The organism is Dyella silvae (genome assembly GCF_026421305.1).
GTDB lineage: Bacteria > Pseudomonadota > Gammaproteobacteria > Xanthomonadales > Rhodanobacteraceae > Dyella > Dyella silvae.
On sequence record NZ_JAPJBQ010000001.1, the window covers coordinates 227,832 to 455,766 of the forward strand.

A 227,935-nucleotide genomic window follows, 5' to 3' on the forward strand; every position below is an offset into this window, starting at 1 on the left:
CGACTCGCACAGGTCGTTGATCAGGTGCATGAACAGGTACAGCACGCCGATCAGGAATGCTGCGCTCAACATCTGTCGCGCAAAGAAGAAACCGAGTGCGATGTAGCCGGTGACAACAGCGAGCAGCGTGGTGACACAACCCACAAAAGCGCCCGCGATGATCAGCCCCACCCACGCTGGCCGCGCCTGAGGTTTCCCGCCACTGGTAATCAGCGCGCGGCGAGCACGGCCCATGCGAATCAGAGCCGCTACGGTCAGGCCGCCGATCAGCGTTGCGCTGAACGCGTTGGCCGTCATCGTGGTGGCAAGGCTTGCGCCGATGTCGCTCGTTATCCGTTCGAACAGGGCGAGCACAAACGTGCTGTAAGCGAACAAAGCCGGGAACGGTGCCAGGCGCCTGGCGAGATCATCCGAAATCGGCGGGAGGCGCCACGAGGGGCGCTTTGCGCTGAGCAGTGCGCGTCCAAGGCCGGCGAGGGTGGCCATGAAGAACATGACGCCGACGAACGGGCGCACCAGATCATCCAGATCCTGGTCATACACGCCGTTCCAGTTGAACGCGCGATAGACCAGCCAGGCGGCTATGCCGTAAGTGAGCGTGGTGCCCAGCGTAATCAGCGCGGCCATAGCGCTGCGGCGAAGATGGCCAGAAGGCAGATATTTGCTGGCCATATCCAGCATCTGGTGTTCGAGCAGCCGGCGCCCGACGGCGAGCAACGCTACGGCGGCAAGCAGGCACAAGATGAGAGGAACGCGGCCGGGTGGTTGCCATGCCTTCTCTACAGCAGCCCCGAACGTTTTGCCGAGCGTAGCGAAGCCTGCACTGTCATCCGGCATGGCCTGCGAGAGGCGCTGCCAGAACGCGATGCTCAATGGTGTCTCGGTCCGTTGCAGGATCTGGGCCTGGAACAGTTCACGGCGCAGCGAGGCAATCTGCGTGATCAACTGCTGGCTTTCCAGACTCAGCGACTTGGACTGGGTCACTTGCCCGGCGAGATCGGTCTTGTCCTTGGTGAGTTGCTTGCGCTGGCTGGCGACTTCCGGCGCTTCCGGTGGCGCGCCTTTTTCCGGCGCGGTCCCGAGTACGTCGAGCTTCGCCTGCAGGGCATCAACCTGTGGCGTCAGGCTGGCCGTGAGCTGATCGGCCCGTTGCTGCACCGTTTGTGCTTTCGTGCGCGCGTCCGTCAGCAGGCTATCGGTGAGCTTGGTCTTGTCGGTAATGGCCTGCTTGATCTGATCGAGCTGGGCGCTTAGCTGATCGGGGCTTGCAATCGTCGTTTGCGGAATCTGTGCCGGAGCCTGGGGGCTCTGGGCGCTTTGCGCGAGCACAGGAGTGGTGCCGGAAACGGCGAGAAAAAGGGTCAGCAGCAGGCGGGGAAGGATACGCATGGCGGCATGATCCCGGTCAGGCGCTGAACTGGTCAATGAATAAATGCCTTGACGATTTATTCAGATCGCTGCCTTCACGCTGTCGCGATGAATCAGGGACAGGCGCATTACACCGCTCCGCCATGGGATGGCGACGTGGCCGGGGCACGGGCTCTTCAGACGACATTGGCTGCCGAGGTGCGGTTGGTGGACGATCATCCGCCGTTGCGGCGGGTCGCCGGCGTCGATGTAGGTTTTGAAGAGGGAGGCGCGGTCACTCGTGCCGCTGCCGTGCTGCTTGACGCGCAGACGCTGACGCCGCTGGCGGAAGTGGTCGCGCGTTTGCCTACGCGGATGCCTTATATCCCCGGGCTACTTTCATTTCGCGAGTTGCCGGCGGTACTGCAGGCGCTGGAGCAACTGCCGGAAGCGCCAGATCTGGTATTCGTCGACGGTCACGGTATAGCGCACCCGCGCGGGTTGGGCATTGCCGCGCATCTGGGCGTGGTGACCGGGCTGCCTGCCATCGGCGTCGCCAAATCGATACTCGTGGGCACGCATGACGAACTCGGCATGCAGCGTGGCGACCGCGTGCCGTTGCACCACAAAGACAAGATGATTGGCTGGGTTTTGCGCAGCAAGGACAAGATCCGGCCCTTGATCGTGTCGCCGGGTCACCGCATCAGCATGGCGGCCGCGCCGGAACTGGTGCTGGCGTACTGCACGCGCTATCGCCTGCCGGAACCGACGCGATTGGCAGATCGGCTGGCGTCGCGCAGGGATCGCACGCGGAAGGACAACCCTTAGAAACCTGTTCAAAACTTCCGTGCGGCCGCATATCGCTCGCACCGTCATCCCCGCGAATCACGCCGGCAGCGGGTGAATGGCTGCCGGCATGGCGAGTGACTTCTCAGGCGCCCTTGCTGCCCTTGGCAATCTCATCCGCAGCCTTCTGGATGATGTCGCGGATGCGCTTCACCTCGGCGGCATTCCATGGGCCGCCATGCATGAACAGTGCGCGCTTGAGGTTATGCATCGCTTCGCGCAATGCCATCGGGGCGGCAGCGCGCGCATACATCTTCGCGGTGTGCTCCATGCGCGACATCACCGTGTCGACAGCGTCCTGATTTTCCGCGAGAAACGCTTTGCCTTCGCCAGTGATGGTGTACAGCTTCTTGCCGTCACCGGATTCCACGCTTGCATGGCCCAGTTCCTCGAGCAGGGTGAGCGTGGGGTACACCGCGCCGGGGCTGGGTGCGTAGGCGCCACCGAACATTTCCTCGATGGTGCGGATCAGCTCGTAGCCATGGCGCGGTTGCTCGGCGATGAGCGCGAGCAGAATCAGTTTCAGGTCACCCGGCCCGAACATGCGGCCACTGCGGAAACGCCCGCCCATGCCGCCCCAGCCGCCCTGGCCTTCGTCGTCGCCGAAACCGCGGCCAAAGCCGCGCCCCCGACCGATGCCCATGGCCTCGCGGATCCAGGCTTCACGGCCTTCCTGATAGAGATGGTACGGCGTTGAATCAAAGCAATGATGGAATCGCATGACACACTCCGATATATCGTAAGTAACAGTCTTAAGATATATCGTAGAATTTGCGGGATGCAAGTGCCCCGGGGCGTCGGGTCGTTCTCTTCTGTGGGAGCGCCAGAAGCCAGTGCGACTTGAAACTCTCCCTCCGTGCCTTCACCCAACAGTTGCCACGCGCCCGTTTCCCCCAAGGACGATCCCCATGCTGTTCCGTTGGTTCGAGTCGCTGATCGACGCCTTCAAGGAGCCCGTCGACGGCATGCCGCCACAGTCGGTGTGGCGCTTCTATGTGTTCTATCTGCGCCAGGTGTGGCCGGTGTTCGCCGCCGCATTGGTGGTCGGCTTTGGCGTGGCCATTGTCGAGGTGTCGCTGTTCGGCTTCATCGGCAGCATCGTGGACATGACCAAGGGTGCGCCTGCCGCCGACTTCTTCCGGCAGCATGGGCGTGAGCTGCTGTGGATGGGGTTCGTGGCGCTGATCGCGCGTCCGGTGCTGATCGGCCTGCACGACTTGCTGGTGAACCAGGCCATCGTACCCAACCTCACTAACCGCATCCGCTGGCAGAATCATCGGTATGTGATACGGCAGAGTCTGGGCTTCTTCCAGAACGATTACGCCGGCCGCATCGCCAACCGCATCATGCAGACGTCCGGTGCGTTGCGCGAATCGGCGGTGCAAATCGTCGACGCCATCTGGTACGTGGCGATCTACACCGGTAGCGCCATCGTGATGTTTGCCAAGGCGGACTACTGGCTGGCCGCGCCGCTGGTGGTGTGGCTGGTGGCCTATGTGGCCACGTTGCGGTATTTCGTGCCACGCACCAAGGAGCGTTCGTGGCGGCAGTCGGAAGCGCGCTCACGGCTGATGGGCCGTATCGTGGATGGCTACAGCAACATCCTCACGCTGAAACTGTTCGCCCACACGCAGCGTGAAGAAGCCTATGTGGCCGACGCCATGGGCGAACAGATCAAGCGCATGCGTGCCATGACGCGTCTGACCACCGCCATGGATGCCACCATCACCACGCTCAATGGCTTCCTGATCGTGGGCACCTCGGCGCTGGCGGTGTGGTTGTGGAGTCAGGGCAAAGTGACGGTGGGCGCCATCGCGCTGAGCACCGGCCTGGTGATCCGCATCAACAACATGTCCGGCTGGATCATGTGGGTGATCAACGGCATCTTTGAGAATGTCGGCACCGTGCAGGACGGCATCGAGACGATTTCCAAGCCGCGCACCGTGCAGGACCACGAGGGTGCCTTGCCGCTGGAAGTGACCGAAGGCGGCGTGCGTTTCGACGACATCCATTTCCACTACGGCAAAAAGGGCGGCGTGATCTCCGGCCTCAAGCTCGCCGTACGTGGCGGCGAGAAAATCGGCGTGGTGGGCCCATCGGGCGCGGGCAAGTCGACGCTGGTGAACGTGCTGCTGCGGCTGTACGACCTGGAGGGTGGGCACATCCTTATCGACGGGCAGGATATTGCCAACGTGACTCAGGAGAGCCTGCGCGCGCAGATCGGTGTGGTCACGCAGGACACCTCGCTGCTGCACCGCTCGATCCGCGACAACTTGTTGTATGGCCGCCCGGATGCGACCGAAGCGCAGGTGATCGACGCGGTGCGCAAAGCGCGCGCCGAGGAGTTCATTCCGCAACTGGTCGATGGCGAGGGTCGCGTCGGTTATGACGCGCATGTGGGCGAGCGTGGCGTGAAACTCAGCGGTGGCCAGCGCCAGCGTATTGCCATCGCGCGCGTGCTGCTGAAAGACGCGCCCATTCTCATCCTCGACGAAGCTACCTCGGCGTTGGACTCGGAAGCAGAAGCCGCCATTCAGGACAGCCTGGAACTGCTGATGCGCGGCAAGACCGTGATCGCCATCGCCCATCGACTCTCCACCATTGCGCGGATGGATCGCCTGGTGGTGATGGACAAGGGCCATATCGTCGAAAGCGGCACACATGCCGAGCTGATTGCGCAGGGTGGCTTGTACGCACGGCTGTGGCGGCGCCAGACCGGTGGGTTCGTGGCAGCGGAAGACCCGGCGGAGGACAACGTGGTGGCCTGAGCCGTGGAGTGCCAAGGCAGCGCGCGCGACGCGAAGCACATCTGCTGTCGCACCGGGCATGCGCCTCCGGCGCTCCTACAACGGTTTGAGCTTTCCTTGCCTCGTGCTTCACGGGGTTCGCGGCAGCATCACGCCTCCTTCCGTTACCGGAGCAGCGTGATGCCGACAGCAAAAGCCCTGGCACGTGCGCGAAAGGACATGCGTGAAGGCAAGTCGGCCAGTACGCAGGCCGGCGAATTCGTGCGCGAGGAAATCGATCGCATGGGCGAGGGCGGGCATCACGCGCACTCGATCAAACAGGCGATTGCCATCGGTCTGGCCGAGGCACGCGAGGCGGGCATCGACGTGCCGGCCCAAAAGAGTGCAACGTCCAAGAAGACGGCAGGTGCCAGCACTGCCAGCCGAGCCGCGGGCGCCAAGCGGGCTGCGCGTCAACGCGCGATGAGATCGCGCGAGCGTTGAGCTCAGCAGTCGTCAGAATCTCTACGCGACTTCGTCATCGCCTCATCGTCATCCCAGCGAGGCGCTTTTCAACAGCCGAAGGCTGGTCAAGCTGGGATCCAGCGACTTTCGACTTCACCTAGCGCTTAAAGGCACTGGATCCCAGCTTTCGCTGGGATGACGGTGAGGTATGGGTGACGGTGCGGCACGAATCCCGATGTGGTGCGGAAGCGAAGACTTCGAGCAGCCTCTCGGATATCACGACATGCGAACGTCCGAAGGCGACGTTACAGCCGCTCTTCCGGCAATGCCTGCACGAGCTCCGGCGCAGGCCATATCGCCAGCCAGACACCACGGAACGGTTGCGTATAGACCGCATGCGCGTGGTCCGCTTCGCTCAATCGCTTCGGGTAAACGATGATCAGGCCATTGGGGTGGTCTTCCGCCCACTGTTTGAGCGCCTCGGTGCCGTGCAGTTGCTCGACGGGGCGTTGCAGGCGTCCGAGAAAGGTGTACTGGCCATCGTTGGATTCGAGATTGGCCACTGGCTGTCCGCGCGCTTCTGCCTTGGCCAGCAGCGACGCCACTGGAGTGAAGTCGTAGGCCGGCCACAACGACATGGTGAAGAGGCCATTGGCGGCGACGGTAGCGATCAGGCCGACCAACGCCACGCGGTAGAGCTCGCCCTTGCGTATCACCACCAGGCTCAACGCCAGCAGCAGGAATAGCGTGCCAAACGGCACGCTGACCATGGCCAGTGAGGCGAACTGCGGGTCGACCAGCTTGCCGTGCGTCACCTGATGTTCCAGCACGATCAGCGCCACGCCCAGAACGCCCATCGCCAGCGCCATGGGCCACGGCGAAAGCCAGCGGCGGCCATTGGGCTGTCGCTCATGCATACGCCAGAGCGCTACTGCCATCACCATGGCAAAGCCTGTGTATTCCGGCAGCAGGTAATAAGGCTGCTTGCCGCTCACCAGCGAGAAGCCCAGCAACACGGGCCCCAGCCATGCGAACAGAAAGCGCATGCCGGGCTCGAATGGCCGGCGCAAACTGCCCACGGCCACCCATACGCGTGGCCACAGCGAGAACGGCAGCACCAGCACGGGAATCGCCGGGATGTACCACCAGAAGGGTTCGGCATGCGCGAAGGCGTCGACGACGCGCCCCGCCGTCTGATGCACCAGCAACTTGTGCCGGTACGCCTCGCCGCCCGCCCACGCAGCGAGCAGCGCCCACGCCAGCAACACCGCGCAGCCAACCAGCACTGCAAGCACGCCGCGCCCGTACCAGCGCCGGCGTTCGCGCTTTGCCCAGTCGTTCCACAGCGGACCCAGCAGCCACGGGAACGCGACGTGCAGCAGCATCACCGGTCCCTTGGTCAGCAGACCAAGGCTGACGGCGAGTGCGAACAAAGCGAAGCGTGGTGCCTCGCGTTTCGGCGTGGGCACCAGGCAGAGCAGGGCGGCCAGCACGCATACGGCCAGCAGCACTTCGTACATCACCTGCAGACCGAAAAAGAATCCGTAGGTAAACGCCATCAGGATCCATGGCGTGAGGTGGCCGATGACCGGTTTGTCAGGAAACAACCGCTTCGCCAGCTGCGCAGCCAGCACCAGTTCGGTCGCACCAAGCATCACTTCCAGCAGGCGCGGCCACACATCGCCGACACCGCCCACGGCCCATCCCAGATGAATCAGCCACAGCAGCAGGGGCGGCTTGTCGCTATAGGGCAGACCGTTGAGGTATGGCACCAGAAAGCTGTGCCGCGTCCACATTTCCCAAGCCACGGACAGCGTGCGCGTGGAAAACATCGGCATGGGGCCATGCTGAAAAATGGCGACCAGCGCGGCGGTGATCCACAACAGCAGCCATGACCATCGTGCGCCCCACGAGAGCCACGGGTGCAACGTGGAACGAGTGGGCTGGCCGGTCGTATCGAAAAGGATCACGTGGTGGACTCAAAACAAAAAGTAGTAAAAGCGGCGATGCGGGGGTAGCACCCGCACCGGCAAATCAACGGCGGATATCGATGCCGCCCCAGTCCTCAACCCCGCCGGTCGGCACATGGCCGTCGCGGCAGGCAGGCGCCACGGCATCGAACCGGTACAGCCGCCAGTCGCGGCCGCTGGTGACACCCATGTCCTTGGTGGCGGCAGGATCGATACACGGTGGCGTCACATCGGCGAGCACCAGCACCCAGCGCTGCTCAGGGGCTTCTTTCTGCCAGAGGATCGCGTCGCTCAGCTGGGTGTGCCACGGCGTGACAAAACCGAAGTCGGTGAGCTTGCGCGTGAACACCGGCGGAAGTTCTTCCTTCCACGCCACCAGGGCCAGTTCGGCTTGGGGGCCGATGGTCTGCTCCACGCGTGCGGCCAGCGCCGCCGGCGAACTCGCGCGTGCCAGCATCGGCGCAATGCCGAGTCCCCATATCAGCCACACGCCGGCAAGACCGGCGAGCATCGCCAACCCAGCGCGACGCAAACGAAACACCAGTGCAGCGCACAGCAGCCACGCACCCATGGCGATAAACATGCTCCACAGCCACGCGGCCTGGTCACCCAGCTGGCGTGCCGCAACGAAACGCTCGGCAGCTGGCGGGTGGGCGATCCACGCGGCAGCACCCGCGCCCAGCGTGGCGACACCGAGCACCAGCAAAAAGCCGATGGCCGTCCACTGCGCCCAACGCCGCTGCATGATGTTTTCAAGGAACGGCGCTGCGCTCAGCGCCAGCAGCGGCAACGCCGGCATGATGTACACGTCACGCTTGGCGCGGGTCAGGCTGAAAAACACGATCAGCATCACCACCCACGCCAACGGCAGCAGCAGGCGTGCATCGCGCGAGCGCAGCCGCTCCCACCATGCGGGCAGCAGGCCTGGCACGGCGAGCGTAAGCGGCAGCCACGACGTGAAGATCACTTCGAGGTAGAACCACGGCGGCTGAATGCTGTTCCACGGATGGACGTAGCGATTCACCGTCTGGTTGAAAAAGATGTCATGCACATACGCGCGCGCAGTCTGGCTGTCGTGCGTATGCACGTAGAGCAACAGTGGCACCAGCCACAGCGCGATGGCGGCGGCGAAGGCGGCGATACCGCCCAGCCAGTGCAGCGGACGGAATGCTATGGGCGACAAACCATGCCACGCCTGATGGCGTGCCACCAGCCACGGCACCAGCATGAGAAATGCCAAAACGCCCACGCCTTTGGTGATCACACCCAGTCCCGCTGCGAAACAGCCGAACCAGAACGCTCGCCAATCCGGCCCCAACAGGAAGTGGCGCAACAGGCCCACGTTCGCTGCGGTGAGAAAGAACGTCACCGTGGGGTCGATCTGCCCGCGCTTGGCCTGAAACACAAACTGGATGGTGCACAGCAGGGCGCCTCCCGCCCACAGACCCACGCGATGCCCCCACAGGCGCCGCGCAAGGTCGTAGATCAGCCACAGCGTGCCGATGGAAGCGAGCAGCGACGGCAGCAGGAAGGCGACCCACCAATGGCCGGTAACCACATAGGACAAGGCCTGCAGCGCCATGAAGGTGGGCGGCTTGTCTGAGTACCAGTCGGTGCCGCGATGCGGAATCAGCCAGTTGCCCGACTCCACCATCTGGCGAGCCACCAGCGCGAAGCGTGGCTCGTCCGACGGGGTGGGGCCGCGCATGCCGATACCGGCCGCGAGCACCAGCAAGGCGCCCAGCATCAGCCACCAGCGCTGCAGGCGCTCCCGTGGCGACAGCGGTGCTGTGGCGGCGGGTCCACCCGCGCCGCCGCGGGCATCGTCAGGGCGATAAGCATCCATCCCGCTGACATCGGCGTGGTTCGACGCGATGTCGCGCGGCTTCCTGCGGTGTTCACTCATTACATCCGAACCTGCTGCTCAAGCGTAGGAGGATTTTGCCAGGGCACGCCTGCGGGTGCCTTATGCTCGAGCAGCTGCGCATAGTTGGCGACGATACGGCTGGCCACCTCCTGCGCGGTCAGTCCCTTGGTCACCAACGCACAACTGCCCATGCCATAGGGCTCATACACCGTGGCGTCTGTCACGGAGAACATGCCGACGGTGGGCACTTTGGAAGCCACCGCGAGATGCATGACGCCGCAATCGGCCGTAATCATCAGGTCCATGCCCGCCATGACCGCGCCCATCCGGCGGATATCCGTCGAATAATAGCCTGGCCACTCGGCGCCAAACATGGAGTGCCCATGCATCGGGACCACTTCGATGAGACGGGCCTGGGGGCACTGCGCCCGGAACGTGTCGAGAAATTCGCGCCACCATTCCGAGGGATAGCGCTTGGCGCGCGTGGCGTTGCCAAAGATGCCCACCACCAGCGGCATCGATGTTTCCGTTGGCACGTCCAGCAGTTCGTGGATGACCTGACGCCCCTGCGCGAGCTCCACATCGGTCAGCCGGATATCCAGCATAGGGTACTGCTGATCGTCGACGTGTTCCGGCGACGGCACCCAGCGCACCAGATTCACTGGCCGATGAGCCATATGACGCAGCGCTGCGTCTTCTGGTACAGCATGGGTCAAGCCTGAGCCGGCCCACTTGTCGTCGAAGCCGAGCTTATAGGTGCCGTTGAGCGCACGCGTCAGCGCGCGGCTGAAACCCGAGCCGATGCACGGATCCACAATAAGGTCATAGCGCGTCTTGCGCACTTTGCTCAGCAGGCGCAGAAACGACCACGGATGCTTGAAGCCACGCTTGGGCAGGCAATAGATGTTCTTCACGCTGAAGAAGGTGGAGAACACTTCTTTGCCGATATCGCCCTCGGCGATGATGTCGATCTCCGCGCCCTTATATAGGCGCTCCAGCTCCGTGATAAGCGGCGTAATCAAAAGCATGTTGCCCAGCCGATGATTTGGCCGGCAAACGAGGATGCGAAAAATTCCCTTTCGCGGAAGCGGCTCCTGCCTGGAATGCGCAATAGATGGGTTCAAGCGACACCGGTGGTAAGTGTGGGTTGGAAAAGGTCGATGGGTAATGCCACGGTGTGGGGGGCAGGGCCGTGCGGAGCGCACGTGGGGATAGGGTGGTTTGTCCGCGTCATCGCAGTCGCCTCGTCAAGACCGCGAGCGGCACATCGACGTTCGCGGCGAAACGTCGAACGGGCGCGGCGGCCGCGCGTTGACGCGGGCAGACAACTATTCTGGGAGAGGGCCGGGGCCCGGTCGTGATGGGTCGCTCGTATCGGCGGTGGGACGTAAGCGAACACGCCACCGTCGCCGGGCTGCCGAGGGCAGATTGTGTCGAGCGAGGAAGCCATCGGTGCGCCGTAAGAGCGGGAACCGGGCTAAGGTACGGCAAATTCGTGGGGTTGATCCAAGTCCTTGATTTATATTTGTTGTCAGCGGTTTGGTCGTGGTGCTTTTGCTGCGGGGTGCCGCGATTTCTTGCGGCGTTGTGATGCTGCGCTGATCTATGGGGCGCGATGCGTTTTGGGCTCCTGGACGTCTGGTTGGTGATCTCCCCCGCCAGAGCAGCGCAGTTGTTGTGAAGCACGCTAGGCCGTGCCTACAGCAATTCCCGCGAGCGCCTACGCCTCAACACAGGTCACCGTAGTTCTACGGTTGTGGTGGTGCTGCCTATCATCGACATTTCCCAAGCGCATGGTGATTGCAATCGCTCGATCGCATCGAGCCGGCAATCACATCGACTCGCACGAAACACCTGTTCCGCTGGCCGCTCACGAATTCATGCGCATGGCAGCCCTGGCGGGCACCGGTGAAGCCAACCATCTCAGGAGTGAGAGCATGAGCCAGCTGACCGCCAAGATTAAGCATGAATTTCTGGAGTTGTTGCCGCCGACGATCTTTTTCTTTGTGGCCTTGCATATCGTGGCTATCGTTCGCGCGCTGATGACGAAAGGCACGGGAATTGCGCTGCCTACGACGGCCGCTGTCACCATTGCCGCGCTTATCCTTGGCAAGTCGGTGCTGTTGGCCAACATGCTGCCATTCATCAACCGGTTTCCCGAAAAACCGCTGATATGGAACGCGGCGTGGAAAACGGTGATCTACACCATCGTGGCAACCATCATTCATTTCCTTGAAAAGCTCTACGACTTCTGGAAGGAAACGCACGACATCGGTGCGGCCTATCGCGAGTTGCTCGCCAACATCAATTGGGCACACTTTGTGGCCATCCAGATCCTGCTGTTGGTGCTGATCGGCAACTACTGTGTTTTCGAAGAGTTCGCGCGTGCCGTCGGTCGCGACAAGATCAGGCGCATGTTTTTCGGCCCCTTGCCCGCGCATATGCCGCAGCCTGCTACTGAGTAAAGCGATCCTTGGCACGCGGCACCAGGTTGCGTGCATGATCTTATTGCCGATCAAGACGCGTCTCACCGGCGCTGCCGCATGGAAGTGCCGCGCGTCCTGGCCTGTTCTTCTGGCTAGCTGAGAGCTGTCGCGTTCTTCGCGTTTTGACACATGTGAAGAGCGCCACATGCAACGGTGAAGCAGGGCGCGTTGTGCAAAAGCTTGCGACGCTGCTGCTCAATCATCGCGATGAACTGTGATGTAACGCACAACACTCATGTGCGCGAGCTCTCAATGTCTTGGCCTTCCAGGATTCTGACGATGAGTTGCAGGCAACCCTTGCGTCGCGCTCGTTCTCCAGAGGTCACGAGCTCTTCACGCCAGTGGATGTTTGACTAGAAGCTTGGGCATACGGGGCGCGCCTGCCGAGGCGTGCCAGGGACCAGGTCACAACAGTGACCCAGACGCATGCAAGGGGGCACAACCGGATGGATCAGGCAGTACGGAGCAGGGATGCTGTGGAAGCGAAGCGTCATCGCTCACCCCGGTCTTTGTGCAGCGCTTTCGATGCCTCTCCACGACATCGGCCATGTGTGCGCTTCGCGAATGCTTCGCGGGCCCGTACGGCAACAGAAAGCCGTCCCATTCTGCTCCCCATGTTTTCGCGCCGTCGTGAGATGAGCGCCAGCTCCACGTGAGCATCCCACCATCACAGACTTCATCGCAGCAGCGCTCACTGCGATAAAGGCACGTGCGATTTTCATGAGCGCTTAGTCCAAACCACCATCTAAGGAGTGCAACATATGCAAACCGATAACATCGTGGAAGGTTGGCTGAACGGTTCTGACAGCGTCAACGGCTACGCCAATCCGGCGGGCCCGCTCTACACCGAAGGTCATGCAGTGACGATCGCTGCTATTACCAATACCGATATCGCCCTGGTATCGCACTGCAGTTCCTGTACGGCCTCCCGGCCGGGTCTCTGCTGCTGATAGCAGGCCTTCATAGCAGCCGTGGCTTTGGCCACGGCTGTTTTTATCGCGCCTTGCGCACAAGTCTTTCCCTTGCTTGACAGGTGTTGACCATGGGTGACGTGCCTTCGATTGAAACGTTTGCTGTCATCATCGACTTCCTGACGGCTGATATCAGGCGGTCGGTGGTCAACAGGCTCTTGTCCGTTCCTGATCTGAGCGCCGATGAAGCGGCCGTTCTCGCCAGGGAAGCCGACAGGGCATTGCGCGACAGTGGCGAGCGAAAGCTCAATCGCGTACTTCTGCTCGAGCTGCATGCAGCCAAGCTCTCCGGGCAACTCACTGCACCGGATGAGAGCGGAAAGTTCGCTCAGTTTCTGGATCTCGCAACACGCGAGGACTTCAAGGCGGCGCTAAGGCGGCGCTACCCGGTGCTCCAGGATCGCCTGAACGCGACACTCGGACAACAGGGCGCCGCCATCGTCGACCTGGCCGAGCGCATCGCATCCGATCGCCATCAGCTTTCCAGCTTGCTGGGTGCGCCAGCCGGCGTGCTTCGTGCCGTCAGGCTTGGCGAAGGCGATGTGCACGATGGCGGCCATACCGTGGCGCAGATTGAGTTCAGCGGCGGCACGGTCATGTACAAGCCGCGCTCTCTGCGAATTGACGCAGCGCTCGCCGGTTTTCTGGACGATCTTTTTCAGGGGCAAGAGAACCACATCAAGGTTCCCGAGGTGCTTGATCGAGGCCCGTACGGCTGGACCGCATTTGCGGAACACCGGTACTGCACCAGCCAGAATGAACTGGCGACCTTTTATCGCAACATCGGCCATTGGCTCGCCGTCATGCGGCTCCTGGGTGGCACTGATATCCATCATGAAAACCTGATCGCGTCCGGTCCGGTGCCTTATGTGGTGGACGTGGAAAGTCTTTTCGTGCCCGATCCGTTGCTAGCGCCTTCTGACCTCGGGCAAGCCGTGGATCTCGCCGAGGCAATGATTCGCTCGTCAGTGCTCCGCACGGGCCTGGTGCCGTTCCGCGCACCGGTGCTCGGGCTCGATGGCGTGGATATTTCTGGCATCGGCGCGTTGCCGGGGCAGCAACCTAAGATTCGCGTTCCTGAAATCGTTCAGCACGGCACCACCGATGCCCATGTTGGGCTGGTGAGCGTGGATCTGGACATGGCGAAGAATCACCCCTGCGCCAATCCGGATATCTCCCACTTCTGGGCCGACATCGTTGCGGGATTCAAAGAGCTCACCGGCCGATTCATGGCACTTCACGACGAAGGGGCTCTTGCGTCAAAACTCACCGTGTTTCGTGGTTGCCGTATCCGGCACATTCAACGGCCGACGCAAGTCTACGTTGAGGTCATGCGCATGCTATGGCACCCCGCGTCATTGCATGACGAACCCGCCGCTATCGAGCGAGCGCGCGATCTCCTGACGCAGCAAGCGGCCGCCGGCAAAATCGCATCGTCCGAGCGGGCGGTGATCGATGACGAAATCGATGACATGCGTTACGGCGATGTCCCGGTATTTGCCAACGAGCTTGACCAGAACCAGCTCGATGAGGTCTTCAACGGTTGGCAGGCGATGCGCGTCGACCTTGAAGAGCTGACCATACGTGGCGCGCTCGTCACGCTGCATCTCAACGCACGACTGAACGACGACAAGCGCGCCCCCTACGACCTCAAGGCCAGGCATCCCAGTGCAAGCAACCTCGATCGCCGCCGCCGCTCCATGGCGGCGCTCACGCTGAAAGAGTTGCTTGAGCTTTCCGTGCGGGGAAGCGATGGAACGATGACCTGGATAAGCCCCGTTCTCGGGCGTAGCGGATGGGCGATGCGCAGCCTTCAGTCCGACCTTTACGTTGGTTTATGTGGTGTTGCCATTGCATTGGCAGGTTATCTCGCGGAGATGCGGCAGGGCAGGGCCGACGAAGTCGAAGGCGTAGAGCAGGCCCTGGATGGCGTGCTCCAGGTGCTGCGCAACACCGAACGGGTACGTGAAGCCGAGGCGGTAGGCGCGTTCATCGGTCTGGGCTCGCAGATCATTGCCTGGCTCACGCTGCACGGCATGCAGCCTCAATCGGACTTTCTCGCCATGGCGAGAAAGCAGGGCGAATCCCTGGAACAATGGGATTTCGAGAACGAGCGTGTATTCGACATCCTGGAAGGTGTGTCTGGCGCCATCGTGCCGTTGCTCCAGCTTGCAGAGGCGACGGGCGAATCACGCTGGCTCGATCTGGCGGCCAAAGCGGGCCGGCGGCTGGAACAGGCGGCGATCATCGACTGGCGCGGCGCGCGATGGCCTGCCTCGATTTTCGATGAGCCCATCGGCGGATTTGCTCATGGCGCCACTGGCACTGGCTGGGCGCTGACCCGTCTTGGATTGAGCGAGGCGGGCAGTGAAGACGATCGCAAGCGATGGCTTGCGCTGGGTGATCGCGCATTCGATTTCGAAGAATCGCTTTACGACGCCAGTGCCGGCAACTGGATCGATGTGCGCAAGCCGGAGAGCAAGGACTTCCCCAATACCTGGTGTCACGGCAGCGTCGGCATCGGTCTGGCGGCGTGCGATCTCTATGCGCGAACAGGTGACGCGCGACACCTGAGCACGTTGCGCCGTGCCGTGCTGGCAGCACGTAGTGGCGGCTGGGGATACAGTCACACGTTGTGCCATGGCGACCTCAGCATGTGGGAGCTGATGATGCGTGCCAGCAAACTGGTGCCGGATCTCGTGCCGCCTGAAGCGATGCCGGGAGCCGCGGTGATCCTGTCCAGCATCGAAGAGCATGGCATTGTCGGTGGCCTCGCGCGCGATGCCTTCTCGCCGGGCCTGATGAGCGGCATCTCCGGATCGATCCACCAGCTCATTCGCATGCATCCGGAGTGTGCTATCCCGTCGCCCTTGCTGATGGAGTGCCGCACAGGCGAGTACGTCAGAAGCCAATCCTTTGAACAAGAACTCCTGACGGCTTAGTCAAAGGCAAAGGGAGTGGGCGGCCGATGATCCTGAAGCGCTTTCTACGTCGATTCTACCGGCCGCTCGCTGGCGCAGCGCTGCTGTCGTGTGCCAGCGCGGCATCCACGGTTGCGCTGCTCTCGCATATCAATCGACTTGCATCCGAGGGGATCCATGGCCAGGCGATGCGCCCGCTTTTGACGGGCGTCCTGTGGCTGGTGGCCTTGTTTGCGACCAATGCCTTATCGCAGGTGCTGCTCGCCCGGCTGGGCGGCAACCTGGTGGCGCAGCTTCGCATGGAGTTATCGAAGCGCTTTATTGAGCTTGAGTACGAGAAACTGGCGGACCAGAAGCATTCCGTATTCGGTTCGCTCATCGAGGACGTTGCAAACATAGCGCCCATGGCGCTGGTGGCCCCTCTGCTGGCGTACAACCTGCTGCTTGCTTCGTTGTATGCGGGTTACCTCGCCACCGTGTCGCTGGCGCTACTGGGCATTCTCGCCATCTTCCTGTGTGCCACGTTGGCCGCGTCGTTACGGCTTGAACGCGTCCTGCGGGAGAAGCTCGACGAACTTCGTCAGGCTAACGAGAAGGTGTTCGAGTACTTCCGCTTTATCAGCGATGGCAAGAAGGAGATGACGCTGAATGCACAGCGCGCCGTGCATTTCACCCAGGAGCTGATGAATCCCGCCATTCTTCGCGCGCGAGGCATCATGGTGCGGGCCTACGCCGGTCTTGGTCTTAACGAGGCCTGGTCGATGGCCGTTATGTACGGCGCGATCTTTCTTATCGTCTACCTGGGGTACGCCTTTTTGGCGTTGACGCAGGACACGATCATCCACTTCGTGATTGGTGCGGTGTTTCTCAGCGGCCCGGTGAACTTTATTGTGAGCGCGGGCAGGCAGGTTGCCGTAGGGGCTGCCAGCTTGCGTCACCTCGAGCGCGTGGGCATGAATCTGGGCGTCGAGCTCAACGAAGATCAGCAGCGCCAGACCGAACGGCATTCGTTCGGCAGGTGGAGCCAGATAAGAATGGAGGGGGTTTGCTACAGCTATCCGGGCAACGCCACTTCGAAACCCATCGTCGGCCCGATCGATCTCACGGTTTCCCGTGGCGAGATGCTGTTCATTGTCGGTGGAAACGGTAGCGGTAAGTCGACGTTGTTGCTTCTGTTGAGCTCGCTGATAGCGCCAGACAAAGGGCGCATCTACATCGATGACTTGCCGGTCGATGCGGACATCCGTTCGTACCGCGAACGGTTCACCGGGGTGTTTGGCGACTTCTTTCTATTCCCTCATGTCCTCGGCGCCACGGGAAGTCCGCTTTCGGATGAGCGCATCGAACACCTGCTTGATGTGCTTGACCTTGGCACGCAGGTGCAAACGGCGAAAGGTGAGCTATCCCGCCTGACCTTGTCCACGGGGCAGAGGAAGCGGCTCGCCTTGCTCCAGTGTTATGCGGAGGATCGGGATATCTTCTTTTTCGATGAGTGGGCCGCGGATCAGGATATTCATTTCCGGGACTACTTCTATTGCACGCTCTTGCCGGCGCTGAAAGCCAACGGCAAAACCATCATCGCGATCAGCCATGATGACCGTTACTTCGCTATGGCCGATCGCGTGATTGCGCTCGACTCCGGATCCATCGTTTCAGACACGCGGCCAGGGACGCAGTCTCAATCGCGCAAAAGCGAAGCCGTTTAGCCGGGTTGTCATCCGGCGAAAACCAGGCGCGAGTGTCATCGCAGTCAGGTGATGTCCATCGATTGCAAGCCGCTGACGACGGCATCGATATCGTCCCGCGTCGTGCCGCGCCCAAGGCTGAAGCGAATGGCGCCCATGCCAACGCGTTCGCTCACACCCATGGCCGCCAGCACCGGCGATAACTCGACGGAGCCCGCATGACAGGCGGAGCCGGTAGAGGCAGCGACACCTTCGAGCCTCGCAAGTATGTCGGCGCCAATCTGGCCAACGAATCCAACGTTGAGTGTATTGGGTAGCCGCTGCGTGGCGTGACCGTTGAGCACCACCCGGTCGCCAAACTGACTTTGCAGCGACTGCCAGAAATGATCGCGCAGCGTGCGAATAGTTGCGACCTGGCCGACGTCCTGCGCCAATGCGCATGCCTCGCCCAGCGCTACGGTGAGCAGCGCGCTTTCAGTGCCAGCGCGTAGTCCGTGTTCATGTCCGGCGCCGTGGATCAGTGGCTCCAGCGTCGTGCCGCGACGGACATACAGCGCCCCAACGCCCTTGGGCGCATACAGTTTGTGCCCCGCCACGCTGAGCAGGTCGACGCCGAGTTTCTCGACGTGTGTCGCCACTTTGCCCACGGACTGTGCGGCATCGGTGTGAAAGCGGATGCCGCGCTCACGCGCGACGGCGGCAATAGCCTCAATGGGCTGAAGCGTGCCGGTCTCATTGTTCGCGTGCATGATGCTGATGAGCACCGTGCGCGGCGTGATGGCCCGACGCACCGCTTCGGGATCGACCTGTCCCGACGAATCCACAGGCAGATAGGTGACTGAAGCCCCGAGGCGTTCCAGGAACGCGAGAGGCTTCAGCACGGAAGGGTGCTCCGTTACCTGCGTAATGATGTGATCGCCTTTATCCCGCAACGCGAAGAAACTGCCCTTGAGGGCCAGGTTGTTCGCTTCGCTGCCGCCGCTGGTAAAGACCACTTCGTCCGGCTGAGCGCCGAGCAGCGAGGCGACCTGTTGGCGTGCACGGTCCAACGCCGCCTTCGCTGGACGGCTGGCCCAATGCCCACTCGACGGATTGCCGAACGCGTCAGGCAGATAAGGCCGCATCGCAGCTTGCACCGCAGGATCGATCGGCGTGCTGGCGTTGTAGTCCAGATAGACGTGCTTCATCTCAGAACCCCAGCTCTTTGTACCTATGCTTGATCAAACCCCGTGATGCGAGAGCGCGAACTCAGGCCGATACGGAGCGGTGGCTTCTCTTGGCGACAGCAACGATAACGTCGAAAAGGAAGGTAAGACCACCCATAGCGTCGATCGCATAAGCAAATGGATAGCGGCGAGCTTCGAGGTTGCTGTCGAGGTCGGGTAAGGTCGCCGATGCTCGATGTCGCTAACGAAGCCGGCCTTGTGGTTAGCGTGCTTTGCCGCCCGCTCGCCATCTCCCTCCACGCATAACTGAAAGTCTCCCGGCAAATCAGCGCCAGCGAGAACCACGGTGCGTAAGCGCTAAATCATCGAAAGCCTGTTTGGCGCAGATTCCTGCGTTCTTAGCCCGAGCATTCAACGCTTGCGGATCACCGCGTCGATTATTGACCTGGGGAAACGATGAAATCGCGAAGAGGCAGGTAATGGCCGGAGCGCCGCGGGACTAGCATGCCAGCCGTCTCTCGAAAGGAATTCGGCATGCGCCGCACGGCCATTCTGAGCATCGTGTTGACGCTGATCACATGAAGATCGATAGGGGCAATCCTCTTCGCACTGTGCAAGATCGTATGAAGTTGCGCTGTGGCGTGCGAGCCCTGTTTTGAAGGCACTTGACGCAATCATGGGATATGTCAATTTGGTGACGGTTGCGTAAACGCGATCTGATCGTTCACAGGAAGTGGAGCCATATGGATATGGGGCACGATGGAAGGCCGTCTTTAAAAGTTCAGCAAGCGCAGGCCATCGCCGTGCAGGCCCTGGGCTTGGCTGCAAGAGGATTTTTAGCTGAAGCGGAAAGCGAATTGCGGCGGGCGCTTGTCATGCTTCCCGGCGACCCTGCCATCAGCTTCAATCTCGCGCGCGTGTTGATGACCAGTCACCGCCCGGGTGAAGCGCTTCATCTGGTGAATCAAACACTCGCTGGCGAAGCGAATCGGTCAGCCAATCTTCTACTTCTTCGCGCGCAAATCCTGTTGGCCATGGCGCGGCATGCAGAAGCGATCATCGCGTTTAAAGAAGCCATAGAAGCCGACCCACATAACGGCCTCGCAGAACTGGGTCTCGCCACCGCCTTGGGAGAGTCCAGACAGCCGCTCGCAACCGCGGAAGCCGCACAGCGCGCCATTCACAAAGGTGCGGATCGGCCAAGCGCGCGATACATTCTCGGGCGCTCTCTCAACGAGTGCGGTCGATTCCAGGAAGCCGAATCGGAGCTTCGTCGTGCGGTGCAATTGAACCCAGACCATGAGCCGTCGCAGGTCATGCTCGCCGAACTGATCTGGATGCAAACCAGTGATGTGACATTGGCAACTCACGAGCTTGACCGCAGCCTGCAAAGACAGCCACACGCCACCGGCCTTCGCGTTACGAAAGCGAAACTTCTCGAGAGCGCTGGCCACACGGCAGCTGCTGTGGCTGAACTGGAAGCAGGGCTGGAACGCGATCCCAACAACCTGCAGTTGCGATTGGCAGCAGCTCAGGCGCTGGTCGCGGAGCAGCCTCTTCGCGCGCTCTTTCATGCCGAATGCGCTTTTCGTCTTGCACCAAGAGATCTGGCCGTCGTGGCTATCTACGGAGACACCCTTTTTGCCGCCGGGCGTGTCGCCGATGCCGAAAAGGTCGCAATGCACGGCCTGCAGATTCATCCGAACAACAACCATTCCATCGCCCTCCTGGGGAACGTATGGCGATGGAAAGGGGATTCGCGTTATCAGGAGTTGTTCGACTACAACGCCTTAGTAAGGGCTTCGCCGCTGGAAACGCCCGCCGGGTGGTCGACGCTTGCCGCTTACCTCGCGGATCTCGCTCGGAGCCTTCATGAGCTTCATCAGCTCAATGCGCATCCCGTGAATCAGACGCTACGCCGGGGTTCTCAGATTGGCATCGAATTAGAAGCGTTGAAGGATTCCGCGCTTCATGCATTCCCTCAAGCCATCGATGGGCTTATTCGTAAATACATGGCTGCCATTGGGCATGGCATGGATGTATTCCGTCGCCGTAACACGATGCGCTACAAGCTCAATGGCATGTGGACCGTTCGATTGCGGCCTCAAGGTCATCACGTCAACCATTTTCATGGCCAGGGATGGTTGTCTTCCGTTTGCTACATCGAACTGCCGGAGACGTTGGGCAAGCAAGGCGGTGAGGGGTGGCTGAAATTAGGTGAACCCTTGCTTGGGCCCTCCGATCGCAAACTCGACCCGGAATTTTTTCTTAAACCCGAGCCGGGACTTCTGGCGCTGTTTCCTTCCTGGATGTGGCACGGCACCGTTCCATTCTCTGGTAGCGAGAAGGATCGGCGCCTGACCATTGCGTTTGACGTCGTTCCTGCCTGATCGATCGGCTCAAACACGGCGTAAAGGAACGGTGCCGGAAAATGCGCACCATACGATTCAAATCGGCCTGGCGCTCGAAGGTCGTTTTCATATCCAGACTGGGGCGCGGTCAGCGTCGAGAGCGACGGCTGATGCGGTGGTGACCCCGGGCGTCGAGCTCATACGTCGTGAATGGGCGCCTGTCCAACGACGAAGATAATCATGACCATTGCGCACTCTGCCGGGCCAAGTTCTCGGATCTTGGTCGTCCCGGTAAGCTAAACATCGGGTTCTGTACGTTGGATGGCCGGCACTGGGTCTGCTAACAGTGCGTGGACGATTTCAAGGCTCGCTTGCAGTGATTATTGATCGACGACCCGAATATGCGGACTCCTTATACTGTCCGCTTCCGACCCGAAGCAGACCTTAAATGGAACCGTGTAGAGGGACAATCTTGGCAGAGTTCGTGAAAGTCAAAGTCGAATGGTCGGGAGAGAAGTTGGCGAGACTGCCAACTTTGGGAACCTACTCAACGGTCGCTCGATTTGCAGATGACCACGATTGGCCTAACGGCGATACGTGGAGCATCGTTCTGCTTCTACCTTCGGTGGACAAAATGCGAGGCGGACCTTTTGAGGCGGAAGCACGGTTTCTGGCCCCCGACGCCCCAATAGGCCGCCTAAGCCATGGGTCCGTATTCGAGCTGTTTGAAGGCCGGGTCAGGACGGCTACTGTACTGGTTTTATGACTGCTTCCGACCCGGAGCGGACGTTGCGGCTTTGGTGGATTTGTCCAAAGTAAGGGCATGGGGGAAACATGATCGGCGCCACATCGCTATGAATACTTGTCCGCACTGTGGGGCTCGCGCGAGCGCGATTCGCCTACTCTCAGCTACGAGGAGGTGGCCTTACCGGTGCAGTGGCTGCGGAAAGCAGTCGCGCTTGCTTGCGGAACAAAACACACTTGCCGTGTTGGTCGTTGTCGCTGGCGTGATTGTATGTGCCTCAGTCATTTACCCAACCTGGGGTTTTGCAGTTGCGCTCGCTGCTTTCTTGGCTGTGTACGCTGTCCTCGGCATCGTTATGTTGTTTTATATGCGTCTCGAAAAGTTGCCGCTGACGTAGCCGGCGAAAGAGCGTAGATATCGTTCGCGGCGCAAAATTGAAACGTCCGCTTCCGACCCATAGCGGACGCTTTCAGTGGGTTGGCCGCTAAGGCACTATTGGAGTCAGGGGCTAGTTGGGGATGGGTATGGAGAAGCTATTCAAGGCTGTCGCCTTTGGGGCATGCGCGTTTGGCTTGATGGCTGTGTTTGTGCTTCTCGTAGTTTTCATCAAGTGCATGGTTCTGAGCGTCCCATTCCTACTCTCAATTGCGCTCCCTCCAGCCTTGCGTAGTAGCGCTTCCTTCGGTGTTGTCGTCACCGCTTTCATATTTATCGCCCTTCGGTCGAAGGAGCGGGAGAGGCTCTGAAGGCCAGAGGCAACATTGCGGGAATGTCCGCTTCCGACTCAAAGCGAACCCGATATGGGCTTCAATAGAATTCAGAATTTGGGGAAGGGAATGGAAAACACGTCAGGGGGTGGTTCTCGAGCGATCGTGCCGCCGGAAGTTGATCGCTGGAACTGGGGCGCCTTTCTACTCACTTGGATTTGGGGGATAGGGAATAGCACGTTCATTGCGTTCCTCATGTTCGTCCCGTTCGTCAACCTCGTGATGTGGTTCGTGCTCGGGGCCAAGGGAAGTGCATGGGCCTGGCAAAACAGGCGCTGGAACAGCATCGAGGACTTCCGGCGAACACAGCGCAAGTGGGCCCTATGGGGTGGCATTACCCCCGTGCTCTTTGTTCTGATCTTCGGCGGCATCTTTTGGACCGTCGCGACGACCATGAAGAATTCCGGTGCCTACCAACTCGCCGTCAGCGAGTTGAGATTGAGCCGGGAGGTAACGGAGGTCCTCGGTTCACCGATCACGACAGGTATTCCGATGGGAAGCATTCAAATGTCCGGGCCCAATGGGAAGGCGAGCCTTGCCTTTTCTGCAGAGGGCCCAAAAGGCAAGGGCAAGATCTACGTCGAAGGTGTGGAAGCGATGGGGCAGTGGCGACTGGAGCAGGCTGTTTTCGAAGATGCGACCACAAAACGTCGAATTGATCTTCGGAAGTAACGCGAGCGGATACGAAGAGCTCGTCGATCTTGAAGTCGGAGTGTCCGCTTTCGACCGAAGCGGACATCGCAAGTTGGAAAGGGAGAGATGTGCACGGAACCAAGAAAAGGGGCTCAGAGCGCTTTTCTGCTTCCTTTTCTGGGCGACCTAACGCGAAGAAGCACTTGGCTCGTTTATCGCGAATTCGCGCCCGCGCCGTTCCCGCTCCAGATCGCACTGCACTTGCAGCAGCATCCAGTAGAGCGCGCTGGTGTTGAGCACCACGGCGAGGCGGATGGCGTAGTTGGCGCGCATGGGTACCTCGCCCATGATGAGTCGCCGCAGGCTGGTCACGGTAATCCCCGTGCGGCGGGCGAGGGCGGAGAGGGTCATGGCGCGGGGTATCAGGTAGTCGTTCTTCAGCACCTCGCCGGGGGTGCGCAGGCGCTGTGAAGGGTCCACCCGCAGATGCGGGTCGAGGCGAATCAGGTTCATCGGATTTTCCGGTCAGGCACGGCAAGGCGACGCATCAGGGATGACATCGATGCGTGTCGGGGAATGTCCTGCGACGCTGTGCGTGATCGCCCAGGTGTGGCGCATCGAAGGGTATCGATGCGCCACGGGGAACGATCACAGGACGGGGCTAAGCGTTCACTCTCAACGCCTCACCGGACCCATCCACCAGACGTTCAAGGCACTGGATCGCGGTGGCCACTGCAATGGCCACGGAGGCCGAAAGCGGCCATTCCAACGACTTGTGGGGAAACCCTTGGGTGCGGGCGTGCAGGCACTGCTCGTGATCGATGCGCAGACGCGTCAGAGCATAGGCAGCCAGGGCGAGGTCTTCGCGGGTGAACACGGGCGGGGAGGGGTGTGCCGACGCCGACCCCTTGAGGGTGTCGGGTGGAGGAGTGTGGGTGCTGCCGGTGGGAACGGGCAGGCGTGCGCGTGCCGTATGATCGTGGGTAGCCAAGATCAACTCCTAAGGTTGGCTTTGGTCAGCGGGTCGTGAGTGTTGACGCACTCGCGGCCCGCGCTTCATGACATCACTGCCATGGTCACTCGCGGCAACCGGTGAACAGACACCGCGAGCGACCCCTCGAGAGTACTCAGGGCTGCCATGGGCCGCTGTAGGGGTTTACCGCTACGCGCTACCCCTGTGTCGGCCGGCATGCCGACTGAATGGCCTGACGGCCGAACTTGGCACACGGTTACGACCTGGGACCAAAAAGGGACGGCGGCAGTTACATCAGCTAACTACTTCCATCCCCTTTTATTGCCGCCTAGGTCCGCTTCCGACCCGTAGCGGACCATTTTTGTTGTCGCTGTCGTAACTCCACTTGTGTGCGCACGCCCGCTTGGTAGTCATTCACTCTCGATCTCCGCGGAGGATCGATCGAAGAAACCATTTCAGATCGCGACTTTTTCCCATCAAGACGAGTTCCCTTGGGGTCATGTTTCCGAGTTCGGCAATAGCTGTGCTGTTCCACCAATCAGTCAAAAGCGAAGCGTCGGGCTCCACACATCGAGCCAAGCTGATGATGGATGGATGTTGTGGCGCCTTTGAATGGCAGTTGATGGTCGTGAGCATGGACTTCTCTCCGAAGAGATTGATTAGGTGCCGCCATGGCCAAGGGGTCTACAGCCCACGACCAGAGTAGTGGGAGGGCTGTGCCGCTCCCCTATCGCGACGTCTTGGGGACGAACCATGAGATCTCGCTCTTGCCCACGGCGCCGCTCAACCGAAGGTGAAGGCGTATGCCTGCACGCCAGCGTCGAGGAAGGTGATTTCGAAGGTGTGTTCGCCGCTGCCGTTGGCCTGCCGCACGAGTTGGTAGAGGCGTTGAACGGTGACGGTGCCATTGCCATCGGCATCGATATCCATGCCATGGTCGGGGCCAGGCACCTTTCCATCGATCAGCACGCGAAAGCGCACGGGCTTGCCGTCGGGGCCGGGACCCAGCACGAGGTGCAGGTCGCGGCCATGGAAACGATAGGCGATGCGCCCGCCAGCATCATCGAGCCGCGCGTTTTCTTCGCCGACTGTCCAGTGCCCGTCGAGCGCCCACTGGTTGGCTGTCAGTGTCTGAGGTGCGCGGTAGGTCGAGCTGTTGTCATGCGTCATCTGACCGCCGGCAAAGCTTTCGGCCCGTGCATAGCCCACATAGGTTTCTGGTGAGAGTTTGTCGTCATGTTCGCCGGCGGCGGCTTCTGCGCCCTTCGCATTGGGCTGTACGTAGCCAGCTGGCAGGTTCTTTTGGCCAGCCTCGGTCAGCAGTTGGCGAATCACATCTTCACTCTCGGCGTAGGCGCCCTCGCCGAAATGGTGGTGGCGAATTCGACCCTTGGCGTCGACGAAGTAATGCGCCGGCCAGTATTCGTTGCCGAAGCTCTTCCAGATGACGTAGTTGTTGTCGAGCGCGACCGGGTAGTCCACACCGAGGTCCTTCACGGCATGGGTAACGTTGTGCGGATCCTTCTCGAAGGCGAACTCGGGCGCATGCACGCCGATGACTACAAGTCCGTGATCCTTGTACTTGTCGGCCCAGCCACGCACGTAAGGAAGTGTGCGAATGCAGTTGATGCAGGAGTAGGTCCAGAAGTCGATCAGCACCACCTTGCCGCGCAGCGACTGCGCTGTGAGCGGAGGACTGTTGAGCCATTGGGTAGCGCCGTCGAGCGGAGGCAACTCGCCTTCTATCGACAACGGCTCACCGACCTTGGCGACGGGTTGCGCGGGAGATGCCGGGCGTGCCACTTCGATCAGCCTCTGCTCGATGCCGCCGGTGCTAGCGAGAGAGACGCGGGTGAGCAACCCCGTGTCCAAGCCCAGCGCAATGGCGGCGACGCCGGCCAACACCAGGGCGCCGAGGGCGCGACGCACCCACTCGCCCGCACCGAGCGAACGCTTCATGAGGGCGAACACCTTGCCACCAATGGCAAGTGCCAGCGCAAGCGAGGTCGCGGCGCCGCCCGCATAGGTGAGCAGCAATACCGTCGTCTGGACGCTGGCTCCGTTGAGAGCCGCTCCCGTAAGCAGCAATCCCAGGATGGGGCCTGCGCATGGCGCCCACAGCAGCCCCGTTGCGACACCCAGGCCTGCGGCCGAAAGCACCGAATCATCATGGCTGTCGCTTTGCTGAGTCAGCTTGTTGCCTAGCGCTACGAACGGGCGGCTGATCCATTCGGCGACGCGCTCGGAGAGCAAGGTAAGGCCGAGCACGGCAAGCACAGCAAGGGCAAGCAGGCGGCCATATTGGTTGGCGCGGATGGCCCAACCGCCCCCCACGGCGGCAAGCGTGGCGACTACCGCAAAAGTGAGGGCCATGCCAACGAGCATGGGCAGTCCATTGCGTGCGAACGGGCGGTCCGCTCGCGCGAAGACGAAGGGCAGCACCGGCAGGATGCACGGACTAAGGATCGTCAGCACGCCGCCGAAGTAAGCAAGGATCAGTAGTAGAAGCATACGGGTGACATCCGTGGTGGATTGAGGGGGAGCACGACCTGGGAGTGAGGTGATGCCCCTGTGCGTGCGAGGTCGCAGGTATGGCGAAAAGTGCGCGCGGGTTTGCGTGCCAACGTCTGTGCTTCAGTCGCGCCGAACGCACATGCTTGGCTGGTCGGTAGACGGAACGACGCGTCCACTCGTCGACAAATCAGATGTCAGCCAAACTGGTCAAAATGCGGCTGTGGCGATGTGACAGTCACAGCGCGCGCCTGCAATGAGGGCATGTCGCTTTGCGGTGATGCAATTCATCAGCACAAAGGAGACATGTCCCTCATCGAGGTAGCACTTGTCAGTCCGTCTGCTTAGCTGCGCTCTCGATCACCCGTGCCACAGCAGCTGGCTGTGCGACGAAGGAAGCGTGGCTTGCGGCAAGCTCGGTGACCTTGGCGCCCGAGCGCTGATACATCCATCGCTGCAACTGCGGGCTCACCACGTGATCCAGGGTCGTGAGAATGGCGTAGCTGGGCTTGTTGTGCCACGCCGCTGCCGTGACTGGTGCGCCCAATGCCTTTTGTGCGAGCTGCTGTTGGGAGTCCGCCAGGAACTGCGCGTCCGAAGGCGAGAGATCCGCGGCGTAGGTTTCGCGGAATTTGGCCGCCGGAAGATAGAAATATTTGTCCGGCGTTGCGCGCATGGCGTCGTTGGGCGCGGCGAACTTTGACAGCAGTTGACCGCTGGCTTCGCCGACTTCGGGTTGCAGTGCGGACACATAGACGAGTGCGCTGACCTTCGGATCGGCACCAGCCTCCGTGATCACCGAGCCACCGTAGCTGTGACCGACGAGCACGACAGGGCCGCTCTGCTGATCCAGCACGCGCTTGGTGGCGTCGACGTCGTCCGCCAATCCTGTCAGCGGCTCCTGCACGATGGTCACGTGGAAACCATCCTTGGTCAGGATGTCATGGACGGCTCGCCAGCCGGATCCATCCACCAACGCGCCATGGACAATGACAATATCTTTCGCAGCCGGCTTCGGCTGGGCGTGAGCCATCGTGCCGCCCAGGGCAAGCAGCAAGGCAACGGCAATCTTCTTTCGTAGCGTGAGCATTTCAACCTCCAGAGGAATGTGAATCAGCCCGGCGTTCTTCTCGTGTGAGTTGCCATCGGGCAAAAAGTGAGTAGTGACGGTCGTCGACCGGTATTGAAGAGAGCGCCTCAGACATCACGCCGATTTGGCCGTAGCGAATGGATCGCTTTGGCCGCATGCTTCCCACAGGGTCTTTTCAACCCGATGCCCTTTACGTCGTGATGCCGATGCATTCCGACCACATGTCGGCATACGCGCGCCGCAGGTTGCACTCGCGCGCCGATGTACTGAGGCGCAAAGACATCAAGGCAGCTTGTTCTTCATCGCCAGTACGTCGATCGGCTCCACCGAGGGCGGGGTGGCCAGCAGCTCGCTGGCTTGCGCCATCAGGGCCTTGGCCATGTCGCCTTTCAGGTGCGCCTGACGGCCTTCTTCATTTGCAAAGGCGTCGAAGACGCCGAACGTCGTGGGCGAGAGCTTCAGGGCGAACCAGATCGGCGTGGCCGCCTCGCGATTGGTTAATTCCAGGCCGGCGGCAAGAAAGTCCGCTACCGCCTGTTCCTTACCCGGCTTGGCTTCGAGCCGGACAAACAATGCACATTTCATGGTCTTCGTTCTCCAGGATGGGTTTGGTTGGCTGCGCAGTGGGGAGAACTTTACAAATCAGTCGTTTGCGCAAATACTGGCGCGATTGACATCTTTGGTATTGATTGAGCCATGCGAATTGCCATACTTGCCCTGGAAGGCATGTTCGACACCGGCCTCACGACCGTGCTCGACGCGCTGGCGACGGCCAATACGCTTGCGCAATGGACGGGGGTGTCCACGCCGGGTTTTGACGTGACCCTGGTGGGAGTTCGACCGCAGGTGCATACCGCGCTCGGGCTGCAAGTGCCCGTACGCGAAATCGCCGACATGCCCGTGCCCGATTGGGTGATCGTGCCGGCACTGGCCGACATCGTGGTCGAGCGACTCCTGCCCACGCTTGGGCGCGACGATGTCGTCGATGCCATCGGCGTGCTTCGTCGATGGCACGACGCCGGTGCCCGCCTGGCGGCAGCCTGTACCGGCACCTTTGTGCTCGCCGAAAGCGGCTTGCTGGCCGGATGTGAAGCCACCACCACGTGGTGGCTCTCGCCGGTGTTTCGGCAGCGCTACCCGGAGGTGTGTCTCGATGTGCATCGCCTCGTCGTTCCAAGCGGCACCATGGTGACGGCCGGTGCGGCACTCAGCCATCTCGACCTTGCGCTGTGGCTGATCCGCAACAACAGCCCTGAACTGGCGGCGCTCGTTGCCAAATACCTTGTATGGGACTCGCGGCTATCTCAGTCGGGCTATGTGATCTCCGATCACCTCGCTCATTCCGATCCGCTGGTCGAGCGTTTCGATCGCTGGGTGCGCGAACGCCTGGATTCGACGCTGACGCTCGATGCCATCGCCGAAGCGCTCGGTACCAGCAAGCGCACGCTGTCGCGGCGCCTCGATAGCGTATTGGGCAAGACGCCAGTCGAATACATCCAGGATTTACGAATCGAACGGGCCGTCCAATTACTGAAGACCAGCAAATTCAGTGTCGACCAGATCGCCGAACAGGTCGGCTATGCCGATGGCGTGACACTACGTACGTTGCTGCGCAGGCGGCTCGGAAAGGGCATACGCGAGTTGCGCCCGCGCGAGTAAACACGCGGTGCCAAACAAAGAACGACATGGACGTCCGCTTTCGACCCAACGCGGGCAGGATAGGTGGCAGCCATCAGTCGCCTTCTGGGGAAAGGAATGCGGGCCGAAATTATCGAGATCTATTCAGATCAGTCGAATGCAGGGGTGCTACGCCAACCTACTCATCCGGTAAGCGACCAGGACGTTCATACACCTACACCCCCTCTACTTTCCGAAATAGCGAGTGGAGCAAGGATTCGCCGTTGACGATGAATGCGCCGCCGAGCACCAGAATCGCGCCCACGGCGAAGCTCATGTCGACAGGCTCGTTGAGGAACACATGCCCAAACGCGACGCCGAAGAGCGGCGTGAGAAACGAGAGCACCCCAAGTCGAGCAGCGAGGTAGCGGCGGAGCAGGATGAACCATGTGAGGTAGCTTGCGAATGACACGATGATTGCCTGGAAACCGAGGCTCATCCACACGGGAGTCGTCCAGGTCACGCTTGCCTGTCCGTTGGCAAGCGCCACGGCGAGCAAGACGACAAATGCCGCCGCCAACTGATAGAAAAGCGTCTGCGCGGCGGGTGCCTGGCTCAGGGTGGAAGTGCGGACGACCACGGTGGTGAATCCCCACGCCGCCCCGCCGCAGATGCCCATGAGGTCTCCCAGCAGCGAACTGTCCGCATTGGGTGAGTTGGATGTGCCTCCATGCAGCAGGAAGGTCGCGGTGATGCCCGCGAATGCGATCACAATGCCACACCATTGGAGGGGCGATAGCCGTTCCCCGGGTGCAAACGCATGCAAGCCCAGCGCCGCGAAGAGGGGCGCCGTGTAGAGAAACACTGCCATATGAGCAGCCGTCGTTCGAGTCAGGCCTTCGGCAACGAAGAGGAACTCGGCAGCGAACAGGGCACCTGCCACCAAACCGGCGACACTCGAGCCTCGGAGCCAGCGAGCCGAGCCAAACAGTCGGTCGGCAGCCAACACCAATACGGCGGCGATGCCGGAACGAACGGCGATCTGCATGACGGGGGCCACGTCTGCAGCAATCGCTTTGATGGCAACCTGTTGGAACCCCCAGACCGCGCACAAGACGGTCATGATCAGAACCGCATTTGTATCTAGGGGGCGTCGCAAGGGAATGGTCTCATTCTTGGGGGCGGCGATTTTAGACTAGGCGCAGCGGCGCTAAATAGCTTGAAGACGCCAGCCGGTCGCGCCATTTCGCCAACGTGCAAAACCCTATCCCATGGAAGCAAGCATCTCCATCTTCCGCCCTTCATCAAGGCGCTTCCTGATGCTTGTTGTTATGACGATTCATGACAAGTCGTTGCCTGATCAAAGATTGCGCAAGCCCCTGACGAACTGACGGAGATCTTCGGCATATTCAATAGGCGCTTCCCAACCAGGGAAGTGACCGCCAAACTTCTGATGAGAATATTGCTGAACATTGTAGAAGCGCTCTGCCCATGACTTGGGCGCTGTCACCAAGTCCTTGGGCCACATGCAGATGGCGGTAGGCACGCTGACATGATCACCCGCCTGAAGTTTGGGGCGAAAGTGACGACTGTCGTAGTAATAACGCATGGACGATCCGATCGTTCCCGTCGCCCAGTAGATCATCAGGTTATCGATAAGCATGTCGAGCGGGAATGTTTGCAGCAGATCGTGGCCGTGGTCGCTCCAGAAGTAGTACTTCTCAACAATCCAACTGGCGAGGCCTGTGGGAGAATCGGCGAGCGCAAAGGCCAGCGTCTGTGGCCTCGTGGTTTGAAGATGTTCGTAAGCGCCTTCTTCTGCCTCCCAGCGGGAAACACTAGCCTGATAGGCCTTCTCGCCATCGGAAAGCGGCGCTGACGCCACCGTCAGCGGCGGATCAACCACTGCCGAAATGTGTATGCCCATCACGCTGTCCGGATGCTTCAATGCCAATCGCGTTGCGACGCCAGCACCAATGTCGGTCCCCGAGGCGACATATCGCGTGTAGCCGAGATGTTCAGTCATTAAGGCATGAAACAGATCTTCGGCATTCACTTGGTAAGGGCGCGTGGGTCGATCTGAATAACCAAACCCTGGAAGCGCCGGGATCACCAGATCGAAGGCGTCGTCTTCTGTGCCGCCAAAGGCCCTGGGATTCGCAAGCATCGGCGCGAGTTTTCCATACTCGACGAAGCTGGATGGCCATCCGTTCATCAAAAGTAGCGGTTTGGAATTGGCCCCTCGTCCCTTCAGATGGATATAGCTGATGCCGAAGCCTCCGATGTTCGCCCGGAATAGAGGCAGAGCGTTCAGCCGTTTTTCGGCCGCATCGAAGTCGTAAGCCCCATACCAATAACGCACGAGGTCCTTCAGGAACGAACCGTTCATGCCATAAAGCCAGTCTGTCGTAACCGCGTCGCTCCAGCGCGTCTGTGCAAGTCGCTGCCGAAGGTCCTTTCTCAAGTCGTTATGAAATCGGATGGTGAAGGCTTGATCGGTCATGGTGTCGCTGATTCGCTTGGACGCAGGTTGGTTGAGCGCTAGCCAACTTCTCGCCGGCGCAGCCATGGCCGAGATGGATGCGGTGGCTGCCATGGCCATTGCGCCACCGGCTTGTCGGAGAAACTGGCGTCGTAACATATGCGACTCCTGGAAGAAGATTGTATTGAGCTAGTGACCAAGCATCTGCAAGTGTTTCGTCTCGGTGCTTTCGTCAGCGGGAAACATGCACTCGATACGAAGTTCCTGTGCACTGATCGTCTGGGGAGTGCCGACAGTTGTAACCAAGGAAAAGTAGTTCAAAACTACCCCTTCTCTCACAAAGCTAAGCGGTATGACAGGGGTGGTAGGCGTATAGGACTCTGAGGCGCATGTCTTCTCGTCGTCGCCAACATCTGAGTAGGCTTTGAGTGACTGCAGCAATTCCTCCGTCTTCTCGTCAATGATGCTTCCCACCGCTTCGTGATGGACGCGTCGAATGAGACTACGTGACGTACGCTCCCAATCGCTCACAAACGGCCTCATTCCCTTTGGATCAAAGATGAGATGAAGCATGTTGCGAGGGCCGTCACGCTTCGATGTGTCGAAAAAGCAGTTGAAAAAGCGGGGTGCGTACTCATTGGTCATCAGGACATTCCAATACCTGTCCATGACGATGGCCGGAAATGGATCGTGGTGTCGGAGCATTCGTTCTATCGCATTTCGCAAGCCTTGCATCTCCAGAGCTTCGAGCGGGCTTTCGGTATAAATCGGAGCGAATCCGGCAGCCTGGAGTAGGGCATTTCGCTCGCGTAACGGGACTTCAAGCGCGAGGGCAATGTCGATCAGCACCTCTCGACTAGGATTGCTTCGGCCACTTTCGATAAAGCTGATGTGGCGCTGCGATATGCCCGTATCGAGTGATAGGTCGAATTGACTCTTGCCACGCTGCGCTCGCCAGTAGCGCATCAAAGGACCTAGAGCGTTTGTGGTGCCGGCATCATGAGTATGTTTATGCGACGTATTCATTGCGCTATCCACCTATGAGGCACAGTACTCACTGGTACTTTTGTTTGCGGCGATACCACGAGGCATCGATGCGATGACATTCAATGCATCGATGCCCGCTGCAGCGCCTACGGTCAGAGGATTAGTATGCCGTCCAGGCGTGCGTCTGGAATGCCTTCTCCACAGGCGGCTGGGTCACGCTTCCGGTGTAATTGGTGATGGTCGACGCGGCGACTATGGCAATCACTTCGAGAAGATGATCGGTTCCGAAGCCCGCCCGCAAAAACTTTTGCTTATCACGTTCATTGAGACGGCCCCTCTTTTCGATCAGAGTCTTTGCCAACCGGGAAAGCGCGGCAAGCTTGGCGTCCTTGGGCATATCGCCATCACGAATCGCCTCTACGTCGGTAGCGTCGAGACCATTCTCGAGTGCGAGCGCGGTATGGAAAGCTACCGCCCACGTAGATGCATTGGTGACGGCGTTGGTGAGCAGAACCGCCTGAACCTGCGGTTCGGAGAAGCTGCCTCCATGCACATTGCCAAACAGCCCAACAAGGCTCTTGATCAATACAGAGGACGTCGACATGGCGCCGGCGATGTTAGGAATGAATCCAAAAGCGCCTTGCAGGGACTCCAAGGCCGGCTTGGAAGCTTCTGGGGCTGAATGAAGGCTATGAACGGGGAAGTTCGACATGGCTATATCTCCCAAATGAAATCCAGAAAATCGATGTGCATTTCTCGGCGGAAGGTGCGTCCGAGTGGATGTAAATTTGAGCCGTCGAAGGAATCCCTTCAATTACTTCTGAGGTAATTAGCGGGACTGCGCTGGAGGTGCACCTCGATACCATAGGCAACCAATGCACGCAAAGGCGTTGGCCTGGTTACAGGGCCCCATGAAATGTCAGTTGGGGTTGTGGCCGGCAGGGCCAGTGCGCGCTCGCTATCCGAAGCAATGAGGTGGACTTCACTAGCCACAGTGGTTCAACTGGTTGAGCTAGGTGGGGAACGAGACAACTCCGAGCGCGATCGCAGCGACAAAGACACCAAGCGGAACAAGGTGTGTGAATTCGCGGTGGCGTAGAAGGGTCAGAATGGCAGCCGCAACAATTACCACCCCAAGCGTCACGCCAACCACGCGACTGACAGAGATCGCAATCAGAACGGCGCTCATCATCTCTAGTCAGCCGGTAACGCGGGTGAGCATAGGGAACCTGAGGCAGGTACCAGCACCGCTATGCAGCCCGGATGCTGGTACCCATGGGTGATGCCGCGAGTCATTCCAGGGTGACTACTTCGATCGGATGAACACGAGTTCCTGACGCTCGGGAGGGCCTTCCAGCAAGCCATTGCTCAGAGCTGCTCCAAGCTTTTTTATGTGCGCGCTCTCACTGTGTTCTTTGCTTGCCTCCCCATTCTTGTAGCGCTCGACGATTACGTATGCTTGGGGGTCGTTCGAAAGATGAAGTAGATCGCAGTAGATATTTCCCGATTCCTTCGCGCGAACTTCGGTCATCATCTCGCCGATCGCTTTCTCAAAATCGGCGTTCTTACCAGGCTTGACCTTGAACTTGATGACATACGCTGTCGCAGCAAGTCCGCTCAAGGTGTCGGATGTGGACGTGCTTGGCGACTGTCCATAGGCGTTGATCGTCAGCGCCAGACCCAGCAAGAGCCCCGAGACACCTGTCCATATGGCCCGTGCCCTCTTTGTTTTATCGGATGTTGTCATGGTCATATTCCTCAATGCAGTCAGTGGCGATGATTGGCATCAGGCCGGAGAGAGGCCCTCAGCATGAGCCGCGCCAATAATCTTCAGATCACATCAGCGATCTGCCGTGGTTACGGTGCGGCGTGACAAACTGCTTCGAGGTTGTTGCCGTCTGGATCTATCACGAACGCTGCGTAGTAGTTCGGGTGATAGTCCTTTCTCAGGCCTGGCTCGCCGTTATTGATCGCCCCGGCGCCGAGAGCGGCAATGTAAAAGGCGTCGACTGCGGAATGGTCTGCCCCGGTGAGGGCGATATGGATACCCGACGGCTTAGTCTCTGATGCATGGATCCATAGTGCGGGTGAGCCATCATTGCGGCCAAATCCTGCGCCTCCTTCCCATGCGAAGCGCTTTACGTAGCCAAGGGGCGCCAACGTCGTCTCATAAAAGTGCACAACTGCATCGAATTGATTGGTGCGAAGTCCGATATGGTCGAGCATGGTGTACTCCTCATTGTTTGTTGAGAGGAACCCAGAGAGCTTGTTTCGGAGTGGGCCGGAGGTTGGGGTGTGTGCTTCGAACGCAGGTATCGCTCGAAGGTATTCGGGAGGCTTGATGCGGGAGCTCGACGTGATCCGCTCTCAAAGTGAGAGCTCTGCGAGCGCGATCACGACGACAAAGGCACTGGCTGGAAAAAGGTGCTTGAATTCGCGGTGTTTCAGCACCGTCAAAACCGCAGCGGCAATGATGCTTGCCCCAAGCGCCAAGCCAACGACGCGACTGATGGGAATCGCAATCAGCACGGCGCTCATGATTTCCAGTCCGCCGGTGAAGCGGCCCCACCAGTTCGGGTAACCCCACCGCGCGAAATCGCTTCGCGTCGTCGGCGTGCCGATCGCATTCACCAAGCCCGCGCCAAAGAAGCCGGCGGCGAGGAGCCAGATTGAGAGTGCATGGATCATCTCAATGAACTCCCATCACCAGGGCCGTACCCGTCAGCACCATCACCAAGGCGGTGACGCCGTGCATGCCGAACGCCTTTCCGGCGGAGCCCTTCGCGGCAAGGACAAGCAGCATGTCGCCGACAGGAATGGCGGCTTCCGCGATCAGGATGATGCCGGCCGCACGAGGGGTGTCGCAGGCAAGCAAGGCCAGCACGGTCAACCCCGCAGCGATGTCGCGGACGCCTTTGAGACGAAGCCACCACGGCGTATTGGCGCCGCTTTCTGGAAGGGGCAGACCGAAACTCCGCGTCGCAGCCGTGGGGGTCAAAATGTATTGGGTGCCAATCGCGATGATCCCGAGAGCCAGGAGCAGCGCGAGTCCAATCGCTAGAAAGTTCATCGACGAGTCCTATGGGTGGTTTGTAGCGGAAGAATATATACTAGCAGTGCTAGAATATCAAGCTGCAATATCATGCGGCGACAGACCGGCCATCGTGGCCTGGGAGAACAGACGTTGAGCATCGCCGAGCGCAAAGGCAGGCACCGGGCGGAACGCGAGTCGCGCATCGTTGCCGCGGCACGCGTGATCGCCGAGCGCGAAGGATGGAACGCCGTAACCATTCGCCGCCTGGCCGAAGAAATCGAATACAGCCAGCCCGTCCTCTACTCACATTTTGAGAACAGGGATGCGATCGTGGCGGCGGTCGCCGTTGAGGGTTTCCAGGAACTCGGCGTAGCGCTTCGGGATGCGGAGCGTCAAGCGACAGGTCCGCAAAACGCCCTGGAACGTGCGACTGCGGCTTATCTCAGTTTCGCGCTACGTCAGCCCGCACTCTACGAAGCGATGTTTGTACTCCCGACGAATCTGCGTTTCGCTGAAGCCGAAACCAGGCCAGAACTGCGCGCTGCATTCGAGGCGCTTGCGACTGTCGTAACGCCGTTCTGCGCCAATACAGACGTCGCGACCGAAACGTTTTGGGCAACGCTCCATGGGCTTGTCGAACTCGAACGCTCAGGCCGAATCAGGCCAAGCGCACACGATGAACGTATCTCGTTTGTTATTCGCGCAGTCATTGCGTCGCAGAACAGCTCGCGAGATTCCGGCTGACGAATCGCCACCAGCGGCTTGCGTGGCTGGGTTCAAGCGAAAACCAGCCCCCGAAATATTCGGGCTGCCCAGTGCCATCGTTAAGGGCCAGTGCCAAGGTAATGGGCTTCAGTGCCAAGGTTAAGGACGCTCGACAACAGTTGGGCACGGAAGAAATGACTTGACTCTAGACCTAGATCAAAGGTCTAGACTTGTCCTATGAACACGCCCCATACCCCCATGACCATCGGTGCCGTCGCCAAGCGCGCCGGCGTGGCAATCGACACCATTCGTTATTACGAGCGTGAAGGGCTGCTGCCTGAGCCGCTGCGGCGCGCGTCGGGCTATCGCAGCTACGACGAGGGCGCAGTGCGGCAGTTGCGCTTTATTCGTCGCGCCAAGGATCTCGGCTTTACGCTGGAAGAGATCCGCGACTTGCTGGCGCTGTCCGCGGATCGCCATCGCGGCGTCAAGGCGGTGAAGCAGCGCGCGCAGGACCGGTTGGCGGCGATCAACGAGCGCATTGCCGAACTTACCCGCGTGCGGGATGGACTGGAGCAACTGATCGACGCCTGCCCGGGGCATGGTGAGCCCGACGAGTGCCCGATTCTTCGCGCGTTGGCCGACCAGGAGGGCGAGGCATGAGCATGGAGAAGCACGCGTGCTGCAGCGGCAAGGAAGCGCAGCCCGAATCCGCCGCCAAGGCATGTTGTGGCGGCAGCACATCCGATGCCGTTGCAGCGCATGCCCATCATCAAGGTGAGCATCACCACGCTGGCGGGGAAGGGCAGCCTGAGTCCGCTACCAAGTCATGCTGTGGTGGTCATGCACCGGCGGCCGCTACCGCACATGCCCATCATCATGGCGAGCATCACCATGCGGGGCATGACCACGCTGGTCATCATCACAGCCACGGCGCATCGGCTATCAAAGATCCCGTGTGCGGTATGTGCGTTGATCCAGCGACAGCCGCTCATCAGGCGGATTACGAAGGTCAGACGTACTACTTCTGTGCCTCGCGCTGTAAAGAGAAATTCCTCGCCGACCCGAAACGCTATCTGCAAGCGGATGCGCCGCCGGCACCCGTGGTGGCGGGTGCCATCTACACCTGTCCCATGCATCCGGAAGTGCAGCAGGTCGGCCCGGGCCATTGCCCCAAATGCGGCATGGCGCTGGAGCCGATGATGCCGTCCCTCGATGAGGATGACGGCCACGAACTGCGCGCCATGTCGCGACGCTTCTGGTCGCTGGCGGCACTGACGTTGCCGGTGTTCCTGCTGGCGATGGGGCCTCACTTGTTTGGCTGGCAGCTCCCCATGTCGTGGGGCAGCGTGGCGTCGTGGATAGAGGCGTTGCTTGCGACGGTGGTCGTGTTGTGGGGCGGCGCGCCGTTCTTCGCGCGTGGCTGGCAGTCGCTCAAGCCGTGGTCGCCGAACATGTACACGTTGATTGCCTTGGGCACTGGCGTGGCGTGGGCCTATAGCGCGGTCGCATTCCTTGCTCCTTCACTGTTCCCGGAAGGCTTCCGCGATATGCATGGCCGCGTCGGCGTGTACTTCGAATCGGCGGCGGTGATCGTCACCCTGGTTACGCTTGGCGATTTTCTTGAACTGCGTGCGCGCCGCCGCACCGGCGCCGCGCTGAAGGGCTTGCTTGGTCTGGCGCCGAAGACGGCGCGGCGAGTCGATGCGGATGGCATCGAACACGATGTGCCGCTGGATGCCGTGCATGCGGGAGACACACTGCGTGTGCGTCCCGGCGAGAAGGTGCCGGTGGATGGCGTTGTGCTCGAAGGCGACAGTCACGTGGACGAGTCCATGCTCACCGGCGAGCCGTTGCCCGTGAGCAAAACCAAGGATGAGCGCGTGACCGGCGGTACCGTCAATCAGGATGGCGCACTGCTGATGCGTGCGGAGAAAGTGGGTGCGGAAACCATGCTGTCGCAAATCGTGACGCTGGTGGCGCAGGCACAGCGCAGCAAGGCACCGTTGCAGCGTGTGGCCGATCGGGTAGCGGCGTGGTTCGTGCCTGTCGTGGTGGCCGTGGCGGTGTTGGCGTTTGGACTGTGGACGTGGTTGGGGCCGGATCCCAGGCTGGCTTATGCGTTGATCGCCGCCGTATCGGTGCTGATCATTGCGTGCCCGTGTGCGCTTGGTCTGGCCACGCCGATTTCCATCATGGTCGCCAGTGGCCGCGCTGCGCAGCATGGCGTGCTGTTTCGCGATGCGGCTGCCATCGAGGCGCTGCGCAGTATCGATACGCTGGTGCTGGACAAGACCGGCACGCTCACCGAGGGCAAGCCGGCCTTGAAGGACGTGGTCAGTCTCGGCGCGTTGCCGTTCGATCAGTTGCTCGGTATGGCGGCGGCGTTGGAAAAGCCCAGCGAGCATCCTCTGGGCCGCGCCATCGTGCAGGGCGCGGAGGCGCGAGGTATTCGCGTGCCGGCGGTGGAGGATTTCCGCAGCATCACGGGCGCTGGTGTGGAAGGCTCGGTGCTTGGCCACGCGGTGGCGCTGGGCAATCCGCGCATGCTGGCCAATAGTGGCATTGCGCTTGCGGAGAACGTGCAGCTTCGTGCCGATGCACTGCGCGCCGAAGGCGCAACGGTGATGTATCTCGCGGTGGACGGTGTGCTGGCCGGGTTGATCGCCGTGGCCGACCGCATCAAGGCGAGTACGCCGCAGGCCATTCGCGATCTGCATGCGGCGGGCCTGCGCATTGTCATGCTGACCGGCGACAACGTCACCACGGCCAAGGCGGTGGCGGATGCGTTGAGCATCGATGAGATGCATGCCGACGTTTCGCCAGCAGAAAAGGCGGCGGTGATTCAGTCGCTGCGTTCGGCAGGCCACCGTGTGGCCATGGCGGGCGATGGCATCAACGATGCGCCGGCGCTTGTGGTGGCCGACGTCGGTATTGCCATGGGTACGGGTACCGATATCGCGATGGAGAGCGCGCAGGTGACGCTGGTGAAGGGCGAGCTCACCGCCATCGTGCGGGCGCGTGCGCTGTCACAGGCGACCGTGCGCAACATTCGGCAGAACCTGTTCTTTGCGTTCGTCTATAACGCCGTCGGTGTGCCATTGGCGGCGGGGATGCTGTATCCGGTGCTCGGCGTCATGCTGTCGCCCATGGTCGCGGCGCTGGCGATGAGCCTTTCTTCGGTATCGGTGGTCGGCAACGCGCTGCGTCTGCGCCGCACGCCCTTGTGATGGTTGTCATAAGCGATGGCTGACGTGCCGCCCTGCCTGCCGACGTGGGCAGGGCGGATCATTTCTCCCGCACCAATAAGGTGCGGGAGGGGATCACATGAACATCATCAATGACACGCGCAGCACGCTGGAAAAGCACATGCCGCTGCTGTTGGGCCTGCTGGTGGCGCTACTCGCCGGGCGGGCGCTGAAGAAAATGTTCTGGACGGGTCTTGGCATGTATTGGGCGCTCAGAGCCACCGGCATTCACTGGTTCAGCTGATCATGGGTGAGCGGCCTTGGCATGGGCGTCAAGCCAGGGCTGCAGCGACACCTGCCAGATGTTGTATTTGCCGTCGTCCCAATCGGCACGTGTTGAACCGGATGGAGCGTCGGTAAGCCGGTCGCTGGCGAAATACAGCGTGCGATGGTCGGGGCTGAGGCGAGCCTCAGCGTCGGAGCCGGCACTGTTCACCACGTTGCCGAGATGGATCGGCGTGCCCCATTGCCCGCCGTCACGAAACGCGATGAACAGATCGATCTGACGTGCGGGCACGCGACCCGAGCCGAACACCACGAAGGATTCATCGGGAGCGACCGCAGGGTCTACATCGGTAACGGTGCCGTCGCTGAACGGCAACGGCTGCGGTTCCTGATACGTGCCGTTGACGTAGGCCGAACGAAAAAGCCTGAAATGCTTCAGGTCGTCGCCGGGATGCATGAAGTAAAGCGTGCCATCCGCGGTAACGCTGGGTGCGAAGGTGGAATCACTGCGATTGAGTATGTCCGGCAGCCGCACCGGCGCAGCCCAGCCGTTGCCTTCTCGCCGCACCATCCAGAGGTTGCCGCCGCCTTCGGGAAAGCTGCGCCCCATGAAGAAGCCGTCCAGCGGCTTGCCGCCCGGTGTTTTCGGGCGGTTGGAAATAAACACCAGGAAGCGCCCGTCAGGCGACATGCTCGCCTCCATGTCGCTCCATTGGCCGGAGAACGGGGCGGTGACCGGCGGTGACCAATGCCCGTTATCGAGATGGCTCACGAGGATGGTCGAGTGCTTGCCATCGGCGCTGCGCGAGAAAAGCACCGTGCGTCCATCCGGTGTGAAGGCCGGTGCACTGTCGTGCTGGGGGCCAGAAATCACGCCTGGCGCAAAGACCGTGGGAGCGGCCTCGGCGGCGTCAAGGCGGGTAGTGGCCAAAGCGAGAATGCAGATGCATGCGTGACGAATCATGAGGCTGGCTCTCTTCCTGAAGGGCTCAACATGTCGTGAGTAGCCACGGCGTTGGCGGGCAGAAGGCGGCAGTGCGTGGCGTTCACCGCGGCGGCCCGGGCGACTATGGCAGGCGCGGCGCGGCCGGACGAGGGACATTCGTCACCCCAAGGCTTGGTTCAGCGTAACGGGGCAGGGGTCCATGCTTTAAGCTGTGCGCCCGACTTTGCGCAGGAAGCCATGATGTCCCCCAGCCGTGCACTGATCGAGCGCTACTACGAGGCTTTCAACCGTGGCGACTGGGAGGCCATGCTTGGCTGCCTTACCGACGACGTGGCCCACGACATCAATCAGGGTCATCGTGAATCCGGTCGTGACACCTTCCGGCGCTTTCTGGATCGCATGAACCGCTGCTACCGCGAGCAACTGCGCGACGTGGTGCTGATGATCAGCGATGACGGCACCCGTGCCGCTGCCGAGTACGTGGTGCATGGCGAATATCTGGCCGACGACGAAGGGCTGCCACCCGCGCGTGGCCAGCGTTACGTGCTGCCGGGCGGTGCGTTCTTCGATATCCGCGATGGCCGCATTGCCCGCGTCAGCAATTATTACAACCTGCAGGACTGGATCGCGCAGGTGACGGAGCGCTAAGTCATGAGCGTGCGCATCATCACCAGCATCGGCAACACCGTGCGCCCGCATCTGGAAGCGCTGGCGACGCTGCGCATGCGGGTATTCCGCGACTATCCCTATCTGTATGGCGGGGATATGGCATACGAGCATAAATATCTCGACGCTTATGCGCGTTCCAAACGCAGCGTGTTCGTACAGGCGTGGGATGACGATGAGCTGGTGGGCTGTTCGACCGGCATGCCGCTGGCCGATGAGATACCTGCTATCCAACAGCCGTTTGTCGAGCGCGGCATGCTGCTGAGCGACGTGTTCTATTTCGGCGAATCCGTGCTGTTGCCGGCGTACCGGGGGCAGGGCATCGGCCATCGGTTCTTTGATCTGCGCGAAGCGCACGCCCGCGAGCTGCGGGGGTACCACTGGACCGCCTTTTGCGCGGTGGAGCGCGCGCCCAACGATCCGCGCCGCCCGCAGGACTATCGGCCCAACGATGCGTTTTGGCAGAAGCGCGGCTATCAGCGGCAGGAGAACATGTTCTGCACGCTGGACTGGACCGAGCTCGATGCCTTGGCGCCCACCGACCACCGCCTGCGTTTCTGGCTGCGTCCCATCGACGCCTGACTACAGCGAAAGTATTTCCGCATGACTCGTACTCTCGACGAATGGTTGTCCTATCAGGAACGCGTGAACGTGCGCAGCATCGAGCTGGGGCTCGATCGCGTGCGTGCCGTGTGGCAACGCATGGGAGCGCCCGCGCCTGCGCGGCGCGTGATCACGGTGGGCGGCACCAATGGCAAAGGCTCCACGGTGGCGATGCTGGAAGCCATGCTAACGGCGGCCGGCCAGCGCGCGGGCTGTTATACGTCACCGCATCTGTTGCGCTACAACGAGCGCATTCGCGTGGACGGCGCCGACGCAACGGATGAGGCGCTGATCGCCAGCTTCGAGCGCATCGAGGCGGCGCGCGACGAGATCCCGTTGACCTATTTCGAGTTCGGCACCCTGGCGGCGCTCGATCTGTTTGCGCGCGCCGGTCTTGATGTGGCGGTGCTCGAGGTCGGCCTGGGTGGCCGGCTGGACGCGGTCAACATCATCGACGCCGATGTCGCGGTGGTAACCACTGTCGATCTCGATCACATGGACTGGCTCGGCCCTGATCGCGACACCATTGGCGCGGAGAAAGCAGGCATTGCGCGCAAGGGACGCCCGGTCATGGTCGGCGAGTCTGATCCACCGGCAGGGTTGCTTGATGCCTTGCACCGCGCCGGCGCGGTTGTGGAGCGGGCCAGCGTGGACTTCATGGTGGACCGTCTGCCCGCGGGCGGCTGGCAGTGGCGTCATCGCGACGGCACGGCGCTGACCTTGCCCGACCCGGTACTCGCTGCGCCGGTGCAATACGCCAACGCGGCTGCCGCCATCGCGGCCTTGCATGCGTTACAGCTGACGGACAACACGCTGGCAAACAGCGACCTCGCCCATGCAGCCTCCACCGGTTTGCGTGGCGCGCATGTAGCGGCGCGGCTGCAGTCGCTAGGCGGCGACCCCGCGCTGGTGGTGGATGTGGGCCATAACCCTCAGGCTGCACGGGCCTTGGCCGAATGGCTCGATGCGAACCCGGGTGGCCGCGTCCATGCCGTGTATGGCGCGCTTGCCGACAAGGATGTGGCCGGCGTGATCCGTGCGCTGGGTGCGCGCATCGACCATTGGCATCTGGCGGGGCTGGAACAGGACACGCCACGCGGCCTGCCAGCCGCTGTGCTGGCGGAACAGCTGATGCTGGCGTTACCGGATGCGCGTTACGACACACACTCGAACGTGGCGGAGGCGCTGGCGGCCGCGCGTGCCGCCACGCAATCGGGCGAACGCGTGCTTGCTTTCGGCTCGTTTTTTGTCGCGGCGGCGGTGCTTGCTGAATCGGGTGGCCCGAAGACGGCCTGAGCGGCGACCGGGACAGGTATAATCGCGCCCGTCCTCGCACCCCCTGCCGTTTGGAGCCCGACTTGAAAACACGTCTGCTGGGAGCTGCCGTACTCATCGCGCTGGCTGTGCTGTTTGTGCCGATGTTTTTCTCCAGCAACCCTCCGGCTACGGGTGGCGACGAATCGGTAAGCCTGGCCATTCCGCCAGCACCCGATCGCGATCTGCAGACCAAGACGATGAGCCTCACGCCGGGTGCGGCGCCGGCCTCTACCGTAGCGCCGGCATCCAAGCCGGCTGTGTCTGTGCCGACCCCGGCTGCCAATGCGACGCCGGTGGGTTCGCCGGATCAGCTGGCCACGGTGAATATCGGCTCCAACCGCCCGCGCGATGTGGAGACGGACCCCCAGGCCGGTCAGAAGCCCGAGCCGACCACGGTCACCAAGCCGGGCTCCAGTGCGGCACAACCGATGATTCCGGCCCAGACCAAGGGCGCTGCCGCAGCAGCGACCGCCGCGGCCAAGCAGGCGGCGAGCAGCCCAGCTATCCCGGCGCCGTCGCAGTCCACGGCGCCGCCCGCGACGGCGGCTCATGGCCAGTACTCCATCAATCTCAGCGCTTATGCGTCGACCGCCAGTGCGCAGAGCCTGATCCAGCGTGTGCGCGCCCTGGGCTATCCGGCATCGGGCCGCTCCATCAGCCAGGCGGGCAAGCAGCTGACCATGGTCACGGCGGGCCCGTTCGAGTCGCGTGCCGCCGCCGAGGCAGCGCGCCTGAAGATCACCCAGACCATTCCGGGGGCTCCGGCCCGCCTGGAAGGCAGCGCCACCACGCCGGCACAGGATGACGCGCCGGCTGCCACCACCGCCGCTGCAGCTCCGGCCCGTACCGGTGGCTGGGCCGTGCAGGTGGCCGCCATGGGCACCCAGGCTGACGCCAATGTGCTGCGCGACAAGCTGCGCGCCAACGGTTTCGACGGCTATGTGGATACGGTAAATGCCAACGGCAAGCAGCTATGGCGCGTGCGCGCGGGCCCGCAGACGCAGCGCGCCGATGCCGTGCGCATTCGCGACCAGATCAAAACCAAGCTTGGTGTGGACGGCAACGTCGTCACCGCCCCGTGAGCGTCTATCTGAACCAGACACGGTGAGGTGACCCGGTGAATTGGGCCGATTACATCATTGTTGCCATATTGGGCGTTTCGGTCTTGATCGGACTGTGGCGCGGCCTCATTTCAGAGGTGCTGGCGCTGGCGGTATGGGCGGCGGCGTTCTGGGTAGCCTGGACGTTTGGTCCGAGCGTGGCAGGGTACTTTGAGCACAGCATCCAGCTGCCTTCGGCGCGGATTCTGGTGGGATACGGCATCTGTTTTCTTGCCGTGTTGATTGCAGGAGCGCTGCTGCGGTTTTTGGTCAGCAAGCTGGTGGAGGGTACCGGGTTGTCCGGCACCGACCGTCTGCTCGGCATGGTGTTCGGTTTTGCGCGCGGCGTGCTGCTGGTGACGCTTGCGGTGTTCTTGCTCGGGTTTACCGCGTTCATACGCGACCCGTGGTGGCACGAATCGGTGTTATTGCCGCAGTTCAAGGGAATGGCTGCGTGGCTGGGCGAGCGAGTGCCGGACAGTGTCCGCCACTACCTCAATCCCCCAGCGGTACTTGACCATTTGCCCGCCTTGCCGGCGGGTATCCCGGGCGCTTTACCAGCGACCGGTCACCAAAACCATCCCGCTGCCGCAACCACGGCCGCTTCGGCAACCAGCTACTAATTACAGGCTTTCAACCATGTGCGGAATCATCGGCATCGTCGGCACCAGTGAGGTCGCCGCGTCCCTCTATGACGGTCTGACCGTCTTGCAGCATCGCGGCCAGGACGCTGCCGGTATCGCCACTGTGGACGGCGCGCGCCTTCGCCTGCACAAAGGCAACGGACTGGTGCGCGACGTGTTCAACCAGACCGCGATGAGCGGGCTGCACGGGCGCATCGGCATTGGCCACTGCCGCTATCCCACGGCCGGTTCTGACGGCTCGTCCGAAGCGCAGCCGTTCTACGTGAACTCGCCTTATGGCATCGCCTTTGCTCACAACGGCAATCTGGTGAACACCGAGACGCTGCGCCGCGAGATGTTCGAAGACGACCGTCGCCACATCAACACCGATTCGGATTCCGAGGTGCTGCTGAACGTGCTGGCGCACGAGCTGCAGATCCAGGACCGCATGGCGCTGACGCCGGACCATATCTTCAAGGCCGTGGCTGGCGTGCATCAGCGTGCGCGCGGTGGCTACGCCTGCATCGCGTTGGTGTTGGGTTACGGCCTGCTGGCTTTCCGCGATCCCAACGGTATCCGTCCGCTGGTGCTCGGTGAGCGTGTGACGCCGGAAGGCCGCGAATACGCCGTCGCCTCCGAGTCGGTGGCGCTCGACATCCTTGGTTTCAAGCGCCTGCGTGACGTGGAGCCGGGCGAGGCTGTCTTCATCACCAACGATGGCCAGCTGTACGCGCGCCACTGTGCAGAAAGCGCGGTGCACGCGCCGTGCATCTTCGAATACGTGTACCTCGCACGTCCGGACTCGATGATCGAGAACGTGTCGGTGTACAAGGCCCGCCTGCGCATGGGCCAGAAGCTGGCGGAGAAGATCCTGCGCGAGCGTCCGGACCACGGTATCGAAGCGGTGATTCCCATTCCCGACACAGCGCGTACCGCAGCGTCCGCGCTGGCGGAAGCGCTGGGCGTGCCGTTCCGCGAAGGCTTCGTCAAGAACCGCTACATCGGCCGCACCTTCATCATGCCGGGGCAGGGCGAGCGCGTGAAATCCGTGCGCCGCAAGCTCAACCCGGTGGAGCTGGAATTCCGTAAGAAGAACGTGCTGCTGGTGGATGACTCCATCGTGCGTGGCACCACTTCGCGTCAGATTATCCAGATGGCGCGCGACGCCGGCGCCAGGAACGTGTTTTTCGCCTCTGCCGCACCGCCGGTGCGCTACCCGAACGTGTACGGCATCGACATGCCTGCCGCTTCCGAGCTGGTGGCTGCCGGCCACTCCGAGAAGGAAGTCGAGCAGATACTCGGCGCTGACTGGCTGATCTACCAGGATCTGCCGGATCTGGTGTGGGCGGTGCAGGACGGCAACGAATCGCTCAAGCAATTTGACACCTCGTGCTTCTCCGGCGAATACGTCACCGGCCTGGATCAGCAGTACCTGCAGCAGATTGAAATGCTGCGCTCCGACGACGCCAAGGCGGCTCGCCGCAGCGCGTAAGGGTTTCGTATCTGTGGGAGCGCACCCTGTGCGCTCCCACAGATAGTCCTTCTTGCGATCATTGCTCATGACCGCCGACCTCCACGCCGCCGCCAAGCGCTGCCTCGACGCCACTGACCCGGCTGAAAAGCTGCGCCTTACTCACGCAACGTGGGAGGCGTTCCTGACGGGTGAATTGGCCCCCGATGACGCATCGCAGGTGCCGGAGCCCATTCGTTCTCCCGGTCGTCCCGAAAAACCGCAGCTGGTGCCGCAGCGCCAGGTGCCGCACCGCGGCCTGGGCACGCCAGAAGGGCGCGCCGCACTCGTGCACGCCGTAGCTCATATCGAATTCAACGCGATCAACCTCGCGTGGGATGCGGTGTACCGCTTTCGCGGCAAGCCGCTCGATTACTACCGGGACTGGGCCAGCTGCGCGAACGATGAAGCGCGTCACTTCGCCATGCTGTCCGAGCGCCTCGCCGAACTTGGCCACGCCTACGGCGATTTCGACGCACACAACGGTCTGTGGGAAATGGCCGAGAAAACCGCGCATCACGACACCGCACGCATGGCACTGGTGCCGCGTGTGCTCGAAGCGCGCGGGCTTGATGTCACGCCCGGCATGATCGAGCGACTGTTGAGCGTGGGCGATACGCGCACGGTCGCGATCCTCGAAGTGATCCTGCGCGAGGAAGTGGCACACGTGGCGGCGGGTACGCGCTGGTTCCGCCATTGCTGCGAGCGTGATGGCATCGATCCGCGCGAAACCTTCCTTGATCTGCTGCGCGACTATATGGGGCGAAATCTGCGTGGGCCGTTCAATCGTCCTGCGCGGCTGGCCGCCGGTTTTGATGACGAAGAGCTCGATCAGCTGACCGCGCTGGCGCTGGAAGTCTGAGTCTCCGTCAGCGGTTTCCTCCACCTCTCCCATTTCGTCATTCCAGCCTCCGAGGGGGCAGATCTGGTGTCTTTGCTTCTGCAGAGGGCGAGGCCGCTGGATCTCAGCCGTCACTGGGATGACCTGAGGCGATAGAGGGCATTTTTTCAGGCGTCATTTCTCCCGCTGTCTCCGGCACTTGACTGTCGATTAACCAAGTGGTTAAGTGACGGTATGTCCACCGTCCCCGACACCCTCTCGATCACCTTCGCTGCACTGGCTGACCCCACGCGCCGCGCCATCCTTGAGCGCCTCGCCGAAGGGGAGGCCACCGTCAGCGAGTTGGCCAACCCGTTCAGCATTTCGGCACCCGCCATCTCACGGCATCTACGCGTTCTGGCCGAAGCTGGACTGATCGAGCGCGAAATCGATGCGCGCTGGCGCATCTGCCACCTGCGCGCGGACGCCTTGAGAGGCGCGCACGGCTGGCTCGAAACCTATCGTCGCCATTGGGAAGACAACCTCGATCGCCTGGTTGAATTCGTCGAACGTACGCACGCTGGCGACACCGATCACATCAAGCGCACCGCCGGTGCGCGGAGGAAAAAGCCATGACAGCAGTTGCGGAACGAACTCAGGCGGAAGCGGCCAGCTTCGAGCTTGAAATGACGCGTTTCATCCGGGCACCGCGTGAGAAGGTGTTCGATGCCTTCGTCCGTCAGGACGCGCTTGCCGCGTGGCATTGCCCACGAGGCATGCATGTCACCGATGCCAGTGCCGATGCCCGCATCGGTGGACGCTACCGCATCGCCATGGCGGCGCGCGATGGCTCCAGCTTTGCCGCAGGCGGTGAATACCAGGTGCTCGATCGCGCGGATTTCCTGGCTTACACCTGGTCGTGGGAGCAAGGCCCCATGACCGGCCGCGTCACCCTGATCGAAGTCACGCTGACGGCCAAAGATGGCGGCACTGCATTGCATATGCGGCATACCGGTTTCCCGGATGCGATGTTCCGCGATGGACACATGGCCGGTTGGCACTCTGTGTTCAACAACCTGGTCGACTACCTCGATCCCGAAGGCAGTGCCGCGACCGTCACCGTCATCGGCGACCCGCGCAGCACTTATTGCCGTACGGTGCGTATGGCGCTGGCGGAGAAGGGCGTGGCCTACACGCTGCAACCTGCCGCCCCCAGTTCGCCTGAAGTGACGGAGATCAACCCCTTCTCACGTATTCCGGTGTTTCGCGATGGCGTCATCGAGTTCTATGAAACCCGCGCCATCCTCGGCTACATCGATGAGGCTTTCGACGGTCCAAGTCTGCTGCCCACGGGCGGGCTGACATCGCGTGCGCGCAATGAGCAATGGATCAGCGTGATCAACTGTTACTTCTATGACGCGGTGGTGCGCCGCTACGTGGTGCAATACCTGTTCCCCAAGGGCGCCAACGGTGAACCGGATCGCGCGGTCATTGATGCGGCGCTGCCCGAGATTGATCGCCAGCTCGCCGTGTTCGAAAAAGCCTATGGCGGACAGGACTATCTCGCGGGCTCTGCGGCTTCCATGTGCGACTACTTGCTGGCACCCATCCTCTGCTATCTGGAGCGCTATCCGGAGGGTGCTGCCCTGATGGGCAAGTATCCGAATATCCGCCGTGGCCAGGCACTGATGCGCGCGCGCGAAAGCTACATCGCCACCGAAGCCATTTTCACTGCGGCATAGCCAGTCTCCCGCCGATTCGCGGCATCGGTGCCGCGGATCGGCGCCCATCGTTCGTGTACTCGAAGCGAAGAGGCAAACCTATGAAAACAGAAGCCGGAAAACTCGTATGGGTCGAGCACGCCAGTGCCGACCCTGTGAAAGCACGTGCGTTCTATGAAGGCTTGTTCGGTTGGAATGACTCGCCCATGGATGTGGCAGGCAGCACCTATCACGTCATCATGAATGCCGGCGAAGGTATTGGCGGTTTTCGATCTGCACAGGAAGGTGAGCCCACCAACTGGGGCATCTACCTGAGCGTCGCAGACGTCGATGCGAGCCACAAGAAAGCCACCGGGGCAGGTGCCAAAACCTGCATGCCGCCCACCGACTTTCCGCCGGTGGGGCGCGGCGCCACCATGATCGATCCGGTCGGTGCCATGTTTTCCATCTGGCGTAGCACCATCGACGACAAGCCCGATGCCGATGTGCCGCCCGGACATTGGTGCTGGCACGAACTGCATGCCAGCGACGCCGAAAAGGCGCTGTCCTTCTATGAAGGGTTGTTCGGCCTGAAGCACGATGCCATGCCTTCACCTGGTGGCACTTACTACGTGCTCAAACAGGGCGAGAGCGAGCGGCGTGGCGGTCTTATGAAGTCGCACGATGGCGGGCCCTCGTCCATGTGGCTGCCTTACGTCTATGTCACCGACGTGGACGCGACCACGGCCAAAGCCAGGAAGCTGGGCGCTGAAGTGTGCGTGCAACCAACCGATATTCCCAATATCGGCCGCTTCGCTGTGCTGAGCGACCCGCAGGGCGCGTCGTTCGCGGTGTTTCTCCCGCTGCGCCAGTGACGCAAGCGGCCGTGGAGCCAATAAAAAAGCCGGCACTAGGCCGGCTTTTTTATTGAATTTTGGTCGGGGTGACATGATTCGAACATGCGACTTCTACGTCCCGAACGTAGCGCTCTACCAGGCTGAGCTACACCCCGTGGGAGCCGCGTATCTTAATGACACCTCGAGGGCTTGGCAACAGTTTGTGAAGAAATTTCTTCCCGGCCGTTCGCAAGGGTGTCGCAGCACCTCCTGAGGAGGGGCTGGGGACGGCCTTCTGCTAACCTATGCGGCTCTGTCGAACAGGTCGCCAACGACCCGTTCGGCCGACCTTTTCATATCGCTTAGCAGAGGATTTCATGGCGCTTACCCCGGCCCGCACCATGCCCGGCGTGCTCGAGCTGCTGCCGCTCGATCAGATTGCGTTCCAGCGCATGCTCGACGTGATCCGTCGCAACTATGAGCGCTTTGGCTTCCTGCCGGTGGAAACGCCGGTGATCGAATTTTCCGACGTGCTGCTGACCAAGACCGGCGGTGAGACCGAGCGTCAGGTCTATTTCGTGCAGTCGACAGGTTCGCTGGAGCAGGGTGAGAAACCGGATCTGGCGCTGCGCTTTGATCTCACCGTGCCGCTGGCCCGTTATGTGGCCGAGCACGAGCATGACCTGTCGTTCCCGTTCCGCCGCTACCAGATGCAGCGCGTGTACCGCGGCGAGCGTGCTCAGCGCGGCCGGTTCCGTGAGTTCTACCAGTGCGACATCGATGTGATCGGTAAGGACAGCCTGTCGGTGCGTTATGACGCCGAACTGCCCGCCGTCATCTATAGCGTGTTCCGAGAGCTCAACATCGGCGCGTTCACCATCCAGATCAACAACCGCAAGCTGATCCGCGGCTTCTACGAAAGCCTGGGCATTCTCGACGGCGAGATGCAGACGCTGGTGTTGCGCGAGGTGGACAAGCTCGACAAGCGCGGCGCCGACTACCTGCGCGAAACGCTGACCGGTCCGCAGTTCGGACTGAGTGCCGAGACGGCGCAGAAGATCCTCGACTTCTCGCAGGGGCGTTCGACCTCGCTGCAGGATGCGTTCGACAAGCTCGATGCGCTGGGTTCGGGCGGCGAGGCACTGGAGCAGGGCCGTGCTGAGCTGAAGGAAGTGCTGGGCATGATCCGCGACTTCGGCGTGCCCGAATCGCATTACATGCTGAACTTCTCGATCGCGCGCGGCCTGGATTACTACACGGGCACCGTGTACGAAACCACGCTCAACGATTACCCGCAGATCGGCTCGATCTGCTCGGGTGGCCGCTACGAAAATCTCGCCGGTCAGTACACCAAGTCCAGGCTGCCCGGTGTCGGCATCTCCATCGGCCTGACGCGGCTTTACTGGCAGTTGCGCGACGCGGGCCTGATCGCCACCGGCGAGAGCACCGTTGATGTGCTGGTGACGCAGATGGACGAAGCCCAACTGCCCGCATATCTGGCCTTGGCCAGTGAGCTGCGTGGCGCCGGTATCGCCACCGAGGTGGTGCTGGAAGGCGGCAAGCTCGGCAAGCAGTTCAAGTACGCCAACCGCGCGGGCATTCGCTTTGTGATCGTGCTCGGCGAGGATGAGATCGCCAAGGGCGTGGTGACGGTGAAGGATCTTCGCCGCGAAGATCAGTTCGAGGTGTCCCGCGCCGAACTGATCAAGACACTGCGTGTCGAACTGGCACAGGCCGAAATCAGCCGCTAAGCACGTACGCGTGCACCGTTGCCGTGCCTTGAAGGCGCGGCAACGGCGACCTACTCACCTATTGAAAGCCCGTCCGGGCTCGGAGCAAGCATGACGGCAAAGACGATACTCCTGGACGGCAATAGCCTGACCCGCGATCAGCTGGTGGCCGTGTCGCGCCAGGGTTTGCGCGTGGAACTGGACGAGACGCAGCTCAAGCGTGTGCAGCGGGCTGCCGATTTCCTCGCCGATAAGGTGAGCTGCGGCGAGCCGACCTATGGCGTGACCACGGGTTTCGGAAGCAACGCGGACAAGCTGCTTGGCGCTCACCGTCTGCGCGACGAGCTGCCGGGCGGCAACCCGGACAAGCCGGAAGGCACGCTGCTGGAAGAATTGCAGCACAACCTCATCACCACGCATGCCGTGTGCGTGGGCAAGCCGTTTGCGCCGGAAGTCGTGCGCGCCATGCTGGTGATTCGCATCAACACGTTGATGCGCGGCCACTCGGGCATTCGCGTGGAAACGTTGAAGGCGCTCACCGCCATGCTCAACGCCGGCGTCGTGCCGGTGGTGCCGGAGAAGGGTTCGGTAGGCGCCAGTGGCGACCTTGCGCCGCTGTCGCATCTGGCCATCGTGTTGCTGGGCGGTGGTGAGGCGTTCTATCAAGGCGAGCGCATGAGCGGTGCCGATGCGCTCAAGCGCGCGGGCCTCAGCCCGATCCGGTTGTCCTTCAAGGAGGGCCTGGCGCTCAATAACGGCACGGCGCAGATGCTGGCGACCGCGACGCTCGCGCTGGATGAGCTGGAGCATTTGCTGGATCTTGCCGACCTGGCGGCCGCCATGACACTCGATGCCTTTGCCGGCCGCAGCGGCGCACTGCGCCCCGAGGTTCATGCATTGCGTCCGCATCCGGGACAGGTGGAAACCGCGGCCCATGTGCGCGAGCTGCTGGAAGGCAGCACGCTGGTCGACATTCCGTATCACCTCGTGCCGCGCTTCCGGCAGTGGAGTGCGGAGGCATGGGCCGATCCGGCCGATCAGGCGCTCACGTTCGATATCGGCTGGGACTGGGTGCCCGCCAACCAGCGTCATGGCCGCGAGGCTTTCTATTCGCGCTTCCTGCCGTTCAAGGGCGGCAAAAAGCATCAGCCGCAGGATGCCTATTGCCTGCGTTGCATGCCGCAGGTGCATGGCGCAGTGCGCGACGCCTGGGCGCAGGCCTGCCGTGTCATCGACATCGAATTGAATTCGGTGACCGACAATCCGCTGATCTTCCCGGATGCAGAGGACGCGCAGTTCATCGAGGAGCAGGTGATCTCCGCGGGCCACTTCCATGGCATGCCGCTGGCGCTGGCCATGAGCTACGTGAAGGCGGCCATTCCCGTGTTGGCCTCGATCTCCGAGCGTCGTCTCAACAAGCTCGTGGACCCGGCCACCAACGATGGCCTGCCGGCGTTCCTCACCGGCAATGAAGATGGCACGGACTCAGGCTTCATGATCGTGCAGTACACCGCGGCGGCGCTGGTCAACGACCTGGCCACGCGTGCGCACCCTGCCAGCGTGTATTCGGTGCCGACCAGTGCCAATGCCGAAGACCATGTCTCGATGGGTGCCAACGAGGCCCGTCACGTGCTGGAGATGATGGAAGACCTCGGTCACGTGGTGGCGATGGAGCTCTACACGGCGGCGCAGGCACTGGATTTCCGCCAGGCCATGCTCAATGCGGCCTGCCGCCTCGCTGCACGCGGTCATTGGCAGGCGCTGGCCGGCAAGGTATCCAACGCGCCGCGCGAAGATCATCCGCATTACGCGCAGTTTGTGACTGAGGTACAGCAGTTGACGGCTGCGCTGGCTAACGTCGGCGATTTCCATGCCGGTGCCGCTGTGCGAAAGGCGCACGATGCCGTGCGCAAGCAGATTGGCTTCATGTCGCGTGACCGCGCGATGGATGGCGATGTGCGAGCCATCTGTGAGCTGGTGCGGCAGCGGGTGTTTGCTCAGTAAGCCGGCAAACAAAAAGGGCGCTTCGGCGCCCTTTTTTATGGCTTGAGGCGGGATGGGTCGCGCACTTGTGCACGACTCAAGCTTGCGATGCGCCAGCCCGGCGCAATTGCCTTGCCGCCCAACCCAGCCACAGCAGGATCAGCACAATAAGCACCTTTTGCATAAGGCCGGATGGCAACCCTTTCCACAGGGCCAGCAGCCACATCTGAGCGAAAGCCGCCCACGCGAGCACCACGCCCCAATATCCCATGTAACGCATGCGCGGATCGCGCACCCATCGCGACGACAGCAGCACCATACCCATCACCAGGCACAGGAAAGTGGTTTGCGCCGCTTGGCCATGAATCAGTTGCGCGAGATTCTCCTGTGGCGTCTGTTGATAGAGCACCGTTGCTGCGACGATCGGCAATGTGACGGCGGCGATGAGAAACAGCACGCTGGCCAATCGGCTGCGAAGATCTTCGCGCGTTACCCGGTAACTGACCCACGCCAGGCAGGCGAGCCCCGTGGCCATGAAGTAGTAAGCGAAGCGAAGCCACGCGCCGCCGGGCCCTCTGAGATAGGCGCTCAATGGCATCACGAACGGGTCGAGATCGGCTCGCGTCGATTGCAGGATGCCTGCCGTCAGCGCGAACACCACGACCGTCAGGTTTATCCATGAGGCCGATAGCGAGAGCCAGGCATTCCGTGGCGAAGCGAGCATTCCGTGCTCCTTATTCGGTGGCGGGCGAGGGCGTGTGGAGACGATCCCGCAAAGGAATTTCCGGCAGCAGCAGGATCACCAGCAGGGCAAGTGCCACCACGCAGGTTCCAGCCGTGAAGGTTGATGCGATGGCGTGCCGGTAGAGCGCGACGGTAGCAGCCTGAACATGGTGCGTGAGCGCGCTGTCCGCCCCGCCGCCTTCCGGGAACATCGTCATGTGCGGCAGCGCACCGCCGTTCTGGCGACGCAATTGCCAGGCCAGCACGGCGCCCGAGCCGGCAACGCCTATCAGCCCTCCCAGCGAGCGGAAAAAGGTCAGCGTGGCGGTACCGACACCCCGATGCACCGGGGCGAGCGCGTTCTGTACGGCAATGGTCATGTTCGGCATCACCAGACCAAGGCCAAGACCCAGCGAAAGGATAGCCGGCTCGATCGTGCCGAGGCCTTGCGAGGTGGCGGCGCACCAGGTGAGTACAGCGAAGGCGATGGTGGCCAGGGTGAGTCCCGAGACCTGTGCGGGTTTGTAGCGTCCGGCTCGCAACAGCACGCGGCCGTTGAACAGTGACGACAGCGCCATGCCGGCCATCAATGGCCCGATGAGCAGACCGGAACGGGCAGGGCTCGCACCCATCACCAACTGAAAGAACAGCGGGAAAAACAGCGTTGCGCCGAGCAAGCCCATAAAGGTCAGTGCCATCACGATGCTGGCGACGACGAACAAGCGGTTGTGGAACAGGCCAAGCGGTAACACCGGTTCCGGTTCGTGCTTCACGTGCCGCACAAACAACACGCCGGTAACGATGGCGCAGGCGGCCAGGCTGGCGATGGGGAGGGATGCCCACGGCCATTCGCTACCGCCCAGCGTAAGCACCAGCAACAGCGAGACCGTGGCGGCAGTCATCAATACAGACCCCAGGTAATCGATGCGGCGCGCGTGCAGCGGGGCGTACTGGCGCAGCGTTCTGTTGATCATCACCAGCGCCACGGCGCCCACGGGGAGGTTGACGTAGAAGATCCAGTGCCACGACAGCACGTCGGTGATGATGCCGCCGAGCAACGGCCCCAATACGCTGCAGATGGCGAAGATGGCAGCAATGACGCCCTGGCGTTTGCCGCGTTCCCTGGGTGGCACCATGTCGCCGATGATGATCTGCGCGAGTGGCAACAGGCCGCCGGCGCCTATGCCTTGAATGGCGCGAAACACGATCAGCTGAGGCAGGTTGCGCGATGCACCGCTCAGTACCGACCCCAGCAGAAACGTCAGGATGGCGATGGTCACCATGGGCTTGCGCCCGTACTGATCGCTCAGCTTGCCGTACAGCGGCATGGTGGCCGTTGATGCAAGTATGTATGCCGTGACCACCCAGGAGAGGTGGCTGATGCCGCCGAGGTCGCTCACGATGCGGGGCAAGGCCGTGGCGACAATGCTCTGGTCGATGGCGCCCAACGCCAGCACGATGACCAGACCGTAGAAAACCCGACGGACTTCTTGCGCCGTCGGAGCGTGGGTGTGATCGGCGGTGGTCGATGGAGTGTTGGAAAGGCTCATGCGTCCAGTTCGTTCAATGCGGGAATGGCGGAGCGGATCGCATCGAGCGATTCGGGAGAGAGTCGTGCCAGCGCCTGAGCGAGGCGATCGGTGCGTTGCTTGCGTTTGGCGTGGATGAGCGCGCGCCCGCTCGTAGTGATCGCCAGCCCCACGCGGCGCCCATCGCCTGAGGCGGCATCCATGCGCTTCACCCAGCCGGCGGTCACCATGCTTTTGATGTGGCCGCTCATGGTTGGGCTACGCAGCTTTTCCAGTTGCGCCAATTCACCGACGCCGATGCCGGGGTGTTCGTCGATAACGACCAGCAGCTGGCTATGGAGCGGGGAAATGGTTTCGCTGCCCGTGTCGCTGCGAAGTTGCCGGTAAAGGCGCCGCAGGGCCGGGCGCAGTTGCTCAGCCAATGCGAGGGCGTCGTTCGGGGTCGTTGAGCTGATCGTCATGGTCCGCTCGCTGGGTAAATAGGTAGGCTACCTATCTAATTTAGCGAATCGGCGCAGGCGCGACCAGTGCCTCGTCAGAGGCCGTGCCAGTGGAGCAGGGGGTCTCGCTGCAGGTCGTCGAGGTTGCCGGAAAGCATGGTTGCAGCGGCATCCAGCAGCTGGTGATCCACGGTGTGGAATCGGTACGACCTGGCCGTTCTCCCAATCTCATCAAGTAGCAGGCTGAGGCCCAGCATATAGGTGCTGCAAAGCGTGTCGTCGCAACGCTGAGCCGCCCGGTGCGTGGCGGATGCCAGGGCAATGGCTGCAACGGAGACCTTGTGGGGTTTCGGGCCGATTTTTCCTTCGAACAGATCGGGCTTCCTCGCCCAGACGTTGGTGACCAATTGGTCTGCCAGCGTCCCCGGCGCGCCGTCCAGAAAGCCTTGCTCGACCAGCTGGCTGAGCAATCGGGTGACCGTCATGGTCGCCTGCAACTGGCCCGCGCGACCCCAAGGTACTTCGAAAGGACTCATTGGCAGCATCTCCATGTCCGGGATCTTGCGGCAACGACCGGCGGATACTCGCAAGAAGTTGCAGAGCTTGCGATACGCCAAAGGTTGGGTGCCGGTCGCGCTAGTGCGGAAGGCTTAACCCGCGCCGGAGGTGGCGTCCCAACCGGCTTGCTGCGCTGCGGAACGTCGCGTATGATGCGCTCCATCGTATTAATGCATTAGTACATTATGAAGCGTCGATCGCTCGATCCCGAGACCCCTGCGGAGTCCGCCGAACTCAGTCTTTGCGAGGCTTTGCTGTCGCTGAAGAATGCCGAGGAGATGTCGGCCTTCCTGCACGACCTGTGCACGCCCGCCGAGCTGGAAGTGCTGGTGGATCGCTGGCGCGTGGTGCCGTACCTGCTGGACGGCGTGTCCTACCGCGAAATCCATGAGCGAACCGCGGTAAGCATCACGACCATCGGCCGCGTTGCGCGTTTTCTCAACCAGGGCAGCGGTGGCTATCTCGCCGCTTCCGCCCGTGCCGCCCGCCGCCGTGCGGCCAGCAAGAAGGTAAAAGCATGAAGCCGCGCGACCGACTGCGAATCGCGATGCAGAAGTCCGGCCGGCTCACCGAGCCGGCACTCGAGCTGCTCAACCGTTGTGGCCTTACCTTCCGTCAGAGCCGTGACAAGCTGTTCTGCTTTGGTGAAGGCGAGCCCGTCGACCTCCTGCTCGTGCGCGATGACGATATTCCGGGGCTGATCTCGCAAGGCGTATGCGACCTGGGCATCGTGGGGCGCAACGTGCTCAGCGAGTTCCAGCAGACCGACGGCCGTGAAGGGCCCGAACTGGCCGAATGGCGGCCGCTGGGGTTCGGACGCTGCCGTCTTTCCATCGCTGTACCGCAGGAGATGGATTACCGCGAACCCGAGCAGCTGCACGGTCAGCGCATCGCCACGTCCTATCCCGGTTTGCTGGGTGCGTGGTTGCGCGAGCGGGGCGTGGAAGCGGGCGTGGTCACGTTGGCCGGTTCGGTAGAGATTGCTCCCAAGCTGGGTACGGCCGATGCCATCTGCGATCTGGTGCAGAGCGGCGGCACGCTGGTGGCCAATCAGCTGCGCGAGGTGGAAGTGCTGCTGGAGAGCGAGGCGGTACTCGCTGGTCCGCAGACGCTGCCGACCGACGAGCGTGGCGACATGATCGATCTGCTGCTGAAACGACTGGACGGTGTTATCCAGGTGCGCGAATCGCGCCTGCTGCTGTTGCAAGCGCCACGTCACGCGCTGGATGCCGTCATCCGCCTGTTGCCGGGCGGTCCGCAGCCAACCTTGCTGCCGGTAGCCGGACAGCCCGACCAGCTCATGCTGCAGGCGCTGTGCGCTGGCGAAGTGAGCTGGCGCCAGCTGGAAGAGATCAAGAAAGCCGGTGCACGCGAGATGTTCGTGTTGCCGGTAGAAAAGATGCTTGCGTAACGCAGGCGAATAAAGGGTAGCGTGGCATGAACCGCCTAGACTGGAATGCATTGGATAGCGCCGAGCAGGGCGCTGCGCTTGCGCGGCCGGCGCAGTCGCGTGCTGACAACCTGCGCAATGGCGCAGAGCAAATTATTGCTCGCGTGCGGGCCGATGGTGATACGGCATTACGCGAACTGAGCGCACGTTTCGATCGCTGTGTGCTGGACGCCATTGAAGTCACCGAGCAGGAATTCCACGGTGCGGAAGCGCGTCTGTCGCCGGCGCTGAAAGCTGCGATCGAGGAGGCCGCCTCCCGCATCGATGCGTTTCATCGCGCGGCGGCACCGAAGCCGGTGGCGCTCGAAACGGCGCCAGGGGTGGTCGTGGAGCGCGTGCTGCGTCCGATCCGCCGCGTCGGCCTGTATGTGCCGGCGGGTAGTGCGCCGTTGCCTTCCACGGCATTGATGCTTGGCGTGCCTGCACGCATCGCAGGCTGCGCGGAAGTGGTGCTGTGCTCGCCAGCGCGTGCCGATGGCCGTTGTGATGACGCGGTGCTTTACGCGGCACGCATCACCGGCGTGCATCGCGTATTCAAGCTGGGTGGTGCGCAGGCAATTGCAGCCATGGCATACGGTACGGAATCGGTACCCAAGTGCGACAAGCTGTTCGGGCCGGGCAATGCCTGGGTGACCGAGGCCAAGCTGCAGGTGTCCGGCGATCCGGAGGGTGCAGCCATCGACATGCCCGCGGGCCCATCCGAAGTGCTGGTTATCGCCGATGGCGAGGCCAATCCTGTGTTCGTGGCGGCGGATCTGCTCTCGCAGGCGGAGCATGGTCCTGACTCGCAGGTGATCCTGCTCAGCCCATCTGCGGCATTGCTCGATGCGGTCGAGGCCGAGGTGGAGCGCCAGTGCGCCGCCTTGCCGCGCGCGGAGATTGCGGAGATGGCGCTGTCGCAAAGCCGCCTTATTGCCGTGTCGTCGCTGGCGCAGGCGATCGAGGTAAGCAACGTCTACGCACCCGAGCACCTGATCCTTCAGGTGGCACAACCGCGTGACCTGCTACCCGGCATTGAAAGTGCGGGCTCCGTGTTTCTCGGCGCGTGGACGCCTGAATCGGTCGGCGACTATTGCAGCGGCAGCAACCACGTGTTGCCCACCTATGGCTATGCACGCAGCTACAGCGGCGTCTCGGTGGCCAGTTTCCAGAAGCAAATCACGGTGCAGGAACTGTCGCCCGAAGGATTGCGCGCCATTGGTCCGTGCACCGCGACGCTGGCAGCGGCCGAGCAGCTGGAAGCCCATCGCCGTGCGGTCACCTTGCGTCTGGCTGCGTTGGAGACGGCAGCATGAGCGTGCTCGATCTGGCTCGTCCCGAGATTCGCGCCATGCAGCCGTATTCCTCCGCGCGTATGGAGGCGAGCGGCGGCAAAGTCATGCTCAACGCCAACGAATCGGCGTGGGCGCCGCCGGGCGATCATGGATTGGGCTGCAACCGCTACCCCGATCCGCAGCCGCGTGAGCTGACCGATGCCCTGGCGTCACTTTATGGCGTCAGGCCCGAGCAGGTGCTCGTGGGCCGAGGTAGCGATGAGGCTATCGATCTGCTGGTGCGGGCGTTTTGCCGTGCCGGTGAAGATGCCATCGCCATCCAGCCACCTACCTTTGGCATGTACGCGGTCTGTGCCCGTGTACAGAACGCGGGCATCGTGGAAGTGCCCTTGGCTGCGGACTTCTCGCTCGACGCGGTGGCCTTGCTGGCGGCCGTGACGCCGGCGGTGAAACTGGTGTTCGTGTGCACGCCCAACAACCCGACCGGTCAGCTGGTGTCGCCGGAAACGATCGAGCGTCTGGCCATCGCGCTAAAAGGACGCGCTTTGCTGGTGGTCGACGAGGCCTATATCGAGTTTGCCGACGCGGTGAGCGTGGCGAGCTTGATCAACCGCTATGACAACCTTGCGGTACTACGTACCTTGTCGAAAGCCTGGGCCCTGGCGGGTGCGCGTATCGGCACTTTGCTTGCGAACGAAGAAGTCATCACCTTGCTACGCCGTGTCATGGCGCCTTATCCGTTGCCGCGCCCTTGCATTGCGCTGGCGCTGGAAGCGTTGTCCAGCACGGGGCAGGCCGAAGTGCGCGTACATCTGGCCACGGTGCGTGAGCAGCGCGAACGCATGGCCTCAGCGCTGGCCGTGCTGCCGGGCGTGCGCGAGGTATTGCCCTCGCAGGCGAATTTCCTGGCGGTACGCTTCGATGATGCCGGCGCGGTTTACCAGCGCCTGCTCGAGGCCGGCATTGTGGTGCGCGATGTACGTCGTTATCCCGGCCTTGGCGACGCGTTGCGCATCACCATCGGCAATGTGGAAGAAAACGACCGCGTGCTGACCGTATTGAAGCGTCCGGCCCAGGATGGCCGGCATGTTGCCGATGGACTGGCCTCAGGTGAACGTGCATGAGCCGCAAGATCCTTTTCATCGACCGTGACGGCTGCCTGATCGAGGAGCCGGAAGACCTCCAGATCGACAGCTACGAAAAATTCGCCCTGTTGCCTGGGGTGATTGCCGCGCTTCAGCGATTCGTCGCCGCGGGTTATGAGCTGGTGATGGTCACCAATCAGGATGGCCTTGGTACAGCGAGTTTCCCCATAGAGGATTTCACCGGTCCGCACGAGCTGCTGATGCGCATCCTGTCATCGCAAGGGATTCGCGTGCGTGAAGTGCTGATCGACCGCAGTTTTCTGCACGAACGAAAAGACACGCGCAAACCGGGCGTTGGCATGCTGCGCCACTATCTGGCCGATGACGGCTGGAGCCGCGCCGCCTCCGCCATGATTGGCGACCGCGACACCGACCTTCAGTTTGCCGCGAACATGGGCGTGCGCGGTCTTCGCGTAGGCCCGCAAGGGGTGAGCTGGGACGAGATTGCGCACCAGTTGCTGGACGCGCCCCGCGTGGCGACGATCGAACGCAACACCCGCGAGACACAGATCACCGTCAGCGTGAACCTCGACAAGGCGGCTGAGCCGCAGATCCACACCGGTCTGGGCTTCTTCGATCACATGCTCGAGCAAATAGGCAAGCATGGCGGTTTTGCGCTGGCGCTACGTTGCGACGGCGATACGCACATCGATGAGCACCACACCATCGAAGACTGCGCGTTGGCACTGGGGCAGGCGTTGCGTCAGGCGTTGGGCGACAAGCGTGGTATCGCGCGTTATGGCTTCACGCTACCAATGGACGAGTCGCAGGCAAGCGCAGCGCTGGACCTGTCCGGCCGCCCGTTTTTCGTGTTCGAGGGACAGTTCCCCCGCGAGCGCGTCGGCGATGTGCCGACCGAACTGGTGCCGCACTTTTTCCGCTCGCTGTGCGAAACGCTGGGTGCAAACCTGCATCTGCGCGTGCAGGGTGACAACGCGCATCACATGGTCGAAGCCTGCTTTAAAGTGGTGGCACGCACGTTGCGCCAGGCGATCCGGCGCGAAGGCAGCGAGCTGCCAAGCACCAAGGGAGCGCTGTGATGAGCGTGGTGCTGGTGGACGCCGGCGGCACCAATATCGGCTCGGTGCGTTACGCGTTGCAGCGGCTGGGCGTGGATGCGGCATTGACGTCCGACGCCTCCGCTATTCGTGCGGCCGACAAGGTCATCCTTCCCGGCGTCGGCGCGGCGGGGCCAGGTATGGCCCGCTTGCGCGAGCTGGGGCTGGTGGATTTGATCCGCTCGCTGACCCAGCCGGTGCTCGGGGTATGCCTGGGCATGCAGTTGTTGTGCGAACGCTCGGAGGAAGGCGATACGCCGTGCCTTGGCGTGGTGCCTGCGACGGTGCGCCGATTCGATGAGCAACCCGGACTACGTGTGCCGCACATGGGCTGGAACCGGCTTCGGCCGCGGCGCGCGCATCCCTTGCTCGCGGGTGTGGGCGAGGATGACTGGGCCTACTTCGTGCACAGCTACGCCGTGCCCACCGGTGATTACGCACTGGCAACCACCGACTACGGTGGGGAGTTTGCCTGCGTGATCCAGCGCGGCAACTTTCACGGCATGCAATTTCACCCGGAGCGTTCGGCCCAGGTCGGCGCTCGCCTGCTGAAGAACTTCCTCGAGCTATGAGCTTCACTGTCATTCCAGCCATCGACCTTCGTAGCGGACGCGTGGTGCGTCTCAAACAGGGCGACTATGCGCAGCAGACCACCTACGACGCCGATCCGCGTCAGCTCGCCCGCGATTACGCGGGTGAAGGCGCAGTGTGGCTGCATCTCGTGGATCTTGACGGCGCGCGCGGCGGCAGCCTGGACAACCTTGCCGTGATCGAGGCAATCGCCAGCGATGGCATGCGCATCCAGGCCGGTGGCGGCGTACGTTCAGAGGCGGACGTGCAGCGATTGTTCGACGCAGGCGTTTCACGCGTCGTGCTTGGCAGCCTGGCGATTCGCGAACCTGAGCAAGTGGCCGGCTGGCTGACGACGCATGGCGCCGACCGTTTCACCATCGCGCTGGATACGCTGCAGAAGGATGGTGCGTGGACCTTGCCGAGCGCCGGTTGGACCGAAGCGGAGTCGCAAACCCTCGACGACCTTGCGCCGTGGTATGCCGCGCGAGGCGCAAAGCATCTGTTGTGCACGGATATCCACCGCGACGGTATGTTGGCGGGCTTTAACCTCGACCTCTATCGCTATCTGGCCACTGCCGTGCCCACGCTGGCCGTGCAGGCATCCGGTGGCGTGCGTTCGCTTGACGACATTCGTGCGGCGCGTGAGGCGGGTGCGCGGGGTGTGATCCTTGGCCGTGCCTTGCTCGAAGGGCGCTTCACCGTGAGGGAGGCACTCGCATGTTGAGCCGCCGCATCATTCCCTGTCTGGACGTGCGCGACGGCAAGGTCGTCAAGGGCGTGCGTTTTCGCGATCACGTGGTGATGGGTGAGATCGTCGATCTTGCGCTGCGCTATCGCGACGAAGGTGCTGACGAGCTGGTGTTCTACGACATCACCGCCAGCCCCGAAGGGCGCACCGTAGATCGCGGCTGGGTCGAGCGGGTGGCGCGGGTCATCGATATTCCGTTCTGCGTGGCGGGCGGTATTCGCAGTGTCGACGAAGCGCGCGCTGTGTTGCACGCCGGCGCGGACAAGATCTCAGTGAATTCGCCCGCGCTGGAGCGGCCTGCGTTGATCGACGAGCTGGCCGGCGCATTCGGTGTGCAATGCGTGGTGGTCGGTGTCGACAGTCTGCGTGACAGCGATGGCGAGTGGCGCGTGCGCCAGTACACCGGCGATCCATCGCGCACGCAGGCCTTGCCGCGCCGGACGCTGGACTGGGTGGTGGAGGCGCAGAAGCGTGGCGCCGGGGAAATCGTGCTCAACTGCATGGGCAGTGATGGCGTGCGTCAGGGCTACGATCTGGATCAGCTCGCGGTGGTCAGGGCCATTTGCCAGGTGCCATTGATCGCGTCAGGTGGCGCGGGTGCCGCCGAGCATTTCCGCGATGCCTTCACCGAGGCCGATGTTGACGGTGCGCTGGCAGCCAGTGTGTTCCACTCCGGCGCCATCGCCATTCCCGATCTGAAGCAGTCGCTGGCGGGTTGGGGCGTAGCAGTAAGGATTTAGGAGTGAGTAGAGAGGAGTGAGAAGTGAGAGGAGGGCCGTGGCTCTCTCGTACTACTTATTCCTCTTCACTCGCTTCTCTCATAGAGATTTCGTCATGACTCAGAATTTCCTCGACGCATCGCAACTCGACTGGGCCAAGGGCGATGGGTTGCTTCCCGTCGTTGTGCAGCACTGGTTGACGGGAGAGGTGCTGATGCTTGGTTACATGAACGCCGAAGCATTGGTCAAAACCCAGGCGACTGGGCAAGTCACCTTTTTCAGCCGGAGTAAGCAGCGTCTGTGGACCAAGGGCGAAACGTCAGGCCATGTGCTGACGTTGAAGTCAGTGCGTAAGGATTGTGACGCGGACACGCTGCTGGTGGAGGCAGAACCGCATGGTCCGACGTGCCACAAAGGCACCAGCAGCTGCTTCGGCGACGATGTGCAGCCGGCACTAGGTTTTCTGGCCGAGCTGGATGCGCTGATAGCTCAGCGATATGCGGATCGCCAATCGGGCAGCTACACCACGAAACTCTTTGAAGGCGGCATCCGCCGCATGGCGCAGAAGGTGGGCGAGGAGGGCGTGGAAACGGCGCTTGCCGCCGTGGCCCAGGACGACGAAGCCCTGCTTGGCGAGGCCGCCGATCTGATCTATCACCTGACGGTAACCCTGCGAGCCCGTGGGCTTGGCCTGGCCGACGTCGCCGCCGTGCTGGCGAAACGCCATTCGGTGCGCGAGACGCATTGAGGCGAATATTCCTGCGGTGAGGTGGGGCGTCATAACCTCCCGGGAATAAGCTCCGACACAAGTCGACGGATGGCTAGCGTCGCCTTAACGGGCACTGTGATTGATTCTGCATCGGGCACGCAGACATGCCGGGGACAGCACTATGCCAATCGCCACCAGTCGCTTCACGCTGATGAGCAACACGGGTTTATGCGCGCGGAGCCGCGCTCTTTGATGTGCTGATGCTGCGGTAGCGCCTTCAAATGTGAAGGCCGCCTTCACCTGGGTTTTTAGCAAGGGGACAAATGCGGAGTGACCTGCTGCGGGCAGATCGCTCGGCTTCGTGCCCGCCGTCTGAGGATCGATGCATGGCTGATATTGCAGTGATCGGTGGTGGTGCGGCAGGCGCAGCCGCATTCGGGGAACTCCTCGCCCGCTTTGATGCGGGCACGATCCATTGGATTGTTGGCCAGCATGAGCCAGGGCGTGGCGTGGCCTATGCCACCAGCGACGACCGCCACCTGCTCAACGTGCGGGCATCGAGCATGGGTGTTTTTCAGGAGCACGGCGACGACTTCATCCGGCATGCTGCCCAGCAACTCGGGCAGGTGAAGGGAACGGATTTCCTGCCGCGTCGCGTGTTCGGCGATTTCATCCAGGCGCAGGTCGGTGCGCGTATCGATGCGGCGCGCCGCGCCGGACGCAGTTTCCGTATTCATCCAGAGAGTGCCCGGGCGATCGTGCAGCGAGGCGAGGGTGGTTATGCCGTGAGGGTTGGCCCCGACCGTTGGCTCGATGTCTCCCTTGTCGTGCTCGCCGTGGGAGCGTTGGCGCAACGGCCTTTGCGTACGGTATCCACGACGGCCCTGACCAGTGGCGCCTACGAGCTGGACCCGTGGCAGCTGGACCGGCATGTAAAAGCGCCGCGTCGCGTGGTGGTCATCGGCACCGGGCTGACGGCGGTCGATACCTTGTTGTCGGCGGCAGCGCGATGGCCGTATGCCGAGTTGATAGCCATATCCAGGCATGGGCTGTGGCCGTTTACTCACGCGGCTTTGCCGCTCAGTCCCTATCCCCGACAGAGCGAGCTCAACCAGGCGCTGCTTGGCTGCGATGGCGTGGCGCCCATGCTGCGCGAGGTGCGTCGTGCTATCGATAGCGCCCCAGACACGGATTGGCGCAGCATCATCGATGGCATGCGGCCGATCAACGCGCTGCTGTGGCAGCGCCTGAGCCACGACCAGCGAAAGCAGTTTCTGCGTCACGTGCGCTGGATCTGGGAAGCCTCGCGACACCGCATGGCCCCCGCATCAGGCGAAGCGATCTATCAGTTGCAGGAGGAAGGGCGGCTGCAAGTGCTGGCTGCCCGCGTGCTCGATGTCGATGGCACCGCGCCGTTGCAGGTGACCTTACGCGAACGCGCGACCCAGCTGGTGAGTGTGCTGGAGGCAGACCTGGTGATTCAGGCCACCGGGTTGGATACCGCCGTTGCCTACGGCGCCCACGAGCTCTTGTCCCAGCTGTTGCGCGATGGCGTGGCTTCTGCCGATGCCTTGCAGTTAGGTATTCGGGCCGAGCCCGATGGCCAATTGCTTGGCCCATCCGGTGAGCCTCGCCCGGGGTTGTATGCCATGGGGTCGTTGCTGCGCGGGATTTTGTGGGAGTGCACGGCCATGCCCGAAATACGTACGGCGGCCCATCATCTGGCAACGCAGTGGGTACAGGGTGTTGTCGGCGATTCGAGTGAAAGCGCCGGTGAAGGGCCATGAGGCTGTTTTAAGCCAAGGGTGCGCTGATGTTGCGCAAGGCGATGACATGTCGTTATGCCATATTGCGATTTCGCACTGCCGTGCATACCCGATAGCCTGACCGTTCCATGTTCCGCAGGAGACGTCATGAAGAAGTTCTTCCCTGTCTTGCTCACCGCCGTCGGCATGGTGTTGGCCGTCTCGGTAGCGGCCAAGGACGTGACTTTGCTGAACGTCTCCTACGACCCGACGCGTGAGCTTTATCGCCAGATAAACAATGCTTTCGTTGCGCAGTGGAAGACGCAGCACAGCGATAGCGTCACCATGCAGATGTCACATGGCGGCTCAGGCAAGCAGGCACGTTCCGTGGTGGATGGGCTGCCGGCGGATGTGGTGACGTTGGCACTCGCTTACGACATCGATGCCATCGCCGATCGTGGATTGCTGGCCAAGGACTGGCAGAAACGATTACCCCATAACGCGGCGCCTTATACGTCGACCATTGTTTTCCTCGTGCGCAAGGGCAATCCCAAGGGCATCAAGGACTGGGCCGACCTGGTGCGCCCCGGCGTGCAGGTGGTGACGCCCAATCCCAAATCGTCCGGTGGCGCACGCTGGAATTTCCTCGCCGCCTGGGGCTATGCGCTGAAACAGCCAGGGGGCAGCGAGGCCACAGCGAAAGCCTATGTAACGGATCTTTACAAGCACGTGCCGGTGCTCGATACCGGTGCACGTGGCGCCACCAATACGTTCGCCCAACGCGGTATCGGCGATGTGCTGATCGCCTGGGAGAACGAAGCGCTACTCGTCCAGCGCGGACTTACCAAAGACGGGTTCGAGATCGTGGTGCCCTCCGTCACCATCGTGGCCGAGCCGCCAGTGGCGGTAGTGGATGCCAATGTGGACAAGCACGGCACGCGCGCTGTAGCGCAAGCGTATGTGGAGTTCCTCTACTCGCCGCAAGGACAGGAGATCGCTGCCAAGAATTACTACCGTCCCTCGTCGCCGGAGGTGGCCGCGCGTTTCGCCAGTCAGTTCCCGGCCACCCACACCTTCACTATCAACGACGTGTTCGGCGACTGGCGTCAGGCGCAGGCGAAGTTCTTCAATGAGGGTGCCGTCTTCGATCAGATAGGCACGGGACACTGAGCGGATGCGACGGCGGATACTTCCAGGTTTCGGCATCAGCCTTGGCTACGCGCTGGCCTACCTGGGGTTGATCGTGCTGTTGCCATTGGCGGCGCTCGCCTGGAAAGCGTCGGGCATAGGATTCGAGGGATTGTTGCGCCTGCTGTCTGCACCACGAACGCTGGCCGCGCTGCGGCTGAGCCTTGGCGGCGCGCTGCTGGCTGCGCTCATCAACGCCGTCATCGGTCTGCTGGTGGGCTGGGTGTTGGTGCGCTATCGCTTTCCGGGGCGCCGCCTGTTCGATGCATTGGTGGATCTGCCGTTTGCGCTGCCTACGGCGGTGGCGGGTATTGCGCTCACCAATCTCTATGCGCCTAACGGTTGGTTGGGTGCGTGGCTTGAGAAGATAGGCATCAAGGTGGCCTACACACCGCTCGGCGTGTTCGTGGCCATGGTCTTTGTGGGTTTCCCCTTTGTGGTGCGTACGCTGCAACCGGTATTGACGGCCCTTGAGCGGGATGTGGAAGAGGCGGCCGAGAGCCTGGGCGCGCGACGCTGGCAGACCTTTTTCCGCGTGATCTTGCCCATGCTTGCGCCCACGCTGCTTACCGGCTTTGCGCTTGCGCTGGCGCGCGCGGTAGGTGAGTACGGTTCGGTGATCTTTATCGCCGGCAATATTCCGATGCACTCGGAAATTGCACCGTTGCTGATCGTGCAGAAGCTGGAGCAGTTTGATTATGCCGGCGCCGCCGCACTGGGCGTGGCGATGCTGCTGTTGTCATTTCTGTTGCTGGTATCCGTCGCGTTGCTGCAACGCTGGAGCAATCGTTGGGCGGAGCGCACGTCATGAGCGCACGCATGGCATCCCGTCCCATCGGCTGGCCGCGCCGCGTGGTGCATGTCGGACTGATCCTTGTCGCGCTGATCTTCCTGGTGTTGTTTCTGCTGCTGCCGTTGGCGACAGTCTTTGTAGAGGCTTTCCGAGAAGGCATCGCGCCGTATGTTGCGGCCATCCGGCAACCGGAAGCGTTGTCCGCGATTCGGCTCACGCTCATCGTCGCGGTCATCGCCGTTCCCCTCAATGTGGTGTTCGGCATCGCAGCCGCCTGGGCGATGACCCGTTTTGAGTTTCGTGGCAAGGCGCTGCTGGGGGCGCTGATCGATTTGCCGTTCTCGGTGTCGCCAGTGATCTCCGGTCTGGTTTACGTGCTGTTGTTCGGTGCACAGGGTTGGTTTGGGCCTTGGCTGGAAGCGCACGACATCAAGATCATTTTTGCCGTACCCGGCCTGGTGCTCGCGACGATATTCATTACGTTGCCGTTCGTTGCGCGTGAGTTGATACCGCTGATGCAATCGCAGGGCAGCGAGGAAGAAGAGGCGGCGCGTGTGCTGGGGGCGAGCGGCTGGCAGATGTTTTTCCGCGTTACGCTGCCCAACATCCGCTGGGCGTTGCTGTACGGCGTGCTGTTGTGCAATGCGCGGGCGATGGGCGAGTTCGGCGCCGTTTCCGTGGTGTCGGGGCACATTCGGGGCCTTACCACCACCATCCCGTTGGAAGTGGAGATGCGCTACAACGAGTACGACTATGTGGGTGCGTTTGCCGTGGCATCGCTGCTGGCCTTGCTGGCACTGGTGACGCTTGCGGTGAAAACCTTGTTGGAGTGGCGCTACGGCGATGAAATCGCCGCGCATGCGCCGGGTGGTCATTAAGGATATGGCGTTGGAACTGTCACATCTCAATCGCCGCTTCACAGGGTTCGCCGCGCTGAACGACGTCAGCCTGACGATCGCGCCCGGCGAATTCCTTGCGCTGCTTGGCCCTTCCGGGTCGGGCAAGACAACGTTGCTGCGTATTCTGGCGGGCCTGGACTATCCCGACAGCGGCAGCGTGGTGAAGGAGGGTGAGGATTTCCTGGCCACGCCCGCCCGCGAACGCCGCATCGGCATGGTGTTCCAGCACTATGCGCTGTTCCGGCACCTCACCGTGATCGAGAACATCGCTTTCGGATTGCGTGTACGTTCGTGGCGTTCGCGCCCCTCCCGCAAGGTTATTCGCGAGCGCGTCGACCGGCTGTTGCGGCGTGTGCAACTGGAGGGTCTGGGTGGCCGCTATCCCACGCAATTGTCGGGCGGCCAACGGCAGCGAGTGGCGCTCGCGCGTGCGCTCGCGGTGGAGCCGGATATGTTGCTGCTTGACGAGCCGTTCGGTGCGCTCGATGCGCAGGTACGAGTCACGCTGCGCCGCTGGCTGCGAGAGCTGCATGAGGAACTGGGGCTCACCACCGTCTTCGTGACACACGATCAGGAAGAAGCACTTGAACTGGCCGACCGCGTGGCGGTGATGAACAACGGCCGCATTGAGCAGGTCGGGCCGCCGGAGGCGATCTATCAACAGCCTGCCACGCCTTTCGTGTGCGAGTTCATTGGCAAGGTCAACCGGCTCACGGTGCGCAAACAGGAGGCAGGGCTTGCTGCCGGCGACTGGCTGCTGGGTGACGACCCATGGCAGGGGCGTTATCCGGAGGCCGTAGCCTATGTAAGACCGGAACAACTGCGCGTCGCGGCCTCATCAACGCAGCCCGGCTGGGAGGCACGGTTGCGCCACATTTACCTGGCAGGCAGCGTGGCGCATCTCGACCTGTACGTGCCATCGCTCGATCAGGCGCTCGAAGCGGACGTGGCCAGCGAAGACCTGTCACGACTGGGCGTGCAGGCGGGGATGGATCTGCGCGTGGCACCGCGCAGCGCGGTGCTGTTTCCCAATGACGGCAATGGCAACGCGCTTAGCGAGGAACGCTGGATCTGGCAGGCCAGAAGCCCGGTGCCCGCCTGATCCTGCGACAGGACTCAGCGGTTGCCGGTATGGCGTTGAAGGATCGCGGGCGAGGCAGGCTTGAACGCCACCACCGGTCCCGGCACCACGCGGCGACGCCATAGCGCGAGCTGATCGGCGATGCCGGCGCCGACATTCATCTGGGGCTCCGACGGTGTGAGCTTGTCCTTCGTTTCCCACTGCGCGATTTCACCGGACGCCTGGCGGAACGCTTCCATGAAATCCGGCGTGCGATTAAGCGCATCGACCAGCCAGGCGCGGCCGAAGTAGGTGATGTCCGAATCCGAGCCACAGCCGAAGGAGCTGCGATCAGTGCGGGCGGCGGTGATCACCAGCGTTCCGGCGCCTTGCAGCGCCGGGACGAAGCCGCCCGAATAACAGGCGTTCACCACCACCACTTTCCATTTGAACGGGCGCTTGTCGAGAATATCGGACAGATCGGCCGCACCGATCTGATCCAGCGGCAGTGGATCCATGTCGACCAGAAGATTGTGGTCTTCATCGCCATGGGTGGTCATGTAAAGCAGCAGGATGTCTTCGTCGGGCTTCATCACGTCGGCGAGGCCATCCAGCGTTTCTTCCAGATTGCTCCATGTGGCCAGCGGGCGGTGCTCCAGCGCGGCCGGGTTGTTCTCCAGCACCATCACATGGGTGCTGGCGCCAAAGCGTTGGGGAAACAGTTTGGCGGCGTATTCCGCTTCGTTGCGAAACACATCTTCGCCGCCGTCGCCGCCAAACGCCAGCACATAGAGATTGGGCTGGCCGGGCACGCGTTCGCTCAGCTGCGCCAGCGCCTTGTGCACCATGCTGCGTTGCGAATACATCACCTGCTCGGGAGACGGGGCCTGCTGCGGCCAGTTGTCTGCGCCAGCGGTGCCTTCCTCTTCGTTGGCAGTGCTCTCGGCAGGTGCTGGCGCCGAGGTCGTCTGCTCGGGACGAGGGCTGCCAGCGTCAGATACCGGGGCCGGCGGTGCGTGGCGAGACAATCCCACCATGAGCAACACACCGGCTGCGAAGGCGAGCAGGGCAGTCAGGGCAGTACGCATGGCGGGGGCTCGCTGGCGAGTCAGAGAACGATGTCGTCGAAATGACGGTAAGCAGGGTGTCGCGGCGCTTCCGGCATGTCCAGCGGCGCACGCAGCAGCCAACCGGTGCGGAGGCCCGCAGCCTTGGCGGCATCCAGCTCTTCCACGATATCGGAGAGGAACAGAATGTGGCCGGGCTGCTCGCCGATCGCGGTGGCGATCTTTTCGTAGGACGTATGTTCGCGCTTGGGGCCGGTTTCGGTATCGAAATAGCCTGAGAACATCGGCGTCAGGTCGCCTGCTTCGCTGAAACGGAAGAACAGCTTCTGCGCCGGTACCGAACCCGATGAATAGACGTACAGATGGAGGCCATCGCCACGCCATGCATGGAGCTTGGCGGACACTTCCGGATAGACATGAGCCTGGAAGTCGCCGTTTTCGTAGCCTTCTTTCCAGATCATGCCCTGTAGCGCCTTGAGCGCCGTGGATTTGCGGTCCTCGTCGATCCAGCGCAGCAGCATCTCGATCACCTCTTGCCGCGGCGCCTCGATAATGCCGGCCTCTTTGGCGGCTTCGTGCAGCCAGTGCTGCACCTCGGGCGTATCGCCATGGGTCTCGACAAAGGCCGGGAGGCGCTTGCGCGCATAGGGAAACAGCACGTCCTTGACGAAACTGATCGAGCTGGTGGTGCCCTCGATATCGGTAACGATGGCGCGGATGACGGTCATGCGGGAAAGCCGGAATGCAGGGGCGACAAGCTTACCCGGCCCCGGGCGTCAGGGGCGAGTAGCGGAAGCCGGACGCATGACGTGGTCGATACCTGACCCAGCGGCGTGAAAGCCGGTACGGGCCGGTGGTCACCCCGGCTGGCGCCGGGATGACTGGCTATTCAGGCAGCCGCCGAGGCAAGGGGGATCATGCGGGGGAAGCGATCTGCGATGCTCTCGCCCGTGAACTGCGCCACCCAGCCTTCCTTGTTGGTGAACAGGCGGATAGCTACGAAGTAGGGCGATTCGCTCATGTCGAACCAGTGGCGGGTGCCGTCCGGGACGCCGATCAGGTCACCCTGTTCACACAGTACGTCGTAAACCTTGTCGCCCAGGTGCAAGGTGAACTGGCCGGCGCCGGCCACAAAGAAGCGCACCTCGTCTTCGCTGTGCGTGTGCTCGCTGAGAAACTTCTGGCGCAGCGTGGCGCGATCAGGGTGATCGGGCTTGAGGCTGATCACGTCGACGGCCTGGTAACCCTCTTCGGCCATCAGGCGATCGATATCGCTGCGATAGGCGGCGATGACTTCTTCCTGGCTGGCGCCCGGTGCAATTGGCTGACCGGCCTCCCAGCGCTCGAAACGCACGCCCATCTTCGCCAGTTCATGCGCGATGTCGGCGTGGTCGGTATGTACCGAAAGGGGAGTCTGGGGCTGGGTTTCGTTGAAAATGCGCAGACGACTCATGCCGACAACCTCCGGAGATCCAGTTCGCAGCCGAGCAGGAATTCCAGCGCCTCCAGGTGGCGGCGTGTCTCGGCCATGTCGCGGCCCCAGGTATAGATACCGTGGCCATTGATCAGATACGCGTGTAGCGGACGTCCCGAGTCGAGCCAGGCGTCGACCTGTGCCACCAGCTCGGGCATGTGCTGGGTATTGGGAAACACCGGAATCGCCAGCTCGGCATCGTGGGTGGTCTGGCCGGCGATGGCCTTCTGCAGCTCCCAGCCTTCCAGCTTCACCACGCCCTCCGCGGCGAATAGCCGCGATGCCACGCTCTGCGTGCGCGAGTGCGTGTGCAGCACCACCTGGATGTCGGGAAAGCGGCGATAGATCTGTGTATGAAGATCGGTTTCCGCGCTGGGCCGTGCGGGGGTACCCACCGCCTGACCCTGCATGTCGATCACCATGATGTCGTCACGCCCGAGCTTGCCCTTGTCGCGGCCGGAGATCGTGATAGCCGCGTGATCGCCATCAAGACGCATGGAGAAATTGCTGCTGGTGGCCGGCGTCCAGCCCGCAGCGGCAAGTTCGCGCGCCGCATCGGCAATGGCGTCGGCGCGCTGCGCAAACAGCTCGGCTGAAATGGTGGAGGGAAGAACCTGGCTCATGATGTATGGACGTCCAAATGAGTTGACACTATATCACGGCCGTTTTCTGCCATTGGCCGAAAATGCGATCCATTCTCACAGCCCATTTTTCAGGCGAGTAGCATTCGGGGGAGTTCGGCCACGGGCGTGGCGGACGAGCACACTTTAGGGACGGAGATTGAATCCATGTCGCACGAGAAAGATATTGAATCGCGTCGTCGTTTTCTCAAGGCTGCCGCCGGGACCGCCGCAGCCGCCGTGGTGATGGGTGGCCTGCCGCGTTTCGCCCATGCAGCGGATCTGCCGCATCTGGCTGAATCGGACGCGACCGCGAAGGCGCTGGGTTACGTCGAAGACGCCAGCAAAACCACTGACGCAAAGCGCAAGGCAGGCGATACCTGCGCCAACTGTCAGTTCTACACCGGTGGCGCGTCGGGTTTTGGTCCGTGTCAGCTGTTCCCGGGCAAGGCCGTCAGCTCGAAGGGCTGGTGCGTGTCGCACGCTCCCAAGAAAGCCTGATCTCTACGCTCGCTGCACGATGCAAGGCCGGCCATGGTGCCGGCCTTTGCTTTTCTTAAGAGTCGATAACGAAACTATCGCGCCTTCGTAAGACGGAGTACTCGTTACGTTTTGTTATCGGCTCGAATGGCGCAGTCATCGCGCGTACGCGCAATGCGCCGAACGCACGCACATGTGCTCTTCGTGTTTGCATCGAAGTGGAACTCGAACCGAAGAACTTCGGTGAGTAGAAGATGCTGCCCAGACGCGTCAGGCCGAGGAGCTGACCCGCCTGACGCGCCGGGCGGCAATCCGGGGCCCACTGCCAAGTGATCAACCCACGGAGCACAGATGATACTCCTGGCGGGGCAGTTTGGGGCCCGCAAACGCCAAATTTTTCTCGAAAAACTCTCGTTAAAATGAGAAAAATCAAATAGTTACAGTGTAATTGCGGACTGGGCCTCACGAATGATCGCCAACAGGCGACCATTCGTTCCTCAGAGCTTGGTCAGGCGGATTTGGCTGTTTCGGCGAAATTGGCGCTTATTCGCCGACGATACCCGGTTCTTGGCCAGCTGCCGGGGCGTGGAGCCGGCTGTGGCGGATGCCGTAGCCGAAATAAATACCCAGACCGACCACTGTCCAGATGATCATCAACAGCCAGTTAAACCAGGACATGGCGCCCAGCAGGGCCAGGCAGCTGAGCACGCCGGCCGGGCAGATGAACCAAGCCCACGGCACGCGGAAACCACGATGCAATTGCGGCGCGGTGTAACGCAGGATCAGCACGCCAGCGCACACGGCCACAAAGGCGATCAGTGTGCCCATTGAGGTGAGATCGGCCAGCAGATCCAGCGGAAACACGGCGGCAAGAATGGCGATGCCGATACCGGTGATGACCGTGTTGATGTGCGGCGTGCGGTGCTTTGGGTGAATGCGATTGAATACCGGCGGCAGCAGACCGTCACGCGCCATGATCATGAAGATGCGTGGCTGCGCGATGATCATCACCAGAATCACCGATGACAGGCCAATCATCGCGCCGATTTCCACGATGAGGCGCAACCAGCCGAGTTGCGGGTGGTTCTTGATGGCGGTGACGACCGGTTCGCTGGTGCCAAGCTCCGTGTAGGAGATGAGGCCGGTGAGCACCGCAGCCATCGCCAGGTACAACACGGTGCAGATGACCAGCGACACCAGCGTGCCAAACGGCAGATCGCGCTGCGGGTTTTTGCATTCCTGCGCCGCGGTAGATGTCGCCTCAAAACCGATATAGGCGAAGAAGACCATGGCCGCACCGCGCATGATGCCGGACCAGCCGTACTTGCCGGGGGCTTCATTGGCAGGAATGAACGGGTGCCAGTTGGCGGGGTCGATGTAGCGGTAGCCAGCAACCACCACAATGATGATCAGGCCGACCTTAAGTCCCACCATCAACACGTTGAGGCCGGCCGATTCACGAATGCCGACGTAGCAAAGCCAGGTGAGCGCCAGCACGATAGCCACGGCTGGCAGGTTCATCAGATGTCCGGTGGTCACCAGATGCCCGTCGGTGAACGCGAGCGGCGCTTCGGTCAGCGCCTTCGGAAGATGAATGCCCATGTGGTCGAGCAGACTGGTGAAATAGCCGGTCCAGCTCGCGGCCACCGCCGACGCAGAGATGCCGTATTCCAACACCATGTTCCAGCCGATAAACCAGGCCACCAGCTCGCCGAGTGTGGCGTAGGCGTAGGAATACGAGCTGCCTGAGATCGGAATCAGCGTGGCGAACTCGGCATAGCACAGAGCGGTGAAGCCGCTGCAGATCGCCGCAAGAATGAACGAGATCAGCACGGCGGGGCCAGCATGCTCCGCGGCTGCCTGGCCGGTGACCACGAAAATGCCCGTGCCGATGACGGCACCAATGCCCAACGCGGTGATGCCCCAGGGTCCCAGCGTGCGCCGCAAGGTGGGGCCATGCTTGGCGTCGTCAGCGTCGGAAAAGTCGGTTTTGCGGGCGAATAGCTGTTTGAGCATGCGTTGGTCTGGAGAGGCGAGGGGCGTTGAATGCACCGTCGATAGAAACGACAGGGCCGGCGACATCGCCGGCCCTGGAACGCGGATCAGGCATTCTGCTTGCGCAGTTTGCTATGAGCGTAGCCGTAGAAGAAGTAGATCAGCATACCGATGGTGGTCCAGCCGAGCATGAGCGGCCAGTTGGCACGGAACGATTGCCAGAACAGGTATAGGCAGATCAACGCGCCGAAGATGCTCACGAACCACACGCCTGGAGCACCACCAGGCACGCGGAACGAGCGCGGCAGCTCCGGGCGGGTGTAGCGCAGAATCAGCACGCCAATGCACACGGTGGTGAAGGCCAGCAGGGTGCCCATCGATACCAGCTCACCCAGAATGCTCACCGGGAACAGGCCCGCCAGGACCCCCGCGGTCACGCCTGCGATGATGGTGGCCACGTGCGGGGTGCGGTGCGAAGCATGCACGCGCCCCATCCGTGAAGGCAGCAAACCGTCGCGCGCCATGCTGAAGAAGATGCGCGAAGTGCCTAGCAGCATCACCAGAATTACCGACGAAAGTCCGGCCAGCGCGCCGAAAGACACAATGGCTTTCAGCCAGGTCAGTTGCGGATACAAGTTCAGCGCCGTGGCCACCGGTTCCGGCGTGCCCAGCAGGTGGTATGGCGCAATGCCGGTAAGCGTCAGCGCCATCGCGATGTACAGCACCGTGCAGATAAGCAGCGAGCCGAGGATGCCGATGGGCATGTCACGCTGCGGGTTCTTGGCCTCGCCTGCGGCGGTCGACACGGCGTCGAAGCCCACGTAGGCGAAGAACACCAGCACGGCAGCGCGGAAGATACCGCTATAGCCGAAGCGACCCGGAGCTTCCTGCGGCGGAATGAACGGGTGCCAGTTCGCCGGATTGATGTAACGGAACGCGAAGATCAGGAACAGCGTAATCACCGTCACCTTGATGGTCACGATCACCGAATTGACGAACGTGGACTGGGTGATGCCGCGGTAGCAGAGCAGGGTGAGTGCGGTCACGATCAACACGGCGGGCACATTGACCAGTGCGCCGGTCTGCACGATCTGGTGCGTATCGGTGAATTTCAGCGGCGCGGTGGACAGATAGTCCGGCAGCCTCAGCGACATCCCGGTCCAGTGACCGAGAATAGAGAGGCATTCGTTGAAATAGCCCGACCAGCTGGCCGCCACGGTGGCCACGGCGAACAGGTACTCCAGAACGAGGTTCCAGCCGATGAACCAGGCCACGATCTCGCCCAGCGTGGCATACGAGTAGGCGTAGGCACTGCCGGAAACCGGAATCATCGCGGCGAATTCGGCGTAGCAAAGACCGGCGAAGGCGCAGGCGATGCCGGCGACAATGAAGCTGATGACCAGGGCAGGGCCGGCATGCTCGGCGGCGGCCTGACCGGTGATCACGAAGATGCCCGCGCCGATGACGGCGCCGATGCCCAACGTAATCAGGTGGCGAGCTGTGAGCACTCGCTTGAGGCTGGTTTCGCCTTGCAGGCTGTCATGGGGCAATTCGCCCGCGTCGACGTGTGGCGACGCCTGAATCGGATGCGTCGCGAACAGGTTTTTCAGCATGTCTCTCCCCTACCGCCTGTCGTAGTTCTTTCGTTTTTAAAAGCGTAAGACCGTGACTTTCGCCATGGTTGGTACGCCGCTATCCCGGCGACGACAGGCCACCATATCCCAGCGGGGCGCGCAGGCACAAGTTGCACTGCGGATAGCCCGGTAGCCTGTCATTTTTCGCTATTTGGCAGCCTGGACGGTGCATGGCGTCATTCGTCAGAGCGCCATATTCAGTGCCACCTGAGGTGCCCAGTAGGCCGGACTGTTGTGCCCGGCAATGCTGATTTGTGCACCAAAGATCAGGCCTACCGATGCGTTGAAGTTGTATTCCACCGCCGGGGCCACGCTGTAACTCCAGTGGGGGCCATTGCGTTGCGTCGCGTCGGTGCATCCTTGAGCGGGCAGACATTGCTGGCCATCGACTTTTGTTCCGTTCTGATGATCCCAGGTGAAGTCAGCGGCCAGTACCCAGTGCCGATCGAGACCGTATTCAACGGACGCTGTGGCGCCAAGCGATGTGCCCCGTTTGGCCGTACCCTGGAAGCCTACCGGCGTTCCATGAGTGCTTACGTCGTTAATGCGCACCCGCGATGGTGATGGCCCCCAGGCCAACAGAGCGCGGATGCGCAAAGGATGGTTGTTGGGAAGCCAGAACAACTGCTGCGCAAACACCGATAGCCGATTGGCCGATGAGCCTGTGCCGGTGCCGTTGAGTGGGTTGTCGCCAAGTTGGTGGTAGGCGCCAGTAGGGAACACGTGGGTGTAGCCCACCGATACGGCGGGTCCCGTGCCATCCGGTTGGGGCGCGACAAGCATGTATTGCAGCGTCAGCGAGGTGTCAGTGAGCCGCATGCCATCGCTGTGGGATTTGCCTGAAGCGTTATATGCGTTGCCGACAACGAGCTGACCATTCAGCCTGTCGGTGATGCCGATCGTGAAGGGCGCCAGCAGCAACCACTGGTGTGATCCAGGATGATTCGAATGACGGTCGCCCCGGTCGTCGTAGAAAGCGTGCGACTCGGTATAAATGAGATAGGGCTCAAGGACGGCCACGCCTGCCGGAAGTGCGGACGCATTCGGTGTCACCAAGGGGCCGGTGAAATGGGCCTCGGGATGTGTGGCGGTGGCTGTCGTGGTCACGCAAAGCGTGAGTAGGATGGCGGAGGCCTTGCGCATGTGCTGACTCGTTCCGGTGAGAGCGAAGCGATGGGAGCCCGTGCTTTTTGTGCGAACGGCATTTGATGCTAGGGGGCCGGAACGCTGCGCTTCTATCGGCGCAACCTGAAATAATGGGTAGGCCAATCGAGCGATTTGCGCACCGGTAACTCCTGACAAAGATGTCCTCCATGACTCCTCTGCTTCGTCTGTTTCACGACTACGCTCAACAATGGCCTGATGAGGCCGATCCAGCTCACTTCGTCGATTTCCTGGCAGTGGGCACGCACGGTTTCGTTCGCGAAAACCTCGAAGGGCATTTCACGGGTTCGGCATGGTTGGTCAGTGCCGATGGCGAGCGTGTTCTGTTGACGCATCACCGGAAGCTGGGGCGCTGGCTGCAGCTGGGCGGACATGCCGACGGTGATCTCGATTTGTCGAGCGTCGCCCTGCGCGAGGCGGAGGAGGAGTCAGGCCTGGATGATCTGAACGTCGAGGCCGCGCCGTTTGATATGGATCGCCATCGCATTCCGGCGCGCGGCGATGAGCCCGAGCATTGGCATTACGACGTGCGTTATGTCGTCAGGGCGGGCGCGAATGAGCAGTTTCAGATCAGCGAAGAATCCCATGCGCTGGCCTGGTGCTCCATTCGCGAGATCGCCGAGAACCCCTCCAGCGACGTGTCGCTGCGGCGCATGGCGCACAAATGGCTAAAGCGCCATCGGTCCTGATGCCATCTTCGGATAGCCGGGAGCCAGATTAATCGATGTACTTGGACGGCGCTGAGTTGAGGTAACCGCATTCCACGCAGGTGCGCGCGTCGATGGAGCGATAGAAACGCTCAAAGACCGGCGGGAAATCGTGTTCGATGCTGTCGAGGGTGAAGTACTCCTCATACAGCTTGTGGTTGCAGCGTTCGCAGTACCACATCAGGCCATCTTTCTCGCCGGCGAGGCGGCGGCGTTCGATGACCAGCCCGATGGAGTCAGGCATGCGTTGTGGCGAGTGCGGTACGCAGGGCGGCAGGTAGAACAGTTCGCCGGCACGTATCGGGATGTCACGGGCCACGCCATCGTCCTGCACCTTCAGCACCATCTCGCCTTCGAGCTGATAGAAGAACTCGGGGCCTTCATCGTAGTGATAGTCGGTGCGGGCATTGGGGCCGCCCACGATCATGACAATGAAATCGCCATCCACAATGCACTTGTTGCCGACCGGTGGTTTGAGCAGATGACGGTGCTCGTCGATCCAGCGCTTCATGTCGATGGGAGGCGTCAGAGCCATGGTTCATTCCGTAGGAAGGTGGGTACCGGGTACGACAATGGGACCAAAGTGTAGGGAGGGGGGCCTAGTCGATCCAGCGCCCTTCGTTAACCACCACGGTCAGTCGCGCCAATTCACCGGACAGATCCAGGTTTTCCCTGGCAATCCACGCCTCATCGTAATACGTATCGCTATAGCGGTCCCCGCCGTCGCAGATCAGAGTGACCACCGGGCCGCGTTCGCCGCTGGCATTGAGTTCGGCCATCAGTTGCAGCGCACCCACCAGGTTGGTGCCGGTGGAGCCGCCGCAGCGGCGTCCCAGCAGGGTTTCCAGCAGGCGCAAGGCAGCAATCGAGGCGGCGTCAGGCACCCGCATCATGCGGTCGATGACGCCGGGCATGAAGGAAGGCTCCACTCGTGGCCGGCCGATGCCTTCAATACGTGAGCCGCGCGAGAGCTGCAGGCTCGCATCCCTGCTGCGGTAGTAGTCGTAGAACACGGAGTGTTCGGGATCGACCACCGCCAGCCTGACCAGGCCGTGCTCGCCGCAGCGGTAGCGAATGTAGCGGCCGATGGTGGCCGAGGTGCCGCCGGTGCCCGCGGGTACCACGATCCAGCGCGGATCAGGGTCGGGCTCGCGCTGCATCTGGCGAAAAATCGATTCGGCGATGTTGTTGTTGCCGCGCCAGTCGGTGGCGCGCTCGGCGTAGGTGAACTGGTCCATGTAGTGACCGTTGAGCTCACCGGCTAGCCGCTGCGCCGCGCCGTACACATCCGTGTCGTCGATGAAGTGGCAATGCCCGCCGAAAAATTCGATCTGGGCCACCTTGTCGCGAGACGTGCTGCGAGGCATGACGGCAAAAAAGGGCAGGCCGAGCAGACGCGCGAAATACGCTTCGGATATGGCCGTGCTGCCGCTGGAGGCTTCAACCACGGGCCGGCCTTCCTCCAGCCAACCGTTGCAGATGGCATACAGAAACAGCGAGCGCGCCAGCCGATGCTTGAGGCTGCCTGTGGGGTGGACGGATTCGTCCTTGAGGTAGAGCGGAATGCCGGGGAAGGCGGGGAGATCGAGGCGGATCAGATGCGTGTCGGCCGAGCGATGGGCTTCGGCTTCGAGCGTTTGGATCGCGCGGCGGGTCCAGGCGGCATGCATCGCGAAAGATTAGCAATCGCGGGTGAAGGTGCCGTTGATGTGGATCAGTGCGCAGCTTTGCTCCCTCTCCCCTTTGGGGAGAGGGTTGGGGTGAGGGGTGGGTGCTCGCGAAAGGCTCTACTGACGAAGCCGCTTTATGCGTGCATGGACGTCAAAAGCGATGACATGGGAAACCGGGGCAAGATTGGCCCCTCACCCCAGCCCTCTCCCCGGAGGGGAGAGGGAGCAAAGGCTCAGACTTCGAGGGTGGCCAGGTCGCCCTTTTCTTCCAGCCATGCCTTGCGGTCACTTGCGCGCTTCTTGGCCAGCAGCATGTCCATGAGCTTGGTGGTGCCGTCGTCGCTCTCGACAGTGAGCTGCACCAGTCGGCGGGTGTCGGGGTGGATGGTCGATTCGCGCAATTGCCCCGGGTTCATTTCGCCCAGACCCTTGAAGCGGGTGGTGCTGACCTGACCCTTCATCTTTTCGCGCTGCACGCGCTCGAGCATCGCGTTCTTTTCGTTTTCGTCCAGGCAGTAGAACACCTGCTTGCCCACGTCCACGCGGAACAGCGGCGGCATGGCCACAAACACGTGACCCTCGCGTACCAGCGCGGGGAAGTGCTTGAGGAACAGCGCGCTCAGCAACGTCGCGATATGCAGGCCATCGGAGTCAGCATCCGCAAGGATGATCACTTTGCCGTAACGCAGGCCCGAAAGATCGTCCTTGCCCGGGTCGCAGCCGATGGCGACGGCAAGGTTGTGCACTTCTTCCGACGCGAGCACCGAGCCGGACTCGACTTCCCAGGTGTTGAGAATCTTGCCGCGCAACGGAAGGATCGCCTGGAACTCCTTGTCACGTGCCTGCTTGGCACTGCCACCTGCCGAGTCACCTTCCACCAGAAACAACTCAGTGCGGGTCAGGTCGGTGGCGGTGCAGTCGGCCAGTTTGCCGGGCAGGGCAGGGCCTTGCGTGATCTTCTTGCGTACCACCTGCTTCGCAGCCTTCATGCGTGCGCTGGCGCGCTCGATGGCGAGCTGCGCGATACGTTCGCCCAGATCGACGTGCTGGTTGAGCCACAGGCTGAAGGCATCATGGATCACACCTTCGACCATGCCCGCGGCGTTGCGCGAAGACAGGCGCTCCTTGGTCTGGCCGGCGAACTGCGGATCCTGCAGCTTGGTGGAGAGCACGAAGGCAAGGCGCTCCCACACGTCTTCTGGCGCCAGCTTCACGCCGCGCGGCAGCAGGTTGCGGAAATCGCAGAATTCGCGGATCGCATTGGTGAGGCCCGAACGCAGGCCGTTCACGTGCGTGCCACCCTGCGCGGTGGGAATGAGGTTGACGTAACTTTCCTGCACCAGCTCGCCTTCGGGTACCCAGGCGAGCGCTACGTCGAGACCGTCGGCCTCGCGCTGCACGTGGTGCACGAACAGCTCGGCCGGGATGGCTTCGGCGCCGGACAGCTCGTCGCGCAGGTAATCGCGCAGGCCGTCTTCGTAGTACCACTCGTTGACGTCGCCGGTGGCTTCGTCGACCAGCTTGACGTTGAGACCGGCGCAAAGCACGGCCTTGGCGCGCAGCAGGTGGCGCAGCTTGCCGAGCGAGATCTTCGGCGAATCGAAGTACTTCGGATCGGCCCAGAAGCGCACGGTGGTGCCGGTCTTCTTTTTGGGTACGGTGCCGATCACTTCGAGTTCGCTGGCGCGGTCGCCATTCTCGAAGGCCATGCGGTATTCGTTGCCGTCACGGCGGATGGTGACTTCCACGCGGTTGGACAGCGCGTTCACCACCGACACACCCACGCCGTGCAGACCGCCGGAGAAGTTGTAGTTCTTGCCGGAGAATTTGCCACCCGCATGCAAGCGCGTGAGGATCAGCTCGACACCCGGCACGCCTTCTTCCGGATGGATGTCCACCGGCATGCCGCGGCCGTCGTCAGTCACTTCGACCGAGCCGTCGGTGTGCACGATGACTTCCAAGGTCTTGGCGTGACCGGAGATGGCCTCGTCCACCGAGTTGTCGATCACTTCCTGCGCCAGATGGTTCGGGCGGGAGGTGTCCGTGTACATGCCGGGGCGGCGCTTGACCGGATCAAGGCCAGAAAGGACTTCAATGTCGGCGGCGTTGTAGCGACTGCTCATGTGAGGGCGTTCAGCGTGGTTAAGCGGGGGAGGATGGGGGGACCGGGCGGGGCGGTCAAGCGTTTCCGGAAACCCTTGCAGGAGCGCACTTGTGCGCGACCCGGAGCACCTGGCCGCCGATCGCGCACAAGTGCGCTCCTATAAACAATAAAGCGTCAGAGCGGGGCGCAATGCCGCTCCAGCCAGGCCAGGTCCGCGTCTTCCAGCAGGGGCGACAAGGCCGCTCGCACGGTGGCGTGGTAGTCGTCCAGCCAGGCGCGCTCTTCGGGGTTGAGCAGGCCCGGCTCCAGCGCGCGGCGGTCAAACGGGCACAGGGTCAGCGTCTCGAAGGCGTAGAACTCGCCAAACTCCGTTTTGTCCGCCTCGACCACCACCGCCAGATTCTCATGGCGGATGCCGTGACGGCCCGGCTTGTACAGGCCTGGCTCGATCGAGGTGATCATGCCCGGCTCCAGTGACACCAGTGTGGCGCCCGAGGCGGGCGGGCGGATGCCGTGCGGGCCTTCATGCACATTAAGAAAGTAACCCACGCCGTGACCGGTGCCATGGCCGTAGTCCATGCCGCTGGCCCACAGCGGGGCCCGGGCAAGGGCGTCGAGCTGCGGGCCGCTGGCGCCCTTGGGGAAGCGGGCCCGGCTGAGCGCGATCATGCCTTTCATCACCATGGTGGCGTCACGCCGCTGTTCGATGGTGGTTTCGCCGAGCGCGAGCACGCGCGTGATATCGGTAGTGCCGCCGAGATATTGCCCGCCGGAGTCAACCAGCAACAGGCCTTGTGGTTTCAGCGTGCTGTGCGCTTCCGGTGTGGCGCGATAGTGGGGCAGTGCACCGTTAGCCTGATAGCCGGCAATGGTGGAAAAGCTCTCGCCGACAAAATTCGGTTGGGCCGCGCGCTCTTCGCGCAGTAGTGAGTCCACGTCCAGCTCGGTCTGCGTTACGCCGGCGGTGACGCGTTCTTCCAGACGCCGGAACGCGCGCGCCAACGCCGCGCCGTCACGGCGCATCACGTCGCGGATGTGCTCCAGTTCCGCCTCGGTCTTGCGTGCCTTGAACAGCGTGGATGGATTCGCGGCATCAACGATCTGCGTTGAGGCAGGGATGGCCGAGGCGATGGCTACCACCACACGGCCACTGTCGAGCAGCAGGCGATCTTTCGCGCCGAGTTCGGAGAGCGCATCGGTAATGGTTGCGTAGTCGGCGATGCGCACCTGATCGGCCTGGAGTGCGCTCACCAGCGCATCGGTAAGCTTGCCGCGGCCGACAAACAGCGTGGCGTGGCCTTCCGCTTGCACCAGCAGATGGGCAAGAAACACCGGATTGCACTCGACATCGCTGCCGCGCAGGTTGGTCAGCCACGCAATGTCATCCAGGCTGGAGACCACATGGTGCGTGGCGCCCAGCTTGCGCATGGCCGTACGCAGCCGTCCCAGCTTCTCGCTGCGCGGCTGAGTGGCGTAGCGCTGCGGGTGTTCCACCACAGGGGCGGTGGGCAGGGGCGGGCGGTCCGGCCAGATCAGGGCAGGCAGGTCGAGATCGGTGCGCAGGTGAGCGCCGGTGCTTTCGAGGCGGCGCTCCAGCTGGCGTGCGGTAGCCACGGAAAGACTGTCGCCCGCCACGGCAAGCGTCTGTCCCGGCTGAAGATGGTGTTGCAACCACTCCATGTGCTCGGGAGCGTGCGCCACCCGCTGCTTCATCAGTTCTATGCCGGTTCCGGTGAGCTCGTGGGCGGCCTGCGCAAAGTAGCGCCCATCGGTCCACAGGCCGGCATGATCCTGGGTCACCACCAGCGTGCCGGCCGAGCCGGTAAAGCCGGACAGCCAGGTACGGGCCTGCCAATGGGGCGGCAAGTACTCGGAGAGGTGCGGATCAGCGGTGGGAATGAGGCAGGCGGCGATGCCGTGTTGCTGCATGGCATGACGCAGTGCGGCCAGTTTGACGGGCTTGGTGTGGTCCATCGGGGCATGGTAGCAGGGGCCGCGGACACCGAATTTTCTTTGGTTTTCGACCAAGGTCGACGGTCGAATGCGGGTGCACGCACTTGCATTTGCAAGTCAAGTCGCCGCACTGGTGTGCGCAGGATTTTGCTCCTGCGGCATTGTGTCTCAAGGATCTTCAAAGACGCGCGCAAATCGCTAGCATGCCGCGTCCCCACGCTGTGCCCCAGGTAGTCAGTGAATATGCATGCCCTCATTTCGCGCTTGCGCTACGCAAGCGTCGGCGTCGCTGTGCTTCTCAGCGGTTGCAATCTGGAAGTTCTCACGCCCAAGGGCGATATCGGCGCCCAGGAAAAGTCGCTGATCCTGATCGCGCTGGGCCTGATGGCCATTGTGGCGATCCCCGTCATCGCGATGACGCTGTGGTTCCCCTGGCGCTACCGCTCCGGTAACAAGAAGGCCACCTACACGCCGAACTGGTCGCACTCGACCAAGATTGAGGTGGTGGTGTGGACCATCCCGGCCATCATCATCGTCATCCTGGCGAGCATCACCTGGACCAGCTCGCATGCGCTGGATCCATATAAGCCGCTTGAGTCCGAGGCCAAGCCGGTGACGGTGCAGGTCGTGTCGATGGACTGGAAGTGGCTGTTCGTCTATCCGGAATACGGCGTGGCCTCGGTGAACGAGCTGGCCTTCCCGACCGATCGCCCGGTGAATTTCCAGATCACCTCCGACTCGGTGATGAATGCCTTCTTCATTCCGCAGCTGGGCAGCCAGATCTACGCCATGGCCGGCATGGAGACCAAGTTGCATCTGATCGCGCGTGAGCCGGGCACCTATGAGGGCCTGTCGTCCAACTTCAGTGGCGAAGGCTTCTCGGATATGCACTTCAAGGCCATCGCCACCACCGAAGATGGCTTCAAGGACTGGATCGCCAAGGCCAAGGCCACGCCGCTCACGCTCGATGCCGACAGCTACAAGTCGCTGGCGCAGCCCAGCGAGAAGGCGCCGGTGGCTTACTACGGCACCGTGACGCCGGGCCTGTTCGCCAGCGTCGTCAACAAGCACATGGGCGAGATGTCTCATGAGGCTGCCAACCACGGCGAGATGCCGATGGAAGGCATGCAGATGGACATGCACCACCACGAGGACGGGGACGCGGTGTCCTCGAACATCACCCCGGCCAAGGCAGAGAAGTAAGCCATGTTTGGAAAGCTCACTCTTGACGCGATCCCGTATCACGAGCCGATCGTGATGGGCACGCTCGTCGCCGTCATTCTTGGCGGTCTGGCGATGCTCGCCGTCATCACCAAGTTCCGTCTATGGGGTTACCTGTGGAAGGAATGGTTCACCTCGGTGGACCATAAGAAGATCGGCATCATGTACATCATCGTGGCGCTGGTCATGCTGCTGCGTGGCTTCTCCGATGCCATCATGATGCGCATGCAGCAAGCCATGGCCGCCGGTGAATCGGCCGGCTATTTGCCGCCGCATCACTTCGATCAGGTGTTCACCGCGCACGGTGTCATCATGATTTTCTTCGTGGCCATGCCGTTCATCACGGGTCTGATGAACATGGTGGTGCCGCTGCAGATCGGCGCACGCGACGTGGCCTATCCGTTCCTGAACTCGCTCAGCTTCTGGCTGTTCATGTCGGGCGTGGTGCTGGTGATGGTGTCGCTGTTCGTCGGCGACTTCGCTGCAACCGGCTGGCTCGCTTATCCGCCGCTCTCGGGCATCAAGTACAGCCCAACAGTAGGTGTGGATTACTACATCTGGTCACTGCAGTTGTCTGGCCTGGGTACCACGCTGAGCGGCATCAACTTCATCGTCACCATCATGAAGATGCGTGCCCCTGGCATGACGCTGATGAAGATGCCGGTGTTCACGTGGACCGCACTGGTCACCAACATCCTGATCGTGGCCGCGTTCCCGATCCTGACGGTGACGCTGGCACTGCTCACGGCCGATCGCTATCTCGACATGCACTTCTTCACGAACGAGCTTGGCGGCAACGCCATGATGTACGTGAATATGATCTGGATCTGGGGTCACCCGGAGGTCTACATCCTGATCCTGCCGTGCTTCGGCGCGTTCTCGGAAATCGTTGCCACGTTCTCCAAGAAGCCGTTGTTTGGCTACACGTCGATGGTGTATGCCACTTCGTGCATCGGCGTGCTCTCGTTCGTGGTGTGGCTGCACCACTTCTTCACCATGGGCTCGGGTGCCAACGTCAATGCCTTCTTCGGCATTACGACGATGATCATCTCAGTGCCCACCGGCGCAAAGCTGTTCAACTGGCTGTTCACCATGTATCGCGGTCGGGTGCAGTTCACCGTGCCGATGCTGTGGACGGTGGGTTTCATGGTCACCTTTGTGATCGGCGGCGTCACCGGCGTGCTGTTGGCTGTGCCGGGTGCGGACTTCTTGCTGCACAACAGCGTGTTCCTGATCGCGCACTTCCACAACGTGATCATTGGCGGCGTGGTGTTCGGCGTGTTCGCGGCTATCAACTACTGGTTCCCGAAGGCCTTCGGCTTCCGTCTCAATGAGTTCTGGGGCAAGGCTTCCTTCTGGTGCTGGCTGGTCGGCTTCTGGATGGCCTTTGCGCCGCTGTACGTGCTCGGCCTGAAGGGCATGACGCGTCGCATGAACCATTACGCCAATCCGGATTGGCAGCCGTTCCTGATCGTCGCCGCCCTAGGCGCCGCGGTGATCGCGCTGGGCATCTTCTGCACCCTCGTGCAGTTCTATGTCTCCATCCGTGACCGCAAGAAGCTCACCGATCCCAGCGGCGACCCGTGGGGTGGCCGCACCCTGGAGTGGGCGATCAGCTCGCCCGCGCCGTTCTACAACTTCGCCATCGTTCCCCAGATCAAAGAGCTGGACCAGTTCTGGGAAGACAAACAAAACGGAGTCGCTTACGTGCAACCTGCCAAGTACGAAGACATCCATATGCCCCGCAACACCGGCGTCGGTGTGGTCATGGGCGCGTTCGGTACGGTCCTGGGATTTGCCCTGGTGTGGCATATCTGGTGGCTGGCGGCCGTGGGCCTGCTGGGCATGATCGGTGCGTTCATCGTTCGCGCCTATGACCGTGACATCGATTACTGGGTGCCGGCGGCCGAGGTCGAGAAGATCGAGCGCTCGCGCCACGCGCAGCTCCAGCAGTTCCAGACCACGCAGGTGGCTCCGGTGGCCGCGCCGCAGCGTCAGAAGGTGGCGTAACCCATGAGCAGTGCAGCAGTTCGCGCCAGCCACGGCGCACACGACGACGTCCTCCACGGCGGGGGCGTCGATCACCATCACCACGACGATGGATCCAAGACCCTGCTGGGGTTCTGGATCTATCTGATGAGCGACTGCCTGATCTTCTCGGGCCTGTTCGCGACGTTTGCCGTGCTGGCTAACAGCACGGCGGGCGGTCCCACCGGCAAGGAATTGTTCGAGCTGCCGTACGTGCTCGGCGAGACCATGCTGCTGCTGATCTCGTCGGTCACTTTCGGCATGGCCATGCTCAACATGCATGCCGGCAAGAAGGGAGGTGTGGTGGCGTGGCTGGCGGTGACCTTCCTCTTCGGTGCCGGCTTCATCGGCATGGAAGTGTATGAGTTCGCCAAGCTCGTCCATGAAGGCGCCGGCCCGAGCACCAGTGCGTTCCTGTCCAGCTACTTCACGCTGGTGGGTACGCACGGCCTGCACGTCACCTGCGGCCTGATCTGGCTGGTCGTGATGATGGACCAGATCCGCCGCTTCGGCCTGACCGATGCTACCCAGCGTCGCCTGTCGTGCCTGAGTCTGTTCTGGCACTTCCTGGACATCGTCTGGATCTGCGTCTTCACCTTTGTTTATCTGCGGGGGGCCATCTGATGTCCGGCAACCACCATTCCCACGACGCCCACCATGGCGCCGAGCATGCTGATCACGGCAGCACCAAGTCCTATGTCGTCGGCTTCGTGCTGTCGGTAGTGCTGACGCTGGCGTCCTTCGGTGTGGTCATGAGCGGCAAGGTTCCGCACGACCTGATGATGCCGGGCATCATCGTGTTCGGTGTGGCCCAGCTCATCGTCCAGCTGAAGTATTTCTTGCATATGGGTCTGTCGCCGTCCCAGCGCAGCAATTTCGCCATCATGCTGTTCACTCTGCTGATCCTGGCCATCGTGGTGGTCGGCTCGCTGTGGGTGATGCACAACATGAACGCGAACATGATGCATCCGACCTCCCAGATGATGCCGGTGGAGTAAGCCCAGTTCTGGGTTGGAGCGACAAAGGCGCCTGCGGGCGCCTTTGTTTTTTCGGATCGGGGGCGGCGTCGCGGCGGCTTTGGACTTCGATTCTCACGCTCGTCATTCCGGCCTACGCCGGAATGACGGCGGGGGATAGGTGGGGTGCGCGGGAGCGGGCGACGGGCCTTCGCCAGGGCCCCTAAGTTGAACAAGTCAGTCATTTAGCCTTTTCAAGCCCTCGCGGCCGAAGCGTTCTTCCTCTAAAATGCCGATTTCCAGCACGGCTGCATCCCATGACCCCCCTGATTTTCGTCACCGGCGGTGTGGTGTCCTCGCTTGGCAAGGGCATCGCCGCGGCGTCGCTGGCTTCCATTCTGGAAGCGCGTGGCCTCTCGGTCACCATGATGAAGCTGGATCCGTATATCAACGTGGATCCCGGCACCATGAGCCCCTTCCAGCACGGCGAGGTCTATGTGACCGACGACGGCGCTGAGACCGACCTTGACCTGGGTCACTACGAGCGCTTCGTCAACACCCGTCTCACGGGCAAGAATTCCATTACGACGGGCAAGATCTACGAGTCGGTGATCCGCAAGGAGCGTCGCGGCGACTACCTGGGCGCCACCGTGCAGGTCATCCCGCACATCACCGACGAGATCAAGCACTGCATTCACGAGGCCACCCGCGGCTTCGATGTGGCGATGGTGGAAATCGGCGGCACGGTAGGCGACATCGAATCGCTGCCGTTCCTGGAGGCCATTCGTCAGCTGCGTATCGAGCATGGCCCGGAAAAGGTGATGTTCATGCACCTGACCCTGGTGCCGTACATCAAGGCGGCCGGTGAGATCAAAACCAAGCCGACCCAGCACTCCGTTAAGGAACTGCGCTCCATCGGTATCCAGCCGGACGTGCTGCTGTGCCGCTGCGAACAGCCGCTGCCGGACGGCGAGCGCCGCAAGATCGCCCTGTTCACCAACGTGCCCGAGAACGCGGTGATCAGCGCGGCCGACGTGGACATCATCTACAAGCAGCCGCTGTGGCTGCACAAGCAGGGCCTCGACGAGATCGTGGTCAAGCGCCTGGGTCTGCAGGCTGGTCCCGCCGACCTGTCCTCGTGGCAGCGGACGGTCGACGCCGTGGAGCACCCGAAAGACGAGGTCAACGTGGCCATCGTCGGCAAGTACGTCGAGCACAAGGACGCCTACAAGTCTCTGGGCGAGGCGCTCCGCCATGGCGGCATCAAGCAGCTCACCCGCGTCAATCTCAACTGGGTTGATTCGGAGCAGGTCGAGGCCGAAGGCGCCGCCAAGGTGCTGGGCAACGCCGACGCCATCCTCGTGCCGGGCGGCTTCGGCAAGCGCGGCTTCGAGGGCAAGGTGCTGGCGGCCAGGTACGCCCGCGAGAAAGGCGTGCCGTACTTCGGCATCTGCTACGGCATGCACGCCGCCGTGGTGGACTTTGCCCGCAACGTGGCCGGTCTCAGCGCGGCTGATTCCAGCGAGAACGACCGCAACACGCCCGACCCGGTGATCGCACTGATCACGGAGTGGACCACCGCCACCGGCGAAGTCGAGCAGCGCAGTGAGCGCTCCGATCTGGGCGGCACCATGCGCCTGGGCGCGCAGGAGTGCCGTCTCAAGGCCGGTACGCTGGCGCGTCAGCTGTACAGCCAGGACGTAGTGCGCGAGCGTCATCGTCACCGTTATGAGTTCAACAACCGCTACCGCCAGCCGTTTGAAGACCTGGGCCTGGTGATCTCGGGCAAGTCGATGGACGACCTGCTGGTCGAAATCGTCGAACTGCCCCAGCAGAAGCACCCGTGGTTCCTCGGCTGCCAGGCGCATCCGGAATTCACCTCCACCCCGCGCGACGGTCATCCGCTGTTCATTGGCTTCGTGCAGGCCGCCCGCGAGTTCAAGACGGTGCGTGAGGGTGAGCGTCTGGCCAAGGAGTCTGTCGCATGAAGTTGTGTGGATTCGAAGTCGGCCTGGACAAGCCGCTGTTTCTGATCGCTGGTCCCTGTGTGGTCGAATCCGAACAATTGCAGATGGACACCGCCGGCAAGCTCAAGGAAATCACCGGCAAACTCGGCATCCACTTCATCTTCAAGTCCAGCTTCGACAAGGCCAACCGTTCGTCGGGCACCAGCTTCCGCGGTCCCGGCCTGGAAGCGGGCCTGAAGATCCTGGGTGAAGTGAAGCGCCAGCTAGGCGTGCCCGTGCTCACCGACGTGCATGAATACACGCCGATGAACGAAGTGGCCTCAGTGGTCGACGTCCTGCAGACGCCGGCCTTCCTGTGCCGCCAGACCGACTTCATCCAGAACGTGGCGCGCGCCGGCAAGCCGGTGAACATCAAAAAGGGCCAGTTCCTCGCGCCGTGGGACATGAAGAACGTGGTCGAGAAGGCCAAGGCCGTCGGCAACGACGACATCATGGTCTGCGAGCGTGGCGCCAGCTTCGGCTACAACAACCTCGTTTCGGACATGCGCTCGCTGAGCGCGATGCGCGATACCGGTTGCCCGGTGGTGTTCGATGCCACCCATTCGGTGCAGCTGCCCGGCGGGCAGGGCTCGAGTTCGGGCGGGCAGCGTGAATTCGTACCGGTGTTGGCGCGTGCCGCCGTGGCGGTGGGTGTGGCGGGTTTGTTCGCCGAGACGCACCCCGATCCGTCCAAGGCGCTCAGCGATGGCCCCAACGCCTGGCCGCTGGACAAGATGGAAGCGCTGCTGGAGACCTTGCTCGAACTCGATCAGGTCACCAAGCGCCACACATTCCTGGAACACACGCTCTGATCCGCTGCGGGGGAAGCGAATGAAGCGTTACCCCCGCGTATCAGGCAGGATGTTCCCAATCGCTTCAGTCACTTCATAAAAGCTACGGACACCATGAGCACCGAAATCACCCGCATTCACGCCCGTGAAATCCTCGATTCCCGCGGTAACCCCACGCTTGAAGCAGAAGTGACCCTGGCCGGCGGCGGCTTCGGTCGCGCGGCTGTGCCGAGCGGCGCCTCCACCGGTTCGCGCGAAGCCGTTGAGCTGCGCGACGGCGACAAGTCCCGCTACCTGGGCAAGGGCGTGAAGAACGCCGTGGCCAACGTCAACAATTCGATCGCCAGCGAGCTGAAAGGCTTCGATGCGGCCAACCAGGGCGGCCTCGACGCCAAGCTGATCAACCTCGACGGCACGCCGAACAAGGGCAAGTTGGGCGCCAACGCCATCCTCGGCGTGTCCATGGCTGCCGCTCATGCCGTTGCTGCGCAGAATCGCCAGCCGCTGTGGCAGTACCTCGCCAGCATCAATGGCACCACCGGCAAGCCGGGTGCGCTGCCGGTGCCGATGATGAACATCATCAACGGCGGTGCGCATGCCGATAACAACGTCGACGTGCAGGAATTCATGATCCTGCCGGTCGGCGCCTCCAGCTTCGCCGAAGCGCTGCGCGCCGGCACCGAGGTGTTCCACGCGCTCAAGGGCGTGCTGAAGGGCAAGGGCCTCAACACCGCCGTCGGCGACGAAGGCGGCTTTGCGCCGAACCTGCGTTCGAACATCGAAGCGCTGGACACCATTCTCGAAGCGATTAACAAGGCCGGCTACAAGGTCGGTAGCGACATCCTGCTCGGCCTCGACGTCGCCAGCTCCGAGTTCTTCAAGAACGGCAAGTACGACCTGGAAGGCGAAGGCAAGGTTTACACGCCGGCCCAGTGGATCGACGTGCTGGCCAGCTGGTCCAAGCAGTACCCCATCGTCACCATCGAAGACGGCATGGCCGAAGGCGACTGGGACGGCTGGAAGCAGCTCACCGACGCCATCGGCAAGAACGTGCAGCTGGTGGGCGACGATCTGTTCGTCACCAACCCGACCATTTTCAAGGAAGGCATCGATAAGCAGATCGCCAATGCCATCCTGATCAAGGTGAACCAGGTCGGCACGCTGTCCGAGACGCTCGAAGCCATTGCCATGGCCGACGCCGCCAAGTACGCCGCGATCGTGTCGCATCGCTCCGGCGAGACGGAAGACACCACCATCGCCGACATCGCCGTGGCGACCACCGCAACGCAGATCAAGACCGGTTCGCTGTGCCGCACCGACCGCGTGGCCAAGTACAACCAGCTGCTGCGCATCGAAGAGGCGCTTGGCTCGGCCGCGCGCTACGCCGGTCGCAACGCGTTCCCCAACCTGACCAGCCTGCCGGGCTGATAGGGAGCACTGACCGCCCATGGTGCGTTGGGTCGCCCTGATTCTGGTGCTGTTGTTGATCGCTCTGCAGATGAAACTGTGGAACGGCAACGGCGGCGTGCACGAGGTGGAAACCTTGCGCGCCGCCGTGAAGAAGCAGGGCGAAGACAACGACAAGCTGCAGCAGCGCAACCAGGCGCTGGGTGCGGATGTGGATGACCTCAAGCATGGTGATCAGGCCGTCGAAGCGCGTGCGCGCGCCGAGCTTGGCCTGATCAAGCCGGGCGAGACGTTTTACCAGGTGGTCGAAAAGCCGGGCGCCAACCAGGCGCCCGCGCCGGCCGCGTCGACAGGCGGCCGCTGAGCATGGGGCCCCTGTGGTGTGTGGTGCCGGCAGCAGGGCGAGGCACGCGTGTCGGTGGTGATATCCCCAAGCAATACTTGCCGTTGGCCGGGCAGCCGTTGATCCTGCACACACTGGAACGGCTGGCGGCGCATCCGATGATTGCCGGCCTGATGGTGGTGCTCGGTGGCAAGGATGAGCATTGGCCCGCTGTGACGCAGCTGGGCGGCAAGCCTGTGTTGACGACGATCGGTGGTTCCGAGCGCTGCGACTCGGTGCTCGCCGGTCTGCGCGCACTCCCTGCTGATGTGACCGATGGCGCGTTCGTACTGGTGCATGACGCGGCGCGCCCTTGCGTGCGCGAAGCCGATATCAGCCGTCTGATCGAACAAGGTATTCCTGCGGGCGGTGGTTTGCTTGGCGCGCCGCTGCGCGACACGCTCAAGCGGGCGGGCGGTGACGGCCGCAGTCACGAAACCGAGCCGCGTGACCATCGCTGGCGAGCCTTTACGCCGCAGATGTTTCGCCGCGGCGAGCTTTCCGCCGCGCTGTTGGCCGCGTCCGTCGCGGGCATCACCGTGAGCGACGAAGCGATGGCCATGGAACGTGCCGGATTTGCGCCGCTGCTCGTCGAAGGTGCGGAAGACAATATCAAGGTGACGACGGCCACCGATTTTGCGCTGGCCGAATTCCTGTTGCCACGAACAAAGTAAGGAGCATTCCCATGATGCGTATCGGCCAGGGCTTCGATGTCCACACCTTCGGCGAAGGCGACCATGTGATGCTCGGCGGGGTGCGCGTACCGCACAGCCGCGGCCTGGTGGCGCACTCCGACGGTGACGTGGTCATCCACGCCTTGTGCGATGCCATCTTCGGCGCGTTGGCGCTGGGTGATATTGGCAGGCACTTTCCTCCGAGCCAGGAGCAGTGGCGCAACGCGAACAGCCGGATCTTTTTGCAGCACGCCGCCAAGCTGATGCGCGAGCAGGGTTATGCCTTGGGCAATGCGGACGTCACCGTAATCTGCGAAGCGCCCAAAGTGGGGCCGCATTCCCTGGCCATGCGCGAAGCGGTCGCCGAGGAGCTGGGTTGCGACATAGGCTGCATCAGCATCAAGGCCACCACCACGGAAAAGCTCGGCTTTACGGGGCGTGGCGAAGGCATCGCGGCACAGGCGTGCGTGTTGCTGGTGCTGGCGTAAACCGAAGCGTCGCATTCTCGAGCCCGCTACATCCGGGCTGATCTAATGGGCGCAAGCCCGTATTTCGATTTTCTGCAGCCGGTATGGCCGGTGGAGTCTCATGTCTGACCTTGAATTGCCTTATGCCTACGGCAACCCGCCGTTGACGGCCGTGTTGCGCAGCAGCCCGGAAGACTTTCAGGTGGAAGAGATCCTCGGCTACGACGCCGATGGCGAAGGCGAGCACGCGCTGCTCTGGGTGGAGAAGCGTGGCTCCAATACCGACTGGGTGGCGCGCGAGTTGGCGCGTTTCGCAGAAGTGCCGCCGTTGAACGTGGGCTACGCGGGGTTGAAGGATCGCCATGCAGTGACTCGACAGACGTTCTCCGTGCAGTTGGCAGGCAAACCCGATCCGGATTGGTCCACCTTTCCCCATGCGGAAGTGAAGGTGCTCGCGGCCACGCGGCATAAACGCAAACTCAAGCGCGGTGCATTGCGTGGCAATCGTTTCGTGCTGGTTCTGCGCGACGTGGCTGGCGATCGAACCGTGGCCGAACAGGTGCTTCAGCAGATTGCGCAGCGCGGTGTGCCCAATTACTTCGGCGAGCAGCGCTTTGGTCGTGAAGGCGGCAACGTGGCACAGGCGAGAGCGATGTTCGCCGGCCGTCGCGTCGATCGCGACAAGCGCCATTTCCTGCTGTCTGCAGCACGCTCGCATATCTTCAACGCCGTGCTGGCAGCGCGTGTCGAACAGGGTGCATGGGACGCGCCGATGGAAGGCGAGATCTGGTCGCTTGCCGGTTCGCGCTCGTGGTTTGGTCCCGTGCCTTTCGATGCGACGTTGTCGGAGCGACTGGCGCGTGGCGACATTCATCCATCGGGACCGCTGTGGGGGCGTGGCGAAACGCCAGCGGCAGCGGATGTGGCTGCGCTGGAGAATGCGATGGCTGCCGCCAATGCTGATCTGGCGGATGGGTTGGTGGCGGCGAAGATGGATCAGGAGCGTCGCGCGTTGCGCATGATTCCGCAGAATCTCGCCTGGCGATGGCTTGATGGCGATGCGCTGGAGCTGAGCTTTGAGTTGCCGGCGGGTGCTTACGCGACAACGGTCGTCCGCGAGTTGGCGCGTACCAGCTAACGCGAGCTTCTACTCCCTCTCCCCTGAGGGGAGAGGGTTGGGGTGAGGGGCGGGTGCTCGCCCCGACGTTTCATAAGAACCGTCGCCCCGGCGCAGGCCGGGGCCCAGTGACATCAGTCTTCGGTTTTAGCGATACGGCTAGCGCGCCGCCTACGACGCGAAGCTAGTCCCTGTGGGACGCGGCGAACGCTCCTCTAAAAGGAGGAAAGCCCTCACCCCTTCAGCAACACCACCACCGCCCCGGTCCCCCCCTGCATCGGCCTCGCCGACGCAAACGCCACCACATCATCACGCCGCCGCAACAGCCGATCGGTGAGCGCCTTGAGCACCGGGCCGGCAGCACGCGAACGCAACCCTTTGCCGTGCACGATGCGTACGCAACGGAAGCCGCGCTCTTTGGCTTCTGCCAGAAAGTCAGCAATGGTCGCCTGCGCAGCCGCCGCATTCATCTGATGCAGGTCGATATCGTCCTGAATGCTGAATTGGCCGCGCTTGAGCTGCTTCAGTAACTTGGGCGGATAGCCGTCGCGCAGATAGCTCAGTTCCTCGCCGACTTCCATCAGCCCCGGGTCAAACGCCATGTCCAGCAATTCGCCGGGCACGGCAGCTTCGTCCGCCTCGAACATGTGGGCCTGTGGTTCGGGTTTCGGGGCGGCGGGCGCGGGTGCCACCGGGTCGATGCGGCGTACTTCACCGATCGCGTCGCGGAACAGGCGCGCGTCATCGTCAGTGACCTGGGCAGGTGGGCGATGTTTCATGGCGGCATCCTACCCAACATCTATAACGTCGGTCTCATCCCTTTTGCGTGAGGGAGGCGAGTAAGAAGGTCAGCATCATCGGGTCTGGCGTGGTGGCGGGAACACTGGCCGGCGGGCGGTGTAGCACGTTCATCTGCGGCTGCGACGAGGCCGCCAGGGCCGTCGAACCCCTGTGCATGCGCGTGTGCATCCCCTTCCTTCTGCGGAATGACTGGCCGCACGCCTTCACGGGGCTCCGCGCCCGTGTGAAACCATGCGCCTGCTCGGTTAGACTTCGGTATCTACAGGGCGCGCCAAGGGTTTACAGGGACGGTGCGCCAGCCCCCCAGCTTTGTACGGATCATCATGCGAGTTCTGGTAAGCAACGACGATGGCGTGGATGCACCGGGCATTCGCGTGCTCGCCGAGCGTCTGGGTGCGGTCGGTCAGGTGACGGTGGTGGCACCGGACCGCGATCGTTCGGGCGCCAGCAATTCTTTGACGCTCGATGGGCCCATTCGCGCGCTGCGCATGGACAACGGCTATTTCCGCGTCGCCGGTACCCCCACGGATTGCGTGCATCTGGCACTGGCCGGCATGCTCGACCACGAACCCGACATTGTCGTTTCCGGCATCAACAACTCGGCCAACCTCGGCGATGACGTGATTTATTCCGGCACCGTCTCGGCCGCCATGGAAGGGCGCTTTCTGGGGCTGCCCGCCATTGCGGTTTCGCTGGTCAGCAAGGACCACAAGGGCGAGCATTACGAGTCCGCCGCCAATGCCGTCCTGTTGCTGATGCGGCGCCTGCTGGTAGATCCGCTGCCGGCCGACACCATTCTCAACGTCAACGTGCCGGATCTGCCCTGGGACGCCATTCGCGGCTTTGAGGTCACTCGCCTGGGCAAGCGTCATCGCTCGTCGCCCGCCATCAAACAGACCGATCCTCGCGGCAAGGAAATCTGGTGGATCGGTCCGGCCGGCGATGTGGACGATGCAGGCCCCGGCACCGACTTCAATGCCGTGCGCCGTGGCTATGTGTCCGTCACGCCCATCCATGTGGATCTGACCCGATTCCAGGCCTTGGAAAAAGTCAGCAGCTGGGTGGGCGCCATGAACGAGGGTGCAGGTAAGAATCCGGCGGGCGAGGCTGCGTGAGGTGATGAACGTGCATCCATTGCCACCATCCGCACTGAAAGGCGAGGGCATGACCTCGCAGCGCGCACGCGACCGCCTTGCGACCAAGCTCAAGGAAGAAGGTATTCGCGACCAGCGTGTGATCGACATCATCCGCAACACGCCGCGCCACCATTTCATCGACCAGGCGCTGCATTCGCGCGCCTACGAAAACACCGCCTTGCCGATCGGCCACGGCCAGACCATCTCCCAGCCGTGGGTGGTGGCGCGCATGACTGAGGCCTTGCTGGAATTCGGCGTACCGCAAAAGGTGCTGGAGATCGGCACCGGGTCGGGGTATCAGGCCGTGGTGCTTGCGCAGCTGGTGTCGCAGATCTACACCGTCGAACGTATCGAGGAGTTGCTGCGCCAGGCGCGCCGCCGCTTCCGCCAGCTGGGGCTCACCAACATTCGTTCGCGCCATGACGATGGCAAGCTCGGCTGGGCCGACGAGGCGCCGTTCGACGCCATCATTCTTACGGCCGCGGGCGACGCGATTCCTCACGCGATTCTCGATCAGCTGAGCCCGACGGGTGTACTGGTGGCTCCGGTGGGTTCGCCAAGCAATCAGATGCTGATCCGCATGCGTGGTGACGGGCAGGGCGATTTCATCCAGGAGGAACTGGCTGCCGTCAGTTTCGTGCCACTACTCGGCGGCATCGGTTGATGCGCCCCGCTTTTCAAGGAAATCGCTGAGCATGCGTTTATTCGGACCGCTCTATGCGCGCGCACTGACGTGGGCGCGCAACCCCAAGGCTGTGTACTACCTGTGCGGTCTCAGCTTCATCGAGGCCTTTATTTTTCCCATCATGCCGGAAGTGATGCTGGCGCCGATGATGCTCGGCAAGCGTCACAAGGCGTTTTTCTACGCCAACCTCAGCCTGCTGTTCTCCCTGGCGGGCTCGCTGGTGGGTTATGCGCTGGGGCACTGGGCCTTCCACGCGCTCTCGCCCCTGCTCGACAGCCTGCATCTGCTTGCACCGATCGAGAAGGGCGTAGACAACCTGCGCATGCAGATGAACCAGCATTGGCTGGGCCTGATGGTGGTGCTCGCGCTGGCTGCACTGCAGCCGGTAGTGCCGATGAAATTCGTCACCTGGGCGGCGGGCATCGTGGGCGTGCCGATCATCCCGTTCCTGGTGTGCATCGCCGTGGGCCGCGGCAAGCGCGTGTGGCTGCTGGCGTTGTTCATCCGCGTGTTTGGTGAGCGTGCCGAACATCTCCTGCACAAGCACATCGAACGCATCGGCTGGGCGGCGCTGGTCCTGCTGGCCGCGCTGGCCGTGTGGTGGTTCCTGTCGCACTGAACGCCGGCCGGCGGCTTACAAGGCCTGCCGGTGCGGTATGCATGAAAATACTTCAGCGCCTCGTTATGCTGACCGCCATGAATGGATATCTCCGGTCACTGATCCTGACCTCCGCGATCCTGCTGGCTGCCTGTGGCACCCAGCGATCCGTCGTTGTTGAACCCGCGGCGAGCAATTCGCCGCGCGTGGTTGCGCCTGCTGCGCGTCCCGCGCCAGGCGGCACTTATACGGTTGCCAAGGGTGACACGCTGTATTCGATCGCGTTCCGCAATGGCGTGGATTTCCGCGACCTGGCCAGCTGGAACCATATCGATTCGCCCTACACGATCTGGCCGGGGCAGCAGCTGCAGCTCGGGCCTGCCAATGGCAAGTCGCCCGTTGCGGCAGCTCATACGGCACCCGTGGTAGCGACGGCTGCCAAGCCATCGGCACCCGCGCACGCCACGGCCACTGCACCGGAAACCCCGCAGAGCTCCCCGGCTGCGGCTGCGGCAAGCTCAGCAACCGCGCCAGCACCAGCCCATTCGGCTGCACTGGCTCCGGCGGCCAGCACCACGCCAGTCGTTCCTGTGGCTGGCGCTGCAGCCGCGACGGCGAGCAACACGCCTCCACCCGCGCCAGCCACCCCGGCTGCACCGGGTGCCACCCGCAGCAATGGTGGCGTGAGCTGGCGTTGGCCGGCGGATGGCTCGCTGATCAAGCGCTTCCAGTCCGGTGATGCCATTCCGGGTATCGAGATTGCCGGCAAGACCGGCGATCCGGTGCGTGCCGCTGCCGATGGCGTCGTGGTGTACAGCGGCAATGGCCTGGTGGGCTATGGCGAGCTGGTCATCGTCAAGCACAACGACAGCTACCTGTCGGCCTATGGCCACAACAGCAAGCGACTGGTGAAGGAAGGACAGCGGGTTACTGCCGGCCAGCAGATTGCCGAGATGGGTTCTACCGGCGCATCGCGCGACGAGTTGCAATTTCAGATCCGCAAAGACGGCAATCCGGTCGATCCGATGGGATATCTGCCTTCCCGCTGATACGGGCTCTGTAGGAGCGCGCCGTGTGCGCGACCAATCCGTAGAGAGGCAGATTGTTGTTCCGCAGTCGCGCACCGGGTGCGCTCCCACAGTCAGCTTGCCGTTGTTATGGCGCCGGAAGAATAAACGCGGCCACCACACGCCGATTCTCACCGGCGAGCAAGTCGTAGGTGCGTGCCGCCGCTGCGTTATCCATCACTTCCACGCCAACGCCCTTGCGCAGCAAGCCGGCCAGGAAAGCGGGCGCCGGAAACACCTGGCGCTCCCCAGTGCCCAGCAAAACGACCTCAGGATTCAGCGCGAGGATCGCGTCGACATGGCCGGCGTCGAGCTCGCTCGATGCCGTAACAGGCCAGTTCTCAACGGCCCGTTCGGGCGAAAGCAGAAAGCTCGCGGTGAGTTCGCGATCGACAACCACGATCGAGCGGGGGCCGACCCGGCGCACGAACAGATAGCTGCCGGGATGGTCGAGCGACAGATCCATTAGCGGGGCAGGGCGAGCTTCGGCTCGTCCTCGTTGCGGCGGAACAGCACCACGATGTGGCCAATCTGCTGCACGCTTTCCGACCGGGTACCCTCGGCGAGGTAATCAATCTGCTGCTGACGCTCGTCCTTGTCGCCGCCTGAAAGCTTCACCTTCACCAGTTCGTGGTGAGACAAAGCGAGGTCCAGCTCTTTGAGCACGGCCTCAGTGGCACCCTTGGCGCCAAGCAGGATGACGGGGTGGAGATCATGGGCGAGGCTGCGCAAATAACGGCGCTGTGAAGGGGAAAGTGCCATGCGTTCAGTCTCGGATTCGCTGCGATGGGACCGCAAAGGGTATCATGCGCGCTACTTCCCCCGTATCTGTGGCCGTTGCCGATCATGTCTCGCAGCAAAAGCAGTTCCCGCTGGCTGCGGGAGCATTTCGATGATGTTTATGTGAAAAAGGCCCAGGCCGAGGGTCTGCGGTCCCGTGCGGTCTTCAAGCTGGAGGAGCTGATCGACAAGGATCGGCTGCTCAAGCCCGGTATGCGGGTGGTGGACCTGGGTGCCGCCCCGGGCGGATGGTCGCAGCTGGTGCGTCAGCGCCTGGGCGACACCGGTACCGTGGTGGCCATGGACATTCTGCCCATGCAGGGCATTGGCGGAGTGGACTTTCTGCAGGGCGATTTTCGTGAAGAATCGGTCCTGCGCGAGTTGGAGAGCCGCCTGCATGGCCAGCAGGTCGATCTTGTGCTCTCTGATATGGCCCCCAATATGAGCGGTGTGGCCTTGGCCGATCAGATCCGTGCCATGGACCTGGCCGAGCTGGCGCTGGATTTCAGTCGCCAATGGCTTAAACCGGGCGGGTCTTTCCTGATCAAATTGTTCCAGGGAACCGGCTTTGACGAATACATACGTAGCTTGCGCGTGGACTTCACACGCGTGACCATGCGTAAACCAAAGGCCTCACGCGCACGTTCGCGGGAGGTGTATGCATTGGCCGTGGGGCGAAAGATCCACGGCGGGCAATCGGGCGAGAACCGTGCATGAATGAAATGGCGAAAAACCTGCTGCTCTGGCTGATCATCGCAGTCGTACTGCTGACGGTGTTCCAGAGCTTCAATCCGCGCGGCGCATCCTCTTCGGATCTGCCCTACAGCAGCTTCGTGCAGAGTGTGGACAACGGCAACGTGGCTTCGGCCAACATTAGTGCCGATCAGCCTGCCACCATCAGCGGCAAGCTGAAGGACGGCAATGCGTTCCGCACCGTGGCCCCTGTGCTCGGCTGGTCCACCAACTCGGTGGTCAAGCAGATGCAGGACAAGGGCGTGGAAGTGCGCCAGGAGCCGTCCAACAACGGGTTCTCGCTGCTGGGCCTGCTGCTCAACTGGTTGCCCATCATCCTGATCGTCGGCGTGTTCATTTGGTTTATGCGCCAGATGCAGGCCGGTGCGGGTGGTCGTGGCGCCATGAGCTTTGGCCGCTCGCGCGCCAAGCTGCAGGGCGAAGACCAGATCAAGGTCAACTTCAGCGATGTCGCCGGCTGCGACGAAGCCAAGGAAGAAGTGGGCGAGCTGGTCGAATTCCTGCGCGACCCGGGCAAGTTCCAGAAGCTGGGCGGCAAGATTCCCCGCGGCGTGCTGATGGTGGGCCCGCCGGGTACCGGTAAGACCCTGCTGGCCAAGGCCATCGCGGGCGAGGCCAAGGTGCCGTTCTTCTCGATCTCCGGTTCGGATTTCGTCGAGATGTTCGTCGGCGTCGGTGCCAGCCGCGTGCGCGACATGTTCGAGCAGGCCAAGAAGCACGCGCCGTGCATCATCTTCATCGACGAAATCGACGCAGTGGGCCGCCATCGTGGCGCCGGCCTCGGTGGCGGTCATGACGAGCGCGAGCAGACGCTCAACCAGTTGCTGGTGGAAATGGACGGTTTCGAAGGCACCGAAGGTGTCATCGTCATCGCCGCCACCAACCGTCCTGACGTGCTCGACCCCGCGCTGCTGCGCCCGGGCCGTTTCGACCGTCAGGTGGTGGTGGGCCTGCCGGACGTGAAGGGCCGCGAGCAGATCCTCAAGGTGCACATGCGCCGCGTACCGACTGCGCCAGACGTCGATCCGATGACCATTGCGCGCGGTACGCCCGGCTTCTCCGGTGCGGATCTCGCCAACCTGGTCAACGAGGCTGCCCTGTTCGCCGCGCGCGAGAATGCACGTGACGTGCGCATGAGCCACCTGGACAAGGCGCGCGACAAGATCCTGATGGGTACCGAGCGCCGCTCGATGGCCATGAGCGAAGACGAGAAGAAGCTCACCGCCTATCACGAGGCCGGCCATGCCATCGTCGGTCGTCTGGTGCCGGAGCACGATCCCGTCTACAAGGTGACCATCATTCCGCGCGGTCGCGCGCTGGGTGTCACCATGTACTTGCCGGAAGGCGACAAGTACAGCATGAACCGCGTGGCGATCGAATCGCAGCTGTGCTCGCTGTATGGCGGCCGTGTCGCCGAAGCGTTGATCTTCGGCGAGGACAAGGTCACCACCGGTGCGTCGAACGACATCGAGCGTGCCACCAAGATGGCCCGCAACATGGCCACCAAGTGGGGCCTGTCCGACAAACTCGGCCCGATGACCTACGGCGAAGAAGAGGACGAGGTGTTCCTTGGCCGCGCCGTGACGCAGCACAAGAACGTCTCCAACGAAACCGCGCGCAAGATCGACGAAGAAGTGCGCGACATCCTGGATCGTGCCTATGCACGCACCAAGCAGCTGCTCACCGACAACATCGACAAGCTGCACGTGATGGCCGATGCACTGCTGCAGTACGAAACCATCGACGCGCACCAGATCGAAGACATTATGAATGGCCGCGTTCCGGGTCCGCCGGCGGATTGGTCCAAGAACTCCAGCTCGGGTTCTACGCCGCCGCCTCCGCCGCCGCGTGGCGATGCGGGCGCCAAGGTCGGCGATCCGGCCACGCCGGCAACGCAGAGCCGTATCGCCGATCGTTGATCGCCGAAGCGAGAGACAAGAAAAAGGCGGCCATGTGCCGCCTTTTTTCTTTGCAGGGCAGGGCACGCATCTTCCTTGGTCGGTGCACTTGTGCGCGCCCGCTACGCTGCGTGATCGAGAGGCACTTGCCCGTCAGAGCGTGTTGCCAGATCTCAGCTGCAGTCGTTGCTTCACATATGTAAAGAAATTCACTCAAAGGTCTAGCCGAATGTGAAACAGATGGCTAAACTAGCGGGCTCGAGTGAAGTGCTTTCACCGCCGAACGTGAAGATTTTCAGACGGCGATGAAAAAAATCTGAAAAAAAGTATTGACGCACCGCCCTCGAATCTGAATAATTCCGCTTCTCGCTTCGGCGCTTTCCACTAAAATGGTTAAGCGACAAAGCAAAGGTTAAAAACGCGCCCGTAGCTCAGTTGGATAGAGTACCAGGCTACGAACTTGGTGGTCGGGAGTTCGAATCTCTCCGGGCGCGCCATATACAGCAAAGTGTGATGTTTGCATCACGGTTTGCACCGCAAGGCAGTGAATCGCCAAACGGACCGGGCATAAGGTTTTAAGTTCGGTGTGCTTTGATACGGATTGACTAGGCTAGGCGTCACCCGTAGCATTTCAAAGCTTCAGCTCGCGAAAGCGGTTGAGGGTTCGAAATCGGGGTATAGCTCAGCCTGGTAGAGCGCCAGCTTTGGGAGCTGGATGTCGTGGGTTCGAATCCCTCTGCCCCGACCATGCAGATGCTATGCACAATGTGCACAAGCGCCTGTAGCTCAACCGGATAGAGCATCGGCCTTCTAAGCCGACGGTTGCAGGTTCGATTCCTGTCGGGCGCGCCAGTTCAAGTTTTGCGGTGGATGTAGCTCAGCTGGTTAGAGCATCGGATTGTGATTCCGAGGGTCGTGGGTTCGAGTCCCATCTTCCACCCCAGTTGAGTAAGTAAGAAAAATTTAGTGTTTCGGGCCGTTAGCTCAGCTGGTAGAGCAGTTGACTCTTAATCAATTGGTCGTAGGTTCAAATCCTACACGGCCCACCAATCGGACAGGCGCTTAGAGCAATCTAAGCGCCTGTTTTTTTGTGCCCCATAGAACGTTCCGGCTCACGTGGTTGCCTTGCGCCGGAGTCATGCATGTTTCGCCCTGCTCCGCAAAATATTGCGATCCGCCAGCCTTTGTGCAATGTTCTTGCGGAACTCGGGGGGGAATCTATGCTTTTTCAATTGCTGGCCAACGGCGCGGCAGTCGCGGCGGTCTTGCTGATGGCGCACCGGTCTGCAGCCCGTCATGCCTCGCGCGACACGGGGCCTTCAAAGCGGAACTGATCGCTATCGCTTGAATGCCCACGGGGTGGCACGCGGCCATGGTGCCACTCACGACGTCGCCATCAAAAAGGGTGCACGTCGGACACATAGGCTAATGGCCATAGTGCCTTCGAGAATTTGCGCGCCCTACGGGACCGGGCGATAGTGCGTGATAACCCGCCGCGTCAATGTCGCGGCGTTGTTTTCGTGGCTGACAACGCATTCGCCGGGGGCCTGTCGCATGGAGATGTCACGTACCGTTCAAGCCTTTGCCGTGCTGGCTTCGAGTTGGCCAGGTATTCGCGGCGTGATGCGTGCCAGTTACGAGCGACGCTTTCTCGCGCACGACTCGACCATGGAGAACCTTTACCGCGGCGTGTACGACAGCTTTGCCGAGGCGCAGGCGAGTATTCCGCCGGCGCGAGTGCAGGGCTACGACAACGCCGCGTCTGCTGCGTTCTATCGCGAGCGCACGCGCCGTGTGTTTCTCAATGACTACCCGATGATGTGGTGGCTGTCCCGCATGTTTGAGGCGGGTAGCGCATCGGTGTTCGATCTTGGTGGGCACATCGGCATTGCTTACTACGCGTATCAGCGCTATCTCCGCTATCCGGATCGCATCCGCTGGCAGGTGATGGATGTACCGGCCGTGATGCAAGCTGGCGCGGAATGGGCACAGAAGAACGACAACCTGCGGCGCCTGAGTTTTACTTCGCGGCGCGACGACGCCAGCGGCACCGACATTCTCTTCGCCGCAGGTTCGCTGCAATACCTCGATTACACGCTGGCGGACATGCTGCGCGGCCTGGAGCGGCTGCCGGGGCATCTGTTGCTGAACTCCGTGCCCATCCACATGAATACCTCCTACTTCACCGTGCAGAACACGGGCGCCTCTTATTGCCCGTATCGGGTTACCGCTGAGCGCGAGTTTCTCGACAGCCTGAAAGCGCTGGGTTACGTCATGCGCGACCGCTGGGAGAATACGGATCGCCGCTGCGATATCCCGTTCTATCCCTCGCACTCGCTCGATCGGTATTTCGGGTTTTACTTCAGCCGCGAGCAGTGACGCGGCTGGAAATCGCTGACAAGGCGCAGGGCCACGTGCTCAGTTGATGCCGCGTCTGGCAACGGTCGGGACAGCAGCCAGACGACGCGCCGCGGTCGCGCATAAGTGTGCTCCTGCAATCCGCTAGTTCCCGCGCGAGACCGTGCTGTTCGCGACTCAGTAGGATCCTGGCGGTGCTTTATCGCCCATCCAGCCTTCGTCCGGGCGTCTGCCGGATTTCACGGCACGCGCGATTCGCACGCTGTTGCTCAGAAACTGCCGCATCGGACCCACCAGATGGCCCAGTGGCGCTTTGATCGCATCGGCCAGCGGCGACGTTCCCGGATAGCTCGGCCGCATATGCAACTTGTGGCGCAGGATGCGGTTGATCTGATGGATACGCGCCGCGCGTCGCGTTTCATTCGTGTAGAAGGTGATGCCGATGGACGCGGTAATGCCGTCGCCGGGCCTCGCCCAGTCGGTGTCGACGTGAGCCATATGCGGCGATGTGCTGGGAAAGTACACGCCGTCCCCGGGGCCGCTATCGAAATCATGCTTGCGCGCGCGATGTTCTTCCTTGAGGCGCACCTTCCGCAACGAACGATCGACGATGAAATCTTCGACCGCATCAGCGGTCACGGTGTCGCGGTCCGTCGGGTCCCACACGCTCAACGTCTTGCGGCCGTGCAATTGCAGCCAGAAGTTGTTCTCGCGATCGATATGGAAAGGCGTCACCGAGGGTGGGGCAGAGATAAAGATGAAACCCATGATGCCGTGAACACCGGATTGCTCGCGTTCGATCACCGGCCGCACCGTACCCAGAATCTCGTCAAGCAATGCGCGATACCGTGCGATGTGTTGCACGTGATAGAGGGCTATCCATGAGCCCGGCTCTTCCATGCGTCGAAAGCATTCTCTGATGCCGCGACCGTCAGGGTGCTCGCTTTCGTGGGCAAAGGGTGAGTGTTGTTCAAGGCCCGGCCGCACAAAGCGGCAATGCCCCAGTGGCGCCAGTTCCTCGGCCAGCTGCGCAAGCGCAGGCAGCTGCAGCAATGGATGCTTATGAAAGGTGTGGCGAAGTTGGCCGACTTTATGGGTGGAGAAATTGGCCGGATCCACCGGCGCAACGTAATGCCGATCCGCGCCCGGCAAGGGCGCGGCGTGCGGGTTATCGCTCATGTTGAGTGCCCCTCCGCCAGGCGCGGTTTCGTGCTGATCGATCGTCGATGACCCATTGCGGCATCGCCATCGGCCAAACGGTCTAACCCCGGTCATGCGGGCGTGGGCCGGCTGTTTTCCATTGACGTTTCTCGTGCATGTCACTGCCGCTGCCCGGCGCTTCGGCTAGGCCTTCTGGTAGCCGAAGTCGGCGAGAGGGCCCGCAACAGTGGCGGCGGTGTTTGGCAGTGCCCCTCGTGCGCGCGTCCATGTGCGGCAAGGCATACGTCTTATGGCTTTGTCAAGTTTGTTTTTGCCGTGGATATACTTCGTCGTGACGTACATCACATTTTTTCAGGGGGCGGCCATGAAGAGTCTTCGTCAGCTACTCGTACTGTGCGTAGCGCTGCTGCTCGTGGCATGCGCTTCCAATCGCGGTTTGACGGAGGCACCCAAAGTCGACCCAAACGCTCAGGCGGTGACGACTTATCGCATCGGTGTTGATGACCAGCTGCAGATTACCGTTTGGCACAACCCTGATCTGAGCGTCACGGTACCGGTACGGCCGGACGGCAAGATCACGGTGCCGTTGATTGGCGATGTCGTCGCGGGCGGCAAGACGCCTGAAGAAGTGGCAGGGGAAATCAAGGACAAGCTGCAGTCCTACATACGTGATCCGCAGGTGGCGGTGATCCTCACCGAACTGCGCAGTCACGAGTACTTGTCGCGTGTGCGTGTCACCGGTGCGGTGCGCTCGCCGATATCCATTCCGTATCGCCAGGGCATGACGGTGCTTGATGCCGTGCTCGCGGCAGGCGGAACGACGGAATTCGCTGCACCGGATCGCACCGAGCTTTATCGCAAAGGGGGCGATGGCGTCACCACGCCGTATGCGGTGCGGCTGGATCGAGTACTGCAGCAGGGGGACCTGGCGACCAATTATCCGGTCCAGCCGGGCGATGTGGTGACGGTGCCGTTGCGCGCGTTCTGACGAATCGAATGGTCCAGGTAACACGGACGAGGGGGAGGCTATGAGTGGGGAACTCACACCTTTTGCCAGCATGGTGCCAGCGCTGGTAAGCGAGGCGCGCCGCCAGCGCCTGACCATAGGGGTGATCTTTGCGCTCATCGCGTTGGCTGCGCTTGTCACCGGCATGTTGTGGCCAAAGAAGTTCGAAGCTTCCACCACCATTCTGTCGCAGGAAAGCAGCATCATCTCGCCGCTGATGGAAGGTGCGGCGCAGGCCACGGCCAACAAGAACCGCGCCAGCATGGCGCGCGACGTGATTTTCAGCCGCAAGGTGATGAGCGAGATTCTTGAGGCGGGCGGTTGGATGGCCACTCACCCTTCGCTTATCGAGCAGGATCGCATCGTCGAAGGCATCAAGTCGCGCACCAAGGTGCAGATGGAGCGCGACAACCTCATCACCATCAGCTACTCAGATTCCGACGCGCGGCGCACCTACATTGTCACGCGCCAGCTCGCGCAGCTGTTCATCAGTGAAAGCCTGGCTTCCAAGCAACGCGAGAGTCGCGATGCCTACGATTTCATCAACAGCCAGGTCGAGGCTTACCGCAAGAAACTCACGGATGCAGAAGGCAAGCTCAAGGCCTATCGTGACGCCAACGACGATGCACGGCCTGGCAGCGAGGCAGATACCAACGCCCGTATCAGCCAGCTGCGCAGCCAGATCGAAACGGCTCGCATGGATCTGATGGAGCGCCGCTCACAAGAAGGGTCACTGGCATCGCAACTTTCCGGCGAGTCGGAAGTGAGCACCGTGCAGACGGTCAACGGCGTCTATGAGACCCAGATGGCCGATCTGCAGGCGCAGCTGGACAAACTGCTGCTGACCTACACCGAGGAATACCCGGACGTCATCCGCATTCGTCATCAGATGCAGGATCTGCGTCAACAGATGGCGCAGGAAGATCAGCGCAAGGCAGCCTCACAGTTGTCGGGCACGCCGACCACGCTGGATAGCCATGTGCAGTTCAATCCCGCCTACCAGCAGATCAGGACGCAGCTCTCTACTACGCGCGCTTCTACCGCTGCCGCGGCGGCGCGGCTTTCCGCCAGTGAATCCATGCTTCAGACGGAATTGCAGCGCAGCGCGCGCATTGCCAACTCGGCGAACGTCGTGGCCGAGCTGACGCGCGATTACAACGTCAATCGCGATGTCTATCAGGATCTGCTGAAGCGCCGCGAGAACGCACGCGTGTCGATGAACCTCGACGCGGAGCAGCGCGGACTTACGTTCCTTATCCAGAATCCTGCGGTGTTGCCGCTGGTGCCGTCGGGCTTGCGGTTCATGCATTTCAGCCTGGCGGGCATCGCGCTGGCGCTGGCCGTGCCGATTGGGCTGCTGTTCGGTCTGGTGAAGCTTGATCCGCGTGTGCGCTCGGTTGAGCGCCTCGAGCAGACCACCGGCCTCGCCGTGCTCGCCTCCATTCCGTTCTATCCCACGCCGGAAGACCGCCATCGCGACCGCATGCACAACCTGATTCTGCTGCTGCTGATGGCAGGTATTGCTGCGGTTTACCTGGCCATGTTCTGGCTGAGGTTGAAGCAATGAACATGAAAGACGAAAACGAACAGGGACCGTCTGACGCCTTCGAGAACGTGCTGGAAGAGGCGGCCCGAAGCCTTCAGCAGCGCAGCGCGCCAGGTCACTCCATCGCACGCATGGCCGAGCCTGGGCGTGAACTGGCGCCACTGCAGCTGGAAGAGCGGCGGCTGATCCATCGCGAAGATTCCGTGCGGCGGCAGTCCGATGCCTTCCGCGAAATTCGCACCCGCTTGCTGAGCATTGCCGGACGCCAGAATTTCGTCACGCTGGTGGTATCGGTGAGCCCACGCTCGGGTGGCAGCTTCGTCACGCGCAATCTCGCTGCGGCCTTTGCCTTCGATGAGGCCAAGACCAGCCTGCTGATCGACTGCAATATGCGCTATCCCAGCCAGCACAAGGCGCTGGGTGTGGAGCCGTCGTCCGGTGGCCTTATCGATTTTCTGGAACAACCGTCGATGGGTATCGAGCCGGTGCTTTATCACACGGGCATCCCGAGACTGAGGCTGATTCCCGCCGGCCGGGCGCGCGAAAACAGCGGCGAGTATTTCTCCTCGTTCCGCATGAGCACCATGCTCGATTCGCTGCGCTGCCGTTATCCCGATCGGTATCTGTTCCTCGATGGCCCCGCCATCAAGGGCTCGCCCGACGCACGCATTCTTTCCGACCTTGCTGACTTCGTGGTGGTCGTCGCGGGATATGGGCGCGATACACCGGCGGCGATCAGTCAGGCCGTCACCAATTTCGACCCGGAGAAGATGGCCGGGGTGGTTTTCAACCACGTGCCCTGAGGGGCAGCCACGCACGTGACTGGAGCGATTCCTACTGCGTTACTCCCGAAGGAGAAAGGAATATGGCAGTACGCACAACACTCGCTCGTTCCGTCGCCGTGGCGCTTGCCGCCTGTTCGGGTAGCGCCTGGGCGGGTCAGTTCAACTGGTCGCTATACCTTACCGGGGAGCACGCCGACAACGCGGCGCTGACGACCACCAATCCCATCAGCACCAATGTCATCGCGCCGGGCGCGACGTTCAGCTATCTGGAACAGGGCTCCACGTTCCAGGCCAACGTCGCCGGCAATGTGGAGTATCGCGACTACTCCAGCAGTGCGTTTAGCAGCCAGACGCTGGCGCAGATCAATGGCCAGGCCAACTGGTCGGCGATTCCCCGGCGGCTGGATGTCAGTGTGCAGGATGCCGCCGGCGTCGCACCGGTGAACTCGCTGGCTTCGAATTCGCCAGGCAACCAGCAGCAAACCAACGTGCTCGCCATCGGACCTACGCTGCATTTCAGGGTGGGCGAGGGTATGACCGGTGATGCGGAGCTGAAGTACATCAACAGCTACGCTTCCCGCGTGGATCAGTTCAATTCGTCACGTGGCGCAGGCGCGTTCCGTCTTTACCGCGACATCAGCCCCACCGATCAGATCTCGGGCAACCTGGAAGCCGAGCACGTTGACTTCGCCAGCACCACGGCAGGTTCCAACTACACCAACTACGCGGCCTACGCGCGTTACACCAGCCGCCTCACTGCGCTGGATATTGACGCCTCGCTGGGCTGGACCAAGATCGACTTCACCCAAGGCGCCTCCCAAAACGGACCGCTGGCTCGCCTCACGCTCGGCTGGCGCATCTCGCCCAAAAACACGCTGACCGTTAATGGCGCCTATCAGTACTCCGACGCCGCGCAAGACATGCTTCAGCCCTCCAACATCAGTATCGGCGGCGAGTTGGTGCCGCTGGAGCCGGTGACCGATGCCATGGACGCCGCGCGCGGCGGTATCGGCGTGGGCAATGTCGTCATCAGTTCCGATGTGTTCAAGGAAAGGCAGATTGCCGCGACTTATACCTATCGCGACGAGCTCCTCACCGTTTCGGTGACGCCGTCCTACAGCAAGCTCAACTACATCAATTCCACCACCTTCGATCAGGTGAGCAAAGGCATCGGCTTCACCACCGATTACAAATTGACGCAGAACATGTCGATTTCGGCCTTCGGCGAGGCGGGCCGAACGCATTACGAGACGATCACCCGTCGTGACAAAACCTATCGCTACGGCGCTGGCTTCAACCACAAATTCGCGCCGCACTGGAGCTGGAGCGCTACCTATGCGCGCACGATCCAGAGCAGTAACACGGCTGGTCAGTCGTATCACGCGAACGAGTACTTTCTGACCATGGTGTATACGCGATGACGCGCGTCGATAACGAATTGCCGTTCTTCTTCGGGCACGACCACGAACTGTTCGGCATCCATCACGCAGCCTCCCATCCGGGCGGCCGCGCGGTGTTGTTATGTGCGCCACTGGGGCAGGACTACATCCGATGCCATCGGCTCTATCGGCAACTGGCCGTTGCCTTGGCGGCAGAAGGGCATTCGACACTTCGGTTTGATTATTACGGCTGTGGCGACTCGGCTGGCGATAGCGACGAGGTGGATTGGCATCGCTGTCTTGCCGATACCGTAGTCGCTGCCAACGAACTTCGCGCGCGCAGTGGCGCCGATCAGGTACTCGCGTTCGGTGCGCGGCTGGGTGGCAGCCTGGCGCTGGCAGCGGCGTCCGCCGCCAACTTTGACGACGTGGTGGTGTGGGACCCGATCATTGATGGCCAGGCCCATGCCGCGACGCTCGACGCGCTGCAGGACGCCATGCGTCAGGACACCAAGCGCTTCGTTCGCCCTCGCGCTTCGGAAGAGGCAGCCGGTCAGTGGCTGGGTTTTCCAGTAAACACGCTGCTGCGGCAACAGATCGCCGGGCTGCGTGCGGGATGGTCGGCGGTGCCGTCGCTGCTGCTGGATTCGTTGGCCTCTGCAAAAGCCAGCGACTGGCGAGAGCTCGCCATACGGGATGCGCATGTCGCGCCGATCGAGCCCGCGACGCCCTGGGATGAGCTATCGCACCTGGAGACGGCCATTCTGTGCCATCCGCTGGTGCATGCCGTGGTTGCTCACTGGCGGGAGCACGCTTATGCGTGAATCAGCCTTCCGTTTCGGTCGCGCGGGCCATCTCATTGGCATTGCCGGTGTGCCAGCATCGCCCTGCGACGCCGTGGGCGTGATCGTATTGAACGCGGGGCTGGTGCACCGGGTAGGGCCGTTCCGCATGCACGTGGATCTCACCCGGCGTCTCAATACCATCGGTTACCCCACGCTCCGCTTTGATCTTTCCACCATTGGCGACAGTGGCGCCACGGGCGAGTCGCAGACGCGCAACCAGCAAATCTGCGCCGACGTGGAGGACGCCATGGCCTTGCTGCATCAGCAGGCCGGGTGCCAGCGGTTTGTGCTGGTAGGGTTGTGCTCTGGTGCTGATAAGGCCCACACCGCCGCGCGAGACCCTCACAGCCACGAAAAGATCAGCGGAGCGGTTTTTCTTGATGGGTTCGCTTATCGCACGCTCGGCTTCAAGCTGCGTCATTACCTGCCTCGCGCGTTAGACCCGCGCCGCTGGTGGCGGCGGCTGGCGCGTCAGTTGAACGCAGGCGGCGTGCAAGAGAACCCGGTGTTTGCGGTCGCGCCACTTCCTCAGGACGTGGTGAGCGCCGACCTGACCAGCATGGTGAAGCGCGGACTGAAGCTGTGCTTCGTCTACACCGGCGGCATCAACATGTACTTCAACCATCAGCGCCAGTTTCGCGAGTGCTTCGGGCCGGTGATGGCTGATCCCGCGGTTTCTTCGCGCTATCTCGAAGCCATTGATCACACCTATGCGCTTACCGGCGACCGGCAACGGCTGGTCGACCACATTGACGGATGGCTTCGCCACAACTTCCCCATTGTTCACGCAGGTGCGTCGTCATGAATGGAGTGCTTGTCACCGGCGGAGCCGGATACATCGGTAGCCATGTCGTACAGCAGTTGGTTGAGCGCGGCGAACGCGTGGTAGTCATCGACAATCTCTCATCGGGCTTCCCGGAAGCGGTACACGATGCCGAGTTGGTGGTGGGCAACGTGGGCGATCGCGCCTTGGTGTCGCGGGTATTGGCCCATCACAAGGTGGATTCGGTGCTGCATTTCGCGGCCCACACGGTGGTGCCCGAATCGGTCACCGACCCGGTGAAGTACTACGGCAACAACACCTGCAATACCTGCAATCTGCTGGCAGCCTCCACGGAAGCGGGGGTGAAGCACTTCATCTTCTCCTCCACCGCTGCCGTGTACGGCCTCACTGAGGGCGGCGTGGCCGACGAAGACACGCCGACCAGCCCCATCAACCCGTACGGCATGTCCAAGCTGATGTCCGAGAACATGCTGCGCGACGTGAGCGCGGCCAGCGATCTCCGGCACGTGATTCTGCGTTACTTCAATGTGGCCGGCTGCGACCCCTCCGGGCGTATCGGTCACTCGGCGCCGCACGCCACGCTGCTGATCAAGGTGGCCTGCGAGCACGCCGTAGGCAAGTGCGACAGCCTGTGCATCTACGGCACCGACTACAACACGCCCGATGGCACCGGCATTCGCGATTACATTCATGTGGAAGACCTGGCCACCGCGCACCTGAGTGCGCTCGACCATCTTCGCCACGGTGGCAGCTCGCTCACCCTCAACTGCGGCTACGGCCACGGCTACAGTGTGCGCGAGGTGATTGACGCCGTCACACGCGTGAGCGGCCGTCACCTCAACGTTATCGAACGGCCGCGCCGCACCGGCGATCTGGCCATGCTGATCGCACGCAGCAAACGGTTGCAAGACGTGCTTGATTGGCATCCGCGATATGACGATCTCGATTTCATCGTGCGCACCGCCTTTCTGTGGGAGCAGAAAATGGTGCAGCGTGCCGCCCATGTTGCCCGGGTTGCTTAAGGTGCCGCGCAGCTGGTGGCTGGGCGCCGCCGCGTTGTGTCTGCTCGCTGCCGCCGGTGTCAGTGCGGCGGCCCCGCACAAGGCCTCGCAGGGCGCATCAGGTTCCAGCAAGCCGTCATCGGAGGCCAGTGCGTCGGCGCCCGATGTACTGCCCGATCAACGCATCGTGTTGCACCGGAACGCCAGCAGCGGCTCGCCCGTGCTGGCATCGGTGGGCATACCGTTTCCGCCGGGCGTACTGACCGATCCACAACAGTTGCGCATCCTTGATGCCAAAGGCAACGAGGTGGCTGCCGCTGTACAGGTGATGCTGCGTTGGCACTTCAAAGACAACAGCATCCGCGCGGTGAGGGCACAATTTCATGCGCCACTGACCAGTGACGAAGAAACGTATTACTTCGCGATAGGCAAGCCACGCAAAGAGGAGATTGCGGGCTGGCCCTACGACGCGGGTCTGGTGGAAGGTCCGCAAGGTTTGCATGTGCCGGCGGTGCTGGGCACGTTGACGCCCGCATGGATGTCCGCCTCGTTGATCGCGGGGCCGCAACAGCCGGCAACGCCCGACGAAGCCTACGCCAAATACGTATCCCGCCAGTTCGAGTGGGCACGCAAACTGCCGGTGGATGATTTCTCAGCCTGGCTGTTCGATCGCCCCTCGGCGCTCTTCAAGGCATATATCCGCACCGGGCGTTTCGACTATCTGCAAGCCGCGGACGTCAGCTACCGCTTCTACATGAAATACATCAAGCGCGACGGCATACCGGAAAGTCCCAGTTGCGGCGGCGGCTGGACCTTCAATGACAAGGTGTGCGACGTAAAGTACGTCTACATCGAGCCGATTCTGCTTTCGGTCGCACTCACCGGCAACGACGCCGACCACGATGCCGGCACCGTCAACAAGATGGTCACGCTCTGGGCCAACGGCGGCTGGAACAACAAGCCCGGCCCGTATATCCGCCCGCAGGAATACTTCACTGAGCGCCTCGCAGGTCTCGGCCTCATCGAAACCGTGGCCGCCTACGAGCTCACCGGCAACAAGCACTATCTGGCGATGGTCAACGACCGCCTGGGTTGGCTCTACGATCACCAGCGCAACAACCCGGACAAGCTCGGCGATGACGGCTCCTGGCGCAACAGCTGGAACATTCACGAAGGCGACGACTGGAAACCCGAGACCGATGTGCGTGGTGCCTCGCCATGGATGAGCGAAAACATCGTCGATGGCCTCTGGCATGCCTGGCTGGTCACCGGCGACAAGCGCATTCCGGAGATGATCACCGGGTTCGGCCGCTACCTGGAAAAATACGGCTGGATCAGCGCCGATCTGCTGGTGCAGCCGCATGACTGGCGCAACGGGTGCTCCGGCGGCGGCGGCCAGATCGCCTGGTACTGGTCGTCATCGCACGCACCAGTGGAAGCCATCGAGAAAATCCAGAACTCCGAAGGGTGGTACAGCGACGGGCACAACGTGGAACTGGCACTGCCGGTGGCCGCTGCCTACTACTTCGAAACCGATCCGGCCCAGAGTGCTGCGCTCAAGCGCCGGCTAGACAAGCTTGCGTCGTCGTACAGCACATCATGCGCCGCCATTGACGACACCAAGCGCCGCTTCAACTGGAACAATCGCGGCAGTGCCGTGGTGCAGTGGCTGATTCGCCAGCCGCCCGGCAGCGGCGCCACCGCCGTCGCGCAGCGAGCGACGCCATGACGGCCGCGCGTCCCGCCAATCGCCGGCTGGATGTACTGCGCAGCATCACCATCGTGTCGGTATCGAGCTATATCGAGTTCGCGCTCGGCCTGTTCGTCAGCGTGTGGATTGCGCGCGCGCTCGGGCCCGCAGACTTCGGCCGTTATGCCTTCACCGTGTGGCTGTGCGGCTGGTTGATCGTGTGCAGCAACCACGCGCTCACCACATCGTCCACAAAGTTCATTGCCGAGGCCGACGGGGCAGGCTCTACCGCTGTTGCATCGCATATCGCGTATCGCCTGAACCGGGTGCAGCACGTCAGCACGGCCACCGTCATGCTGCTGTTTCTGCTCGTGCTGCTGGTCGCGCGCCCCACCGAATGGCACGACGCACTGCTGCCGGCAGCGGCACTGGTGGTGGTCGCTACCGTCAGCAAGGCCAATTACGCCATGTGGGTGGCTATCGCCAAAGGGCAGGAGCGTTTCGAAACGGAAGCCATAGCTACCGTGTTGGCAGGCATCATCGGGGTGGGGCTGGTGATCTCCGCCACGTTGGCCAATGCGGGGTTGCTGGCTTTCGTAGGCATCTTCACCATCTCATGTCTGCTGCTCAACCTCATCAACCGCATCGCGTACCGGCACTACTGCCAGCCGTTTACCGACGGCCCGGTGCCGGACGATTTGCAGCGGCGCCTTACCCGGCACCTGAAACTGACGGCCACGCTGATCCTCATCATGTCGTTCAAGGCGGGCACCATCGAGGTGTTTCTGCTCAACACATTTGCAACGTCGACGGCCGTGGGTTTCTTCGCCATCGCCGGTACCTTGACCAAGGGCGCCGTGCAGCTGTTCTCGGTGGGCCTCACCACCACATTGCTGCCCTACATGGCCAAATCCTTCGGCGAGCGCGGGCATGCGCACACCGTGCACTTCCTTGGCGAGGCCACGCGATTCTATTGGGCCGTGGGGTTAATGATCGCCGGGCTCGGGCTGGTCACCACGCCTGACATCGTCACGCTGATGTACGGGCATCGTTATGCCGATGCCATTCCCGCCATCGAGGCCATGCTGGTACTGGCAGGGCTGCTGTTGATTGGCAACGGTATCGCCGCGTATCAAACCGTGGTGGACCGTCAGGACGATCGCATTCGCATCGCCGTGATTTCGCTTTGCCTCAATGCCGCGCTTGGCATCCTGCTCGTGCCCGCGTTGGGTCTGCTTGGCGCCGTGCTGACCTATGCCGCCACTCGTCTTTCCGAACTCGTGCTCTCCATCTTCTACCTGCGCAAAGCCACCACCGGCGGCTTGCCCGTGGCCGCCATGGCACGCCTGTTTGGCGTGGGCGCCGTTGCAACGGCGGTAGCGTGGGCGGTGACCGCGTCCATTCCCAGTCTGTGGGCCTTCCTGCTCGGCGGGGCGGTATTCGTGGGCATCTTCGTACCCGCCAGCGTGCTCGTGCGCTACTGGGGCGACGATGACTTCCGCCTGCTCGCTTCCATCGCCAACCGTTTCGGCGCACCGGGGCGCATTGTCATGCGGGGGCTCAACAGTCTGCACGGCCAGGGAGCCAATACGTAGCCATGATGCCGCCCGTATCGGAGAGCACCACCTGCGAAACCATCCAGAGCGAAGCCGCCTTGCGCGAGCTGCGCGACGAACTCGCGCGCGTGGCCGATCACCCCGGTGCCGCATCGGGCATCGTGCAGCATCCCGACTGGTTGCTCTACGAACTGGAGTGGCGCGGCGACATCATGTCGCCGTACCTCATCGTCGTGCGCGATGGGCGAGGGCAGGTGATCGGTTACGCGCCCATGCTGGCCTACGTGCATCACGCGCGCGTGGCGCTGGGCAGTTATTACCTGCAGATCTATCGCGGCCGCGTACTGCGCTTGCTCGGCTCTGGCGTGGTCGCTGCGGAAGCGCATCGCGGACTGGTGGAACGGCAAGTGGCAACCGCGCTGCTGCACGACCGCCGGGCCCGCGTCATCCGCATCCAGGAAACCAGCTTGCCCAACCCGCTGGCCTACACCATGTCGATGGGCGCCCATCGCTTCTCCCTCGTGCAATCCAACATGCTCGACCAGTTGAACTGGAGCATCTACCCGCAACCCTCACTGGCCGACTACCTCGCCAGCCTCGGCTCAAAGAAACGCAACGACCTCTCGCGCCGCTTGCGCAATGTCTACAAGAAGCTCGGTGATCAGGCACAACTGCGTATCTTCGACACGCCCGAAAGCGTCGATGAATACGGCGCACTGATGAACCAGATCTACGCCCGCAGCTGGCACGCCGACGACATGCCCATCGACTGGCAAACACCAGCACGCCTGACGCTGTTCCGCAAACTCGCACAAGATGGCCGCCTGATCGGCCACATGCTCATGCTCGGCGCCCGCCCCATTGCCTACGTCCACGGCTACCGCCTCGCCGGCCGCTACCTGCTCGACGACACCGGCTACGACGAGGAATTCAGCTCGCTCGGCGTCGGCTCATCGCTGATCTTTCAGGCCGTGCAAGACGTGATGACACGCTTCCCCGGCGAAACCATCGACTTCGGTTATGGCGATAACCAGTACAAGCGCGTGCTGGCGAACCGGCAGACGCCGTGTGGTTCGCTTTATCTGGTGCGGGGCAGCGTGCCGCGTGCGAGGTTTGGGGTAATAGCGCCGCTGCGAAGCATTTACCGCAGCTTGCATGGGATGAGGCGGCGGGAGCAGGTCGAGGGGGCGGGTTAAGCCGAGCAAGGGAGGGCGCCTGCGATGCCCTCGGAACTCCAGGAGCCGACTGGAGTGTTGACCGGCAAATCGGTGGTCGTCAGGATTGCGAAGTATTACTTCTTTCACCCGGGGATAGGTCTGCTATAAGGGCCGGCAGAGGGAACGCCCATTTGGCCGTGGGCAATGGAACATGACGTATTGCACACTGATGTGCCGCGGGGGAAGTCTATGGATGTCCGTTCGCATCGTCGATTCGGCGATGCTTTGTATCAGTTGATCAGCAGCGCGTTGGTAGTTGTACTGCTCTGCGCTATCTGCCTAACTCCTGGAAACGTTCACGCTCAGTCCTACAGCGACCGCATGGCGTTGTGTCAATCGGATGAGACGGCGCACCCGACAGATGGCATTAACTATCGCTGGATTCCGTGCTTTGGCGCCAAGGCGTCTAACGGCTCCAACTACGTGTTCGAGTACTACGAGGCTCGGCCCGGTTCAGGCCCTTGGTCATCACCGATCAACATGAATGCGTGGCTGTACCTTGGCCCCATACCGGGCAAGGCCACAGGAAGCGGCTGCACCTGTGAAGGTGGCAAGGGAACACCTGGCGGGGAGACGGCCGGTCAAAATGCGTCCGCGCCTGCTGGCGGAAACCCCGTCATGGTTAAGGACCCGATCAACGCTTTTACCGGCAACAAGTACCAGCAGCAGGATGACTTCAACGGCGGCCCCTGGCTAACGCTTCGCCGCTTCTACAACAGCGACGCAGCCGTAGCTTCGACCGCCATGGGAGCTCATTGGCGGCACAGCTTCGACCAGACGATGCAAATTCAAGGCGGTAGTCCGGCAACGGTCATTACGCTGTATCGCCCGGATGGCCGGCAGGAAGTTTTTACCCGCCTCACTGCGCAATGGACGGGGGATGCCGACAATCCCGATGTGCTTGTCGAAAACGACAACGCACTGGGCGCGCCGATGAACTACACCGTCTACATCGCCGCGTTGCACATCTATGAAACCTACAGCCCCAGCGGTCTGTTGCAATCTGCCGTGGACGAGACGGGGCGCGGTATCACGTTGACCTACAGCACCGGGTCAACACCAACAACCATTGCACCGACGGCTGGTTTGCTGTTGAACGTCACCGAGTCGAATGGGCGCCAGCTTAACTTCACCTATGACACCAACGGCTATGTCCAGCAGATCGTGCTCCCCGATGGCGGTGCACTGACCTACAGCCACGATACCCTGCATAACCTCCAGTCCGTGCAGTATCCGGATGGCAAGACACGGCAGTATGTCTACAACGAGGTGGCGCAAACAGGCGGCACTAACCTTCCCAACGCGATGACTGGCATCGTCGATGAGACGGGCAGCCGATTCGAAAGCACGACATACGACAGCAGCGGCCGCGCGACCTCTGCCCCATCGCGCTGATGGGTGCGGGAGTCGCCGAGATGATCGCGAAGTATCTTCAGGAGAACCCTCAGGTTCGCGTCCTGGTGGACGCCACCAGCCGTCGTGTCGATCTCATCGAGGAAGGGTTGGATGTCGCCATACGCGTTCGCGTGCCGCCGTTGGAGGACACGGAACTGGCCGTAAGGCCGCTGAGCGTGTCGGCCAGGATTCTGGTCGCGAGCCCCGCGCTGTTCCAGCGCGACCACGTGCCAGACACGATCGAAGCCCTGACGGAGTGGCCGACGCTGTCGATGTCCAGCAACGGCGAAAAGGTCGTCTGGAACCTGCTCGATGCCGAGGGCAAGACCAGTACCTTGACCCATCAGCCACGCATGGCCACCGATGATCTCGCCAGCTTGCGCGTGGCAGCACTGCAGGGCCTGGGCGTGGCCTTATTGCCCAGAGAGCTCATCGACGCGGACATCAAAGCGGGTTGGTTGACTCATCTTCTTCCCCACTTGTCCACGACACCGGGACTGATACACGCTGTCTTCCCTTCCCGACGAGGGATGGTGCCCGCCGTGCGCAAGTTGCTGGATGCTCTGGTGGAAGGGTTCGAGAAGATGCACGGTCAGTGACGCGTTATCCATGATCTGGGGCTACGGAGACCTGCTTCCACGTCGGGCATGCCGCTCTCCCATGCCTCAGGCCGCGAGCTTCGCCACCATTTCTTCCGTCGAGACGACGGCGCTCGCGTAGGCTGGCACATTGAACTTGAGCGAGGCGTCCATCTCAGCCTGACTGAAGCTTCCGATCGCGTCTTTCACAAGGGTGACTTCGTAGCCAAGCTCTGCCGCGTATCGAACGGTGGACTCGATGCAGGTGTTGGCGCGCAGACCGATGACGATCACCTTGCGAACCCCGTGTTTCTTGAGCTGAAAATCAAGATCCGTGTTGGCGAAGCCGCTTGACAGCCAATGTTCCTGCGCGACAACGTCGCCGGGTTTGGGTGCAAAGTCCGGATGAAACGTACCGCCCCAGGTGCCGTCGGCGAAAACGTGATTCCGCGCGGTCGCCGCGCCGATCGGCGGAATGGTCTTCCAATGGGAATGTTGATCGGATTCGCGCCACCGATGATGCGGGGCGATAAAGATGGGGATACCGCGATCACGGGCGACGGCCAGGACTTGCTTCATATGTTCGACGACGTTGAATGCCTCAAGCGTCGCACGGCATAACGGATAGAGCTTGCCACCCTCGGAGAGGAAGTCGTTGTAGGGATCAACAATAAGCAATCCCGTCAGCTCGGGTTCGTAGGTCAGGTGGGGCTCTTGTGCGTCGGTCATTTCAATACCCTCAACGCATCGTTTTTCGTGTCGGTGTCACTGACAAATTCATCGTTGGTCGCGTGCGATCGATCAGGTCGTCATGTTGCCAAACGCCGCGCGACGGCTAAGCGAAGTGCCCGGATTCGGCCAGGCCGAGCATCTCCCGCCGTCGGCGGCGCACCCTTTCCACGTCGCGACTTTGTATCAGCGACTGGCCGTGGCCGACGCGGCCGACGCGGCCGATGTGGCCGCCTTCTCAATCAACTCGACGGTTTCATGGGGATGCGAGATATAGGCGACGTGGCTGGCCTTTACTTCGACGGTGGTGGCATTGGCACGTTTGGCCATCCTGCGCTCGTTGTCTGGATTGATTGACCGGTCTTCCGTGGCCACCATGTACCAGCTTGGTTTGGTCTTCCATGCCGGGTTGGTGATCTTCCCGGTGAATGAGTCTTTGGAGATCGGCACCTGCGACTGTGCCATGAGCTTGGCCATGGCTGGCGGAACGTCGGCGGCAAAGTCGGCGGCAAAGTGCGCCTGATCGATAAAGAAGTTGCCCAAGCTGTCCGGATGGATGGCCGTGGTGGCCGGCGGAATGACTTGCTCGATCGACCCAGCGCTCTCGCCAACATCCGGCGCGAAGGCGGCGATGTAGACGAGCGCGACGGCCTTCGGATCGTTGCCAGCCTCGGTGATGATGGACCCTCCGTAGCTATGGCCGACGAGAACGACAGGTCCGTCCATCGCCGCGATGGCCGCCTTCGTGTACTTCACATCATCCGCATAGGACGTCTCGGGCGGTTGCACGATGGACACCGTGTAACCGTCCTTCTCGAGCGACTTCGCCACGGCCGCCCAGCCGGAGCCATCGGCGAAGGCACCGTGGACCAGGACGACATTCTTGATGTGCGCCTGAGCTGGCGTGACAGAGCCGGCCGTGCCGCATACCAGCGCGGCGGCGAGTGCAGCAACCAAAGAGAGCCTTTTCATGATGTTTCTCCCGTGTATGTGCAGCGAACTGTCTGGATGATTCGTCGACGCCGGATCTAGCTCGCGGCAACGCCGCTTCCGGGTCAGGTGGCCTGCAGTTGATGGCGCAGGAACGCTTGTGTCCTGCCGTTCGCCAAGGTGGCGGCGGCTGGGTCGTAATGCGTACCGGTGTGGCGGGCGAATGCGTGATAACAACCGGGGTAGGTGAAGATCTCGACGTTGCGATGCGTTTCGAACGCATCTTTGATGAGCTTCTGCGCGTCCTTGGAGACGTACTCATCTTCTTCGCCCACATGCATGATCATGGGCGCCGTAACGTCACCTGCTTCGTCTAAAAAGCGCTCAGTCTGTCCACCGTAGTACCAGGCGGCCGCATCCACGTCCGTGCGCGCCACACTGAGGTAGGCCATCAGCCCACCAAGGCAGAAGCCCATGACGCCGGTTTTTCCGGTGCTGCTTTCCAGCTTTCGCGCGACGGAGATAACCGCAGCGATGTCACGCACGCCGCGGTCAAAATCATAGTGCTCATACAGGGCCAAACCCTTCTTCCATTCCTCACTGCTCCAGGCGTTGAGGTCGAGCCCCGGCGCGTCGCGCCAAAACAGCTCCGGTGCAATGGCGATAAAGCCCACCCTGGCAAGTTCTTCGCAGGTCGCACGCAGGTCCGCGTTAACGCCGAAAATCTCCTGCAATACGATGACGACCGGCGCCGGAAGCTGAGTGGGATAGGCGACAAATGCATTGAGCGTGCCATCCGTGACCGGAACCTGGATTGAAGTGGTGTTCATCGCCGGCCTCCCAGAGATTGGATGCCGTCATGAAGCTCCTTCAGGCCGGACGAAACCATGTCCTGGATGGCAAGGGACTACTTTCCAAAAGGCAAGTTTGGTAAACGACGGTTTACTATATGATCGCTAGCCAATGGACCGGTTAAACGTCCAAAGCGGATTACAGCGATGCGTTATCCGGCGAAACAGAAGCAAGAGACACGAGCTCGTTTGCTGGCTGCAGCGTCTATGCAGTTCAAGAAGAAGGGCTACGTAGCTACGACGATCGATGAACTGATGCAGGCGATCGGATTGACAGGAGGTGCGTTCTACGCGCACTTCGATTCGAAAGACGCCATCTTTGCCGAACTCATCGAGAAAGACTTGGCATGGTCGCGGCAGTTGCTTGGTGCGCAAACGGCGGAAAGCCGAGAGCAGTGGGTGACTCGGGTACTTGATACTTACCTGAGCGTCGCACACGTGCGCAATCCGGAATTAGGTTGCGCGATTCCCGCGCTGGCGGAGGACGTTGCACGAGCCACCCCCAAAGTGCGGCGCGCATTTGAAACATCCTTGCTCACGCTGCATCAGCAATGGACACCCCGCTTCGGCAGTTCAGATTTGGCGTGGTCCGTTTTGTGCCAGCTCGTCGGGGCGATTGTCGTGACGCGCGCCATGGACTCCAAGGACGTGATCGAATCGGTCATCCAGGCCAACAAAGACCAGATTCGTCGGGTTGCTCTCCCTCGATCGAGAGCAGGCAAAAGCCGACCGGAACGAGGTGAGGCGCCATGAACAAGCTGCCGCAGTTGACCCGACGAGAACAGGATGTACTGGGAGTGCTGTGCGAACCGCTTAACCACGGAGGCGCCTTTGTCGAGCCAGCCTCCATACGGCAGATCGCCGACGCCCTCGGTGTTAGTGATGCTGCGGTGAAGCAGCACCTAATCCATCTGTACGACAAGTTCGGCATTTTTGAGGGCGAAGCGCGGCGGCGTGTTCGCCTCGCCAACCTGGCCTTCGGTGCTGGTGCAGGTCGCTGTGCGCGCGACGTTCCTACACCCGAGGGACCGGCCGCTGAGCACTTGATGGCGGGTCGGGCGGCAGCAAGGGCACGAAATTGGCCCCGAGCCTTCGAGCTGTTGAGCCTGGCCGATCAATCTGGCATGGCACTGTCACCGGAAGATCTTGAGGCCTTGGGCGAAGCCGCGATGATCACGTCGCGTCACGACAGATCCGTGGAGGCACGGCAACGCGCGCACGCGATCTATGTGCGCGATGGCGAGGTGCTCCGCGCCGCGATGGTCGAACTTGCCCTGGTCTTCAACTACGCCGGCCGACTCGATTTTGTCCAGGCGTCGGCTTGGTTCTCCAAAGCCGCACGCGGCTTGGCTGATGTTCAGCCGGAACGCGCGCACGGTTACCTGGCCGTGACCGAGGCACTGTTCAAGCTAGGTGGAGGTGATGTTGACGGGGCGCTGGCACTGGCACGCCAGGCACACGCCGTGGGCGACCAGTTCGGCGACGCGGATTTGCAGGCCCTGGGGCTCGCGTTCCAGGGACAGGCGCTTGCACAGATGGGCCAGATGGACCAGGCAGCGCCGTTGCTGGATGAGGCGATGGCCAGTGCCACGTGCGGTGAACTGGGGCCGCTGGCCACGGGCCTCGTTTATTGTCGGACCCTGTGCGCCTGCCTGGATGCGTTCGATTACTGCCGCGCCCGCGAGTGGACGAAGGTTATCGATCGCGCGGCGGAAGACCACTGCATGAGTGGATTCTCGGGAGACTGTCGTGCGCATCGAGCGTCGATTTTCTCGCTTCGTGGCGATTGGGTGGATGCGGAACGCGAAGCCGAGATCGCGTGTGCGGAGAAAGAAAGAATCGATCTAAGCCACAGTGCGATCGCAAACTATGAAGTGGGAATGATTCGACTGCGACGCGGCGACCTGGAGGAAGCCTCTGCTCGGTTCCAACGTGTGCATGAGCTCGGCGTCAGCCCACAACCGGGTCTCGCGCTTCTGCTCGTGGAACGAGATGAGCGAGACGCGGCGACGGCGTCCATTCGCACGGCCGTCGAAGAGACGCCGCCGAACAGCCTGCGTCGTGCCCGTCTTCTGATGGCTCAAGTGGAGATCGCTGCCTTGGTTGGCAATGCGGCCTTGGCGCAGGCCGCCGCGTACGACCTAAATCGTATTGTGTCGAGCCAGTCCAGTTTTGCACTGAAAGCATTCGCGAAAGGTGCAACCGGCATCGCTGCGTTGACTGACGGCGATGCGGCGGCGGCTCTGGGACCGCTGAGGGAAGCCTGTCAGCTCTGGCTACGTGCTAGCGCACCCTACGAAGCAGCTCGAATCCGAATGCATTTGGCTTCAGCACTGTGCAAGCTGGATGACGAGGCATCAGCCGGTCTTGAGCTTGATGCAGCGCGCGCCGTTTTCGAGCGACTCGATGCATCCCCGGACATCGCTCGTGCAATGGCCGCCAAGGAGCGATCCCGAAAGGGGTTTTCCGAGTATGGGAAGCAAACTGGCCATAACCCGCTCCCTCAAAGGAAATGAGGCAAGGAGCGCGCGCACCGATCGCTTTTTTGGAGCAGGGTGCTATGCCCGTTTTATCCGGGGTAGGACAGGAGTGCTCGCCTTAGGATCATGCGAAGTATCGGTGTTCCGAAAGTGCGCCGCCCGGATCGATCCGCTCCGTTCGCGGCGACGATCAGGAGCGTTCGCGAGATCCGACGTACTTGAAAAGGAGGATCATCTGGATTTGATCCGTGTAATTGACTGAGCGACCCGGCGGAACAAAAGAGGCCCACACTCGCGTGCGGGCCTCTGACTAGTGAGCCATGAGAGGCGCTTGGCATCGACCTTCGTCAATCACGTGAGATCAAGCATCACCGTGTTGGCCGGCCGCCCCGATAAGACCAAGCTGAGTGAGAGCCGTCACGCCGTCGTCGAGGCCAAGTTCCTCCACGATCTTGCCGTCAATGACTTTCAGCACCGTGGTGCCCGTGAAATGCATTTTGCGACCGGTTGCGGCAGGCAGACCGCCAACGAGAAAGTCGTTGAAGGCTGGCCCCGTGTGGGTGCCGCCGCCTTCCCATTGGCCGACGACATAGTCGCCCTCGGCAATCAGATCGGTCGTACCCCAGAAGTTGAGGTCGGGAAACGCTGCACGGAAATCCCTCATGAACGCCTTGATGTCGGCGTGTCCGCGGCGCGGCTCGTGCATTGAGTACCTGAGCAACATGTCTGGTGAGGCGATGTCATCGATGACCGCCAGGTTGACATTCTTGCCCCAGAATTCAGTGAACCAGCGAGCGACGATCGCCTTGTTGTTCTCTTCATTGCCCATCGGAGTGACTCCTGAACTTAGGTGGGATGGCCATCGAAGTCAGTCGATGACCTGGGCGAAAGACTAGGCAGCCGGCGCGCGTACGACACTCCGATTCTTGCGCTCGACTCAAACAACCTCTCATCGCGCGCAGGGTTGCTGTAAAGGGGCAGCAGTCTTCGATGGACGGCAATGCCCCTGCGCGCGCAGTGGAGGTTTGGCCTGGGTGTACAATTTCCTCGTTCCAGGAAGGTCAGCATGAAGCGCCGACAGTTCCTCCATGCGGTTGCAGGCGGCACCATCATGGCGTCGTTGTTTCCCGGTGCGCTCCTCAGCCAGGAATTTGGCAATGCCCGTGATGTTTATAAGGCATTGCAAGGCCCGCCTGATCTAAAGATGACCGTCAATGGCGGCGACATCTTTGTGACGTTCGCCGGCGATTTATCCGAGCCGCAGCGAAAAAAATTTGTCGCATGGATTCAGCGGTCCGCGGTGGCCGTTTCGACCTATTTCGGCCGCTTCCCGGTCGACCGCGTTGGTTTGCTTCTCGTCCCAAACGCAAGCGATCGCATTGGTCCGGCAACGACCTATGGCTTCGATAGTTCAGCCATTAGCGTCCATGTTGGCCGAGAGGTCAGCTATGAGCTGCTTCAGAGCGACTGGATGCTTGTCCACGAGATGGTTCACCTTGCCTTGCCGAATGTGCCGAGACGAAGTGACTGGCTGCTCGAAGGAAACGCCACCTATGTCGAACCCGTGGCGCGCGCTCAGGCCCGCCAGGTTCCGCCACAGGAAGTATGGCGATGGGCGGTCGAAGACATGTCCAAAGGACAGCCCGGTCCCGACGACCAGGGTCTTGATCACACCCATACATGGGGCCGAACTTACTGGGGCGGCGCCATGTATTGGTTAATGGCGGAGATCAACATTTACGAGGAGAGTGGAGGGCGCCACATGCTCAGGGATGCGCTACGCGCGATCAATCGGGCCTGCGGCGGCAACACGGCGTTCTGGAGCGTGGAGCGCGTAACTGCCGTCGGTGACGCGGCGGTTGGCGTCAACGCATTGGCTGCGTTGTATGACGCGATGAAGGATCGTCCCACTCACGTGGACCTTGCCGGCGCTTTAAAGCGATTGGGTGTCTCAGAGGTCGGCGGAGCTATTCGGTTCGACGACAGCGCTCCGCTAGCCGCTCTTCGACGCTCGATTACCGCCGGGTCGCAGGATGGTTGATGGCTGGACATTTTGGTTAGCCAATTCTGAGCAGGGCGACTAGGGCAAGTTATCAGGGGTAGGGTTACGACCTGATGCATCGATGCCGCAGTGTGTCGCCGAGGCGCTCAGTCGAGCGCACACGCACGCGCTTCTCTAAAGAAATCCTCCGGGGTGCCGATATCCCTCGGTTAGGGAGCGAGTGCGCTTGGTATTCAGCAACGAGGGAAGGAGAAGAAAATGGCATTGGTTTATTGCAGGGAATGCGGCAAGCAGGTATCGGAAAGCGCGATCACTTGCCCGGGCTGTGGCGCATCGAATGGCAAGCGTGGCACGAAGAGTCACATCGCTGCCGGCATTCTGGCGCTGCTCCTCGGCGGCCTTGGGGTCCACAAGTTCTATCTGGGACGCCCCGGCCAGGGCATTCTCTACATCCTCTTCTGCTGGACGTTTATCCCCTCGTTTGTCGCCATGATCGAAGGGATCATCTATCTCTGCACCAGTGAGCAGAATTTCCAGGCCAAGTACGGCTAATTGACTGGCTTCGTTTGACACTGTCACGGAGTTCGCGTCGTGCCGACGCGACTCCTTGTGTCACCGATGCTGGATCCAAGCGCCTGTAGCGCAGAAAAGACATGTTGCAGGGTGCAGCGGATTCCACTTTACCCTCAGCGCCAGCGGGCACGCGATTCAGAACGCTTTCGGCGCGGCTATCGAACTCAGCTCGCCTGCCGAGTTGGGTCGACAGAAGCGGGCTGTCCTCTTGACGCGGCAATAAATTCCGAAAGTGCACTCTGACCCGGGTTTTGGTACCGCAAAGAAACCCGCGTAACTGCGGGTTTCTTATTTGCTCGAAGCATCCAAAGACTCTTCAGGGTAACCCCGGACAACTTTCGTCAACAGCAACCCTGAGTGTTGGAATTGGCGGTCATCTTCCGGAGTCTTATCTTTACTCATGGCTTGGTAGTAGATGCCAAGAGCCTCCCATCCTTTCTGGCCAGCGTTGTAGAGCTCAGCGTTTGATGCATCTCCGTAGCGCTTGAGTTCCGCAAATGCCTTTTTGTGGTCGTTGAACAAGACTGTGCCTTGTGCAATTCCGACTCCGCCCCACCATACATGCGCCTTGTGTTGATCTTGCATGCCACGGGACAATCGGTCGGCGGCACCGAGGATAAAGTAGAGGTACCGAAGCTTCTGTTGGTCGTCGTCAAACTCGACGACATCTTTGCCTGTCGTCAGCATCAGATGCTGAAGGTTCAGGAAGTTCTGAAAGTGCCCATTGAAGAACGCAAACTCCGAATCATTTTCTTTGTCGAAGTTCACGCGCCTTGTTTTATTGAGTAGCCGATAAAGAATACCCACGCCTGGATCCCATTCCATTGCTCGAAGCGACGGGGTCACCGTCGTTGCGGTTGACATCGTGATTGACTGAAATGCGCCTAGGGCGCCGCTTTCCTGCGCAACTCATTGCCCCCCACTGCTTGTGAGGAACTGTGGCTTTATGGCCTCGTGGCATTCCACGCGACGATGCGCAAGCTGAGCACGATGTCGCTCAGCGCGTAAAACGCAACGCCAAAGATCAGGCTGCTCAAGATGATGGCGATGCCCGGGAGGGAGTTCTTCTCTTCTGCAATTGCCATGATTCCTCCGAGGGCGCCGAGACCAGCGACGGCAAACCCGACGAACTTCAGAAAGTGGGGCAATTCCCGACTCATGCGTGGTCGGTGCGTGGGTTGTGGTTGTGCCACCGGTGCTGCGGATGGCTTGGCGGGAAGCCGGGGTGGCGTGGTGGTTTGTTCGGACATGGTTTTCCCCTGTGGTGAATTGCTCCCCATCCTGCAGAGCAGTGGGCTTAATTCAAATGCCCAACTGGCGATAAAAGTCGCCGTTCTTTTGTTCCATCTGCTCGTGGTGTTCCATCAGGCAGTCCATCGCCACCGACAACAGTTGATGGTCGACATGGTGGAACGGGTAGCGATGACCGTTCTCTTCCACCTCGCGCAAAATGGTCGCCAGGACGAACAGCAACGCGTAGCGTTTGGATTCACTGTCCGGGCCGGGTGTGTTCTCTTCTATGGACAGCCCCGTTGCACTGACAAAGGCTGCGATGGCGATCTTGTGGGGCTTGGGGCCCGAACGACCTTCCATCACGTCGGGCGTTTGTGCCCACACGGCTGCGACCAGATGGTTCGCATAACTGGTGGTGGGAAACTCGAGGAGCCCGTGCTTTTTCTGGTGGTCCAACAGTTCCTGGATAATCGTGGCGGCCTGTGCTTTCCGCCACATCGTGGTGATACCCATGGTGCGTCCCATGCTTGTGGCGCACCCCCTGGCACGCCCCGGCGCATCATCGCAAAAACTTGCGACACGGGGAAGCAGAGAGGTCCGCGGCCTTTTTGGTTTCAGGCCCTGCAGTGCTGAACTCGCTGGAGCGCTAGGCCGCCAGCTTGTGCGCGTAATACGGTCGCGCCCGGTCATCCAGAATGGCGTACTGCGCTTCCAGATTACTCGGATCAGGACTGAGCCATGGATCGATGTGCTCTGGCTTGATGGGAATAATGCAGCGGTCGTGACCTGCTTCGATCACTTCGGGCGGCGGCTCGTCGGTGATGGCGGCAAAGGAGAACAGGTCGGTGCCGTGGTCACCATGTGGTGACATGTTCCATAAGCAAGCGACGAGCATTTCTTGCGGCGGCTGCGGATCGAATTCGAGGATGACGTTTTCTTCTTCCTCGCCGGGGCGGAGCTCTCTGCCTTCCATCTTGTGTCGGGAGACGTTCTCGTAGAACTTCGTCACGATCATGATGCCGTGATGGTGGCCAAAGAGCTTGCCCCATGTCTCTTCGAGCTTGTCGCGTCGCGCGTTATAGGTGCCCGGATATTTTCGCTCGAGCTTTTCGTCCCAGCCGGGCAGGCGGCATTGGTAGCGCATGGGGACCACGATGCGCTGGCCGTCTTTCTCGATCATCACCGGGGCATAGCTGCCCGGGTAGATGCGCGAGTCGTCAGGTTCTGGCTCGCGGCGTAAGAGGTCGTCGAGGTTGCGCTCGGCGGCTTTGATTTTCTTCTTGGCTATGCGCTGGTCTTCGGCGGCTTTCTTGGTGGGCTTGGGGCTGGCCAGTACGGCTTCGGCCTTGGCGAGCCGTTCGGTTTGGGCGGCATGCTCAGCCTTGAGTTTCTCCTCAAGTTCGCGATCGCCCTCAGCGACTATCTTGGCGAGTTCAAATCCTTCCTCGCCGTGAGGTTTGCGGAATGCCTCGCGCATGGCCTTGGGAATCTTGGTCCAGCCGCCGTCTTTGCGCTTCTCCCAGAACAGCTCAACGAATCGTTTGAGGCTGATGATGGCGCCGTACGTACGGACGAACTTGTCGTAGTCGGCTTCGATCTGAGCGGAGTAGCACATGGCACGACCCCTGACGCGGGGACGGTGCCCCGTGAAATCGCAGCATACTCTCCAGCTAGATCGCCCGGCGTCATTACCTGCGGCTGGTATCCGAAAAAGGGGGCAGGGCGCTTGTTCTTATCCTTGGAAAAAGCGCCCTGACTTACGACACCCGCACCGTTGTTCGGATGGAACAGGTATGCAGTTCAGCTGTCACTAGCGTCCATGGCTGATATGGATCGAAGCGTCAGAGTGGCGCTGCCGCCAACTAGAACCCCGTAGCGACGTCAATGATGACTCCGTTGGATATCAACGTGAGATAGAACTGACCGCCTTCGGCGCGCACCCAGCGATAACCAGGCTCAGGGCGACGCAGGTGATAGCGATCATAGTCCGTTACGTAGTACTCGCGTCCGTAGTATTGGTCCGGCAGGCGATCACCTTTCTTGTACCAGCCCTTGTGCTCGCCATTGTCGTGGCGCCCTTCGTCCTTTGGGTTGTGACCGTGGTCGTCGCGATCTGCATGCTTGTCGTAGCCGTGGTCGTCGCGATCTCCATGCTTGTCGTAGCCATGGTCGTGCTCATCTTGCGGCGAGGCTACGGTCAGTCCACTGCTGGCAAGCAAGACTGCCGCGATGGCAAAGGAAAGAAAGCGTTTCATATGGCCTCCTTACTTTGAGGTGGAACATTTCATGGGCGTCGCAAGGTACTTGCGAAGTTCCTGCCCAAACGCCCACGACCCGGAGGAACAACATGGCACAAAAACACGTGCCCGCGCCGGTGTTCAAGGCGGGCATTTAGGAACGAGAAAGTGTGTTTCTGTTCAGGTCGGCGCGCGTTATGGCGGCTTGGCCGCGGTGGGGAAGGGGTGCTTGGGTCCATGAGGATAAGCATGGGAGATCACGCCAAGGACACGATGGTTCACAGGAGATGGCTAAGGTTTCTTACGGTCAGTCCTTTGCCAGTCACTGTCATGTATTCATTTCGCCGCCGCACGTCACCTTTCCATCAGCAAAAAAAAGCCCGGAGTCATCCGGGCTTTTTTGTGCGCTTGCTCTGGTGAAGCGATAACTGCATCACCGGAGTAAGTCTAAATCGATCCCTGGATTCAGAGCATGATCGGGAACGTCTGAGAACTTTGCGTCACGTGGTCAAGCCTGTAGTCAAACTCTTTCTTCAGGTGGGCCGAATCGCCCGTCGCGGCGGCAGCAGTCAATGCGTGCGACGCCTTTGCGCGCTCAAGAACAGCAGCCAGTGCGTCAGCGGTTGCATGACGCAGCGAGGCATCGCGGCCGATCGCTTCCAGCAGTTCAATGGTGTCAGCCATTTACATCTCCTTGTGTGCTTGTTCGTGGATGGATTGAGCGTCTCGCACTCGGCGCTTGACGCCGCCGTTACATAACACAGGCGCTTGTCGATTCGCCTGTGCCTCGGCTTCGCTTACGCCGGAACGGGAGCTTTGTAGATTTTGTCCAGCGCTTCGACTTGCCGGATGAAATCTTCGTCGCGCTCCACGGCCTTGGCCGGCGGCAGCACTACCGTCTCTTCGGGGGTCATGGGCGTCGTTGGCAGGTCGCGAAGCGCAACCTTCCTGATTCGTGGCCTTTCTACTGGAAGCGTCGCCGCACGGTAGATGGTGACCTGATGCTCCAGCGGATAATCCCGGCTTAGCCGGTCGACCAGCAGTTGCCGATACGCTGCGGGCGCGTCGGATCGGGAGACGGACGGGATGCCTAACATGGCGACTTGCCACAAGACCAAATGGGCCGTTGGATCCACCTGTCGCTTGCAGAGGACAAACTGGTTGACTTCGAAGTGCTGGCAGCCGTGGCTGCCGGGGTCGATGCCGAGGTCGGCGTAGAGGCAGTCTTCCGCGGATATGCCCGGCTCCATGTGTGCCTGGTAGCCTTCCGCGCGCGCCACCTCGATCACCTTGTGGGGAGACCATGCGAAGACACCGGGATGCCCGTAAAACACGCCGCATACTTTCTTGCCTGCGCGGACCTCGGCCATCATGAGGTCAACCCACTCCTGATAGGTGTCCGAGCGTGGCTTTCCTTCACCGTAATAGGGTTGAAGGCTGCGAACATCGCCGTGCATTCGCTGAAGCCACTTCTCCACCACCGCATCGGATACGCCGGCAAACACGACATCGGCCTGCTCGATATGACTGCGTGCCAGTGGTGTCAGGTGGGAGCCCAGCGTCATGCCCAGACCGACGCAGGCGATGCTGCCCCGGGCGTTTCCTTCCGATGGAATCGACAAGCTCGCGACCATGCACTTCCCCTGGATGAATGGAGCGCAGAGGATGCCGGTAGCCATGCCTTGCTGGCAATATGGCTGAGATGACCGGGCCAGGCGATTCAACGTGGCCCGGTCATTAACACGATGGCTTTCCCTGCGTCAGGTCTGGACGCAGCAGAACGCCGGATCAACCTGCGGTGCCAACGGTCCCTGGCGAAGGAGTTGCTCCGACAGCCTGGTGCTATCTCCGCTCATCACGGCGTGGGTCAGCGCGCTTGAGGCATTTGCGCGTTCCAGCATGTGAACCAGTTCCGTGGCCGTCGCGTAGCGCAGTGATGCATTGCTGCCAATAGCTTCCAGCAGGTCGATGCTATCGGCCGATTCGGAGGCGGTGCCTTGGCGGCTATCGCGGGAAGGGGCAACTTGCTGACCCTCTGCCATGGGTATCACGATCCTGTCTGGAGCCGCCGCCCCGAAGGCATGGTCCGCACTGTAGTGAGCGGACGCGGCCGCATCCGAAGCAACAATGGCCAGTACCGCGGCGGCGAGCGTGTTCACCGATGTTCGTTTCATAGAAAACTCCGTGTGGTGAAAGCCCAGTCTATGGCCATCCCGAAAAGGGTGCCAATGCCTGAGGATGCCGCGTTGAGAGTGTCCCGGATTTTCCGCCACGCTTAGGGGCAGGCCGGAGACCAACCAGGTGTCTGTACCTGAGTGCGATTGCGTAGCGCCATCACTTGCTGTTGGTATCTGCAGTCGCGCGAGTGCGGTAGAGCAGCAGATGATTCGTTCCTGATTCGGATAACCAGAGTTCCCCCGCGCGCCCCATCATCTGGCGAACGTTTGCGTGTTCGCGTGGCAGCGTCATCACGTCGAAATGTTCGGTGCGCGGGTCGAAGCGCACCAGCGCATTGGCGCTCCATTCGCTGAGCCAGACTACGTCCTTGTCGTCGACGAATATGGCGTAGGCGTGAGGGTTGTTGCCTGGTAGCGTCCACTCGCGCCATTGATGTTTCGCAGGGTCGAACATGCCGACCTTGCCGGCGGTCCATTCGCTGATCCATACGCGACCCTTCGAGTCGGACCACGCGCGACGCGCGCCCTGATTCGGTGTGGGAGGTTCAATGACTTGTGCAGCGCCGCTCGCCGGGTCGATGCGGCCGAGGTAGTTGCCCGCCAGTGATGCGTAATACACGCTCCCATCAGGCGTGACGCAGATGCCATAAGGTCCGCGTCCACGTGGCGCATCGAAAACGCGCATGTGCGTGCTCGCCGGATCGAGCTCGCCATAGATGCCGTTCTGTCCGGTGAACCAGACGTGCCCATGCTTGTCGAAGACGGCCGTGTTGAGATTGGCGTCCTTTCGATCCTTCGGTAGTGGAAAGCGCGTGACGGCTAGTGTTTTTGAGTCGACGCGCACGATTGCGTTAAGGCCGCCATCGGTGATCCAGGCCGCGCGATCCGGGCCGACGATCACGCCGTGTGGTGCAGATCCTTCGCCAAGCGGAATCCAGTCGGCTTTGCCATCACGCGGGTTTAGCCGTCCCACTGCGCCGCGGGCTTGCGCGGTGTACCAGACGGTGCCATCAGGAGAAGGTGCGACATCGTGCGGCGCTGCGCCTGCAGGGACCGCGAACGTCTCGAAACTCGGAGATGTGGTCTGCCCGTGGCCCGTGATGGGCAGGGTGCTCGATAGCGCCAACGCAAATAGCATGGCGAGTGGGGTGCCGAGCTTGCTCTTGGCTGGTGCGCCAAGTCTCGTACTTACGATTTTCGGCATGGCCGCCTCCCGCTCAGGATGAGGTTCAAAAGGCTGCAAGCCGCCACATTGTGGCACCGATCCAGAGTCTCGGGAGAGGTTTCGGCATCATGTGACGCTGCCGTAGCGCATGCCCTAATCAGAGATGCGCCGCTGCGTCCATGATCTATTTCCTTGCTCGCGGAGCAAGGCATTCGCAGCATGCAGCGATTCGAACACTTGGGGAGTCAGCGCATGGCTGTGGTGGTAGGCAAGTTTCTGGTGGATGCGGCGGCGAGTGAAGGTGAATCCCACGGTGCACGGACCTGGCTCGGTGCCTGGAGTCTTCATGCTTGTGCGGAAGATGATGGGTCCAACTGGCGTCTGGTTGAGCGCGGGCAAACAACGCATGGGTTTCCGTCGCCTTCGGCGGCGTGCGCCGCGGCTGAGCAACTGGGCGTCGAATATGCGCATCGCTTGCAGAACGAGGGCGAGCTTAAGGCGAGCCCTCGGCCGCGGCGGTAGTCGGGCACACCTGACTACCGACGTTGCTCGTTAACTAGAGATACGACGTCGTTGACCCAGGTGGCACGTGTACGCGCCAGATCGCCAGTAGCCGGGCCAGCTCCGCCTTGTAGTCGAAGTCGGGCTCAGGGCGTTGTTCGACGTTTTCCAGCACCTCAAACGCAAAGTTGGCTTCGCCATGGACGCGCCAATCGTCCATCAATGCTTTGTTGCGGTGAGTGCCGAGCTTCAGTTCGGTGCGGTGACGGTTGATTGACCCCGGCAGGTTCGTGCTTTGCTCTACAAGCACGCGTCCAGTGACCAGGTTTCTGATCGCATAGATGCCCATCGGTGGATGCGTCATCTTGTAATTCTGTGTGAGCGCCTTGCGTCTTGCGCGCTCCATCACACCGCTCCTTCGGCAGCGCAGTTGGTCCATACCGAATGCATGAGATCGCCAATGTGCTTCTGGACGGGGATGGGCCATGACGTCATCTGCCGCTGCAGTTCTTCAGCGTCGTCGGCGAACAACGCACGTACCGCTTCTTCAAAGTGCGGGCGATCACCCGCCATGTCGCGCATGTACAAGTAGCAGGTTTCCTTGACCTGGGCCGCGCGGTATCGGCCATCCGTATCCCGGCTAGCCAGCTCCACCAACAGGCGCAGGCTTGCACCGGCGCTTCGCGGCTGTGCATCAAGCCACGCCCAGTGGCGGGGGAGCAGGCGCACGCTTCGCTCGGTATGCAGCGCAGCGCGCGAATCATGCTTGCTGAGTGCATCCGTCATCGACGAATTTTTATTCATGGCGCAGTGATGTCCGTAAGAGGTAGCAGGCGCGAATCTTCGATAGCCGCTGTGCGATGACCCAGGCCCGCCAGATAGCCCTGATGCGAAGCGAAGCTCAGAAACGATTCAACGCTGCACTGCCGGATAAGCATGGCCATGTCCCAGCGTTCGTCAGCGGGCCCGATAAGCAGCGGCCCACCTCTGCCGAGATAGTCGATGCTGCCGCCTGATTCGCACAGAAACGGCAACGTGTGCGCGATATAGCGCTGAAAAGCTTGCTCCCCGGTGATGGGGGACGAAGGCGCCAGTTCGGGTGCGGCCGAATAATCGGCGATAGCGCGAAAACGCAGCAGATTGAGCATGACGACGTTGCCCGCGAGCTGCCGCATGACGAAGGCGCGTCCGGCCGCCTCAGTCGGCGCCAGATAGCGGGATACAGATTCAGAGAGCGTCATACCAACGGATCCTTGTGCCTGGCCCGGCACGAGGGGTGCCGGCGATGGCTGGCAAATATACCCGGGTAAATTTGCTGCCGTCAATAACACCCGGGTAAAACGGCGCGTTTGGTGGGGCGTCGCATTCCGATGGTGTCGGGTGCCGGCTCAATGAATTCGCGTCGCTTGTAGGGTCGCCACTGACGAACAGCACTGTGACGCCCGGCGTGTGGTCATGATCATCTGTTCGATAGGGATCTTTCAGCCGATTCCTGGAAGCCTTTAAAAACGCCTTTTCACAGGTGCATCGGAGGGGAAATGGACGACCGGCAGTTTTTGCGCGTTCGCAGCGCAGCGACGGCATGCGTAGCCGTAGCCGAATGGGTCTTTCTCACCTGGCAGCACTTTCACGGCGGGGTTCCCAGCCATCACCTTCTTGCTCGCGCCGATTTGCCGGCCATTTCAAACTGGTGGGGCGGTTTGGTGCTCCCGTTGATGACCTGGTTTCTGGTGGGCCGCGTCCATCGGCGCCTTGCGTCGCAAGCCGGTTCGTCGATGCGACATGCCCTGAGTGGTTTCATCGCTGCGTTGTGCTTTGGCGTGCTGCTTTCCGTGTTCTTTACGCTTGGCAACGAACAGGTCACCGGCGCCATGTTCGAATCGCTATTTCTGATCGCGCTTGTTGTTCCCATCTATCGCGCTGAATACCTGATGGGCTTCGTGCTGGGCATGGCCTATACGTTTGGTGGCGTACTGCCGAGCATCATTGGGTCTGTCATGGCGCTGATCACCATGGTGATCTATCGCTATATCCGGGCAGGGCTGTTGCGCGTCGGCAGAATGTTCGTCGGGATGGCGAAGAGAGCCTGAAGCCTGCGGACTGGCCGCTATCGCCGGTATGCCGTTGGCGCAGCACGCAGCGGCAAGTGCCGCCCGATCACAAACCGGGCGGCATACGCATCTTTGGAATCTCTCTTTTAGCCGTCCGTGGCGCAAACGTTGTCGTGGTGAGTGATCGAGGCAAGTCGGGTGGTCAGTCGCTTCTGCAAGTTGTGGGCAAAGCGTTCTGCTGCTTCAGGCCAGGCGCCCAGGTGCAGGAAGGGTTCGATCATCTCCAGTTCCATCAACAGGAAGCGGCCCTGGGAGATCACGCCGTCTACGCGCGCATAGGCAACGTCGGTGTGGCCCAGCGCCGCTACGGCGGAGAGGGCTCGTTTCGCGCTTGCTATCAGCGCCGCGTCAGGGACGATGATCTCGGCGGTGCCACCAAAATCGGACTGCACGCGGTAATCGCCTGCCGCTGGACGTTTGATCACTGCGTGACTGTACTCACCGTCGAAAAACAGCAGGGACCATTCGCCCTCGCTGAGGACTTCAGGCACGAAGGGTTGCACTAGGTACTCAAATTCCTTCGGCAGTTGCGCAATGGCGTGATCAAAAGCCGCGTCACCGACGACGCCGCGCGCCGTATGCCAAGCCGTGCCGCTAATCGTCGGCTTGATAACGACTTCTTGCCCGGGCGTCATGGCGAGCGATTGCTGCAGATTCTGCGCTGATGCAATTTGCGTGGGGATTATGTCGATGCCCAGCGCCGCCAGTTCGGGCAGATAGCGCTTGTCGCTGTTCCACCGCAACAGGTCTTTAGGGTTGATGGTCGGAATGGGCAAGTGTTCCAACCATTGGCTGAAAGCCGCGTAGTGCTTGAAGTAATCCCAGGTTGAGCGCATCAGCACCGCGTCAAACTGCGACCAGTTCACGCCAGGGTCGTTCCAGACGCAGGCCACTGTCTCGATACCAAGGCGTTGCAGGGTGGCCGCCAGATGAGCGTCATCCGGGTGTATGCCTGGAACGATCGCGGATGTAGCGATAGCAAGACGATGAGTAACAGCGTTAGACATGGCAAAACCTCCATCAATGGAGGGCGCCCTTGTCTGATAGATCGGAACTGAGCGTGGCGGATCATCTCCGTCGCAGCACCCCTCAGCTCCGATTGCGCGACAGTGAGTTTGCGCGCAACGGTTAGGCATTGAATGGACAATGCCCAATTAGTCTCACTGACTTCGCTGTGCTCCGTCAACGTTCGCTGCCTGCCGAAGGCGGATATGCCGGCGAGAAGAGGCAGGCTCGCATTGATGCCGTTCCCGACAGCGAACAACAGCTTTGGCCCTGAAAAAAGTGGCCATTGGGCATCGGTCGACGGTGCGGGTGTGGCGCTAAAGCGTCTATGCCATGATGCTGGCCACGGCTTGAAGGCGAGCGGGCGGTTAGCCAGGTTTCGCGATCAGGCACGGGCCACACTCGGGGTGGGCATGAGCCGAACGCTGCTCGCGTTGATGGTGCCGGAAGCTGAGCCTGTGGTCGGCAGCTTTCGCGATCAGTACGACCCTTCCGCCAGGCGTGGTCTGGGCGCTCATATCACGCTTATCTATCCTTTTCTGGACAGCCAGTGGTTGTCGCCCCAGGTGCTGGCCAGGCTGCGCGATGTGATTGCAGGCGTGCCGGCGCCGATGTTTCGCCTGATCGAGGTGCGCACGTTCCCCTCGGTGGTGTGGCTGGCGCCGGAGCCAGCGAAGCACATCATGGTGCTGGCGGATGCGCTCGTGGCGGCGTTTCCCGATCACCCCAAGGGCGGTGGTGCGTTTCCCGATTTCGTGCCGCACCTTACGGCAGCGCGTGGCGTGCATCACGAGAAAGAGGCGGTGGTGAATGAGCTGGGCGTGAGGCTGGCCGATTACGGTCCGGTGTATTGCTGGTGTGAAAACGTGACCCTGCTGGTGAGCGAAGATCGCCGCTGGAGGGTTCTCGCGCAGTTTCCGCTGCTGCACTGAGCGGCTGGCACCCGTCGCCATCGTATGGGCTCGACGTGGCGTGCTCTGCGCTGATATTTGCCGCGCAGTAGCGGTAAAACAGGGCTGGTGGCCCGGTTGGCACGGTCCTTGATTCCCTGGTCTCAGACCAACAGCCTTTTGGCTTCCCCAATTCCTTGCATATACAGCACCGCAACTTATTGAGCGCGGTGCCGGGTAAGGCCGTGCCTGAAAACTAGAAGGGGGCACCTTCTATGGATATGAACTTCACACTGATCGACGAACAAGGGCAGCCCATCGAGGTTTTCTGCGAAGTATTTGAGCGGGGCGAGGGTGTGTACTGGCGCGCCTGGCTGTATGGGTTCGCCAGCCTGCTGGACACGATGGAAGGGCGCGCCCCGATCGACGCGGCCATTCCTGGCCAGATCCAGGCGGAAATCATGATACGGGGTATCAGAGCCTCCACGCCGGCTGACCCCACGCGGCATTAAGTGACCCATCGAGTGAGGCGTTGATCACGAAGCAGCGGGTGGGCCTGATTCGGGCGACAGCCGTTCGCAGTGCCGGCGGGCTATCACGGGGATCAGTTGCAAGCCGGTCCTTGGCAGAGGGCCGGCTTTTTTGTGCTTGCGTTGACCTTTCTAGGCATAGCATCCACCGTTGGGCGAGTGATAGATGCCAGCGCAAGACCGGCGTGACCGGCTTGAGCGGGGATTGTCATCACACAACGGTACCCTGCCTGCCATTCCACCCTTAGTCGTCCAACAGGTGCTTCGTGACACAGGTATCCGAAGAGCAACCGTGGAAGAAGCCCACCACGCTTCTGGCCGCTGTGGGCGCGCTGGGCGTGGTATTTGGCGATATCGGTACCAGCCCGCTGTACACGTTCAAGACGGTGCTGGACCTGACGGGTGGCAACAACGCCCCGACGATTCTTGGCGTGATTTCCCTGCTGATATGGACGCTGATCATCGTCACGACGGTGAAGTACGCCGGTTTCGCCATGCGCATCGACAACGATGGCGAGGGCGGCATTCTCGCGTTGATGGCCCTGCTTGGCGTGAAGCGGCACAAGCGCCCGTTGATTGTGGCGACGGGGTTGTTTGGCGCGGCATTGATCTATGGGGATGGTGCGATTACACCGGCGATTTCGGTGTTGTCGGCATTGGAAGGGCTGGACATTGCCGCACCGGAACTGAAGCACTACGTGCTGCCACTCACGGTGATCATTCTGTTGGGGCTGTTTGCGCTGCAGCCGATAGGTACGGCGAAGATTGGTCGCACGTTTGGCCCGATCATGGCGCTGTGGTTTTTGACCATGGCTGTGCTGGGCGTATGGGGCGTGGTGCGCCATCCATCGATTCTGTGGGCACTCAATCCCTATTACGGGCTGAGCTATCTCTTTCACAGCGGCGGCAGTGGTTTTCTGGTGCTTGGTGGCGTCTTTCTGTGCGTTACCGGCGCGGAAGCGTTGTATGCGGATATGGGGCATTTCGGTGCCGGTCCCATCAAGCTGGCGTGGTCGACGCTGGTGTTTCCCAGTCTGGTGCTCAATTACGCGGGGCAGGGCGCCATCGTGCTGGAAGGCGCACCGACGGAGGGAAACATTTTCTATCGTCTGTGCCCGGCGTCGCTCACTTTGCCACTGATCATTCTTTCCACTATCGCCACCATCATTGCCAGCCAGTCGATCATCACCGGCGCGTTCTCCATGACGCGGCAGGCGATCCAGTTGGGATGGATGCCGCGCCTGAAAATCCAGCAGACATCGAGCGAAGGCTACGGGCAAATCTATGTAGGAGCCGTCAACTGGGCGCTGATGGTGGTGACGATTGGTCTGGCGCTGGGCTTCAGGAAATCGGACAACCTGGCCGGAGCGTACGGCATCGCTGTATCAGCGACCATGCTGATGACGACGGCACTGCTGTTCATTGCCATGCGCGAGATCTGGAAATGGAACATCGTGGCTTGCGCTTTCGTTGCCAGCCTTTTCTTTATCGTCGACGCATCATTCTTCGCATCGAACATGATGAAGTTGCTCGAGGGCGGTTACGTGCCATTGCTGCTCGCGGGTCTGGTTTATCTGGTGATGTTTGTGTGGCACAAGGGCATCACGGCCGTGGCGATGCGGTTGGGCGAGAACCCGGTTCCCGTCGATGCCTTTTTCAAAGAGATGGCTAATGAAGGCGTGGCGCGCGTGCCTGGCACCGCTGTGTTTCTCACGCGGGCTAAAGCCACCACTCCGCCGGTGATGATGTGGTATGTCAAACATAGCCGCGCCTTGCACGAACGCGTGCTGGCAGTGACGCTGGATGTAGCGTCGATTCCGTATATCCCGGTGCAGAAGCGCCTCACGATGACGGAGGTGTGCCCGAATTACTGGGCGATCACGGCGTGTTACGGCTTCATGCAGCGGCCTGATCTTCCGGCGCTGATGTCGCAGATCGTTTCGCACGGCTGCTCCATGGACTCCAACGAGCTCACCTATTTCATCGGCATGGAGAAGATCATGCCGCGCAATGATCGACGTGGTTTGCCGCGTTGGCTCTCGAAATTTTTTGCCGTGCTGCTGCGTAACAGCGCGCGGGTGACCGACTATCTCCACGTGCCGCCTGAGCAGGTGGTGGATATCGGCAGGCAGGTGTCGATCTAGGGATGCGCTGACAAAGAAAACCCCGCACCAGGCGGGGTTTTCTGGTCAGGCCGGTTCCGCAAGGGTGGCCTGGAGGCGATGTTGGTAGGTAACCTCGGTTTCCTGATACAGGCCGGACCATGGGTCCAGCACGTAACCTTCAATGGGGTCCGGTGATACGCGGCGGGTGTCGATGGGCTGTTGCTCGCTGGCAATTGGCGCATTCAGGGTCATGGGATCCATAGGCACTCCTCTTTCTTGTCGCGGGGAGATCAGACTATCCATTCGCCTGTTCGCGAGCAGTTAAAGCGATAGTCTGTTTTGGAGAACGCAAAACTTATGACCGGAAGCACTGAGATTTCTTTTACGGTTCGATGACGCCGCAGCGCGCCTGCGTGTAGCGCCAGAGTATTTCGAGATTGTGACGCTGGCGTGCGACAATGCGGATCCCACATCGCTCAGAGCCCATCCCGCGATGGCCATACAGAAAGACGCCTATCGTCAGTTCCAGGAAGAACTGGCTGCCTTGGACAAGGAGAACGAGCGCCGTCGCCAGCAAGCCGATGAGCCCCCTGCGCAACGCGCCAAGCGGGAGTTTCTGGAGTTGCGCCAACGCTATGGCCTGAGCGTCGCGGACGTGGTTGCTTTTTTCCCTGAAGAAGAGGGCATTGCCTACCTGCAGGGTTTGATTGCGGCGGCGGAAGCCAAGCCACCCGTAACGCGCAAGCGTCGTACCAAGGGTTCAACGGAAGAGTGACGTGAACTCGCCGTGACGTGTCCGTAACGCGGGTTTTGCGATACAGATGGCTGTCGACTCCGGGAGGCTTGCCATGATCGAACAGATCGCAGGATTTCCACCGGGCGCGCTGGGTTTTCGCGCCAGCGGTCAGGTAACGGCGGCAGATTACGAGCGCGTGCTGGTGCCCGATATCGAAGCGGCGTTTGCGGTGAATCGTAAGCTGCGCCTGCTGTATCAGATCGGCGAGGACTTCACCGGCTTCGACCCGGGAGCCATGTGGGACGATGCCATGCTGGGTTTTCGCCACTTCAGCGGATGGGACCGGGTAGCGCTGGTGACCGACGTGCAGTGGCTGCGCATCGCGGCGCTGGCCATGGGTTTTGCGGTGCCGGCACAGTTCAAGTTGTTCCGCAACGCAGAGCTGGATACGGCCATGGACTGGATCAGCGAGCCGCGGCCGGAAAGTGAGGAAGGGAACAAATGAAACTTTTCGCAGTACTTGTCAGCGAACGCGGCATGTGTTGAAGTCGACGCCATGTCCCGTCTTTACGCCCGCTTCGTTGCCATGACCGCTGCTGCTGCAGCGGCCGGTGAGCACGCGCGCGTGCTGAACAACAATAACGCCAATAATAATACCCGCATCCACGGGTGGGCCGGCGTGTAAGCAGTATTTCCAGACATACACACGCAAAAAGGCCCGCTCATCGCGGGCCTTTTTGTTTTTCTGCCATGCGAAAAACAAACCAAGGAATCCCAGGCCATGTGTTCCATCTTCGGCATGTTCGACCTGCAGCCAGGCGATGACCTGGCGGCGTTACGCCAGCAGGCGCTGGAGCTCTCGCAGCGCCAGCGTCATCGCGGACCCGACTGGAGTGGCGTGTTCGTCGATGCCGGCGTGATTCTGGTGCACGAGCGGCTGGCCATTGTCGACCCTGCCAGCGGCGCGCAACCGCTGCGCTCGCGCGATGGTGCGCTCGCGCTGGCGGTAAACGGCGAGATCTACAACCACCGTGAACTGCGTTCGGCCAGTGATTACGACTTCACCACCGGATCAGATTGCGAGGTGATCAACTCCCTGTATCGCGAAGGGCACGCGCCTGCTGACTGGGTTTCGCAGCTCAATGGCATTTTTGCTTTCGCGCTGTGGGATGCCGACGCTGCGCGTTACGTGATTGCGCGAGACCCCATTGGGGTATGCCCACTGTATTGGGGGCACGACAGTGAAGGGCGCTTGTGCGTGGCATCGGAAATGAAGGCGCTGGTTGGGGTGTGTGCTGACGTGGCGCCGTTTCCGCCAGGTCATGTGTATGACAGCACCGATGGCGAACTACGCCGCTACTACCACAAGCCGTGGCGCGACTATGCGCAAACGAAGGGGCATGACGTTTCACCTGATGCGCTACGGGAGGCCTTTGAGCAGGCGGTGCATCGTCAGTTGATGACCGATGTGCCTTATGGCGTGCTGCTTTCGGGTGGGCTGGACTCCTCCCTGGTGGCTGCCTGCGCCGCGCGTTTTGCACGCCATCGAGTGGAGGATGACGACAAGGCCGAGGCCTGGTGGCCACGCCTGCACTCGTTTGCGATTGGCCTGGAAGGCTCGCCCGACCTGGCCGCGGCACAAGTGGCGGCGGATGCGCTGGGTACGGTGCATCACGGTTTCGTGTACACCTTCTGGGAGGGGCTGGACGCGTTGCCCGAAGTCATTCGTCATATCGAAACGTACGACGTCACCACCATTCGCGCATCCACGCCGATGTATCTGCTGGCCCGGCGCATCAAGGCGATGGGCGTGAAGATGGTGCTGTCGGGCGAGGGATCGGATGAAATCTTCGGTGGTTATCTCTACTTTCACAAAGCGCCGTCGGCGGAAGCGTTTCACGAAGAGACCGTGCGCAAGCTGGATGCGTTGCACAGCTACGACTGCCTGCGTGCCAACAAGTCGATGATGGCCTGGGGCGTGGAAGCGCGCGTGCCTTTCCTCGATCTGGCGTTTCTGGATGTGGCCATGGGTATGGACGCGCGCCACAAGATGGCGGGGCAGGGGCGCATCGAAAAGGCGGTGCTGCGCGAGGCATTTCAGGGCGCCTTGCCGGACGCCATCCTGTGGCGGCAGAAGGAGCAGTTCAGCGATGGTGTGGGTTACGGGTGGATCGATGGCCTGAAGGAGCATGCCGAGCAGGCGGTGAGCGATCGCGAGTTCGCCGCCGCGGCTACGCGGTTTCCGCACAACCCGCCCGCCACCAAGGAGGCGTATCTGTACCGGCGTATTTTCGAGCGTTTCTACCCGGGGCAGGCGTGCGCGGCGACGGTGCCGGGTGGCAAGTCGATTGCGTGTTCGTCGCCGGCCGCGCTGGCATGGGATCCGGCGTTTGCCGCGGCGGCGGATCCGTCGGGGCGGGCGGTGAAGGGGGTGCATCAGCAGGCGTTGGCGTAGCTGAAGCGGTAGCGATTGAGGCGCACCTCTCATATACCCTCGCCGTCATCCCGGCGCAGGCCGGGATCCAGTGACTGGTGCGCTGGAGCTTGGCGCGTGGTTCGCTTTGCTGTTCACTGAGGAGGCTGGATCCCGGCCTACGCCGGGATGACGGTAGAAAGGGTGTCGCAAGATTGACCCCTCACCCCAGCCCTCTCCCCGGAGGGGAGAGGGAGCAGTGCCGGGCCGCCGCACCCTTCGTTAGCCCCGCTCTGTTAACATGGTGGGCCGTTTTCCCATGATTTCCCATCCATGATCGAAACCAATCCGATCCTTGCGCAGATTGCGGACCTGAAGGGCCGCGTCGAGTCGCTTAGGGGGTATCTTTGACTACGCCACCAAGCGTGAGCGTCTCGAAGAAGTAAGCCGCGAACTGGAAAGCCCCACCGTGTGGGACGATCCGCCGCGTGCGCAGGAGCTGGGCCGCGAGCGCGCCCGCCTGGATACCATCGTCAGCGGTATCGATTCGCTGACCTCCGGCCTCGCCGATGCCGGTGAACTGCTGGAAATGGCCGCCGCCGACGGCGATGAGGACACCATTCACTCCGTGGTGACCGATCTGGCTGGTCTGGAAGCCAAGGTGGCCAAGCTGGAATTCCAGCGCATGTTCTCCGGCAAGATGGACGCCAATAACGCCTTCGTGGACATCCAGGCCGGCGCCGGTGGCACCGAGGCGCAGGACTGGGCGGAAATCCTGTTGCGTATGTATTTGCGCTGGGCCGAATCGCGCGGTTGGAAGGTTGAGCTGATGGAAGTCAGCGGCGGTGAAGTGGCCGGTATCAAGTCCGCCACGTTCCGCGTCGAAGGCGACTATGCCTATGGCTGGCTGAAGACCGAGATCGGTGTGCATCGTCTGGTGCGCAAGAGCCCGTTCGACTCCGACAACCGTCGCCACACCAGCTTTACGTCGGTGTTCGTGTCGCCGGAAGTGGATGACGACATCGATATCGACATCAACCCGGCCGATCTGCGTACGGACGTGTACCGTTCATCCGGCGCCGGTGGTCAGCACGTGAACAAAACCGAATCGGCGGTGCGTATCACGCATATCCCGACCAATACGGTAGTGGCCTGCCAGACCGAGCGCAGCCAGCATGCCAACCGCGATCGCGCCATGAAGATGCTGGCGGCGAAGCTGTATGAGTTGGAGTTGCAGAAGCGCAATGCCGAGAAGGATGCGCTGGAAGCTACCAAGTCCGATATTGGCTGGGGCAGCCAGATCCGCAACTACGTGCTGGACCAGAGCCGCATCAAGGATCTGCGTACCGGCATCGAGCGTTCGGACACGCAGAAGGTGCTCGACGGCGACCTCGACGAATTTGTCGAAGCCAGCCTGAAGTCGGGCCTGGATGCGGGCGCCAAGCGCGTGGATGCCTGATCGCCAAGCCATGAAATCTGCCGACGACGGAGGTGTTGCCCGCATGAACCGCAGGAAGACTTTCCGAATACTGGTGGTATGTGCTGCCCTGGCGGCATGCCAGGGCGTGGTCAGCGCACAGGACAATGGTTCTGCCAGCCAGGGCATCAAGGAAGATGCGCGCACTGCCGGCAAGAAGGTCGGCGACGCTGGCCGCGACGTGGGCCATGCCACGAAGGATGCAGCCGTGACCGTGGGGCACGGCGCGAGAGACGCGGGCGTGGCGGTCGGCCACGGCACGAGAGATGCTGCCGTGACCGTCGGGCACGGTGCGAAAGAGGCAGGCCAGGGCATCGGTCACGGCGCGAAGGAGGGCTGGGAGGCCACCAAGCACGCCGTGAAACACGTGTTCGGCAAAGACGATTGACCGTCGGCGTCGCGGGAAGACTAGTGTCCCGCGCGTTCGATGATCGCAAGACAAATCAGACATGCGCCCGCCAAACGGCGTGGGCGCCGGCAGCTACGGAAACCTCATGACTGAACCGACCGATATCCAGCCCATCGACGAGAACAAGCTGATCGCCGAGCGTCGCGAGAAGCTGAAAGCGCTGCGCTCGGAGGGTGTGGCGTTCCCGAACGACTTCAAGATGGATGCCTTCACCGGCGACTTGCAGGCTGAGTTTGCCGATGCGGAAAAATGGACCGCTGAGGCTATCGAGGCACTGAGTCGTCAGGTCAAGGTGGCCGGCCGCATCATTCTCAAGCGCGACCAGGGCAAAGTGGCCTTCGTGCAGATGCAGGATTTCAACGGCCGCATCCAGCTGTTCATCCATCAGGGCACGGTGGGCGAGGATACCTACAAGGCGTTCAAGGGCTGGGACCTGGGCGACATCGTGGGTGCCGAAGGTACGCTGATGCGCACCCGTACCGGCGAGCTGTCGGTGAAGGTGGAAAAGCTGCGCCTGCTCACCAAGAGCCTGCGCCCGCTGCCGGACAAGCACCACGGCATGGCTGACGTGGAGCAGCGCTATCGCCAGCGCTACGTGGACCTCATTGTCACCGAAGAAGCGCGCCGCACCTTTGCGCAGCGTTCGAAGATCATCGGCTTCATCCGCCAGTGGCTCGAAGCCGAGCCGCGCCGCTTCATGGAAGTGGAAACGCCGATGATGCATGTGATTCCGGGCGGCGCGGCCGCGCGTCCGTTCGTGACGCATCACAATGCGCTCGACATGGATCTTTACCTGCGCGTGGCGCCAGAGCTTTACCTCAAGCGCCTGGTGGTCGGCGGTTTCGACCGCGTGTATGAAATCAACCGCAACTTCCGCAACGAAGGCGTGTCGACCCGGCACAACCCCGAATTCACCATGCTCGAGCTGTACCAGGCCTACGCCACGTACACCGAGATCATGGATCTGACGGAAGGCGTGATTCGCGACGCCGCGCAGCACGTCATCGGCACCACCAAGCTGACCTGGGAAGGTATCGAGATCGATGTAGGCCCGGCGTTCCGCCGCTGGAGCATGGAAGACGCCGTGCTCGAACTGAATCCGGAGATTCGCCGCGAAGACCTGCGCGACCGCAACGCCATGGCCGCCCATGCGAAGCGTCTCGGTTGCCAGGTGAAGGACGACTTCGGTTGGGGCCGCCTGCTGCTCGAGATCTTCGAGAAGACGGTGGAACACACCCTGATCCAGCCGACCTTCATCACCCAGCACCCGGTGGAAGTTTCGCCGCTGGCGCGCGAAAGCGACACCGACAAGGGCATCACCGACCGCTTCGAGCTGTTCGTCAACGGCAAGGAAATCGCCAACGGCTTCTCCGAGCTCAACGATCCGGAAGACCAGGCGGCGCGTTTCCAGGCACAGGTGGACGCCAAGGCCTCCGGCGACGACGAAGCCATGCACTTCGACGCCGACTACATTCGCGCGCTGGAAGTGGGCCTGCCGCCGACGGGTGGCCTGGGCATCGGCATCGATCGTCTCGTGATGTTGCTGACCAACGCCTCGTCGATCCGCGACGTGCTGCTGTTCCCGTACATGCGCCTGGAGGCCTGAGCCATGTGGTTCGCGATTATGGGTACGGACGTGCCGGACTCGCTTGAGAAGCGCAAGGCTGCCCGCCCGGCGCACATCGAGCGTTTGCAGAAATTGTTGGATGAAGGCCGCCTGCTGGTGGCCGGACCGTTTCCGGCCATCGAGTCGGACGATCCGGGCCCGGCCGGCTTCACCGGCAGCCTGATCCTGGCGGAATTCCCGTCGCTGGCCGATGCCGAAACCTGGGCCAAGGCCGATCCGTACGTGGCAGCCGGCGTCTATGCCGACGTCGCCATCAAGCCGTTCCGCAAGGCGTTGCCCGCGGCATGAGCGCGTCCATGGCCGAACAGATTCACGAGCGCCTGCAGCAGGCGCTCGATCCCGTGGCGCTGGACGTGCTGGATGAAGGGCACAAGCACGCTGGCCATGCCAACGAAGGGAAGGGGCATTTTCATGTGCGCATTGTCAGCGCGGCGTTTGCCGGCCAGCTGTCGATCAAGCGCCACCGACTGGTCTATGCGGCCCTGCAAGGGTTGATGGACAACGGCATCCACGCGCTTTCGATCGACGCCAAGGCGCCGGGCGAGTAAGGCTGTCCCGCTTTTTCGCTGCCGTCCCAGCGCAAGCTGGGACGCAGTGACTTTCCTGGGCGTGGGGTCGCCAAAGGCACTGGCTTCCGGCTTTCGCTGCAATGTCGAACGGGTGTCTTTCTGTAAACATAGAAATAACATTGACTTACAAGTCAGTGCTAAAGTGAAACATATCGCCAAAACGCATTGCGGCAGGGGCCTGCGTTTGGCACAGTGACCCATCGCCCGATCTTCCCGGGCCTCACCTATTTGGCTGCCGACGCCCGCATGCGCCTGACTACGATCAAACTCGCCGGCTTCAAGTCCTTCGTGGACCCGACCACCCTGCATCTGCCGACCAATATGACCGGCGTGGTGGGGCCCAATGGTTGTGGCAAGTCCAACATCATCGATGCCATTCGCTGGGTGATGGGCGAGAGCGCGGCCAGCCGCCTGCGCGGCGATTCGTTGACCGACGTGATCTTCTCGGGCTCCAACGCACGCAAGCCGGTAGGTCAGGCCACGGTCGAGCTGATCTTCGACAACTCCGACGGCACGATTCAGGGCGAGTACGGCCAGTACGCCGAAATCTCGGTGAAGCGCCAGGTGACGCGCGACGGGCAGTCCGCGTATTTCCTCAACGGCGCGCGCTGCCGCCGCCGCGACATTACGGATCTGTTCCTCGGTACCGGTCTTGGCCCGCGCAGCTACTCGATCATCGAGCAGGGCATGATCAGCCAGATCGTCGAGGCCGCACCCGACGAACTGCGCACGCATCTGGAAGAAGCGGCGGGCATCTCCAAGTACAAGGAGCGCCGCAAGGAAACCGAGAGCCGCATCAAGTCCACCCGCGAGAACCTCGATCGCGTGCGCGACGTGCGCGACGAAGTGGACAAGCAGCTCGAACACCTCAACCGCCAGGCCCGCGCCGCCGAGCGCTGGAAGGCGCTGAAGGAAGAGCAGACGCGCAAAGAAGCCGAGCTGCGCGCACTCGAATATCGCGGCCTCAAGGGTCAGCACGATAAGGAAGGCTCCGGCTTGTCGGCGGCCGAGATTGAGATTGAAAAGCACATTGCCACCCAGCGCCATCACGAGGCGCAGATGGAAAGCGTGCGTGAGCGCCACACCGACGCCACCGAGCATCTGAACAAGGTGCAGGCTGAGGTTTACAAAGTCGGCTCCGAGATTGCCCGCGTCGAGCAGCAGGTGCGCTTCAATCGCGAGACGGCCGACCGCCTGCAGCGCGCGCAGGGCGATACCGAGCGCGAGCACGCCGAGCTGGCCGAACACATCACCAATGACCGCACGCAGGTGGAAACCCTGCGCATGGCGCTGGCCGAAGGCGAGCCGAAGCTCGAGTCGTTGCAGCAGATGCAGGACGACACCGCCGATTCGCTGCGCGAAACTGAAACCAAGCTGGCCGACTGGCAGCAGCGTTGGGATTCGCATACGCGCACGGCCGGCGAATCGAGCCGCGCTGCCGAAGTGGAGCGCACCAAACTGAATTATCTGGACCGGCAGGCGATCGACCTGTCGCGTCGCCGCGAAACCCTGGAAACCGAACAAAAGGCCACCGATGTAGCGGCACTCGATGCCGCTTCCGAGCAATTGCACATCGAGCACGATACGCAACGCGAGCGTGTGGAATCGTTGGGCAGTCTGCTCGACCAGCACAAGCTCGCCCACGAAAAGGTGCTGGACGAAGAGCGCCAGGTGCAATCCTCGCTCAACGAAGCGCGCCAGCAATTGCAGACTGCGCGGGGACGCCAGGCGTCGCTGGAAGCGCTGCAGCACGCCGCACTGGGTCAGGAAGAGAGCGCCGCCAGTGGCTGGCTGAGCCGCCTGGGCCTGGACAAGTCGCGCCGCCTCGGCGAGTCGTTGCAGGTGGAAGCGGGTTGGGAAACGGCCGTCGAAACCGCTCTCGCAGGCTTCCTCGATGCGGTGTTGGTCGACGAATCGCACGCACTGGCCAAGGAATTCGGCGCGCTCGAAAACGCCGACGTGGCCTTGGTCAATGGCTCGGAAGGTGGTGCCAACACGGCCGGCACGCTGGCGGCGCATGTGCGCGGTCCAGCAGCAGCCATCTCCATTCTCAATCATGTGTTGACCGCCGACTCCATCGAGCACGCGCATCAGGTGGTCGCCGGACTTTCCGCGCTGGCGCCGTATCAGTCGGTGATGACGCGTAACGGTGAGTGGCTGGGGCCAGGCTGGGCGCGTGTGCGCCGCGCGCAGGGCAATCAGGTCGGCGTGCTGGCACGCGAGCGCGATATGCGCACGCTGGCCGAGCAGATCCTTGCCTTGGAAGAGCGCATCGAAGAAGCCACGCATACGCTGGACGATCTGCGCACGCGCAAGTTCGAAGCCGAGCGCGCGCGCGACGATGCGCAGCGCGAGCTCTACAACGCCCATCGCCGTCAGTCGGAACTGGCCGGCCAGGTGCAGAGTCATCGCGGCAAGATGGAAACCGCTCGCGCCCGTGCCGAGAAGGTGACCGGCGAAATCAACGATCTGATCAACCAGCTCGACGAACTGCAGACGCAGACGCGCGACGCGCGGGCGCGACTCGACGAGTCGGTGGGTCACATGGGCGACCTGGAAGACCAGCGCCGCGAACTGGAAAACGAGCGCCGTGCGCTTCTCGAAGCGCGCGAAGAAGCGCGCATGAACGCGCGCGAGGCCGCCGACCAGGCGCACGCGCTGGCGCTGTCGATGGAATCCAAGCGCTCCTCGCTGACCTCGCTGGAGCAGGCGCTGGCCCGCATGGAAACCCAGCTGCGCCAGATCGATGCGCGCCGCAGCGAGATCGCCGAGCAGCTCGCTGCCGGCACGGACCCCATCGCCGAACTCGAAGCCGAGCGCCAGACCTACCTCGATCAGCGTCTGCTGGTCGACAAGCAACTGGTGGACGCCCGCCGCGCGCTGGACGATTGCGACGGCGAGTTCCGCCGTCTGGAACACGAGCGCCAGCGCATCGAGCAACTGCTCAACGGCCTGCGCGAAAACCTCTCGCAGAAACGCCTTGCTGCGCAGGCGCTGCAACTGCGTGCCGAACAGCTGGCCGAAGCCATTACCGCTTCCGGCCTCGAACTGGAGCCGCTGCTCGCCGAGCTGGCCGAAGACGCCGATGCCAGTCAGTGGCGCTCTCAGCTCACGGATATCGGTCAGAAGATCGTGCGCCTGGAGCCGGTGAACCTTGCTGCGATTCAGGAGCATGCCGAGCAGAGCGAGCGCAAGACCTATCTCGACAACCAGCTCACCGACCTCACCAGCGCGATGGAAACGCTGGAGGCGGCGATCAAGAAGATTGACCGCGAAACGCGTCAGCGCTTCAAGGAAACCTTCGACCGCGTCAACGCCGGCGTGCAGGAGTTGTTCCCGCGCCTGTTCGGTGGTGGCCACGCGTATCTCGAACTCACCGGAGACGACCTGCTCGACACCGGCGTCGCCATCATGGCGCGCCCGCCGGGCAAGCGCGTGTCCAATATCACGCTGCTCTCCGGTGGCGAAAAGGCACTGACCGCCGTGTCGCTGGTGTTTGCCATCTTCGGCCTTAATCCCGCGCCGTTCTGCCTGCTCGACGAGGTGGACGCACCGCTGGACGAAGCCAACGTGGGGCGCTTCTCCAATATGGTGAAGGAGATGAGCGAGAAGGTGCAGTTCATCTTTGTCAGTCACAACAAGGCCACCATGGAAGCGGCTTCCCAGTTGTGTGGTGTGACCATGCGCGAGGCGGGTGTTTCGCGACTGGTGCAGGTGGATCTTGCTGAAGCAGCTAAACTTGCGGGCGCAGCTTGAGGAATGGATATGACCGCGCAACCCGTTATCGCTTTTGCCTGGAACCCGGCCGTCGGCGTTCCGATGTTGATCGTTGGCCTGATCGTGATTGCATTGATCTGGTTGTTCGGTCAGCCGAAGAAAGAGCAGGGCAAGCGGCGCGTGGTGCCGAATCCTTCCGGTGAGCGCCGCGAACCCACCTTTGGCGACGAGGGCGAGGCGCTGGAGGAGTCCGCATTCAGCGCGCGCGACAACTTCCATATGGATCCGCTTGCTGAGCACCCGCCGCAGCAGGGCGAGCTCGACATGGGGCTGCGCGAAGAGCTGGAACGCCTCGGCGCGACGCTCGCTGGCGGCAAGGACAAGGTTGCGCCGGCGCCTATGAGCAAGCCGCAGGGCATCGCTGCATCGATTGTCGATGCGCTGCGCGCACCGCCGGAGAAATTCGAGGAAAGCCTGGCGCACGCCACGGCGGCCGAACCCGTGATGCCGACGCGCACGGTTGAGCCGGCACCGGTGGTTGCTGCGCCCGCGCCGGCGCCCGCACCGGTGGCGGAAGCGCCGCGTGTGCCGCCGCGTTCCGACGTGGGCCGCCGTCCGGAACGCTTGCCGGTGGAGCGCATCGTCACCCTGTTCGTCGTGGCGCGCGAAGGCAGCGTGTTCAATGGCGCGGACCTGATCGTGGCGGCCGAAAAGACCGGGCTGGAGTTCGGCGACATGGGCATCTACCACCGGCTGGTGGATGGCAAGCGCGAGCTGGGCCCGATATTCAGCGTGGCCAATATGCTCAAGCCGGGCAATTTCGACCTGACCCGTCTCGACGTGCTGCGCACCCCGGGCCTGAGCTTCTTCATGACGCTACCGGCGCCCATTCCGGCGCTGGATGCGTGGGACGCCATGCTGCCGACCGCGCAGCGCCTGGCGGAGCTGCTGGACGGTCAGGTGCTGGATGAGGAGCGTAATGCGCTCGGCCGCCAGCGCGTGGCCCACATCCGCGACGAGCTGCGTGGCTGGGATCGCGATCACGAGGGTAAAGAAATCACCTTCGGGCGCTGAGCGGCGTTTACTGCAAGGCGCTTGAATGTAAGGATGTAAGGGGGCCACCGCATGATTGGCCCCTCACCCCGGCCCTCTAGTTAAAGGGCAAGGGAGCATCGCGGTAGTTTGTGCGATGTCGCAGTGTCTTCCTCGATACACGTCAAGGAGACCGCATGACCTGGACATCGCTGCGTCACCTTCTGTGCCTGGGCCTGCTGGCGCTTGCCGCCTGTACCCGTTCCGAACTGCGTCCCGATTACCCACGCGTTCCAAGTGCCGTCCTGCCGGCTCAGGCCGACGCGCCGCTGGTGGCGTATACCAAGCGAGTAACGGCGCCACATGGCGAGGACTCTGGCCTGCGTCTGGTCAGCGACGCCACCGATGCCTTGCTGGCCCGCATTGCGTTGGCCGATCGCGCCAAACATTCGCTGGATATTCAGTACTACATCTTCGAAAGCGATGCGACCGGGGAACTGCTTGCCCGACACCTGCTGCTGGCGGCGGATCGGGGGGTGCGTGTACGCCTGCTGCTGGATGATCTGCATGTCGCGGGCAACGACGAAGTGCTGCGTGCGCTGGACGGCCATGCCAACATCGAGATTCGCCTGTTCAATCCCTTTCTGGAGCGCAATGCATCGGCGTGGGGTATGGGCAAGCAGTTTGCCGGGGATTTCTCGCGGCTTAATCGCCGGATGCACAACAAGGCCTTTGTCGCCGACAGCGCGATAGCCATCGTCGGTGGACGCAATATCGGCGACGCGTATTTCGACGCGAATGGCAACGTCAATTTCCGCGACCTGGATGTGATGGTGATCGGCCCCGTGATACCGCAGATCGGGCAAGTCTTCGATCGCTATTGGAACAGCACGCAATCGTTCCCGATCGGGGCCTTTCATGAGGGCACGCCAGATCCGGCCGAGCTGGACAAGATACGCAAAGCATTGGCTCAACATGCGCGTCAGTTCAGCCAGAGCAGCTATGCGCAGAACATGGTGACCAGGATAGGCGACGTCGCCCGCGAAGCGCCTTCCACCGACTGGGCCTGGGGGCAAACCATCTATCTGGCGGACGATCCTGAAAAGGGCAGCCCGGACTTGAACAACAAAGACCTGCATATGGCGCCGGCATTGCGGGCATGGGCCGAGGGCGCCACGCAGCGGCTTACGTTGATTTCGCCCTATTTTTTGCCTGGCAGCAGCGGTGTGGCGTTTTTGCGAGGCTTGCGCGACCGCGGCGTCGACGTCGCCGTGCTGACCAACTCATTGGCCTCCACCGATGCAGGCAATGTTTATAACGCTTATGCGTCCTACCGTCCGGCGCTGCTGAAAGAGGGCGTACATCTGTACGAACTGAAACCCGACGCCACTCGACTAAAAGGCGGCAGCCATTTCTTCGGAGCGACCTCCAGCACCAGCAGCTTGCACGCCAAAGCCTTTGTGGTGGACGACCGGCATGCCTTCGTGGGGTCCATGAATCTCGACCCGCGTTCGGTCGACATCAACACCGAAGATGGCGTCATTGTCGACTCGCCCGTGCTTGCCAAAGCCCTGTTGCAGATCTTTGCCGATGCCACCCAACCCATGCACAGCTACCAAGTGCTGCTGGACCCGAACGGCGAGGTGTATTGGCAGGCCAGCGGGCCGGATGGCAAGTTGATCCGTTTCGACCATGCGCCGGAGACCAGTTGGTGGCGGCGCTTCAAGGTAGGGCTCAACGGGTTGTTGCCCATCGAGGGGCTGCTCTGAACCCAGGCAACAGGGCATTCCCGGCTTTCACGAAAGCGTCACAGAGGGCGCCTAGGCTCAAGCGCCTCAATGATGCCGTGCCTGCTCGGCAACGACCGCCGGGGAGGCGCCATGCGGGAAAAGCACGGAAAGTGGTCCGCGCTGTTTGCCGAAAAAGGCGCGACGCTCAGCAACTATTTTCTGCGGCGAGTTGCCCATCGATGGGATGCTCAGGATCTGGTGCAGGAGGTTTATTTGCGCCTGCTGCGCATGGAGTCATCCGACGCGGAAAACATCCGCAATCCGGAAGCCTACCTCTTCACTGTGGCTGCGAACCTGGTCAAGGAGCATGCGGTGATGCGCCAGCAGCAACCTGTGGGCAGCGATGGACTGGAAGAGCTGTTCGAGCAGCTCAGCACACCTTGCAGCGCCGAAGCGAATGTCGATCGCGAGCTGCGTCGCCAGCGGCTGGGAGCGATGATCCAGCGTCTGTCGCCCAAATGCCGTGCGGTGCTGGTGATGCATTATCGTGACGACATGTCGTACCGCGACATCGCCGAGCGCTTGTCGATCTCGACGAACATGGTGAAAAAGTACATCGTGAAAGGCTTGGCAACGTGCCGGCAAAGGATGGCCGACTATGAATGACCGCGGGAATTTCGATGCGGCGCGCCGCGCTCGGCGCATCACCGAGCAGGCAGCGGCCTGGTACATCGAGCAGCACGACGAACCCGACACACGCAGCAGAGCGGCGTTTCTGGCCTGGTTGCGTCAATCGCCGGAGCACGTCGCGGAATATATGGCCATTGCTCAGATGCATGGCGATCTGAAGTCGGCTGCCTCGCTGGAAAAGCTCACGTCTGACGAGCTGGCGGAGTGGGCAGGCCGGTCCAATCCGGTGGTGCTGTTTCCTCAACACAACATTCGTCATGTGGACCAGCGCGTTGGCGCGTCATCAGGAAAGTGGCGTGCCGTGGCTGGCGCGGCGGTTGCCGCCGCAGTCGCGGCGCTGGCCTTGCTTGGCGGCATGCACTGGCGCACATCCAACTTGGAAACCCACCAGCAAGTGGTGGCGGAGGCTCACGCCGTCCGTTCGGTGACTTTGCCGGACGGGACGCTGGTTCAGCTCGACAAGGGCAGCGTTATCGATGTGAGTTTCGATGCGCACTATCGCCGCATTGACGTGGTCAGTGGCAATGCCTTGTTTGACGTGGGCAAGGATCCCGCCCGGCCGATGCTGGTCAACGTGGGCGGCCATGTACTGCAGGATATCGGCACGGTGTTTGATGTGATGCGCGGTACCGGCGGTGACACGCTGACGGTCATCAGCGGCCACGTGCGGGTGTGGAATGCACCGCCCGCCTGGCCGAACGAAACGAAAACCTTCATGGATACGCTTCGGGACGACAGCGAGGCCGTTGCTGATCTCATCGCGGGCCAGCAGGTCACCATGCATTCAAATCACGTCAGCACGGTACGGGCGGCGCCGTTGAATGAGGTGACGGCATGGCTTCCCACCGATATCCATTTTCAACGCGAAACCGTGGGCGAAGTGGCCCGGCGTTTCAATGCGTACACCACGACGCCACTGATCATTGAAGATCCGCGTATCGCAGACATGCGGATCAGTGGTGTGTTTCACGCCAATAACCCGCAGGCCTTCGTGACGTATCTGGCATCGTTGCCGGGCGTGTATGTGGTGCAGGGTGGCGACCGCGTACGCATTGTGGCGTCGTCATCGCATGGCAATGATCACGCTGGGAAGCTGTAAGAAAAAATTCATGGAATGGGCGGTACCTGATGTCGGTGAAACGGACTCTTAGATGGGTATCGGCCAACACGCAGCGTTAGTCGCGCTGCGCGCTGGTCAGCACCAACACCCACTAAGGCCCTCCCCGATATGCGACAACGTTTAGCAGCTTCCATTGCGTTTGCTCTTGCCGGCTCCTTGCCCCTGGCCGGATGGGCGGACACGCCAGCCACGCCGACACACACCGCCGCCATTGCGCCCATGCCGCTGTCGCAGGCGCTGGATCGATTCGCCCGCGGCGCGAATCTGCAGATCGTCTATGGTTCGGAGATTGCGGACAGCATTCGCAGCCCCGGCGCAGATGCGGGCTTGCCGCCCGAGCAGCAGTTGCGGCAGTTGCTCAGCGGCACCGGTCTTACCTATCGCTTCATCACACCCAACACCGTGACGATTGTCCCGGGAAACGTATCAGCCAATGCGGGCAGCCCGGCCGCCGCTGCGGCGACGACGGCCGGTAAGGATGCGTCGGATCCGGCGCCCGCTAACGCTGCTTCGGCGACGAACGACGGCAAGAGCGCCAAAGACCTGGATCAGGTCGTTGTCACCGCCCGCTCCGGCGTGGACGTGCGCACCAAGGCCCAGACCAGCTACTCCATCACCACCATCGACGAAGACCGCCTGCGCATGCAGGCGCCGACCAGCGTTACCGAAGCGATGAAATCGGTGCCTGGCTTCTGGGTGGAAGCATCCGGCGGCGAGGCCAGTGGCAACATTCGGGCGCGTGGTATTCCCGTTGATGGTTTTGGCTCGGTGAATTTGCTCGAGGACGGTATACCGGTACAGCATGATCCCGCCCTCGGCTATCTCAATGCCGACCAGGCGTTCCGTCTCGACGAAACCATCGATCGTATCGAAGTCGTGCGTGGTGGCCCGTCGTCGATCTTCTATTCGAACGCGCCGGCAGGCGCGATCAACTTCATTCCGCGCCAGGTCGGTGACATGGCCGAGGGGTTGGTGAAGTACACCGTCGGCAATTACAGCCTGAATCGCCTGGATTTCTGGTATGGCACGCCGATCGGCGGCGGCTGGAAGCTCAGCGCGGGCGGCTTCTATCGTATCGATGACGGTATCCGCCGGCCGGGATTTACCAACGATCAAGGCGGCCAACTGCGAGCCACGTTGTCCCGCACTTTTGAAAACGGCGACATCAGTTTCGATATCAAGCATATGGACGACAAGGTCGCGCTGGACCTTGGCATTCCCATGTATCGCAATGCCAGCAGCGATCTGGTGGCGGTGCCCGGTTTCAACGGCAATTACGGCACGCTGGCTGGCCCGGATACCGAGCACGTCAACATGATCCAGGGCAATGGCAACCTCTACAAGTTCGACAATAGCCTGGGCACGGACGTCAAGCGGACGCAGTTCACCGTGAAGTTCGATTACAACCTCGGAGCGGACTGGAAGCTGGCCGAGAACCTGCGCTACAGCGACACAGATACGCAGCGCAACGGCGTCTATCCCAACGCCATTCAGACGGCGACGGCATTCCTTGCATCGGCGCAGTCACGCCTGAAGCAGTACTTTCCCAACGCAGCCGGCATGCAGCTGCAGTACGTCGATGTGCCAAATCAGGTGTTCAATAACGCCAGCCAGAACGGAAACGGATTGGTGGTGATTGGCGGCCTGCGCGGCATCACCATGCCGATGAACGAGTTCACCAACGATACGCGTCTGCTGCGCAAGTTCGAATTGGGCGACCAGACCCACGACGTGACGCTGGGCTACTACTACGCCCATTTCAACCAGAGCTTCGACCGCTATTCGTCGACGGCGCTGCTCGATACGCGAGATAACGCGCGCCTGCTTGACCTGGTAGCGCTGGATTCTGCCGGCAACCCCATCGGCAAGCTGACCAATGGCGGTATCTACAACTACGGTTACGAATGGGCGCACGCCAGCGGCCAATCCAACACCAACGCCTTCTATGTCTCCGACGAATGGCAGATCACCGATAAGCTTCGTATCGACGGTGGCGCGCGCTGGGAAGACGTGAACACCAAGGGCTGGACCGAGTCTCCGAAGACGGTGAATCTGGGTACGCCGCCGACCTCGCAGATCATCACCGGTAGCGGTCAGGTCGTCAGCTACGATCACAGCTTCAATAAGGTGGGCTGGACACTCGGCGCGAATTATCAGTTCAGCGACCACCAGGGCGTATTCGCGCGCTACACCTCGACCTTCCGCTTGCCGAATCTGAGCTCTTACATCACCACGCCAACAGCGACGCCGGTGATCCAGACCATGATCCTGCCGGAGATGGGCTACAAGTTCAGCAACCGCTACATGGATGCGTACGCGACCCTGTTCTACACCAAGTACAACAACGTCAGTTTCAGCAACTACGTGTTCAATGCGAATACGGGGGCTTCGACGCCGCAGACCGGTTACGCCAACACCAAGACCTATGGTCTGGAGCTGGAAGGCACGTTCTATCTTTCCAGGCTGTTCGATGTGCAGTACACGGCAACGCTGCAGGACCCGCAGTACAAGGGGTTACGTTACACCACGGTCGTAGCCGGCGCGCCGGTGTTGCTCGACTACGATGACAATCAGCTGATTCGTGTACCCAAGACCAGCTTCCGGGTCGTGCCGGGCGTCAATTTGTTGAACGACAGGCTGCGCCTGCAGATGACCTACGAGTACGAAGGCAAGCGCTACGTCGATACGGCCAATTCCGTGGTGTTGCCGCAGTACCACACCATCGGCTTCAGCGCCCGCTATCAGGCTACTCCAGAGCTGTCGTTCTTCCTGTATGCGGACAATCTCAACAACTCGCTGGGTCTGACCGAGGGCAATCCGCGCGCGGGCGAGCTGGCCAGCGCAGATGCCGGCAAGAGTGTGTTCATTGCGCGCCCGCTGCTGGGCCGCTCGTTCCGGGCGTCGGTCATGTATCGCTTCTGACGATGTTGCGTAACGTTCCGCGTGCTGCACCGCATGGCAGCACGCGGAACGGATTTTCTGTGTCGCCCGGAGAAGAACACCATGGTTGACTGGATGCGCCGTTCCTATCGTTTTCTGTTGCTGGTCACCTTATGGCTGGTGCTGCTGAGTGTGGCCTGCGCCATGGATGCCGAGCCGGATCTGGTCTTGCGTGGACAGTTGAACGGCAGCGACAACCGCACCTATCGCGAGGTGCCATTTGACGTTCCTGCCGGCGTGAATCGCATTACGGTGCAGTTTGATTACACCGGCCGCAATGAGCACACCACGGTGGATCTCGGTCTGCTGGGGCCGGGCGGCTTCAAAGGGCAAGACGGTTTTCGCGGGTGGAGCGGTGGTAGCAAGTCATTGTTCACCGTGGGGGTGACAGATGCCACGCCATCGTTTCTGCCGGGCTCGATTCGCCCGGGCCGATGGACCTTGCTGTTGGGCATTCCCAACATCCGGCAGCCTGCCAAGGCCGATTACACGGCAAAGATCTGGTTCGGTCATCCCGGCGATCCGGCGTGGTTACCGGCGGTGATGAATCGCCCGTTGCGTCGCGAGGCCGGTTGGTATCGCGGCGATCTGCACATGCACGGCGCGCACAGCGATGGCAGCTGCGCTACACAGAGCGGCAACCAGCGGGCGCCGTGCCCGTTGGTCTTTACGGTGCAAGAGGCGGCAAAACGTGGGTTGGATTTCATTGCGTTGAGCGATCACAACACGGTATCGCAAGCCAACGACATTCGTGAGCTGCAGCCTTACTTTGATCGCCTGTTGCTGATTCCCGCACGCGAAGTCACGACGTTTCAGGGGCATGCGAATCTGTTCGGCACGATCGAGCCGATCGACTTCCGCGTCGGTAGCGCCGCGGTGCCCGACTGGAACGCCTTGCTGCGGCAGATCGAGAGCTTGCATGGCGTGCTGTCGATCAATCATCCGATACGCCCCAATGACGAAACGTGCATGGGCTGCGGCTGGACGCCCGCACAGCCGGTCGACATGCATCGGGTGCAGGCCATCGAGGCCGTCAACGGCATCGATGCCATGCTGCCCGATTCAGGTATTCCGTTCTGGCAGCACCTGCTGGATCAGGGCTATCGCTTGACGGCGATCGGCGGCAGCGATAATCACGAGGCAACGCGCGCGATAAGCCTTCCGGCACTCAGCAGCATCGGCACACCCACCACAGTGGTGCACGCCGATGCGTTGTCCATGCAGGCCGTTCTTGCCGCCATCCGGGCGGGTCATGTGTTTGTGGATGTGCAGGGTAGCGCCGATCGCATGCTCGACCTGACGGCTCGCATGGACGACGTGAGCGCGGAGATGGGTGATGCGGTGAACGCAGCCGCGGGACGGATCATCCGTTTCTCGATGGCCGTCAAAGCACCGGCGGGTTCGCGCATCGAAACCCTGGTGGACGGCAAGGCCTTTGCGCCGGGCGGCGCCAGCGCAACGAGTGAGGCGCTTCAGCATCTGGCATTCGACTGGACCAGTGACGGGCAACGCCACTGGGTTCGCGCGAATGTGCGCGGCGCGAGCGGACAGCTTCTGCTGATCGGCAACCCGATTTACGTCAACTTTCCCTGAGTTGTTCGCTACGCGACTGCGTGGGTCAGGCAAAGGCCAGCGTATCCCTGCGTAGGGCACGCTTCCCGGATCCCCAATGGTGGGGGGCGAGCATCCCGGCATGCTACGACCGATTCCGTGGCTTGAAACGCTATCCAAAAGTCTTAGTCGGGCGCGGCGAGGAATTCACGCGAATTCAGCATTTGCTTCCGCATGATCCGACCGCAAGGGCCCTGACAAGCGTCGTGTTGGTCGGGTACCTGTGACACGAGTGTCATCAGGCGCAGGGAGAAGCGATAGCGGTCTTGGCGTTTCTCCGGCCCCGGTAGGAGAGCGCCGCAGACGGAATGAGCGGACGACGTGGGGGAGGATGGAGGAGCGTATGCGCAAAGTGACCATCAGGTTTCAGGACGTCGCCACCGAACTAGCCCAGATCAATGCCCAGCGCGATGACGTGATGGAACGCGCCTTCGTCATGCTCGAGCTGCGGCAGGGCACGCTCGCCACGATGCTGGTGCAGAGCCTGGGCGACCGGCAGCGCGCGGTGCGCTGGATGTGTCGCCATCAGAACGCCTTTGCCGGGCGCACTGCTTACGAGCTGCTGGCCGACGGCGAAGAAGACACCGTGTGGGATGAGATCGCCCTGATGAGCGATGCCCCCGTCGCCGCGCGGCTCAATTCGGTCCGCATGGCTTACTGAGCCGGTAAGCCATCGCTCCCGGAGGCCGAAAGGAACCACGGCTGTGGTCCCTCCGCTTGTCACGCGTTCCCGCGTGACAGGGTGCGCAAGTATTTGCGATAGTCGCCCCGGGCCGGTGAGAGCACCGGACCCCGCAGGGAAGCGCACTCCGCACCAGGGAGGGGGAATGAACGTACTCAAATGGCTATTCGTGGTGGGCGTAGCCGCCTGCGTGTATCACTGGTGGCAAAAGCATCATGCCGATGGCGCGGATGGCGACACACAGACCGCGCTGCTGGAAAAGGGCACCGGCTTTGTGCCGTTCCCCCGACCGATGGGAGCGCGAGCCGACGCGGTGCTTATTTACGCGCCGGCCAATTGCCCTTCGGACGTGGCACGGCGGGCGAACAAGCTCGCGCAGCAACTGAAAGAGCTGGGCATCCCCAGCGTCCAATTGCAGGAAGCCAGTTTCGATATCGATGGTTCGAATCCGGAGGCCATGGCGCAGATCAAAAGCGTGATGGAAGGAAAGGGGCCCCCGGTCATCATACGAGGGCGAGCCAAAGCCAATCCCACCATCGACGACGTAGTAGCCGAGTACCGCGCCCCTCGCAGGCGCTGACAGCGCTGTCATACGGCGTCAGGGTGTGGGCTCCGCAGGCGCACGCAGCGCCCATACGCTGTTGGTATGGCCGTGGCGTGCGCGACGCATGGCGGCGCGTGCGAAACAGGCGAAGACGACGCCGAGCGCGAGGCCAGTGAGGTCAACGCCCACGACACGCCAGCCTAGCGGCGATCCGCCCGAGAACATGGCCGGTGCGTTGCTGATCAAGTCGATCATGGCGGTGCAGGCGGTAAGCGCCGCCGTTGCCCATAGCAATTCCACTGTTGCGCGCGCGATGGGGCGAGCACAGGCGTAGATGCACGCCGCCAGAAACAAGCCGTAGCACGCCACGCGCTGCGGCAAGGCGGCATCCATGTCCCACCGCACCGCAAGCCAGGTCGCGGCGAAAGCGCCAGAGATACCGAGGCAGGTACCGATGCACACGCCGACGGTGGCACGCGCCATCACCTGCGTGCGTCGTGGCTGATCCAGATGGCGGCGCTTGCGCCGCGATTCGATCCACAGCAGGTTGCCGGAATAGAACAGAAAGGCGCCTGCCAGACCGAGCAGGAAGTAAAGCCACTGCACCGTCCGCCCGCCGAAACTGCCGAAATGCAGACCGAACAACGAGGCGTAGCTGATGCCATTGAGGCTGTAGCGATGTCCCACATAGGTGGCAAGCACGCTACCGTCGTGCGCGGACATGGCGACGGTGCCATAGGTGCCCAGCGTGTGCTGCGAAAGGCCACGGACTTCGGCCACGGCCTGGCGATCGCCGTAATGCACGAAATGTAGATAGTCCGGCTCGAAAGTGGTGACGCCGCTCGCCAGAGCGGCGGTACGCGCGCGTTGCATCAGTTCCACGGACGAAAGCATGCGGGCCGGCGTACCACTGGCAGTGACAGCCGGCGTGGTTTGCGTGGCCTTGCCAAAAGCCTCGATCAGCTTGCCATCAAAGGCGACGGTATTGAGTGTGGCCAGCGTGATGGTGAACAAGCAGAACAGCGCGCCTGTCACGGCAAAAATCACATGGAAGGGCAGGCTGATCACCCCGATGGCATTGTGTGCGTCCTGCCACAGGCGCTTGATATTGCGGCCCACGCGCATGGCAAAGAGGTCGCTGATCAATTGCGGCAAGTGGATCAGGATGCCGGACACCAGTGCGAGGCCATATAGCACGCTGACGATGCCCATCAGATACAGGCCCACGACCGGCAAGCCCAGCGAGTCATGCAAGGCATAGATGAAATCGGCCAGCTCGTTCTCGGCTGCGCCGGTGCGCGGCGCAGCCATCTGGCTTGCGGTGGCGAAACGGGCATGGTCGCCGTCCTGCCAATAAGCGTAAGCCGCATGCGAGCTGTCGGTAGGCAACACGATGCCGAAATCATCGCGAGCAACGGGGTGCTCGGCGAGCAGCCGTTCGATCAGCGCATCCGTGGACACCCCGGCATCCATCGTGGTGCGCCACGGCGGGTTCTGCCACGCGGCGATATCGTCGTGGAATACCGTGAGCGCGCCGGCATAGAAAGCGACAAACAGCGCGAAGCCAGCCAGCAGGCCGGTCCAGGTATGCACGGTTTGATAGGTGCGGATGGTGGAGGATTTCATCTCACGTTACTGCCATGCGTGCGATCCACAACACGAGAAAGACCGCGGCATTGGCGATACCAAGCACCAGCCACGCGCGTGCGCCGCTACGGAACATGTACGTGCCTGCCATGAAGGCGGTCCACAGCGGGAAGAACAGGATCAGCGCGGGAACTACAAATGCCTCGCCGCGATTCGGCAACACGTGCAGCAACAGCGCTAGCAGGGCGGCGGCCAGCGGAAACCCCAGCAGGGTGCCGGCCAGACAACGGGCCATCATGACTGCGTGTTTTCCGCACCGGGGCCGCGCCACCAGGCGAGATAGGGCAACGTCACCCAGACCAACATGAGTGTGGTCAGTGCCGCCGCGATGCCTGCACCCGTACCGGCCTCTTGCATCCAGCATGCTATGCCGGCAACGAGCAGAAGCCCGCCGAGACGTCGTCCCGTGGTGGAAAGCGATCGCTTGCGCAGACGCTGTTGCTCGCTGGCCAGATAGACCAGCAGCGCTCCTGTAAATATCAGCGACAAAGCAATAACGACAATCACGCGGGCTTCCTGGGCTTGTTTTGGCGTTCGGGCTCCATATTGAGAATAATTCTCAATTGCGAATATTGCTTCTGTCAAGCCGAATGCGCAAACAGGCTGGTGACGCCAGGGATCACCAGCCCTTGGTTCGGGTGCCGCCCGCGTTTCGGGTGGCCAGATGAAGACCTCAGTGCTGTGGTAGCAGCAGCGTAGCGACCAAACGGAAACCCCAGCCTTTCGGGCTGTTGGGTGTGTCCGCCGCCCAATAGCGCACGCCACCGGTGAAGCTCACCGGCAATGTGCCCACGCGGGTCAATTTCGCCACGGTGATATTGACCGGCACCACCCACTGGTGATGTTTCCAGTCGTAACTCGACTCGGCATTGAGGCCATACGTCCAGGCGGTGGGCGTGGTGAAGCTCAGAAACGGCTGGATAAAGGTGCTGCTGACATCGGGATGCGACGGGTCATGGCTGCGCACCGATGCAACCGACCAGATGTGATTGGCCAGCACGCCATAGGTCCAGCCATGGGATTGTTTGAGCAACACGGCGGTGGGACCGAGTCCCCATTTTTTGGAGCCAAGCAGTCCATCGGTAGCTGTCGGAATGAGAAACGCGGGGCCTGCGCCCCAGATGAGGCCGCTGCCGGTAGGGCGCGCGGGAGAGAAGAACAGACTCTGCGTGATATCGCCAAGACCACTCTGATGCCCTGAACCCGGAGAGATATCCGACTGCGACACGACGGGAAGGATCGTGCGCGAAATCATGGTCCAGTCCTCGCTCAGATGGATCGGAATGACCGGCTGGAAGTTCAGATAGGTCTTGTGTCCGTCGTCCGCCGGTCCAATCTTCTGGTCGTAGTTGAACTGAAAGGGCACGCTGATCAGGCTGGCGACGGGATTGGACAGCTTCTTCGCCAGCTCGACATTTTCGGCGTCACCCGATTGCTGCGCGTCTGCCCCGCGTGGTGACAATGCGCCTGCGACGAGCAAAACCATCATCGCGCCGCATAGCGGGCGCTTCCTGCCTCGCAGCGTCTGCGTACATGACATCGGCAATCTCCTGAGTGGCTAAGTGACCGGCTTGCAGACCTATCGCTTGCGTCTGCAGAACCGGCGACGTCCTGCCGTCAGGCCACAGGATGTTTTGATACGCGTCGCTCGAACAGCGAAGAACTACTTAATTGGCGTTGCCTAGAATTGATACTGCAACCGCGCCACGATGGCCGAGGGGTGCTTGCCGTCGTAGGGGTCTCCCGGTTTGTTGAGGTTCACCGCGTGGACCAGATTCGCGGAGAGGCGTACGGATTTGTCCAGGTACCAGTTGACGCCCACGGAAAGGTTGGTCTCCTTGCCGCCAAAGACGTCGCGGTTATTGAGGTCGGTGGTACTCAGGCGTACGGCGACTTCCAATGCGCCGCCGCCACGTCCATTCCATGACGCGTGGGGCACTACCGGGCCAAACGTGGCATTGCTCTCACGATAGTCACGGCTCTCGCCGGTCAACATCCAGCTGGCGTAGGCATACCAGCCCCAGAAGCGCAGCGAGGGGTAGCCACTGTCGCGCTGCAGGCGAGCTTCCATGTATTCCGCTTGCCAGGAGAACGGGCCGTTGACGTGAGCGGCTTCCAGCCCATAGCGCTGCACTTTGTTGGAACCGGAAATACTTCCGGTGTTGAGGAAATAGTCACTGCTGGACAGTGCCACCTCCGGCGCAGAGTCGAACTTCTGATCGTTGCCGGGCCCATAGCGCCGGGTCGAGTAGTCGACGGCCAGGTGGTATAGCCCACCCGCGGCTTTGAGCACGTAGGCAAGCCGCCCGGTAAGGGCGACGCCACGTTGCTGCCGGCCTTCGTCTTTGCCACCGGCGGTGAAGAAGCCATACGTCCATACCCAGGGACCACGGTAATCGCTGGAACTGATGCCGATGCTTCGGCTGGGTGCCAGCGCATTGGTGGTGGCACGTTCGAGAAAGGTGGTATTTCGGAAGCTGCCGAATTGCTCTATACCAAACGGCTCTTGCTGGTTGCCAATGGTGAGCACGCCGAAGTGTTCCGTTTGCTTGCGCACGTAAACATCTTTGAACTCGAAGTGGTCGTCCACCCACTGGGCGTCGGCGTAGAACAGCCAGTCAAGCCAGAGTTTGTGCGTCAGGTTGAGGTCGAAGCGGCGCAAGCTGACCTGGGTATCGCCCAACCCCTTGCCGGAATAGACCGCCGCATCGCCCATCACATAGCCATGGATTTGCGTATGCAGGACCGGGGTGTCGATACCGCCGTCGAGCGGACGCATAAGCGAAAGTTTGCGCAGACTGGAGAGGGCCGCGCCACTGTCGGCCGGCGTGTTGGCTTGGGCTTCCTCGTCCCCTTGTGGTGGCGCCGGTTTGGACGGCTGATTGACGCAGCCGGAAGCGAGCGCGCATGCGAGGCTCGTTGCTATCAACGCAGGAAGCCGCCGCGCCGATGTGCTACGCCCGAATTCGCCCATGATTCCCCGTCATCCTCAATCCTTTGTAACCGATGGCAGCTCTGATGGTTGCCTTCGTCCGGTGTTCGCTATTCATAGTGGGGCGATTGTGAAATCGCAGTCTGTATGCGCGTTGTGCATGAATGGGTAGGCGAAGTGCCCGACAAGGCAAAAGGGCACCTGCCCGGACCGATCCAGGCCGCTGCCAGGCAGCCACAAGCCCTCCCTACGGCAGCGCATGGCCGGCCGTGCGGGTTAAGATGACGGTTTGTACTGCCCTCCCAGGAGTCCTCGAGTGATCATCAACCCCAAGGTGCGTGGTTTTATCTGCGTGACGGCCCATCCGGTCGGTTGCGAACGCAACGTGCTCGAACAGATCAACATCACCAAGGCGCAAGGTGACCTGGGCGAGGGCCCCAAGCGTGTGCTGGTCATCGGTGCCTCCACCGGCTATGGCCTGGCCTCGCGCATCACGGCAGCCTTCGGTTATGGCGCGGCCACGCTGGGTGTGTTCTTCGAGAAGCCCAGCAGCGAGAGCAAGCCGGGCACGGCGGGCTGGTACAACTCCGCTGCCTTCGACAAGTTCGCCAAGCAGGCGGGTCTGTACAGCCGTTCGATAAATGGCGATGCGTTCTCCAACGAGACGCGCGAGCGCGCCATCGAGATGATCAAGAACGAGATGGGCGGCAAGATCGACCTGGTGGTGTATTCGCTCGCCTCGCCGGTGCGCAAGCTGCCGGACACTGGCGAATTGGTGCGCTCGTCGCTCAAGACCATTGGCGAGACCTTTACGGCCAACTCGGTCGACACCAACCGCGATACGGTGGTGCAGGCATCGGTTGAGCCGGCGACCGAGCAGGAGATCAAAGACACCGTCACCGTGATGGGTGGCGAGGACTGGAAGCTCTGGATCGATGCGTTGAGCAAGGCTGGTGTGCTGGCCGACCACGCCAAGACGGTCGCCTACAGCTATATCGGTACGGAAATTACCTGGCCGATGTACTGGCACGGCACGCTGGGCCAGGCCAAGCAGCACCTGGACAACACGGCCAGGCAGCTGGTCGCCGAGCATAAGGCCGAACATCTCGACGCTTACGTGGGCGTGATGAAGTCGGTGGTGACGCAGGCCAGCGCGGCGATCCCTGTGCTGCCGCTGTACATCGCCATTTCCTTCCGCGTGATGAAGGAAAAAGGCATCCACGAAGGCACCATCGAACAGATCAACCGCCTGTTCCGCGACCGCATGTACCGCACGGACCATCAGGCGCCGGAGCTCGACAACGATGGTCGCCTGCGCCTGGACGACTGGGAGCTTCGTGAGGACGTGCAGCAGGTCTGCAAGGCGCTGTGGCCGACCATCACCACAGAGACCCTCAACGAGCTCACCGACTACGCCGGCTACAAGAGCGACTTCCTGCGTCTGTTCGGCTTCGGCCGTGAAGACGTGAACTACGAGGAAGAGGTCGACGCCGACCGCCGCTTCGACGTCGTCGAGCTCTGAGGCGACACCCGGGATGCCGCCGGTGGCGGCATCCCCTTCGGCACGTATCTCTGGCCGACAGTGACTGCCAGCGGGCAGCGCTGCCGGATACCCCTTGTGGCAGCACGGAAGCCGGGCATACAGCGGCGCCCATTCTCAATAAGCTGTTGCCATGAGCACCGCCATCGTCTGGTTCCGCCGGGATCTCCGCCTCGCCGATCATCCGGCGCTCAGCGCGGCTTCCCAGGCGCACGAACACATTCTTCCGCTCTATATCCATGCCCCCCACGAGGATGGTTTGTGGCCGGCCGGCAGTGCGAGCCAGTGGTGGCTTCATCACTCCCTTTCCAGACTTGACCTGAGCTTGCGTGAGCGTGGCAATGCGCTGCACCTGGCCCAAGGTGACAGCCTGCACGTGCTTGGCGATCTCATCGAGCGCACGGGCGCCAGCGCGGTGTACTGGAGCCGCCAGTACGAACCCTCGGCCATGGCGCGCGATACCGGCATCAAGGCTGCGTTGCGCGAGCAAGGTATTGAGGTGCATAGCTTCAACGCGTCGTTGTGGTGCGAGCCGTGGCAGATCGAGACGAAGCAACAAGGACCCTATAGCGTCTTCACTCCCTTCTGGCGGAATCTTCGTACGCACCTCGGCGCAGGCAAACCCTTGCCGGCGCCTTCGTCGTTGCGTGGGGCGATAGTGGACGGAGGCTTGCCGATTGACGCACTCCGGCTGCTTCCAGCAATTCGCTGGGACCTCGGCCTGCAGGAGACATGGCAGCCGGGAGAGCAGGGGGCGCGCGAGCTGCTCGACATTTTCATGGACGATGCGGCGCGTGACTACGCGCAGGCTCGTGATCTCCCGGCTTGCCACGGAACGTCACGTCTTTCACCTCACCTGCATTTCGGGGAGATATCGCCGGGGCAGATTCATCAGCTGTTGGCGAATCAGGCCGCGGCCGTCGATGTACGCCACCGCCCCGAAATCGAGCCTTATCTGCGCGAGCTGGGATGGCGCGAGTTTGCGCATCACCTGCTTTACCACTTCCAGGACACGCCCACGGAAAACTTCAACAAGCAGTTCGACAGGTTTCCCTGGGCAGACAACGATGCATCTTCCCTTGAGCGCTGGCAGCGCGGGAGCACAGGCATTCCCCTGGTAGACGCTGGCATGCGCGAACTCTGGCATACCGGATGGATGCACAATCGCGTGCGCATGATCGTTGCCAGCTTTCTCACTAAAAACCTGAGGCAGCACTGGCTTAACGGCGCGCGATGGTTCTGGGACACGTTGGTCGACGCCGATCTCGCCAACAATACGCTGGGCTGGCAGTGGGTGGCCGGTAGCGGCGCGGATGCCGCGCCTTTTTTTCGCGTATTCAATCCGGTGACACAGGCACAGAAGTTCGATCCGCAAGGGCGTTACCTGCGGCGCTGGCTGCCTGAGTTGTCTTCGGCGCCGCTGCCTCTGTTGTTTGAGCCATGGAAGGATCCGGAGCTGCTGCGCCGCAGTGGTTATCCCGCGCCCATGCTCGATCTTGGCGACACGCGTCTGGCGGCGCTGGATGCCTGGCGCGTGATGCGCAGCGTATAGATCAGCTGGGCGTGTCGGTAGATGTGACGGGACGGCGGAGTAGCCACGCGAGCACGGGTGGCGTCACCATGGCCGTGAGCAGCGACATCGCCACGATGATGGCGTAAATCTGGTTCGTGAATACCCCGGCAGACAAGCCCAGACTGGCAATCACCACGCCCACCTCGCCACGCGGAACCATGCCGAAACCCACGATGATGGCACTGCGCGAGCGCAACGACAGCGCGCCGAGATAGCCGCCAATCAACTTCGACGCAATGGCGATCAGGGTGACCACCAGCAACATCATGCTGGCCTCGAAGTCGGCTAGCAGATGCAGATCGATTTTGCTGCCGGTGATGACGAAGAAGAATGGCGTCAGCAAGGCGAGCAAAGGCTGCGTCTGCTTTTCCAGGGTGTGTTGCTGGCGTGTTTCGGAGGCGATCATGCCGGCGAGGAAGGCGCCGATGATGGCGGCCAGGCCAAACAGGGTCGAGACATAGGCCAGACCCAGGCATAGCGCCAGCACGATGGCCAGCGCCGAGTTCGGGTTCTGTGGTTTGTCCAGCCAGCGGGAATTCCAGCGCATCACACGAGCCCCGCCCAGGCCGATGACGGCGATGAAGCCGATCGCGCCGCCCAGCACGGCGAGCAGATGAATCAGGTCGACGCCTTCGCCGCCTTGCAGCGACACCACCACGCCAAGCAACAGCATGGCAAGAATGTCGTCGATCACCGCAGCGCCAAGAATCACTTTGCTCTCGGTACGCTGCAGCGCGCCGAGCTCTTGCAGTACGCGCGCGGTGATGCCCGCCGAGGTGGCAACAAACGCTGCCGCGATGAAAAGGGAGCGGCTCCAGTCGAACCCGTTGCCGTGCGCCCACAGGCCGCCCATTCCAAACGGCACCAGCACGCCAAGCACGCCCACCAGGAAGGCCACCTTGCCGACCTTCTTCAGGTCCTCCAGGCGTGTTTCCAGGCCCACGGAGAACAGCAATAGCACCACGCCGATTTCCGCCAGCACATCCAATGGCGTGCCTGTGGCGACCTGTTCGGGCGTGATCCAGCCAAGCACGGAAGGGCCGACCACGCAGCCCGCGGCGATCTCGCCCACCACGCCGGGAAGTTTCAGGCGCTGCGCGATCTCGCTGCCGATCTGGGCGGCGATAAAGACGATAAAGAGTGTGAGCAGGATGTCGCTGGCGTGGTGCATGGAGAGGAGCGGCCCCGTGATCAGATCCGCTGCATGCTACATGCTCCGTGATCCGTGCGTGGTGCGTCCCTAGGGATGCTCTGATCTATTCCACGTGCCCGGCATGACGTCCATAAGGCTCAGCGGCGGTGTTGCGCGGCACAGGACAGACTGGCCGTCTGTTCAAGCCGCGTGGCACCGTCGCTGGGCCTTATGGACGTCACCCCTTCTATTCAGATTAATACGTTGGGGCCGCACGGTATGCGCGCAACGCTTCGCCCCGTCGTCTCGACAGACGGCCAGTCTGCCTTCGCCGCCGGAACCGTGCGTTGCGTGCATACCGTGCGGTGACGGGTACGTGGAATAGATCAGAGCATCCCTAGCCGGAGGCTCGCCCCGGTCGTGGCGCGCCATCGTTCTGCAGGCGGCTGAACACCCAGCTGGCCGTGGCCGTCACGATGCCGAGCAACAACACAGTCCAGCGGAAGGCGGGAATGTAGTCCTCGTTCGAGTGTCCTTTCAGCAGGGCTTCCATCAATAGCGAGGCCAGCGCGATGCCGAAACTCATCGACAAGTATTGAGCCGTCGATGCCATCGACGATGCCTGTGAAGCGAATTTCACGTCCAGGTCGTTGTAGATCAGCGTGTTCATGGCGGTGTACTGCATGCCCATGAAGCCGCCGTAGATGAAGACCATCAGCGCAATGAGCCACATCGGCGAACTCTTGCCGAGCAGGGCGAACGAGGCGAGCAGGGCGGCGACGACCAGCGTGTTGGTAAACAGCAGATTGCGATAGCCAAACCGGTTGAGCAGCTGGTTGATGCCCCACTTTGCGGTAATCGAGCCCAACGCTTGCGGCACCATCATCAGGCCGGCCATCAACGGCGACCAGCCGCAACCGACCTGCAGAAACAGCACGAGCAACAGAAACATGCCCGACACGCCCAGCCGCGTGAACAGGTTGCCTGCCAACGACACCCACACGCTGCGAATGCGCAGCAGGCTGAGATCGGCAACCGGATGAGGGGTGCGGCGGCTGTGCCAGACATAGATCGTGCCGAACGCGATGGCCAGTGCGCCATAGATCGCAATGGACACCCAACGGCCACCACCGCCGCTGGCGACTTCTGACGCGGTCAGCAGCATGGCCGAGGCAGCCGCGAACAGCAGAAAACCGAAGATGTCGAACGCGGGCGCCTGGTCGAGCCGGTAGTCGGGCATGTCGCGCCGGTTCATCCACATACCGACGATACCTACCGGCACATTGATCAGAAAGATCAGTCGCCACGAGGTGTACTGCGCAAGCGCACCGCCGAGCAGTGGACCAAGCACCGAACCCATCAGGCCCACCGTGGCCACCGTGCTCATCGCCCTTACAAACTCGCGTTTGTCGATGCTGCGCACGAGTACGTAGCGGCCCACAGGCATCAACGCTGCGCCGCCAAGGCCTTGCAGCACACGCGCCGCGACCAGCTGCGGTAGCGTCTGCGCGATGCCGCACAACAACGAGCCAATGGTGAAGGTGGCGATGGCCGCGGCAAAAATGCGACGTGTGCCGAAGCGATCGCACAGCCAGGGGCTGGCCGGAATGAAAATCGCCAGCGTCAGCACGTAGCTGGTCAAGGCGGTGCGCATGCCCAGTGGTGTGACATGGAGCGCATCGGCCATGGCGGGCACGGCGGTGTTGACGATGGTGGAATCCAGCGCCTGCATGAAGAACGCCGCAGCCACCAGCCAGATCAGGCCGCGATAACGCTCGCTGGACGACGCTGCCGGTGCTGCGGGAGCTGGCGCCTCATCGTGCGGAGGTGGATCGGGGAGGTTGGCCTCAGGGGTGGCAAAATTTTCTGGCATGCCTTTCCATGATACCTGCTACGACAGCTTGCTTTTGTGCGCTGTCATGTCCACAGTCGTTGTCCTATTATCTCAAAGTCTGTGCGCACGCATCACGTCGTTGGCCTCCGGTCAGGCCGCGCGAGTGCCGCGAGCGGACGTTGATCGCTATGCGATCACTTATAGACCGCGCGCGCTGGGGCGATTTCGTCCCGGCGCGTCGTCTTTTGTGATCGCCTGTACGAAGACAGGAGTCAACATGAGCACCAAGCCCCCCATCGTCCTTTCCCGCCTGGACCTTGACCGTATCGATGCGTTGCTGGAGCGCATGCCGCCCACGCAGGCGGCCCAGTACGAGGCGCTGCGCGCGGAGCTGGATCGCGCCGACGTGGTGGAGCCCTCGGCTATTCCGGCCGACGTGGTGACCATGAACTCCGTGGTCACGTTCAAGGACGAGGATTCCAGCGACGAGCTGACCATCAGCCTGGTCTATCCGGCGGGAGCCGGTGCGCCGGGTACGGTGTCGATCCTGGCTCCGGTGGGTAGCGCCTTGCTGGGGCTGCGCGTCGGGCAGCAGATCGAGTGGCCCACGCCCGATGGCCGCAAGCGCACGCTGCAGGTGCTGGAGATTGAGTATCAGCCCGAAGCGTCGGGTGATCTCCACCGTTGACGCGGTCGTCACATGACGCCGGTCACACCGGCGTCACGTAAGTGATGATCCGCCATCAGTCGAAATGATGGACGTAACCCACCTGGAAGCCGCCTGGCAGCAGGGAAATAATCCAGGGTGACTGGCGATGGGTGGCCCACAGCCCGATACCCGTGCCAATGGCCGCGCCGAACACCACATCGCTCTGCCAGTGGCCGTGGGTCTTTACGCGGGCGAACGCATCATAGACGGGCAACAAAGCAAGCAGATAAACGGTCGGATGATCGCTGCCATACGTAGCGATGAAGGGTGTGACGGCGGCTGACACGGCAGCCACTTCGCCGCTCGGAAAGCTTTGATGCTGGATACCCTGGAACCATTTGTTAGGGTTGCTCGTTTCGGAGGGGCGTTCGCGCTGGAAGGTCCACTTGAGCGCCTGCGTGCTGACGCCAGTGACGACCATCGAATCCACCGAGCGCCAGAAGGTATCGCCGAGCTGACTGTTATCGCCTAGCCAGATGGCGCCGCCGGCCACGGTAGCAATGCTGCCGTAGAGCAGGATCTCCTGGTTGCTGCGTTTCCATATGCCGCTGTTGTCGTAGGGCACCAGGTGATCCATGCCCAGGATGCCGCTACCGGCCCAGGCAGGGCTGCAGGCAAGGACGAATGCAAAAGCCGCTAACTGTCGAGTACGCATAAGCTCACCCTCCAGACTGCGAATCGGCTCGAGTTGTCACGAAAAATCTACGCCGACCCTCTTTCTTTCTGCTTACGAAAGGCTTAAATGCGTTGCCTTCCCGTTAAACTCGGGAGGCTATGAGGACCCCTGCATGAGCCAGAGCCACCCCCACGATAGTCACGCGCGCGCCACTGAGCTGCGCGAGAAAATCGAGCGCGCCAACTATCGCTATTACGTACTCGACGATCCGGAAATCACGGACATCGACTACGACCGCATGCTGCGCGAGCTGGAGGCGCTGGAACTTGCCCACCCGGAGCTCGCCACGTCTGATTCGCCCACGCGCAAGGTGGGTTCACGCGCGCAAGGTGGCTTCGCCGAAGTGCGGCACGCCATGCCGATGCTGTCGCTCAATAACGCTTTTGAACTGGATGGCGACAACGATCGCGAGCGCTATCGCGAAGTGGCCGAGTTTGAGCGCCGTATCGAACAGACGCTGGACAGGCGCCAGCCTGTGTTTTCGGTGGAGCCCAAGCTCGATGGTCTTGCCATCAGTCTGCGCTACGAAAACGGCGTATTCGTGCAAGGCGCCACACGTGGCGATGGCGAAACCGGCGAAGATGTCACGGCCAATCTGCGCACGGTGCGAGCGATTCCGCTGCGCCTCATGGGCGAAGGTTGGCCGCGTGTGCTGGAAGTACGCGGCGAAGTGATCATGCTGCACAAGGACTTCGAGGCGTTCAATGCGTACGCCCGCGCGCATGATGAGAAGACGCTGGCCAATCCGCGCAATGGTGCGGCCGGTTCGCTGCGCCAGCTCGATCCCGCCATCACTGCCAAACGCAAGCTGAGTTTCTTTGCCTATGCCGTGGGCGATGTGCAGGGCGGCGAGTTGCCTACGACGCATTCGAAGACGTTGGCGAAATTGCGAGACTGGGGTTTCCCGGTGTCGACCGAGGTGGACACCGCACATGGTTTCGATGGCCTGATTGCGTATTACCAGCGCATCGGCGCCAAACGCGACAGCTTGCCTTACGACATCGATGGCGTGGTCTACAAGCTGGACGACTACGAGGGCCAGCGTGCGATGGGCTTTGTTTCGCGTGCGCCACGCTGGGCGATCGCGCACAAGTTCCCCGCACAGGAACAGACCACCACGGTTGAAGCCATCGAAATCCAGATTGGGCGCACGGGCGCGGCCACGCCGGTAGCGCGCCTGGCGCCGGTGCAGGTGGCCGGCGTTACGGTAACCAATGCCACGCTACATAACGCCGATCAGGTGGCCCGTCTTGACGTGCGCGTGGGCGATACGGTGATCGTGCGCCGTGCCGGTGACGTGATTCCCGAAGTCGTGCGCGTGATGACCGACTTGCGCCCCGCGCATACCCATGCCTGGCACATGCCTTCGCATTGCCCGGTGTGTGGCTCGGCGTTGCTGCGTGAGGAAGGCGAGGCCGCGTGGCGCTGTTCGGGTGGTTTGATTTGCCCGGCGCAGCGCAAGGAGGCACTGATCCACTTCGCGGCACGCCGCGCCATGGATATCGAAGGCGTCGGCGAGCGATTCGTCGATGCGCTGGTCGATTTTGGCTATGTCCATACGCCGGCCGATCTCTACAAGCTCACGCTGGACGATTTCCTGGAGATGAAACGGCGCGCAGACGAGCGCGACGGCACCACACCGGAGACCGTAAAGCAGGGCAAGGTCGCCACGAAGTGGGCGGAGAACCTCATCGAGGCGATCGAAGCCAGTAAGCACACTACCTTGCCGCGATTCCTGTTTGCCCTGGGCATCATGCATATCGGCGAGAGCACGGCGAAGACGCTGGCTGCCTGGCTGGGAAGTCTGGCAGTGATTCGCCGTATGCCGGCGTCGATCCTGCGTGTGCTACCCGATATCGGCCAGGAAGTGGCGACATCGATTGCGGGATTCTTTGCACAGAAGGGGAATCAGAACGTGGTCGATGCCTTGCTGGCGTCGGGCATCGTGTTCTCCGACGAAACCCATCCGTCGTCGAAATTGCGCCAACGGCTGGATCTTTCCGCACTGCTCGATATGGCTGGCATCAACAAGCTGGGTCCAAAGAGCACCAAGCTACTCGCTGAGCGTTTTCGCTCGCTGGACAAGCTGCTCGCCGCCGGTCCTGCGCACTGGGTGACCGCAGGCCTGCCGTCGGCAGCGTCGACCAGCCTGGAGGCATTCCTTTCTCAGGAGAAGCATCTGCATCCGTTGCGCGAAGCGGATGCGGCCATGAACGAATTGCTCGCAACCATTCCTGCCGCGTCGAGCGCCGCCGAGGCACCCCTCGACGGTCAGACGGTGGTGCTCACCGGCACGCTGACGTCGCTTAGCCGCGATGAAGCGAAAGACCGGCTCGAAGCACTCGGCGCCAAGGTGGCCGGTTCAGTGTCGAAGAAAACCAGTTTCGTAGTCGCTGGCGAAGCGGCTGGCTCCAAGCTCGACAAAGCGCGCGAGCTCGGTGTGGACGTGTGGGATGAAGCGCAATTGCTTGCTTTGCTGGCTCAACACGAGGGTGGGGCATGAATCTGCACCTGGCCGGCCGCCTGCACCTGCGTGCACGCCTGTACGCTCAGATCCGCGCCTTCTTTGCTGCGCGTGAAGTGCTCGAGGTAGAGACGCCGATTCTCTCCGCAGCAGGCAATACCGATCCGAACATTGAAAGCTTCAGCACCGCCTTCAGTGGTCATGTCGATGCCGGTTCGCGCCAACGCTGGATGCGCACCTCGCCCGAGTACCTGTTGAAACGGTTACTCGCTTCCGGCGTGGGCGATTGCTACGAACTGGGTCGCGTATTCCGCAATGGCGAGGCCGGTGGTCGTCATAACCCCGAGTTCACCATGCTGGAGTGGTACCGCGTCGGCTGGGATCATCATCAGCTGATGGAGGAGACCATTGCGCTGGTGGAAATGGCGCTGTCGTTGGTGGGGCGCCGGGCCGAGGTGTGGGTGGAAGGCTATCGGCAGTTGTTCATCGACGAGCTGGGTATCGACCCCATGCATGCGCCCATCTCGGACCTGCAGGCAGGGCTGGAGGAATTCAATATCTCCGGGGAGGGGCTGACGCGCGATGACTGGCTCGATCTGCTCATCACACATCGCTTGCAGCCAGCGTTTCCCGCCAATCGCATTACCGTGATCCATGACTATCCGGCATCGCAATGCGCTCTTGCCAAAGTGAGGCCAGGCGATCCGCCGATGGCTGAGCGCTTCGAGCTCTACCTGGGGCGCTATGAGCTGGCCAACGGTTATCACGAGCTCAACGACGCGGCGGAGCAACGCCGCCGATTCGAACGCGATAATGCGGTGCGTACATCACGCGGCCAGCCGGCGATCCCGTTTGACGAACAGTTGCTCGACGTGCTGGATGCCATGCCCGATTGCGCCGGCGTGGCGCTGGGTATCGAGCGGCTGCTGATGTGCATGGTGGGCACGGACGCTATTGCCGACGTGCTTACCTTCCCGTTCTCGGAAGCCTGAGCTCGTGAATGCCCCGCTGCTGCCCGCCATTCATCATGTGGCGTTGATCTGTTCGGACTACGAGCGCTCAAAGGTGTTCTATACCGAGACGCTGGGCTTTCGGATCATTCGCGAGGTTTATCGTGCCGAGCGCGGCTCGTGGAAGCTTGATCTCGAAGTGAGCCCGGGCGTGAGTCTGGAGCTGTTCTCGTTTCCTTCGCCGCCGCCGCGTCCTTCGCGGCCTGAGGCACAAGGGCTGCGGCATCTGGCGTTTGCGGTTCCGGATGTCGATGTCGTGGTCGCCACGTTGAAGGATCGCGATGTGATCTGCGAGCCGATACGTGTGGATGAATACACCGGCCGGCGCTTCACCTTTTTCGCTGATCCCGATGGCCTGCCCATCGAACTCTACGAAGCGTGACATGGGATCCGTGCAAAAGAGAACCCGGCGGCTCTCGCAAGCTGCCGGGTTTTCGATGATGGCCGGGCGAGTTTAGTTTTCGCGTGAATCCAGCAGGTGGCGATAGATCAAGCCACCCACCGCGCCGCCGATCAGCGGAACCAGCCAGAACATCCACAACTGCTGTATGGCCCAGCTACCCTGGAAGAACGCTACGCCCGTACTACGTGCGGGGTTCACCGAGGTGGCGGTGATCGGAATGCTGATCAGGTGGATGAGTGTCAGTGCCAGACCGATGGCCAGGGGCGCGAAGCCGGTGGGAGCGAGTTTGTGCGTGACGCCGCTGATCACAATGAGAAAGAACGCGGTGAGTACAAACTCGGCGATGATGCAAGCCTGCAACGAATAGCCGTTTGGCGAATGCTCTCCGTAGCCGTTGGCGGCGAATCGCACACTGGCGTCAAAGCCTTCCTTGCCAGTGGCAATAAGGTAGAGCACGGCGCCTGCCGCCAGACCACCGATGACCTGGGCGATGATGTAAGGCACTACATCCCTGGCCGGGAAACGCCCGCCAGCGAAAAGACCCACCGTTACCGCGGGGTTGAAATGAGCACCGGAAACATGACCCACGGCATACGCCATGGTCACCACCGTCAAGCCGAAGGCGAGGGCGACGCCGGTAAAGCCAATGCCCAGATCGGGAAAGGCCGCAGCGAAGATCGCGCTGCCGCAGCCGCCAAAGACCAGCCAGAACGTACCGAAGAACTCAGCTCCCAAACGCTTTCCCATACTCATGCGGACTCTCCTTGCCAGATTTTGGGGGATTGACCTGGGCAGCATCCCTGCGCGGCTTCCACAACGATCCCAAGGTGAAACAGGCTCTTAGTGCTGGGCCCAGGTGCCCTTAGGCTAGCAAAACCGCGAGGTCAGGTAGCCCAGGGATGGTGATGTAACGGTAAACATTGACGCAGCGCGCGGGCATGGCCTTTCGGTATGCTGCCCTGTCGCTTTCATCTGGAACCGTAGGATTACTGATGACGCAGGTTTTTCCGACTACGCCGGCACTGGCATCTCCTGAGCGCCGTCTGGGCGCGCGCGATATCAAGACGCTGCTGCTGGCTTCACTGGGCGGGGCGCTGGAGTTCTACGATTTTGTGGTGTTCGTGTTCTTCACGATCCCGCTCAGTCATCTGTTCTTCCCGCCCGATACCGCGCCCTGGCTCGCGCGGCTGCAGATCTACGGCATTTTCGCGGCCGGCTACCTGGCGCGTCCGTTGGGCGGCATCGTGATGGCGCACTTTGGTGATCGTCAGGGGCGCAAGCGCATGTTCACGCTAAGCGTGTTTCTGATGGCGTTGCCCACGCTGGCCATCGGCTTGCTGCCGGTCTACGCGACCGTTGGCGTGCTGGCGCCGTTGTTGCTATTGCTGATGCGGATCGTGCAGGGCGTGGCAATTGGCGGCGAAGTGCCGGGCGCGTGGGTGTTTGTCGCCGAGCACGCGCCGCGGGGACGCGTCGGTTTCGCATGCGCCTGCCTTACGTCGGGGCTGACGGCCGGCATTCTCATGGGCTCGTTGACCGCGGCCTGGATCAACCATCACCTGGCGCCCGAAGAGGTGCTGCGCTGGGGCTGGCGCGCGCCCTTCTGGCTGGGTGGCTTGTTTGGGTTCATCGCGGTGTGGCTGCGTCGCTGGTTGAGCGAAACGCCAGTGTTTGCGCAGTTGCGCGAACGCAAGGCGCTGAGCCGCGAGCTGCCCTTGCGAAACGTGCTGGCGGACCATGGCGGTAGCGTGGTGCTGTCCATGGCCATCACGTGGCTGCTGACGGCAGCCATTCTCGTGCTGATCCTCATGTTGCCCAATCTCGCGCAGAAGTCGTTCGGCATGGCGCCGGATGCGGCCTTCTTCGGCAACAGCCTCGCCGCATTCGCTCTTGGCCTGGGTTGCCTGGCTTATGGTTGGCTGGTGGATCGCATCGGGGCGCCGCTGGCGTTGCTTATCGGTTCGCTGGCGCTGGTGGCATGTACCTATGCGCTGTTCGCCGACCTCGCGGCAGGCGGGGCGCATTTTCTGCTGCTGTATGCGCTTACTGGTTTTCTCGTGGGTGTCGTCGGTGTTGTGCCCACGATCATGGTGGCTGCATTTCCGGCGCCCGTCCGTTACTCGGGCATCTCGTTCGCCTACAACGTTGCGTATGCGGTATTCGGAGCGAGTACGGCCACGCTGATTGGCTATCTCGCGGAGAAAGCGGGACGCATGGCACCCGCGCACTATGTGGCGATGACGGCGGCGGTCAGCGTCGTGGCGGCGTTGTGGCTGCTGATGGCGCGGCGCAGTTCGGGTGACGCGCTGACGTAAATCGACGCGTGCTCTCGCTTTTGATCGTCATTCCGGCGCAGGCCGGAATGACGATCAGGTAAGCGTCATCAGGTGTTGTTGATCGTCGATCCCGTCAACAACCCGCGTGCCAGCATGCTGCACTGCTTGCGATAGAGCAGCATTTGCCACTGGCGTCCACCCACCTGATGCCACAACACGGCCGAGCGCACGGCCGCGAGCAGGTTGGTGCGCACTTTCTCTACCACGGCAGGCTGCTGCAGTTGCTGCGGGTTACCGGTCACCATCACGCGCGGCTTGAGGGTGGACAGCGTGCTGGCATACAGACTGGCGAGCCGCTTGACGACCTGGGGCGAATCCCCGCCAAAGTGTTCAACCTGGCGTTGAGCGGAAACGATGCCCTGCTGCAGTTGTTCGAGCAGATCGGAACGACGCGCCAGGCTGCGCTCCAGCCGCATGACCGTGAAGGCCATCCGGGTGACCGCCACATCGCGATTGTTTTCGTCCAGCAGGGTGATCAGCTGGCGCAACCCCAGCCGCACGGCAGCGACGTCGCCATAGACGCCTACCACGGAGGGGGCGTCGATCCGGAACACGCTGGCCATGCTGGCGGCCATGGCAATGTCGTCGCAGCGGCCGTCATTGGCCAATTGCTGGGCAAGCGTGGTGGCCTGGAACAGACCAGCCAGGGCCAGCACGCGCTCTTCATTCATGGCAAAGGCTTCAAACACCGGAAAAGGTCTCTGAGAGGGAAGGGGCATCATTCCAGCCACCGAACGGCGCGTCGGTGCGGTCAATCACGGCGCCACCCAGGCAGGACTCGCCGTCATAAAAGACCACCGACTGGCCGGGGGTTACTGCGCGCTGGGGCTCGTCGAAAATCACCTCGAGACCGTCTTCGCCAACGACCACTTCGCAGGCCTGATCGGCCTGGCGATAGCGTGTCTTGGCGGTGCAACGGAAGCGGTTGGCCGGCGGTGTACCCGCCACCCAGCTCGGCGATTCCGTATGCAGGCGGCGCGAGTACAGCCAATGATTCTCGCCGCCCTGAGCTACATACAGCACGTTGCGGGGCACATCTTTGCCTACCACGTACCAGGCCTCGCCACTGGCGCCGTGCCGGCCACCGATGCCGAGGCCGTTGCGTTGGCCAAGGGTGTAATACATCACGCCCTGGTGCTCGCCGACGGTGGCGCCGTCGGGTGTGCGCATGGGGCCGGGCTGGGCGGGAATGTACTGGGCCAGGAAGCTGCGGAAATCACGCTCACCGATGAAACAGATGCCCGTGGAATCCTTCTTGGCGTGGGTGGGCAAGGCGGCTTCCTGGGCCATCTGGCGCACCCTGGACTTCTCGATCTCGCCTACCGGGAACAGCGTGGCGGCCAGTTGCTGCTGGCCCAGCGCATGAAGGAAGTAGGTCTGGTCTTTGGAGGCATCTACCGCACGCAGCAAACGATACTTGCCCTCATGGAAATCCACGCGGGCGTAGTGGCCGGTGGCGATCTTGTCGGCGCCGAGCGCGCGAGCCTCGTCCAGAAAGGTCTTGAACTTGATCTCGCGGTTGCACAGCACGTCCGGATTGGGCGTGCGTCCAGCGCGGTATTCGGTCAGGAAGTGCTCGAACACGCCGTCCCAGTACTCGGCGGCAAAGTTACGGGCATGGAAGGGGATACCCAGGCGCCCGCACACAGCCACAGCGTCCTTGCGGTCGATGTCGGCGGTGCAGGGGCCGTTGCGGTCGTCCTCTTCCCAGTTCTGCATGAACAGGCCTTCGACCTCATGCGCGGCCTGTTGCAGCAGCAGGGCGGCTACCGAGGAGTCCACGCCGCCAGAGATGCCAAGCATCACTTTCACGGGTAGCGATCCTCGACCAGCAAGCTGTGCAGCATGTCCAGCGGATGGCGTTGACCGGCCAGCCATGCATCGATGCTCATCAGCACCAGCGGGCTGCGCAGGCGATCGCCCAGTGCAACGATCTCATCGCGGGTAAGCCACAAGGCGCGGCGGATACCGGCATCGAGCGGGCGGTCCGGGTCATGGCTGACTGCGTGGGCGCCAAAGCTGAATCGCACCACCCCGTCGCCATGTTCCGTACTGCGCCACTGGTGCACACCAATAAGGTGGTCAAGCGTCACGGTCCAGCCGGTTTCCTCCAGTGTTTCTCGCATGGCGGCGGAAATCAGACTTTCCTTGTCATCCAAATGGCCCGCTGGCTGGTTATAGGCGAGACGACCGTTCACTTCTTCCTCGACCATCAGGAAGCGGTCGCCATCGGCCACGACGCATGCCACCGTGACGTGCGGGCACCAGACAGAACGGGAGGTGATGGGATTGGAATCAGCCATTGGGGATATATGGCGGCAGCAGGGGCACTGGAAAAGCGGCCATTGTGCCATTACCTGAAGCCGATCATGTCCGCCGACCCACGGCGGTATACTTTTCCCCAAGGAAAACTCGCTTAGAACCCATGGCTCACGAACCCGAACACGAACAAGGCAGCGGTCACGGCCTGGCACTGGAAACCTCTCGGCCGGAGGTAGCTCGCCCCCCGCTCTTTCAGGTGGTGCTGCTGAATGACGATTTCACACCGATGGACTTTGTAGTCGAGGTACTGCGCAGTTTCTTCAATCTGGATCAGGAGCGGGCCGTGCAGGTGATGCTGCATGTCCATACGCGCGGGAAGGGAGTCTGCGGGGTGTTCACCCGGGAAGTCGCCGAAACCAAGGTAACCCAGGTGAACGAATATTCACGTGCTCATCAGCACCCATTGTTGTGCACTATGGAAAAGCTCTGAGAACGGTAGTAAGGGCGCCAAAATTAATCCCTTGCCCTGTCACTCATGGCACGGATATTGAAAGGCTTCGGGTGCCCCCCATCTCGTAGCCATTGGGGCGTAGCCGCCCTGTCACACAGCGGAGTAGGTCCGGATGTTCAGCAAGGATCTCGAAGTCACCATTGGCCAGTGCTACAAGCAGGCCCGCGAGCAACGTCATGAATTCATGACGGTGGAGCACCTGCTGCTCGCACTCACCGAAAACCAGTCGGCCCTGGGCGCCCTGCGTGCCTGTGGCGTTGACCTGCCGCGCCTGACGCGCGAGCTGGAAAAGATCATTGCCGAAACCGTGCCGGTACTGCCGCACGGGGACGAGCGTGATACTCAGCCCACGCTGGGCTTCCAGCGCGTACTGCAGCGCGCGGTTTACCACGTGCAGTCCTCGGGCCGTAAGGAAGTCACCGGCGCCAACGTGCTGGTGGCCATCTTCGGCGAGAAGGATTCGCACGCCGTGTATTTCCTGCACCAGCAGGAGATCACCCGGCTCGACGTGGTCAACTACATTTCGCACGGCATCGCCAAGATTGGCGACGAGCCGTCGCAGAGCATGCCGGGCTCGGAGCGCGAGTCGGAAGACGGCGAGCCCAAGGGTAACCCGCTCAGCGAGTACGCCAGCAACCTCAATGAGCTGGCGCTGGAAGGCAAGATCGACCCGCTGATCGGCCGCCAGGACGAAATCGAGCGCACCATCCAGGTGCTGTGCCGCCGCCGCAAAAACAACCCGCTTTACGTGGGTGAGGCTGGCGTGGGCAAGACCGCTCTGGCAGAGGGCCTGGCCAAGCGCATCGTCGATGGCGACGTGCCCGAAGTGCTGGAGAACGCCACCATCTGGTCGCTGGACCTGGGCGCGCTCGTTGCGGGCACCAAGTACCGCGGCGATTTCGAGAAGCGCCTGAAGGCGGTGATCGGTCAGCTGAAGAAGCAGCCGGGTGCGATTCTGTTTATCGATGAGATCCACACCATCATCGGTGCGGGTTCCGCCTCGGGCGGCACCATGGACGCGAGCAACCTGATCAAGCCCATGCTGGCGTCGGGTGAGCTGCGTTGCATCGGATCCACGACGTTTCAGGAATTCCGCGGCATCTTCGAGAAGGACCGCGCACTGGCTCGCCGCTTCCAGAAGATCGACGTGGTCGAGCCGACCGTGGCCGACAGCTTCGAGATTCTCAAGGGCCTGCGTTCGCGTTTCGAAGAGCACCACAACGTCACCTATACCAGCGAAGCCCTGAAGGCCGCGGTGGACCTGTCGGTGAAGCACATTCCCGACCGCCTGCTGCCCGACAAGGCCATCGACGTGATCGATGAAGCCGGCGCCCGCCAGCGCCTGCTGCCGGCCGACCAGCGCACGGGTAAGGTCGATGTGCCCGAGGTCGAGTACATCGTTGCCAAGATGGCGCGCATCCCGGCCAAGCAGGTGTCGGCGTCGGATCGCGACGTGCTGAAGAACCTCGAGCGCAACCTCAAGATGGTGGTGTTCGGTCAGGACCAGGCCATCGAGGCGCTCGCTGCCTCGATCAAGATGGCCCGCTCGGGCCTTGCCGACCCGTCCAAGCCGATCGGTTGCTTCCTGCTGGCCGGCCCCACCGGCGTAGGCAAGACGGAGGTGACCAAGCAGCTGGCGATGCAGCTCGGCATCGAGATGATCCGCTTTGACATGTCCGAGTACATGGAAGCGCATTCGGTCTCGCGTCTGGTCGGCGCGCCCCCGGGCTATGTCGGCTTTGATCAGGGCGGTTTGCTCACCGAGGCGGTGACCAAGCACCCGCATGCCGTGTTGCTGCTCGATGAAATCGAGAAGGCGCACCCGGATGTGTACAACATCCTGTTGCAGGTGATGGACCGCGGCGTGCTCACCGACACCAACGGTCGCGAGGCGAACTTCAAGAACGTGATCGTGGTGATGACCACCAACGCAGGTGCGCAGCAGGCGTCGCGTCGCGGCATCGGCTTCGTCAAGCAGAACCATACGATGGACGCGATGGAGGTGATCCGCCGCATGTTCACGCCGGAGTTCCGCAACCGTCTGGATGCGGTCATCCAGTTCAATGCGCTGGACTTTGACCACATTCTGCGCGTGGTCGACAAGTTCCTGATCGAACTGGAGTCCCAGCTCACTGAGAAGCATGTGAGCCTGGACGTCGACGCCGATGCCCGCCGCTGGCTGGCCGAGCACGGCTTCGATCCGCAGATGGGCGCGCGTCCGATGGCTCGCGTCATCCTGGAGAAGGTGAAGCGTCCGCTGGCCGACGAGCTGCTGTTCGGCAAGCTGGCCGAGGGCGGCAAGGTGCGCCTCAGCGTTGCCGATGGCGAGCTGGTGGTGACTACCGAGGCGGCCGAGACGCTGCCGGCGACGGTGACCTGACCGCCGCCCTTCGGGAAGCAACGAAAAAAGGCCGCGTATGACGCGGCCTTTTTTTCTTCCCTTGCAGGAGCGCACTGGTGCGCGACAACCTACGGAGCGGGAATCATGGATCTCTGCGGTCGCGCACGAGTGCGCTCCTGCAGAAGAGTCATTACTTCATGCGGTAGGTGATACGTCCCTTGGTCAGGTCGTACGGTGTCATCTCTACCTTCACCTTGTCGCCGGTGAGGATTCGGATGTAGTGCTTGCGCATGCGGCCGGAAATGTGGGCCGTGATGACGTGGCCGTTTTCCAGCTGCACGCGGAACATGGTGTTGGGCAGGGTCTCCTGGACCGTGCCTTCCATTTCGATGACGTCGTCTTTGGCCATGCGTTCCGGTGGGGCGAGAGCAGCCGTCATGGCCGCGTAAGCGGTCGATTATGCCACGGAAGTTCCGATGGTTAAAGAAACATCAGCCGAAATGCTCTTCCAGCTTGCGACGGATCTCCTGTTCGACCATGCCCTTGAGCGGGGCCAGCATCATGCCCAGCTCGGCCGTGACCTGGATGGCGTCAGGGCCTACGGCAATGCTGCCGTTCACGCCGGGACGGGAAAAACGCAGGGTGTCGCCTTGCCACTGGCCCTCCATCCCGAACTTTTCCTGCATACGCGCGGCCACCTTGTCGACCACGGCCCGGGCCTCGGCAATGGGGAGCTGGTGCGGACGGCGGATATCGATCTTGGGCATGGGAAGGCTCCTGAACAGGCAAACGCCCATGGTATGCCAGATGGGCTCGGAGAGAGTGCACGCATCTGTTAGAGTCCCGGCCGTCTATCGACTGGTTCACTGATGCGCATCGAGTTTCCCAATTCAGCCCGAGAGGACTTTCACTGGGACGCTCCTGCGTTGCGTATCGGCAGTGCGCCGGATAACGATCTGATCCTTGCGGCGCATCAGGCCAGCGCTTATCACCTGCGTATTCAACTGGATCGCCGCGGCTGGGTGCTGCAGGTACTTCCGCAAGGCGGTCGCATCTACGTCAATGCGCGCCCGGTACGTGAAAAGGCGCTGGTGCGCCCTGGCGACATCCTCAGCGTAGGCGACTGCCGCATGCTTCTGCGTACGGACGAGGAGCCAGCCCACAGCCTGCCTGTGACCGTACCTGCTGAGGGGCGTTGCACGGTGGCGCTGCGTGCGGTGGCCGGCCCCCTCTCAGGTCGTGTCCAGTCGCTCCAGAACAGGCTGGAGCTCGGTCCGCTCGGGCGCATTCCGCTGGAATTGCCGCAAGGCGAGACTGCTTCGCTGGTGGTGTTCTGGCGTGATGGCTTGCTGCAACTCGAGGCAGGGCAGCGTTCGGCCCGCTATCCGCTGCGGGTCAATGGCGTGCCCGTCGAACAGGCCACCCTGCGGCCAGGCGATCAGATCGGCCTGGGCATGCACCGTTTTGTCGTCGACGCACCGGGGCTGGAACCCGAGCCCGAGATGCCTCAGCCGGAGCCCGAGCACACCCATTTGCCGGAAGAAGATGCCGGTCCACGCGGTGAGGTGTGGTGGCTGATCGCCACGGCGGCGGTGCTGGCGTTGGGCATCGCGGTGGCGCTGCTGGTGCGCTTCTGAGGTAGCCAGCGGGCCGTTTGCAGACACCTTTCCACGGGTTGACGCTACATTGCTGCGACGCGGCATAATGCGGTGACTCGTCCCGCGAAGGCTTCATCAGTGAGCAGACTCTGGAATTTCAGCGCCGGCCCGGCCGCGCTGCCGCAACCGGTGCTGGAACGCGCCCAGCGCGAATTGTTGGATTGGAATGGTTGTGGCGCCTCCGTCATGGAGTTGTCCCATCGCGGCAAGCTCTTCATGGGGCTGGCCCGGCAAGCCGAGGCGGATCTGCGCGAGTTGCTCGCGATTCCCGAGAACTATGCGGTGCTGTTTCTGCAGGGCGGCGCCACGCAGCATTTCGCCCAGATCCCGATGAACCTCGCGGGCGAGGGCGACAGCGCCGATTACATCGTCACCGGCCACTGGAGCGAGAAGGCGGTGAGTGAGGCGGCGCCTTACGTGAAGGTGAATGTCGCCGCCACCAGCAAGGATGAGCACTATCTGCGCCGGCCTCCGCGCGATACCTGGCAGCTCAATCCACGCGCAGCCTATGTGCATTACACGCCGAACGAAACTATCCACGGCGTCGAGTTCCACGATATTCCGAATGTGGGCGAGGTGCCGCTGGTGGCGGACATGTCGTCCGACATTCTGTCCGGCCCCATCGACGTATCGAAGTTCGGGCTGATTTATGCCGGCGCGCAGAAGAACATCGGCCCGTCCGGCCTGGTGGTGATGATCATCCGCCGCGACCTCCTCGAGCGTGCGTCGCGGCCGATGGCGCGCATCTTCCGCTATGCCGATCATGCGGCCAACGATTCCATGCTCAACACCCCCAATACCTGGGGCTGGTACCTCGCGGGCCTGACCTTCCAGTGGCTGAAAGAGCAGGGCGGCCTTGCGGTGATGCACGAGCGCAACCAAGCCAAGGCGGATTTGCTGTACGGCGCCATCGACGGCTCCGGCGGCTATTACCGCAACCCGGTGGAGCACGCGTCGCGTTCGCGCATGAATGTGCCGTTCACGCTGCATGACAGTGCGCTGGATGCCGATTTCCTCAAGGAATCGGAGGCGGCGGGCTTGCTTGCACTGAAGGGCCACAAGGCGCTGGGCGGCATGCGTGCGTCGCTCTACAACGCGGTGCCGCTTGAAGCGGTGCAGGCGCTGGTGGCCTTCATGGGTGATTTCGCAGAACGTCACGGATGAAACCGTTGCACGGTGGTGGGGTATCGGGGACTATCCCCGGTTCCCCATTTGGACTTCTTTCCCTCCAAGCCACACGACATGACCGATAAGAAATCCTCGCTTTCCGACGTGCGCGAGCGCATCGACAGTATCGATCAGCAGATCCAGCAGCTGATTTCCGAGCGCGCCGGCTGGGCGCAGGAAGTGGCGCGCGTCAAGGGTGAAGGGCTCTCGGCCATCGACTATTACCGCCCGGAGCGCGAGGCGCACGTGTTGCGCATGGTGGTGGATCGCAATCACGGTCCGCTGTCCGACACCGAGATGGTGCGGCTGTTTCGCGAGATCATGTCCTCCTGCCTTGCGCAGGAAGATCCGCTCAAGGTGGGCTTTCTCGGCCCAGAGGGCACCTTCAGCGAGCAGGCCGTGCGCAAGCATTTCGGTCACGCCGCTTACGGTCTGCCGTTGGGAAGCATCGAGGAGGTGTTTCAGGAAGTCGCCGCAGGCCATGCCGATTTTGGCGTGGTGCCGGTAGAGAATTCCGGGCAGGGCATGATCCAGGTGACACTGGATATGTTCCTCACTTCCGAGGCCACTATCTGCGGCGAAGTAGAGCTTCGTGTTCACCAGTGCCTGCATTCGCTGCAAGGCAGGCTGGAAGACATCAAGCGCGTATACGCGCATGCGCAATCGTTGCAGCAGTGCAAAACCTGGCTGCGCATTAACTTGCCGGGTGTTGAATGCATTGCCGTCAGCAGCAATGCCGAAGCTGCCCGTCTGGCGCGGCACGCCGATGATGCAGCGGCCATCGCAGGCGAAACAGCGGGCCGCGTGTACGGCCTCAAGACGGTGGCGCAGGCCATCGAGGATCGCGCCGACAACACCACGCGCTTCCTGGTCATCGGTCGCTCGCTATTTCCGCCTTCGGGCAACGATCGCACGTCGCTGCTGATCACGGTGAACGACAAGCCGGGCGCGCTGTACCACGTGCTCAAGCCGTTTGCCGATCATGGCGTCAGCCTCAATCGCATCGAGTCGCGTCCGGCGCATTCGGGCAAGTGGCAGTACGCGTTCTTCATCGACGTATCCGGCCATATCAATGACGGACCGATGCAGGCGGCGATGGCGGAGATGGGCGAAGCCGCCGCCAAGGTGCGCGTGCTCGGCTCCTACCCGGTGGCACTGCCCTGATACCTGTGTGACCGCCGTCGCTGTGGTCACTGGAGAAGCTTGTGAGTCGACTCGACTGGACCAGTCATAACGGCCATGCGCTGCACGGCAGCGTACGTGTGCCGGGCGACAAATCGGTGTCGCATCGCGCCCTGATGCTGGGTGCGCTGGCAGATGGTACCTCGCACATCCGAGGCTTCCTCGAAGGTGAAGACACACGCGCTACGGCGGCCGTGCTGCAGCAGCTGGGCGTGCGTATCGAAACGCCTGCGGATGGTGAGCGCGTGGTGCATGGCGTGGGCCTGCACGGTTTGCGCGGCACCACGCAGCCGCTGGATTGTGGCAACGCCGGCACCGGCATGCGCCTGCTCACCGGGCTGCTCGCCGGGCAAGCCTTCGACAGCACGCTGGTCGGCGACGAATCGCTGTCGAAGCGCCCCATGCGCCGCGTGACCGATCCGCTGGCAAGCATGGGCGCGAAAATCGATACGCAGGAAGGCTTGCCGCCGCTGCATGTACGTGGCGGTCAGCGGTTGCATGGCATCTCGTACACGCTGCCGGTCGCCAGTGCGCAAGTGAAATCGGCGCTGCTGCTAGCGGGTCTTTACGCGCAGGGCGAGACCGTGGTCATCGAACCCCATCCCACGCGCGATTACACGGAGCGTATGCTGACCGCCTTTGGTTGGCCCATCGAGTTTTCTCCTGGTCGCGCGCGCCTGAGTGGCGGGCATGCGTTGCGCGCCATGGATGTGGATGTGCCGGCGGACTTTTCTTCCGCTGCCTTTTTTCTGGTCGCAGCAAGCGTGGTTCCGGGCTCGAAACTGCGCTTGCCTGCGGTGGGTTTGAACCCCCGCCGCACGGGGCTTCTGCAGGCCCTGCGCCTGATGGGAGCCGATATCCGCATCGAGAATGAGCGCGAAAGTGGCGGTGAACCCGTCGGCGACTTGCTGGTGCGTTACGCGCCGCTGCATGGCATCGAGCTGCCAGAAGCGCTGGTGCCCGACATGATCGATGAATTCCCGGTGCTGTTTGTGGCCGCTGCTGCCGCCAAGGGGCGTACGGTCGTGCGCGGTGCAGCCGAGCTGCGTGTGAAGGAGTCGGATCGCATTGCCACCATGGCGGCAGGTCTGCGCGCGCTGGGCGTGTCCATCGAAGAGGCGCCAGATGGCGCCACGATCGAGGGCGGCAGCATCGATGGCGGCGTCATCGAGAGCCATGGTGATCACCGCATCGCGATGAGTTTTGCGGTGGCGGGTTTGGTGGCCGCCGGCCCTGTGCGTATCAACGACTGCACCAACGTCGCGACGTCGTTTCCGGGGTTTCTGGAGCTGGCCAACGGGTGCGGCTTCCAGCTCAAGACAGCCTGACAGGGGGCGCTCCCACGGAACTATCTCGCCGTGGGTGTGCTCAACCGCTAACCTTGGCGCTCCACCCCGAGGTCGCCATGTCTACCGCCCTGCCTTCCTTCATCGTCGCCATCCCCGCCCGCTATGGCTCCACTCGCCTGCCGGCCAAACCGCTGCGTGAGCTGGGCGGCGTGCCCATGGTGGTGCGCGTGGCGCAGCGTGCGCTGCAGGCGGGCGCGGCCCAGGTAGTGGTGGCGGTAGATGATCAGCGCGTTGCCGACGCTATCGCGGGGCAGGGCGTCGACGTATGCATGACGCGCATCGATCACGCGTCTGGCAGCGATCGCCTCGCCGAGTGCGCACTGCACTATGGTTGGGCAGACGATGCCATTGTGGTGAATCTGCAGGGTGACGAGCCGTTTGCTCCCGCAGCCGGCATTCGCGAAGTGGCGCAAGCATTGGCGGAGGACGATGCGCCGATGGCCACACTGGCCACGCCCATCAGCGACGCCCATGAGCTGTTCGATCCGAACGTCGTGAAGCTGGTGCGTACGGCAACCGGTCGTGCGCTCTACTTCAGCCGGGCACCGTTGCCGTGGGCGCGCGATGCATTCGCCGCACAACGCGATGCTTTGCCAGATGAAGTGCCCTTCCTGCGCCACATCGGCATCTATGCCTATCGAGCCGGGTTTCTGAAGCGATATACGCAGTTGTCGCGCACGCCGCTGGAACAAGCCGAGTCGCTGGAGCAGTTGCGCGTGCTCGAGCACGGCTTCCCCATTGCCGTACGTTTGACGCCGGAACCGTTCCCGCCGGGCATCGATACCGAGGCGGACGTGGAACGCGCCGAGCGTTGGCTGGCGCAGCGCAACGGCTAGTGCCGCCGCCGCACCATCACGATAAACAGGCCTGCCAATAGCAGGCCCAGTGCCAACCCGATGCCGGCACCCCACAAGGCACCCTGGGTTCCGCCTATGGCGTGGCCAATCAGAAACCCCAGTACGAACAATAAGGGTAGCGGCAGACAGCCCATCGTCGATCCTCCGCGCCTATCGTGGCAGTGCATTGTCGCGTGAGGCAATGCCGTTGGCCCGGGCTTGCGCGTGACCGCACCCGCCCATAGTTTCTCCACGCGGCCTGTGCCGTATGAGCAACAGCGACCTGATGACGCCGCAAACATCCCCAACGTCCATTCTCTTCGTTTGCCTGGGCAATATTTGCCGATCTCCGCTGGTCGAAGCGGTGGCGCGTCAGCGCTGTGCCGAAGCCGGATTGGATGTCAGGTTTGCATCCTGCGGCACGGGCAACTGGCATGTCGGCAAGGGGGCGGATCCACGCATGCTGGAGGCCGCAGCCGAGGCAGGTTATGACCTTTCACAACATCGTGCGCGCCAGGTGCGTGCGGGGGATTTTCTCGCCTACGACTGGGTGCTGGCGATGGATGCCGACAACCTCGATGCATTGCTGCCGTTGCGCGGATCGCAGGGGGCGCCGGTCGAGTTGTTCCTGCCCTGGGCGGGCATCAGCGAGCCGGTAGAGTTTCCGGACCCTTACTTTGGCGATGAGGAAGGCTTCAGCGAAGCCGTAGCGCTGGCAGAGCGGGCGGTAGACGGCCTCATCGCACGCCTGCAGAGCCGTTGAACGGCTAGAATCAAACGATGCTGCCCACTCCGCCGCAAGCCTTCGACGGCAAGGTTTTCGTCAAAACGCTCACCACGTCGCCCGGCGTCTATCGTTATTTCGACGAGGACGGCGATCTGCTGTACGTCGGCAAAGCCGGCAATCTGAAGAAGCGCGTCAGCAGCTACTTCCTCAAGCCCAAGATGGAGCCGCGCATCGCGGCCATGGTGTCGCAGATCGCCCGTGTCGATATCACGGTGACGCGTACCGAGGGCGAGGCGCTGCTGCTGGAATCGCAGCTGATCAAGTCGCTGAAGCCGCGCTACAACATTCTGCTGCGTGACGACAAAAGCTATCCCTACATTTTCCTGTCGGGTGGCGAGGATTACCCGCGGCTGGCGTTCCACCGCGGTGCGAAGAATATGCCGGGGCGCTATTTCGGGCCCTATCCAAGCGCGTTCGCGGTGCGCGAAAGCCTCAACCTGATGCAGAAGCTGTTCAAGGTGCGTCAGTGTGAGGACAGCTATTTCAAGAACCGCTCGCGCCCCTGCCTGCAACATCAGATCGGCCGATGCACGGCACCGTGCGTGAAGCTGATTACGGTGGACGATTACCGCAACGACGTGCGCCATGCGGAAATGTTTCTCGAGGGCCGCAGCAGCGCGGTGATCGACGAACTGGCGGGCGAGATGGAGAAGGCCAGCAAGGCGCTGGAGTTCGAGCGTGCCGCAGCCATGCGCGATCAGGTGGCCGCGTTGCGCAAGTTGCAGGCGGAACATCATGTGCAGGGTGCCAGCGCGGATATGGACGTGCTCGCCTGCCGCATTGAAGCCGGCATGGCGTGCGTCAGCGTGCTGTTCTTCCGCAACGGTATCAGTCTCGGTACGCGCGACTTCTTCCCGCGCTTGCCCCTGGATGCGGAGCCGTCGGACGTGCTGGAGCAGTTCATTGCGCAGTACTACCTGGATCGACCGGTGCCGCGCGAGCTGGTCCTCGGCGAAACGCTGCCCAATCAGCAGATTCTCGCCGAGATGCTGGCGCAGCAATCAGGTCACGCCGTCGAGCTGAAATCCAGCGTGCGCGGCGAGCGCGCGCGTTTTCTGCAGATGGCCGAGCGCAATGCACAAGCCTCGCTTACCGCGCGTCTGGCCAGCCGGCAGACGCTGGGTGCACGCTTCGACGACCTGCAGAAACTGCTTGAGCTGGACGAGCCGCCTCGCCGCATCGAGTGCTTCGACATCAGTCATACCCAAGGCGAACTTACGGTGGCCTCGTGCGTGGTGTTCGGTCCGGAAGGGCCGGAGAAGTCACACTATCGCCGCTTCAATATCAGTGGCATCACCCCGGGCGATGACTATGCCGCCATGCATCAGGCCCTGGTGCGCCGCTTTCGTAAGGTGGCCGAAGGCGAGGGCGCGCGTCCGGACCTGCTGCTGATCGACGGTGGCACCGGTCAGGTGGCGCAAGCCCTGGACGTGCTAAGAGAGCTGGGTGTCACCGGTATCAATGTGGTGGGTGTGGCCAAAGGGCCGGGACGCCGCGCCGGCGAGGAAACGCTGATTCTTGCGGATTCCGGTCGCGAATTGCATCCCGGCTCGGCATCACCGGCACTTCATCTGGTGGCGGCCGTGCGCGACGAGGCGCATCGTTTTGCCATCAGCGGCCATCGCAAGCGGCGCGAGAAAGCGCGCGAGCGCAGCGTGCTCGAGGATGTGCCGGGCGTGGGCGCGCGGCGCCGTTCCGCGCTGCTCAAGGCGTTCGGCGGACTCGCCGGCGTGGAGGCCGCGGGGGTGGAGGAGTTGATGCAAGTGAAAGGCATTGATCGCGGGCTGGCAGAACGCATTTATGCTGTGTTGCATGGCTAGGCGCCGACGCGTTCAAGCCCGTAGAAGAAACCACCCCGGATAAGGATCTATGCGCATCAACCTGCCCACCTGGCTGACCCTGTTCCGCGTGCTGTTGCTGCCGGTCATGGTGGTCGTTTTCTATTGGCAGTTTCCAGGGCACAACATCACGGCAGCCATCGTATTTCTGCTGGCAGCCATCACGGACTGGCTCGACGGATACCTGGCGCGACGCCTTAACCTCACCTCGGCCTTCGGCGCGTTCCTGGACCCGGTAGCCGACAAGCTCATGGTGGCGGTGACGCTGTTCCTGCTGGTGGAAACGCATCGCGGCGGCTGGCCCGGCATCCTGATGGCAGTGACGGCGGCCATCATCGTAGGGCGCGAGATCAGCGTATCGGCACTGCGCGAGTGGATGGCCGAGATCGGCATGCGGGCCACCGTGAAAGTGGCCTTCATCGGCAAGCTCAAGACGGTGATGCAGATGGTGGCGCTGGTGGTGCTGATCGTGCAGCACGAGAAAAGCGCCGAGGCGTTGCGCCTGTACCACATCGGCGAGGCGTTGCTGGTGATCGCCGGCATTCTCACCATCTGGTCGGGCCTGTATTACCTGCGCGCGGCATGGCCCAGCCTGAAGGGCGAGGCGGCCAAGAGCGTATTTCCGCGCGATGAGGGCTGATGGGGGCTCCCTGAATTGATTTATGACGGGTGCTTGACGGCTGGCGATTACCCATTACAATGCGCGACTCCGATGCGGGAATAGCTCAGTTGGTAGAGCACGACCTTGCCAAGGTCGGGGTCGCGAGTTCGAGTCTCGTTTCCCGCTCCAGATTCCGTTGATCGAAGCATCGCGATCAACAAAAAAAGCGACCGAAAGGTCGCTTTTTTATTGCGTCAAATCCGGCGATGCGCGAATCGGTGGTCTGACCGGCGACGCCGTCGCCGGTCAGACCGTCATCGTCAATGCGTTTCCTTCCGATGTTCAATGGCCTGCTTCCGATAGAACGGATAGCAGATCGCCAGTGCTACAAACCAGATGGGCGTATAGATCAGGCCCTGCAGCGTGTCCTGTTTCTGCGCGAACACCCACAGCACGAAAGCGTAAAAGGCCAGCACCAGCCAGCACATCGCCACGCCGCCGGGCATCTTGAAGATCGACTTGGCGTGCCGCTCCGGATGCAGCTTCCGATAGCGCATGTAGGCAATCATGATCAGCGACCACACGAAGATGAAGCAGATGCTCGAGATGGTGGTGACGATGGTGAAGACCTTCATGACGTCGCCTTCCTGATAGAGCAGGAACACGCCGATGAAGAGCAGTGCGCAGGAGTAGGCGAGGCCGTTGGCTGGCACATTGTTGTTGCTGAGCTTTGCAAACGGGCGCGGTCCCAACTTGCCAGCCGAGAGGCCGTAGAGCATGCGTCCCGTCGAATAGATGCCACTGTTCGCCGATGATGTGGCCGAGGTCAGCACCACGAAGTTGATCAGGCTGGCGGCGATGGGGACGCCAATCAGCATGAACAGATTCACGAACGGGCTGCGGTCTGGTGCCACTTGATTCCACGGTGTCACCGTCATGATCACCAGCAAGGCGAGCACGTAGAACACGATCACGCGGATGGGAATGGAGTTGATCGCCTTGGGCAGCGTCTTCTCCGGATCGCGCGCTTCCGCCGATGCCGTGCCGACCAGTTCGATGCCGACGAAGGCGAATACGGCAATCTGGAACGCTGCCAGGAAACCCGTTCCGCCATGCGGGAACCAGCCACCGTTGCTCCACAGGTTCGATACCGCCGCTTTGGCACCCGAGGGTGACGTGAATCCGATGCCGATAAGCACAATGCCAATGGCGATCAGCGACACGATGGCGATGATCTTCACCAGAGCAAACCAGAACTCCATTTCGCCGAACAGCTTCACCGTCAGCAGGTTGAGGCTGAGCAACAACAGGATGCATGCCGCGCCGGGCAGCCACAACGGTACGCCTGGCGCCCAGAACTGGATGTAGCCCGTGATGGCCGCCACATCCGCGATGCCGGTCACCACCCAGCAGAACCAGTAAGTCCAGCCGGTGAAGAAGCCGGCACAAGGGCCCAGCAGGTCGTAGTTGAAGTCGACGAAGGACTTGTAGTGCAGGTTGGAGAGCAACAGCTCGCCCATGGCACGCATCATGAAGAACAGCACACTGCCGATGATGGCGTACGCAAAGATGACCGACGGGCCAGCCAGGCTGATGGTCTTGCCCGAGCCCATGAACAAGCCGGTGCCGATGGCGCCGCCAATGGCGATCAACTGCAGATGACGGTTATGCAGGTTCCGCTGCAGGTGGTGGTCCGCGGCGCCGGGCGCTACGGTCGGTTCGTGGTTCTGCATGGGCGGCACGATCCTTTCGATGGCACGAAAGGGGCCATCCTAAAGGATTCCGGGGGCGCCCGTGCCGGGGCTCACCGGGCGTCGTGAAAGATGATCCCCAGTGTGTGGCGCTGGCCACTGCGAATACGGCTGACGCCATGGCGCATGGCGACTCGGTAAAAGCCGCGACTGCCCTCCACGGGGCGCTGGTTGACCGCGAAGATCACCGCATCGCCCTGGCGCAGCGGCACGACTTCCACGCGAGACTGCATGCGCGGTCGTTGCTCGGTGAGTACGAACTCGCCGCCGGTGAAGTCTCGCCCCGGCTCGGACAGCAGCACAGCGACCTGCAGTGGAAACACGTGCTCGCCATAGAGATCCTGATGCAAGCAGTTGTAGTCGCCGGGGCCGTAGCGCAATAGCAGTGGTGTGGGGCGTACCTGTCCGGCGGCGTGGCAGCGGTCGAGAAACGTCTCCAGCGCATCTGGGAAGGCGGTGTCGATACCGAGCTGAGCATTCCATGCATTCGCTACGGGAGCCAGCCACGGATAGATCTGCGTTCGAAGCGCTTGCAACGTCGCGGGCAAAGGGTACGAAAAGTACTTGTACTCGCCGCGCCCGAAGCCGTGACGAGTCATGACGACACGGCTGCGAAAACCGCTCTCCCGCTCGTACAGCGCAGAAAGCGTCGCGCACACTTCGGGGGGCAGCAGGGCCGGTAGCATCGAGCAGCCGGAGGTGTTCAGCTGTTCGCCGATCATCGCCCAGTTGTACGCGCGCAGGTGCGGCTCGAGCAAATAGTCGTCAGTCGCTTTAGTCATGAGGCCGGCTCAGGGGGGGGGGGGCAGCAAGCGATCATGTTCGAGGTCGGCGTGAAAGAAACTCCGTTTCTTGTGCTGCTCGGTTGATGTGTGGCTTTGAGCAGGGCATGCGATCAGGTGCCGACACTCAACCCGTTGCGACGGTACGCCAGCGCGCGGGCGAGGCACCTTCCCATTGACGGAACGCGCGATTGAACGAGTTGAGCTCCTCGAAGCCGAGCAGAAAAGCGATCTCGCCCGTGTCCAGGTCGGTGGCATCGAGCAGACGCCGGGCCAGGTGGTGGCGTACCTGGTCGAGCACTTGCTGATAACTCGTGCCAGCCTCGCCCAGTCGCCGCTGCAGTGTGCGGGTGCTCAGGTGCAAGGCGTCCGCCACCTGGGCCATGCGCAAATGTCCGCCACGCATGCCTCGCGCCAGCACATTCCATACTTTGTCGCGCAGCGGCGTGGCGGCGGTCTGCTCACGCAGGGAACCTTCCAGCACGGGCAGCAGCTGGGTCAGATAGCTGTCGTCGTGTGTAACAAAAGGAAGATCCAGGTCCGATCGCTGGTAAACGATGCGGTCTTGCGGCGCATTGAAGCGCAGCTCGCAAAGGAAATGCGCCGATAGCAGCGTGCCCTCGGCCGGGCGTCTCGTCAGTTCCAGTCGCCGCAGGTGCAGGCGGCGTTCCGTGCCACGCTCGGCCAGCGCGAAGTTGGAGGCGAACATGGCATCCACCAACAGACGCGGCGTGTGGCCTTCGGCGAGCATCCAGCGCATCGACACGGCGGCCTCGTCGGGGGCCAGCTCGACCACGACGTCCTCGGGGCAGGTGAGTCGCTTGTAGCGCGCCAGTTTGTCAAGGGCGTCGCCGAGGTTGCCGGAGTGCAGTGCCGCCGCCGTCACCATGTCGTAGACCTCGGTGCGGGTGCCGTCGCCCAGCCGCAGGCCGAGCGACGGATCCGGGCAGATGGCTTCGACGGCATGCCAGAACGCGAAGAACTGTGCCGTGGTCACCACCGGGCGTGCGGTCGACATCAGTTCCAGCGACAGGCCCGCGTGCGTGAGCACGGCGGGCACGTCGAGGCCGAGTGCGGTCATGCGCGCGAAGGCGCCACGGCTGAGCGGGATCTGGTCGGCTCTCATCGTCGTGTTGTGCCGGGCGTGTTCAGAGCACCGATTGCACCATCCGGTCGCGCTCCTCGGTAGCTTGCGGCGACAGGTCGAAGTCGGTCGAGAGGCTGAGCGTACGCCATTTGGCGTCTTCCTCCGCCATCTTTGCCGCCTGCTGTTCGGCCAGGTAGACCGCATCCGAGCCCAGCAGCAGGCGCAACGGGGGCTGAGGTTCGCGCGCGATGGCCAGGGTGGCCTTGGCGGCCTTGGCCGGGTCGCCGGTTTCCTGGCCCACATAGCTGCGGCGCGCATTGAGCATCGGGGCGAGCACGTCGGTGTATTCCGAATCGGCAGCCGGCTCGAACACGGTCATGGACGGGCCACCCCAATCGGTGCGGAAACCACCTGGTTCGACCAGTGTCACGTGGATACCGAAGCCGGCGACTTCCTTGGCCAGCACTTCGGAAAAGCCTTCCACCGCCCATTTGGCGGACTGGTAGGCGCCCAGTCCGGGCACGCCGATGCGGCCGCCAATCGAGGAGAACTGGATGATGTGGCCGGCTCGCTGCCGACGCAGCACTGGCAGCGCGGCGCGGGTGACGTTCACCGTGCCGAAGAGGTTGGTCTCGAGCTGGGCACGAAAATCGGCGTCGCTGCCTTCCTCGATGGTAGCCAGGTTGCCGTAGCCGGCGTTGTTGACCACCACATCCAGGCGCCCGAACGTGTCGACGGCGGCCTGCACGGCGGCGCGCGCCGCCTCGGGGTCGGTCACGTCGAGCGCGACGGTTTTTACCCGGTTGCCGTACGACTTCACCAGCGAAGCAAGTTGGGCTGGCTGGCGTGCGGTGGCGATCAGTTGGTGGCCTGCATCCAGTACGGCTTCGGCCAGGGCCTTGCCGAATCCGCGGGAGCTGCCGGTGATAAGCCAGACTTGGGACATGGGGAATCTCCTGCCAGGGTCATGAGGGTAGACAGACCTTAGAAGGCGGGCAGGGAAGTCCGGTAATCCGATTGCGCCAAAAGTGGCGGGACCAGTTTTGGAGCCTATTCGTCACATTCACTCTTGCCGCACGTCATTCCGGCGCAGGCCGGAATCCAGTGTCCGTGCGGCTTGGCTTTCGCGGAAGAGCCAAACGCTTTGACGTTGCACGAGAACCGATGGCTTCCGTCACTGGATTCCGGCCTGCGCCGGAATGACGGTGAGGGAAATGAGTGCTAACGCGAGATGTTGAACAGGTTCTCACCAGGTGAGGTCGTCGGGCACCTTGAACTGGCTGTAGAACTCGTCGTCCTCGCCGGCGGGTGCGCTTTCCGTTGGTTTGCCGTGATCCAGCACGATGAGCGAGGCATCACGCTCGCGAATCTTGTCGGCGGCGCTGCGCGGCACCAGCTCGTAACTGTCGCCGGCGCGCACGACTACCAGAACACCCCTGGCCAATTGGGCGCGCAGGGTTTCGTTCACCAGTACGCTGTGGATCTTGTCGCCATCCGTGAAGCGGTAGCTGATTTCGCCTTCGCGCTTGACCTTGTTGGCCTCGATGATCTGACGTACCTGCGCGGCGATTTCGCGTCCCTGCGCCTGGGCCTTGCGCTCGGCGGCAAGGGCGCGGTCACGCTGAGCCTTTTCGGCCTGCAGCTGTTGTGCGTCGATCTTCTCTTCCTGGGGCGAGGCCGTGCCTTTGCCCTGGCGCTGCTTGGCCTGCTCGCGTGCGATCTGGTCGACCTTGCCCTTCTTGGCCAGGCCTGCCTTCAGTAGTTGTTCCTGCAGAGGGTTGCGCATGGGACATTCCGGGAAGCTTGATCATCGATTGTAGCGCCGTTTCGCGACAGCCCAGACCGGCCCGCTCATCGGAGTCGAGACCGGGCGTGGCATCATGGTTTCGGCAGGGGCGCTGGCGCCCATGGGAGAGGACATGCCGTGATACCGCATTTTTCCGATCATTCGGCCAATGAGCGTACCTATCTCGCCTGGGTTCGTACGGCGATTTCCGTGATGGCCTTCGGCTTCTTGCTGGAGCGCTTCGACATCTTTCTTATCTACGCGTCGAAGACGGCCGACAAAGTTTCCGAGGGCTTGCATACGCGTGCTTCGCAGTGGCTCGGGCTGACGTTGTTGGTCGTTGGCGCCTTGATGATCGTCGGTGCGACGCTGCGCTTCTATCGCAACCGGCGTGCGATCGAGTCATCTAAGTCATCGATGTACGGTGATTCTTTGGTCGCCCGCGCTATGGCGGTGCTGCTGGTACTGATGGCGATCTTTCTCACGGTCTATGTGGCGAGACAGATTGCGGCGCTGAGCTGAGCGCAAGAATCGGATAGTGCGCAACGATCCCCGTCATTACCGTTCCTGCTCCGACGATAAGCAGAAAGGTAGTAGTGATGGAGCAACTCAAAGGCAAGGTCGCCATTGTCACCGGCGCCAGTTCCGGTATTGGCTATGAGGCGGCGAAGCTATTTGCCAGGGAAGGGGCGAAGGTCGTCGTCTGTGCGCGTCGGCAAGCCGAACTAAATGCATTGGTTACAGAAATTGCCGGTGCTGGCGGGCAGGCTGTTGCCGTTGCCGGCGATGTTCGCGACGAGACGTTGGCCGCTCGTGCGGTAGAGGTGGCGGTTGACTCGTTCGGCGGGCTGGATATCGCGTTCAATAATGCGGGCGCGACAGGCGATGCCGCTCCGGTGCATGAGCTGTCGGTTGAGGCATGGCGCGAAACACTGGAAACCAATCTTACGGCTGCGTTCTTGGGAGCCCGACATCAGATTCCGGCCATGATGGCCAGAGGCGGTGGCTCGTTGATCTTCACGTCCACGTTCGTGGGCTACACCGTCGGCTTTCCCGGCATGGGAGCGTACGGGGCGAGCAAGGCGGGGCTTATCGGCTTGTGCAAGGTGATTGCGGCCGAATACGGTGCGCAGGGCATTCGCGCAAATGCGCTCCTGCCCGGTGGCACGGACACCCCGATGGGACGCGCAGTGACTAACTCGCCAGAGGCACTTGCGTTCGTACAAAGCTTGCACGCCCTGAAGCGTCTGGCTGAACCGGCAGAGATCGCGCGGTCCGCGCTTTTCCTTGCATCGGATGCGTCCAGTTTTGTGACGGGGACAGCGATGCTTGTGGATGGTGGCGTTTCCATCACGCGCACCTGAGGATCAATGGCATCAAGAAAAACGGCGCCGTATCGCTACGGCGCCGTTTTCGTTTCCTGCAGGGAGCGGTGGATCAGAGCGCTTCGAACACGCCCGCCGCACCCATGCCGGTGCCGATGCACATGGTCACCATGCCGTACTTCTGCTTGCGGCGGCGCATGCCGTGGATCAGCGTGGCGGCGCGGATGGCACCGGTTGCACCCAGCGGATGGCCCAACGCGATGGCACCGCCCAGCGGGTTCACCTTGGCCGGGTCGAGGCCGAGATCGCCGATCACCGCCAGCGCCTGTGCGGCAAAGGCTTCGTTGAGCTCGATCCAGTCCAGCTGATCCTTGGTGAGGCCAGTCTGCTTGAGTGCCTTCGGAATCGCTTCCTTCGGGCCGATGCCCATGATCTCCGGCTTCACGCCAGCGACGGAGTAACCCACGAAACGCGCGATCGGGGTCAGGTTGAATTCCTTGATCGCCTTTTCGCTGGCCAGCAGCAGCGCGCCAGCGCCGTCGGACATCTGCGAGGAGTTGCCAGCCGTTACCGAGCCGCCGAACTTATCGTTGCGGAACACGGTGCGCAGTTTGGACAGCACTTCCAACGTGGTGCCAGCGCGCGGGCCTTCGTCGGTATCGATAAGGCGGCTGTCCGTCTTGATGCCGCGCGTGGCGAGATCGGGATAGTGGTCGTCGAGCTTGAACGGGGTGATTTCTTCCTTGAACTCACCGGCAGCGATGGCGGCCAGTGCGCGGCGATGACTCTCTACTGCGAAGGCGTCCTGCTGTTCGCGGGTGACCTTCCACTGCTCAGCCACCTTTTCGGCGGTGATGCCCATGCCGTAGGCGATGGCAACATCTTCCTTGTTGGCGAAGATGGCCGGATTCATCGCAATTTTGTGGCCCATCATCGGCACCATGCTCATGCTCTCGGTACCGGCCGCGATCATGAGATCGGCCACGCCGAGCTGGATGCGGTCAGCGGCCATGGCAATGGCCTGCACGCCCGACGAGCAGAAGCGGTTGATGGTGACGCCCGGCACCGTATACGGCAGGCCGGCGAGCAGCGCGCCGATACGCGCAACGTTCATGCCTTGCTCGGCTTCCGGCATGGCGCAGCCGACGATGACGTCTTCGATGCGATGCGGATCGATGCCCGGCGCCTGTGCCATCACGGCGCGGATCACGTGGGCGAGCATGTCGTCCGGACGGGTGTTGCGGAACACGCCGCGCGGCGCTTTGCCGACCGGCGTGCGGGTCGCGGCGACGATGTATGCGTCTTGCACTTGCTTGGTCATGGTTTTGCTCCGTTACATCGCGCTCATTAGCGGCGATGCACTTAGGTTTTTGATCGTCATCCCGGCGAAGGCCGGGATCCAGTGTCGTTGGCGCTAATGCGAAGTCGCTGGGTCCCTGCTTGCGCAGGGACGACGAGCCTCATCAGTTACGCAGTGGCTTACCCGTAGTCATGGTGTGCGCGATGCGGGCCTGTGTCTTCTCGGTCTTGGCCAGCTCCACGAAGTGCTTGCGCTCGAGCTGGAGCAACCATTCCTCGTCGACCAGCGAACCGCGCTCGATCTTGCCGCCGCACAGCGTGTCCGCGATGCGCGTGGCGATGGCCACGTCATGCGGCGAGGCAAAGTAGCCTTCCGCAAGATTGGCGAGCGAGGCCTGGAAGGTGGCGGTACCCACATCGCCAGCGACCGGGATGTTGCGGTTCATCATCGGCGGACGCCAGCCGCTTTCGGCCAGCGACAGCGCGACCTTCTTGGCGACGTACAGCAGCTCATAGGCGTTGAACACGACGATGTCGCTGTCGCGCAGCAGGCCCAGCTGCTTGGCTTCCATCGCGCTGCCGGAGACCTTGGCCATGGCGACCGTCTCGAACACCTTCTTCAGTGCTTCAAACGGATCTTCCGGATTGGCAGTGGCGGCGCGGATGGCCAGTTCATGCAGTCCGCCGCCGGCCGGCAGCAGACCCACGCCCGCTTCTACGAGGCCGATGTAGCTTTCCAGCGCGGCGACGGTGCGTGCCGAATGCATCTGGAACTCGCAGCCGCCGCCCAGCGCGAGACCGCGCACGGCAGAAACCACCGGCACCAGCGAGTGCTTGATGCGCATGCTGGTGGCCTGGAAGTTGGCGACCATCTTCTCGAAGTCGTCGAACTTGCCAGCCTGCAGCAGACCCAGCGCACCCTTCAGATCCGCGCCGGCCGAGAACGGCTCACCGGTCTGCCAGATCACCACGGCCTTGAGCTGCTGCTCGGCGACGTCGATCGCCTGCTGCACGCCGTCGAGCACATAGTCGTTGACCGTGTTCATCTTGGTCTTGAACGAGATGATGCCCACGCCGTCGTCGCCCAGCGTCCACAGGCGCACGCCGTCGTTCTCCCACACCGTGGTGCCCTGGTCGAACTTCTCGCCGAGGATCGGATCGGGGAACAGCTGGCGCTGGTAGACCGGGTGCTGCGAACGCGGCTTGTCGGTGTTGGCGCTGGCCGAGTAGGAGCCGCTCTTGCCGTGCACGCCGGTACGGCCGTCGGTGACCCATGCGGGCAGCGGGGCGTTGCTCATGGCCTTGCCGGCGGCGATGTCTTCAGCGATCCAGCCAGCCACCTGCTGCCAGCCGGCGGCCTGCCAGGTCTCGAACGGGCCGAGCTTCCAGCCGTAGCCCCAGCGGATGGCGAAGTCGACATCGCGCGCGGTGTCGGCGATGTCGGCCAGGTGATAAGCGGTGTAGTGGAACAGGTCGCGGAAGGTCGCCCACAGGAACTGCGCCTGCGGATCGCTGGACGCGCGCAGCTTGCCGAACTTCTCGGCCGGGTCCTTGATGGCGAGGATGGCGGACACCTCGTCCGAAGCCTTCTGCTCGGACGCACGATAGTCCTGCTTGGCCACGTCGATCACGACGATGTCCTTGCCGGCCTTGCGATAGAATCCGGCGCCGGTCTTCTGGCCCAGTGCGCCCTTCTCGATCAGGGCGGAGAGCCATACCGGCGCCTTGAAGTACTGGTGCCACGGATCGTCGGCCAGCGTGTCGGCCATGGTCTTGATCACGTGCGCCATGGTGTCCAGGCCGACCACGTCAGCGGTACGGTAGGTGGCGCTCTTCGGGCGGCCCACGGCCGGGCCGGTCAGCGCGTCGACTACGTCGAAGCCCAGACCGAACTGCTGCGTGTGATGCATGGTGGCCAGCATCGAAAACACGCCGATGCGGTTGCCGATGAAGTTTGGCGTGTCCTTGGCGATGACCACGCCCTTGCCCAGCGCGGTGGTGAGGAACGCCTCAAGGCCTTCCAGCACGTTCTTGTCGGTGAGCTTGGTCGGGATCAGCTCGACCAGGTGCATGTAGCGCGGCGGGTTGAAGAAGTGCACGCCGCTGAAACGGTGGCGCATCTCTTCCGGCAGTGCTTCGGCCAGGCCGTTGATCGACAGGCCCGAGGTGTTGGACGCGATCACGGCGGTCGGCGACAGGTGCGAAGCGATCTTCTTGTAGAGATCCAGCTTCCAGTCCATCCGTTCGGCGATCGCTTCGATCACCAGGTCGACGTCCTTCAGGTGTTGCAGATCTTCGTCGTAGTTGGCCGGGATGATCGTGGCGGCGACCGTCTTGTCGGCCAGCGGGGCAGGCGACAGCTTCTGCAGGTTGGCGATGGCCTTCAGCGCGATGCCGCTCTTGGGACCTTCCTTGGCGGCCAGGTCGAACAGCACGGTTTCGACGCCGGCATTGCTCAGGTGCGCAGCGATCTGCGCGCCCATGACGCCGGCGCCGAGTACCGCGGCCTTGCGGATACGTAGCGCTTTGGGGGTGGATGGAGCGGTCATTGGCTTCTCCGTAGTGCGAAACGCTTGTGTTAGTGAGACGGGCGGCCGTCGCCGGCCGAAGAAAAGTCGGTAAAGCGGAATCAGGGGGACTTGAGGCCTGCCGCGGCAAAGCGGATCAGGTGCTCGGCGGTCTGCTCGCGGTGGCGATGTTCAGGGACGTCGCTCTTGCGCTGGATCATGCCGAAGCCCGACATGGCGTGGGTCAGGGCGCCGGTCACAAGGTCGACGCGCCAGTACAGCTCCTCCTTGCTCAGGCGGGGCAGCAGGCGCCCGAATTCGGCGGTGAACTGGCGCATCACGTGGCCATAGTTTTCCGACAGGAACTTGCGAAGGGTGTCGTCGTGCTCGGCGAAGGCGCGGGCCAGCACACGCATGAACAGCGAACCGTTGCCATCGTGGGAAAGCTCCAGTGCAGGCACGATGAAGGCGCCCAGCACGTCCTCGATGGTGGTGTCCGGGTCGCCGGCAATCTTCTGCAGCGCGGCCAGTCGGCGGCCGTTCAACTGGTCCAGACGGCGGCGGAAAACCTCTTCGATCAGGCGATCCTTGGAGCCGAAGTGGTAGTTCACGGCGGCCAGATTGACCCCGGCGGCGGCGGTGAGCTGGCGCAGGGAGGCGCCTTCAAAGCCGTGGCGGGCGAACAGTTCCTCGGCGGCGCCGAGAATGCGTTCTTTGGTCGGCATGGTCGAACTGGTGACGGTCATGTTTCGCGGCCCCGGCGAAATCAAACGATCGTTTGAGGATACGCGGGTCGATTTACGCCCGTCAAACGGTCGTTTCAACCGGCGTCAAAACCCCAACGCCTGGCTTGCGTATCAGTTAGAATCTGTCAAACTTTCGTGAGCTAAATCCGCAAATAACGGCCGGATTTGGCGTAATTTGCCGGCAACGGCCGGACCGCCCATTCAGATACCCGTTTTCCCGGAGCAGACCCTCATGGCGCTGGAGCGCACCCTTTCCATCATCAAGCCCGACGCAGTTGCCAAGAACGTGATCGGTGAAATCTACGCACGCTTCGAAAAGGCTGGCCTCAAGGTTGTTGCCGCCAAGATGAAGCACCTGTCGCGCCAGGAAGCCGAAGGCTTCTACGCCGTGCACAAGGAGCGTCCGTTCTTCAAGGCGCTGGTCGAGTTCATGATCTCTGGCCCGGTGATGATCCAGGCGCTGGAAGGCGAGAACGCCATCCTCAAGCACCGCGACCTGATGGGCGCCACCAACCCGAAGGACGCAGCGCCGGGCACCATCCGCGCTGACTTCGCAGATTCCATCGACGCCAATGCGGTGCATGGTTCCGACGCTGCCGAAACGGCTGCCGTCGAGATCGCGTACTTCTTCGCGACGACCGAAACGTTTAGCAGGTAATCGTTGTGAACCAGGCAGTACCCACTTCAAACGACAAGGTCAATCTGCTCGATTTCGATCGTCAGGGCCTGCGTGATTTCTTTGCGCAAATCGGCGAGAAGCCATATCGCGCCGAGCAGGTCATGAAGTGGATCTACCATCGCCTGGAAGACAACTTTGAAAACATGACCGATGTTGGCAAGGCGCTTCGAGCCAAGCTCGAAGCGTCGTGCTATGTCGGTGCGCCGAAGACCCTGTTCGACAAGGGCGCTGCCGACGGCACGCACAAGTGGCTGCTCGGCATGGATGGCGGTAATGCCATCGAGGCGGTGTACATTCCAGAGCCGACCCGCGGCACGCTTTGCGTGTCCTCGCAGGTCGGCTGCGGGCTGAACTGCCAGTTCTGCTCCACCGCAACGCAGGGCTTCAACCGCAACCTCGCCACGTCCGAAATCATCGGGCAGATGTGGGTGGCGGCCAAATACCTCGGCAACATCACGCACCAGAATCGCCGCATCACCAATGTGGTGATGATGGGCATGGGCGAGCCGCTGCTGAATTTCGACAACGTCACCAAGGCCATGAGCCTGATGCGCGATGACCTGGGCTTTGGCCTGGCATCCAAGCGCGTCACGCTGTCCACCGCCGGCCTGGTGCCGATGATCGACAAGCTTTCGGAAACCATCGACGTATCGCTGGCGGTGTCGCTGCACGCGGCCAATGATGAGCTGCGCACCGAGCTGGTGCCGCTCAACAAGCGTTACCCGATTGCCGAACTGATGGCAGCGTGCCAGCGTTGGCTGGACCGCAAGCCGCGCACATCGATCACGTTCGAGTACACCCTGATGAAGGGTGTCAATGACCAGCCCGAGCACGCGCGCCAGCTGATCAAGCTGATGCGCCGCATGCCCAACTGCAAGGTCAATCTGATTCCGTTCAATCCATTTCCTGGCACGCGTTTTGAGCGCTCGGACGCAGAAACCATTCGCGCCTTCCAGACCCAGTTGCTTAACGCCAACGTGTTGACCATGCTTCGCCGCACCCGCGGCGATGACATCGATGCGGCATGTGGCCAGCTCAAGGGGCAGGTATTGGATCGCACCCGTCGCCAGGCCGAATTTCGCAAGCGTCTGGATGAAGGGGCGAGTCATGCGGCTTGATCGAATCTTGCTGGGCACCGGCGTAGCCATGCTCTTGGCAGGTTGCGTCACCACCACGACCACCGATGCCGGTGGCCTGTCCACCAAGATCCCGCAGGCCACCAAGGCCGAAAAGAAGCAAGAGGGCGCGCGCATCCACACCGAGCTGGCCCAGCAATACCTGGCCAACGGTGACCTGCAGGACGCGCTGGTCAAGATCAACAAGGCGCTGGAGTTCGATCCGAACTACGTGCCCGCGCACACCGTGGCTGCGGTGGTCTATGACCACATCAACGACATGCCGAATGCGGAGTTGCACTACCGCAAGGCGCAGTCGCTGGGTCCGGACAAGGGCGACACCAACAACAATCTCGGCTGGTTCCTGTGCGATCGCGAAGGCAAGACGGCCGAAGCCATGCCGTATTTCCAGAAGGCGGTGGCCGACCCGTTCTACCAGACCCCGGCGTTGGCCTGGACCAATGCCGGCACCTGCCTGGTCCGAGGGAAGGACCTGGCCGGGGCCGAAGTGGACTTCCGCAAGGCGATCGAAATCGATCCCCAGAACGGCGAGGCGTTGTATCAGCTAGCCAACGTGCTTTATCTTCAGAATGATGCGTTCCGTGCTCGTGCCTTCATTCAGCGTTATGACGCGCTGGGCAGGTCGAGTGCGTCGGCGCTCAAGCTTGGCCACGACATTGAGTCTCGGTTGGGCAACAGGGATGCTGCTCTCAATTACAGCAGGCGACTGCAAAGCCAGTTCCCGGACTCGGAACAGGCGCGCGCCCTCGACGCAACTGCACGCCAATGAACTCCCATCAGTCACATTCGGCCAACAGCGGCAAACGAGCCTTCCACTACACTGAAGCATCCGACGTCACCATGGATACGGAACACACCCTTTCGGAAGTGAGCATGGGCAGCCTGGGTGGGCGTCTGCGAGCCGCGCGCGAAGCGCGGGGCCTGGATATTGAGTCGTGCGGGCACGCTTTGCGCCTGCCGATCCGGGTGCTGCGCCAGCTCGAAAGCAATGAATACGGCGGGATTGACTACCAGGTGTACCTAGGTGGCTACCTGACCAAATATGCGCGTTACCTGGGCGTCGACGAAGCCGAGGTGAAGGCCGAGCTGGAGCGGATCAAGCCCGGCCAGCCGACCCTGGTAGCTACCGGCGGCATCTCCCATTCGCGTTACCTGCTAGAACACTACGCGCGCGCGGCGACCTACGTCGTGCTTACCGCAGCGATTGTCGTGCCGACCATTTGGTTGGGTGTGCGCGGCACGCTGGATCGCGACGTGAGCCATCTGGCCCCCCTTGATGCCGCCCCGGTGGCGCAGGTGGATGCGCCGGCGGTCCCGGCCAACGCAGCTTCCACTGGCGATGCGCCGGTCGATGCGCCCGCTACGACGGACGGCAGCGCGGTAGCTGCAGCCCCGGCCGCTAAGACGGAGCAGGCGCCGGCTCAGCCGCCCGCAGCGGCGCCGGCGCAGGATCAGCAGCCATTGATGGCCTCGATGACGCCGTTCCCCAATCTCGGCAGTGATGCGTCGCGCACGCAGTCGCAGCCGGTGGCGGCCTCCGACGCGGCTGGCAATGGCACGCACAGCCTGATGCTGAGCCTGCAAGCTGCCAGCTGGGTCGAAGTAACCACGAAGGACGGTTCGCGCCTTGAGTACGGTCTGCTGCCGGCAGGCAGTTCCAAGACCTACCATAGCGACCAGCCGATGGAAGTTCGCATCGGCAATGCGACCGGTGCCCAGGTCACGCTGGACGGTCAGCCCATGGCCCTGGACAACTATCGCCGCTCCAACGTCGCCCACTTCCGTATCGAAGTGCGTGACGGCAAGGCTGAGCCTACTGGCGCGTGATCCGCATGCCGGGCCTGTGCGGTCCGGCGCAATCGGTTATGCTTGCCCATTGTCCGTTCAATGCTGAACGGGCCATGGGCTGATTTCATTTTCCGCATGACAGGCATGGACTTCAGATGCCTGTGATGTGCGGTTCCCCGAGGGTGATTGCATGGCATTTGAAGAGTACGACGAGTACGAACAGGGCGAACGCGTACAGCAGTGGCTGCGCCAGAACGGTCTGTCCATCGTCGTCGGCATTGCGATTGGTTTGGTCGGCATCTTCGGCTGGGGCAAGTGGAACGAGCACAAGACGGCTCACCAGACCGACGCCTCCAACCTCTATCAGCAGGTCCAGGTCGCTGTCGCTGCGGGCAAATCCGATAGCGCCGAAGCGCTCACTGAGCAGCTGACCAAGGATTACACCGACACCCCGTACGCCATGTTCGCCATGAGCGACCGTGCTGAGCGCCAGGTGAAGGCCAAGCAGCTGGACAAGGCCCTCGAGACGCTTGGCTGGGCCGAGAGCCACGCCAGCGACGACAACCTGAAGGCGCTGGTGCAGATGCGTATCGCACGCGTGCTGCTGGGGCAGGGCAAGGGCGCCGATGCGCTGGCCGCGCTCGACCGCATGCCGGCCAAGAGCTATGACGGCGTGGCGCAGGAACTACGCGGCGATGTGCTGGTCAAGCTTGGGCGTCCTGACGATGCCCGCAAGGCATACGAAGCTGCCAAGGCGGCAATGGGCGAGAGTGCGCCTCAGAGCGTGCAGATGAAAATCGATGATCTGGCCGTGGCCGGGAAGCAGGGTGCATGAAACCTGAAGTGAAGAAGCGCGGTGCGATGAAGCGCGTGTGGCTGGTGGCGCTGATCTCCCTGGTAGCCCTTGCCGGCTGCCATTCGTTCAAGAAGGAAAACGTCCAGCCACCGACGCCGCTGGCGAAGGACTTCAAGCCCACCGTTCAGGTCACCAAGGTGTGGACCAATAGTGTAGGCAGCGGCGCTGGCGACAGCGGCGTGCGTCTGCGCCCGGCTTTTGCTGACGGCGTGCTCTACGCGGCCAGCACCGACGGCAAGCTGGCGGCTATCGATGCCACCAGCGGCAAGACCTTGTGGTCCAAGAGCTCCCGCACCCAGGGTTGGTTCGGCTGGGGCGACAAGAAGCGCGCCGATGTCCTCTATGCAGGCGGCCCGATGGTCTCCGGCGACCTGCTGGTGGTGGGTACGCTCGACGGCCACATTTACGGCATCAATGCGAAGGACGGTAGTCCGCGTTGGGAGTCGGTGGTCAATTCCGAAGTGATTTCTTCGCCGGCCATCTCCGGCAACCTGGTGATCGCCCGCACGCAGGACGGCCGCCTGTATGGCTTTGACAGCGCCACCGGTGAGCGCCGCTGGGTGTATGACCAGGACATCGTGCCGCTGCTCAGCCTGCGCGGTAACGGCCCCCTGATGGTGGCCAACGGCGTCGTGTTCTATGGCAGCGACGGCGGCAAGCTGGTTGCGTTGCGTCTGGATAACGGCGAAAAGCTGTGGGAGCAGACGCTCGCCAGCGGCGAAGGCCGCACCGAGATCGACCGCCTGAGCGATGTCGATGGCGGCATCTTGCTCCAGGGCACCACCCTCTACGGTGCTGCTTACCACGGCAATCTGGTCGCGGTGGATGGTCCCAGCGGCCGCCCGCTGTGGGGTCGTCCGTTCTCCACGTTTACCTCGATCGACGTCAGCAACAACGCCATCTATGGCGTGAATGACGACTCGCAGGTGTGGGCGTTCGACAAGAACGGCGGCGCCGACATGTGGAAGAACGATGCGCTGAAGTACCGCTGGCTTACTGGCCCGGCCGTGCTGGGCGATTACGTTGTCGTGGGCGATCTGGAAGGCTACGTGCATTGGCTGCAGACCGGCGACGGCGCGCTGGCCGCACGCGAGCGCCTGTCCAAGAAACCCATCCGTGCCCAGCCATTGGTGGTGGGCGACATGGTGTACGTCGAAGACGTGAAGGGCCGCATCGGCGCTTACCGTCTCGGCGCGCGCTGATCGTCTTCAAGGTTGTCTGAATCATGCTGCCCGTCGTTGCCCTGGTCGGTCGTCCCAATGTCGGTAAATCGACCCTATTCAATGCAATGACGCGCAGCCGTGACGCCCTGGTGGCTGATATGCCGGGCGTCACGCGAGATCGTCATTACGGCGTGTGCCGTACGGGTACACGCCCCTTCGTGGTGGTGGATACCGGCGGCCTGTCCGGCGAAGAGGAGGGCATTGAAGGCCTGACTGCGCAACAGGTGCGTCTGGCCATCGAAGAAGCCAGCGTGCTGGTCTTCGTGGTCGACGCCCGCGACGGCCTGCTGCCGCAGGACCGAACCATCCTCGATGAGCTTCGTCGTAGCGGCAAGCCGATCATCGCCGGCGTCAACAAGACCGATGGCCTTGATCTGCAGAACGCCATGGCGGAGTTTGCCGTGTTTGGCATCGCCAACACGTTGCCGCTCGCCGCGTCTCACAACCGCGGCACGGAAGATCTCGTCGCCTCGGCGCTTGCGCTGTTGCCTGAGGATGAGCACGAGGAAATCGAGCCTGGCGAAGCAGACAGTATTCGAGTCGCCATCGTTGGCCGTCCGAATGCAGGCAAGTCGACGCTGATCAATCGCTTGCTGGGCGAAGATCGCCTGATCGTTTCCAATGTCGCCGGCACAACACGTGATCCCATTCGCGTTTCGCTTGAGCGTGACGGCCGCAAGTACACCCTGATCGATACCGCCGGCGTGCGCCGCAAGGCGCGTGTGGAAGAGGCGGTGGAGAAGTTCAGCGTCATCAAGACGCTGCAGTCGATGGCCGCCGCGCAGGTCGTGGTGGTGATGGTCGATGCACGCGAGAACCTGGCCGACCAGGACCTCACGCTGATCGGTCATGCCGTCGACGAGGGCAGGGCGCTGGTGATCGCCGTCAACAAGTGGGACGGCATGGACAGCTACCAGCGCGAACAGTGCCAGCGAGCACTGGAGCGTCGCCTGCAGTTCGTTGACTGGGCCAAGACGGTGTTCATCTCGGCATTGCATGGCTCGGGCCTGCGCGAGCTGATGAAGGCTGTCGTGCGCGCGCATCACGCCGCCACGAAAGAGCTGGGTTCGTCCGAGCTCACCAAGACGCTCGAGCGCGCCTACGAGAGCTACCAGCCACCGCTGGTGCGTGGTCATGCCCCCAAGTTGCGCTTTGCGCATCCGGGCGGCAGCAATCCGCCGACCATTGTCATCCACGGTAGCCGTACCAAGCACATCGCGCCGGCCTATCGCCGTTATCTGGAAAACTTCTTTCGCAAGCGATTCAAGCTCGAAGGAACGCCGGTGCGGATCGATTTCCGCGACGGCGAGAACCCCTTCGCCGGCAAGAAGAACGTGCTCACGGACAGCCAGAAGCGCAAGCGTCAGCGCATGATCCGCGAGATGAAAAAGCGCAGTCGCTAAGCGGTACGCACTTTTGTAGGAGCGCACTTGTGCGCGACCGCCGCGAACTGATTTCGCGCGGTTTTTCATCTCACTGGGCGAGGCACTTCCATCCTTGCACTCGCGGCGGCCTTCAGTCGTGTCGCCGTCTTGTGGTCGCGGACAAGTCCGCTGCTACAGGGGCAGCGGGCGTGGCTTGACGCCTGGAGTAAGCTATCGCGATGACAAGCCTCAACCGCGATAGCTGGCTGGAGTCGCTGCGCGCCAGCATTCCCGAGATTTCCCCGGCCGATGCCCTGATCAGGCAGGCTCAAGGCAGCCTGCTGATCGATGTGCGTGAAGATGGCGAGCGCGCCGGCGGTACGCCAGCCGGCGCGGTGGGGTTGTCGCGGGGTTTTCTGGAACTGCGCATCGAGCAGATCGAAGCCGACCGTGGCCGGCCGATCGTCGTGATGTGCGGCAGCGGACAGCGCTCGCTGCTCGCCTCCGAAGCACTGCAGCGCATGGGCTACCGGCAGGTGATGTCGATGTCTGGCGGCTTCCAGCGCTGGAAGGCGGAAGGGTTGCCGGTCACCCAGGGCGCTCTGGATGCGGACGCGGCCGAGCGTTACGCACGCCAGCTGGTGCTCCCTCAGGTGGGTGAAGCAGGGCAGGCGAAGCTCGCGGAGGCGCGCGTGGCGATGCTGGGTGCGGGTGGCCTGGGTGCGCCGGCTGCGCTTTACCTCGCGGCAGCGGGCGTCGGGCAGATCACGTTGATAGACGACGACCGCGTCGAGCGATCGAACCTGCATCGCCAGGTGATTCATGCCGACGCTCGCGTCGGTATGCCCAAGACCGAATCAGCGCGAATCACCCTGGCAGGGCTCAATCCCCGCGTGCGCGTGGAGGTTCGCGACGAACGGCTGCAGGCCAGCAATGTAGAGCGCCTGCTGGCGGACCATGATCTCATCATCGATGGTGCCGACAATTTTCCTGCACGCTATCTGGTGGCGGCAGCGTCCCGGCAATTGCGGCTGCCGATGGTCTACGGTGCCGTCGAGCGTTTTACGGGGCAGGTCAGCGTATTCGATCCGCGCCGCGTGGATTCGCCGTGCTATCGCTGCCTGTTCCCGGAACCGCCTTCGGCGGCGGAGGCGCCCAATTGCAGCGAAGCCGGCGTGCTCGGTGTATTGCCCGGCATCGTGGGATTGCTGCAGGCCACCGAGGCCCTGAAGCTCATGCTTGGCATCGGCGAGCCTCTGGTGGGGCGTCTGCTTCACTTTGATGCTTTGGCCATGCGTTTCCGCGAAACGCGCCTGCCGCGCGATCCGGGTTGTCCGGGTTGCGGCAGTCACGTCACCTTCCATGGCTACGCAGATATTGCCCAGCTGTGTGCTGCGGCGGGCTGAGTCCGTTCAGATCACGTCGCTGGCCACGATCGAATACATCGCTGCATCCAGCGACTGGCCGTGCAGGATGAGACGGTTGCGCGTGATGCCTTCAAACTTTGCGCCGGCATTCTCTGCGGCACGGCGGCTTGCCCCGTTGTCCACTGCAGCGACGATTTCCAGTCGTTGCAACTCGGTGGATTGCAGCGCGTGCCGGGCCAGCAGGCGTACGGCGGCAGAAGCTGCGCCTTGGCCCTGCCGGGTTTTGCGCACCCAATAGCCGAGGTTGGCTGCGCCATAGTCGGGCTGCCAATGGTTGATAGCGATGCTGCCGATCAGTTCGCCGGTGTTGCGATCGATGATCGCCAGCGCACATTCGTCTCCTGTGCCGCGCCACGCGAGGCGGCTCCGCGCAATCCAGCGACGGGCATCCTCACGGGAATAGTGTGGCGTCATCCAGTCTTGCCACCGGCCGATGGTGTCGACGGATTCGTGCAGGGCCTCATACAGGGCATCCAGATCCGATAGCTGGAAAGGGCGTAGACGAATCCATCCCTCTTCGATCACAGGGCCTGACAGAAGGTCGTCATCATCCGGCGGTAGTAGCGAGTACACGGCGGCAGGTGCGGGCCGTTGGCGATGGACGATGCGATTGGGTGAGGTGCCGTCGAAGTGGGCGCCAACGCGTTCCGCCACGCGCTTGCTCGCTAGATTGTCGATGGCGGTGACAATCTCGATCCGGATCAGGCCCAATACCTCGAAGCCGAACGCTGCCATGGCGCGCACGGCCCGCGATGCGATGCCTTTCCCTTGCTCCTGCTCACGCACCCAGTAGCCGAGGTTGGCATTCAGGCGCTGTGGATCCAGCCGATTGAGGCCTATGCTGCCGAGCAGCCGGCCTTGCAGGTCGAATATGCCGAAGGCGTAAAGCTCGCCGCGTTCCCAGGCGGACTGGCAGTGCGCGATCCATCGCTCGCTGTCCTCCCGGGTGTAATCGGCATGCAGCCATGGCAGCCATTGGCCGACGGTGGCGATGGACTCTCTGGCCGCCTCATACAGCGCGTCGGCATCGCCGGATTGCCAGGGGCGCAGGCGCAGGTTGTCTGCAGCAAGTTCCAACGAAGTGGGCGGGCGAGGGATGGCAGCCATTCGATTTGGTTTGTATGCGTGCGGTCGAGCCGGGATAATACGTCTCTTTGCAGGCAGGCCCGATCATGACCGCACGCATCCTCGACGGTAAACGCATCGCCCAGGAATTGATGGATCGGATCGGCCAGCGCGTGCTCGAGCGCAAAGCCAAGGGGCTGGACGAACCCGGGCTCGCCGTGGTGCTGGTTGGCGATGACGCGGCTTCGTCCGTGTATGTACGCAATAAACGCAAAGCCTGCCATCAGGTTGGCTTCCGTTCGTTCGATTTCGATCTGCCGTCGAGCACCACCCAGGACGAATTGATGGCACTGATCGACCGGCTCAATGCCGATCCGGCCGTGCACGGCATCCTGGTGCAGTCGCCGCTGCCCGATCATATCGACGAGGATGCACTGGTCGACCGCATCGACCCGGCAAAGGACGTGGACGGCTTTCAGGCCGTCAACGTTGGTCGCCTTGCGTTGCGTCGCTTCGGTCTGCGCCCCTGCACGCCTCGTGGTGTGATGACTTTGCTCGGCCATACCGATCGCCCGGTGCGTGGCCAGCATGCGGTGGTGGTGGGCGTCTCCAACCACGTGGGTCGCCCCCTTGCACTCGAGCTGCTGATAGCGGGTTGCACGACCACCTGCTGCCATCGTTTCACGCGCGATCTCGAGCACTTCGTTCGTCAGGCCGACATCGTGATCGTGGCCGTGGGCAAGCCTGGTCTGGTCAAGGGCGAGTGGATCAAACCGGGTGCAGTGGTCGTCGACGTGGGTATCAATCGCCTCGAAGACGGGCGGCTGGTGGGTGACGTCGACTTTGCGGCAGCTGCCGAGCGCGCAAGCTGGATCACCCCGGTACCGGGTGGCGTGGGTCCGATGACGGTGGCAACGTTGCTGGAAAATACGCTGGAAGCGGCGGAAGCACGCACTCTTCTGCATCGCGGCGCCTGAGATTCGGCGCGGCGATCGTCGCGCCTGCGGCAACAAACTGTTCATGCAGCGTGTGGCGACGCAGCAGCGTTCCGCGTATAATCCTCTCTTTGCAGCGGGACTTTTCGCATGCGTATCCTCGCCGAGGCTCTCACCTACGACGACGTTTACCTCGTTCCGGCTCATTCGGCCGTTCTTCCGCGTGATGTAGACACCTCCACGCGGCTTACCCGAAACCTGCGCCTGAACATTCCGATCGTGTCCGCCGCCATGGACACGGTGACCGAAGCCCGCCTCGCCATCACCATGGCCCAGCAGGGCGGCATCGGCATCATCCACAAGAACATGACCGCCGAGCAGCAGGCCGCCGAAGTGCGCCTGGTGAAGAAGTTCGAGGCCGGCGTCATTCGCAGTCCGATCACGGTGGGTCCGCACACTTCCATTGGTGAAGTGCTGCGCCTGACCCGCGCGCACAACATTTCTGGCGTGCCGGTGGTGGACGGCGAGAAGCTGGTTGGCATCGTCACCAGCCGCGACCTGCGATTCGAGCGCAAGCACGAAGATCCCGTGCGCAACATCATGACCCGCCAGGAGAAGCTGGTGACGGTGCGTGAAGGCGCCAGCCAGGACGACGTGCTGCAGCTGCTGCACAAACACCGCATCGAAAAGGTGCTGGTGGTGAACGACGACTATCAGCTGCGTGGGCTGATCACCGTCAAGGATATTCAGAAGGCCCGTGACAACCCGAACGCCGCCAAGGATCGCCTCGAGCGCCTGCTGGTCGGCGCCGCGGTCGGCGTGGGTGGCGATACCGAGCAGCGCGTCGCAGCGCTGGTTGATGCCGGCGTGGACGTGCTCGTGGTGGATACCGCGCACGGTCATTCGCAGGGCGTGATCGAGCGTGCCGCGTGGGTGAAGAAGCACTACCCGCAGGTGCAGGTGATTGCCGGCAACATCGTTACCGGCGAAGCGGCGCGTGCGCTGCTCGATGCCGGCGTCGATGCGGTCAAGGTGGGCGTGGGCCCGGGCTCGATCTGCACCACGCGCGTCGTCGCTGGCGTGGGCGTGCCGCAGATCACCGCCATCGATCTGGTCGCCACCGCGTTGAAGGATGAGATTCCGCTTATCGCCGACGGCGGTATCCGCTACTCGGGCGATATCCCCAAGGCGCTCGCCGCTGGCGCGTCTACCGTCATGCTGGGTTCGATGTTTGCCGGCACCGAAGAGTCGCCGGGCGATGTGGAACTGTTCCAGGGCCGCTCGTACAAGAGCTACCGTGGCATGGGTTCGCTGGGCGCCATGGCGCTCGGCTCCAAGGATCGCTACTTCCAGGACGAAGCCGACGCCGACAAGCTGGTGCCAGAAGGCATCGAAGGTCGCGTGCCGTACCGTGGTCCGCTGCGCAACATCATCCATCAGCTGATCGGCGGCCTGCGTGCCTCGATGGGCTACCTGGGTGCGGCTACGGTCGAGGACGTGCGCCATAAGGCGCAGTTCGTGAAGGTGACCAGCGCCGGCGTCACCGAAGCGCATCCGCACGACATCCAGATCACGAAGGAAGCGCCGAACTATCGGCTGAATTCGTAACGGACCCGCGCCGGCCTTATGGCCGGCGCATCGTTTCAACGGAAGGCGACGCTCGCTGGCGTCGCCTTCGCATTCCAAAGATTCTCGCGCAGGGCAGGGCAAGCCTGCCGCGCATCGGAGCCGGACCGTGACCGATATCCATAGCGACAAAATCCTCATCCTCGATTTCGGCGCGCAGTACACCCAGCTGATCGCCCGCCGCGTGCGCGAAATTGGTGTGTACTGCGAAATCTGGGCGTGGGACCACGACCCGGCGGAAATCGCTGCCTTTGGTGCCAAGGGCATCATTCTTTCGGGTGGCCCGGAGTCGACCACGCTGCCGGGTGCGCCGAGGGCGCCGCAGGAAGTGTTCGATGCAGGCTTGCCGATTCTTGGCATTTGCTACGGCATGCAGACGTTGGCTGCACAGCTGGGTGGCGCCACCGAAGCGGCCGATGCCCGCGAATTTGGGCATGCGGAAGTCGACATCGTCGCCCAGAGCCGCCTGTTTGCGGGTCTGAGCGACCACGACAGCGCGCATCGTCTGGACGTCTGGATGAGCCACGGAGACCATGTCGCCAAGGCACCACCGGGCTTCGTCATCACCGGCACCACCGACCGCATTCCGGTGGCCGTGATGGAGAACGAAGACAAGCGCTGGTACGGCGTGCAGTTCCACCCGGAAGTAACGCATACCAAGCAGGGTACGTCGCTGCTCAAGCGTTTCGTCACGGAAATTTGCGGCTGCCAGACGCTGTGGACGGCTGCGCACATCATCGAAGACCAGATCGCCCGCGTGCGCGAGCAGGTCGGCAACGATCATGTGCTGCTGGGCCTCTCCGGCGGCGTGGATTCCTCCGTGGTGGCCGCGCTGCTGCACCGGGCTATCGGTGACCAGCTGACCTGCGTGTTCGTCGATACGGGCCTGCTGCGCTGGCAGGAAGGCGACCAGGTCATGGCCACCATGGCTGAGCACATGGGCGTCAAGGTCATCCGCGTGAATGCCGCCGAGCGCTACTTCAGCGCGCTGGAAGGTGTGGCCGACCCGGAGGCCAAGCGCAAGATCATCGGCCGCCTGTTCGTCGAGATCTTCGACGAGGAATCGGCCAAGGTCACCAACGCCGGCCACGGCCAGGTGAAGTGGCTGGCCCAGGGCACCATCTACCCTGACGTGATCGAGTCGGCCGGCAGCAAGACCGGCAAAGCGCACGTCATCAAGAGCCATCACAACGTGGGCGGCCTGCCGGAGCATATGAAGCTCAAGCTGGTCGAACCGCTGCGCGAGCTGTTCAAGGACGAAGTGCGCCGCATCGGCGTCGAGCTCGGCCTGCCGCGCGAGATGGTCTACCGCCATCCGTTCCCCGGCCCGGGCCTGGGTGTGCGCATCCTCGGCGAGGTGAAGCCGGAGTACGCCGAACTACTGGCCCGTGCCGACGCGATCTTCATCGAAGAACTGCGCGCCTGGGATCTGTACGACAAGACCAGCCAGGCCTTCGCCGTGTTCCTGCCGGTGAAGTCGGTGGGCGTGGTGGGTGATGCGCGTGCCTACGAGTGGGTGATTGCGCTGCGTGCGGTCGAGACTATCGACTTCATGACGGCCCATTGGTCGCACCTGCCGTATGACTTCCTTGGCAAGGTTTCTAATCGCATTATCAATGAGTTGCGTGGTGTTTCTCGTGTTGTTTATGACATCAGTGGCAAACCACCTGCAACTATCGAATGGGAATGAGTTTTTGCGCGCGACACTGATCCGGACTTCTTAGGAAGTTCGGTTATCTCGCTGATTTTGCGTATATTATTAGAAGACCTCACCAAGGGACTGTTCGCCCTCGGTAATCCAGGTAACGCAGGCCGGCATGTCCGGCCTGTGCTGCGATGGTGTCGACCACGCGAGGGATGCTTTCCTCGACTGACAGCTCGGCATCTGGACCGCCCATATCTGTGCGCACCCACCCCGGTGCCATCAACAGCAAGCAACGTGCATCACCCGCATGGCGGGCGGCAAAGCTGCGCATCAGAGTGTTGAGCGCCGCCTTGCTGGCCCGGTAGGTTTCCCAGCCGCCATCCACGTTGTCGGCCACGCTGCCGAGATCAGAGGACATCGCGGCGATGGTTCCGCTGGAAGGCACCAGGGTCTGGAGCGCCTCGATCACCCGCATGGGGCTGAGCGCATTGGTGATCATCATGTGTGTGAAGTCCTCGGTACGCACGTCGCCAATAGCCGTATCCGGATCGATGGCAATGCCGGCGTTGACGAACAGCAGGTCGATGCGTCGGTGCGCAAGCTGGCGGCGCAGGGCCGCCACTTCGTCGTCCACAGTGATATCGACCCTGGCTACCTCCAGCTTGCCGCCAGCGGAGGCTGCGAGGTCGTGCAGGCGGGTATGGCTATCGCCACGTACCGTGGCGATCACCTGCCAGCCGCGCTTGAGGTACTCGGCGGCGAGGGCAAGGCCGAGGCCCCGTGAGGCACCGACGATGAGTGCGGTTGAAGGCAGGGCCGATGACACGGGGTTCTCCTGGCTGGTACGGCACAGGGGCGGCGCGGACGATAGAATATTGCGCTGTGCCCGGGCCCCTTCGATTCAATGACTGACGATCTGCCGCTTTCTGCCCCGCTTTTCTCCTCCGAGGATGAAAGCTATATGCGCCGCGCGTTGCAGTTGGCCGGCCATGCGCGCGACGCGGAAAACGAGGTTCCGGTGGGGGCCGTGCTGGTGCAGGACGGCGAGATCATCGGCCTGGGCTGGAACCGTAATATCACGCTCAACGACCCCAGCGCGCATGCGGAAATCATGGCGCTGCGCGCGGCGGGCGAGAAGTTGTCCAACTACCGCATGCCCGGCGCCACGTTGTACGTGACGCTGGAGCCGTGCGCGATGTGTTCGATGGCCCTGGTGCACGCGCGCATCGGGCGGGTGGTCTACGCGGCCACCGACCCCAAGACGGGCGCGGCCGGCAGCGTGTTCGATACGCTGATCTCCGACCGGCACAATCACCGCATTACCGTTGAGGGTGGTCTGCTGGCCGACGAATCATCGGCGATGCTGCGGGAATTTTTCCGCGCGCGGCGCTGAGAGTCTGTCCAAAATCTCCGCATAGTCCGGTTATCGCCTCTTCGTCATCCCCGCGAAAGCGGGGATCCAGCGACTTTCGGGTCCTCGCGGCGTCCGCAAAGACACTGGATGACCAGCCTTCGGCTGTTGTAAGGCGCCTCCCGCTTTCGCGGGGATGACGGTGAGGAGTAGATACGGATCGTAAGGACGCGGGACGGGGAGTTTTGAACAGGCCCTCATGCCGCGAGATCACGTACGCCAGTAAAGGTCCAGTTTGCCCAGCTTGGTCAGCGATTGCGTCGCTTTTTTGGACGCTTCGTAGGCTGATTTCTTCGCCCACTTGCGGAAGGCCTTGATCGGCGCCCGATCGCTGTCCGCCAGGGGCAGCGCGGCGACCAGTTCGCGCGCCATCATGCGATCGTGAGCCAGTCCGAAGTGCGTCTGCAAGTTGGCCAATTGCTCCAGCCAGCGCGTGACGGCCCGCTTAGGAAACTGATGCTGGTACAGCTCCATGCTGTAGCGGAGCTTTTTAATGGCGGCCCGCAGGCGATGCAGTCGCTTCTTTCCGCCGTCGAGTTTGGCGATGCGCTTTATCACGGTATGGAAACGCTCATCGATGATCTCGGCGGCGCTCTTGCGGAGGCGTTCGTTGCCCGGAGGATCGAGCGCGTCAGCCCAGTGCTGCCATGACTGCATGGGCATGGTCAGGCTGACTTTCTTCAATGCCGCGACGGCCTGGGTATGCGCCTGCTCCTGCAGTGCCATGATCGATTGCTGCATGGTTGCCGCAGGCGGCGGTATCACTTCGCATTCGCGAAGAAATGCCGGCAGCGTTTCCAGTACAAGGATATCGATGTCACGGCAACGGCCGGTCGTTTCGCGGCACGCACGCAGGTAAGCCTGCACGTCTTCGAGTCGATCATCCGAAAGGTCGGTGACCTTGTTGATGGTCGCCGTGATGCGCCGCAGACCCACGCGCCAGGCATGCAACTGCTTTGGCGTATAGGGTTGCTCGAGCAGTTGTTTGCGGGCGTCTGCCGCTTTGGCGAAATAGCCGTCCACCATCCGGCGGACCGCGTCGAACGCCGAGTGGTTACCGGGCGCCGCCTTGGGGCGAGCCCGCGAAACACGCGATGACGAAGCGCGATGCTGCAACCTGGCATTCATGGAGCGATTCCAGACGACCGGTTTGTCTACTTTGCATCAAATTGTCATATTGCGCGAGCGTGCAAGATGCCGCGCTCAAGCGATGACCGCCAAGGCCTCCGCGCAGGATTGTTCGATTTTGAGGGTGAGCAACGGGTCGGCCCGCGTATGCCCCAGGTTGATGGCCGCAATCGGCTTGCCGTCCCGCGCGGCGGCGGCAGCGAAGCGGTAGCCGGAGAACACCATGAGCGAAGAGCCGACCACCAGCATGGCATCGGCGTCGTTCAGTGATGTGATAGCCGCGTCAACGCGTTCGCGTGGCACGTTCTCGCCAAAGAACACGACGTCGGGTTTCAGTACGCCGCCGCAGGCAGGGCATGGCGGAATGTGGAAGGTGGAGAAGTCGCGCCCCTCCAGGTCGGCGTCGCCATCCGGCGCATCGCCTGCATCCAGCAGTGCCCAGTCGGGATTGAGCTGCACCAGCTGGTGCTGGAAGGTGTTGCGCGGCAGTCGTTGTGTGCACTGCATGCAGCGGACTTCGTCGAGACGCCCGTGCAGGTCGATCACCTTTTGCTGGCCGGCGGCCTGATGCAGGCCGTCAACGTTCTGGGTGAGCAGGCTGGTGACGCGTCCCTGTTGTTCCAGGCGGGCCAGGGCGTGATGCGTGGCGTTGGGCTGCGCGCGCCCAAAGCGGCGCCAACCCACCAGGCTGCGCGCCCAATAGCGCTGCCGCGTCGCCTGTTCGCCCATGAAGGCCTGATAGGTCACCGGCTGCGGTCGCTTCCAGCCACCGTTGGTATCGCGGTAGTCCGGGATGCCGGAGTCGGTACTGCAGCCGGCGCCAGTCAAAACGAACAGGCGTGGATGCGCCTCGATGAACGCCTCCAGGCGCTTATGATCGTGCGCCAGGTCTGAGCGTTCGTCCGTCATGGCGTCAGGCGGCAGCACGGACCTGCAACTCCTCGACGGCGTCCGCGATTCCACCCGGACCTTGTACTTGCACCACATGCGAATCCTGATCGACGAAATCGGTATCCGTCTCGTGGGCCCAGGTCACGTGATAAGGCATGTAGACACCCCAGCCGCCGAGCTGCACCACCGGGGCGATATCGGAGCGCAGCGAATTGCCGACCATCGCAAAGTGTTCCGGTGATAGCGCGAACTCCTCGAGAACGTTTCGATAGGCGCGCTCGTCTTTTTCCGACACGATTTCGATGCGGTGGAACAGATCGGCCAGGCCGCTGCTCGCCACCTTCTGCTCCTGATGGAACAGGTCGCCCTTGGTGATCAGCACCACCCGGTGTCTTTGGGCCACCGATTCCACCGCGGCGCGGATGCCCGGCAACAACTCCACCGGATGGGCGAGCACCTGCTTGCCAAGTTCAATGATGCGATGCAGGTCGGCTGCGCTGATGCGTTGTTCGGTGATGTCGATCGCCGATTCCAGCATCGACAGCGTCATGCCCTTGGCGCCGTAACCGAACAGCTGAATGTTGCGGCGCTCGGTGGCAAGCAGGCGGTCGTGCACGTGGATGTTGGCGATATCCACGTAGTTGCCGATGATCTGCTCGAATTCGCCGTGCGCCGACTGGTAATAGCCCTCGCTGTGCCACAGCGTGTCGTCGCCATCAAAACCTACCAGCTCAATCACGTCCGTTACCTGCGCCTGACCATAGAGATCGCACGGGCGAGCCGCGCGGGTACGCCATTTTCTCAGAAAACGCCTGAATCCATTCGTCCATACGCGGCGTCAAGCAGACCTGTGACAGGTGGCCGCAGCACAAGCTTGTCTGATCAAGCGGCATAATAGGCGGCCTCGCGCTGTCCCGGGCGCTTGTCCCCGATACCTTCATGCCCAGTTCGCTGTCGATTGTGTGCCAGGAACCGCGTCCCGAGCCGGAGCCATCAGAGGGCGACGGCGAGAGATTCTGTGGCTCCTGTGCGTTTTCCAACGCTTGTCTGGCGACCGGTTATGGCAAGCGCGAGTTGTCAGCGCTGCATTGCCTGGTGGAGCACATTCAGCCGCGCGGGGATGGTGAGTACGTCTTTCGCCGCGGCGAGCCATTCCGTGCCATCTATGCCGTGCGCAGCGGTTGCGTGAAGACGTCGCTGTTTGGGCGCGATGGCCGAGAGCAGGTACTGGGTTTTTACCTGCCGGGAGAAGTGATCGGTCTGAACGGCATCTACCCGGAGAGCTACCCGTGTGATGCCATCGCGCTGGAGTCGTCGGCCTTCTGCCGCTTTTCGTTTCCGGCCGTGAGCCAGTTGGCCTCCGAATTGCCGACGGTACAACACCACTTGTTTAGCCTGTTGAGCCGCGAGCTTGGCATGGCAAGTCTGCTGGCGGGCGACCACACGGCGGACGAGCGCGTGGCGGCGTTCCTGCTGGATCTGGGCGCGCGGCAGGCCAAGCGTGGTTTGTCTGACACCGTATTCCGGTTTCCCATGTCGCGCAGCGACATGGCCAACTATCTGCGTCTGGCGTCGGAAACCGTGAGCCGCGTGCTTAGCCGTTTTCGCGAGAAGCACTGGGTGGAGATAACCGGTCGGCGGGTCACGCTGCGCGCCCCCGACGCTCTCCGTGATGTGGCCGGACCGTTGCTGCCAACCGCCGCGCAACGCTGACCCTGGGATTTAGCGCGGCGCGACCTGATCGGTGTCCTCGTGAGGTGTCGCGGCATGCGGCGGTTTCTCTGTTTCCGCTTCTTCCATCAGTGGCAGCACGCCGGGGCTGTCCAGGTCGTCGAATTGCTGGTGATTGACTGCCCAGAAGAAGATCGCGACCGCCACGATCACGATCACCATGGTCACTGGAATCAGCACGAGCAGGATATTCATAGGGGCATCGCCGGCTTGACCTGATCATCGCGTCCGATGCGCCATGCGTTGAGTACCACGACGATCGAGCTGACCGACATGCCGATGGCAGCCAGCCACGGTGGCACCAAGCCAAACGCCGCGAACGGCACGGCGCACAGGTTGTAGCCCAGCGACCAGCGGCGGCCCTGGGCAATGACATCCCTCACCTGGCATGCGATGTGGCGGGCGTCGACCAGTCCATGCAGGCGTCCGTGAAGCAGCAGGAAATCCGCGTGCGCCTGTGCCAGCTCCGTGCCGGAGGCGAGTGCGGCCGAGACATCGGCGCCGGCCAGTACCGGCGCATCGTTGCTGCCGTCGCCAACGGCCAGCGTCACGTGTCCCTGGCTCCGCCGGTGCTGCAGCAGTGCGAGCTTGTCTTCTGGCGAGCAGCGTGCATGCCATTCCGTAATGCCCAGCTCGCTGGCGATCGTGGCGGCGCGCAGGGCGGTGTCGCCGCTGGCCATGATCGTGACCATGCCTTCCTCTCGCATCGACTGCAGTGCCTGCGAGGCATCCGCGCGTAGCGTCTCGCTGACGCGGAACGCGGCGAGCGGCCCAGACGCATCGGCGAGCCAGAGATCGCCTTCGCCAGCGTGAGACGCATCGTTGCCTGTTCCGGCGAACGCTGCGTGCCCGAGACGCAGCATGTGACCACCGATTTGCCCTGCAACACCTTGGCCCTGCGACACGCGGACATCCTGCATGTCCTGATGTGCGACGGGGCCGGT

General features: G+C 62.1%; 217 protein-coding genes, 7 tRNA genes and 1 pseudogene (2 of these 225 only partly in view). 137 read left to right on the forward strand and 88 right to left on the reverse strand.

Translation table 11 applies throughout. The annotated features are described in order from the left end of the window. Positions 1–1,389: the 5' portion of a DUF3772 domain-containing protein gene (locus OQE56_RS01025; RefSeq protein WP_267220692.1), read on the reverse strand. The gene continues 1,056 nt to the left of window position 1, outside the view; only the first 1,389 of its 2,445 coding nucleotides appear in the window; its start codon is at positions 1,387–1,389; its stop codon lies off the left edge, out of view. Positions 1,390–1,476: 87 nt separating this feature from the next. On the opposite strand from OQE56_RS01025, the gene nfi reads away from it, so the two are divergent. Continuing rightward, positions 1,477–2,175 (forward strand): deoxyribonuclease V, encoded by a 699-nt coding sequence (gene nfi / locus OQE56_RS01030; RefSeq protein WP_267221844.1) that lies wholly within the window; start codon positions 1,477–1,479, stop codon positions 2,173–2,175. 103 nt (positions 2,176–2,278) lie between these two features. On the opposite strand, the gene OQE56_RS01035 is transcribed toward nfi, so the two are convergent. Then, on the reverse strand, positions 2,279–2,914 hold the full coding sequence (locus tag OQE56_RS01035) for a PadR family transcriptional regulator (RefSeq protein ID WP_267220693.1): 636 nt from the start codon (positions 2,912–2,914) through the stop codon (positions 2,279–2,281). 190 nt (positions 2,915–3,104) lie between these two features. Between OQE56_RS01035 and OQE56_RS01040 the strand changes: the two genes are divergently transcribed. After that, positions 3,105–4,961 (forward strand): ABC transporter ATP-binding protein, encoded by a 1,857-nt coding sequence (locus tag OQE56_RS01040; RefSeq protein ID WP_267221847.1) that lies wholly within the window; start codon positions 3,105–3,107, stop codon positions 4,959–4,961. A gap of 159 nt (positions 4,962–5,120) precedes the next feature. Further along, positions 5,121–5,423 carry a DUF6496 domain-containing protein gene (locus tag OQE56_RS01045; RefSeq protein ID WP_267220695.1) on the forward strand — a complete coding sequence of 101 codons (303 nt, stop codon included), beginning with the start codon at positions 5,121–5,123 and terminating at the stop codon, positions 5,421–5,423. Between the two features lie 266 nt (positions 5,424–5,689). Here the strand turns inward: OQE56_RS01045 and OQE56_RS01050 are convergent, their stop codons facing one another. From OQE56_RS01050 to OQE56_RS01060, 3 genes are all read right to left on the reverse strand, one after another. Further along, a complete protein-coding gene (locus OQE56_RS01050; RefSeq protein ID WP_267220696.1) occupies positions 5,690–7,354 on the reverse strand; it encodes an ArnT family glycosyltransferase in 1,665 nt (554 codons plus the stop codon). 64 nt (positions 7,355–7,418) lie between these two features. Further along, positions 7,419–9,260: an ArnT family glycosyltransferase gene (locus OQE56_RS01055; protein ID WP_267220697.1), complete on the reverse strand. Its 1,842-nt coding sequence runs from the start codon at positions 9,258–9,260 to the stop codon at positions 7,419–7,421. Next, a complete protein-coding gene (locus OQE56_RS01060; protein ID WP_267220698.1) occupies positions 9,260–10,249 on the reverse strand; it encodes a glycosyltransferase family 9 protein in 990 nt (329 codons plus the stop codon). The genes OQE56_RS01055 and OQE56_RS01060 overlap by 1 nt, the downstream gene beginning before the upstream one ends. 909 nt (positions 10,250–11,158) lie before the next feature. On the opposite strand from OQE56_RS01060, the gene OQE56_RS01065 reads away from it, so the two are divergent. The 4 genes from OQE56_RS01065 to OQE56_RS01080 all read left to right on the forward strand — a co-directional run bounded on the left by OQE56_RS01065 (position 11,159) and on the right by OQE56_RS01080 (position 17,305). Further along, entirely contained in the window at positions 11,159–11,686 is a 528-nt protein-coding gene (locus OQE56_RS01065) for a hypothetical protein (protein ID WP_267220699.1), read from the forward strand. A gap of 782 nt (positions 11,687–12,468) precedes the next feature. Continuing rightward, positions 12,469–12,657: a DUF6229 family protein gene (locus tag OQE56_RS01070; RefSeq protein WP_267220700.1), complete on the forward strand. Its 189-nt coding sequence runs from the start codon at positions 12,469–12,471 to the stop codon at positions 12,655–12,657. 92 nt (positions 12,658–12,749) lie between these two features. Next, a complete protein-coding gene (locus OQE56_RS01075; RefSeq protein WP_267220701.1) occupies positions 12,750–15,620 on the forward strand; it encodes a type 2 lanthipeptide synthetase LanM family protein in 2,871 nt (956 codons plus the stop codon). A 26-nt stretch (positions 15,621–15,646) separates the two neighbouring features. Continuing rightward, entirely contained in the window at positions 15,647–17,305 is a 1,659-nt protein-coding gene (locus tag OQE56_RS01080) for an ATP-binding cassette domain-containing protein (RefSeq protein WP_267220702.1), read from the forward strand. Positions 17,306–17,349: 44 nt separating this feature from the next. On the opposite strand, the gene OQE56_RS01085 is transcribed toward OQE56_RS01080, so the two are convergent. Then, positions 17,350–18,471 carry a cysteine desulfurase family protein gene (locus tag OQE56_RS01085; protein WP_267220703.1) on the reverse strand — a complete coding sequence of 374 codons (1,122 nt, stop codon included), beginning with the start codon at positions 18,469–18,471 and terminating at the stop codon, positions 17,350–17,352. A gap of 722 nt (positions 18,472–19,193) precedes the next feature. Between OQE56_RS01085 and OQE56_RS01090 the strand changes: the two genes are divergently transcribed. Both OQE56_RS01090 and OQE56_RS01095 read left to right on the forward strand, forming a co-directional pair. Further along, entirely contained in the window at positions 19,194–20,840 is a 1,647-nt protein-coding gene (locus OQE56_RS01090) for a tetratricopeptide repeat protein (protein ID WP_267220705.1), read from the forward strand. Between the two features lie 1,542 nt (positions 20,841–22,382). Continuing rightward, on the forward strand, positions 22,383–22,985 hold the full coding sequence (locus OQE56_RS01095) for a cytochrome c oxidase assembly factor Coa1 family protein (protein ID WP_267220706.1): 603 nt from the start codon (positions 22,383–22,385) through the stop codon (positions 22,983–22,985). A gap of 147 nt (positions 22,986–23,132) precedes the next feature. Here the strand turns inward: OQE56_RS01095 and OQE56_RS01100 are convergent, their stop codons facing one another. The 5 genes from OQE56_RS01100 to OQE56_RS01120 all read right to left on the reverse strand — a co-directional run bounded on the left by OQE56_RS01100 (position 23,133) and on the right by OQE56_RS01120 (position 28,105). Further along, positions 23,133–23,459 (reverse strand): HigA family addiction module antitoxin, encoded by a 327-nt coding sequence (locus OQE56_RS01100; RefSeq protein WP_267220707.1) that lies wholly within the window; start codon positions 23,457–23,459, stop codon positions 23,133–23,135. Positions 23,460–23,607: 148 nt separating this feature from the next. Beyond that, positions 23,608–23,937: a hypothetical protein gene (locus OQE56_RS01105; RefSeq protein ID WP_267220708.1), complete on the reverse strand. Its 330-nt coding sequence runs from the start codon at positions 23,935–23,937 to the stop codon at positions 23,608–23,610. A gap of 765 nt (positions 23,938–24,702) precedes the next feature. Next, positions 24,703–26,430 carry a cytochrome c biogenesis protein DipZ gene (locus OQE56_RS01110; RefSeq protein WP_267220710.1) on the reverse strand — a complete coding sequence of 576 codons (1,728 nt, stop codon included), beginning with the start codon at positions 26,428–26,430 and terminating at the stop codon, positions 24,703–24,705. Positions 26,431–26,761: 331 nt separating this feature from the next. Next, the gene (locus OQE56_RS01115; RefSeq protein ID WP_267220712.1) at positions 26,762–27,520 is read right to left on the reverse strand and encodes an alpha/beta fold hydrolase; all 759 of its coding nucleotides are present in this window, start codon (positions 27,518–27,520) and stop codon (positions 26,762–26,764) included. Positions 27,521–27,802: 282 nt separating this feature from the next. Continuing rightward, positions 27,803–28,105: a putative quinol monooxygenase gene (locus OQE56_RS01120; RefSeq protein ID WP_267220714.1), complete on the reverse strand. Its 303-nt coding sequence runs from the start codon at positions 28,103–28,105 to the stop codon at positions 27,803–27,805. A 111-nt stretch (positions 28,106–28,216) separates the two neighbouring features. Here OQE56_RS01120 and OQE56_RS01125 point away from each other — a divergent pair, with 111 nt between their 5' ends. Next, a complete protein-coding gene (locus OQE56_RS01125; protein ID WP_267220716.1) occupies positions 28,217–29,179 on the forward strand; it encodes a GlxA family transcriptional regulator in 963 nt (320 codons plus the stop codon). 193 nt (positions 29,180–29,372) lie between these two features. Here OQE56_RS01125 and OQE56_RS01130 read toward each other — a convergent pair whose 3' ends face one another. From OQE56_RS01130 to OQE56_RS01165, 8 genes are all read right to left on the reverse strand, one after another. Next, complete coding sequence (locus OQE56_RS01130; protein WP_267220718.1) at positions 29,373–30,260, reverse strand: DMT family transporter; 888 nt, start codon at positions 30,258–30,260, stop codon at positions 29,373–29,375. A gap of 237 nt (positions 30,261–30,497) precedes the next feature. Next, the gene (locus OQE56_RS01135) at positions 30,498–31,778 is read right to left on the reverse strand and encodes an epoxide hydrolase family protein (protein WP_267220720.1); all 1,281 of its coding nucleotides are present in this window, start codon (positions 31,776–31,778) and stop codon (positions 30,498–30,500) included. Between the two features lie 30 nt (positions 31,779–31,808). Then, on the reverse strand, positions 31,809–32,645 hold the full coding sequence (locus tag OQE56_RS01140) for a helix-turn-helix domain-containing protein (RefSeq protein WP_267220722.1): 837 nt from the start codon (positions 32,643–32,645) through the stop codon (positions 31,809–31,811). 121 nt (positions 32,646–32,766) lie between these two features. After that, positions 32,767–33,318 (reverse strand): carboxymuconolactone decarboxylase family protein, encoded by a 552-nt coding sequence (locus OQE56_RS01145; protein ID WP_267220724.1) that lies wholly within the window; start codon positions 33,316–33,318, stop codon positions 32,767–32,769. A 594-nt stretch (positions 33,319–33,912) separates the two neighbouring features. Continuing rightward, the gene (locus OQE56_RS01150) at positions 33,913–34,353 is read right to left on the reverse strand and encodes a putative quinol monooxygenase (RefSeq protein ID WP_267220726.1); all 441 of its coding nucleotides are present in this window, start codon (positions 34,351–34,353) and stop codon (positions 33,913–33,915) included. Between the two features lie 110 nt (positions 34,354–34,463). Beyond that, positions 34,464–34,832, reverse strand: a complete 369-nt coding sequence (locus OQE56_RS01155) for a VOC family protein (protein ID WP_267220728.1) — start codon at positions 34,830–34,832, stop codon at positions 34,464–34,466. A 141-nt stretch (positions 34,833–34,973) separates the two neighbouring features. Beyond that, on the reverse strand, positions 34,974–35,294 hold the full coding sequence (locus OQE56_RS01160) for a DoxX family protein (RefSeq protein ID WP_267220730.1): 321 nt from the start codon (positions 35,292–35,294) through the stop codon (positions 34,974–34,976). A 1-nt stretch (position 35,295) separates the two neighbouring features. After that, complete coding sequence (locus OQE56_RS01165) at positions 35,296–35,676, reverse strand: DUF4267 domain-containing protein (protein ID WP_267220731.1); 381 nt, start codon at positions 35,674–35,676, stop codon at positions 35,296–35,298. Positions 35,677–35,790: 114 nt separating this feature from the next. Between OQE56_RS01165 and OQE56_RS01170 the strand changes: the two genes are divergently transcribed. The 4 genes from OQE56_RS01170 (at position 35,791) to OQE56_RS01185 (ending at position 39,837) form a co-directional block, all read left to right on the forward strand. After that, positions 35,791–36,384 (forward strand): TetR/AcrR family transcriptional regulator, encoded by a 594-nt coding sequence (locus tag OQE56_RS01170; protein WP_267220733.1) that lies wholly within the window; start codon positions 35,791–35,793, stop codon positions 36,382–36,384. A gap of 198 nt (positions 36,385–36,582) precedes the next feature. Then, the gene (locus OQE56_RS01175; RefSeq protein WP_267220734.1) at positions 36,583–37,008 is read left to right on the forward strand and encodes a MerR family transcriptional regulator; all 426 of its coding nucleotides are present in this window, start codon (positions 36,583–36,585) and stop codon (positions 37,006–37,008) included. A gap of 2 nt (positions 37,009–37,010) precedes the next feature. Beyond that, positions 37,011–39,575: a heavy metal translocating P-type ATPase gene (locus tag OQE56_RS01180; protein ID WP_425601592.1), complete on the forward strand. Its 2,565-nt coding sequence runs from the start codon at positions 37,011–37,013 to the stop codon at positions 39,573–39,575. 97 nt (positions 39,576–39,672) lie between these two features. Then, positions 39,673–39,837, forward strand: a complete 165-nt coding sequence (locus OQE56_RS01185) for a hypothetical protein (RefSeq protein ID WP_267220737.1) — start codon at positions 39,673–39,675, stop codon at positions 39,835–39,837. Here the strand turns inward: OQE56_RS01185 and OQE56_RS01190 are convergent, their stop codons facing one another. Further along, entirely contained in the window at positions 39,838–40,782 is a 945-nt protein-coding gene (locus tag OQE56_RS01190; protein WP_267220739.1) for a hypothetical protein, read from the reverse strand. It lies immediately after the preceding gene. A gap of 222 nt (positions 40,783–41,004) precedes the next feature. On the opposite strand from OQE56_RS01190, the gene OQE56_RS01195 reads away from it, so the two are divergent. The 10 genes from OQE56_RS01195 (at position 41,005) to OQE56_RS01240 (ending at position 49,978) form a co-directional block, all read left to right on the forward strand. Further along, positions 41,005–41,412 (forward strand): ketosteroid isomerase-related protein, encoded by a 408-nt coding sequence (locus OQE56_RS01195; RefSeq protein WP_267220741.1) that lies wholly within the window; start codon positions 41,005–41,007, stop codon positions 41,410–41,412. A gap of 3 nt (positions 41,413–41,415) precedes the next feature. Next, positions 41,416–42,012, forward strand: coding sequence for a GNAT family N-acetyltransferase (locus OQE56_RS01200; protein ID WP_267220743.1), 597 nt, complete (start codon positions 41,416–41,418; stop codon positions 42,010–42,012). Positions 42,013–42,033: 21 nt separating this feature from the next. After that, on the forward strand, positions 42,034–43,329 hold the full coding sequence (gene folC, locus OQE56_RS01205) for a bifunctional tetrahydrofolate synthase/dihydrofolate synthase (protein ID WP_267220746.1): 1,296 nt from the start codon (positions 42,034–42,036) through the stop codon (positions 43,327–43,329). A gap of 62 nt (positions 43,330–43,391) precedes the next feature. Then, positions 43,392–44,432, forward strand: a complete 1,041-nt coding sequence (locus OQE56_RS01210) for an SPOR domain-containing protein (RefSeq protein WP_267220748.1) — start codon at positions 43,392–43,394, stop codon at positions 44,430–44,432. 35 nt (positions 44,433–44,467) lie between these two features. Continuing rightward, complete coding sequence (locus OQE56_RS01215) at positions 44,468–45,073, forward strand: CvpA family protein (protein ID WP_267220749.1); 606 nt, start codon at positions 44,468–44,470, stop codon at positions 45,071–45,073. A gap of 16 nt (positions 45,074–45,089) precedes the next feature. Beyond that, positions 45,090–46,565 (forward strand): amidophosphoribosyltransferase, encoded by a 1,476-nt coding sequence (gene purF, locus OQE56_RS01220; protein WP_267220751.1) that lies wholly within the window; start codon positions 45,090–45,092, stop codon positions 46,563–46,565. 67 nt (positions 46,566–46,632) lie between these two features. Continuing rightward, positions 46,633–47,445, forward strand: coding sequence for a ferritin-like domain-containing protein (locus tag OQE56_RS01225; RefSeq protein ID WP_267220753.1), 813 nt, complete (start codon positions 46,633–46,635; stop codon positions 47,443–47,445). A 213-nt stretch (positions 47,446–47,658) separates the two neighbouring features. Continuing rightward, positions 47,659–48,039: an ArsR/SmtB family transcription factor gene (locus OQE56_RS01230; RefSeq protein ID WP_267220755.1), complete on the forward strand. Its 381-nt coding sequence runs from the start codon at positions 47,659–47,661 to the stop codon at positions 48,037–48,039. Next, positions 48,036–49,145: an SRPBCC domain-containing protein gene (locus OQE56_RS01235; protein WP_267220757.1), complete on the forward strand. Its 1,110-nt coding sequence runs from the start codon at positions 48,036–48,038 to the stop codon at positions 49,143–49,145. Before OQE56_RS01230 ends, OQE56_RS01235 begins: the two co-directional genes overlap by 4 nt. Positions 49,146–49,225: 80 nt before the next feature. Beyond that, positions 49,226–49,978 carry a VOC family protein gene (locus OQE56_RS01240; RefSeq protein ID WP_267220759.1) on the forward strand — a complete coding sequence of 251 codons (753 nt, stop codon included), beginning with the start codon at positions 49,226–49,228 and terminating at the stop codon, positions 49,976–49,978. A 60-nt stretch (positions 49,979–50,038) separates the two neighbouring features. Here OQE56_RS01240 and OQE56_RS01245 read toward each other — a convergent pair. After that, positions 50,039–50,115: transfer RNA gene (locus OQE56_RS01245), tRNA-Pro, on the reverse strand. A gap of 201 nt (positions 50,116–50,316) precedes the next feature. Here OQE56_RS01245 and hisS point away from each other — a divergent pair. Next, positions 50,317–51,690 (forward strand): histidine--tRNA ligase, encoded by a 1,374-nt coding sequence (gene hisS, locus OQE56_RS01250; RefSeq protein ID WP_267220761.1) that lies wholly within the window; start codon positions 50,317–50,319, stop codon positions 51,688–51,690. Between the two features lie 90 nt (positions 51,691–51,780). Beyond that, positions 51,781–53,673, forward strand: coding sequence for an HAL/PAL/TAL family ammonia-lyase (locus OQE56_RS01255; RefSeq protein WP_267220763.1), 1,893 nt, complete (start codon positions 51,781–51,783; stop codon positions 53,671–53,673). 76 nt (positions 53,674–53,749) lie between these two features. Here OQE56_RS01255 and OQE56_RS01260 read toward each other — a convergent pair whose 3' ends face one another. The 4 genes from OQE56_RS01260 to OQE56_RS01275 all read right to left on the reverse strand — a co-directional run bounded on the left by OQE56_RS01260 (position 53,750) and on the right by OQE56_RS01275 (position 56,880). Next, complete coding sequence (locus OQE56_RS01260; RefSeq protein WP_267220765.1) at positions 53,750–54,376, reverse strand: DUF998 domain-containing protein; 627 nt, start codon at positions 54,374–54,376, stop codon at positions 53,750–53,752. Positions 54,377–54,386: 10 nt separating this feature from the next. Continuing rightward, on the reverse strand, positions 54,387–55,925 hold the full coding sequence (locus OQE56_RS01265; RefSeq protein WP_267220767.1) for an MDR family MFS transporter: 1,539 nt from the start codon (positions 55,923–55,925) through the stop codon (positions 54,387–54,389). Beyond that, positions 55,922–56,365: a MarR family winged helix-turn-helix transcriptional regulator gene (locus tag OQE56_RS01270; protein WP_267220769.1), complete on the reverse strand. Its 444-nt coding sequence runs from the start codon at positions 56,363–56,365 to the stop codon at positions 55,922–55,924. Before OQE56_RS01270 ends, OQE56_RS01265 begins: the two co-directional genes overlap by 4 nt. Positions 56,366–56,439: 74 nt before the next feature. Further along, positions 56,440–56,880 carry a hypothetical protein gene (locus OQE56_RS01275; protein ID WP_267220771.1) on the reverse strand — a complete coding sequence of 147 codons (441 nt, stop codon included), beginning with the start codon at positions 56,878–56,880 and terminating at the stop codon, positions 56,440–56,442. A 207-nt stretch (positions 56,881–57,087) separates the two neighbouring features. Here OQE56_RS01275 and OQE56_RS01280 point away from each other — a divergent pair, with 207 nt between their 5' ends. From OQE56_RS01280 to OQE56_RS20165, 15 genes and pseudogenes are all read left to right on the forward strand, one after another. Beyond that, positions 57,088–57,423 (forward strand): YerC/YecD family TrpR-related protein, encoded by a 336-nt coding sequence (locus OQE56_RS01280; RefSeq protein ID WP_267220772.1) that lies wholly within the window; start codon positions 57,088–57,090, stop codon positions 57,421–57,423. Continuing rightward, on the forward strand, positions 57,420–58,313 hold the full coding sequence (gene hisG / locus OQE56_RS01285) for an ATP phosphoribosyltransferase (protein ID WP_267220774.1): 894 nt from the start codon (positions 57,420–57,422) through the stop codon (positions 58,311–58,313). Before OQE56_RS01280 ends, hisG begins: the two co-directional genes overlap by 4 nt. Before the next feature lie 26 nt (positions 58,314–58,339). Further along, positions 58,340–59,647: a histidinol dehydrogenase gene (hisD, locus tag OQE56_RS01290; RefSeq protein ID WP_267220776.1), complete on the forward strand. Its 1,308-nt coding sequence runs from the start codon at positions 58,340–58,342 to the stop codon at positions 59,645–59,647. Then, positions 59,644–60,750, forward strand: a complete 1,107-nt coding sequence (hisC, locus tag OQE56_RS01295; RefSeq protein ID WP_267220778.1) for a histidinol-phosphate transaminase — start codon at positions 59,644–59,646, stop codon at positions 60,748–60,750. The genes hisD and hisC overlap by 4 nt, the downstream gene beginning before the upstream one ends. Beyond that, on the forward strand, positions 60,747–61,811 hold the full coding sequence (hisB, locus tag OQE56_RS01300; protein WP_267220779.1) for a bifunctional histidinol-phosphatase/imidazoleglycerol-phosphate dehydratase HisB: 1,065 nt from the start codon (positions 60,747–60,749) through the stop codon (positions 61,809–61,811). Before hisC ends, hisB begins: the two co-directional genes overlap by 4 nt. Then, entirely contained in the window at positions 61,811–62,401 is a 591-nt protein-coding gene (gene hisH, locus OQE56_RS01305; RefSeq protein WP_267220781.1) for an imidazole glycerol phosphate synthase subunit HisH, read from the forward strand. Before hisB ends, hisH begins: the two co-directional genes overlap by 1 nt. Beyond that, positions 62,398–63,126: a 1-(5-phosphoribosyl)-5-[(5-phosphoribosylamino)methylideneamino]imidazole-4-carboxamide isomerase gene (gene hisA, locus OQE56_RS01310; protein WP_267220783.1), complete on the forward strand. Its 729-nt coding sequence runs from the start codon at positions 62,398–62,400 to the stop codon at positions 63,124–63,126. The genes hisH and hisA overlap by 4 nt, the downstream gene beginning before the upstream one ends. Beyond that, positions 63,120–63,890 carry an imidazole glycerol phosphate synthase subunit HisF gene (gene hisF, locus OQE56_RS01315; RefSeq protein ID WP_267220785.1) on the forward strand — a complete coding sequence of 257 codons (771 nt, stop codon included), beginning with the start codon at positions 63,120–63,122 and terminating at the stop codon, positions 63,888–63,890. Before hisA ends, hisF begins: the two co-directional genes overlap by 7 nt. A gap of 94 nt (positions 63,891–63,984) precedes the next feature. Beyond that, positions 63,985–64,617 (forward strand): bifunctional phosphoribosyl-AMP cyclohydrolase/phosphoribosyl-ATP diphosphatase HisIE, encoded by a 633-nt coding sequence (gene hisIE, locus OQE56_RS01320; RefSeq protein WP_267220787.1) that lies wholly within the window; start codon positions 63,985–63,987, stop codon positions 64,615–64,617. 347 nt (positions 64,618–64,964) lie between these two features. Further along, the gene (locus OQE56_RS01325; protein WP_267220789.1) at positions 64,965–66,365 is read left to right on the forward strand and encodes an FAD/NAD(P)-binding protein; all 1,401 of its coding nucleotides are present in this window, start codon (positions 64,965–64,967) and stop codon (positions 66,363–66,365) included. A 126-nt stretch (positions 66,366–66,491) separates the two neighbouring features. Continuing rightward, positions 66,492–67,493, forward strand: a complete 1,002-nt coding sequence (locus OQE56_RS01330) for a sulfate ABC transporter substrate-binding protein (RefSeq protein ID WP_267220791.1) — start codon at positions 66,492–66,494, stop codon at positions 67,491–67,493. A 4-nt stretch (positions 67,494–67,497) separates the two neighbouring features. Further along, positions 67,498–68,322, forward strand: a complete 825-nt coding sequence (cysT, locus tag OQE56_RS01335; RefSeq protein ID WP_267220793.1) for a sulfate ABC transporter permease subunit CysT — start codon at positions 67,498–67,500, stop codon at positions 68,320–68,322. Continuing rightward, on the forward strand, positions 68,319–69,182 hold the full coding sequence (cysW, locus tag OQE56_RS01340) for a sulfate ABC transporter permease subunit CysW (RefSeq protein WP_267220795.1): 864 nt from the start codon (positions 68,319–68,321) through the stop codon (positions 69,180–69,182). Before cysT ends, cysW begins: the two co-directional genes overlap by 4 nt. A 4-nt stretch (positions 69,183–69,186) precedes the next feature. Continuing rightward, a pseudogene (locus tag OQE56_RS20160) lies at positions 69,187–69,903 on the forward strand (sulfate/molybdate ABC transporter ATP-binding protein); the annotation flags it as partial. Between the two features lie 15 nt (positions 69,904–69,918). Then, positions 69,919–70,305 (forward strand): TOBE-like domain-containing protein, encoded by a 387-nt coding sequence (locus OQE56_RS20165; RefSeq protein WP_486599063.1) that lies wholly within the window; start codon positions 69,919–69,921, stop codon positions 70,303–70,305. 14 nt (positions 70,306–70,319) lie between these two features. Here OQE56_RS20165 and OQE56_RS01350 read toward each other — a convergent pair whose 3' ends face one another. The 4 genes from OQE56_RS01350 to OQE56_RS01365 all read right to left on the reverse strand — a co-directional run bounded on the left by OQE56_RS01350 (position 70,320) and on the right by OQE56_RS01365 (position 73,427). Beyond that, a complete protein-coding gene (locus OQE56_RS01350) occupies positions 70,320–71,351 on the reverse strand; it encodes a C13 family peptidase (RefSeq protein WP_267220797.1) in 1,032 nt (343 codons plus the stop codon). Positions 71,352–71,371: 20 nt separating this feature from the next. After that, on the reverse strand, positions 71,372–72,058 hold the full coding sequence (gene mtnC / locus OQE56_RS01355; RefSeq protein WP_267220798.1) for an acireductone synthase: 687 nt from the start codon (positions 72,056–72,058) through the stop codon (positions 71,372–71,374). A 161-nt stretch (positions 72,059–72,219) separates the two neighbouring features. Further along, positions 72,220–72,783 (reverse strand): 1,2-dihydroxy-3-keto-5-methylthiopentene dioxygenase, encoded by a 564-nt coding sequence (locus tag OQE56_RS01360; protein WP_267220800.1) that lies wholly within the window; start codon positions 72,781–72,783, stop codon positions 72,220–72,222. Beyond that, entirely contained in the window at positions 72,780–73,427 is a 648-nt protein-coding gene (locus OQE56_RS01365; protein WP_267220802.1) for a methylthioribulose 1-phosphate dehydratase, read from the reverse strand. Before OQE56_RS01365 ends, OQE56_RS01360 begins: the two co-directional genes overlap by 4 nt. A gap of 165 nt (positions 73,428–73,592) precedes the next feature. Here OQE56_RS01365 and OQE56_RS01370 point away from each other — a divergent pair, with 165 nt between their 5' ends. After that, on the forward strand, positions 73,593–73,925 hold the full coding sequence (locus OQE56_RS01370; protein WP_267220804.1) for a high-potential iron-sulfur protein: 333 nt from the start codon (positions 73,593–73,595) through the stop codon (positions 73,923–73,925). Positions 73,926–74,447: 522 nt separating this feature from the next. On the opposite strand, the gene OQE56_RS01375 is transcribed toward OQE56_RS01370, so the two are convergent. From OQE56_RS01375 to OQE56_RS01385, 3 genes are all read right to left on the reverse strand, one after another. After that, the gene (locus OQE56_RS01375; protein WP_267220806.1) at positions 74,448–75,920 is read right to left on the reverse strand and encodes an amino acid permease; all 1,473 of its coding nucleotides are present in this window, start codon (positions 75,918–75,920) and stop codon (positions 74,448–74,450) included. An 86-nt stretch (positions 75,921–76,006) separates the two neighbouring features. Beyond that, complete coding sequence (locus OQE56_RS01380) at positions 76,007–77,512, reverse strand: amino acid permease (protein ID WP_267220808.1); 1,506 nt, start codon at positions 77,510–77,512, stop codon at positions 76,007–76,009. 204 nt (positions 77,513–77,716) lie between these two features. Continuing rightward, positions 77,717–78,676 carry a hypothetical protein gene (locus OQE56_RS01385; protein WP_267220810.1) on the reverse strand — a complete coding sequence of 320 codons (960 nt, stop codon included), beginning with the start codon at positions 78,674–78,676 and terminating at the stop codon, positions 77,717–77,719. 170 nt (positions 78,677–78,846) lie between these two features. On the opposite strand from OQE56_RS01385, the gene OQE56_RS01390 reads away from it, so the two are divergent. Then, positions 78,847–79,386, forward strand: a complete 540-nt coding sequence (locus OQE56_RS01390) for an NUDIX hydrolase (protein WP_267220812.1) — start codon at positions 78,847–78,849, stop codon at positions 79,384–79,386. A 28-nt stretch (positions 79,387–79,414) separates the two neighbouring features. Here the strand turns inward: OQE56_RS01390 and OQE56_RS01395 are convergent, their stop codons facing one another. From OQE56_RS01395 to OQE56_RS01410, 4 genes are all read right to left on the reverse strand, one after another. Next, complete coding sequence (locus OQE56_RS01395) at positions 79,415–79,939, reverse strand: 3-hydroxyanthranilate 3,4-dioxygenase (protein ID WP_267220814.1); 525 nt, start codon at positions 79,937–79,939, stop codon at positions 79,415–79,417. A 64-nt stretch (positions 79,940–80,003) separates the two neighbouring features. Continuing rightward, entirely contained in the window at positions 80,004–81,074 is a 1,071-nt protein-coding gene (locus tag OQE56_RS01400) for a PLP-dependent cysteine synthase family protein (protein ID WP_267220815.1), read from the reverse strand. Between the two features lie 233 nt (positions 81,075–81,307). Then, a complete protein-coding gene (gene parE / locus OQE56_RS01405; RefSeq protein WP_267220817.1) occupies positions 81,308–83,197 on the reverse strand; it encodes a DNA topoisomerase IV subunit B in 1,890 nt (629 codons plus the stop codon). A gap of 155 nt (positions 83,198–83,352) precedes the next feature. Next, positions 83,353–85,152 carry an aminopeptidase P family protein gene (locus tag OQE56_RS01410; protein ID WP_267220819.1) on the reverse strand — a complete coding sequence of 600 codons (1,800 nt, stop codon included), beginning with the start codon at positions 85,150–85,152 and terminating at the stop codon, positions 83,353–83,355. Between the two features lie 222 nt (positions 85,153–85,374). Between OQE56_RS01410 and cyoA the strand changes: the two genes are divergently transcribed. The 11 genes from cyoA (at position 85,375) to truD (ending at position 96,201) form a co-directional block, all read left to right on the forward strand. Next, positions 85,375–86,334, forward strand: a complete 960-nt coding sequence (cyoA, locus tag OQE56_RS01415) for a ubiquinol oxidase subunit II (protein ID WP_267220821.1) — start codon at positions 85,375–85,377, stop codon at positions 86,332–86,334. Positions 86,335–86,337: 3 nt separating this feature from the next. Next, on the forward strand, positions 86,338–88,362 hold the full coding sequence (gene cyoB / locus OQE56_RS01420; protein ID WP_267220824.1) for a cytochrome o ubiquinol oxidase subunit I: 2,025 nt from the start codon (positions 86,338–86,340) through the stop codon (positions 88,360–88,362). Between the two features lie 3 nt (positions 88,363–88,365). Further along, entirely contained in the window at positions 88,366–89,004 is a 639-nt protein-coding gene (gene cyoC, locus OQE56_RS01425; protein WP_267220825.1) for a cytochrome o ubiquinol oxidase subunit III, read from the forward strand. Then, positions 89,004–89,378: a cytochrome o ubiquinol oxidase subunit IV gene (gene cyoD / locus OQE56_RS01430; RefSeq protein ID WP_239950497.1), complete on the forward strand. Its 375-nt coding sequence runs from the start codon at positions 89,004–89,006 to the stop codon at positions 89,376–89,378. The genes cyoC and cyoD overlap by 1 nt, the downstream gene beginning before the upstream one ends. Positions 89,379–89,653: 275 nt before the next feature. Continuing rightward, positions 89,654–91,324, forward strand: a complete 1,671-nt coding sequence (pyrG, locus tag OQE56_RS01435) for a CTP synthase (RefSeq protein WP_267220826.1) — start codon at positions 89,654–89,656, stop codon at positions 91,322–91,324. Further along, positions 91,321–92,154, forward strand: a complete 834-nt coding sequence (kdsA, locus tag OQE56_RS01440; RefSeq protein ID WP_267220828.1) for a 3-deoxy-8-phosphooctulonate synthase — start codon at positions 91,321–91,323, stop codon at positions 92,152–92,154. The genes pyrG and kdsA overlap by 4 nt, the downstream gene beginning before the upstream one ends. 93 nt (positions 92,155–92,247) lie before the next feature. Continuing rightward, complete coding sequence (gene eno, locus OQE56_RS01445) at positions 92,248–93,561, forward strand: phosphopyruvate hydratase (RefSeq protein WP_267220830.1); 1,314 nt, start codon at positions 92,248–92,250, stop codon at positions 93,559–93,561. A gap of 19 nt (positions 93,562–93,580) precedes the next feature. Beyond that, entirely contained in the window at positions 93,581–93,904 is a 324-nt protein-coding gene (gene ftsB / locus OQE56_RS01450) for a cell division protein FtsB (RefSeq protein ID WP_267220832.1), read from the forward strand. Continuing rightward, positions 93,901–94,596, forward strand: coding sequence for a 2-C-methyl-D-erythritol 4-phosphate cytidylyltransferase (gene ispD / locus OQE56_RS01455; protein ID WP_425601593.1), 696 nt, complete (start codon positions 93,901–93,903; stop codon positions 94,594–94,596). Before ftsB ends, ispD begins: the two co-directional genes overlap by 4 nt. A gap of 14 nt (positions 94,597–94,610) precedes the next feature. Continuing rightward, positions 94,611–95,084 (forward strand): 2-C-methyl-D-erythritol 2,4-cyclodiphosphate synthase, encoded by a 474-nt coding sequence (ispF, locus tag OQE56_RS01460; RefSeq protein ID WP_323748554.1) that lies wholly within the window; start codon positions 94,611–94,613, stop codon positions 95,082–95,084. A 100-nt stretch (positions 95,085–95,184) separates the two neighbouring features. Further along, entirely contained in the window at positions 95,185–96,201 is a 1,017-nt protein-coding gene (truD, locus tag OQE56_RS01465; RefSeq protein ID WP_267220838.1) for a tRNA pseudouridine(13) synthase TruD, read from the forward strand. Between the two features lie 212 nt (positions 96,202–96,413). Here truD and OQE56_RS01470 read toward each other — a convergent pair whose 3' ends face one another. Then, positions 96,414–96,959, reverse strand: a complete 546-nt coding sequence (locus OQE56_RS01470; RefSeq protein ID WP_267220839.1) for a Smr/MutS family protein — start codon at positions 96,957–96,959, stop codon at positions 96,414–96,416. A 345-nt stretch (positions 96,960–97,304) separates the two neighbouring features. Between OQE56_RS01470 and surE the strand changes: the two genes are divergently transcribed. The 4 genes from surE (at position 97,305) to OQE56_RS01490 (ending at position 100,449) form a co-directional block, all read left to right on the forward strand. Beyond that, the gene (gene surE, locus OQE56_RS01475; protein ID WP_267220840.1) at positions 97,305–98,096 is read left to right on the forward strand and encodes a 5'/3'-nucleotidase SurE; all 792 of its coding nucleotides are present in this window, start codon (positions 97,305–97,307) and stop codon (positions 98,094–98,096) included. A 4-nt stretch (positions 98,097–98,100) separates the two neighbouring features. Next, positions 98,101–98,781 (forward strand): protein-L-isoaspartate(D-aspartate) O-methyltransferase, encoded by a 681-nt coding sequence (locus tag OQE56_RS01480; RefSeq protein WP_267220841.1) that lies wholly within the window; start codon positions 98,101–98,103, stop codon positions 98,779–98,781. A 31-nt stretch (positions 98,782–98,812) separates the two neighbouring features. Beyond that, complete coding sequence (locus tag OQE56_RS01485; protein WP_267220843.1) at positions 98,813–99,421, forward strand: YqaA family protein; 609 nt, start codon at positions 98,813–98,815, stop codon at positions 99,419–99,421. 65 nt (positions 99,422–99,486) lie between these two features. Beyond that, the gene (locus tag OQE56_RS01490; RefSeq protein ID WP_267221850.1) at positions 99,487–100,449 is read left to right on the forward strand and encodes a peptidoglycan DD-metalloendopeptidase family protein; all 963 of its coding nucleotides are present in this window, start codon (positions 99,487–99,489) and stop codon (positions 100,447–100,449) included. Between the two features lie 106 nt (positions 100,450–100,555). Here the strand turns inward: OQE56_RS01490 and OQE56_RS01495 are convergent, their stop codons facing one another. Then, the gene (locus tag OQE56_RS01495; RefSeq protein WP_267220845.1) at positions 100,556–100,933 is read right to left on the reverse strand and encodes an Mth938-like domain-containing protein; all 378 of its coding nucleotides are present in this window, start codon (positions 100,931–100,933) and stop codon (positions 100,556–100,558) included. Then, positions 100,933–101,229: a ribosome assembly RNA-binding protein YhbY gene (yhbY, locus tag OQE56_RS01500; protein WP_267220847.1), complete on the reverse strand. Its 297-nt coding sequence runs from the start codon at positions 101,227–101,229 to the stop codon at positions 100,933–100,935. Before yhbY ends, OQE56_RS01495 begins: the two co-directional genes overlap by 1 nt. Before the next feature lie 84 nt (positions 101,230–101,313). Here yhbY and rlmE point away from each other — a divergent pair, with 84 nt between their 5' ends. The 8 genes from rlmE (at position 101,314) to OQE56_RS01540 (ending at position 106,277) form a co-directional block, all read left to right on the forward strand. Continuing rightward, entirely contained in the window at positions 101,314–101,964 is a 651-nt protein-coding gene (gene rlmE / locus OQE56_RS01505) for a 23S rRNA (uridine(2552)-2'-O)-methyltransferase RlmE (RefSeq protein ID WP_267220849.1), read from the forward strand. Beyond that, a complete protein-coding gene (gene ftsH, locus OQE56_RS01510) occupies positions 101,961–103,919 on the forward strand; it encodes an ATP-dependent zinc metalloprotease FtsH (RefSeq protein WP_267220851.1) in 1,959 nt (652 codons plus the stop codon). The genes rlmE and ftsH overlap by 4 nt, the downstream gene beginning before the upstream one ends. A 399-nt stretch (positions 103,920–104,318) precedes the next feature. Next, a tRNA-Arg gene (locus OQE56_RS01515) sits at positions 104,319–104,395 on the forward strand. Positions 104,396–104,569: 174 nt separating this feature from the next. After that, positions 104,570–104,646: transfer RNA gene (locus tag OQE56_RS01520), tRNA-Pro, on the forward strand. A 27-nt stretch (positions 104,647–104,673) separates the two neighbouring features. Beyond that, a tRNA-Arg gene (locus OQE56_RS01525) sits at positions 104,674–104,750 on the forward strand. 14 nt (positions 104,751–104,764) lie between these two features. Beyond that, positions 104,765–104,841: transfer RNA gene (locus OQE56_RS01530), tRNA-His, on the forward strand. Positions 104,842–104,871: 30 nt separating this feature from the next. Further along, positions 104,872–104,947: transfer RNA gene (locus OQE56_RS01535), tRNA-Lys, on the forward strand. Between the two features lie 511 nt (positions 104,948–105,458). After that, positions 105,459–106,277 carry a TIGR04325 family methyltransferase gene (locus tag OQE56_RS01540; RefSeq protein WP_267220852.1) on the forward strand — a complete coding sequence of 273 codons (819 nt, stop codon included), beginning with the start codon at positions 105,459–105,461 and terminating at the stop codon, positions 106,275–106,277. 156 nt (positions 106,278–106,433) lie between these two features. On the opposite strand, the gene OQE56_RS01545 is transcribed toward OQE56_RS01540, so the two are convergent. Then, positions 106,434–107,435, reverse strand: coding sequence for a JmjC domain-containing protein (locus OQE56_RS01545; RefSeq protein WP_267220854.1), 1,002 nt, complete (start codon positions 107,433–107,435; stop codon positions 106,434–106,436). A gap of 346 nt (positions 107,436–107,781) precedes the next feature. On the opposite strand from OQE56_RS01545, the gene OQE56_RS01550 reads away from it, so the two are divergent. The 12 genes from OQE56_RS01550 (at position 107,782) to OQE56_RS01605 (ending at position 121,220) form a co-directional block, all read left to right on the forward strand. Beyond that, complete coding sequence (locus OQE56_RS01550; protein WP_267220856.1) at positions 107,782–108,405, forward strand: XrtA/PEP-CTERM system exopolysaccharide export protein; 624 nt, start codon at positions 107,782–107,784, stop codon at positions 108,403–108,405. 40 nt (positions 108,406–108,445) lie between these two features. After that, on the forward strand, positions 108,446–109,990 hold the full coding sequence (locus tag OQE56_RS01555) for an XrtA system polysaccharide chain length determinant (RefSeq protein ID WP_267220858.1): 1,545 nt from the start codon (positions 108,446–108,448) through the stop codon (positions 109,988–109,990). A gap of 2 nt (positions 109,991–109,992) precedes the next feature. Next, entirely contained in the window at positions 109,993–110,772 is a 780-nt protein-coding gene (locus OQE56_RS01560; protein ID WP_267220861.1) for a P-loop NTPase family protein, read from the forward strand. 62 nt (positions 110,773–110,834) lie between these two features. Beyond that, on the forward strand, positions 110,835–112,175 hold the full coding sequence (locus OQE56_RS01565) for an outer membrane beta-barrel protein (RefSeq protein WP_267220863.1): 1,341 nt from the start codon (positions 110,835–110,837) through the stop codon (positions 112,173–112,175). After that, the gene (locus OQE56_RS01570; RefSeq protein ID WP_267220866.1) at positions 112,172–112,957 is read left to right on the forward strand and encodes a serine aminopeptidase domain-containing protein; all 786 of its coding nucleotides are present in this window, start codon (positions 112,172–112,174) and stop codon (positions 112,955–112,957) included. Before OQE56_RS01565 ends, OQE56_RS01570 begins: the two co-directional genes overlap by 4 nt. Then, entirely contained in the window at positions 112,950–113,783 is an 834-nt protein-coding gene (locus OQE56_RS01575) for an alpha/beta hydrolase family protein (protein ID WP_267220868.1), read from the forward strand. Before OQE56_RS01570 ends, OQE56_RS01575 begins: the two co-directional genes overlap by 8 nt. Beyond that, positions 113,780–114,784, forward strand: a complete 1,005-nt coding sequence (galE, locus tag OQE56_RS01580; RefSeq protein ID WP_267220870.1) for a UDP-glucose 4-epimerase GalE — start codon at positions 113,780–113,782, stop codon at positions 114,782–114,784. Before OQE56_RS01575 ends, galE begins: the two co-directional genes overlap by 4 nt. Beyond that, a complete protein-coding gene (locus OQE56_RS01585; protein WP_267220872.1) occupies positions 114,765–116,492 on the forward strand; it encodes a hypothetical protein in 1,728 nt (575 codons plus the stop codon). The genes galE and OQE56_RS01585 overlap by 20 nt, the downstream gene beginning before the upstream one ends. Then, a complete protein-coding gene (locus OQE56_RS01590; RefSeq protein ID WP_267220874.1) occupies positions 116,489–118,048 on the forward strand; it encodes an oligosaccharide flippase family protein in 1,560 nt (519 codons plus the stop codon). The genes OQE56_RS01585 and OQE56_RS01590 overlap by 4 nt, the downstream gene beginning before the upstream one ends. A 2-nt stretch (positions 118,049–118,050) precedes the next feature. After that, positions 118,051–119,205 (forward strand): GNAT family N-acetyltransferase, encoded by a 1,155-nt coding sequence (locus OQE56_RS01595; RefSeq protein ID WP_267220876.1) that lies wholly within the window; start codon positions 118,051–118,053, stop codon positions 119,203–119,205. Between the two features lie 210 nt (positions 119,206–119,415). Then, positions 119,416–120,621 (forward strand): DUF6531 domain-containing protein, encoded by a 1,206-nt coding sequence (locus OQE56_RS01600; RefSeq protein ID WP_267220878.1) that lies wholly within the window; start codon positions 119,416–119,418, stop codon positions 120,619–120,621. 20 nt (positions 120,622–120,641) lie between these two features. After that, the gene (locus OQE56_RS01605; protein WP_267220881.1) at positions 120,642–121,220 is read left to right on the forward strand and encodes a LysR substrate-binding domain-containing protein; all 579 of its coding nucleotides are present in this window, start codon (positions 120,642–120,644) and stop codon (positions 121,218–121,220) included. 66 nt (positions 121,221–121,286) lie between these two features. On the opposite strand, the gene OQE56_RS01610 is transcribed toward OQE56_RS01605, so the two are convergent. The 3 genes from OQE56_RS01610 to OQE56_RS01620 form a co-directional block, all read right to left on the reverse strand. Continuing rightward, positions 121,287–121,928 carry a cysteine hydrolase family protein gene (locus OQE56_RS01610; RefSeq protein ID WP_267220883.1) on the reverse strand — a complete coding sequence of 214 codons (642 nt, stop codon included), beginning with the start codon at positions 121,926–121,928 and terminating at the stop codon, positions 121,287–121,289. Between the two features lie 186 nt (positions 121,929–122,114). Next, positions 122,115–122,900 (reverse strand): alpha/beta hydrolase, encoded by a 786-nt coding sequence (locus OQE56_RS01615; RefSeq protein WP_267220885.1) that lies wholly within the window; start codon positions 122,898–122,900, stop codon positions 122,115–122,117. Between the two features lie 83 nt (positions 122,901–122,983). Continuing rightward, positions 122,984–123,688, reverse strand: coding sequence for a dienelactone hydrolase family protein (locus tag OQE56_RS01620; protein WP_267220887.1), 705 nt, complete (start codon positions 123,686–123,688; stop codon positions 122,984–122,986). A gap of 168 nt (positions 123,689–123,856) precedes the next feature. Here OQE56_RS01620 and OQE56_RS01625 point away from each other — a divergent pair, with 168 nt between their 5' ends. Both OQE56_RS01625 and OQE56_RS01630 read left to right on the forward strand, forming a co-directional pair. After that, the gene (locus tag OQE56_RS01625; RefSeq protein ID WP_267220889.1) at positions 123,857–124,462 is read left to right on the forward strand and encodes a TetR/AcrR family transcriptional regulator; all 606 of its coding nucleotides are present in this window, start codon (positions 123,857–123,859) and stop codon (positions 124,460–124,462) included. After that, positions 124,459–126,225, forward strand: coding sequence for a helix-turn-helix domain-containing protein (locus OQE56_RS01630; RefSeq protein WP_267220891.1), 1,767 nt, complete (start codon positions 124,459–124,461; stop codon positions 126,223–126,225). Before OQE56_RS01625 ends, OQE56_RS01630 begins: the two co-directional genes overlap by 4 nt. Before the next feature lie 325 nt (positions 126,226–126,550). On the opposite strand, the gene OQE56_RS01635 is transcribed toward OQE56_RS01630, so the two are convergent. Then, complete coding sequence (locus OQE56_RS01635) at positions 126,551–127,018, reverse strand: ester cyclase (protein ID WP_267220893.1); 468 nt, start codon at positions 127,016–127,018, stop codon at positions 126,551–126,553. A 237-nt stretch (positions 127,019–127,255) separates the two neighbouring features. On the opposite strand from OQE56_RS01635, the gene OQE56_RS01640 reads away from it, so the two are divergent. Continuing rightward, positions 127,256–128,230, forward strand: coding sequence for a gluzincin family metallopeptidase (locus OQE56_RS01640; protein WP_267220895.1), 975 nt, complete (start codon positions 127,256–127,258; stop codon positions 128,228–128,230). A 219-nt stretch (positions 128,231–128,449) separates the two neighbouring features. After that, entirely contained in the window at positions 128,450–128,743 is a 294-nt protein-coding gene (locus OQE56_RS01645) for a TM2 domain-containing protein (RefSeq protein WP_267220896.1), read from the forward strand. Between the two features lie 309 nt (positions 128,744–129,052). On the opposite strand, the gene OQE56_RS01650 is transcribed toward OQE56_RS01645, so the two are convergent. The 12 genes from OQE56_RS01650 to OQE56_RS01705 form a co-directional block, all read right to left on the reverse strand. Then, positions 129,053–129,571 (reverse strand): hypothetical protein, encoded by a 519-nt coding sequence (locus OQE56_RS01650; RefSeq protein ID WP_267220898.1) that lies wholly within the window; start codon positions 129,569–129,571, stop codon positions 129,053–129,055. 137 nt (positions 129,572–129,708) lie between these two features. Next, the gene (locus OQE56_RS01655) at positions 129,709–130,014 is read right to left on the reverse strand and encodes a hypothetical protein (RefSeq protein ID WP_267220900.1); all 306 of its coding nucleotides are present in this window, start codon (positions 130,012–130,014) and stop codon (positions 129,709–129,711) included. A 52-nt stretch (positions 130,015–130,066) separates the two neighbouring features. Continuing rightward, positions 130,067–130,510, reverse strand: a complete 444-nt coding sequence (locus OQE56_RS01660; RefSeq protein ID WP_267220902.1) for a hypothetical protein — start codon at positions 130,508–130,510, stop codon at positions 130,067–130,069. 133 nt (positions 130,511–130,643) lie between these two features. Then, complete coding sequence (locus tag OQE56_RS01665; RefSeq protein WP_267220904.1) at positions 130,644–131,612, reverse strand: SOS response-associated peptidase family protein; 969 nt, start codon at positions 131,610–131,612, stop codon at positions 130,644–130,646. A gap of 247 nt (positions 131,613–131,859) precedes the next feature. Continuing rightward, positions 131,860–132,252, reverse strand: a complete 393-nt coding sequence (locus tag OQE56_RS01670) for an RcnB family protein (protein WP_267220906.1) — start codon at positions 132,250–132,252, stop codon at positions 131,860–131,862. Positions 132,253–132,699: 447 nt separating this feature from the next. Beyond that, a complete protein-coding gene (locus OQE56_RS01675; RefSeq protein ID WP_267220908.1) occupies positions 132,700–132,918 on the reverse strand; it encodes a hypothetical protein in 219 nt (72 codons plus the stop codon). Positions 132,919–133,031: 113 nt separating this feature from the next. After that, complete coding sequence (locus tag OQE56_RS01680; RefSeq protein ID WP_267220909.1) at positions 133,032–133,868, reverse strand: SAM-dependent methyltransferase; 837 nt, start codon at positions 133,866–133,868, stop codon at positions 133,032–133,034. Between the two features lie 126 nt (positions 133,869–133,994). Further along, on the reverse strand, positions 133,995–134,408 hold the full coding sequence (locus tag OQE56_RS01685; protein WP_267220910.1) for a hypothetical protein: 414 nt from the start codon (positions 134,406–134,408) through the stop codon (positions 133,995–133,997). A 160-nt stretch (positions 134,409–134,568) separates the two neighbouring features. Then, complete coding sequence (locus OQE56_RS01690) at positions 134,569–135,615, reverse strand: Vgb family protein (RefSeq protein ID WP_267220912.1); 1,047 nt, start codon at positions 135,613–135,615, stop codon at positions 134,569–134,571. 517 nt (positions 135,616–136,132) lie between these two features. Continuing rightward, a complete protein-coding gene (locus OQE56_RS01695; RefSeq protein WP_267220914.1) occupies positions 136,133–136,483 on the reverse strand; it encodes a GIY-YIG nuclease family protein in 351 nt (116 codons plus the stop codon). Further along, positions 136,483–136,881, reverse strand: coding sequence for a DUF2239 family protein (locus tag OQE56_RS01700; protein WP_267220916.1), 399 nt, complete (start codon positions 136,879–136,881; stop codon positions 136,483–136,485). The genes OQE56_RS01695 and OQE56_RS01700 overlap by 1 nt, the downstream gene beginning before the upstream one ends. Continuing rightward, the gene (locus OQE56_RS01705) at positions 136,878–137,318 is read right to left on the reverse strand and encodes a hypothetical protein (protein WP_267220918.1); all 441 of its coding nucleotides are present in this window, start codon (positions 137,316–137,318) and stop codon (positions 136,878–136,880) included. The genes OQE56_RS01700 and OQE56_RS01705 overlap by 4 nt, the downstream gene beginning before the upstream one ends. A gap of 297 nt (positions 137,319–137,615) precedes the next feature. Between OQE56_RS01705 and OQE56_RS01710 the strand changes: the two genes are divergently transcribed. Next, positions 137,616–138,167 (forward strand): hypothetical protein, encoded by a 552-nt coding sequence (locus OQE56_RS01710; RefSeq protein ID WP_267220920.1) that lies wholly within the window; start codon positions 137,616–137,618, stop codon positions 138,165–138,167. Positions 138,168–138,274: 107 nt separating this feature from the next. Here OQE56_RS01710 and OQE56_RS01715 read toward each other — a convergent pair whose 3' ends face one another. Then, positions 138,275–139,054: an ATP-grasp domain-containing protein gene (locus OQE56_RS01715; RefSeq protein WP_267220922.1), complete on the reverse strand. Its 780-nt coding sequence runs from the start codon at positions 139,052–139,054 to the stop codon at positions 138,275–138,277. A gap of 552 nt (positions 139,055–139,606) precedes the next feature. Between OQE56_RS01715 and OQE56_RS01720 the strand changes: the two genes are divergently transcribed. The 3 genes from OQE56_RS01720 to OQE56_RS01730 all read left to right on the forward strand — a co-directional run bounded on the left by OQE56_RS01720 (position 139,607) and on the right by OQE56_RS01730 (position 142,757). Continuing rightward, positions 139,607–140,125 carry a 2'-5' RNA ligase family protein gene (locus OQE56_RS01720; RefSeq protein ID WP_267220924.1) on the forward strand — a complete coding sequence of 173 codons (519 nt, stop codon included), beginning with the start codon at positions 139,607–139,609 and terminating at the stop codon, positions 140,123–140,125. A 233-nt stretch (positions 140,126–140,358) separates the two neighbouring features. After that, positions 140,359–140,595: a hypothetical protein gene (locus tag OQE56_RS01725; RefSeq protein WP_267220926.1), complete on the forward strand. Its 237-nt coding sequence runs from the start codon at positions 140,359–140,361 to the stop codon at positions 140,593–140,595. A gap of 284 nt (positions 140,596–140,879) precedes the next feature. Beyond that, on the forward strand, positions 140,880–142,757 hold the full coding sequence (locus OQE56_RS01730; protein ID WP_267220927.1) for a potassium transporter Kup: 1,878 nt from the start codon (positions 140,880–140,882) through the stop codon (positions 142,755–142,757). 45 nt (positions 142,758–142,802) lie between these two features. Here the strand turns inward: OQE56_RS01730 and OQE56_RS01735 are convergent, their stop codons facing one another. Next, positions 142,803–142,979, reverse strand: coding sequence for a hypothetical protein (locus OQE56_RS01735; protein WP_267220929.1), 177 nt, complete (start codon positions 142,977–142,979; stop codon positions 142,803–142,805). A 232-nt stretch (positions 142,980–143,211) separates the two neighbouring features. Between OQE56_RS01735 and OQE56_RS01740 the strand changes: the two genes are divergently transcribed. The 18 genes from OQE56_RS01740 (at position 143,212) to OQE56_RS01825 (ending at position 164,051) form a co-directional block, all read left to right on the forward strand. Continuing rightward, positions 143,212–143,493 (forward strand): 2-hydroxyacyl-CoA dehydratase, encoded by a 282-nt coding sequence (locus tag OQE56_RS01740; RefSeq protein ID WP_267220931.1) that lies wholly within the window; start codon positions 143,212–143,214, stop codon positions 143,491–143,493. 73 nt (positions 143,494–143,566) lie between these two features. Continuing rightward, a complete protein-coding gene (locus OQE56_RS01745) occupies positions 143,567–143,959 on the forward strand; it encodes a SpoIIAA family protein (RefSeq protein WP_267220933.1) in 393 nt (130 codons plus the stop codon). Positions 143,960–144,010: 51 nt separating this feature from the next. Beyond that, the gene (locus OQE56_RS01750) at positions 144,011–144,139 is read left to right on the forward strand and encodes a hypothetical protein (protein WP_267220935.1); all 129 of its coding nucleotides are present in this window, start codon (positions 144,011–144,013) and stop codon (positions 144,137–144,139) included. Positions 144,140–144,235: 96 nt separating this feature from the next. Further along, the gene (gene asnB / locus OQE56_RS01755) at positions 144,236–145,909 is read left to right on the forward strand and encodes an asparagine synthase B (protein ID WP_267220937.1); all 1,674 of its coding nucleotides are present in this window, start codon (positions 144,236–144,238) and stop codon (positions 145,907–145,909) included. A gap of 291 nt (positions 145,910–146,200) precedes the next feature. Continuing rightward, a protein-coding gene (prfB, locus tag OQE56_RS01760; RefSeq protein WP_267220939.1) for a peptide chain release factor 2 occupies positions 146,201–147,326 on the forward strand; the annotation gives its coding sequence in 2 pieces (ribosomal slippage) (positions 146,201–146,275 and positions 146,277–147,326; 1,125 coding nt in all). 43 nt (positions 147,327–147,369) lie between these two features. Continuing rightward, positions 147,370–147,732, forward strand: a complete 363-nt coding sequence (locus tag OQE56_RS01765; RefSeq protein WP_267220941.1) for a hypothetical protein — start codon at positions 147,370–147,372, stop codon at positions 147,730–147,732. A 106-nt stretch (positions 147,733–147,838) separates the two neighbouring features. Then, positions 147,839–149,359: a lysine--tRNA ligase gene (gene lysS / locus OQE56_RS01770; RefSeq protein WP_267220943.1), complete on the forward strand. Its 1,521-nt coding sequence runs from the start codon at positions 147,839–147,841 to the stop codon at positions 149,357–149,359. A gap of 3 nt (positions 149,360–149,362) precedes the next feature. Beyond that, entirely contained in the window at positions 149,363–149,668 is a 306-nt protein-coding gene (locus tag OQE56_RS01775) for a YciI family protein (protein WP_267220944.1), read from the forward strand. Between the two features lie 8 nt (positions 149,669–149,676). Then, positions 149,677–149,928: a BolA family protein gene (locus OQE56_RS01780; RefSeq protein WP_267220946.1), complete on the forward strand. Its 252-nt coding sequence runs from the start codon at positions 149,677–149,679 to the stop codon at positions 149,926–149,928. Positions 149,929–150,195: 267 nt separating this feature from the next. Further along, the gene (smc, locus tag OQE56_RS01785) at positions 150,196–153,705 is read left to right on the forward strand and encodes a chromosome segregation protein SMC (RefSeq protein ID WP_267220948.1); all 3,510 of its coding nucleotides are present in this window, start codon (positions 150,196–150,198) and stop codon (positions 153,703–153,705) included. A gap of 63 nt (positions 153,706–153,768) precedes the next feature. Beyond that, a complete protein-coding gene (gene zipA / locus OQE56_RS01790; protein WP_267221853.1) occupies positions 153,769–154,740 on the forward strand; it encodes a cell division protein ZipA in 972 nt (323 codons plus the stop codon). A gap of 155 nt (positions 154,741–154,895) precedes the next feature. Continuing rightward, positions 154,896–156,467: a phospholipase D family protein gene (locus OQE56_RS01795; RefSeq protein ID WP_267220950.1), complete on the forward strand. Its 1,572-nt coding sequence runs from the start codon at positions 154,896–154,898 to the stop codon at positions 156,465–156,467. Positions 156,468–156,578: 111 nt separating this feature from the next. Further along, on the forward strand, positions 156,579–157,094 hold the full coding sequence (locus tag OQE56_RS01800) for an RNA polymerase sigma factor (RefSeq protein ID WP_267220952.1): 516 nt from the start codon (positions 156,579–156,581) through the stop codon (positions 157,092–157,094). Next, positions 157,087–158,217 carry a FecR family protein gene (locus OQE56_RS01805; protein WP_267220954.1) on the forward strand — a complete coding sequence of 377 codons (1,131 nt, stop codon included), beginning with the start codon at positions 157,087–157,089 and terminating at the stop codon, positions 158,215–158,217. The genes OQE56_RS01800 and OQE56_RS01805 overlap by 8 nt, the downstream gene beginning before the upstream one ends. A gap of 129 nt (positions 158,218–158,346) precedes the next feature. Beyond that, complete coding sequence (locus OQE56_RS01810; RefSeq protein WP_267220956.1) at positions 158,347–161,160, forward strand: TonB-dependent receptor; 2,814 nt, start codon at positions 158,347–158,349, stop codon at positions 161,158–161,160. 81 nt (positions 161,161–161,241) lie between these two features. Further along, a complete protein-coding gene (locus OQE56_RS01815) occupies positions 161,242–162,771 on the forward strand; it encodes a CehA/McbA family metallohydrolase (RefSeq protein ID WP_267220958.1) in 1,530 nt (509 codons plus the stop codon). 361 nt (positions 162,772–163,132) lie between these two features. Then, complete coding sequence (locus OQE56_RS01820; RefSeq protein WP_267220960.1) at positions 163,133–163,450, forward strand: antitoxin Xre/MbcA/ParS toxin-binding domain-containing protein; 318 nt, start codon at positions 163,133–163,135, stop codon at positions 163,448–163,450. Between the two features lie 166 nt (positions 163,451–163,616). Further along, the gene (locus tag OQE56_RS01825) at positions 163,617–164,051 is read left to right on the forward strand and encodes a hypothetical protein (protein ID WP_267220962.1); all 435 of its coding nucleotides are present in this window, start codon (positions 163,617–163,619) and stop codon (positions 164,049–164,051) included. Between the two features lie 18 nt (positions 164,052–164,069). On the opposite strand, the gene OQE56_RS01830 is transcribed toward OQE56_RS01825, so the two are convergent. The 5 genes from OQE56_RS01830 to OQE56_RS01850 all read right to left on the reverse strand — a co-directional run bounded on the left by OQE56_RS01830 (position 164,070) and on the right by OQE56_RS01850 (position 168,636). Further along, the gene (locus OQE56_RS01830) at positions 164,070–165,641 is read right to left on the reverse strand and encodes a PepSY-associated TM helix domain-containing protein (RefSeq protein WP_267220963.1); all 1,572 of its coding nucleotides are present in this window, start codon (positions 165,639–165,641) and stop codon (positions 164,070–164,072) included. 1 nt (position 165,642) lies between these two features. Beyond that, the gene (locus tag OQE56_RS01835) at positions 165,643–165,900 is read right to left on the reverse strand and encodes a hypothetical protein (protein ID WP_267220965.1); all 258 of its coding nucleotides are present in this window, start codon (positions 165,898–165,900) and stop codon (positions 165,643–165,645) included. Beyond that, positions 165,897–166,169 (reverse strand): hypothetical protein, encoded by a 273-nt coding sequence (locus OQE56_RS01840; protein ID WP_267220967.1) that lies wholly within the window; start codon positions 166,167–166,169, stop codon positions 165,897–165,899. Before OQE56_RS01840 ends, OQE56_RS01835 begins: the two co-directional genes overlap by 4 nt. A 166-nt stretch (positions 166,170–166,335) precedes the next feature. Continuing rightward, positions 166,336–167,202 carry a transporter gene (locus OQE56_RS01845; protein ID WP_267220969.1) on the reverse strand — a complete coding sequence of 289 codons (867 nt, stop codon included), beginning with the start codon at positions 167,200–167,202 and terminating at the stop codon, positions 166,336–166,338. A 141-nt stretch (positions 167,203–167,343) separates the two neighbouring features. Beyond that, positions 167,344–168,636, reverse strand: coding sequence for an OprO/OprP family phosphate-selective porin (locus OQE56_RS01850; protein WP_267220971.1), 1,293 nt, complete (start codon positions 168,634–168,636; stop codon positions 167,344–167,346). Between the two features lie 274 nt (positions 168,637–168,910). Between OQE56_RS01850 and fabV the strand changes: the two genes are divergently transcribed. Together fabV and OQE56_RS01860 are read left to right on the forward strand one after the other, a co-directional pair. Continuing rightward, the gene (gene fabV, locus OQE56_RS01855) at positions 168,911–170,116 is read left to right on the forward strand and encodes an enoyl-ACP reductase FabV (protein WP_267220973.1); all 1,206 of its coding nucleotides are present in this window, start codon (positions 168,911–168,913) and stop codon (positions 170,114–170,116) included. A 151-nt stretch (positions 170,117–170,267) separates the two neighbouring features. Further along, the gene (locus OQE56_RS01860) at positions 170,268–171,686 is read left to right on the forward strand and encodes a cryptochrome/photolyase family protein (protein ID WP_267220974.1); all 1,419 of its coding nucleotides are present in this window, start codon (positions 170,268–170,270) and stop codon (positions 171,684–171,686) included. A 1-nt stretch (position 171,687) separates the two neighbouring features. Here the strand turns inward: OQE56_RS01860 and OQE56_RS01865 are convergent, their stop codons facing one another. Next, positions 171,688–172,878, reverse strand: coding sequence for a cation:proton antiporter (locus OQE56_RS01865; protein ID WP_267220977.1), 1,191 nt, complete (start codon positions 172,876–172,878; stop codon positions 171,688–171,690). Between the two features lie 358 nt (positions 172,879–173,236). Then, positions 173,237–174,712: an MFS transporter gene (locus OQE56_RS01870; protein ID WP_267220979.1), complete on the reverse strand. Its 1,476-nt coding sequence runs from the start codon at positions 174,710–174,712 to the stop codon at positions 173,237–173,239. A gap of 238 nt (positions 174,713–174,950) precedes the next feature. On the opposite strand from OQE56_RS01870, the gene rnk reads away from it, so the two are divergent. Continuing rightward, on the forward strand, positions 174,951–175,361 hold the full coding sequence (gene rnk, locus OQE56_RS01875) for a nucleoside diphosphate kinase regulator (protein WP_267220981.1): 411 nt from the start codon (positions 174,951–174,953) through the stop codon (positions 175,359–175,361). A 55-nt stretch (positions 175,362–175,416) separates the two neighbouring features. Here rnk and OQE56_RS01880 read toward each other — a convergent pair whose 3' ends face one another. Further along, a complete protein-coding gene (locus OQE56_RS01880) occupies positions 175,417–176,037 on the reverse strand; it encodes a phosphatase PAP2 family protein (RefSeq protein WP_267220984.1) in 621 nt (206 codons plus the stop codon). Positions 176,038–176,170: 133 nt separating this feature from the next. Between OQE56_RS01880 and ligA the strand changes: the two genes are divergently transcribed. From ligA to gloA2, 3 genes are read left to right on the forward strand one after another with little or no spacing between them, the layout of a single operon-like run. Further along, the gene (gene ligA / locus OQE56_RS01885) at positions 176,171–178,561 is read left to right on the forward strand and encodes an NAD-dependent DNA ligase LigA (protein WP_267220985.1); all 2,391 of its coding nucleotides are present in this window, start codon (positions 176,171–176,173) and stop codon (positions 178,559–178,561) included. Beyond that, positions 178,558–179,514 carry an EF-P lysine aminoacylase EpmA gene (epmA, locus tag OQE56_RS01890; protein WP_267220987.1) on the forward strand — a complete coding sequence of 319 codons (957 nt, stop codon included), beginning with the start codon at positions 178,558–178,560 and terminating at the stop codon, positions 179,512–179,514. The genes ligA and epmA overlap by 4 nt, the downstream gene beginning before the upstream one ends. Positions 179,515–179,518: 4 nt before the next feature. Continuing rightward, the gene (gene gloA2 / locus OQE56_RS01895; RefSeq protein ID WP_267220989.1) at positions 179,519–179,914 is read left to right on the forward strand and encodes an SMU1112c/YaeR family gloxylase I-like metalloprotein; all 396 of its coding nucleotides are present in this window, start codon (positions 179,519–179,521) and stop codon (positions 179,912–179,914) included. A 72-nt stretch (positions 179,915–179,986) separates the two neighbouring features. Here gloA2 and aqpZ read toward each other — a convergent pair whose 3' ends face one another. Continuing rightward, positions 179,987–180,688, reverse strand: a complete 702-nt coding sequence (gene aqpZ, locus OQE56_RS01900; protein WP_267220990.1) for an aquaporin Z — start codon at positions 180,686–180,688, stop codon at positions 179,987–179,989. A gap of 239 nt (positions 180,689–180,927) precedes the next feature. On the opposite strand from aqpZ, the gene OQE56_RS01905 reads away from it, so the two are divergent. Beyond that, positions 180,928–182,250 (forward strand): MFS transporter, encoded by a 1,323-nt coding sequence (locus OQE56_RS01905; RefSeq protein ID WP_267220992.1) that lies wholly within the window; start codon positions 180,928–180,930, stop codon positions 182,248–182,250. A gap of 68 nt (positions 182,251–182,318) precedes the next feature. Here the strand turns inward: OQE56_RS01905 and hflD are convergent, their stop codons facing one another. From hflD to OQE56_RS01920, 3 genes are read right to left on the reverse strand one after another with little or no spacing between them, the layout of a single operon-like run. Further along, positions 182,319–182,942, reverse strand: coding sequence for a high frequency lysogenization protein HflD (hflD, locus tag OQE56_RS01910; protein WP_267220993.1), 624 nt, complete (start codon positions 182,940–182,942; stop codon positions 182,319–182,321). Positions 182,943–182,952: 10 nt separating this feature from the next. Then, positions 182,953–184,083 (reverse strand): tRNA 2-thiouridine(34) synthase MnmA, encoded by a 1,131-nt coding sequence (gene mnmA, locus OQE56_RS01915; RefSeq protein WP_323748546.1) that lies wholly within the window; start codon positions 184,081–184,083, stop codon positions 182,953–182,955. Then, a complete protein-coding gene (locus OQE56_RS01920; protein WP_267220994.1) occupies positions 184,080–184,574 on the reverse strand; it encodes an NUDIX hydrolase in 495 nt (164 codons plus the stop codon). Before OQE56_RS01920 ends, mnmA begins: the two co-directional genes overlap by 4 nt. Positions 184,575–184,696: 122 nt before the next feature. Between OQE56_RS01920 and clpS the strand changes: the two genes are divergently transcribed. Together clpS and clpA are read left to right on the forward strand one after the other, a co-directional pair. Further along, positions 184,697–185,023, forward strand: a complete 327-nt coding sequence (gene clpS / locus OQE56_RS01925) for an ATP-dependent Clp protease adapter ClpS (RefSeq protein WP_019466735.1) — start codon at positions 184,697–184,699, stop codon at positions 185,021–185,023. A gap of 133 nt (positions 185,024–185,156) precedes the next feature. Continuing rightward, the gene (gene clpA / locus OQE56_RS01930; protein WP_267220996.1) at positions 185,157–187,424 is read left to right on the forward strand and encodes an ATP-dependent Clp protease ATP-binding subunit ClpA; all 2,268 of its coding nucleotides are present in this window, start codon (positions 185,157–185,159) and stop codon (positions 187,422–187,424) included. A gap of 151 nt (positions 187,425–187,575) precedes the next feature. Here clpA and infA read toward each other — a convergent pair whose 3' ends face one another. Together infA and OQE56_RS01940 are read right to left on the reverse strand one after the other, a co-directional pair. Continuing rightward, on the reverse strand, positions 187,576–187,794 hold the full coding sequence (infA, locus tag OQE56_RS01935; RefSeq protein ID WP_019466733.1) for a translation initiation factor IF-1: 219 nt from the start codon (positions 187,792–187,794) through the stop codon (positions 187,576–187,578). A gap of 82 nt (positions 187,795–187,876) precedes the next feature. Next, on the reverse strand, positions 187,877–188,152 hold the full coding sequence (locus OQE56_RS01940; protein WP_267220998.1) for a polyhydroxyalkanoic acid system family protein: 276 nt from the start codon (positions 188,150–188,152) through the stop codon (positions 187,877–187,879). Positions 188,153–188,254: 102 nt separating this feature from the next. On the opposite strand from OQE56_RS01940, the gene OQE56_RS01945 reads away from it, so the two are divergent. The 5 genes from OQE56_RS01945 (at position 188,255) to kdsB (ending at position 193,577) form a co-directional block, all read left to right on the forward strand. Next, the gene (locus tag OQE56_RS01945; RefSeq protein WP_267221000.1) at positions 188,255–189,022 is read left to right on the forward strand and encodes an FHA domain-containing protein; all 768 of its coding nucleotides are present in this window, start codon (positions 188,255–188,257) and stop codon (positions 189,020–189,022) included. A gap of 99 nt (positions 189,023–189,121) precedes the next feature. Next, entirely contained in the window at positions 189,122–190,207 is a 1,086-nt protein-coding gene (serC, locus tag OQE56_RS01950; RefSeq protein ID WP_267221002.1) for a 3-phosphoserine/phosphohydroxythreonine transaminase, read from the forward strand. A 78-nt stretch (positions 190,208–190,285) separates the two neighbouring features. Then, positions 190,286–191,374, forward strand: a complete 1,089-nt coding sequence (gene pheA / locus OQE56_RS01955) for a prephenate dehydratase (RefSeq protein ID WP_267221004.1) — start codon at positions 190,286–190,288, stop codon at positions 191,372–191,374. A gap of 41 nt (positions 191,375–191,415) precedes the next feature. Beyond that, positions 191,416–192,720, forward strand: coding sequence for a 3-phosphoshikimate 1-carboxyvinyltransferase (aroA, locus tag OQE56_RS01960; RefSeq protein ID WP_267221006.1), 1,305 nt, complete (start codon positions 191,416–191,418; stop codon positions 192,718–192,720). A gap of 77 nt (positions 192,721–192,797) precedes the next feature. Beyond that, entirely contained in the window at positions 192,798–193,577 is a 780-nt protein-coding gene (gene kdsB / locus OQE56_RS01965; RefSeq protein WP_267221007.1) for a 3-deoxy-manno-octulosonate cytidylyltransferase, read from the forward strand. Here the strand turns inward: kdsB and OQE56_RS01970 are convergent. Next, positions 193,574–193,732 carry a hypothetical protein gene (locus OQE56_RS01970; protein ID WP_267221008.1) on the reverse strand — a complete coding sequence of 53 codons (159 nt, stop codon included), beginning with the start codon at positions 193,730–193,732 and terminating at the stop codon, positions 193,574–193,576. The two genes, kdsB and OQE56_RS01970, sit on opposite strands and share 4 nt — an antisense overlap. 113 nt (positions 193,733–193,845) lie before the next feature. Between OQE56_RS01970 and OQE56_RS01975 the strand changes: the two genes are divergently transcribed. The 4 genes from OQE56_RS01975 (at position 193,846) to OQE56_RS01990 (ending at position 196,992) form a co-directional block, all read left to right on the forward strand. Further along, positions 193,846–194,340 carry a low molecular weight protein-tyrosine-phosphatase gene (locus OQE56_RS01975; RefSeq protein ID WP_267221009.1) on the forward strand — a complete coding sequence of 165 codons (495 nt, stop codon included), beginning with the start codon at positions 193,846–193,848 and terminating at the stop codon, positions 194,338–194,340. A gap of 17 nt (positions 194,341–194,357) precedes the next feature. Further along, a complete protein-coding gene (gene uvrC, locus OQE56_RS01980) occupies positions 194,358–196,184 on the forward strand; it encodes an excinuclease ABC subunit UvrC (protein WP_267221010.1) in 1,827 nt (608 codons plus the stop codon). A gap of 49 nt (positions 196,185–196,233) precedes the next feature. After that, the gene (gene pgsA, locus OQE56_RS01985; protein WP_267221013.1) at positions 196,234–196,842 is read left to right on the forward strand and encodes a CDP-diacylglycerol--glycerol-3-phosphate 3-phosphatidyltransferase; all 609 of its coding nucleotides are present in this window, start codon (positions 196,234–196,236) and stop codon (positions 196,840–196,842) included. Positions 196,843–196,916: 74 nt separating this feature from the next. Continuing rightward, a tRNA-Gly gene (locus OQE56_RS01990) sits at positions 196,917–196,992 on the forward strand. A 131-nt stretch (positions 196,993–197,123) separates the two neighbouring features. Here the strand turns inward: OQE56_RS01990 and cycA are convergent. The 5 genes from cycA to OQE56_RS02015 all read right to left on the reverse strand — a co-directional run bounded on the left by cycA (position 197,124) and on the right by OQE56_RS02015 (position 202,209). Further along, positions 197,124–198,536 carry a D-serine/D-alanine/glycine transporter gene (gene cycA / locus OQE56_RS01995; RefSeq protein WP_267221015.1) on the reverse strand — a complete coding sequence of 471 codons (1,413 nt, stop codon included), beginning with the start codon at positions 198,534–198,536 and terminating at the stop codon, positions 197,124–197,126. Positions 198,537–198,607: 71 nt separating this feature from the next. Then, the gene (locus OQE56_RS02000; protein WP_267221017.1) at positions 198,608–199,336 is read right to left on the reverse strand and encodes a 2OG-Fe(II) oxygenase; all 729 of its coding nucleotides are present in this window, start codon (positions 199,334–199,336) and stop codon (positions 198,608–198,610) included. 127 nt (positions 199,337–199,463) lie between these two features. Then, complete coding sequence (locus OQE56_RS02005; RefSeq protein ID WP_267221019.1) at positions 199,464–200,462, reverse strand: AraC family transcriptional regulator; 999 nt, start codon at positions 200,460–200,462, stop codon at positions 199,464–199,466. Positions 200,463–200,484: 22 nt separating this feature from the next. After that, the gene (locus OQE56_RS02010; RefSeq protein ID WP_267221021.1) at positions 200,485–201,369 is read right to left on the reverse strand and encodes an oxidoreductase; all 885 of its coding nucleotides are present in this window, start codon (positions 201,367–201,369) and stop codon (positions 200,485–200,487) included. Positions 201,370–201,669: 300 nt separating this feature from the next. After that, complete coding sequence (locus OQE56_RS02015; RefSeq protein WP_267221023.1) at positions 201,670–202,209, reverse strand: DUF2058 domain-containing protein; 540 nt, start codon at positions 202,207–202,209, stop codon at positions 201,670–201,672. A 138-nt stretch (positions 202,210–202,347) separates the two neighbouring features. Here OQE56_RS02015 and OQE56_RS02020 point away from each other — a divergent pair, with 138 nt between their 5' ends. Next, positions 202,348–202,731 carry a YidH family protein gene (locus OQE56_RS02020; RefSeq protein WP_267221025.1) on the forward strand — a complete coding sequence of 128 codons (384 nt, stop codon included), beginning with the start codon at positions 202,348–202,350 and terminating at the stop codon, positions 202,729–202,731. Positions 202,732–202,808: 77 nt separating this feature from the next. Then, on the forward strand, positions 202,809–203,573 hold the full coding sequence (locus OQE56_RS02025) for an SDR family oxidoreductase (RefSeq protein ID WP_267221026.1): 765 nt from the start codon (positions 202,809–202,811) through the stop codon (positions 203,571–203,573). Between the two features lie 73 nt (positions 203,574–203,646). Here OQE56_RS02025 and OQE56_RS02030 read toward each other — a convergent pair whose 3' ends face one another. The 3 genes from OQE56_RS02030 to OQE56_RS02040 form a co-directional block, all read right to left on the reverse strand. Next, positions 203,647–204,855, reverse strand: coding sequence for an acetyl-CoA C-acyltransferase (locus OQE56_RS02030; RefSeq protein WP_267221028.1), 1,209 nt, complete (start codon positions 204,853–204,855; stop codon positions 203,647–203,649). A 142-nt stretch (positions 204,856–204,997) separates the two neighbouring features. After that, complete coding sequence (locus OQE56_RS02035; RefSeq protein WP_267221029.1) at positions 204,998–207,382, reverse strand: 3-hydroxyacyl-CoA dehydrogenase/enoyl-CoA hydratase family protein; 2,385 nt, start codon at positions 207,380–207,382, stop codon at positions 204,998–205,000. 80 nt (positions 207,383–207,462) lie between these two features. Then, the gene (locus OQE56_RS02040) at positions 207,463–208,086 is read right to left on the reverse strand and encodes a TetR/AcrR family transcriptional regulator (RefSeq protein WP_267221030.1); all 624 of its coding nucleotides are present in this window, start codon (positions 208,084–208,086) and stop codon (positions 207,463–207,465) included. 232 nt (positions 208,087–208,318) lie between these two features. Here OQE56_RS02040 and ndk point away from each other — a divergent pair, with 232 nt between their 5' ends. The 8 genes from ndk (at position 208,319) to moeB (ending at position 216,538) form a co-directional block, all read left to right on the forward strand. Further along, a complete protein-coding gene (gene ndk / locus OQE56_RS02045) occupies positions 208,319–208,744 on the forward strand; it encodes a nucleoside-diphosphate kinase (protein WP_267221032.1) in 426 nt (141 codons plus the stop codon). Beyond that, positions 208,744–209,883 carry a dual-specificity RNA methyltransferase RlmN gene (rlmN, locus tag OQE56_RS02050; RefSeq protein WP_267221866.1) on the forward strand — a complete coding sequence of 380 codons (1,140 nt, stop codon included), beginning with the start codon at positions 208,744–208,746 and terminating at the stop codon, positions 209,881–209,883. The genes ndk and rlmN overlap by 1 nt, the downstream gene beginning before the upstream one ends. Continuing rightward, a complete protein-coding gene (gene pilW, locus OQE56_RS02055) occupies positions 209,873–210,670 on the forward strand; it encodes a type IV pilus biogenesis/stability protein PilW (RefSeq protein WP_267221033.1) in 798 nt (265 codons plus the stop codon). The genes rlmN and pilW overlap by 11 nt, the downstream gene beginning before the upstream one ends. Positions 210,671–210,741: 71 nt before the next feature. Beyond that, positions 210,742–211,728 carry a helix-turn-helix domain-containing protein gene (locus tag OQE56_RS02060; protein WP_267221034.1) on the forward strand — a complete coding sequence of 329 codons (987 nt, stop codon included), beginning with the start codon at positions 210,742–210,744 and terminating at the stop codon, positions 211,726–211,728. 151 nt (positions 211,729–211,879) lie between these two features. Then, complete coding sequence (locus OQE56_RS02065; protein ID WP_267221036.1) at positions 211,880–212,524, forward strand: YfgM family protein; 645 nt, start codon at positions 211,880–211,882, stop codon at positions 212,522–212,524. Beyond that, positions 212,521–213,747 carry an outer membrane protein assembly factor BamB gene (gene bamB, locus OQE56_RS02070; protein ID WP_267221039.1) on the forward strand — a complete coding sequence of 409 codons (1,227 nt, stop codon included), beginning with the start codon at positions 212,521–212,523 and terminating at the stop codon, positions 213,745–213,747. Before OQE56_RS02065 ends, bamB begins: the two co-directional genes overlap by 4 nt. A 23-nt stretch (positions 213,748–213,770) precedes the next feature. Then, positions 213,771–215,171, forward strand: coding sequence for a ribosome biogenesis GTPase Der (gene der, locus OQE56_RS02075; protein ID WP_267221041.1), 1,401 nt, complete (start codon positions 213,771–213,773; stop codon positions 215,169–215,171). Between the two features lie 200 nt (positions 215,172–215,371). Beyond that, positions 215,372–216,538, forward strand: coding sequence for a molybdopterin-synthase adenylyltransferase MoeB (gene moeB / locus OQE56_RS02080; protein WP_267221043.1), 1,167 nt, complete (start codon positions 215,372–215,374; stop codon positions 216,536–216,538). Between the two features lie 6 nt (positions 216,539–216,544). On the opposite strand, the gene OQE56_RS02085 is transcribed toward moeB, so the two are convergent. Beyond that, on the reverse strand, positions 216,545–217,666 hold the full coding sequence (locus OQE56_RS02085; protein ID WP_267221045.1) for a GNAT family N-acetyltransferase: 1,122 nt from the start codon (positions 217,664–217,666) through the stop codon (positions 216,545–216,547). Positions 217,667–217,731: 65 nt separating this feature from the next. Between OQE56_RS02085 and folD the strand changes: the two genes are divergently transcribed. From folD to guaA, 3 genes are all read left to right on the forward strand, one after another. Further along, positions 217,732–218,601 (forward strand): bifunctional methylenetetrahydrofolate dehydrogenase/methenyltetrahydrofolate cyclohydrolase FolD, encoded by an 870-nt coding sequence (gene folD, locus OQE56_RS02090; RefSeq protein WP_267221047.1) that lies wholly within the window; start codon positions 217,732–217,734, stop codon positions 218,599–218,601. A gap of 108 nt (positions 218,602–218,709) precedes the next feature. Then, on the forward strand, positions 218,710–220,167 hold the full coding sequence (guaB, locus tag OQE56_RS02095) for an IMP dehydrogenase (RefSeq protein WP_267221050.1): 1,458 nt from the start codon (positions 218,710–218,712) through the stop codon (positions 220,165–220,167). 127 nt (positions 220,168–220,294) lie between these two features. Then, positions 220,295–221,875, forward strand: a complete 1,581-nt coding sequence (gene guaA, locus OQE56_RS02100; protein WP_267221052.1) for a glutamine-hydrolyzing GMP synthase — start codon at positions 220,295–220,297, stop codon at positions 221,873–221,875. Between the two features lie 79 nt (positions 221,876–221,954). On the opposite strand, the gene OQE56_RS02105 is transcribed toward guaA, so the two are convergent. Continuing rightward, positions 221,955–222,656: an SDR family NAD(P)-dependent oxidoreductase gene (locus OQE56_RS02105; RefSeq protein ID WP_267221055.1), complete on the reverse strand. Its 702-nt coding sequence runs from the start codon at positions 222,654–222,656 to the stop codon at positions 221,955–221,957. A 78-nt stretch (positions 222,657–222,734) separates the two neighbouring features. Here OQE56_RS02105 and tadA point away from each other — a divergent pair, with 78 nt between their 5' ends. Then, positions 222,735–223,223: a tRNA adenosine(34) deaminase TadA gene (gene tadA, locus OQE56_RS02110; RefSeq protein ID WP_267221057.1), complete on the forward strand. Its 489-nt coding sequence runs from the start codon at positions 222,735–222,737 to the stop codon at positions 223,221–223,223. Between the two features lie 228 nt (positions 223,224–223,451). On the opposite strand, the gene OQE56_RS02115 is transcribed toward tadA, so the two are convergent. The 3 genes from OQE56_RS02115 to OQE56_RS02125 all read right to left on the reverse strand — a co-directional run bounded on the left by OQE56_RS02115 (position 223,452) and on the right by OQE56_RS02125 (position 225,999). Further along, positions 223,452–224,369, reverse strand: a complete 918-nt coding sequence (locus tag OQE56_RS02115) for a CHAD domain-containing protein (RefSeq protein ID WP_267221059.1) — start codon at positions 224,367–224,369, stop codon at positions 223,452–223,454. A 75-nt stretch (positions 224,370–224,444) separates the two neighbouring features. Beyond that, the gene (locus OQE56_RS02120) at positions 224,445–225,278 is read right to left on the reverse strand and encodes an NAD-dependent protein deacetylase (RefSeq protein ID WP_267221869.1); all 834 of its coding nucleotides are present in this window, start codon (positions 225,276–225,278) and stop codon (positions 224,445–224,447) included. A gap of 4 nt (positions 225,279–225,282) precedes the next feature. After that, on the reverse strand, positions 225,283–225,999 hold the full coding sequence (locus OQE56_RS02125; protein WP_267221061.1) for an HAD family hydrolase: 717 nt from the start codon (positions 225,997–225,999) through the stop codon (positions 225,283–225,285). A gap of 200 nt (positions 226,000–226,199) precedes the next feature. On the opposite strand from OQE56_RS02125, the gene OQE56_RS02130 reads away from it, so the two are divergent. Beyond that, the gene (locus OQE56_RS02130; RefSeq protein WP_267221063.1) at positions 226,200–226,973 is read left to right on the forward strand and encodes a helix-turn-helix domain-containing protein; all 774 of its coding nucleotides are present in this window, start codon (positions 226,200–226,202) and stop codon (positions 226,971–226,973) included. A 9-nt stretch (positions 226,974–226,982) separates the two neighbouring features. On the opposite strand, the gene ccoS is transcribed toward OQE56_RS02130, so the two are convergent. Both ccoS and OQE56_RS02140 read right to left on the reverse strand, forming a co-directional pair. Next, positions 226,983–227,186 (reverse strand): cbb3-type cytochrome oxidase assembly protein CcoS, encoded by a 204-nt coding sequence (gene ccoS / locus OQE56_RS02135; RefSeq protein ID WP_267221065.1) that lies wholly within the window; start codon positions 227,184–227,186, stop codon positions 226,983–226,985. Further along, a protein-coding gene (locus OQE56_RS02140) for a heavy metal translocating P-type ATPase (RefSeq protein WP_267221067.1) crosses the window boundary here: on the reverse strand, positions 227,183–227,935 show its 3' portion. Its footprint extends 1,470 nt past the window's final position; 753 of the gene's 2,223 nt are visible here — the last part of the coding sequence; the start codon falls outside the window, past its right edge — the gene reads right to left on this strand; its stop codon occupies positions 227,183–227,185. The genes ccoS and OQE56_RS02140 overlap by 4 nt, the downstream gene beginning before the upstream one ends.

Coding starts and splice junctions, on each gene's coding strand:
- nfi (WP_267221844.1), top strand. CDS start 1,477: ATGAATCAGGGACAGGCGCATTACACCGCTCCGCCATGGGATGGCGAC.
- OQE56_RS01035 (WP_267220693.1), bottom strand. CDS start 2,914: ATGCGATTCCATCATTGCTTTGATTCAACGCCGTACCATCTCTATCAG.
- OQE56_RS01045 (WP_267220695.1), top strand. CDS start 5,121: ATGCCGACAGCAAAAGCCCTGGCACGTGCGCGAAAGGACATGCGTGAA.
- OQE56_RS01055 (WP_267220697.1), bottom strand. CDS start 9,260: ATGAGTGAACACCGCAGGAAGCCGCGCGACATCGCGTCGAACCACGCC.
- OQE56_RS01060 (WP_267220698.1), bottom strand. CDS start 10,249: ATGCTTTTGATTACGCCGCTTATCACGGAGCTGGAGCGCCTATATAAG.
- OQE56_RS01065 (WP_267220699.1), top strand. CDS start 11,159: ATGAGCCAGCTGACCGCCAAGATTAAGCATGAATTTCTGGAGTTGTTG.
- OQE56_RS01070 (WP_267220700.1), top strand. CDS start 12,469: ATGCAAACCGATAACATCGTGGAAGGTTGGCTGAACGGTTCTGACAGC.
- OQE56_RS01075 (WP_267220701.1), top strand. CDS start 12,750: ATGGGTGACGTGCCTTCGATTGAAACGTTTGCTGTCATCATCGACTTC.
- OQE56_RS01080 (WP_267220702.1), top strand. CDS start 15,647: ATGATCCTGAAGCGCTTTCTACGTCGATTCTACCGGCCGCTCGCTGGC.
- OQE56_RS01085 (WP_267220703.1), bottom strand. CDS start 18,471: ATGAAGCACGTCTATCTGGACTACAACGCCAGCACGCCGATCGATCCT.
- OQE56_RS01090 (WP_267220705.1), top strand. CDS start 19,194: ATGGATATGGGGCACGATGGAAGGCCGTCTTTAAAAGTTCAGCAAGCG.
- OQE56_RS01095 (WP_267220706.1), top strand. CDS start 22,383: ATGGAAAACACGTCAGGGGGTGGTTCTCGAGCGATCGTGCCGCCGGAA.
- OQE56_RS01100 (WP_267220707.1), bottom strand. CDS start 23,459: ATGAACCTGATTCGCCTCGACCCGCATCTGCGGGTGGACCCTTCACAG.
- OQE56_RS01110 (WP_267220710.1), bottom strand. CDS start 26,430: ATGCTTCTACTACTGATCCTTGCTTACTTCGGCGGCGTGCTGACGATC.
- OQE56_RS01115 (WP_267220712.1), bottom strand. CDS start 27,520: ATGCTCACGCTACGAAAGAAGATTGCCGTTGCCTTGCTGCTTGCCCTG.
- OQE56_RS01120 (WP_267220714.1), bottom strand. CDS start 28,105: ATGAAATGTGCATTGTTTGTCCGGCTCGAAGCCAAGCCGGGTAAGGAA.
- OQE56_RS01125 (WP_267220716.1), top strand. CDS start 28,217: ATGCGAATTGCCATACTTGCCCTGGAAGGCATGTTCGACACCGGCCTC.
- OQE56_RS01130 (WP_267220718.1), bottom strand. CDS start 30,260: ATGACCGTCTTGTGCGCGGTCTGGGGGTTCCAACAGGTTGCCATCAAA.
- OQE56_RS01135 (WP_267220720.1), bottom strand. CDS start 31,778: ATGTTACGACGCCAGTTTCTCCGACAAGCCGGTGGCGCAATGGCCATG.
- OQE56_RS01140 (WP_267220722.1), bottom strand. CDS start 32,645: ATGAATACGTCGCATAAACATACTCATGATGCCGGCACCACAAACGCT.
- OQE56_RS01145 (WP_267220724.1), bottom strand. CDS start 33,318: ATGTCGAACTTCCCCGTTCATAGCCTTCATTCAGCCCCAGAAGCTTCC.
- OQE56_RS01150 (WP_267220726.1), bottom strand. CDS start 34,353: ATGACAACATCCGATAAAACAAAGAGGGCACGGGCCATATGGACAGGT.
- OQE56_RS01155 (WP_267220728.1), bottom strand. CDS start 34,832: ATGCTCGACCATATCGGACTTCGCACCAATCAATTCGATGCAGTTGTG.
- OQE56_RS01160 (WP_267220730.1), bottom strand. CDS start 35,294: ATGATCCATGCACTCTCAATCTGGCTCCTCGCCGCCGGCTTCTTTGGC.
- OQE56_RS01165 (WP_267220731.1), bottom strand. CDS start 35,676: ATGAACTTTCTAGCGATTGGACTCGCGCTGCTCCTGGCTCTCGGGATC.
- OQE56_RS01175 (WP_267220734.1), top strand. CDS start 36,583: ATGAACACGCCCCATACCCCCATGACCATCGGTGCCGTCGCCAAGCGC.
- OQE56_RS01180 (WP_425601592.1), top strand. CDS start 37,011: ATGGAGAAGCACGCGTGCTGCAGCGGCAAGGAAGCGCAGCCCGAATCC.
- OQE56_RS01185 (WP_267220737.1), top strand. CDS start 39,673: ATGAACATCATCAATGACACGCGCAGCACGCTGGAAAAGCACATGCCG.
- OQE56_RS01190 (WP_267220739.1), bottom strand. CDS start 40,782: ATGATTCGTCACGCATGCATCTGCATTCTCGCTTTGGCCACTACCCGC.
- OQE56_RS01195 (WP_267220741.1), top strand. CDS start 41,005: ATGTCCCCCAGCCGTGCACTGATCGAGCGCTACTACGAGGCTTTCAAC.
- OQE56_RS01200 (WP_267220743.1), top strand. CDS start 41,416: ATGAGCGTGCGCATCATCACCAGCATCGGCAACACCGTGCGCCCGCAT.
- folC (WP_267220746.1), top strand. CDS start 42,034: ATGACTCGTACTCTCGACGAATGGTTGTCCTATCAGGAACGCGTGAAC.
- purF (WP_267220751.1), top strand. CDS start 45,090: ATGTGCGGAATCATCGGCATCGTCGGCACCAGTGAGGTCGCCGCGTCC.
- OQE56_RS01225 (WP_267220753.1), top strand. CDS start 46,633: ATGACCGCCGACCTCCACGCCGCCGCCAAGCGCTGCCTCGACGCCACT.
- OQE56_RS01230 (WP_267220755.1), top strand. CDS start 47,659: ATGTCCACCGTCCCCGACACCCTCTCGATCACCTTCGCTGCACTGGCT.
- OQE56_RS01235 (WP_267220757.1), top strand. CDS start 48,036: ATGACAGCAGTTGCGGAACGAACTCAGGCGGAAGCGGCCAGCTTCGAG.
- OQE56_RS01240 (WP_267220759.1), top strand. CDS start 49,226: ATGAAAACAGAAGCCGGAAAACTCGTATGGGTCGAGCACGCCAGTGCC.
- hisS (WP_267220761.1), top strand. CDS start 50,317: ATGGCGCTTACCCCGGCCCGCACCATGCCCGGCGTGCTCGAGCTGCTG.
- OQE56_RS01255 (WP_267220763.1), top strand. CDS start 51,781: ATGACGGCAAAGACGATACTCCTGGACGGCAATAGCCTGACCCGCGAT.
- OQE56_RS01260 (WP_267220765.1), bottom strand. CDS start 54,376: ATGCTCGCTTCGCCACGGAATGCCTGGCTCTCGCTATCGGCCTCATGG.
- OQE56_RS01265 (WP_267220767.1), bottom strand. CDS start 55,925: ATGAGCCTTTCCAACACTCCATCGACCACCGCCGATCACACCCACGCT.
- OQE56_RS01270 (WP_267220769.1), bottom strand. CDS start 56,365: ATGACGATCAGCTCAACGACCCCGAACGACGCCCTCGCATTGGCTGAG.
- OQE56_RS01275 (WP_267220771.1), bottom strand. CDS start 56,880: ATGAGTCCTTTCGAAGTACCTTGGGGTCGCGCGGGCCAGTTGCAGGCG.
- OQE56_RS01280 (WP_267220772.1), top strand. CDS start 57,088: ATGAAGCGTCGATCGCTCGATCCCGAGACCCCTGCGGAGTCCGCCGAA.
- hisG (WP_267220774.1), top strand. CDS start 57,420: ATGAAGCCGCGCGACCGACTGCGAATCGCGATGCAGAAGTCCGGCCGG.
- hisD (WP_267220776.1), top strand. CDS start 58,340: ATGAACCGCCTAGACTGGAATGCATTGGATAGCGCCGAGCAGGGCGCT.
- hisC (WP_267220778.1), top strand. CDS start 59,644: ATGAGCGTGCTCGATCTGGCTCGTCCCGAGATTCGCGCCATGCAGCCG.
- hisB (WP_267220779.1), top strand. CDS start 60,747: ATGAGCCGCAAGATCCTTTTCATCGACCGTGACGGCTGCCTGATCGAG.
- hisH (WP_267220781.1), top strand. CDS start 61,811: ATGAGCGTGGTGCTGGTGGACGCCGGCGGCACCAATATCGGCTCGGTG.
- hisA (WP_267220783.1), top strand. CDS start 62,398: ATGAGCTTCACTGTCATTCCAGCCATCGACCTTCGTAGCGGACGCGTG.
- hisF (WP_267220785.1), top strand. CDS start 63,120: ATGTTGAGCCGCCGCATCATTCCCTGTCTGGACGTGCGCGACGGCAAG.
- hisIE (WP_267220787.1), top strand. CDS start 63,985: ATGACTCAGAATTTCCTCGACGCATCGCAACTCGACTGGGCCAAGGGC.
- OQE56_RS01325 (WP_267220789.1), top strand. CDS start 64,965: ATGGCTGATATTGCAGTGATCGGTGGTGGTGCGGCAGGCGCAGCCGCA.
- OQE56_RS01330 (WP_267220791.1), top strand. CDS start 66,492: ATGAAGAAGTTCTTCCCTGTCTTGCTCACCGCCGTCGGCATGGTGTTG.
- cysT (WP_267220793.1), top strand. CDS start 67,498: ATGCGACGGCGGATACTTCCAGGTTTCGGCATCAGCCTTGGCTACGCG.
- cysW (WP_267220795.1), top strand. CDS start 68,319: ATGAGCGCACGCATGGCATCCCGTCCCATCGGCTGGCCGCGCCGCGTG.
- OQE56_RS01350 (WP_267220797.1), bottom strand. CDS start 71,351: ATGCGTACTGCCCTGACTGCCCTGCTCGCCTTCGCAGCCGGTGTGTTG.
- mtnC (WP_267220798.1), bottom strand. CDS start 72,058: ATGACCGTCATCCGCGCCATCGTTACCGATATCGAGGGCACCACCAGC.
- OQE56_RS01360 (WP_267220800.1), bottom strand. CDS start 72,783: ATGAGTCGTCTGCGCATTTTCAACGAAACCCAGCCCCAGACTCCCCTT.
- OQE56_RS01365 (WP_267220802.1), bottom strand. CDS start 73,427: ATGAGCCAGGTTCTTCCCTCCACCATTTCAGCCGAGCTGTTTGCGCAG.
- OQE56_RS01370 (WP_267220804.1), top strand. CDS start 73,593: ATGTCGCACGAGAAAGATATTGAATCGCGTCGTCGTTTTCTCAAGGCT.
- OQE56_RS01375 (WP_267220806.1), bottom strand. CDS start 75,920: ATGCTCAAACAGCTATTCGCCCGCAAAACCGACTTTTCCGACGCTGAC.
- OQE56_RS01380 (WP_267220808.1), bottom strand. CDS start 77,512: ATGCTGAAAAACCTGTTCGCGACGCATCCGATTCAGGCGTCGCCACAC.
- OQE56_RS01385 (WP_267220810.1), bottom strand. CDS start 78,676: ATGCGCAAGGCCTCCGCCATCCTACTCACGCTTTGCGTGACCACGACA.
- OQE56_RS01390 (WP_267220812.1), top strand. CDS start 78,847: ATGACTCCTCTGCTTCGTCTGTTTCACGACTACGCTCAACAATGGCCT.
- OQE56_RS01395 (WP_267220814.1), bottom strand. CDS start 79,939: ATGGCTCTGACGCCTCCCATCGACATGAAGCGCTGGATCGACGAGCAC.
- OQE56_RS01400 (WP_267220815.1), bottom strand. CDS start 81,074: ATGCATGCCGCCTGGACCCGCCGCGCGATCCAAACGCTCGAAGCCGAA.
- parE (WP_267220817.1), bottom strand. CDS start 83,197: ATGAGCAGTCGCTACAACGCCGCCGACATTGAAGTCCTTTCTGGCCTT.
- OQE56_RS01410 (WP_267220819.1), bottom strand. CDS start 85,152: ATGGACCACACCAAGCCCGTCAAACTGGCCGCACTGCGTCATGCCATG.
- cyoA (WP_267220821.1), top strand. CDS start 85,375: ATGCATGCCCTCATTTCGCGCTTGCGCTACGCAAGCGTCGGCGTCGCT.
- cyoB (WP_267220824.1), top strand. CDS start 86,338: ATGTTTGGAAAGCTCACTCTTGACGCGATCCCGTATCACGAGCCGATC.
- cyoC (WP_267220825.1), top strand. CDS start 88,366: ATGAGCAGTGCAGCAGTTCGCGCCAGCCACGGCGCACACGACGACGTC.
- cyoD (WP_239950497.1), top strand. CDS start 89,004: ATGTCCGGCAACCACCATTCCCACGACGCCCACCATGGCGCCGAGCAT.
- pyrG (WP_267220826.1), top strand. CDS start 89,654: ATGACCCCCCTGATTTTCGTCACCGGCGGTGTGGTGTCCTCGCTTGGC.
- kdsA (WP_267220828.1), top strand. CDS start 91,321: ATGAAGTTGTGTGGATTCGAAGTCGGCCTGGACAAGCCGCTGTTTCTG.
- eno (WP_267220830.1), top strand. CDS start 92,248: ATGAGCACCGAAATCACCCGCATTCACGCCCGTGAAATCCTCGATTCC.
- ftsB (WP_267220832.1), top strand. CDS start 93,581: ATGGTGCGTTGGGTCGCCCTGATTCTGGTGCTGTTGTTGATCGCTCTG.
- ispF (WP_323748554.1), top strand. CDS start 94,611: ATGCGTATCGGCCAGGGCTTCGATGTCCACACCTTCGGCGAAGGCGAC.
- truD (WP_267220838.1), top strand. CDS start 95,185: ATGTCTGACCTTGAATTGCCTTATGCCTACGGCAACCCGCCGTTGACG.
- OQE56_RS01470 (WP_267220839.1), bottom strand. CDS start 96,959: ATGAAACATCGCCCACCTGCCCAGGTCACTGACGATGACGCGCGCCTG.
- surE (WP_267220840.1), top strand. CDS start 97,305: ATGCGAGTTCTGGTAAGCAACGACGATGGCGTGGATGCACCGGGCATT.
- OQE56_RS01480 (WP_267220841.1), top strand. CDS start 98,101: ATGAACGTGCATCCATTGCCACCATCCGCACTGAAAGGCGAGGGCATG.
- OQE56_RS01485 (WP_267220843.1), top strand. CDS start 98,813: ATGCGTTTATTCGGACCGCTCTATGCGCGCGCACTGACGTGGGCGCGC.
- OQE56_RS01490 (WP_267221850.1), top strand. CDS start 99,487: ATGCTGACCGCCATGAATGGATATCTCCGGTCACTGATCCTGACCTCC.
- OQE56_RS01495 (WP_267220845.1), bottom strand. CDS start 100,933: ATGGATCTGTCGCTCGACCATCCCGGCAGCTATCTGTTCGTGCGCCGG.
- yhbY (WP_267220847.1), bottom strand. CDS start 101,229: ATGGCACTTTCCCCTTCACAGCGCCGTTATTTGCGCAGCCTCGCCCAT.
- rlmE (WP_267220849.1), top strand. CDS start 101,314: ATGTCTCGCAGCAAAAGCAGTTCCCGCTGGCTGCGGGAGCATTTCGAT.
- ftsH (WP_267220851.1), top strand. CDS start 101,961: ATGAATGAAATGGCGAAAAACCTGCTGCTCTGGCTGATCATCGCAGTC.
- OQE56_RS01540 (WP_267220852.1), top strand. CDS start 105,459: ATGTCACGTACCGTTCAAGCCTTTGCCGTGCTGGCTTCGAGTTGGCCA.
- OQE56_RS01545 (WP_267220854.1), bottom strand. CDS start 107,435: ATGAGCGATAACCCGCACGCCGCGCCCTTGCCGGGCGCGGATCGGCAT.
- OQE56_RS01550 (WP_267220856.1), top strand. CDS start 107,782: ATGAAGAGTCTTCGTCAGCTACTCGTACTGTGCGTAGCGCTGCTGCTC.
- OQE56_RS01555 (WP_267220858.1), top strand. CDS start 108,446: ATGAGTGGGGAACTCACACCTTTTGCCAGCATGGTGCCAGCGCTGGTA.
- OQE56_RS01560 (WP_267220861.1), top strand. CDS start 109,993: ATGAAAGACGAAAACGAACAGGGACCGTCTGACGCCTTCGAGAACGTG.
- OQE56_RS01565 (WP_267220863.1), top strand. CDS start 110,835: ATGGCAGTACGCACAACACTCGCTCGTTCCGTCGCCGTGGCGCTTGCC.
- OQE56_RS01570 (WP_267220866.1), top strand. CDS start 112,172: ATGACGCGCGTCGATAACGAATTGCCGTTCTTCTTCGGGCACGACCAC.
- OQE56_RS01575 (WP_267220868.1), top strand. CDS start 112,950: ATGCGTGAATCAGCCTTCCGTTTCGGTCGCGCGGGCCATCTCATTGGC.
- galE (WP_267220870.1), top strand. CDS start 113,780: ATGAATGGAGTGCTTGTCACCGGCGGAGCCGGATACATCGGTAGCCAT.
- OQE56_RS01585 (WP_267220872.1), top strand. CDS start 114,765: ATGTTGCCCGGGTTGCTTAAGGTGCCGCGCAGCTGGTGGCTGGGCGCC.
- OQE56_RS01590 (WP_267220874.1), top strand. CDS start 116,489: ATGACGGCCGCGCGTCCCGCCAATCGCCGGCTGGATGTACTGCGCAGC.
- OQE56_RS01595 (WP_267220876.1), top strand. CDS start 118,051: ATGATGCCGCCCGTATCGGAGAGCACCACCTGCGAAACCATCCAGAGC.
- OQE56_RS01600 (WP_267220878.1), top strand. CDS start 119,416: ATGGATGTCCGTTCGCATCGTCGATTCGGCGATGCTTTGTATCAGTTG.
- OQE56_RS01605 (WP_267220881.1), top strand. CDS start 120,642: ATGATCGCGAAGTATCTTCAGGAGAACCCTCAGGTTCGCGTCCTGGTG.
- OQE56_RS01610 (WP_267220883.1), bottom strand. CDS start 121,928: ATGACCGACGCACAAGAGCCCCACCTGACCTACGAACCCGAGCTGACG.
- OQE56_RS01615 (WP_267220885.1), bottom strand. CDS start 122,900: ATGAAAAGGCTCTCTTTGGTTGCTGCACTCGCCGCCGCGCTGGTATGC.
- OQE56_RS01620 (WP_267220887.1), bottom strand. CDS start 123,688: ATGAACACCACTTCAATCCAGGTTCCGGTCACGGATGGCACGCTCAAT.
- OQE56_RS01625 (WP_267220889.1), top strand. CDS start 123,857: ATGCGTTATCCGGCGAAACAGAAGCAAGAGACACGAGCTCGTTTGCTG.
- OQE56_RS01630 (WP_267220891.1), top strand. CDS start 124,459: ATGAACAAGCTGCCGCAGTTGACCCGACGAGAACAGGATGTACTGGGA.
- OQE56_RS01635 (WP_267220893.1), bottom strand. CDS start 127,018: ATGGGCAATGAAGAGAACAACAAGGCGATCGTCGCTCGCTGGTTCACT.
- OQE56_RS01640 (WP_267220895.1), top strand. CDS start 127,256: ATGAAGCGCCGACAGTTCCTCCATGCGGTTGCAGGCGGCACCATCATG.
- OQE56_RS01645 (WP_267220896.1), top strand. CDS start 128,450: ATGGCATTGGTTTATTGCAGGGAATGCGGCAAGCAGGTATCGGAAAGC.
- OQE56_RS01655 (WP_267220900.1), bottom strand. CDS start 130,014: ATGTCCGAACAAACCACCACGCCACCCCGGCTTCCCGCCAAGCCATCC.
- OQE56_RS01660 (WP_267220902.1), bottom strand. CDS start 130,510: ATGGGTATCACCACGATGTGGCGGAAAGCACAGGCCGCCACGATTATC.
- OQE56_RS01665 (WP_267220904.1), bottom strand. CDS start 131,612: ATGTGCTACTCCGCTCAGATCGAAGCCGACTACGACAAGTTCGTCCGT.
- OQE56_RS01670 (WP_267220906.1), bottom strand. CDS start 132,252: ATGAAACGCTTTCTTTCCTTTGCCATCGCGGCAGTCTTGCTTGCCAGC.
- OQE56_RS01675 (WP_267220908.1), bottom strand. CDS start 132,918: ATGGCTGACACCATTGAACTGCTGGAAGCGATCGGCCGCGATGCCTCG.
- OQE56_RS01680 (WP_267220909.1), bottom strand. CDS start 133,868: ATGGTCGCGAGCTTGTCGATTCCATCGGAAGGAAACGCCCGGGGCAGC.
- OQE56_RS01685 (WP_267220910.1), bottom strand. CDS start 134,408: ATGAAACGAACATCGGTGAACACGCTCGCCGCCGCGGTACTGGCCATT.
- OQE56_RS01690 (WP_267220912.1), bottom strand. CDS start 135,615: ATGCCGAAAATCGTAAGTACGAGACTTGGCGCACCAGCCAAGAGCAAG.
- OQE56_RS01695 (WP_267220914.1), bottom strand. CDS start 136,483: ATGGAGCGCGCAAGACGCAAGGCGCTCACACAGAATTACAAGATGACG.
- OQE56_RS01700 (WP_267220916.1), bottom strand. CDS start 136,881: ATGAATAAAAATTCGTCGATGACGGATGCACTCAGCAAGCATGATTCG.
- OQE56_RS01705 (WP_267220918.1), bottom strand. CDS start 137,318: ATGACGCTCTCTGAATCTGTATCCCGCTATCTGGCGCCGACTGAGGCG.
- OQE56_RS01710 (WP_267220920.1), top strand. CDS start 137,616: ATGGACGACCGGCAGTTTTTGCGCGTTCGCAGCGCAGCGACGGCATGC.
- OQE56_RS01720 (WP_267220924.1), top strand. CDS start 139,607: ATGAGCCGAACGCTGCTCGCGTTGATGGTGCCGGAAGCTGAGCCTGTG.
- OQE56_RS01725 (WP_267220926.1), top strand. CDS start 140,359: ATGGATATGAACTTCACACTGATCGACGAACAAGGGCAGCCCATCGAG.
- OQE56_RS01735 (WP_267220929.1), bottom strand. CDS start 142,979: ATGGATCCCATGACCCTGAATGCGCCAATTGCCAGCGAGCAACAGCCC.
- OQE56_RS01740 (WP_267220931.1), top strand. CDS start 143,212: ATGGCCATACAGAAAGACGCCTATCGTCAGTTCCAGGAAGAACTGGCT.
- OQE56_RS01745 (WP_267220933.1), top strand. CDS start 143,567: ATGATCGAACAGATCGCAGGATTTCCACCGGGCGCGCTGGGTTTTCGC.
- OQE56_RS01750 (WP_267220935.1), top strand. CDS start 144,011: ATGTCCCGTCTTTACGCCCGCTTCGTTGCCATGACCGCTGCTGCTGCA.
- asnB (WP_267220937.1), top strand. CDS start 144,236: ATGTGTTCCATCTTCGGCATGTTCGACCTGCAGCCAGGCGATGACCTG.
- OQE56_RS01765 (WP_267220941.1), top strand. CDS start 147,370: ATGAACCGCAGGAAGACTTTCCGAATACTGGTGGTATGTGCTGCCCTG.
- lysS (WP_267220943.1), top strand. CDS start 147,839: ATGACTGAACCGACCGATATCCAGCCCATCGACGAGAACAAGCTGATC.
- OQE56_RS01775 (WP_267220944.1), top strand. CDS start 149,363: ATGTGGTTCGCGATTATGGGTACGGACGTGCCGGACTCGCTTGAGAAG.
- OQE56_RS01780 (WP_267220946.1), top strand. CDS start 149,677: ATGGCCGAACAGATTCACGAGCGCCTGCAGCAGGCGCTCGATCCCGTG.
- smc (WP_267220948.1), top strand. CDS start 150,196: ATGCGCCTGACTACGATCAAACTCGCCGGCTTCAAGTCCTTCGTGGAC.
- zipA (WP_267221853.1), top strand. CDS start 153,769: ATGTTGATCGTTGGCCTGATCGTGATTGCATTGATCTGGTTGTTCGGT.
- OQE56_RS01795 (WP_267220950.1), top strand. CDS start 154,896: ATGACCTGGACATCGCTGCGTCACCTTCTGTGCCTGGGCCTGCTGGCG.
- OQE56_RS01800 (WP_267220952.1), top strand. CDS start 156,579: ATGCGGGAAAAGCACGGAAAGTGGTCCGCGCTGTTTGCCGAAAAAGGC.
- OQE56_RS01805 (WP_267220954.1), top strand. CDS start 157,087: ATGAATGACCGCGGGAATTTCGATGCGGCGCGCCGCGCTCGGCGCATC.
- OQE56_RS01810 (WP_267220956.1), top strand. CDS start 158,347: ATGCGACAACGTTTAGCAGCTTCCATTGCGTTTGCTCTTGCCGGCTCC.
- OQE56_RS01815 (WP_267220958.1), top strand. CDS start 161,242: ATGGTTGACTGGATGCGCCGTTCCTATCGTTTTCTGTTGCTGGTCACC.
- OQE56_RS01820 (WP_267220960.1), top strand. CDS start 163,133: ATGCGCAAAGTGACCATCAGGTTTCAGGACGTCGCCACCGAACTAGCC.
- OQE56_RS01825 (WP_267220962.1), top strand. CDS start 163,617: ATGAACGTACTCAAATGGCTATTCGTGGTGGGCGTAGCCGCCTGCGTG.
- OQE56_RS01830 (WP_267220963.1), bottom strand. CDS start 165,641: ATGAAATCCTCCACCATCCGCACCTATCAAACCGTGCATACCTGGACC.
- OQE56_RS01835 (WP_267220965.1), bottom strand. CDS start 165,900: ATGATGGCCCGTTGTCTGGCCGGCACCCTGCTGGGGTTTCCGCTGGCC.
- OQE56_RS01845 (WP_267220969.1), bottom strand. CDS start 167,202: ATGTCATGTACGCAGACGCTGCGAGGCAGGAAGCGCCCGCTATGCGGC.
- OQE56_RS01850 (WP_267220971.1), bottom strand. CDS start 168,636: ATGGGCGAATTCGGGCGTAGCACATCGGCGCGGCGGCTTCCTGCGTTG.
- OQE56_RS01860 (WP_267220974.1), top strand. CDS start 170,268: ATGAGCACCGCCATCGTCTGGTTCCGCCGGGATCTCCGCCTCGCCGAT.
- OQE56_RS01865 (WP_267220977.1), bottom strand. CDS start 172,878: ATGCACCACGCCAGCGACATCCTGCTCACACTCTTTATCGTCTTTATC.
- OQE56_RS01870 (WP_267220979.1), bottom strand. CDS start 174,712: ATGCCAGAAAATTTTGCCACCCCTGAGGCCAACCTCCCCGATCCACCT.
- rnk (WP_267220981.1), top strand. CDS start 174,951: ATGAGCACCAAGCCCCCCATCGTCCTTTCCCGCCTGGACCTTGACCGT.
- OQE56_RS01880 (WP_267220984.1), bottom strand. CDS start 176,037: ATGCGTACTCGACAGTTAGCGGCTTTTGCATTCGTCCTTGCCTGCAGC.
- ligA (WP_267220985.1), top strand. CDS start 176,171: ATGAGCCAGAGCCACCCCCACGATAGTCACGCGCGCGCCACTGAGCTG.
- epmA (WP_267220987.1), top strand. CDS start 178,558: ATGAATCTGCACCTGGCCGGCCGCCTGCACCTGCGTGCACGCCTGTAC.
- aqpZ (WP_267220990.1), bottom strand. CDS start 180,688: ATGAGTATGGGAAAGCGTTTGGGAGCTGAGTTCTTCGGTACGTTCTGG.
- OQE56_RS01905 (WP_267220992.1), top strand. CDS start 180,928: ATGACGCAGGTTTTTCCGACTACGCCGGCACTGGCATCTCCTGAGCGC.
- hflD (WP_267220993.1), bottom strand. CDS start 182,942: ATGAATGAAGAGCGCGTGCTGGCCCTGGCTGGTCTGTTCCAGGCCACC.
- OQE56_RS01920 (WP_267220994.1), bottom strand. CDS start 184,574: ATGGCTGATTCCAATCCCATCACCTCCCGTTCTGTCTGGTGCCCGCAC.
- clpS (WP_019466735.1), top strand. CDS start 184,697: ATGGCTCACGAACCCGAACACGAACAAGGCAGCGGTCACGGCCTGGCA.
- clpA (WP_267220996.1), top strand. CDS start 185,157: ATGTTCAGCAAGGATCTCGAAGTCACCATTGGCCAGTGCTACAAGCAG.
- infA (WP_019466733.1), bottom strand. CDS start 187,794: ATGGCCAAAGACGACGTCATCGAAATGGAAGGCACGGTCCAGGAGACC.
- OQE56_RS01940 (WP_267220998.1), bottom strand. CDS start 188,152: ATGCCCAAGATCGATATCCGCCGTCCGCACCAGCTCCCCATTGCCGAG.
- OQE56_RS01945 (WP_267221000.1), top strand. CDS start 188,255: ATGCGCATCGAGTTTCCCAATTCAGCCCGAGAGGACTTTCACTGGGAC.
- pheA (WP_267221004.1), top strand. CDS start 190,286: ATGACCGATAAGAAATCCTCGCTTTCCGACGTGCGCGAGCGCATCGAC.
- kdsB (WP_267221007.1), top strand. CDS start 192,798: ATGTCTACCGCCCTGCCTTCCTTCATCGTCGCCATCCCCGCCCGCTAT.
- OQE56_RS01970 (WP_267221008.1), bottom strand. CDS start 193,732: ATGGGCTGTCTGCCGCTACCCTTATTGTTCGTACTGGGGTTTCTGATT.
- OQE56_RS01975 (WP_267221009.1), top strand. CDS start 193,846: ATGAGCAACAGCGACCTGATGACGCCGCAAACATCCCCAACGTCCATT.
- uvrC (WP_267221010.1), top strand. CDS start 194,358: ATGCTGCCCACTCCGCCGCAAGCCTTCGACGGCAAGGTTTTCGTCAAA.
- pgsA (WP_267221013.1), top strand. CDS start 196,234: ATGCGCATCAACCTGCCCACCTGGCTGACCCTGTTCCGCGTGCTGTTG.
- cycA (WP_267221015.1), bottom strand. CDS start 198,536: ATGCAGAACCACGAACCGACCGTAGCGCCCGGCGCCGCGGACCACCAC.
- OQE56_RS02000 (WP_267221017.1), bottom strand. CDS start 199,336: ATGACTAAAGCGACTGACGACTATTTGCTCGAGCCGCACCTGCGCGCG.
- OQE56_RS02005 (WP_267221019.1), bottom strand. CDS start 200,462: ATGAGAGCCGACCAGATCCCGCTCAGCCGTGGCGCCTTCGCGCGCATG.
- OQE56_RS02010 (WP_267221021.1), bottom strand. CDS start 201,369: ATGTCCCAAGTCTGGCTTATCACCGGCAGCTCCCGCGGATTCGGCAAG.
- OQE56_RS02015 (WP_267221023.1), bottom strand. CDS start 202,209: ATGCGCAACCCTCTGCAGGAACAACTACTGAAGGCAGGCCTGGCCAAG.
- OQE56_RS02025 (WP_267221026.1), top strand. CDS start 202,809: ATGGAGCAACTCAAAGGCAAGGTCGCCATTGTCACCGGCGCCAGTTCC.
- OQE56_RS02030 (WP_267221028.1), bottom strand. CDS start 204,855: ATGACCAAGCAAGTGCAAGACGCATACATCGTCGCCGCGACCCGCACG.
- OQE56_RS02035 (WP_267221029.1), bottom strand. CDS start 207,382: ATGACCGCTCCATCCACCCCCAAAGCGCTACGTATCCGCAAGGCCGCG.
- OQE56_RS02040 (WP_267221030.1), bottom strand. CDS start 208,086: ATGACCGTCACCAGTTCGACCATGCCGACCAAAGAACGCATTCTCGGC.
- ndk (WP_267221032.1), top strand. CDS start 208,319: ATGGCGCTGGAGCGCACCCTTTCCATCATCAAGCCCGACGCAGTTGCC.
- pilW (WP_267221033.1), top strand. CDS start 209,873: ATGCGGCTTGATCGAATCTTGCTGGGCACCGGCGTAGCCATGCTCTTG.
- OQE56_RS02060 (WP_267221034.1), top strand. CDS start 210,742: ATGGATACGGAACACACCCTTTCGGAAGTGAGCATGGGCAGCCTGGGT.
- OQE56_RS02065 (WP_267221036.1), top strand. CDS start 211,880: ATGGCATTTGAAGAGTACGACGAGTACGAACAGGGCGAACGCGTACAG.
- bamB (WP_267221039.1), top strand. CDS start 212,521: ATGAAACCTGAAGTGAAGAAGCGCGGTGCGATGAAGCGCGTGTGGCTG.
- der (WP_267221041.1), top strand. CDS start 213,771: ATGCTGCCCGTCGTTGCCCTGGTCGGTCGTCCCAATGTCGGTAAATCG.
- moeB (WP_267221043.1), top strand. CDS start 215,372: ATGACAAGCCTCAACCGCGATAGCTGGCTGGAGTCGCTGCGCGCCAGC.
- OQE56_RS02085 (WP_267221045.1), bottom strand. CDS start 217,666: ATGGCTGCCATCCCTCGCCCGCCCACTTCGTTGGAACTTGCTGCAGAC.
- folD (WP_267221047.1), top strand. CDS start 217,732: ATGACCGCACGCATCCTCGACGGTAAACGCATCGCCCAGGAATTGATG.
- guaB (WP_267221050.1), top strand. CDS start 218,710: ATGCGTATCCTCGCCGAGGCTCTCACCTACGACGACGTTTACCTCGTT.
- tadA (WP_267221057.1), top strand. CDS start 222,735: ATGACTGACGATCTGCCGCTTTCTGCCCCGCTTTTCTCCTCCGAGGAT.
- OQE56_RS02115 (WP_267221059.1), bottom strand. CDS start 224,369: ATGAATGCCAGGTTGCAGCATCGCGCTTCGTCATCGCGTGTTTCGCGG.
- OQE56_RS02120 (WP_267221869.1), bottom strand. CDS start 225,278: ATGACGGACGAACGCTCAGACCTGGCGCACGATCATAAGCGCCTGGAG.
- OQE56_RS02130 (WP_267221063.1), top strand. CDS start 226,200: ATGCCCAGTTCGCTGTCGATTGTGTGCCAGGAACCGCGTCCCGAGCCG.
- ccoS (WP_267221065.1), bottom strand. CDS start 227,186: ATGAATATCCTGCTCGTGCTGATTCCAGTGACCATGGTGATCGTGATC.